The sequence below is a fragment of the Dyadobacter jejuensis genome (genome assembly GCF_003149085.1).
Taxonomy (GTDB): domain Bacteria; phylum Bacteroidota; class Bacteroidia; order Cytophagales; family Spirosomataceae; genus Dyadobacter; species Dyadobacter jejuensis.
Genome location: NZ_QGDT01000001.1, coordinates 57,672 through 288,357 on the forward strand (window position 1 = coordinate 57,672; position 230,686 = coordinate 288,357).

General features: G+C 46.9%; 205 protein-coding genes, 1 tRNA gene, 1 pseudogene and 1 riboswitch (2 of these 208 only partly in view). Of the genes and pseudogenes, 106 read left to right on the forward strand and 101 right to left on the reverse strand.

Features of this window, described 5'->3' with window-relative positions; all coding sequences use genetic code 11:
* The 4 genes from CLV98_RS00250 to rpsU form a co-directional block, all read right to left on the reverse strand.
* Positions 1–206, reverse strand: the 5' end (the start) of a protein-coding gene (locus CLV98_RS00250) for a MarR family winged helix-turn-helix transcriptional regulator (protein WP_109671818.1). Its footprint begins 244 nt before the window's first position; 206 of the gene's 450 nt are visible here — the first part of the coding sequence; it begins with the start codon at positions 204–206; the stop codon falls past the left edge of the window.
* Between the two features lie 187 nt (positions 207–393).
* Positions 394–2,979, reverse strand: coding sequence for a phosphoenolpyruvate carboxylase (locus CLV98_RS00255; protein ID WP_109671820.1), 2,586 nt, complete (start codon positions 2,977–2,979; stop codon positions 394–396).
* Between the two features lie 66 nt (positions 2,980–3,045).
* The gene (locus CLV98_RS00260) at positions 3,046–3,918 is read right to left on the reverse strand and encodes a tyrosine-type recombinase/integrase (RefSeq protein ID WP_109671822.1); all 873 of its coding nucleotides are present in this window, start codon (positions 3,916–3,918) and stop codon (positions 3,046–3,048) included.
* Between the two features lie 109 nt (positions 3,919–4,027).
* Positions 4,028–4,222, reverse strand: coding sequence for a 30S ribosomal protein S21 (rpsU, locus tag CLV98_RS00265; protein WP_109671824.1), 195 nt, complete (start codon positions 4,220–4,222; stop codon positions 4,028–4,030).
* A gap of 159 nt (positions 4,223–4,381) precedes the next feature.
* On the opposite strand from rpsU, the gene CLV98_RS00270 reads away from it, so the two are divergent.
* Together CLV98_RS00270 and CLV98_RS00275 are read left to right on the forward strand one after the other, a co-directional pair.
* Positions 4,382–5,335, forward strand: coding sequence for a Ppx/GppA phosphatase family protein (locus tag CLV98_RS00270; protein WP_109671826.1), 954 nt, complete (start codon positions 4,382–4,384; stop codon positions 5,333–5,335).
* Between the two features lie 95 nt (positions 5,336–5,430).
* Complete coding sequence (locus tag CLV98_RS00275; RefSeq protein WP_211319956.1) at positions 5,431–7,992, forward strand: zinc-dependent metalloprotease; 2,562 nt, start codon at positions 5,431–5,433, stop codon at positions 7,990–7,992.
* 76 nt (positions 7,993–8,068) lie between these two features.
* Here CLV98_RS00275 and CLV98_RS00280 read toward each other — a convergent pair whose 3' ends face one another.
* The 5 genes from CLV98_RS00280 to CLV98_RS00300 form a co-directional block, all read right to left on the reverse strand.
* Positions 8,069–9,286, reverse strand: coding sequence for an MFS transporter (locus tag CLV98_RS00280; protein WP_109671827.1), 1,218 nt, complete (start codon positions 9,284–9,286; stop codon positions 8,069–8,071).
* Between the two features lie 24 nt (positions 9,287–9,310).
* Complete coding sequence (locus tag CLV98_RS00285; RefSeq protein WP_109671829.1) at positions 9,311–9,970, reverse strand: FadR/GntR family transcriptional regulator; 660 nt, start codon at positions 9,968–9,970, stop codon at positions 9,311–9,313.
* Between the two features lie 79 nt (positions 9,971–10,049).
* A complete protein-coding gene (locus tag CLV98_RS00290) occupies positions 10,050–10,802 on the reverse strand; it encodes an SDR family NAD(P)-dependent oxidoreductase (RefSeq protein WP_109671831.1) in 753 nt (250 codons plus the stop codon).
* A 26-nt stretch (positions 10,803–10,828) separates the two neighbouring features.
* Complete coding sequence (locus tag CLV98_RS00295) at positions 10,829–12,523, reverse strand: S41 family peptidase (RefSeq protein ID WP_109671833.1); 1,695 nt, start codon at positions 12,521–12,523, stop codon at positions 10,829–10,831.
* A 104-nt stretch (positions 12,524–12,627) separates the two neighbouring features.
* Positions 12,628–14,583 carry an acetoacetate--CoA ligase gene (locus CLV98_RS00300; RefSeq protein ID WP_109671835.1) on the reverse strand — a complete coding sequence of 652 codons (1,956 nt, stop codon included), beginning with the start codon at positions 14,581–14,583 and terminating at the stop codon, positions 12,628–12,630.
* A gap of 767 nt (positions 14,584–15,350) precedes the next feature.
* Here CLV98_RS00300 and CLV98_RS00305 point away from each other — a divergent pair.
* Positions 15,351–16,814, forward strand: coding sequence for a pseudouridine synthase (locus CLV98_RS00305; protein ID WP_109671837.1), 1,464 nt, complete (start codon positions 15,351–15,353; stop codon positions 16,812–16,814).
* 249 nt (positions 16,815–17,063) lie between these two features.
* On the forward strand, positions 17,064–17,498 hold the full coding sequence (locus CLV98_RS00310) for a DoxX family protein (RefSeq protein WP_109671839.1): 435 nt from the start codon (positions 17,064–17,066) through the stop codon (positions 17,496–17,498).
* On the opposite strand, the gene CLV98_RS00315 is transcribed toward CLV98_RS00310, so the two are convergent.
* The 5 genes from CLV98_RS00315 to CLV98_RS00335 form a co-directional block, all read right to left on the reverse strand.
* Complete coding sequence (locus tag CLV98_RS00315; RefSeq protein ID WP_109671841.1) at positions 17,495–18,367, reverse strand: AraC family transcriptional regulator; 873 nt, start codon at positions 18,365–18,367, stop codon at positions 17,495–17,497. The genes CLV98_RS00310 and CLV98_RS00315 overlap by 4 nt on opposite strands.
* A 162-nt stretch (positions 18,368–18,529) precedes the next feature.
* Entirely contained in the window at positions 18,530–19,090 is a 561-nt protein-coding gene (locus tag CLV98_RS00320) for an RNA polymerase sigma factor (RefSeq protein ID WP_109671843.1), read from the reverse strand.
* Positions 19,091–19,212: 122 nt separating this feature from the next.
* Positions 19,213–20,172: a dihydrodipicolinate synthase family protein gene (locus CLV98_RS00325; protein ID WP_109671845.1), complete on the reverse strand. Its 960-nt coding sequence runs from the start codon at positions 20,170–20,172 to the stop codon at positions 19,213–19,215.
* A 45-nt stretch (positions 20,173–20,217) separates the two neighbouring features.
* Positions 20,218–21,801 (reverse strand): sodium:solute symporter family protein, encoded by a 1,584-nt coding sequence (locus CLV98_RS00330; protein WP_109671846.1) that lies wholly within the window; start codon positions 21,799–21,801, stop codon positions 20,218–20,220.
* Between the two features lie 125 nt (positions 21,802–21,926).
* Positions 21,927–22,613 carry a TVP38/TMEM64 family protein gene (locus CLV98_RS00335; protein WP_229203137.1) on the reverse strand — a complete coding sequence of 229 codons (687 nt, stop codon included), beginning with the start codon at positions 22,611–22,613 and terminating at the stop codon, positions 21,927–21,929.
* 426 nt (positions 22,614–23,039) lie between these two features.
* On the opposite strand from CLV98_RS00335, the gene CLV98_RS00340 reads away from it, so the two are divergent.
* Positions 23,040–23,390 (forward strand): DUF3127 domain-containing protein, encoded by a 351-nt coding sequence (locus CLV98_RS00340; protein WP_109671849.1) that lies wholly within the window; start codon positions 23,040–23,042, stop codon positions 23,388–23,390.
* Positions 23,391–23,438: 48 nt separating this feature from the next.
* On the opposite strand, the gene CLV98_RS00345 is transcribed toward CLV98_RS00340, so the two are convergent.
* Complete coding sequence (locus CLV98_RS00345) at positions 23,439–24,086, reverse strand: AlbA family DNA-binding domain-containing protein (RefSeq protein WP_109671851.1); 648 nt, start codon at positions 24,084–24,086, stop codon at positions 23,439–23,441.
* A gap of 183 nt (positions 24,087–24,269) precedes the next feature.
* Positions 24,270–24,491, reverse strand: coding sequence for a DUF2795 domain-containing protein (locus CLV98_RS00350; protein ID WP_025762642.1), 222 nt, complete (start codon positions 24,489–24,491; stop codon positions 24,270–24,272).
* Positions 24,492–24,854: 363 nt separating this feature from the next.
* Between CLV98_RS00350 and CLV98_RS00355 the strand changes: the two genes are divergently transcribed.
* The 4 genes from CLV98_RS00355 (at position 24,855) to CLV98_RS00370 (ending at position 29,209) form a co-directional block, all read left to right on the forward strand.
* Complete coding sequence (locus CLV98_RS00355; RefSeq protein WP_109671853.1) at positions 24,855–25,589, forward strand: copper homeostasis protein CutC; 735 nt, start codon at positions 24,855–24,857, stop codon at positions 25,587–25,589.
* 42 nt (positions 25,590–25,631) lie between these two features.
* Complete coding sequence (locus CLV98_RS00360) at positions 25,632–28,088, forward strand: penicillin acylase family protein (RefSeq protein ID WP_109671855.1); 2,457 nt, start codon at positions 25,632–25,634, stop codon at positions 28,086–28,088.
* Position 28,089: 1 nt separating this feature from the next.
* On the forward strand, positions 28,090–28,449 hold the full coding sequence (locus tag CLV98_RS00365; RefSeq protein ID WP_229203138.1) for a hypothetical protein: 360 nt from the start codon (positions 28,090–28,092) through the stop codon (positions 28,447–28,449).
* Positions 28,450–28,591: 142 nt separating this feature from the next.
* Entirely contained in the window at positions 28,592–29,209 is a 618-nt protein-coding gene (locus CLV98_RS00370; RefSeq protein ID WP_109673002.1) for an OmpH/Skp family outer membrane protein, read from the forward strand.
* A gap of 176 nt (positions 29,210–29,385) precedes the next feature.
* Here CLV98_RS00370 and CLV98_RS00375 read toward each other — a convergent pair whose 3' ends face one another.
* The 10 genes from CLV98_RS00375 to CLV98_RS00420 all read right to left on the reverse strand — a co-directional run bounded on the left by CLV98_RS00375 (position 29,386) and on the right by CLV98_RS00420 (position 36,541).
* A complete protein-coding gene (locus CLV98_RS00375; RefSeq protein ID WP_211319966.1) occupies positions 29,386–30,138 on the reverse strand; it encodes a succinate dehydrogenase/fumarate reductase iron-sulfur subunit in 753 nt (250 codons plus the stop codon).
* Between the two features lie 94 nt (positions 30,139–30,232).
* Positions 30,233–32,221 (reverse strand): fumarate reductase/succinate dehydrogenase flavoprotein subunit, encoded by a 1,989-nt coding sequence (locus CLV98_RS00380; RefSeq protein WP_109671859.1) that lies wholly within the window; start codon positions 32,219–32,221, stop codon positions 30,233–30,235.
* A gap of 104 nt (positions 32,222–32,325) precedes the next feature.
* Positions 32,326–32,997, reverse strand: coding sequence for a succinate dehydrogenase cytochrome b subunit (locus CLV98_RS00385; RefSeq protein WP_109671861.1), 672 nt, complete (start codon positions 32,995–32,997; stop codon positions 32,326–32,328).
* A 204-nt stretch (positions 32,998–33,201) separates the two neighbouring features.
* On the reverse strand, positions 33,202–33,450 hold the full coding sequence (locus tag CLV98_RS00390; RefSeq protein WP_109671863.1) for a hypothetical protein: 249 nt from the start codon (positions 33,448–33,450) through the stop codon (positions 33,202–33,204).
* Between the two features lie 80 nt (positions 33,451–33,530).
* Positions 33,531–33,749 carry a T9SS type A sorting domain-containing protein gene (locus CLV98_RS24095; RefSeq protein WP_109671865.1) on the reverse strand — a complete coding sequence of 73 codons (219 nt, stop codon included), beginning with the start codon at positions 33,747–33,749 and terminating at the stop codon, positions 33,531–33,533.
* 9 nt (positions 33,750–33,758) lie between these two features.
* Positions 33,759–34,208 (reverse strand): hypothetical protein, encoded by a 450-nt coding sequence (locus CLV98_RS00400; protein WP_146202213.1) that lies wholly within the window; start codon positions 34,206–34,208, stop codon positions 33,759–33,761.
* A 127-nt stretch (positions 34,209–34,335) separates the two neighbouring features.
* Complete coding sequence (locus CLV98_RS00405; RefSeq protein ID WP_109671868.1) at positions 34,336–34,929, reverse strand: hypothetical protein; 594 nt, start codon at positions 34,927–34,929, stop codon at positions 34,336–34,338.
* Positions 34,929–35,939 carry an RHS repeat-associated core domain-containing protein gene (locus tag CLV98_RS00410; protein ID WP_158281180.1) on the reverse strand — a complete coding sequence of 337 codons (1,011 nt, stop codon included), beginning with the start codon at positions 35,937–35,939 and terminating at the stop codon, positions 34,929–34,931. Before CLV98_RS00410 ends, CLV98_RS00405 begins: the two co-directional genes overlap by 1 nt.
* Positions 35,940–36,099: 160 nt before the next feature.
* The gene (locus CLV98_RS00415; RefSeq protein WP_109671872.1) at positions 36,100–36,288 is read right to left on the reverse strand and encodes a hypothetical protein; all 189 of its coding nucleotides are present in this window, start codon (positions 36,286–36,288) and stop codon (positions 36,100–36,102) included.
* A gap of 10 nt (positions 36,289–36,298) precedes the next feature.
* A complete protein-coding gene (locus tag CLV98_RS00420) occupies positions 36,299–36,541 on the reverse strand; it encodes a hypothetical protein (protein WP_109671874.1) in 243 nt (80 codons plus the stop codon).
* Between the two features lie 183 nt (positions 36,542–36,724).
* Here CLV98_RS00420 and CLV98_RS00425 point away from each other — a divergent pair, with 183 nt between their 5' ends.
* A complete protein-coding gene (locus tag CLV98_RS00425; protein ID WP_109671876.1) occupies positions 36,725–36,931 on the forward strand; it encodes a hypothetical protein in 207 nt (68 codons plus the stop codon).
* A 42-nt stretch (positions 36,932–36,973) separates the two neighbouring features.
* Here CLV98_RS00425 and CLV98_RS00430 read toward each other — a convergent pair whose 3' ends face one another.
* Together CLV98_RS00430 and CLV98_RS00435 are read right to left on the reverse strand one after the other, a co-directional pair.
* Positions 36,974–38,377 (reverse strand): RHS repeat domain-containing protein, encoded by a 1,404-nt coding sequence (locus CLV98_RS00430; RefSeq protein WP_109671878.1) that lies wholly within the window; start codon positions 38,375–38,377, stop codon positions 36,974–36,976.
* Positions 38,337–39,722, reverse strand: coding sequence for a hypothetical protein (locus CLV98_RS00435; RefSeq protein ID WP_109671880.1), 1,386 nt, complete (start codon positions 39,720–39,722; stop codon positions 38,337–38,339). Before CLV98_RS00435 ends, CLV98_RS00430 begins: the two co-directional genes overlap by 41 nt.
* A gap of 642 nt (positions 39,723–40,364) precedes the next feature.
* Between CLV98_RS00435 and CLV98_RS00440 the strand changes: the two genes are divergently transcribed.
* The 3 genes from CLV98_RS00440 (at position 40,365) to CLV98_RS00450 (ending at position 44,382) form a co-directional block, all read left to right on the forward strand.
* Positions 40,365–43,256 (forward strand): T9SS type B sorting domain-containing protein, encoded by a 2,892-nt coding sequence (locus tag CLV98_RS00440; protein ID WP_109671882.1) that lies wholly within the window; start codon positions 40,365–40,367, stop codon positions 43,254–43,256.
* A gap of 111 nt (positions 43,257–43,367) precedes the next feature.
* Positions 43,368–44,246, forward strand: a complete 879-nt coding sequence (gene fabD / locus CLV98_RS00445) for an ACP S-malonyltransferase (RefSeq protein WP_109671884.1) — start codon at positions 43,368–43,370, stop codon at positions 44,244–44,246.
* A gap of 65 nt (positions 44,247–44,311) precedes the next feature.
* Positions 44,312–44,382, forward strand: a tRNA-Gln gene (locus tag CLV98_RS00450).
* A 496-nt stretch (positions 44,383–44,878) separates the two neighbouring features.
* On the opposite strand, the gene CLV98_RS00455 is transcribed toward CLV98_RS00450, so the two are convergent.
* Complete coding sequence (locus tag CLV98_RS00455) at positions 44,879–45,859, reverse strand: glycosyltransferase family 9 protein (protein ID WP_109671885.1); 981 nt, start codon at positions 45,857–45,859, stop codon at positions 44,879–44,881.
* Between the two features lie 419 nt (positions 45,860–46,278).
* Here CLV98_RS00455 and plsY point away from each other — a divergent pair, with 419 nt between their 5' ends.
* Both plsY and CLV98_RS00465 read left to right on the forward strand, forming a co-directional pair.
* Complete coding sequence (plsY, locus tag CLV98_RS00460) at positions 46,279–46,926, forward strand: glycerol-3-phosphate 1-O-acyltransferase PlsY (RefSeq protein WP_109671887.1); 648 nt, start codon at positions 46,279–46,281, stop codon at positions 46,924–46,926.
* A gap of 96 nt (positions 46,927–47,022) precedes the next feature.
* A complete protein-coding gene (locus CLV98_RS00465; RefSeq protein WP_109671889.1) occupies positions 47,023–48,384 on the forward strand; it encodes a dipeptidase in 1,362 nt (453 codons plus the stop codon).
* A gap of 160 nt (positions 48,385–48,544) precedes the next feature.
* Here the strand turns inward: CLV98_RS00465 and CLV98_RS00470 are convergent, their stop codons facing one another.
* Positions 48,545–49,777, reverse strand: coding sequence for a tetratricopeptide repeat protein (locus CLV98_RS00470; RefSeq protein ID WP_170120661.1), 1,233 nt, complete (start codon positions 49,775–49,777; stop codon positions 48,545–48,547).
* Positions 49,778–49,892: 115 nt separating this feature from the next.
* Between CLV98_RS00470 and hpt the strand changes: the two genes are divergently transcribed.
* A complete protein-coding gene (gene hpt, locus CLV98_RS00475) occupies positions 49,893–50,429 on the forward strand; it encodes a hypoxanthine phosphoribosyltransferase (protein ID WP_109671891.1) in 537 nt (178 codons plus the stop codon).
* A gap of 161 nt (positions 50,430–50,590) precedes the next feature.
* Positions 50,591–51,991, forward strand: a complete 1,401-nt coding sequence (locus tag CLV98_RS00480) for an MBL fold metallo-hydrolase RNA specificity domain-containing protein (protein ID WP_109671893.1) — start codon at positions 50,591–50,593, stop codon at positions 51,989–51,991.
* 150 nt (positions 51,992–52,141) lie between these two features.
* Here the strand turns inward: CLV98_RS00480 and CLV98_RS00485 are convergent, their stop codons facing one another.
* The 5 genes from CLV98_RS00485 to CLV98_RS00510 form a co-directional block, all read right to left on the reverse strand.
* Complete coding sequence (locus CLV98_RS00485) at positions 52,142–52,984, reverse strand: universal stress protein (RefSeq protein ID WP_109671895.1); 843 nt, start codon at positions 52,982–52,984, stop codon at positions 52,142–52,144.
* A gap of 113 nt (positions 52,985–53,097) precedes the next feature.
* The gene (locus tag CLV98_RS00490; protein WP_170120655.1) at positions 53,098–54,057 is read right to left on the reverse strand and encodes a hypothetical protein; all 960 of its coding nucleotides are present in this window, start codon (positions 54,055–54,057) and stop codon (positions 53,098–53,100) included.
* A gap of 413 nt (positions 54,058–54,470) precedes the next feature.
* Entirely contained in the window at positions 54,471–55,448 is a 978-nt protein-coding gene (locus CLV98_RS00500) for a HipA domain-containing protein (protein WP_109671896.1), read from the reverse strand.
* Between the two features lie 2 nt (positions 55,449–55,450).
* The gene (locus CLV98_RS00505) at positions 55,451–55,768 is read right to left on the reverse strand and encodes a HipA N-terminal domain-containing protein (protein WP_109671898.1); all 318 of its coding nucleotides are present in this window, start codon (positions 55,766–55,768) and stop codon (positions 55,451–55,453) included.
* The gene (locus CLV98_RS00510; RefSeq protein ID WP_109671900.1) at positions 55,765–55,977 is read right to left on the reverse strand and encodes a helix-turn-helix domain-containing protein; all 213 of its coding nucleotides are present in this window, start codon (positions 55,975–55,977) and stop codon (positions 55,765–55,767) included. The genes CLV98_RS00505 and CLV98_RS00510 overlap by 4 nt, the downstream gene beginning before the upstream one ends.
* Before the next feature lie 709 nt (positions 55,978–56,686).
* Here CLV98_RS00510 and CLV98_RS24100 point away from each other — a divergent pair.
* A complete protein-coding gene (locus tag CLV98_RS24100) occupies positions 56,687–56,821 on the forward strand; it encodes a DUF4372 domain-containing protein (protein WP_374755168.1) in 135 nt (44 codons plus the stop codon).
* A 611-nt stretch (positions 56,822–57,432) separates the two neighbouring features.
* Here CLV98_RS24100 and CLV98_RS00520 read toward each other — a convergent pair.
* From CLV98_RS00520 to dctA, 3 genes are all read right to left on the reverse strand, one after another.
* Positions 57,433–57,684 (reverse strand): hypothetical protein, encoded by a 252-nt coding sequence (locus CLV98_RS00520; RefSeq protein ID WP_109671904.1) that lies wholly within the window; start codon positions 57,682–57,684, stop codon positions 57,433–57,435.
* Between the two features lie 76 nt (positions 57,685–57,760).
* Entirely contained in the window at positions 57,761–59,494 is a 1,734-nt protein-coding gene (locus CLV98_RS00525) for a M3 family oligoendopeptidase (RefSeq protein ID WP_109671906.1), read from the reverse strand.
* A 121-nt stretch (positions 59,495–59,615) separates the two neighbouring features.
* A complete protein-coding gene (gene dctA / locus CLV98_RS00530; RefSeq protein WP_109671907.1) occupies positions 59,616–60,884 on the reverse strand; it encodes a C4-dicarboxylate transporter DctA in 1,269 nt (422 codons plus the stop codon).
* 192 nt (positions 60,885–61,076) lie between these two features.
* On the opposite strand from dctA, the gene CLV98_RS00535 reads away from it, so the two are divergent.
* From CLV98_RS00535 to CLV98_RS00610, 16 genes are all read left to right on the forward strand, one after another.
* The gene (locus tag CLV98_RS00535) at positions 61,077–61,415 is read left to right on the forward strand and encodes a DUF6686 family protein (RefSeq protein ID WP_109671909.1); all 339 of its coding nucleotides are present in this window, start codon (positions 61,077–61,079) and stop codon (positions 61,413–61,415) included.
* Between the two features lie 193 nt (positions 61,416–61,608).
* Entirely contained in the window at positions 61,609–63,708 is a 2,100-nt protein-coding gene (locus tag CLV98_RS00540; protein ID WP_109671911.1) for a bi-domain-containing oxidoreductase, read from the forward strand.
* Between the two features lie 14 nt (positions 63,709–63,722).
* The gene (locus CLV98_RS00545) at positions 63,723–65,636 is read left to right on the forward strand and encodes a heparinase II/III family protein (protein ID WP_109671913.1); all 1,914 of its coding nucleotides are present in this window, start codon (positions 63,723–63,725) and stop codon (positions 65,634–65,636) included.
* Between the two features lie 35 nt (positions 65,637–65,671).
* Complete coding sequence (locus tag CLV98_RS00550) at positions 65,672–66,934, forward strand: glycosyltransferase family 4 protein (protein WP_109671915.1); 1,263 nt, start codon at positions 65,672–65,674, stop codon at positions 66,932–66,934.
* Between the two features lie 7 nt (positions 66,935–66,941).
* The gene (locus CLV98_RS00555; RefSeq protein ID WP_109671917.1) at positions 66,942–67,397 is read left to right on the forward strand and encodes a methylglyoxal synthase; all 456 of its coding nucleotides are present in this window, start codon (positions 66,942–66,944) and stop codon (positions 67,395–67,397) included.
* 55 nt (positions 67,398–67,452) lie between these two features.
* Positions 67,453–68,079 carry a thioredoxin family protein gene (locus CLV98_RS00560; protein WP_109671919.1) on the forward strand — a complete coding sequence of 209 codons (627 nt, stop codon included), beginning with the start codon at positions 67,453–67,455 and terminating at the stop codon, positions 68,077–68,079.
* A gap of 154 nt (positions 68,080–68,233) precedes the next feature.
* Positions 68,234–69,790, forward strand: a complete 1,557-nt coding sequence (locus tag CLV98_RS00565) for a 4Fe-4S binding protein (RefSeq protein WP_229203140.1) — start codon at positions 68,234–68,236, stop codon at positions 69,788–69,790.
* A 21-nt stretch (positions 69,791–69,811) separates the two neighbouring features.
* Positions 69,812–70,336 carry an NADH-quinone oxidoreductase subunit J family protein gene (locus tag CLV98_RS00570; RefSeq protein ID WP_109671923.1) on the forward strand — a complete coding sequence of 175 codons (525 nt, stop codon included), beginning with the start codon at positions 69,812–69,814 and terminating at the stop codon, positions 70,334–70,336.
* Positions 70,329–70,640 carry an NADH-quinone oxidoreductase subunit NuoK gene (nuoK, locus tag CLV98_RS00575; RefSeq protein WP_109671924.1) on the forward strand — a complete coding sequence of 104 codons (312 nt, stop codon included), beginning with the start codon at positions 70,329–70,331 and terminating at the stop codon, positions 70,638–70,640. Before CLV98_RS00570 ends, nuoK begins: the two co-directional genes overlap by 8 nt.
* An 88-nt stretch (positions 70,641–70,728) precedes the next feature.
* Complete coding sequence (locus tag CLV98_RS00580) at positions 70,729–71,175, forward strand: DMT family transporter (protein WP_109671926.1); 447 nt, start codon at positions 70,729–70,731, stop codon at positions 71,173–71,175.
* 51 nt (positions 71,176–71,226) lie between these two features.
* The gene (locus CLV98_RS00585) at positions 71,227–71,751 is read left to right on the forward strand and encodes an RNA polymerase sigma factor (RefSeq protein ID WP_109671928.1); all 525 of its coding nucleotides are present in this window, start codon (positions 71,227–71,229) and stop codon (positions 71,749–71,751) included.
* 47 nt (positions 71,752–71,798) lie between these two features.
* Positions 71,799–72,083 (forward strand): hypothetical protein, encoded by a 285-nt coding sequence (locus CLV98_RS00590; protein ID WP_109671930.1) that lies wholly within the window; start codon positions 71,799–71,801, stop codon positions 72,081–72,083.
* Positions 72,076–72,549: a periplasmic heavy metal sensor gene (locus CLV98_RS00595; protein WP_109671931.1), complete on the forward strand. Its 474-nt coding sequence runs from the start codon at positions 72,076–72,078 to the stop codon at positions 72,547–72,549. Before CLV98_RS00590 ends, CLV98_RS00595 begins: the two co-directional genes overlap by 8 nt.
* A gap of 37 nt (positions 72,550–72,586) precedes the next feature.
* Positions 72,587–73,354, forward strand: a complete 768-nt coding sequence (locus CLV98_RS00600) for a YHYH protein (protein WP_109671933.1) — start codon at positions 72,587–72,589, stop codon at positions 73,352–73,354.
* Positions 73,311–73,955 carry a toxin-antitoxin system YwqK family antitoxin gene (locus CLV98_RS23815; RefSeq protein ID WP_158281182.1) on the forward strand — a complete coding sequence of 215 codons (645 nt, stop codon included), beginning with the start codon at positions 73,311–73,313 and terminating at the stop codon, positions 73,953–73,955. The genes CLV98_RS00600 and CLV98_RS23815 overlap by 44 nt, the downstream gene beginning before the upstream one ends.
* Positions 73,956–73,995: 40 nt before the next feature.
* Positions 73,996–74,532 (forward strand): SCO family protein, encoded by a 537-nt coding sequence (locus tag CLV98_RS00610; RefSeq protein WP_229203141.1) that lies wholly within the window; start codon positions 73,996–73,998, stop codon positions 74,530–74,532.
* Here the strand turns inward: CLV98_RS00610 and CLV98_RS00615 are convergent.
* Positions 74,529–75,758, reverse strand: a complete 1,230-nt coding sequence (locus tag CLV98_RS00615; RefSeq protein WP_109671939.1) for a 4-hydroxy-3-methylbut-2-enyl diphosphate reductase — start codon at positions 75,756–75,758, stop codon at positions 74,529–74,531. The genes CLV98_RS00610 and CLV98_RS00615 overlap by 4 nt on opposite strands.
* Before the next feature lie 205 nt (positions 75,759–75,963).
* On the opposite strand from CLV98_RS00615, the gene CLV98_RS00620 reads away from it, so the two are divergent.
* From CLV98_RS00620 to CLV98_RS00630, 3 genes are read left to right on the forward strand one after another with little or no spacing between them, the layout of a single operon-like run.
* The gene (locus tag CLV98_RS00620; RefSeq protein WP_109671941.1) at positions 75,964–76,530 is read left to right on the forward strand and encodes an RNA polymerase sigma factor; all 567 of its coding nucleotides are present in this window, start codon (positions 75,964–75,966) and stop codon (positions 76,528–76,530) included.
* Positions 76,531–76,549: 19 nt separating this feature from the next.
* The gene (locus CLV98_RS00625; protein WP_109671942.1) at positions 76,550–77,143 is read left to right on the forward strand and encodes a hypothetical protein; all 594 of its coding nucleotides are present in this window, start codon (positions 76,550–76,552) and stop codon (positions 77,141–77,143) included.
* Entirely contained in the window at positions 77,103–78,137 is a 1,035-nt protein-coding gene (locus tag CLV98_RS00630) for a DUF4097 family beta strand repeat-containing protein (protein WP_146202215.1), read from the forward strand. The genes CLV98_RS00625 and CLV98_RS00630 overlap by 41 nt, the downstream gene beginning before the upstream one ends.
* 1 nt (position 78,138) lies before the next feature.
* On the opposite strand, the gene bshC is transcribed toward CLV98_RS00630, so the two are convergent.
* Complete coding sequence (gene bshC, locus CLV98_RS00635; RefSeq protein ID WP_310588680.1) at positions 78,139–79,725, reverse strand: bacillithiol biosynthesis cysteine-adding enzyme BshC; 1,587 nt, start codon at positions 79,723–79,725, stop codon at positions 78,139–78,141.
* Positions 79,726–79,890: 165 nt separating this feature from the next.
* The gene (locus CLV98_RS00640; RefSeq protein WP_109671948.1) at positions 79,891–81,783 is read right to left on the reverse strand and encodes an amidophosphoribosyltransferase; all 1,893 of its coding nucleotides are present in this window, start codon (positions 81,781–81,783) and stop codon (positions 79,891–79,893) included.
* A gap of 287 nt (positions 81,784–82,070) precedes the next feature.
* Between CLV98_RS00640 and recO the strand changes: the two genes are divergently transcribed.
* Positions 82,071–82,766: a DNA repair protein RecO gene (recO, locus tag CLV98_RS00645; RefSeq protein WP_109671950.1), complete on the forward strand. Its 696-nt coding sequence runs from the start codon at positions 82,071–82,073 to the stop codon at positions 82,764–82,766.
* 74 nt (positions 82,767–82,840) lie between these two features.
* Entirely contained in the window at positions 82,841–83,545 is a 705-nt protein-coding gene (locus CLV98_RS00650; protein WP_109673005.1) for a DUF4488 domain-containing protein, read from the forward strand.
* A gap of 225 nt (positions 83,546–83,770) precedes the next feature.
* Here CLV98_RS00650 and CLV98_RS00655 read toward each other — a convergent pair whose 3' ends face one another.
* The 3 genes from CLV98_RS00655 to recJ all read right to left on the reverse strand — a co-directional run bounded on the left by CLV98_RS00655 (position 83,771) and on the right by recJ (position 87,239).
* Positions 83,771–84,340: a TMEM175 family protein gene (locus CLV98_RS00655; protein WP_109671952.1), complete on the reverse strand. Its 570-nt coding sequence runs from the start codon at positions 84,338–84,340 to the stop codon at positions 83,771–83,773.
* A 423-nt stretch (positions 84,341–84,763) separates the two neighbouring features.
* A complete protein-coding gene (gene lptB / locus CLV98_RS00660; protein ID WP_109671953.1) occupies positions 84,764–85,495 on the reverse strand; it encodes an LPS export ABC transporter ATP-binding protein in 732 nt (243 codons plus the stop codon).
* Between the two features lie 22 nt (positions 85,496–85,517).
* Positions 85,518–87,239, reverse strand: coding sequence for a single-stranded-DNA-specific exonuclease RecJ (gene recJ / locus CLV98_RS00665; protein ID WP_109671955.1), 1,722 nt, complete (start codon positions 87,237–87,239; stop codon positions 85,518–85,520).
* A 191-nt stretch (positions 87,240–87,430) separates the two neighbouring features.
* On the opposite strand from recJ, the gene ruvX reads away from it, so the two are divergent.
* From ruvX to CLV98_RS00680, 3 genes are all read left to right on the forward strand, one after another.
* A complete protein-coding gene (ruvX, locus tag CLV98_RS00670; RefSeq protein ID WP_109671957.1) occupies positions 87,431–87,847 on the forward strand; it encodes a Holliday junction resolvase RuvX in 417 nt (138 codons plus the stop codon).
* Positions 87,848–87,885: 38 nt separating this feature from the next.
* A complete protein-coding gene (gene def, locus CLV98_RS00675) occupies positions 87,886–88,473 on the forward strand; it encodes a peptide deformylase (RefSeq protein WP_109671958.1) in 588 nt (195 codons plus the stop codon).
* Positions 88,474–88,723: 250 nt separating this feature from the next.
* Positions 88,724–89,509: an amidohydrolase gene (locus CLV98_RS00680; RefSeq protein ID WP_109671960.1), complete on the forward strand. Its 786-nt coding sequence runs from the start codon at positions 88,724–88,726 to the stop codon at positions 89,507–89,509.
* A 27-nt stretch (positions 89,510–89,536) separates the two neighbouring features.
* On the opposite strand, the gene gatC is transcribed toward CLV98_RS00680, so the two are convergent.
* Positions 89,537–89,824, reverse strand: a complete 288-nt coding sequence (gatC, locus tag CLV98_RS00685; protein ID WP_109671961.1) for an Asp-tRNA(Asn)/Glu-tRNA(Gln) amidotransferase subunit GatC — start codon at positions 89,822–89,824, stop codon at positions 89,537–89,539.
* A gap of 582 nt (positions 89,825–90,406) precedes the next feature.
* Here gatC and CLV98_RS00690 point away from each other — a divergent pair.
* The 6 genes from CLV98_RS00690 (at position 90,407) to CLV98_RS00720 (ending at position 96,357) form a co-directional block, all read left to right on the forward strand.
* On the forward strand, positions 90,407–91,246 hold the full coding sequence (locus CLV98_RS00690) for a MotA/TolQ/ExbB proton channel family protein (protein WP_109671963.1): 840 nt from the start codon (positions 90,407–90,409) through the stop codon (positions 91,244–91,246).
* Positions 91,247–91,306: 60 nt separating this feature from the next.
* Positions 91,307–91,936, forward strand: a complete 630-nt coding sequence (locus CLV98_RS00695) for an ExbD/TolR family protein (protein ID WP_109671964.1) — start codon at positions 91,307–91,309, stop codon at positions 91,934–91,936.
* Positions 91,937–91,962: 26 nt separating this feature from the next.
* Entirely contained in the window at positions 91,963–92,544 is a 582-nt protein-coding gene (locus CLV98_RS00700) for an ExbD/TolR family protein (RefSeq protein WP_109671966.1), read from the forward strand.
* Positions 92,545–92,574: 30 nt separating this feature from the next.
* Positions 92,575–93,399, forward strand: a complete 825-nt coding sequence (locus CLV98_RS00705; RefSeq protein ID WP_109671967.1) for an energy transducer TonB — start codon at positions 92,575–92,577, stop codon at positions 93,397–93,399.
* A 202-nt stretch (positions 93,400–93,601) separates the two neighbouring features.
* Positions 93,602–94,567 (forward strand): PstS family phosphate ABC transporter substrate-binding protein, encoded by a 966-nt coding sequence (locus CLV98_RS00715; RefSeq protein WP_229203142.1) that lies wholly within the window; start codon positions 93,602–93,604, stop codon positions 94,565–94,567.
* A gap of 92 nt (positions 94,568–94,659) precedes the next feature.
* Entirely contained in the window at positions 94,660–96,357 is a 1,698-nt protein-coding gene (locus tag CLV98_RS00720) for a tetratricopeptide repeat protein (protein WP_229203143.1), read from the forward strand.
* Positions 96,358–96,437: 80 nt separating this feature from the next.
* Here CLV98_RS00720 and CLV98_RS23820 read toward each other — a convergent pair whose 3' ends face one another.
* Positions 96,438–96,635, reverse strand: a complete 198-nt coding sequence (locus CLV98_RS23820; protein ID WP_109671972.1) for a hypothetical protein — start codon at positions 96,633–96,635, stop codon at positions 96,438–96,440.
* 115 nt (positions 96,636–96,750) lie between these two features.
* On the opposite strand from CLV98_RS23820, the gene CLV98_RS00730 reads away from it, so the two are divergent.
* Together CLV98_RS00730 and aroC are read left to right on the forward strand one after the other, a co-directional pair.
* Positions 96,751–98,148 (forward strand): BatD family protein, encoded by a 1,398-nt coding sequence (locus CLV98_RS00730; protein ID WP_109671974.1) that lies wholly within the window; start codon positions 96,751–96,753, stop codon positions 98,146–98,148.
* A 5-nt stretch (positions 98,149–98,153) separates the two neighbouring features.
* Entirely contained in the window at positions 98,154–99,239 is a 1,086-nt protein-coding gene (gene aroC, locus CLV98_RS00735) for a chorismate synthase (RefSeq protein WP_109673007.1), read from the forward strand.
* Positions 99,240–99,245: 6 nt separating this feature from the next.
* On the opposite strand, the gene CLV98_RS00740 is transcribed toward aroC, so the two are convergent.
* The 3 genes from CLV98_RS00740 to CLV98_RS00750 form a co-directional block, all read right to left on the reverse strand.
* The gene (locus CLV98_RS00740; protein ID WP_109671975.1) at positions 99,246–99,437 is read right to left on the reverse strand and encodes a hypothetical protein; all 192 of its coding nucleotides are present in this window, start codon (positions 99,435–99,437) and stop codon (positions 99,246–99,248) included.
* 87 nt (positions 99,438–99,524) lie between these two features.
* Entirely contained in the window at positions 99,525–100,868 is a 1,344-nt protein-coding gene (locus CLV98_RS00745) for a Gfo/Idh/MocA family oxidoreductase (protein WP_109671977.1), read from the reverse strand.
* Between the two features lie 31 nt (positions 100,869–100,899).
* Positions 100,900–101,886 carry a formylglycine-generating enzyme family protein gene (locus CLV98_RS00750; protein ID WP_229203144.1) on the reverse strand — a complete coding sequence of 329 codons (987 nt, stop codon included), beginning with the start codon at positions 101,884–101,886 and terminating at the stop codon, positions 100,900–100,902.
* Between the two features lie 133 nt (positions 101,887–102,019).
* Here CLV98_RS00750 and CLV98_RS00755 point away from each other — a divergent pair, with 133 nt between their 5' ends.
* Both CLV98_RS00755 and CLV98_RS00760 read left to right on the forward strand, forming a co-directional pair.
* A complete protein-coding gene (locus CLV98_RS00755) occupies positions 102,020–103,885 on the forward strand; it encodes an ABC-F family ATP-binding cassette domain-containing protein (RefSeq protein WP_109671980.1) in 1,866 nt (621 codons plus the stop codon).
* A 52-nt stretch (positions 103,886–103,937) separates the two neighbouring features.
* Entirely contained in the window at positions 103,938–104,570 is a 633-nt protein-coding gene (locus tag CLV98_RS00760; protein ID WP_109671982.1) for a DedA family protein, read from the forward strand.
* Between the two features lie 21 nt (positions 104,571–104,591).
* On the opposite strand, the gene CLV98_RS00765 is transcribed toward CLV98_RS00760, so the two are convergent.
* Positions 104,592–105,134 carry a gamma carbonic anhydrase family protein gene (locus CLV98_RS00765; protein ID WP_109671983.1) on the reverse strand — a complete coding sequence of 181 codons (543 nt, stop codon included), beginning with the start codon at positions 105,132–105,134 and terminating at the stop codon, positions 104,592–104,594.
* 146 nt (positions 105,135–105,280) lie between these two features.
* Here CLV98_RS00765 and CLV98_RS00770 point away from each other — a divergent pair, with 146 nt between their 5' ends.
* Positions 105,281–105,832: a YqgE/AlgH family protein gene (locus CLV98_RS00770; protein ID WP_109671985.1), complete on the forward strand. Its 552-nt coding sequence runs from the start codon at positions 105,281–105,283 to the stop codon at positions 105,830–105,832.
* A 12-nt stretch (positions 105,833–105,844) separates the two neighbouring features.
* Here CLV98_RS00770 and CLV98_RS00775 read toward each other — a convergent pair whose 3' ends face one another.
* Positions 105,845–106,063 carry a hypothetical protein gene (locus CLV98_RS00775; protein ID WP_229203145.1) on the reverse strand — a complete coding sequence of 73 codons (219 nt, stop codon included), beginning with the start codon at positions 106,061–106,063 and terminating at the stop codon, positions 105,845–105,847.
* Between the two features lie 166 nt (positions 106,064–106,229).
* Between CLV98_RS00775 and CLV98_RS00780 the strand changes: the two genes are divergently transcribed.
* On the forward strand, positions 106,230–107,486 hold the full coding sequence (locus CLV98_RS00780; RefSeq protein WP_109671988.1) for a metallophosphoesterase: 1,257 nt from the start codon (positions 106,230–106,232) through the stop codon (positions 107,484–107,486).
* Positions 107,487–107,963: 477 nt separating this feature from the next.
* Positions 107,964–110,852 (forward strand): aminomethyl-transferring glycine dehydrogenase, encoded by a 2,889-nt coding sequence (gene gcvP / locus CLV98_RS00790; RefSeq protein WP_109671991.1) that lies wholly within the window; start codon positions 107,964–107,966, stop codon positions 110,850–110,852.
* 261 nt (positions 110,853–111,113) lie between these two features.
* Here the strand turns inward: gcvP and CLV98_RS00795 are convergent, their stop codons facing one another.
* The 15 genes from CLV98_RS00795 to CLV98_RS00865 all read right to left on the reverse strand — a co-directional run bounded on the left by CLV98_RS00795 (position 111,114) and on the right by CLV98_RS00865 (position 127,646).
* Positions 111,114–111,632, reverse strand: coding sequence for an NADH-quinone oxidoreductase subunit J family protein (locus tag CLV98_RS00795; protein WP_109671993.1), 519 nt, complete (start codon positions 111,630–111,632; stop codon positions 111,114–111,116).
* Positions 111,633–111,672: 40 nt separating this feature from the next.
* Positions 111,673–112,266 (reverse strand): NuoI/complex I 23 kDa subunit family protein, encoded by a 594-nt coding sequence (locus tag CLV98_RS00800; RefSeq protein ID WP_109671995.1) that lies wholly within the window; start codon positions 112,264–112,266, stop codon positions 111,673–111,675.
* Positions 112,267–112,367: 101 nt separating this feature from the next.
* On the reverse strand, positions 112,368–113,447 hold the full coding sequence (gene nuoH, locus CLV98_RS00805) for an NADH-quinone oxidoreductase subunit NuoH (protein ID WP_109671996.1): 1,080 nt from the start codon (positions 113,445–113,447) through the stop codon (positions 112,368–112,370).
* A gap of 40 nt (positions 113,448–113,487) precedes the next feature.
* Positions 113,488–114,603, reverse strand: coding sequence for an NADH-quinone oxidoreductase subunit G (locus CLV98_RS00810; RefSeq protein WP_109671998.1), 1,116 nt, complete (start codon positions 114,601–114,603; stop codon positions 113,488–113,490).
* Between the two features lie 113 nt (positions 114,604–114,716).
* Positions 114,717–116,057, reverse strand: coding sequence for an NADH-quinone oxidoreductase subunit NuoF (gene nuoF / locus CLV98_RS00815; RefSeq protein WP_109671999.1), 1,341 nt, complete (start codon positions 116,055–116,057; stop codon positions 114,717–114,719).
* 32 nt (positions 116,058–116,089) lie between these two features.
* A complete protein-coding gene (gene nuoE / locus CLV98_RS00820) occupies positions 116,090–116,587 on the reverse strand; it encodes an NADH-quinone oxidoreductase subunit NuoE (protein WP_109672001.1) in 498 nt (165 codons plus the stop codon).
* A gap of 60 nt (positions 116,588–116,647) precedes the next feature.
* Positions 116,648–117,874: an NADH dehydrogenase (quinone) subunit D gene (gene nuoD, locus CLV98_RS00825; RefSeq protein WP_109672002.1), complete on the reverse strand. Its 1,227-nt coding sequence runs from the start codon at positions 117,872–117,874 to the stop codon at positions 116,648–116,650.
* 23 nt (positions 117,875–117,897) lie between these two features.
* Positions 117,898–118,398, reverse strand: coding sequence for an NADH-quinone oxidoreductase subunit C (locus tag CLV98_RS00830; protein WP_109672004.1), 501 nt, complete (start codon positions 118,396–118,398; stop codon positions 117,898–117,900).
* A gap of 5 nt (positions 118,399–118,403) precedes the next feature.
* On the reverse strand, positions 118,404–118,946 hold the full coding sequence (locus CLV98_RS00835) for an NADH-quinone oxidoreductase subunit B (RefSeq protein WP_109672006.1): 543 nt from the start codon (positions 118,944–118,946) through the stop codon (positions 118,404–118,406).
* Between the two features lie 30 nt (positions 118,947–118,976).
* On the reverse strand, positions 118,977–119,351 hold the full coding sequence (locus tag CLV98_RS00840; RefSeq protein WP_109672007.1) for an NADH-quinone oxidoreductase subunit A: 375 nt from the start codon (positions 119,349–119,351) through the stop codon (positions 118,977–118,979).
* Between the two features lie 197 nt (positions 119,352–119,548).
* Complete coding sequence (locus CLV98_RS00845; RefSeq protein WP_109672009.1) at positions 119,549–121,675, reverse strand: T9SS type A sorting domain-containing protein; 2,127 nt, start codon at positions 121,673–121,675, stop codon at positions 119,549–119,551.
* 156 nt (positions 121,676–121,831) lie between these two features.
* The gene (locus CLV98_RS00850) at positions 121,832–124,936 is read right to left on the reverse strand and encodes a T9SS type A sorting domain-containing protein (RefSeq protein ID WP_229203146.1); all 3,105 of its coding nucleotides are present in this window, start codon (positions 124,934–124,936) and stop codon (positions 121,832–121,834) included.
* Positions 124,937–125,105: 169 nt separating this feature from the next.
* A complete protein-coding gene (gene obgE, locus CLV98_RS00855) occupies positions 125,106–126,113 on the reverse strand; it encodes a GTPase ObgE (RefSeq protein ID WP_109672012.1) in 1,008 nt (335 codons plus the stop codon).
* Positions 126,114–126,148: 35 nt separating this feature from the next.
* A complete protein-coding gene (locus CLV98_RS00860) occupies positions 126,149–126,715 on the reverse strand; it encodes an adenylate kinase (protein ID WP_109672014.1) in 567 nt (188 codons plus the stop codon).
* Between the two features lie 154 nt (positions 126,716–126,869).
* Positions 126,870–127,646: a T9SS type A sorting domain-containing protein gene (locus CLV98_RS00865; RefSeq protein ID WP_109672016.1), complete on the reverse strand. Its 777-nt coding sequence runs from the start codon at positions 127,644–127,646 to the stop codon at positions 126,870–126,872.
* A gap of 177 nt (positions 127,647–127,823) precedes the next feature.
* Between CLV98_RS00865 and CLV98_RS00870 the strand changes: the two genes are divergently transcribed.
* The 7 genes from CLV98_RS00870 (at position 127,824) to CLV98_RS00900 (ending at position 137,947) form a co-directional block, all read left to right on the forward strand.
* Positions 127,824–129,602 carry a sensor histidine kinase gene (locus CLV98_RS00870; RefSeq protein ID WP_109672017.1) on the forward strand — a complete coding sequence of 593 codons (1,779 nt, stop codon included), beginning with the start codon at positions 127,824–127,826 and terminating at the stop codon, positions 129,600–129,602.
* 86 nt (positions 129,603–129,688) lie between these two features.
* Positions 129,689–132,325, forward strand: a complete 2,637-nt coding sequence (locus CLV98_RS00875) for a valine--tRNA ligase (RefSeq protein ID WP_109672019.1) — start codon at positions 129,689–129,691, stop codon at positions 132,323–132,325.
* A 278-nt stretch (positions 132,326–132,603) separates the two neighbouring features.
* Positions 132,604–133,767 carry a homogentisate 1,2-dioxygenase gene (locus CLV98_RS00880; protein WP_109672021.1) on the forward strand — a complete coding sequence of 388 codons (1,164 nt, stop codon included), beginning with the start codon at positions 132,604–132,606 and terminating at the stop codon, positions 133,765–133,767.
* A 47-nt stretch (positions 133,768–133,814) separates the two neighbouring features.
* Positions 133,815–134,945, forward strand: a complete 1,131-nt coding sequence (hppD, locus tag CLV98_RS00885) for a 4-hydroxyphenylpyruvate dioxygenase (RefSeq protein ID WP_109673008.1) — start codon at positions 133,815–133,817, stop codon at positions 134,943–134,945.
* A 26-nt stretch (positions 134,946–134,971) separates the two neighbouring features.
* Positions 134,972–135,694 (forward strand): phenylalanine 4-monooxygenase, encoded by a 723-nt coding sequence (gene phhA, locus CLV98_RS00890; RefSeq protein ID WP_109672023.1) that lies wholly within the window; start codon positions 134,972–134,974, stop codon positions 135,692–135,694.
* A 42-nt stretch (positions 135,695–135,736) separates the two neighbouring features.
* Positions 135,737–136,990, forward strand: coding sequence for a fumarylacetoacetase (fahA, locus tag CLV98_RS00895; RefSeq protein ID WP_109672025.1), 1,254 nt, complete (start codon positions 135,737–135,739; stop codon positions 136,988–136,990).
* 93 nt (positions 136,991–137,083) lie between these two features.
* Entirely contained in the window at positions 137,084–137,947 is an 864-nt protein-coding gene (locus tag CLV98_RS00900; protein WP_109672026.1) for a flavin reductase family protein, read from the forward strand.
* A gap of 98 nt (positions 137,948–138,045) precedes the next feature.
* Here the strand turns inward: CLV98_RS00900 and CLV98_RS00905 are convergent, their stop codons facing one another.
* Together CLV98_RS00905 and ettA are read right to left on the reverse strand one after the other, a co-directional pair.
* Positions 138,046–140,325 carry a T9SS type A sorting domain-containing protein gene (locus CLV98_RS00905; protein WP_109672028.1) on the reverse strand — a complete coding sequence of 760 codons (2,280 nt, stop codon included), beginning with the start codon at positions 140,323–140,325 and terminating at the stop codon, positions 138,046–138,048.
* Between the two features lie 364 nt (positions 140,326–140,689).
* Complete coding sequence (gene ettA, locus CLV98_RS00910; protein WP_109672030.1) at positions 140,690–142,357, reverse strand: energy-dependent translational throttle protein EttA; 1,668 nt, start codon at positions 142,355–142,357, stop codon at positions 140,690–140,692.
* Positions 142,358–142,426: 69 nt separating this feature from the next.
* On the opposite strand from ettA, the gene CLV98_RS00915 reads away from it, so the two are divergent.
* Positions 142,427–143,704 carry a DUF349 domain-containing protein gene (locus CLV98_RS00915; protein ID WP_109672032.1) on the forward strand — a complete coding sequence of 426 codons (1,278 nt, stop codon included), beginning with the start codon at positions 142,427–142,429 and terminating at the stop codon, positions 143,702–143,704.
* On the opposite strand, the gene CLV98_RS00920 is transcribed toward CLV98_RS00915, so the two are convergent.
* On the reverse strand, positions 143,701–144,726 hold the full coding sequence (locus tag CLV98_RS00920; RefSeq protein WP_109672034.1) for a LacI family DNA-binding transcriptional regulator: 1,026 nt from the start codon (positions 144,724–144,726) through the stop codon (positions 143,701–143,703). The two genes, CLV98_RS00915 and CLV98_RS00920, sit on opposite strands and share 4 nt — an antisense overlap.
* A 281-nt stretch (positions 144,727–145,007) precedes the next feature.
* Here CLV98_RS00920 and CLV98_RS00925 point away from each other — a divergent pair, with 281 nt between their 5' ends.
* From CLV98_RS00925 to CLV98_RS00945, 5 genes are all read left to right on the forward strand, one after another.
* Entirely contained in the window at positions 145,008–145,619 is a 612-nt protein-coding gene (locus CLV98_RS00925) for an RNA polymerase sigma-70 factor (protein ID WP_109672036.1), read from the forward strand.
* A 102-nt stretch (positions 145,620–145,721) separates the two neighbouring features.
* Complete coding sequence (gene uxuA / locus CLV98_RS00930) at positions 145,722–146,909, forward strand: mannonate dehydratase (RefSeq protein ID WP_109672037.1); 1,188 nt, start codon at positions 145,722–145,724, stop codon at positions 146,907–146,909.
* Positions 146,910–146,964: 55 nt separating this feature from the next.
* Positions 146,965–148,395 (forward strand): glucuronate isomerase, encoded by a 1,431-nt coding sequence (gene uxaC, locus CLV98_RS00935; RefSeq protein WP_109672039.1) that lies wholly within the window; start codon positions 146,965–146,967, stop codon positions 148,393–148,395.
* Positions 148,396–148,557: 162 nt separating this feature from the next.
* Complete coding sequence (locus CLV98_RS00940) at positions 148,558–149,553, forward strand: sugar kinase (RefSeq protein WP_109672040.1); 996 nt, start codon at positions 148,558–148,560, stop codon at positions 149,551–149,553.
* A 74-nt stretch (positions 149,554–149,627) separates the two neighbouring features.
* A complete protein-coding gene (locus tag CLV98_RS00945) occupies positions 149,628–150,290 on the forward strand; it encodes a bifunctional 4-hydroxy-2-oxoglutarate aldolase/2-dehydro-3-deoxy-phosphogluconate aldolase (RefSeq protein WP_109672042.1) in 663 nt (220 codons plus the stop codon).
* 69 nt (positions 150,291–150,359) lie between these two features.
* Here CLV98_RS00945 and CLV98_RS00950 read toward each other — a convergent pair whose 3' ends face one another.
* Together CLV98_RS00950 and CLV98_RS00955 are read right to left on the reverse strand one after the other, a co-directional pair.
* Positions 150,360–151,250 carry an aldo/keto reductase gene (locus CLV98_RS00950; protein WP_109672044.1) on the reverse strand — a complete coding sequence of 297 codons (891 nt, stop codon included), beginning with the start codon at positions 151,248–151,250 and terminating at the stop codon, positions 150,360–150,362.
* Between the two features lie 177 nt (positions 151,251–151,427).
* Positions 151,428–151,784: a hypothetical protein gene (locus tag CLV98_RS00955; RefSeq protein WP_109672046.1), complete on the reverse strand. Its 357-nt coding sequence runs from the start codon at positions 151,782–151,784 to the stop codon at positions 151,428–151,430.
* Between the two features lie 223 nt (positions 151,785–152,007).
* Here CLV98_RS00955 and CLV98_RS00960 point away from each other — a divergent pair, with 223 nt between their 5' ends.
* Entirely contained in the window at positions 152,008–152,343 is a 336-nt protein-coding gene (locus CLV98_RS00960) for a single-stranded DNA-binding protein (protein WP_109672047.1), read from the forward strand.
* A 50-nt stretch (positions 152,344–152,393) separates the two neighbouring features.
* Here the strand turns inward: CLV98_RS00960 and CLV98_RS00965 are convergent, their stop codons facing one another.
* The 3 genes from CLV98_RS00965 to CLV98_RS00975 form a co-directional block, all read right to left on the reverse strand.
* Entirely contained in the window at positions 152,394–153,872 is a 1,479-nt protein-coding gene (locus tag CLV98_RS00965) for a xylulokinase (protein ID WP_109672049.1), read from the reverse strand.
* A gap of 231 nt (positions 153,873–154,103) precedes the next feature.
* Complete coding sequence (locus CLV98_RS00970) at positions 154,104–155,099, reverse strand: hypothetical protein (RefSeq protein WP_109672050.1); 996 nt, start codon at positions 155,097–155,099, stop codon at positions 154,104–154,106.
* Complete coding sequence (locus CLV98_RS00975; protein ID WP_158281184.1) at positions 155,100–156,203, reverse strand: alpha/beta hydrolase family protein; 1,104 nt, start codon at positions 156,201–156,203, stop codon at positions 155,100–155,102.
* A gap of 672 nt (positions 156,204–156,875) precedes the next feature.
* On the opposite strand from CLV98_RS00975, the gene CLV98_RS00980 reads away from it, so the two are divergent.
* From CLV98_RS00980 to CLV98_RS01015, 8 genes and pseudogenes are all read left to right on the forward strand, one after another.
* Positions 156,876–157,982, forward strand: a complete 1,107-nt coding sequence (locus CLV98_RS00980; protein ID WP_109672053.1) for an RHS repeat domain-containing protein — start codon at positions 156,876–156,878, stop codon at positions 157,980–157,982.
* Positions 157,975–158,430 carry an Imm44 family immunity protein gene (locus CLV98_RS00985; protein WP_109672055.1) on the forward strand — a complete coding sequence of 152 codons (456 nt, stop codon included), beginning with the start codon at positions 157,975–157,977 and terminating at the stop codon, positions 158,428–158,430. Before CLV98_RS00980 ends, CLV98_RS00985 begins: the two co-directional genes overlap by 8 nt.
* A gap of 152 nt (positions 158,431–158,582) precedes the next feature.
* Positions 158,583–159,764, forward strand: a complete 1,182-nt coding sequence (locus CLV98_RS00990) for an RHS repeat domain-containing protein (protein WP_109672056.1) — start codon at positions 158,583–158,585, stop codon at positions 159,762–159,764.
* Positions 159,761–160,228 (forward strand): hypothetical protein, encoded by a 468-nt coding sequence (locus CLV98_RS00995; RefSeq protein ID WP_109672058.1) that lies wholly within the window; start codon positions 159,761–159,763, stop codon positions 160,226–160,228. The genes CLV98_RS00990 and CLV98_RS00995 overlap by 4 nt, the downstream gene beginning before the upstream one ends.
* 254 nt (positions 160,229–160,482) lie before the next feature.
* A pseudogene (locus CLV98_RS01000) lies at positions 160,483–161,328 on the forward strand (RHS repeat-associated core domain-containing protein); the annotation flags it as partial.
* Positions 161,315–161,803 carry a hypothetical protein gene (locus CLV98_RS01005; protein ID WP_109672061.1) on the forward strand — a complete coding sequence of 163 codons (489 nt, stop codon included), beginning with the start codon at positions 161,315–161,317 and terminating at the stop codon, positions 161,801–161,803. The pseudogene CLV98_RS01000 and the gene CLV98_RS01005, both read left to right, overlap by 14 nt.
* Before the next feature lie 73 nt (positions 161,804–161,876).
* Positions 161,877–162,269 (forward strand): RHS repeat domain-containing protein, encoded by a 393-nt coding sequence (locus CLV98_RS01010; protein ID WP_109672063.1) that lies wholly within the window; start codon positions 161,877–161,879, stop codon positions 162,267–162,269.
* A gap of 295 nt (positions 162,270–162,564) precedes the next feature.
* Positions 162,565–163,890: a Gfo/Idh/MocA family protein gene (locus CLV98_RS01015; protein WP_109672065.1), complete on the forward strand. Its 1,326-nt coding sequence runs from the start codon at positions 162,565–162,567 to the stop codon at positions 163,888–163,890.
* Positions 163,891–164,147: 257 nt separating this feature from the next.
* Here the strand turns inward: CLV98_RS01015 and CLV98_RS01020 are convergent, their stop codons facing one another.
* Positions 164,148–165,893, reverse strand: a complete 1,746-nt coding sequence (locus CLV98_RS01020) for a T9SS type B sorting domain-containing protein (RefSeq protein WP_109672066.1) — start codon at positions 165,891–165,893, stop codon at positions 164,148–164,150.
* Between the two features lie 535 nt (positions 165,894–166,428).
* On the opposite strand from CLV98_RS01020, the gene CLV98_RS01025 reads away from it, so the two are divergent.
* Complete coding sequence (locus CLV98_RS01025) at positions 166,429–167,826, forward strand: ArnT family glycosyltransferase (protein ID WP_109672068.1); 1,398 nt, start codon at positions 166,429–166,431, stop codon at positions 167,824–167,826.
* Positions 167,827–167,889: 63 nt separating this feature from the next.
* The gene (locus tag CLV98_RS01030; RefSeq protein ID WP_109672070.1) at positions 167,890–168,318 is read left to right on the forward strand and encodes a DUF3592 domain-containing protein; all 429 of its coding nucleotides are present in this window, start codon (positions 167,890–167,892) and stop codon (positions 168,316–168,318) included.
* Positions 168,319–168,335: 17 nt separating this feature from the next.
* Here the strand turns inward: CLV98_RS01030 and CLV98_RS01035 are convergent, their stop codons facing one another.
* Positions 168,336–169,184, reverse strand: a complete 849-nt coding sequence (locus tag CLV98_RS01035) for an AraC family transcriptional regulator (protein WP_109672071.1) — start codon at positions 169,182–169,184, stop codon at positions 168,336–168,338.
* A gap of 181 nt (positions 169,185–169,365) precedes the next feature.
* On the opposite strand from CLV98_RS01035, the gene CLV98_RS01040 reads away from it, so the two are divergent.
* The 7 genes from CLV98_RS01040 to CLV98_RS01070 all read left to right on the forward strand — a co-directional run bounded on the left by CLV98_RS01040 (position 169,366) and on the right by CLV98_RS01070 (position 176,535).
* Positions 169,366–170,529, forward strand: a complete 1,164-nt coding sequence (locus CLV98_RS01040; RefSeq protein WP_109672073.1) for a cytochrome P450 — start codon at positions 169,366–169,368, stop codon at positions 170,527–170,529.
* Positions 170,530–170,533: 4 nt separating this feature from the next.
* Entirely contained in the window at positions 170,534–170,842 is a 309-nt protein-coding gene (locus CLV98_RS01045) for a 2Fe-2S iron-sulfur cluster-binding protein (protein ID WP_109672074.1), read from the forward strand.
* Positions 170,843–170,862: 20 nt separating this feature from the next.
* Positions 170,863–172,116, forward strand: coding sequence for an NAD(P)/FAD-dependent oxidoreductase (locus CLV98_RS01050; RefSeq protein WP_211319957.1), 1,254 nt, complete (start codon positions 170,863–170,865; stop codon positions 172,114–172,116).
* Positions 172,117–172,156: 40 nt separating this feature from the next.
* Positions 172,157–173,275, forward strand: a complete 1,119-nt coding sequence (locus CLV98_RS01055; protein WP_109672077.1) for a Zn-dependent alcohol dehydrogenase — start codon at positions 172,157–172,159, stop codon at positions 173,273–173,275.
* Between the two features lie 237 nt (positions 173,276–173,512).
* Positions 173,513–174,976: a M28 family peptidase gene (locus CLV98_RS01060; RefSeq protein ID WP_109672079.1), complete on the forward strand. Its 1,464-nt coding sequence runs from the start codon at positions 173,513–173,515 to the stop codon at positions 174,974–174,976.
* Between the two features lie 37 nt (positions 174,977–175,013).
* Positions 175,014–175,823 (forward strand): 4-(cytidine 5'-diphospho)-2-C-methyl-D-erythritol kinase, encoded by an 810-nt coding sequence (gene ispE, locus CLV98_RS01065; RefSeq protein ID WP_109672081.1) that lies wholly within the window; start codon positions 175,014–175,016, stop codon positions 175,821–175,823.
* 97 nt (positions 175,824–175,920) lie between these two features.
* Complete coding sequence (locus CLV98_RS01070; protein ID WP_109672082.1) at positions 175,921–176,535, forward strand: cytochrome c oxidase subunit 3; 615 nt, start codon at positions 175,921–175,923, stop codon at positions 176,533–176,535.
* A 12-nt stretch (positions 176,536–176,547) separates the two neighbouring features.
* Here the strand turns inward: CLV98_RS01070 and CLV98_RS01075 are convergent, their stop codons facing one another.
* The 5 genes from CLV98_RS01075 to CLV98_RS01095 form a co-directional block, all read right to left on the reverse strand.
* Entirely contained in the window at positions 176,548–178,131 is a 1,584-nt protein-coding gene (locus tag CLV98_RS01075; protein WP_109672084.1) for an OmpA family protein, read from the reverse strand.
* 51 nt (positions 178,132–178,182) lie between these two features.
* Entirely contained in the window at positions 178,183–178,794 is a 612-nt protein-coding gene (locus CLV98_RS01080) for an LOG family protein (RefSeq protein ID WP_109672085.1), read from the reverse strand.
* Positions 178,795–178,828: 34 nt separating this feature from the next.
* Positions 178,829–180,211, reverse strand: coding sequence for a UDP-N-acetylmuramate--L-alanine ligase (locus CLV98_RS01085; RefSeq protein WP_109672087.1), 1,383 nt, complete (start codon positions 180,209–180,211; stop codon positions 178,829–178,831).
* A gap of 229 nt (positions 180,212–180,440) precedes the next feature.
* On the reverse strand, positions 180,441–181,661 hold the full coding sequence (gene hmpA / locus CLV98_RS01090; protein ID WP_170120656.1) for an NO-inducible flavohemoprotein: 1,221 nt from the start codon (positions 181,659–181,661) through the stop codon (positions 180,441–180,443).
* Between the two features lie 142 nt (positions 181,662–181,803).
* Positions 181,804–182,376 carry a hypothetical protein gene (locus CLV98_RS01095; protein ID WP_109672088.1) on the reverse strand — a complete coding sequence of 191 codons (573 nt, stop codon included), beginning with the start codon at positions 182,374–182,376 and terminating at the stop codon, positions 181,804–181,806.
* A 172-nt stretch (positions 182,377–182,548) separates the two neighbouring features.
* On the opposite strand from CLV98_RS01095, the gene prfA reads away from it, so the two are divergent.
* Positions 182,549–183,622 (forward strand): peptide chain release factor 1, encoded by a 1,074-nt coding sequence (gene prfA / locus CLV98_RS01100; protein WP_109672090.1) that lies wholly within the window; start codon positions 182,549–182,551, stop codon positions 183,620–183,622.
* Positions 183,623–183,667: 45 nt separating this feature from the next.
* Here prfA and CLV98_RS01105 read toward each other — a convergent pair whose 3' ends face one another.
* Positions 183,668–184,219 carry a thioredoxin family protein gene (locus CLV98_RS01105; RefSeq protein WP_109672091.1) on the reverse strand — a complete coding sequence of 184 codons (552 nt, stop codon included), beginning with the start codon at positions 184,217–184,219 and terminating at the stop codon, positions 183,668–183,670.
* 130 nt (positions 184,220–184,349) lie between these two features.
* Positions 184,350–185,273, reverse strand: coding sequence for a DMT family transporter (locus CLV98_RS01110; protein WP_229203149.1), 924 nt, complete (start codon positions 185,271–185,273; stop codon positions 184,350–184,352).
* 85 nt (positions 185,274–185,358) lie between these two features.
* A riboswitch (cobalamin riboswitch) is annotated at positions 185,359–185,566 on the forward strand.
* Between the two features lie 38 nt (positions 185,567–185,604).
* Here CLV98_RS01110 and CLV98_RS01115 point away from each other — a divergent pair.
* The 3 genes from CLV98_RS01115 (at position 185,605) to CLV98_RS01125 (ending at position 190,181) form a co-directional block, all read left to right on the forward strand.
* Positions 185,605–187,548: a TonB-dependent receptor plug domain-containing protein gene (locus tag CLV98_RS01115; RefSeq protein ID WP_229203150.1), complete on the forward strand. Its 1,944-nt coding sequence runs from the start codon at positions 185,605–185,607 to the stop codon at positions 187,546–187,548.
* Positions 187,549–187,618: 70 nt separating this feature from the next.
* Positions 187,619–188,710, forward strand: coding sequence for a YncE family protein (locus CLV98_RS01120; RefSeq protein WP_229203151.1), 1,092 nt, complete (start codon positions 187,619–187,621; stop codon positions 188,708–188,710).
* A 151-nt stretch (positions 188,711–188,861) separates the two neighbouring features.
* On the forward strand, positions 188,862–190,181 hold the full coding sequence (locus CLV98_RS01125; RefSeq protein ID WP_109672096.1) for a WG repeat-containing protein: 1,320 nt from the start codon (positions 188,862–188,864) through the stop codon (positions 190,179–190,181).
* Positions 190,182–190,265: 84 nt separating this feature from the next.
* Here the strand turns inward: CLV98_RS01125 and CLV98_RS01130 are convergent, their stop codons facing one another.
* Together CLV98_RS01130 and CLV98_RS01135 are read right to left on the reverse strand one after the other, a co-directional pair.
* Positions 190,266–191,009: a tetratricopeptide repeat protein gene (locus CLV98_RS01130; RefSeq protein ID WP_229203152.1), complete on the reverse strand. Its 744-nt coding sequence runs from the start codon at positions 191,007–191,009 to the stop codon at positions 190,266–190,268.
* Between the two features lie 69 nt (positions 191,010–191,078).
* Positions 191,079–192,416, reverse strand: coding sequence for a DEAD/DEAH box helicase (locus CLV98_RS01135; RefSeq protein ID WP_109672098.1), 1,338 nt, complete (start codon positions 192,414–192,416; stop codon positions 191,079–191,081).
* Positions 192,417–192,635: 219 nt separating this feature from the next.
* On the opposite strand from CLV98_RS01135, the gene CLV98_RS01140 reads away from it, so the two are divergent.
* Both CLV98_RS01140 and CLV98_RS01145 read left to right on the forward strand, forming a co-directional pair.
* Positions 192,636–193,151, forward strand: a complete 516-nt coding sequence (locus CLV98_RS01140; RefSeq protein ID WP_109672099.1) for a hypothetical protein — start codon at positions 192,636–192,638, stop codon at positions 193,149–193,151.
* Between the two features lie 172 nt (positions 193,152–193,323).
* Complete coding sequence (locus CLV98_RS01145) at positions 193,324–194,664, forward strand: DUF3472 domain-containing protein (protein WP_109672101.1); 1,341 nt, start codon at positions 193,324–193,326, stop codon at positions 194,662–194,664.
* Here CLV98_RS01145 and CLV98_RS01150 read toward each other — a convergent pair.
* Positions 194,627–197,077, reverse strand: coding sequence for a helix-turn-helix domain-containing protein (locus CLV98_RS01150; protein WP_109672103.1), 2,451 nt, complete (start codon positions 197,075–197,077; stop codon positions 194,627–194,629). The two genes, CLV98_RS01145 and CLV98_RS01150, sit on opposite strands and share 38 nt — an antisense overlap.
* Before the next feature lie 144 nt (positions 197,078–197,221).
* Here CLV98_RS01150 and CLV98_RS01155 point away from each other — a divergent pair, with 144 nt between their 5' ends.
* Complete coding sequence (locus CLV98_RS01155) at positions 197,222–197,965, forward strand: DUF3784 domain-containing protein (protein WP_109672104.1); 744 nt, start codon at positions 197,222–197,224, stop codon at positions 197,963–197,965.
* A gap of 35 nt (positions 197,966–198,000) precedes the next feature.
* Here CLV98_RS01155 and CLV98_RS01160 read toward each other — a convergent pair whose 3' ends face one another.
* Both CLV98_RS01160 and lacZ read right to left on the reverse strand, forming a co-directional pair.
* Positions 198,001–199,044 carry an acyltransferase family protein gene (locus CLV98_RS01160; protein ID WP_109672106.1) on the reverse strand — a complete coding sequence of 348 codons (1,044 nt, stop codon included), beginning with the start codon at positions 199,042–199,044 and terminating at the stop codon, positions 198,001–198,003.
* A gap of 342 nt (positions 199,045–199,386) precedes the next feature.
* On the reverse strand, positions 199,387–202,767 hold the full coding sequence (lacZ, locus tag CLV98_RS01165) for a beta-galactosidase, LacZ type (RefSeq protein ID WP_229203153.1): 3,381 nt from the start codon (positions 202,765–202,767) through the stop codon (positions 199,387–199,389).
* A 148-nt stretch (positions 202,768–202,915) separates the two neighbouring features.
* On the opposite strand from lacZ, the gene CLV98_RS01170 reads away from it, so the two are divergent.
* Entirely contained in the window at positions 202,916–203,686 is a 771-nt protein-coding gene (locus CLV98_RS01170; RefSeq protein ID WP_109672108.1) for a type III pantothenate kinase, read from the forward strand.
* 2 nt (positions 203,687–203,688) lie between these two features.
* Here CLV98_RS01170 and CLV98_RS01175 read toward each other — a convergent pair whose 3' ends face one another.
* Positions 203,689–204,096 carry a gamma-glutamylcyclotransferase family protein gene (locus CLV98_RS01175; protein ID WP_109672109.1) on the reverse strand — a complete coding sequence of 136 codons (408 nt, stop codon included), beginning with the start codon at positions 204,094–204,096 and terminating at the stop codon, positions 203,689–203,691.
* Between the two features lie 136 nt (positions 204,097–204,232).
* Between CLV98_RS01175 and CLV98_RS01180 the strand changes: the two genes are divergently transcribed.
* From CLV98_RS01180 to CLV98_RS01205, 6 genes are all read left to right on the forward strand, one after another.
* Complete coding sequence (locus CLV98_RS01180) at positions 204,233–205,693, forward strand: nicotinate-nucleotide adenylyltransferase (protein ID WP_109672111.1); 1,461 nt, start codon at positions 204,233–204,235, stop codon at positions 205,691–205,693.
* A gap of 57 nt (positions 205,694–205,750) precedes the next feature.
* Positions 205,751–207,076, forward strand: coding sequence for an Nramp family divalent metal transporter (locus CLV98_RS01185; RefSeq protein WP_109672113.1), 1,326 nt, complete (start codon positions 205,751–205,753; stop codon positions 207,074–207,076).
* A gap of 139 nt (positions 207,077–207,215) precedes the next feature.
* Positions 207,216–208,523, forward strand: a complete 1,308-nt coding sequence (locus CLV98_RS01190) for a Gfo/Idh/MocA family protein (protein ID WP_109672115.1) — start codon at positions 207,216–207,218, stop codon at positions 208,521–208,523.
* 208 nt (positions 208,524–208,731) lie between these two features.
* Positions 208,732–209,295: an OmpA family protein gene (locus CLV98_RS01195; RefSeq protein ID WP_109672117.1), complete on the forward strand. Its 564-nt coding sequence runs from the start codon at positions 208,732–208,734 to the stop codon at positions 209,293–209,295.
* A 29-nt stretch (positions 209,296–209,324) separates the two neighbouring features.
* The gene (locus CLV98_RS01200; protein WP_109672118.1) at positions 209,325–209,789 is read left to right on the forward strand and encodes a helix-hairpin-helix domain-containing protein; all 465 of its coding nucleotides are present in this window, start codon (positions 209,325–209,327) and stop codon (positions 209,787–209,789) included.
* Between the two features lie 36 nt (positions 209,790–209,825).
* The gene (locus CLV98_RS01205) at positions 209,826–210,311 is read left to right on the forward strand and encodes a helix-hairpin-helix domain-containing protein (protein WP_109672120.1); all 486 of its coding nucleotides are present in this window, start codon (positions 209,826–209,828) and stop codon (positions 210,309–210,311) included.
* 135 nt (positions 210,312–210,446) lie between these two features.
* Here CLV98_RS01205 and accC read toward each other — a convergent pair whose 3' ends face one another.
* The 9 genes from accC to CLV98_RS01250 all read right to left on the reverse strand — a co-directional run bounded on the left by accC (position 210,447) and on the right by CLV98_RS01250 (position 217,516).
* Complete coding sequence (gene accC, locus CLV98_RS01210; RefSeq protein WP_109672122.1) at positions 210,447–211,793, reverse strand: acetyl-CoA carboxylase biotin carboxylase subunit; 1,347 nt, start codon at positions 211,791–211,793, stop codon at positions 210,447–210,449.
* Between the two features lie 40 nt (positions 211,794–211,833).
* Positions 211,834–212,304, reverse strand: coding sequence for an acetyl-CoA carboxylase biotin carboxyl carrier protein (gene accB / locus CLV98_RS01215; RefSeq protein WP_109672124.1), 471 nt, complete (start codon positions 212,302–212,304; stop codon positions 211,834–211,836).
* A gap of 86 nt (positions 212,305–212,390) precedes the next feature.
* The gene (gene efp / locus CLV98_RS01220) at positions 212,391–212,957 is read right to left on the reverse strand and encodes an elongation factor P (protein ID WP_109672126.1); all 567 of its coding nucleotides are present in this window, start codon (positions 212,955–212,957) and stop codon (positions 212,391–212,393) included.
* Between the two features lie 19 nt (positions 212,958–212,976).
* Entirely contained in the window at positions 212,977–213,966 is a 990-nt protein-coding gene (locus CLV98_RS01225) for a beta-ketoacyl-ACP synthase III (protein ID WP_109672128.1), read from the reverse strand.
* A 100-nt stretch (positions 213,967–214,066) separates the two neighbouring features.
* Positions 214,067–215,005 carry a phosphate acyltransferase PlsX gene (gene plsX, locus CLV98_RS01230; protein ID WP_109672130.1) on the reverse strand — a complete coding sequence of 313 codons (939 nt, stop codon included), beginning with the start codon at positions 215,003–215,005 and terminating at the stop codon, positions 214,067–214,069.
* Between the two features lie 131 nt (positions 215,006–215,136).
* Positions 215,137–215,331, reverse strand: coding sequence for a 50S ribosomal protein L32 (gene rpmF / locus CLV98_RS01235; RefSeq protein WP_109672132.1), 195 nt, complete (start codon positions 215,329–215,331; stop codon positions 215,137–215,139).
* Positions 215,332–215,408: 77 nt separating this feature from the next.
* A complete protein-coding gene (locus CLV98_RS01240; RefSeq protein ID WP_109672133.1) occupies positions 215,409–215,966 on the reverse strand; it encodes a YceD family protein in 558 nt (185 codons plus the stop codon).
* Positions 215,967–216,153: 187 nt separating this feature from the next.
* Positions 216,154–216,786, reverse strand: a complete 633-nt coding sequence (locus CLV98_RS01245; protein ID WP_109673013.1) for an acetyltransferase — start codon at positions 216,784–216,786, stop codon at positions 216,154–216,156.
* Between the two features lie 85 nt (positions 216,787–216,871).
* Positions 216,872–217,516: a hypothetical protein gene (locus CLV98_RS01250; protein ID WP_109672135.1), complete on the reverse strand. Its 645-nt coding sequence runs from the start codon at positions 217,514–217,516 to the stop codon at positions 216,872–216,874.
* A gap of 98 nt (positions 217,517–217,614) precedes the next feature.
* Between CLV98_RS01250 and CLV98_RS01255 the strand changes: the two genes are divergently transcribed.
* Complete coding sequence (locus CLV98_RS01255) at positions 217,615–219,096, forward strand: M61 family metallopeptidase (protein WP_109672136.1); 1,482 nt, start codon at positions 217,615–217,617, stop codon at positions 219,094–219,096.
* Here CLV98_RS01255 and CLV98_RS01260 read toward each other — a convergent pair.
* On the reverse strand, positions 219,091–220,005 hold the full coding sequence (locus CLV98_RS01260; protein ID WP_109672138.1) for a TIGR01777 family oxidoreductase: 915 nt from the start codon (positions 220,003–220,005) through the stop codon (positions 219,091–219,093). The genes CLV98_RS01255 and CLV98_RS01260 overlap by 6 nt on opposite strands.
* An 84-nt stretch (positions 220,006–220,089) precedes the next feature.
* A complete protein-coding gene (locus CLV98_RS01265) occupies positions 220,090–220,899 on the reverse strand; it encodes a lysophospholipid acyltransferase family protein (protein ID WP_109672140.1) in 810 nt (269 codons plus the stop codon).
* Between the two features lie 210 nt (positions 220,900–221,109).
* On the opposite strand from CLV98_RS01265, the gene CLV98_RS01270 reads away from it, so the two are divergent.
* Both CLV98_RS01270 and CLV98_RS01275 read left to right on the forward strand, forming a co-directional pair.
* Positions 221,110–222,585 (forward strand): M48 family metalloprotease, encoded by a 1,476-nt coding sequence (locus CLV98_RS01270; protein WP_109672142.1) that lies wholly within the window; start codon positions 221,110–221,112, stop codon positions 222,583–222,585.
* Between the two features lie 441 nt (positions 222,586–223,026).
* Entirely contained in the window at positions 223,027–224,304 is a 1,278-nt protein-coding gene (locus CLV98_RS01275; RefSeq protein ID WP_158281185.1) for an alpha/beta hydrolase family protein, read from the forward strand.
* 244 nt (positions 224,305–224,548) lie between these two features.
* Here CLV98_RS01275 and CLV98_RS01280 read toward each other — a convergent pair whose 3' ends face one another.
* Entirely contained in the window at positions 224,549–226,636 is a 2,088-nt protein-coding gene (locus CLV98_RS01280) for a protein-disulfide reductase DsbD family protein (RefSeq protein ID WP_109672145.1), read from the reverse strand.
* 293 nt (positions 226,637–226,929) lie between these two features.
* On the opposite strand from CLV98_RS01280, the gene argB reads away from it, so the two are divergent.
* The 3 genes from argB to CLV98_RS01295 form a co-directional block, all read left to right on the forward strand.
* Positions 226,930–227,718, forward strand: a complete 789-nt coding sequence (argB, locus tag CLV98_RS01285; protein WP_109673014.1) for an acetylglutamate kinase — start codon at positions 226,930–226,932, stop codon at positions 227,716–227,718.
* Between the two features lie 159 nt (positions 227,719–227,877).
* Positions 227,878–229,155: a cytochrome c gene (locus tag CLV98_RS01290; protein ID WP_229203154.1), complete on the forward strand. Its 1,278-nt coding sequence runs from the start codon at positions 227,878–227,880 to the stop codon at positions 229,153–229,155.
* A 22-nt stretch (positions 229,156–229,177) separates the two neighbouring features.
* Positions 229,178–230,686, forward strand: the 5' portion of a protein-coding gene (locus CLV98_RS01295; RefSeq protein ID WP_229203155.1) for a VCBS repeat-containing protein. 1,830 nt of this gene lie beyond the right edge of the window; only the first 1,509 of its 3,339 coding nucleotides appear in the window; it begins with the start codon at positions 229,178–229,180; its stop codon lies off the right edge, out of view.

Below are 230,686 nucleotides of genomic sequence, written 5' to 3' on the forward strand. Positions count from 1 at the left end.
ACCGTGGGTGGATCCTTAAAAGTGAGTTCTGCAAGTTCGTTCTGGCATATCCCTTTTTGTCTGTAGATATGGTCGATTAATACCCACTGGTCAACCGTTAGATCGAACCCTGCATCTAAAAGACGTTTCTGTAGGGCATTTCTTATTTTCTTAATCGTGATGTCTATTTTAAAAAAATAGGCTCTCTGGTCGGAGTGATGTGTCATATGCTTGCAATGGATTCGATTAGAAACTACTAATCTAATATATAAAGCAGAATAATTATTCGTCTACTAATTATTATGGGACAAAAATATTTTTTCGGTATAGAATATGTCGGAAATGAGCATTAAAATGGATATAAAAAAACCTTCCAAATTTAAAAATTGGAAGGTTTTTTTATTCAATCTTAAGCTAGGCCGAGTTTCGAGCGGCATTAATAATGCCAAACATAGCCCGAACGATAAGCTGGTTATAGACCTCGATGTCTACTGGCAGATTTTTTGGATCCTCTGCCAACATTTGCAAGGCGTACTGTTGAATGGTAATCAAAGGAAGCACGATCCGCTCGCGGGTTTTGATCGACAGCTTAGTAATGTTATTGCTATCGAGTAGTTCCGATTGTCCCGAGACGGTCAACAGCATTTTAAGTGTCAATTGGAATTCGGCATACATGATATCCCAAAACTCCTGATACTCCTCGTCGTCGCGCAGGTACTTGGTCGCCTCAAAGAAGGCCTTGGATAGCGACTGCATGGAGTTTTCTATGAGGGTTCTAAAGAAGAGCGACTTTTTATAGAGTAACTTTATTTCTTCAATTTTACCTTCATTTTCAAGTTGGGCAATGGCGGAGCCAAAGCCGTAGAAACCGGGTACGTTTTGCTTCATTTGGGCCCATGAGCCTACAAATGGGATAGCCCTTAGGTCCTCAAACTTCAACCCTTCGTCACCACTGCCTCTTTTGGTAGGCCGACTCCCTATATTGGAGAGTCCATAAAACCTTAATGGGGTCTTTTTGTCGAGGTACTTCACGAATTTGGGGTGGTTTTTCAGTCCCAAATAAGAGTCATAAGCGGCGGCGGCCATTTCCTCAATAAGTTCCTTGTCGGCAGCGTTTAGGTCGTCTTCGGTACGATTGGCCTTAAAGATTCCATTTTCAAGACCGGCCGTAAACAAGCGTTCAAGGTTGTACATGGCCGTGGTAATGGTACCATAGTTCGAGCTGATGGTTTGGCCTTGTACGGTGAGCTGAATCTCTTTGTCCTCGATATCCTGCCCCAACGACGAATAGAAATTATGGCTATTGCCACCTCCACGAGCCGGAGGTCCTCCACGGCCGTCAAAGAAGGTGACCTTGATGCCATACTCCCTGGATATTCTTGTCAGTGCCTCTTTGGCGGTATATATCGACCAGTTAGCCCTTAGATATCCCCCATCTTTTGTACCGTCGGAGAAGCCAACCATAATGGTTTGATGGTTTTCTCGGCGTGATAAATGGGCCCGATAATAATCATTTTCGTAGAGCTTACGCATGATATCCTCGGCATTGGCCAGGTCGTCGACGGTTTCGAAAAGTGGCACTACATCCAATGCTACCTCTTTTTGGTCATTGCCGATCAGGTTTTTGGCCAACGCCACTACCTGGATTACGTTCAGGGCGGAGGTGTTGTTACTGATAATGTAGCGATGTGCCCCTTTTTCTCCATTGCTGGCTTGGATCGACTTTATAGAACGAATAGATCCTAGTATATCCTTGGTGGTGGGGTCGTCATAGTCCTCGTCGCGAAGCGGAATGTCGAGTGTCAGGAGCAGATCGATTTGCTTATCCTCTTCCCAGCTCTTATAGTCCTCATATTTTAGAAGAGGGATTTTTTTCTCCAAGCGTTTCAGGATATCTTCCCAAGCCTTGCCATGTTTGCGACTGTCCTGACGGACGTCGAGGCTGGCGAAGAAGAAACCAAAAGTATGAAGCTTAAGGATAAAGTTGTCGAGCAACTCCACAAATAACCCTTGATGCTTGGAGGTGAGTACCTCCCTGGCGGCTAGGAGCTCATCGATTAGCTCTTGCGCATTGGAATATCCCTCATCGAAAGGTCCAAAAATGGTAGAATTCATTTTCCGCTCTGCCAAGGCAATGGCCTCATCGACCCCCTTGAACGTCAACCTCCGTTTTAAATTACGGATGTCGCGGTAATAGGCTCTCAGAAGCGTTTCTCTTAGGCGTGCCGCTACTTTAAGGGTGGTTTCAGCATTTACGAACGGGTTGCCGTCTCTGTCGCCTCCAGGCCAGAAGCCCAAGCGGTAAAGATTGTTATAGGGCCAGTCGTGAATGCTCATGCCTAGTCCTTTGATGAGCTTGCTGATAATGGTAGGTATGGCGTCGTAATAAACATTCTCTAGGAACCAGCATAGGCTCACCGCTTCATCGAAGGGTGTAGGCTTTTCGTGGTTAATAAAGGCCGTCTTTCCGAGTTGCAACAAGAGTAAATTGACCTCCGTAAAATCATTTTTCTTAATAGCGTATTCGAGATCATTCATGATTCCCAACACCTTGCCCGAATAGAACTGAGTGGGGTGGGCCGTCAGAACGATCCGTACGCTATAATCTTGTAATTTGGCGAGCAATTTCTCTTTCAATAGCTCGCTATCTACGCGTTCGGTAAGATATACCACCGACCCCTTACCGGTGAGGTCGTGGGTTTGATCGAATGCGGCATCCTCGACAGAATCGAAAAGTACCACCTGACGCTCTATGTATTGAATGAAAGCGAACAGCAAATCCGTTTTTTCTTTGGGCGTTGCTGTGTCCAAAAGTTCCTCAAAAAAATGTTCAATTATTTGTTTGGGGGACTTTCCTTCTTGAAATCCTACCTCACTCTGCTGGGTGAGGATGGGCAACAAGGAGCCTGTCTGAAATATACCCCGGTAGGGTAGACTCAAAAAAAGACTGTTGAAAATATTATATTTCGTAACTACTGCGTCCTGGAAACTATTATTCATGGTGGAGTGACAAAATTTTATTTGGTGATAAGCAACGAAAACAAATATACCTGAAAATTTTTGGTTTCAGGACTTTGGGTGAGCATCTTGATGCGATTTTTTTAGTTTTTCGATGGTATTATGGGTGTAAATCTGTGTGGCGGCCAGGTTCGTATGGCCCAAAAGTTCCTTAATGGCGTTCAGGTCGGCGCCTCTGTTGAGTAGGTGTGTAGCATAGCTATGGCGGAGGGTGTGGGGGCTTTTTTGCCCTAATGTGGTCACCAGTCTTAAATGCTTCTTGACAAGCCGCTGCACATACATAGGATAGGCGGGTTTGCCACTGTCCGTAATGATGAGCTGGTCGGTGGGCTCGCTGGGCGCTCTCATCGACAGATACTTAGGTAGAAGCTCCGATAATGGGCCAGTGAGGGGTACGATCCGCTCCTTGCCCCGCTTGCCAAGTACCCGCAGGGTATGACTGTACAAGTTGATGTCGCTCGTGCGGATGCTAAGTAATTCCGAAAGGCGGATACCAGTGCCATATAATAGCTCCAAGACCGCCTGATCCCTGATACCGGCAAAGTCTTCGGGGTTTTCTATTTCCTCAAATAATTGTGCTATACCTTTTTCTTCGATGAATTCGGGTAGTTTTTTCCGAGTTTTGAGGGTAACGAGTATGCTGGAAGGGTCTTTGAGGATGACCTTTTTTTTTCGTAGAAAGGCATAAAAAGATCTTATGGAGGCTATTTTCCTGTTGATGGAGGTAGGGTTGATCCCCTGCTCCATCAGGGCGACGATCCAGGAGCGAAGCATGCCCGATTGGGCTTCCTCGGGTTGGTCGGTCTCGTAATGAGCTGCCAGATAGACCCGTAGTTGCTCCAGGTCGGTTTGATAAGCTTTGATGGTATGAGCACTCGACCTTTTTTCAAAGGTTAAAAAATCAATGAATTTTTTTATCATAGGACTAACATACAAAAAAGAGCCCTCTTTTTCAAGACAGCTCTTTTTTGTATGTTAAAAAGGATATAGCTATCCCTTAACAGCCTACAGAACATCAAAAAACCAAAAACTAGTTATCGAGGTGTCCGTATGTTTTTTCTTTGTAAACAGCACGCAAAACTTCGAAACGACGTTTGATAGATGGTTTCTGGAATGCGGTACGTGAACGCAATTGACGCATAGTACCAGTTCTTTCAAACTTCTTCTTGTAACGCTTAAGCGCACGGTCAATCGATTCGTTGTCTTTGATGTTTATAATAAGCATGCTTATAAAATATAATGTTCTATGAATTGGATTCTCAAATTGGACTGCAAAGAAAATATATATCTAGCAGAATGTCAAATATTAAGTTGTTAAAAATAAGGATATTTTTGCATATTGTGCTCCAATGAGGAGTAAGGATCATTTTATATACAATTTTATATGAATACCCGTTGGGGCATTATCGATTTAGGTACCAATACCTTTCATTTACTGATTGTTGAGAAACACCAGGGGCAGGTACGCACGCTATTCCATGAAAGCCGCCCGGCCAAGATTGGCTTGGGGGGGATTAACCAGAACGTCATCACCCCAGAGGCGATAGATCGAGCCCTGGAGGTGCTCCAATATTTTAGGCAACAACTCGATGCTTACGAAATAGCAGCCGAGCATACCTTTGCTTACGGCACGAGTGCCATTCGCAATGCCGACAATCAGGCCGTCTTTAAGTCGGCTGTTCTCCAGTCCGTTCACATCGACATCACCATTATAGATGGAGACCAAGAAGCTGAGTATATTTATTATGGGGTGCGCAATGGGGCAGAGCTAGGCTCGGAGCCAGCCTTGATCGTCGATATTGGTGGAGGTAGTGTCGAGTTTATCATCGGAAATGACCGGCAGATTTGGTGGAAAAAAAGCATAGAGATTGGGGGGCAACGGCTGATGGACCGATTTATGAAGAAGGATCCTATCGCTCATGCCGATCAAAAACGCCTATATAATTACCTGGAAGAGGCCTTGGTGCCATTGGCCAATGCCATGCACCAGTATGCGCCTCAAAAGCTCGTGGGGTCGTCGGGGACCTTCGATACGCTGATCGACATTGACTTTCAGGCCAAAAGAATGGGGATTCCTGGTAGCGATACTACCGACTTCCCCCTGAGTCTGGAAAGTTTTTATGATACCTTTTCGAAGGTGATGGTGGGCAACCATCAGGAGCGCATGGCCATTCCTGGCATGATAGCCCTGCGTGCCGACATGATCGTGGTGGCCTGCTGCCTCATCGACTATTTGTTGAAAACCTATGGAATCTCCGAGATACAGGTGTCTCGCTATGCCTTAAAAGAGGGAGTTTTGGCCAAAATGTTAGAAAATGAATCATTCAAATGGATTTAAAGCCCTCCTAACGGCCTGGACTCGCTACAAGGAAGGTGTCCGAAAATACTAGGAAAGTTCCCCCCCCTGTTATAATTAACCCCTTAAATAAATATATGAAAAGTCAAGTAAGATTGTTTCTGTTGGTGGCCTTGATGGGCGGTTTGCTACAGCCGTCGTTTGCCCAAAAGAAGAAGAAAAAAAAGCAGGCAGAAGTAGCCGCAACCAAAGTAGCCACCCCGAAAGAAAAGCCCAAGGACGATAAGAAGAAAGGGCCTAAACCCTTTAAAGAGGTAATCGACTCTACGGCTTGGACTCAAAAGGGCCTGATGACAGTGCATCAGGTAGCTGAAAAATGGTATTTTGAGATTCCTGACAGCCTCCTCAACCGGGACTTTATGTCCGTTACTCGCTATTCCAAAACGCCCGCTGGTGGGGGTATTTTTGGTGGGGAAGAGGTGAATCGACAAATGTTGCGCTGGGAAAAAGGGCTGAATGACCAGATTTTGCTGCGTTCGGTAACCTTGGTGATGAGCAGTGCCGACAGTACGAAGCCCATTTTTCAGGCAGTACGGAATTCGAATGCAGATCCTATTATAGGCAGTTTCGAAATAAAGGCCTATGGGAAAGACTCTCTGAAGAAATCGGCGATTATTGACGTGACCGAATTTTTTGGCGCCGATAACCAGACTTTTTCCATCGACCCGCTCGCCAAGCAAAGGCATAAATTGGGGGCCCTAAAAAAAGAAGCCTCATTTATTGAAAAGATTCGTTCCTACCCTATCAATACCGAGATAAGGGCCGTGAAAACCTTTGCAGTCGTGCCACCCTCTTTGTCGAGTCCTTCTAGTAGCCAGCAGGGACAGTATCTGCCAGCAGGCCGCGATGCTGGGGTAGTGACTTTGGAACTAAACACATCCTTTATTTTGCTGCCATCACAACCTATGGCCAAGCGATTATTCGATAGTCGGGTAGGGTATTTTGCCAATCAATATGCCGTTTTTGGAGAAGAGTCACAAAAGGCCGATAAAGATGTATTTGCCGTTCGGTGGAGGCTAGAGCCAAAGAACGAACAAGACGCCGCATTGCAACGCAAAGGCCAACTTATTGAACCCAAAAAACCTATAGTATATTATATCGACCCTGCTACGCCTGTAAAATGGCGGAAATATCTGAAGATGGGTGTAGACGACTGGCAAGTCGCTTTCGAAAATGCGGGTTGGAAAAATGCAATTCGTGGGGAATACTGGCCCGAAGGCGATAGTACCATGAGTTTAGAAGACGCTCGTTATTCGGTGATACGCTATTTTGCTGCGGATATCCAAAATGCGTATGGCCCCAATGTACATGATCCTCGCACAGGCGAAATCCTCGAAAGCCATATCGGCTGGTACCATAATGTGATGCGTTTGCTTCGCAATTGGTATCTGATCCAGGCGTCAGCGGTAGATCCCCGGGCTCGCAAAACCGATTTTGACGACGAGTTGATGGGCGAGTTGGTTCGTTTTGTGTCTTCTCACGAGGTAGGTCATACCCTTGGCCTGCGCCATAATATGGGAGCGAGCTCAGCCACACCAGTAGAAATGCTCCGCAACAAAGAATGGGTCGAGAAAAATGGTCATACGGCTTCTATTATGGATTATGCACGCTTCAATTACGTCGCTCAGCCCGAAGATGGTATTACTAACTTGTTTCCACGGATCGGCGATTATGACAAATGGGCCATCAAATGGGGCTATAGCTATTTTACCGAGCAGGATCCGAAAGCAGTAGCCTCCCTGCTGAATAAGATGACCATTGAAGCCTATAAAAATCCCCGTTTACGCTTCGGAACGGAGATCAGCCCCTATGACCCCCGGTATCAAACCGAAGATCTTGGCGATAATGCCATGAAATCGTCGGCGTATGGAATCAAAAATCTACAGCGGATTGTCCCTAACCTCGTTGAATGGAGCCGAGAGGATGGACAGTCGTATAAGGAATTGGACGAGTTATATGGAAATGTGGTAACCCAGTATCGACGCTACTTGGGCCATGTGATCAAGAATGTGGGGGGGATTTATGACGACCCGAAGACTTATGATATGCCTTCTGCAACGTTTACAGCGGTCCCCAAAGAGCGCCAAAAGGAAGCCGTAGAATTTCTGAATAGTCAATTATTCAAAACACCGACCTGGCTTTTGGAACCGGAGGTGCTCACTAAAATTAAGCCCGAAGCCGGAGTTGAGGCCGTTAAGTCCCTACAGGATTATGCCCTGTCGTCCCTGTTTGCCGGGGATAGGGTGGTGCGCCTAGTCGAAACCGGACAGGATACCAAGGCTTATATGCTCGATGATCTTTTTGCCGATCTGGAGCAAGGGATCTGGTCGGAGCTGAAGTCGGGTGGTACGATAGATGTTTACCGCCGCAATCTGCAGAAGGTGTATGCCAATAAGTTGATAGAAATGCTGAAGCCCGGTAAAGCTACCGTAAGGTCGATACCCGTCGGGGTGACCTATGGTTTCAACAGCCATACCGTGGACTTAAGTGAGACGGACCTGCCCTCAATCTCTAGGGCACATCTTGAAAAGCTGAGGGCTGGGATCCTGTCGGCCTTGCCCAAGGCCGCCGATAAGCTGAGCAAATATCATTTGCAGGACCTTAACCAAAGAATCAAACTAGCCTTGGATCCAAGATAGTAGGGTTAACAGGTGTACGAACGAAAAGAGGCCGGAATTTTCCGGCCTCTTTTCGTATCTAAACTATCCAAAAGGATTATTTTTCATGTTCCAAATTAGGAAGAAAACCGGTGATCAGGCCTATGAGGGGTAAGAAGGAACATAGCCAGAAAACATGTTCAATGCTGGTTTTGTCGGCTAGGTTACCCAATACGGCCGAAGCTATACCCGCAATCCCGAAGGCGAAGCCAAAAAATAATCCGGCGATCATTCCGACTTTCCCGGGGATAAGTTCTTGTGCGTAAACGAGAATGGCCGAAAAGGCGGAGGACAGGATTAGGCCGATGATACAACTCAATATTCCCGTCCATACCAGGTCCACATAGGGCAGGGCCAAAGCGAAGGGGGCCGCCCCCAATATAGAAATCCAGATCACATATTTACGTCCTATCCTATCGCCTAAGGGCCCTCCAAAGAATGTGCCAGCCGCTACCGAAAATAGGAAGGCAAACAGGTAAATCTGAGAGCTTTGGATGCTTAGGCCAAATTTATGAATCAGGTAAAAGGTATAATAGCTCGAAAGACTGGACATGTATATGTATTTCGAGAAAATAAGCACCAATAGGATACTGATGGCCCATACCACCTGTGCCTTACTTAGGTTAGTGGCCTGTAGGGACGTAGAAACGGGGTGCTTACGCTTGGAAGGCATACTTTTCTTGTACCAGGCCCCTACTTTCGTCAGGATGATAATGGCCAATAGGGCGACCAGTGAAAACCAGATGACTTGGAAGCGTCCATAAGGCAATAATATCAGGGCAGCCAGTAGCGGCCCCAAAGAACTACCCGCATTGCCACCTACCTGAAACAAGGATTGTGCCATCCCATGACGTCCCCCCGAGGCTAAGCGCGCAATACGTGAGGCTTCGGGGTGAAATATGGCCGACCCGATGCCTACAAAAGCAACCGAGAGCAAAATCATATGAAAACTGGTGGCCATCGACAGTAAGACGAGCCCCAGTAGCGTAAAGCACATGCCAATGGCTAGGGCGTAAGGCTGTGGACGTTTGTCGGTAAACTGGCCAACAATGGGCTGTAAGATAGAAGCACTGGCCTGAAAGGTCAGCGTAATAAGGCCAATCTGCGAAAAATTAAGCTGAAAGGACTCCTTCACCATGGGGTAGATCGACGGGATCAGCGACTGCATGGTGTCGTTGAGTAAATGCGAAAAACTAAGGGCCAATAAGATAGGGAAGACGGTGGCTTGTGGGGGTACTGCTTCCGAAGCCGTTAGTCGGGGTGTTGAGCTGGTCATAAAAAGACTGAATTTGTTGATAGGTTAATCGAGTATGGCTTGTTGGCCTGTTATTTTTGCGGCTGCCTGCCAGGCCTGCTTAGGGTCTTGATCGATAATGCTCTGGAGCAGATCTTCATGTAATGCCTGACTGGCGATAAACTTTTCGGTGTCTACCAGTAATTTTTGAAAATATTGTTGCAAATGCCCCGCCACCGTTTTGTAGAGGTCCAGCAGAATGTCACTTTTAGCCGCTTTGGCAATGCAAAGGTGAAAGTCGATGTCGGCCTGTATACACTGCGCTGCCTGGTGAGCCAAGGCGGTTTTCTGGCGTTCTTCCAAGTGCATTTTCATTTCGGCGATGTCCTCCTGAGTCCGATTCCTCGCCGCCTTTTCCGCAATTTTAAGCTCGAGTAGCTCGCGCACCTCGTTGAGTTCTTTTCCCTGTGACCGCAGCAGGCGCTCCGTTAACGATTCGTTGGCGGCTGCTTTAAGGACAAAGGTCCCAAGGCCTTGCTGTACCCTGACCATCCCCGAATGGGTAAGCTTGCGGATCGCCTCCCGTACCGTCGATCGTCCCACCCCAAAGAGTTCCATGAGCGCCGGCTCAGTAGGGAGTTTCTCTCCAACCGCAAACTCTCCCTGGCCTATGCGGTCGGTGAGTTGCTGGGCCACTGCATCTGCTAAGCTTTGCTTCGTAATCATAAATTTTGATTCATCATATCATCTGATGTTTCAAAGGTAGCAAAAGAAATACTAGATGGTGACACGCTAGGTCAAAAAATTATTTACGGTGAATGGTGGTGGCTGCGGATTGTGCCGCTGCGAGGATCGTCATATCGGCAATAGTAACGTGCTTAGGAGCCAGTACGGCATAGCGAATGGCCTCTGCGATGTCCTCAGCTTTAAGGGCATCGAAGCCTTCGTATACTTGTCGGGCCCTCTGCTCATCTCCTTTAAACCGTACCAGAGAAAAGTCGGTATCGACGGCTCCAGGGGCAATATTGGTGACCTTTATGCCATGGGGAGTAAGTTCGAGTCGCATCCCTTCGCTTATGGTCTCCACGGCCGCTTTGGAGGCGCAGTACACCACGCCATTGGCGTAGGTCTGTTTGCCCGCGATGGAGCTTAGGTTGACGATATGCCCCTGGCCTCGGGCGCGCATAAGTGGGATGATGAGGCGGGATACATACAAGAGGCCTTTTACGTTGGCATCGAGCATCAGGTCCCAATCGTCGGTGTCGCCGTCGGCGATGGTACCCAGGCCATGGGCATTTCCTGCATTATTGATCAATATATCGATATGCCGCCATTCGGCTGACAGGGAGGCTATGGCCTCCTCTACGGCATATTTATCTCTAATATCGAAGCAAAGGCCTATTACTCTTACTTGTTTGGACAGCTGGGCGACCATTTCGTCGAGTATTTCCTGGCGCCGGCCACAGATAATCAGGTGTATGCCCGAATGGGCAAGAAGCGTAGCGGTAGCCTTACCTATACCTGAGGTGGCACCTGTAATCAATGCGATATGTGACATAATGGGGTTTTCGACTTCTTAGCGTATTAGTCTTGGGTTTTGAGGCTACTAAAGTTTCCTGCTTCCAGGTCTGAAGCTTGGCTGAAATGATGAATAGCTTCCCGATATACATTATCGGTGGGGTTGAGTACCCGATATACTTCGTTGTTGAGGCCTCCTTTGTGATTACGACCCCAAACGTACCGGCCAATGATAGCCTTAGTTTGGGCTTCGATGAGCGGCCGAGAGCGAGTAAATTCCGCTTGCTTGTATTCGATACCCGCCAAGGTAGCGTCTTTTATCAGTTCTTTCATCATGGCGTCGGTTACTTTGAATTGGGCCAAGTACTGCTCAAAGGAGCTTTTAACTAATTTCTTTTGTTGGGTATTGGCATACTTCAAGGCATATTCCCGAATAATATTTTTGGCATAGAGCTCAAATAGGTATTTGCTGTTGGTCAAGGTGTCGCGAGGGACAAATACGTCGGGCATGATTCCCCCACCCCCGTAGACGTACCGGCCGCCATCGGTTTTATAAACCTTGGATTTGTCGAGCTTGATACTATCGGCATTGAAGAGCTCCCCGCTTTCGTAGCGGTGCGACAAGTCCTGGCTGTAGTCTTCGCCTTTGCCCATTTCGTAGGGTTTCTGTATACTCCGGCCACTAGGGGTATAATATCTAGAAATGGTAAGCCGAAGTTCGGAGCCATCCGATAATTTGACGGGCATCTGTACGAGCCCTTTTCCATAGGACCTGCGGCCTATCACCAAGGCGCGGTCATGGTCCTGTAAGGCTCCTGCCAAGATTTCGGAAGCGGAGGCGCTACCTTCGTCCATCAGTACTATGACGGGGCCTTTTTCGAAGATTCCGTCGATATGGGCCTCCGTTTTCTTGTCGAAACGGGAGTCCTTTCCCTTGGTATACACCAGGAGTTTGTTGCCATCTATAAATTCGTCGGCCATGCTGGTGGCTCTTTCCATGTAGCCTCCTGGGTTCCCTCTGAGGTCGAGGATCAATTTTTTAAGCCCTTCGGCCTTTAGGCTCATCAATGCCGATTTGAATTCGTCGTAGGTTGTTTCGGAGAACCGTGTGACTTTAATATACCCTATTTCCTGATCCACCATATAGGCGGCATCCACGGAGTAAGTCGGGATGCGGTCACGGGTTACGGTGAAGGTCAAGTTTTCCTTTAGACCCACCCTTTCGATTAATAAGTTGACCTTGGTCCCCCTTTTGCCCCGAAGCATTTTGAAGACGTCGGCGTTGGTAACACCCGGGCCGGAGAGCTTTTCTTGATCTACCTTCAGGATTCTATCCCCACTGAGTATGCCTATGGTTTCGGAGGGTCCACCACTGAGCGGGGTCACTACGTACACCGTATCGTTATAAATATTAAATTCGACGCCGATACCATCGAAGCCCGAGTCGAGCTGCGAACGAGCGGCAGCGGCCTCTTCTACATTGAAATAAGCCGTATGGGGATCTAGCTTCTCCAGCATTTTGGTGATCGAGTAGTCGACGAGCTCTTCGGTACTGACGGAGTCGACATAGTTGTTCTCTACCAGCATGAGTACTTCTCTGAACTTGGAATAACCCCGCGCCACCTCTTTCATATTTTTGTTGCCGCTAAAAAAGGTGCTGCCCAGCAAAATGCCTGCTGCCAAGGTGATGCCTATGATGATGGGCATCCTTACTACATAAGGCGAATTGTTGATGGCGGGTTTGTTTTCCTCCTTACTCATGTTGATTTATGTCTTTGTATATTGTGAATTAAGTCAAAAGGACCAAGATTTACAAGATTTACTGGTCCAAATAGTAGGAACGATCCAAGATAACCCTAGCGGGCCTATAAAAAACCTTTTAACGAATCGGGGTTGCGAATGCTGGCAAAGTTCATAGATTGACTGGGGTCCTCGCCCATCAATATTTTTTTTACAGGGGTCTCCATTTTTTTACCACTGATTGTATAGGGAATATCCTGCACTTGCTCTATCGTATCGGGTACATGTCTAGGACTGTATTGGGTACGAAGTTCCTCCTTTATAGTCTTTTTTAAGAGGTCGGTCAGCAGGTATCCTTGTTTTAACACCACAAACAAGGAAATAGTGCCAATTCCGTCCGACTTTTCCAAGTACACGACTAGGCTGTCTTTTATCTCGGGGAGGCCTTCTACAGCGCTATATATCTCGGCTGTGCCAATACGAACGCCCCCGCGGTTGAGGGTGGTATCGGAGCGTCCATAGATGATGACGCTGCCCTTATCGCCGATTTTAATCCAGTCGCCATGGCACCAAATGTCTGGGTACTTCTCGAAATAACTTTGACTATACCGGATATTGTCGCGGTCGTTCCAAAAGTAGAGGGGCATAGAAGGCATGGGCTGAGTCACGACCATCTCTCCAAGGGTATCGATATGCGCCTGGCCTTGCTCATCGAAGGCTTCTATTTTGCTTCCCAACATGCGGCATTGTATTTCCCCTGCATAAACGGGTAAGAGGGGGCAGCCACCGACGAAGGCACTACAAACGTCGGTACCCCCGCTTAGGGAGATCAGCCACACGTCTTTTTTTACGAATTTATAGATCCACTCGAAGGCCTCGGGAGTGAGGGGCGAACCGGTCGATCCGATGGTTTCTAAGGCTCTTAACTGATCGCTGGCTATGCTAACTCCCGCTTTCATACAAGCGATGAAATAGGCTGCACCGCTTCCGAAATGGTTTATTTTTGCTCTTTCCGCCAGGCTCCAGAGAACCTGTGAAGAGGGGTACATCGGAGCGCCATCGTAGAGAACCAAGGTGCTGCCGCAAAGCATGGACCCCAGGGCATAGTTCCACATCATCCAGCCGGTGGTCGAATACCAGAAATACCGATCTCCGCGTTTTACATTCTGGTGCAGCGCTAGTGCCTTAAGATGTTCTAATAAACAGCCTCCTACACTATGGGTAATGGCTTTGGGCTTGCCGGTGGTCCCTGAGGAGTATAAGATCCAGATGGGATGGTCGAAGGGTACCGGTTCAAATTCGAGTCCATGATGAGGGAAATGTAGGATATCTTCCCAGGAGGTGGTACCCTTGGGCTGGGCATCGAAGTCGCCCGTTCCTATGTGGACAAAGTCCTTGACGGAGGGCAGGGAGTTGGGCAAGGAATGGTGCAAGGAAGTACTCGGGTAGGCCTTGCCATTATAATGGTAGCCGTCGCAGAGAAACAAAACTTTTGGTTCTATTTGTTTGAAACGATCGGCAATGCCCGCTGCGCCAAAGTCTGGAGAGCAGGACGACCATACCCCTCCTATGGCATTGGTGGCCAAAAATGCGATAATGGCCTCGGGGTTATTGGGCGTTACGGCAGCTACCCTGTCGCCGGGTCGAATCCCTATTTGCTTCAGCCAGGCTGACACGGCGGCCACTTGTTCCTCTAAGCGTTCCCAAGAAATGGCCGTTAATGGTTGGGTTTCGGACTGAAACAGCAGGGCGGGGTGGGCCGTGCCTTTGTTTCTGAATATATGCTCGGCATAATTGATGCGGGATCTTGTAAACCATTTGGTACCAATGAAGCCGGTTTTAGGTTTTGAAAGAACCTCTAGGTATATATCGTGCGACTTGATATGAAAATATTGCCAGATACTCTCCCAAAAATCTTCCAAATCGGTCGTCGACCAGTCCCACAGATCCTGGTAGGTCCTAAAATAGAGCCCTTTCTTTACAAAGAGCCAATTCATATAGTTTTTTAGAATGGAATGCTCCGTAAGTTTTGGGCCTGGCTTCCAGAGGGGTTGAGGAGTGGTATCATGATTTGTAGTCATCTTTCACTGCTTAGGTTTGTAGGTGTGCCGCATCGTGGGTAACGAATGCACTTAATTAAATGAAAACTATAAACGAACCAATATAATATTTCGGATAGATTGCTTCAGAATAATTTGAAATAGACATTTTCAGAACGGTATAAAGGTCTTCTGAATAATAATTCTCAGTCTCCCACGATGACCTGCAAAATATCCTAAGCCCAGGAGAATTTGAAGCTATACTTCAAAGAATAACCGGCATTAAATTAGCAGAATCCGGAACCATTCATTCTCCAGGTCAACTTTATAAGAGTAGGGTTAAGTAAAAGAGACCATCTGTTTCCTGCCCGATTTTAGGTCTAGGAGCTTTAATAGGAGTATTAATGGGACATTTAATCAGGAGGAACTGCTAGTGACTTTTGGATCCGACACAACTTTGTATCCCATTCTTGAAAGTAAGGAAACATTAGGTTGTTTCCCACTTGAGGGTGTCAAAGTCAAACCCAATACTGGTATCAATGGTAGGTAATTTGGCTGTTATGCAAATTGGCTTTCCTGGTTGAAAACTATAAATGAACCGATAAATTATTTAGGATCAATTGGTTCGGATTAATATCACTGAAAATTGTTATATCTTTGCAGTCTTAAATAAAAATATAACGTAGTACTCTGATCATCAGATACGTTCGTAAAAGTGTTTGCCTGGCAAATTATTAATAGGTTGGGGCACAATTTCGCACAAAATTTGTTAAGAGGAAAAAAAATCCAGTAGTGATACTGCATTCCTAATGAGAAAAAGAATAGAAAAACCAGCTGACGCAAAGGCGTCGGGCAGAGGGGGACAGAAGTCGTCCCGTACCGGAAAGAAAAGTATTGATGGAGGTGACTGGGCCATGGAGAGCCGGTTTAGCAAGCCTACCATCAAAAAGTCGAGCTTGCGCCTTGCAGCAGCGAGGGAAGCCGCCGAGGCGAAGGCCTATAAAGGCAAGCCATCGGGTGCCTCCAAGACTTCTGAGAAGCCATGGAGCGAAAAGCCTGCCTATGGAAAGCCTAGCTTCAACCGTGGTGGAAACGACAACCGCTCCTCCGAAGGGCGGTCGTTCGAAGGACCAAATCGTGATAAACCTTACCGTTCATTCGACAAAAAACAGTCGTCCCCTGGCTTCAGATCCAACTCTGACAGTACCCCAGGTGGTGGTTCCTATAAGCAAAAGCTTGCAGGGCCGGGGCGTTTTGGAAAGCCGGTGTCGGACCGGAATCGCGGTGAAAACGATAGAGGAGCGTATTCAAAACCTTACCGATCGGAAGGACCATCCGCCGATTTTAAGAAACCCTATCAGAAACCTTGGGAAAAAGACCGGGAGCCAAGAGGCGACTGGAAAAATAGAGAGCAGCCGTCGGAAGAGTCTAGCCGGGGCCGTGCCGAGGGCAAAGCGACTGGTCAGGATCGTAGGGTGGGTCGGTTAGAAGCCGCTCCCAAATACAACTTGAACCGGTATGATGAAAAGAAGCCAGGTAAAAAATCCAAAGGGTCGGAGGACGACGGAAGCATACGCCTGAATCGGTATATTGCCAATGCGGGTATCTGTTCGCGGCGTGAGGCCGATGAGTTGATAGCCTCTGGCCAGATATCGGTCAATGGAAAAACCGTTACCGAAATGGGCCATAAAGTGATGCGCACCGATCAGGTAAAATTTGGGAAAAAGGCCCTCAATCCTGAGAAAATGGTGTATATCCTGATCAACAAACCCAAAGATTATATCACTACTACCGACGACCCCGAGGAACGTAAAACCGTACTCGACCTGATCCAGGGGGCTTGCGAAGAGCGCGTGTATCCGGTGGGACGTTTGGATAGAAATACCACAGGGTTGCTCTTGCTTACTAACGATGGGGAACTGGCCGAAAAGCTTACGCATCCGTCGAGCGGAGTCAAGAAGATCTACCAGGCAGAACTCGACAAGCCCATTACTACCGAGGACTTCGAATTGTTGAAACATGGCTTGGAGCTAGAGGATGGCTTTATCCGTCCCGATGAGGTAGGCTTGGTAACCCCCGATGCCATGGTGGTAGGCCTTGAAATTCACAGTGGCCGCAACCGCATCGTTCGCCGTATGTTCGAACACCTGGGTTATGAGGTTCAGAAACTGGACCGGACGGTTTTTGCAGGACTGAATAAAAAGGAATTGCCTAGAGGAAAATGGAGATTCCTGCTCGAGAGGGAAGTTGTAAAACTGAAATATATGTTATAAGTAATGGCTAGCATCTTACGGATGCCCATTATTTATACGCTCCTAAAGGACCGCTCTACGGGGTGGTCCTTTTTGCATGGCCATATGGCAAGCTTTTACCCTTTGTCCATCGTCTTAACCCTGCTGTCCACTTTAGCAATTTCACAATAGGACTAGGGCAACCGTGTTTTGAATATAAATAATCCATATTTAACTTGATATATTTATTTAATATGGGTATATTTCTGCAGACCAAACCATTCAAACACGATGAAGATAATCGATAAAATTGAGCAATGGGGAGATGCGCATCACCCCGCCTGGTTGGATTTCCTACGTATTGGCCTGGGGGCCTTATTATTCTTTAAGGGAGTAAGTTTTATCAGTGATACGGCCCGTATTATGGAGCTAGTGTCGGGACTCGACATTCAACTCTGGACGGTTACCGCCATTCATTATGTTGCCTTCGCACATATTTTTGGGGGCTTTATGATTGCCATTGGTGCCCTCACCAGGCTGGCAGCCATCGTGCAGCTGCCAATCTTGATTACGGCGGTGTTTTTTGTGAATTTACGGATGGGCTTCTCCTACCTTAATTCTGAGCTATGGTTGTCGCTTCTTACCTTGTTCTTACTGGTGCTGTTTATTGTGGTAGGATCGGGGACGATGTCTACAGACGAATATATGCGTAAACATAACCGTTAGAGGGTTTCTGAGGAGGCCTTAAGGAATTTTCGCTTGTACTCAAGGGGAGTCATGTCCGTCACTTTTTTAAAATGCCGGTAGAAGTTAGAAACATTATTAAAGCCACATTCGAAGCAGATCACCTCGGTGGGGAATCGGTCTTCTACCAAAAACCGGCAGGCATGACTAATCCTTATTTCGACCAGGAAGTCGTTATAGGTCTTTTTTGTCATCATTTTGAAGTAGCGACAAAAAGAAGTTGTTCCTAGGTTGACCAGTGCAGCTACCTCTTGCAGGCTGATATCCTGTTTGTAGTTAGCGAGCGTATATGCGTATATTTTATTGAGTCGTAAGGTCTCGTAATCGTTAGACTTATAGAAGGCGTGTGCGGAGGTAATGCTGGTCGTTTCCTGGCTTTCCGCCAATATTTTAAGAATGGACAGGAGTGCTATGAGGCGGTCGAGATTTTGAGACGTAACGGCCTTATGCATCTGAGCCACCACTTTCTCACGGGTTTCACCTTCAATGATCAGTCCTTTTTTTGCTTTTTCGTACAGTTTCGGTATCAAATAGGCTTCTGGCAGTAGCAGCAAGTCGGCACCTAGGCATTCGGGTAAAAAATGGATGATGATAACTTCTACAGGCGCTTTTTCAGCACCTTCCTCTACGCGCCAGGTATGGGGTAAGTTTTGGCCCAATAGAATAAGCTCCCCATCCGTAAAATTAGAAATATTGTCACCGATAAACCGTACGCCCTTTCCTTTTACCAGATAATGCAATTCCAATTCAGGGTGATAATGCCATACCGTTCCAAAACCGGAATCCTTTTCATGTCGGATGCTAAATGAATTCTGCGATTTGATGGGGACTCTGTGAAAATGGGGCTTCATGGGCAGGCGGTATCGATGTTACTTCCTACCAAAGCAATGCAACCAGGAATTCTAACCATCCCTTGGGCCAATGAGAGCTCTTGAGATAGTTTGCCCTAGTAGGACCAGTACGGATAATTCGACTCCCCCCAAAACGGTGAGATGCGCCAATGGGTTCTCTGATCAAAATTTAGGACTTATGGTCCCCAAGAAGCCTGGGTCCATCTTTTCTCTTAAGATCTGTTTGGCCTTGATCAGTTGATTTTTTACCGTATTGGTAGAAATATTCAAGTACTCGGCTATTTCTTTATAGGTCTTCCCCTCCTCAAAATTGAGTTTAAAGATTAACTTTCTTCGGGATGAGAGCGCTTCGATGGCCTGGTATATCGCTTGCAGATGAACCTCTTGATCGTCGGTTTCATCTTCTACCCGTAGCTGTAGGTTTTCCATGTACTGCTGGCGTAGCCTTTGGTCTTTCTCCAGCTTCTTGAACTGGTCGAACACCTGGTTACGGAGGCTTACGAAGAGGTAGGATTGGAAGCTATGGTCGGGTTTGATTTGGCTACGACGGTCCCATATCTTGGCAAAAACATCCTGAGTGACATTTTCGGCTTCATCCACATCCTTCAGCAAGGAAGTGCAAAATTTGACAGCTGGGGTTCTAAAATGGATGTAGAGTTGTGAAAATGCGGTCTCGTCGCCTTTTGTAACTTGAATGAGAATTTGTTGGCTAGGAAAATTCATAACGATTTGGAATAAGGTTTTAGAACATTCAAAACGACTAACAGCAGGAGTATATCCAATGCTTTAGATGGATATACCCCCAAAAGACCTAGAGTATCTTTTTTAATGGATTCGGTAAGTGTCTAAATGGACACCGCTGGTGTTACTCCAATTTCTTGCATCAGTGCATGGGCATCGAGGAGTAGGGCATCCATGGCCACTTTCAACGTATCGGTTAGGGGCTCCACTTCTCTCCGGGTATATAAGGATATGGGCAATCCACGTTTCATTAGGCTGTACTTCGCAATGGTAGGGTAGGCGGTATGAACTAAGTCCATGGTGTCGACGAAGAACTGGTTCACTTTGGCTCTTTCGGCTAGCTTGGTCTCATCATTATAATGGTTGCAGATCCACACCACCAATTCGGGGTATATATTTCCTTGGATGCAAGAAAGACCGGCAGCACCCTCTTGCAAAGAACTTTCGGCATTGACCATATAGGCGTCGTATAGACCAAAATTATAGGACGAGCCCTTTTCTATCCTCCGTTTCACCTCTTCAGCATCCAGACAAGTATCCTTGTGGTATACCAGACGTCCCGTGGGTAAGAGTTTTTCAAGAATTTCGGCGGATATTACTCGTTTGTAAGGTACGGGACACTCGTACATACCCAAGGGAATGTCGTCGGTTAGGGCCATTAGTTCCTGCATTCTTTCTAGGAATACTTCATCCGACTCGGTCTCGGCGGCCATAAGGCCGGTGATCACGATTACGGCTTGAACGCCTACTGCATATATACGTCGTACAAATTGTGCTTGCTCGGCTATGGTACCTCCCAAGGTGCCGGTGGCTACTACCGGAACGCGTCCTGCAGCCTGCTGCAAGACGGTCTCGGTGATGGCGATACGCTCATCGGGGGTCAGCTCGTACATTTCGCTGGACAAACAGTTGGCAAAGAGCCCAGTAGCCCCAGCGTTGATATACATTTCTGTAAGGTTCCGGAGTCCGGAAAAGTCAATAGCGCCATTTTCTAGAAATGGAGTGAGCATGACAGGTATAAACCCTTGGGGCAGTTGGATAGAGGAGGGGTTACTAGGATTCATATAGATCTTCTGGTTGTAAGTGAATGGTCAGGTATTGGCGGTCCTTTATAGCTCTTCCTTGGCCACTTCGGCCAATTCTCTTTTATGTTTCTTTAGGCGCGTCAATAACATGCCGACCAGAAAAATAGTCAGGGTTCCTACGACCATGATCATATTTTGGTGTAAGGGATTCCGTAGATAGGCGTATTCGTCGGTGAGGTTCGGGGAGAATGTCAACCATACGATCACGATTAGTCCAATAATGGTGGCAGTGAGTGCCTCCGCATTTTTGGTTTTTCTAGATATAATTCCCAGTAGGAATAACCCCAGCATACCGCTAGCGAATATTCCCGACAATAGCCACCATATATCCAGCACACTCTTGACGCCGATCATGGCTATGCCGGTCAGCATGCCTAGTAAGCCAAAGGTGGTGGTGGCAATATACAGTACGCGCATGGACTGCTTGGGCGAGAGTTCGGACTTGAAATAACGCTGGTAAATGTCCACTGAAAAGACGGTGGCGGAGGCGTTCATCCCGGAACTAATGGTGCTCATGGCCGCCGACATAATGGCTGCGACGATAAGACCTAAAAGACCTGCTGGAACCTTTGTGACCATGAAATTGGGCATTACCTTGTCGCCATAGTCGGCAGGTGTAAGCGTAGAGGCCAGCTGTGCTATGGCATCGGGGCTACCTCCCGGGAGTAGTTCGGAGGCCGCGGCCATCTTGATGGTGGTCAGTAGTTCTGGATTGCTCTCATAATAGGCGAACAGGCAGGACCCTAGTATAAAGAATAGCAACGAAACGGGGATGTATATATAAACACAGAGCCATATAGAGCTCGCTGCTTCTTTAATGGAACCCGTGGTATGGTAGCGCTGGACGTAGTTTTGGTCCATTCCAAAATTATTGAGGTTCATAAAGAATCCATACAATAATACGACCCAAAACGAGGACTGTACGAAGTCGGGGGAAAATGTACCTAGGCTGAATTTATCGTTAGCCTGCCCTACTTCAATAATCTTCTCGATGCCGCCGGTCATGCTGTCGACTACCAAGTAAAGGATGGCCAGCGCACCTATTGTATTGATAACGCCCTGTACCACTTCGGTCCAGATTACCGCCTCTATACCGCCCATAACGGTATATACCACTATCGAAATCCCTACGACGATCATGATAACGGCCATGGGGTAGCCCGTGAGTGCCTGGAGGCTAAGGGCGATTCCGAAAAATATAGAGCCCATGCGGGCCAGTTGCGTCAATAGAAAGCAGATTACCGCGTAGGTACGCGCCCATGCACCAAATCGGTGCTCCAAATGGGTGTAAGCCGAGACCTCCCCCGAATTTCTGTAAAAGGGAATAAAGTACTTAGTAGCCGCCCAAGCCGCCAAGGGCATGGAAAGGCTGAACACGAAGGAGTTCCAATTGCTGCCATAAGCCTTGCCAGGAACCCCCAAAAAAGTGTTGCTACTCAAAAAAGTGGCATATAGGGAGATACCGATGGCCCAGCCGGGTATCTTTCCTGAGGCCTTGGTAAATTGATCGGCAGTCGTATTTTTTCTTGAAAAATAGATGCCTACCAACACCATGGCGACTAGGTATGCAAATACAATAAGCAGGTCCAGAAGCGGGAGGGATTTCATTCAGCCGAGATTAATAGTATAACTATTTTGCAAATAAAGAGGATATTGCCAATGCATTTATCGCTATAACTTGCTTATTATTATACGATATTATCAAATTTTGAATGAGGGTGGTAAAAACCTTGTTAATTTTCCGCAATTCTCTTGTCCCGCATAAAATAACCAATGCCGAAGGTCGAGGCGATTAGAAGGCCGATGGTGAGAAGTTTGCTGGTGAGGCCTTCGTTGGGGTGATTGAGTAAGTACTCGATGTCCCGTGCTTCGCTTCCTACCCACACCGCCAATATCGTTCGGGGGATCATGCCCATGGTGCCTCCTAGTAAGACTTGTTTGAAACGAGCTCCGGCAATGGCAAAAAATAGGTTGGTGACTGCAAAGGGTAAGACGGGCGATAATTTGGCGAAGAATATGAGCCTGAGTTGATTCAGTTTAAACCGTTCCAACATCCGCTCCGCTTTAGGAAAAGCCTTTAAAAGGTAGGGCAAGGTGTGGCTGGTATCGAATACATGCGCTAGGGCGTATACCAAGGCTATGGCGCCAAGGTTGAGAAATATTAGATAAGGAACCGCGGTGAGTCCCATAAAAAATCCGTAAACTAAGGCCAGAAATGTGGGAGGGGTAAGGGCTATGGCTGAAGTGAGGGTGAGTATGGCGGTAATCAGGATCCAGGTACTAGGACTCCATGCCGCCACAACCGACTCTTGCGATATGGCCCAGGCGGTAAGGAATGAAGTGGCCAGTAGGGGCACCAAGGTCATGAGAATACTAATGATAAGTGGTGTCGGGATATTTTTGAATGTTAATTTTGCCAAAACCGGAAGTTGTTAGGTGCTGCTTTTCTAGGTCAATATCGTTATTAAGGAGCGCACAAAGTACTGTAAAGGGCCAAAGATACCCAAACTAGAGGATAGTATTGATACCCATAAGTAGGTTAAGCGGTGGCTCTGCTGATATTTGAACCCATGGCTGGCGAGGCTTATAGGTATTTGCCCAACGGCCCCAGCACGCACTGAAGTTGTCTTTTATTCTATCTGCTTAGCCAGTATTGCGATAAGCGTTTGGAGCTGGGCCGCCTTTGGAGCTTTTCAATGCGCAATAGGGCTATCCATAACCGGGAGTAGCTTGTAGAGTGCTTAGCCGTTCCCTTCAGCAGAATGAAGTATCGACAGTTGATTCCAAGCTTCAAATCCTGTACTTTTGAAGTCTCAATAAATTGTAACTACTTATTTAAACTAAATATGGAATTAACAGGAACCGTTCTAGCCTTGTTGCCTGAAGTGTCGGGTCAGGGTAAAAATGGAACATGGCGCAAGCAGGAGTTCATTTTGGAAGTCCCTTCGCAATACCCTAAAAAAGTATGTATTTCCTTATGGGGTGACAGAATTGACCAAGCTGGGTTGCAGGTGAACGACACCGTCACTGCTTCTATAGACATAGAAAGCAGAGAGTACAACTCGCGGTGGTATACCGAAGTGAAAGCCTGGAAAGTAGAAAAAAGTGGCGGTAGCCAGCCAGCCAGTTCAGGTGGAGCGCCTATCCCCCCCGTAACAACCTTTACAGAGGATGAGTCGGACGATCTCCCCTTCTAAAAACTATTGCAGGTCTATGGCCTGCAATACTCTTTTTCCTCCCTATCCTTACCGGGTGGCGGGCATTACCGAGAAATGATCGATCATTTCTTGGGGATGAACGTCCAAGACCCTAGCCAGTACCATGACCACCAGGGTGTTCGAAGCAATTTTACGCGGTATGCCTGCGAATGCCGCGAACAGATCGACCGTTACCGTAGGCCTGGTGTCCAATAGTTGCATGAGTTTTTGCTCTTTTTCCCCATACCTAAAACGGATGTCGTTGTTTTTTCGGCGACGACGCATAATTTCTTTCATTTCACGACTGGCCTGAATGGACTTGTCGGCCACCCTCACGTAGGCCTTCCGCTCTCCTTTTTCGTCGAGGACGTAATGTGGCTTGTCGTCACTTTTGGGGATGTGTAGCACGAGTACCTCCCTGTCGGGACTGATGGGGACGCGCTCACTTCGGAAATGTAGGGGCGGCTGAATCAGCTTGTCGATGGCCCTGGAGAGGATGAATTCGTCTTCAGCAATGTCTTTGAGTCCTTTAATGCGCATATCGTCCCCCACACCGACCATCAACTTGCCGCCTTGCGAATTAGCAAAAGCGACGATCTCTCGAACAATTTTTTCGGGGTGACTGGACTTTAACTTAAACTCCAAGTTTTGACCCTCCCCCTTTTTGACCAGTTCTTTTAATAATCGAAGTTCCATTGGTATAAATGGATAAAAATCCGGGTTTTAAGGTGACTAAAATCCGTAATCCAACGCCTAAAGACTTACATTTATAATCAACAAGATACTTTTTTTTGACTTAAAATAAAATTTATTGCAGGAGGTTTCTAGAAATTTATGCGCTTATAACGCAGAAACGGCACCGATTGGTGCCGCTGAGTTTCAATATTCGTCTTCATTAAAGAAGAAGTCGTCTTTGGTCGGATAATCCGGCCAAATTTCCTCAATGCTTTCGTAAGGTTGACCGTCATCCTCAAGTTCCTGAAGGTTTTCTACTACCTCCAAGGGAGCACCTGTTCTAATTGCAAAGTCAATTAGCTCGTCTTTCGAAGCTGGCCAAGGAGCATCCTCAAGATATGATGCAAGTTCGAGTGTCCAGTACATATTATTTAGCCTATTAAAGAGTTACTTACTGATTTTAGGAGTGCAAAAGTAAAAAAAATTGCATCCTTTAATAGTGTCTAACCAAAAAAAATGAAAATAATTGCATTAAAAAACGTTGATTTTTTTCAATTTTTATAACTGTCTATTTTTCAGGGTCTTGTATGGCTATTTTTTACAAAAAAATATTTCATTTTAGCTGGGGAGTTATCCTGGAAGATAGAATGAGGGCATTCGTGTAGGATCCTGACCGATCAACTTCGGGCCGTTGTGCCTCTAGCCTTTATTAGAGACGCTTTTTCTTCGTGTGCACAAAATATTTATTCATCTTTGTATTTATCCCAATATCATTAATTTTTTACGATTATGACCATCGAAATCTGTGCTTATTCACTAGAGTCTTGTTTTAATGCACAAGAAGGAGGAGCCGGAAGAATAGAACTTTGTGCAGGCCTAGGCGAAGGAGGTACTACCCCAAGTGCCGGACTTATTGAGCTCGTTCGGCAGTATATCCATCTTCCCATCTATGTGATGATAAGGCCTAGAGGCGGTGATTTTGTTTATGATGTATTCGAGGAGGAGATTATGCGTAAAGATATTGTAATGGCTAAGAGCCTAGGAGCCGACGGGGTGGTGCTCGGGATTTTACAGTCCGACGGACGAGTGGACGTTGCCCGCACGCGGTCGTTAGTAGAGCTGGCCAGCCCCATGAAAGTTACCTTCCACAGGGCTTTCGACCTTACCCCTGACCCGCTCAAGGCCTTGGACGATGTGATCGCCACTGGCGCAGCGCGTATCCTTACTTCGGGACTTCATACAACTGCCGTAGAAGGTATTGAAGTATTGAAATCCCTCGCTAAGGCAGCTACGGGTAAAATTGAAATTATGGCTGGGGCAGGGGTTAACGATCAGAATGCCTCGGCCCTTAAAGAGGCTGGCGTACACGCTTTACACCTCACGGCCAAAGCGTTTAGACCAGGACGTCAAAAGTATTTTTCTGCTCAGGTATCTATGGCTGGAGAGGTGCCCGACGAACGCTCGGTGATGTACAGCGATCTCGCCCAAATTGAGTCCATTGTAAGAGTAGTTTCGGCTGAATAGCCCTTTTAAAAATAGATAATCTACCCTATAAGCCTTTGGTATATGAAACTTATAAAAGCCATCTTGTCAGTGGGTTTGGCCGGCTCGTTGTTTTTTGTGCTCAGTAGGCCCCTAGGCCCGGCTCCGGCCCTAGGCAACTTTTTAAGCCCTTTCACCGGCTTCTGGCAGAATTGGGAGCGCAGCTATCAAAAGGGTGAACAGGTACATATAAGCTCCGACAGCCTGCGTGAGCAGGTGGTCGTACGGTACGACGATATGGGGGTTCCTCATATCTTCGCCAATAATGATTTTGACTTGTTCTTTGCACAAGGCTACGTTACCGCTAAGGATAGGCTGTGGCAAATGGACCTTCAAACACGTGCGGCCTCTGGCCGGCTGTCGGAGGTGCTGGGGCCGGCTACTGTGAAGCTCGATGAGAAAAACAGGCGTATGGGCATGAATTTTGGTGCCGAAAGTAATTTTAAGGTAGCCATGAGCGATCCACGCTCCAGGGAGGCTCTGTTAGGCTATGCTGCGGGGATCAACGCCTATATCGATCAACTGAGCCCTAAAGAATATCCGGTAGAATACAAGTTGCTAGGCTATGCTCCCGAGCATTGGAAGCCCATATATACCATGTATATGTTAGAGCAGATGACGCTGACTCTGGCCGGCAGGTCCGACGACCTGAAAATGTCGAATGTATTGAAAACCTATGGAAAGGAGGTCCTGGAAAACCTGTTTCCCGATTATCCTATGTTCCAGGAAAGTCCCATTATCCCGGTAGGGACCCCCTGGGATTTTAAGCGGCTCCCCACTCCCATTCCTACCCCGCAGCTTACTGAGGCCGATACCCTGGCCGAAATTCGCGCTGAGGCCCAACCCTTGGGGGCCATGGAACCCAAAATTGAAGGGGTGGGTAGTAATAACTGGGCTATAGGAGCCGAAAAGTCGTTAACAGGCTACCCTATTCTGGCCAACGACCCTCATTTGGAGTTGACATTGCCGTCGATTTGGTATCAGGTGCAGCTGCATGGACCCACGATGAACGTCTATGGGGTTTCCTTGCCTGGGGTTCCAAGCGTGATTATTGGCTTCAACAAGGACGTCGCCTGGGGAGTCACCAATGTGGACGCCGATGTTTTCGATTATTATAAAATTCGCTTTAAAGATGCTACTCAGTCGCTCTATTGGCACGATAACCAATGGAAACAGACCGTCACTAGAGAGGAGCCTATAGCTGTGAAAGGGGAGTCCGAACCACGGATGCTCAAGGTAGTATACACCCACCACGGACCGGTCTTTAGTGAAAATGATAGTCTGGGAAATACCAATTATTTTGCTACTCGCTGGATAGGTAGAGAAGCGGGTAATAGTTTCTTGACTTTCTATGAGCTGAATGCTGCTAAGAACTATGACGATTACCGCAGCGCCTTGTCGCATTACGTGGGGCCAGGACAGAACTTTATCTTTGCTGATAATCATAAGGATATTGCTATTACGGTTAATGGCAAGTTTCCCCTCAAATATAAGGATCAGGGCAAGTTTGTTTTGGATGGTACCAACCCTACCGACGACTGGAACGATTGGATTCCTTTCGAACAAAACCCCTATGTAAAGAATCCTCCCCGGGGCTTTGTAAGCTCGGCCAACCAGTCGTCTACGGATCCTAGCTACCCTTATTATATCAATTGGGAGTTCGCTCCATCGGAACGCGGTATTCGAATCAACGAACGTTTGCAAATGATGCGTGGTGCCACCGCCGACAGCCTGAGGATGTTACAAAATGATAATTATAGTGTCTTAGCGCGCTCTATTCTACCTCGTTTACTATCTGTTTTGAAGAATCACCCGGGAACTTCCTCTCAAAAAGCGGCTGAAAATACATTAGCATCATGGGACTATATCAATAGCGCGGAGTCCTTGGGGGCCACTATTTTCGAAAACTGGATCGTGCAGCTTCAAGCGGCCATCTGGGAGGATGAGTTTAGGAATCAGCCTTTGCCACTACGTAGCCCCAGCCGTGATAGAACGATCTATATGCTGCTTAATGAGCCAGAAGCTCCTTGGTTCGACGATAAGCGTACGCCCGATGTGGAAAGTATGGAGGATATTGTGATCAGGAGTTATATCGCGACCATCAATGACCTTACCAAGCGCTATGGGGCTTTGAGCCCGGCTTGGGCCTGGTGGAAGGTGAAGGGCACGGAAATAAGACATTTGAGCAGACAAATAAAACCTTTCAACTCAGGGGCCCTCCAGACGGGTGGTGGATCCAGCATCGTCAATGCCATTACAAGCACCCATGGGCCTAGTTGGCGCATGGTGGTGGAGCTAGGTCCTAAGCCTGTTGCCTATGGAATATACCCCGGGGGGCAGTCGGGCAATCCTGGAAGTCCCTATTACCTCAATTTATTGGAGAAATGGGAGCACGGAGAGCTGAATAGACTGTTATTTTTGGAGTCGGAGCAGCAACAGGATGAACGACTCACAGAGAGTATCATTTTTAACAAAAAATAATATGCAGGGAATTATCAATTTTTTTGTGGTATTCATTTTGGCCTTGGTAGGCCAATTGCTGGCTCCCTGGTGGATGATCGCCTTGGTGCCCTTTGCCGTTCAGTTTTGGCGGCCCGTTGGGTTTTTGCCTTCCTTTCTGAGTAGCTTTTTGGGGATTGCCCTATTGTGGCTAGGCTATGGCTGGTACCAGCATAGCGAATCGGCCGGAATCCTGTCGGAACGTATGGCGCAGGTATTTAGCCTGCCCAATGCCCCTGCACTGTTGGCAATAACGGTACTGGTGGGTGGACTGATGGGGGGGCTTGCTGGATTGGCCGGATTCTCCGTAAAAAATATCTTTATGGCCGATTCTTCCCGGTAGAGTCCAGCCAGAAAATCAACAATTTAGCTATAGATACAAAAAATTGTAGGGCATAAATAACCCTGAAACGGAGGTATCCCTTTTTTATTGGGGAGAATCCTTATATTTGCCGCTCTTTGTAAAACAAAACCTTATTAAAAACGTGAACAACAATACTTCCTTAATCTGGAACATCGTATTAACCCTAGCCGTGGCGGTGTTATTTTTCTTACATTTTTCAAGCAAGCCCAGTGCAGGCAGCGTAACGGATGGTGGTGTAGTGGCCGGACGTAAGACGGTGTATGTTCAGGTGGACTCACTTTTACTTAATTACGATTTCTTTAAAGACACTAAAAAGGAGCTTGAGAATAAGAATTTCCAACTAGAAAATGAATTAAATCAAAAAGGACGTTCTCTTCAGAATGAAGTAGCCTTCTTCCAAAAGAAAGCCCAGACGATGACTCCCGATCAGGCGCGTTCGACGGAGGCTCAATTGATGAAAAAGCAGCAAGACCTTATTGCTTATCGCGATCAGGCGGCTCAGGGATTGGCTCAAGAAGAAGCCCTTAAAAATGAAGAGCTTTATAAAAATATCCGTACTTATATCGAAAAATACAATAAGGATAATGGGTATGAGTATGTATTGGGCTATTCGTTGGGTGGTGGAATACTCTTCGCTAATCCCGACTTGGACGTATCTAAGAAGATTATCGAAGGCCTAAACAAGGAGTATGCTGCCAAAGACAAGCCAGCGGCTGCCGATACGACTTCGAAGAAATAATTTATCGTTTCGATATCTAATAAAAGGGACCAATACCTAGGCGTATTGGTCCTTTTTATTGGCTGTTGGTCCCGCCTCCTCTATCGCTGGGTTGCGAGGGGGGCAGTATACCGGAGAACACAAAAAAGGCTGCCTTTGTGAGACAGCCTTTTTCGATGATGACTAAAAGAATACGATTAAACGTTCGTAGACGATAGCTTGGCGCCGAGATACTCCCGGTTCATCCGTGCAATATTGTCGAAGGTGATTCCTTTGGGGCATTCGGCAGAGCAAGCACCCGTATTGGTACAAGCGCCAAATCCTTCGGAGTCCATTTGGGCTACCATCTTCTCTGCTCTGATTTTTCTTTCGGCCTGTCCCTGAGGTAAGAGGGCCAGCTGAGATATTTTGGCAGAAACGAAAAGCATGGCGGAGGCATTCTTACATGCCGCTACACAAGCACCACAACCAATACAAGCCGCCGCTGCAAAAGCGTCGTCAGCAGCTTCTTTGGGGATGGGTAGGTTGTTGGCATCCTGCGCGTTTCCGGTATTGACCGAAACGAACCCACCCGCAGCCATAATTCGGTCGAAAGCGTCGCGTGCCACAACCAAATCCTTGATGACGGGGAAAGAACCGGCTCTCCAGGGTTCTACCACAATGGTGTCACCATCTTTAAAAGAGCGCATATGCAGCTGGCATGTGGTTACTCCTTGCAAAGGGCCGTGAGGTTGGCCATTGATATGCATAGAACACATTCCGCAAATACCCTCCCGGCAGTCGTGATCGAAGGCAACAGGCTCTTGCTTGGCCTCTACCAACTGCTCGTTTAGTACGTCAAACATTTCTAGAAAGGACATATCCGGAGAGATGCCTTCCAATTGATAGTTCTCAAAACCACCTTCTGTATTACTATTGCTTTGTCTCCACACTTTCAATGTAAGACGCATGTTACCTTCACTCATTGTTGTAATAGTTAATGATTATCAATTAACTGTATATATATTGGCCCGATTGCAAAGAATAGGGTCGTTTAAATCAGCCTTATTTATAGCTACGTTGTGCAATTTTGATGTTATCGTAGATAAGGTCCTCCTGATGAAGCTCCCATTTCTCAACACCTTGGTACTGCCAGGCGGCTACATAACGATAATTTTCGTCGTCACGAAGGGCCTCTCCTTCTTCGCTTTGGTACTCCTCGCGGAAGTGACCTCCACAGGATTCATTGCGGTTTAAAGCATCGATACACATCAATTCTCCTAGCTCAATAAAGTCGGCAACGCGGTTAGCTTTGTCGAGTTCAGGGTTGAACTCATCTACTTTACCCATTACCCGTACATCCTTCCAGAACTCCTCTCTAAGGGCTCTGATTTCGGAGATGGCTTCGGTAAGTCCTTTTGCATTTCGGGCCATACCACATTTGTCCCACATAATTTTTCCTAAGCGGCGGTGGAACATCTCCGGAGAGGTGTTGCCTTGGATGCTCATCAGCTTCTCTATCCTAGCTTTCGACTCGGCCTCTACTTTGGCGAACTCGGGATGGTCGGTAGCAATTTTGCCCGTTCTGATCTCATTGGCCAAGTACGATCCGATGGTATAAGGGATTACGAAATATCCGTCGGCGAGCCCTTGCATGAGCGCCGAGGCGCCCAGTCGGTTAGCACCATGATCCGAGAAGTTCGCTTCCCCTAACGAGTAAAGCCCTGGTACGGTGGTCATCAGGTTATAGTCTACCCAAAGTCCCCCCATCGTGTAGTGCACTGCAGGGTAAATCCGCATAGGCACTTCATAGGGATCTTCACCGGTGATCTGCTTATACATATCGAAAAGGTTACCGTATTTTTCCTTTACTACGGCCTTGCCCCAAGCGATTATATCTTCTTCCGAAGGGTTGGTAATATTGTTTTTATTGGCTTCGCCCAGTCCATAACGGCGGAAAGCGGCGGAGTAGTCGAGGTAAACGGCTAGCTTGGAGGAACCCACCCCATAACCTGCATCGCAACGCTCTTTGGCGGCACGTGAGGCGATATCACGAGGTACTAGGTTACCAAAAGCGGGGTATCTTCTTTCCAAATAGTAATCACGTTCCTCTTCAGGGATGGCATTGGCGGGCCGATTGTCATCCTTTTTCTTGGGTACCCATATCCGTCCGTCGTTGCGCAACGATTCCGACATCAGCGTCAATTTCGACTGGTGGTCGCCCGAAACGGGGATACAGGTAGGGTGAATTTGAGTGAAACATGGGTTGGCAAAGAAAGCCCCACGGCGGTGTGCCTTCCAGGCGGCAGTAACATTGCTGCCCATGGCGTTGGTCGAGAGGTAAAATACATTCCCGTAACCTCCAGTACATAGCAATACGGCATGGCCTGCATGTCTTTCTAGCTCTCCGGTGATCAGGTTCCGGGCGATGATCCCCCTACATTTCCCGTCGATATTAACGATATCGAGCATTTCATGTCGGTTATACATCTGGATGGTACCCATCCCTACTTGGCGCTGAAGGCCCGAATAAGCCCCTAGCAAAAGTTGTTGGCCCGTTTGTCCCGCTGCATAAAAGGTACGCTGAACTTGCACCCCACCGAAAGACCGGTTGGAAAGCAAGCCGCCGTACTCCCTAGCAAAAGGAACTCCTTGCGCGACGCATTGGTCAATGATATTTCCGGATACTTCCGCCAAGCGATGCACATTGGCTTCTCTGGAACGGTAGTCTCCACCTTTAACGGTATCATAAAAAAGACGGTAAACCGAGTCTCCGTCATTTTGATAGTTTTTTGCCGCATTAATACCACCTTGTGCCGCAATAGAGTGCGCACGACGAGGGGAATCTTGGAAGCAAAAAGCCTTTACTTTATAACCTAGTTCGGCTAAGGTAGCGGCTGCTGAAGCACCGGCTAGGCCAGTACCTACCACTATAACTTCGAGGTTACGCTTGTTAGCTGGATTGACCAGGGGAACCGAGGAACGATACTTACTCCACTTGGTTTCCAATGGCCCCTGAGGTATTTTGGCATCCAGACGAGGTGACGTTGCCATATATTTTGTATTATTAATTGATCAAAAAAGTTAAGAAATCAACTGGATCAGCTGTTTTTTGGGTTTCTGATAAATATTTCTCACCAAAACCTATGGAGCTGATTTTACTTTACCCAACCCAAATACATCGCTATGGGCATCAGGGCGAATAGTAATGGTACCACAATGGAAAATGCCGTTCCTAAGAAGGCGATAAGCCCGTTGTACTTTACATGATACAGCCCAAGGGTTTGAAAGGCACTCTTGAAGCCGTGCAGTAGATGCCAGAATAAAGAGAAGCAACCCGCTACGTAAATGAGTACCACCCATGGATTTTGGAAGGTAGTTAGCATCATATTGTAGAGGTCTAGCTCTTCACCGGTAGCAAACTGGTTGGTCCTGTTTGGGATCCAAAAATGAGAGGTGTGGATCACCAAAAAGATAAGGATGATGGTGCCCAATAGGCCCATACTCCTTGAGTACCAGGTGCTGTTGGCATTGGCGTTACGTGAGGCGTAACTTACTGGACGTGCAGCACGGTTGGTTTTCGTCAGCATCAATCCATCGTAGATATGGAAAAGAAAACCGAGTACTAGCCCAATTTCTAGGGTCCGGATAATGGGGTTGGTGCCCATAAAATGGCCCCAGTGGGAGAAGGTCTCTCCTCCATCATTGTAAAAAATCATGGCATTAATGGCGGCATGAATCACCAAGAAGCTTATCAAAAAGAGCCCTGTGAGCGCCATAATAAGCTTTTTACCAATGGAACTCGTCAACGTTTGTGTAAACCACGACATAACAATCATGTATGATTTTAGTGCAAAAAAAAGGTACATTTATAACCTTTCAAAGGTATGTCACAAACGATTCCAACACAATAAAAGCGAACCATTTTTATTGTTGAAAATATTATTTATAATCATTATTGAGAATAATTAAAGATTTGAGATAGGAATTGGCCTGCAGCGTCGAGTTTACATCGGTTAAAATCATGATTCGTGCTACTTGGCATGATCTGGAAATCTTGTCGGCTTAGACTCAATGCCATTGAGATAGTCTTGGGTGAGGGTTACGATTCCCGAAGTTTTTACAGTTTTTCTTAATTTATTACCCAGGCCGTCATAAAGAAGTTCAATGGTATTGCCGGTTCCGAAGTCAAACTTGGTGGGCAGGTTTAGGTGGTTATGCGGAGCCTCCAAATTGATATGACTCTGGGGGATGCTGCTGGTACCAGTACTTTGTGTAGACAAGTTACTAGAAGACTGAACGCGTCTAATACGTTAACCCAAGCAAATCTCAATTACGAATCAGGGTTAACGTGGGTTTCTGGTTACTGTTTTACGATTTTCTTCGTTGTCAAAGAACCATCCGTAATTAAAATCTTGACCAGATAAACACCAACGGATAAATTGCTCATCTCAATCCCTTCGGTTGGTATATTATCCGAACTGTAAACCACTTGACCCGCATTGTTGATTAGCTGTACTTTCTCAACGGCAGCGCCTTTTATTTTCAACAGATCTCTAACCGGATTGGGATAAAAAGTGATCGCATTGGCTTACGTTTGAAAACCAAAATCCAGGCTTTGGATGCGACTGTATGCAAATGTACCATCCTTATCGATCATTTTAAGCCGGTACAGATTTTCTCCGGGCCGCGTTCGGTCATACGTAGGAGTTTTATCTATAAACGAATAATTGGTGTTTGACGATTTATCTCCGCCGGCTGCCACATTTCCAATACTGCTCCACTTTTTTCCGTCCTGGCTACGCTCGATGTCAAAACGGTCAGAATTGACTTCGGAAGATGTTTGCCAAATAAGTAAAGCGGTGGATCTTTCGGCCCCCCCGGACACCTTGGTGGCGGTGAAACTGATCAAGGTTACCGGAAGCGGTACAGATTTTAATCTTTTCATCCGATTTCCCGAAACGTCATGATTATAAGTGGTTTGCGCTATTGTTAGCGGAGCCGTTAATACCATAAACAGTAAAATGTAAACGTTTCTCATAAATTGTTTTATTATGTATCTTTTTGTCATAAGATGTTAGACTTAATGATATCTTCTAATTAGCACTTTCTATATACCAAGTTACTATTACAGAGTTTTGATCTTTTATAAAGACGTAAACGATGGATTAAAATTGATTCCAAATGGGCTCTTGCCATATTCGTTTATCATCAATATTGTACCTATTGTAATCTGCTTCTTGTAATGATTTTAATTCATGAAAGTAAATCTCCCTGAGTCTTTGCAGACATTCTGCTTTTTTTTCATACTTACCTACATGAATATAATATATTTTATACTCCCATTTATTCTTCCTTCTTTGAGCAAAAAAGGCATGGCCATCAAATAGAATTCTAGGATTTGCTATTCCTTGTTTCCCATTTATTTCTTTTCTGTAATAATTCAAATCCAAAAAATTTACTACTGTTAATATTATTGCTTTATTTGCCGTACTATCAAATAATATTGTGTCTATTAAGATTTGTGATTTAGTAGTATCTACAACTGGTGCTTTATAGGCGTAAAAAATTTCATCTTGCTTTTTAAGCCTTGTTGTCAAATCATTAATAATTGACAAGCTATCCTTATAATATTTATCCTTTGGTAAATGAACATTATTTTTATATTCATCTGGCGTATATACATGATTTTGCTGCGAGTCAGAACAACTTGTGTTAAACAAATAAACAATCATAATTAAGAAATTTTTCATAGCAATCATTATTTACAGTTTTGACATTCCCAAGCAGCGCTATTCCAAATATAACTTCCCTCTTGAAGTGTGCCAATATTTTCAAAAAATGATCCAATACCGTGCCCCATTTCTGTGCTACTTTGTTCAAAGTAATCTGTCCCATTGACCTTTTCATTAGCCAGCCACCAAAAGCTATCGCTTTCATTTCTTTTCCCACCATCAGCTGTAAGGCCAAATTGATGCATAAACTGCATAGTAAATACATTAGGATCGGTAGTAATATCGCTTCCCTGAAAAGGATCAAAGTGGGCAACTAAACTGATTTTGACCTGCTTTTCCAATTCAGGATTATTTTTCAGGTATTTTTTCAAGCCTGCCAGAAACCCGCTTCCATATACTCCCCCCATGCTGTGAGTGATAATTTTAATTGTTTCAGTAATGTTTCCATTCTTATCACGTGCCAGGCCTGCTATCAGTCCAGCAGCATCGCCAAATCCTTTTTCGTTACCAGCCTTATATCTGTTTGAGGCAGATAAGTTATTGCCCATTCCAGTAAATATGCTACCTCCAACAGTATTTGCCCATCCTCCTAATGAGCCATCATAATATTGTGCATTGTTATCATTCAACCGTTTCATAACAGCGGAATCGAACCCTTCCCAATAATCCCTAAGCGCTTGCGCTGTGTTTTTTTGTCCATTAACAAATACAACTAACCTTCCATCTGGATCCTTTGCATTTACAGGATTGTTATGGACATAATTGTAAGGTGAATCTCCAAAATATTTTTCACTAGCCGGATCCACCTCCCACCAGCTCCCCATCCCCGGGTCCAACCACCTCGCTCCGTAATCATAGAAATTCAGATCAAATTCTTCACTGAGCTCCTTACCATTATAAAGATAACGATACTTACCAGCCGTTGCATCATTATACCACGCACCATCAAAGGCCTTTCCAAAAGGATAATAATGCGTTTCACCCAAAATCTCAGTATTATCAATACTGCCACTTCCGTTTTTATCCGTAAATACCAAACGCGCACTACCTAAGTGATCTCTTAAAACATATTGATACCGAAATGTTCCGCCATTATTAGAAGCCCGGCCTTCCTCGTTATATACCGCTTCAACCGTATTGTTTTTTAGCTCAATGCCATTGAGATAGTCTTGGGTTAGGGTTACGATTCCCGAAGTTTTAACCCTTTTTTCTTAATTTATTGCCCAAGCCGTCATAAAGAAATTCAATGGTATTGCCGGTTCCAAAGTCAAACTTGGTGGGCAGGTTTAGGTGGTTATGCGGGGCCTCCAGGTTGATATGACTCTGGGGGATGCTGCTGGTCCGGTCGCTTTGGGTGGTCAGGTTTCCACCGGCTGGTATGGTCAATGCCTGGTTGTCAATGGTGGAATTCGTGTATCTGCTGGAGCCTTTCACCATACCATTGCGAGTGATCGAAGTAACGTTTCCCCACGCCCGGGGTCGCGCACGACTCAAAATTCAGAGATTCTCCGTAATAATCCACCGGATCGATACCGCCTGCTGCGGTATAATTGGTATATCTTGAAGTGGTAAGCCGGTCCAAGTAATCATAGGTGAAGCCGTATGCTTGGGCAGCCCTGCCCTTTACCTGCCAGATCATCTGACCGATATTGCCGCTGTTTTAGAAATTGTAAAGCCAGGAAATGCAGGCACTCTTGAAATTCGTGGATAAAACGCTTACCAAAAAAGTTTGAATATTTCTTCAAAACGGGGAGGGTAGAAATTAATAAGGCCCTACATTTCTGAAAGCTTGTTGTTTCATTTCTGTATTAACTTTTTGATTATGGGAATGCCTTTTACAACAAGAGTACTCCAAAAAATACCATTCGATAATAACATTAGTATCATCCCGATTATTGAAGACATATTAATAAAAAAAAATCCAAAAGGGTGTTTAATGAAAAAACCTATTACTTCTTCAAACCTATTTGGTTTTGCTCCAAAATTAAAACTTAAAAAAGGTGAAGCAATTATGCTGAGTACTACATAAATAACAACTCCTAATACTATGTTTAAAAAGCTTTTCATGTATTTAATTTTTTACTCCTCCTTTTTTGATTTGATCTACTGCTTGCTGTATTTTCTTGTCTGCTTCGACTCCAGGTCTAGCCAAATCAAAGTGTGCTGCATTATCACCATTCCATATAGCTTTAAGCCCACCCCAATTAAAACTTCCTTCTGAATTGGGGTTACTTAATCCATCATTTGGAATGTCTATTCGGATAATATTCTTTATGTTTTTGCTTCCACTTAATTGTTGGTAAAGCTTTGAGTCATCAGAAATAGGGCTTCCTATTAAAACTAGATTGTCAACTACTACCCCATCATTTGCAAGTTTTAATGCTGCTTGTGCTTGTAAAATACTACCATATGAATAACCTGCTAGATTAAATTGTTCCCCTTCTTTAAATGGGTTATTTGCCAATTGTTGTTTGTATTGCTTAACAACACTGTTAATCATTGAATTGTTTACTGGTAACTCTCGCCCTGTATATTCTCGAAACATCGCCTCGCCAAGCTCTTTACGCATTCTATATTCATACTCTGTTCCTGAATTACGATAAAAATTTGTAAACATTACATCTCCTGCTTTACCGTGACTGGCGTTTACTCTAACAAAATCAATTATGCCCGCATTTGCAAATGAACTTCTCCATCTATTTATATAGTTCCAACCATCTCTGTCATTATTAGCCCCACCGATGAAATATACTCTTCTGCCATCTGGATCTATTGCGTTTATTGGATTATTCAGAACATAAGCATAAGGTGATACACTTGGGTATTCTTGAGCCAACGGATCCACCTCCCACCAGCTCCCTAACCCTGGATCCAGCCACCTAGCCCCATAATCATAGAAATTCAGATCAAATTCTTCACTGAGCTCCTTACCATTATAAAGATAACGATACTTACCAGCCGTAGCATCACTATACCAGGCTCCGTCAAAACTTTTACCAAAAGGATAATAATGTGTTTTGCTTAGTATTTCAGTATGATCAATACTGCCACTTCCGTTTTTATCGGTAAAAACCAGTCTGGTGTTGCCTAAGTGATCCCGAAGCACATATTCATACCGAAATGTTCCGCCATCATTTAAAGCCCGGCCTTCCTCGTTATATACCGCTTCAACCGTATTGTTTTTTAGCTCAATGCCATTCAGATAGTCATGGGTTAGGGTTACGATTCCCGAAGTTTTAACCGTTTTTCTTAATTTATTGCCCAGGCCGTCATAAAGAAGTTCAATGGTATTGCCGGTTCCAAAGTCAAACTTGGTGGGCAGGTTTAGATGGTTATGCGGGGCCTCCAGGTTGATATGACTCTGGGGGATGCTGCTGGTCCCGTCGCTTTGGGTGGTCAGGTTTCCACCGGCTGGAATGGTTAGTGTCTGATTGTCAATGGTGGTGTTTGTATAGTTGGAGGCACCCTTTACCATGCCTTTGCGGGTGATGGAGGTGATATTTCCCCACGCCCGGGGTCGCGCACGACTCGAAATTCATAGACTCTCCATAGTAATCCACAGGATCAATCCCCCCCGCTGCGGTATAATTGGTATATCTTGAAGTTGTGAGCCGGTCCAAGTAATCATAGGTAAATCCGTATGCTTGGGCAGCCCTGCCCTTTACCTGCCAGATCATCTGACCGATATTGCCGCTGTTTTGGCTGGTGCCACTTAGCCCGCCGGTAAGTGAATTATATTCGAGTACCTGCCGGAAAAGATCATCGGTCGTTGCCGGGAAAGTCGGCGTACTAAAACCGGTAAGCATGTTACTAACCGGGAAGGTACTTCCGCTTAATGCCGAAGCTCCGTTGATGCTGGAAAGTATTCCGTTTTGCAGATAGGAATAGTCAATCTGCTGCAAACCGTTTCCAATTTTTTTCCACGCCAACTGATCTTTATCGGTGTAGGATAGTTCACTGATGATTTTGTCGCCACCGCTATTCAGATTTTGTCTGGTCTGGGCAAGCCGTCCCCAGTCGTCAAACTGACGCGTGTTTACATAACCCGTTGTCCCCGCACTGTGTGCACTGCTGCGTGTTTCTGTTAATATATTATCCCCATGATCGTAGCCATAGTTGATGCTTTCGGCGGAGGCATTACCCAGATTGGTATGGTTGTTTCCGGTCATGGAGCTGACCCGTCCGTAAGCATCATAATTAAAAGTAGTTTGTATTACTCCGTTTGCTGCCCAAGGGGTCACCACTGGGTCGGCTGCGGTGAACACCTGTACTTTGCTGGTTTTTAGCTTGTCGATCTCGATGCCCGAGGTGGCCGTGCTATACATGTTTTCAATAATGGTATTGGACAGGGTCATGCCGTCACCGCTGCCACTGGCATATACGCCCTTCTGGGTGAGCCGTCCATAGTCGTCATACTTACTGCCCATCCAGCGATTGGAATTAGCCCGTAGGATCGGATCTTGGTATTTAACAGGCAAATCGCGATTATTGTACTCAAAGGCTTCATAAGCCTTGCCCGGTACCTTTTTCTGGCTTACGAGGTCGTTGTTGGTGTATTGGTAGGTAAATACCAGCTCGCTGTCGTTCCAGCTTGCGCCAGGTGGAATCACCCGTACCAGCCTGTCCTTATCGTCATACACATAGTACGTGTCAGCCTTACTACTTTCACCGCTATTGGCCTTTCGGCTCAACAGCATCCTCCCTTTTTTGTCTGTAAATGTGATAGACTTGTTGCCATTCCCATCGGTAGTCGTGGTTTTGTTCAGAAGATTATCTCCAAAAGGAGTAGAGCCTCCCGTTGAAAAATTGTAGTTTAACACAGCATCGCCACTGCTGTTTGAAGCATAGCTATTCGACGTGGCAATGCTGAACCATTACAGTGCCATTTATCGTACGGGGTGATCTAGGTAAGTAAGCGTATCCGGCGTTATTTCCCTCTGGCTCACCAACCCACACATTTTCTCTACTGACCCAAAGTCTATACAAATAAATGGATAGGAATGCCCTGGTTTTTTTGGCCAAAAAACGGATGCATTCAAAAAGTTGCGAAGTGTATAAGGATCCGGTAGCTGCTTCGGTGCTAGGGGATATTTGCCCCAGATCATTTCTCGCAGCAGGCCCCAACTATTTAGCCTTAAAATTGTCCTATTAACCATAAGTTTATAGAGACTTTCGAGTGGCCGTGATTTCAAATGAATGGTTTAAAAGTTTGGGGTTTTAAAAAAAACGAAGCTGTTGGCCCTGTCAGGTAGGCTGGTCGAAAGGTACTATCTCGACTGTAATCCTTAATATTGGTCAGAGAAAATGGATAATACGTAGGCCCTTTTTCCGTTTTTAACATACTAATTGAAAAAATAAGAGTAACATGATAGATTATTCCTTATTTTTCGAACAATTCGAGTCATAACATCCGTTAATCATATAGGTTTCCTATCCATTGTCCATATAGCATTTCAATATATATGCGGTCTTTTTCCAAGTATCTTTATATTATTTTAGTAGTTCTGTTAGCCACGATAAGCCAACAGGCTCAAGCCACCCATATTCGGGCCGGGGAGATTACGGCGCGGCGTATTTCAGCGACTTCCCTTACCTACGAAATTAGGCTTACGGCCTACTTTGACATGCAGAATGGAGAAGGAGCGGCGAATGCGCAGAATACCGTACAGTTCTATATAGGCTCCGAAGGACCCATCATAGCCCCGAGGGTTAATATTGTCAATATTGGCAATAATACCACCCAGAATACCTATATCATCAACCATACGTTTCCGGCTGCCGGGAAATTTCGAATCTCCTTCGAAGAGGATAATCGTAATAATAATGTATTGAATATAGGTCCTCCTCCCACCCAAAACCTAAATTTTTATGTAAGCACCACCTTGGAGATCAATGCCAATTTTGGGATGAATCAAACCCCGGTGATGCTCAACGCCCCCATCGACTTGGCGGCAGTTGGGCAGCGTTATATCCATAATCCTGGGGCCTTCGATGCCGACGGCGATAGCCTGGCCTATCGTTTGTTCGTTCCGCAACGGGGTACCTCCAATGGGGGAGGCATTAATCTACAATATGAGGACCCTAATATGGTGGTAGTCCCTGCTGGCTCTCCATCGTTCACCGAAACCGGCGCTAGCCCCGCTACCTTTAGCATGGACCCCATTACGGGCGATATGGTATGGGATGCACCGATGGTCGAAGGATATTATAACGTAGCCTTTATTGTAGAAGAATGGCGCGACGGGGTGCTGATCGGACAGATCGTCCGAGATATGCAGATTATCGTGGAGGACGCCAATAACGATCGACCCGCCCTGGACCCACTAGCACCCATATGCGTGGAAGCGGGTACGAGGATCAATCAATTGATATCGGCCACCGACAAGAATGGCGATCGATTGACGCTTTCTTCTTCTGGTGGAGTCTACGACGCCAGCCTGGTTAGTCCTGAATTGGCTAGTTTTTTGGTGCCTAATCAGGGTACGCAGGGGACTATTTCAGGGAACTTTGTATGGCAGACCAGTTGTGCCCATATTCGGCAGGAGCCTTATGATGTTCTTTTTAAGGTGGAAGATGGCCCGGCTGCTGGCGCTCCTAACCCCGCATTGTTTCGACGCCTTACCGATTACAAAAGTTTGAATATACAGGTATATGGCCCCAAGCCTAAGAACCTGACGGGCGTCGATCTAGCCGACCCTGCTGGCCTGGCTTACCAGCTGACCTGGGATGCCTACCAGTGCCAGACCGTGGGGGCCAAAATCGTCATATACCGGAAAGAAGGCTGTACCACATTGCCCGAAGATGTATGTGTATCGGGAATCCCGGCGGGATATGGCTACACCGAAATAGGAAGGGTAGGCATAGGCCAAACGACTTTCTTAGACAATAATAATGGAGCAGGCCTACGGACAGGGGTGTCCTATAGCTACCGCCTGGTGGCCGTTTTCCCTCGTCCGGGGGCCAATCCGAGCGAGCCCGGGAGCCTGATTGGCGGGGGCGAGAGTATCGCTTCCGATGAGTTTTGCTTGAATTTGCCAATGGTAATGCCTGTTATTACAAACGTAACCGTGGATGTTACCGACAAAGCTGCAGGAGAAATTACCGTACGCTGGACCCGCCCTACTGCTAGTTCGGGGCTGCCTGCTCAGTATCAATTGTACAGAGCCGAAGGCCAAAATGGGACCAATTACTCTCTTATCGCCACCATTAATACCAACTTGGAAGCCGGTGCTCTGGATACGCTTTTCGTAGATAAGGGTCTTAATACCACGGATAATGCCTATAGGTACCGATTAGACTACTATTTTACAGAGAATGGCCTACTTACCAAACTCGATGCTAGCGAGGCCGCCAGTAGCGTTTGGCTGCAGCAAGGTTCGGCTATTCCTACTAATATACGCCTCAACTGGTCGGCCATTGTACCTTGGAGTAATAACAACCAGGTGCATCGGGTCTATCGGGAGGATAAGGCCAATCCTGGAACTTTTAACCGCATTGCCGAGGTGTCGGTGACGGGCGCTCAGAGTTTTACCTATATTGACGACGGTACCGATCGATATACTGCCGATGGAAGTGTGGACGTTGCCATAAGCACCAATGACCAATATTGCTATAAGGTAGAGACGGTAGGGTCTTATAATAACAGCCAGATCAAGCCCGATAAGCTCTATAACTTTTCGCAGATTATATGCGTAACGGCTTCCGATACTACCAAGCCTTGTGCCCCCGTACTGTCCATAGACCTGCTCGATTGTTCGAATCTCAGTCCAGATACCTATTGCAATACCACTTCATTTGCCAATAACCTCAGCTGGGAGTATCCTCAACAAGTAGATGGGAAAGACTGTGATCAGAATATTGCTGCCTATAAAATCTATTATGCCCGCTACGAAACGGATAGTCCTAGCCTATTGACAACCGTCACCACGCCTCCTGCACCTTTGGCGACTACTTATACCCATAACGGGTTAAAATCGTATGCGGGTTGCTATTATGTGACGGCCCTCAATGGTTTTGGAACGGAAAGTGCTCCAAGTAATATTGTATGCAAGGACAATTGCCCGGCTTTTGTGCTACCCAATGTGTTTACTCCAAATGGCGACGGTAAAAACGACGTCTTTCAGCCTATGGAATGTCCAGCCTTCGTACAGTCCTTAGAATTTAGGGTGTTTAACCGCTGGGGGGCTCAGGTATTCGATACCAAAGATGTAAATGTAAACTGGAATGGAACTACCAATGCAGGCAAAGAGCTGTCGGCGGGTCAATATTACTATGAAGCGAAAGTGTTTTTTGAATCCTCGAAGGTAGGAGGTACAGCCACGACGATCAAAGGTTGGGTTCAGTTGCTCCGCTGATGCTACAGGGCGGCCCTTTTATCTTTCAGTAGCATATACTTACTTTGCAGCCAGGTTATCGAGCATAGCCTGGCTTTTTTTATACGAAACATCATAAACAGTATATTTTAAATGAAACAGGCATACGTATTCCCAGGACAGGGTTCTCAGTTCAAAGGTATGGGGCAGGAGCTTTACCAGTCGTCCGAGGCCGCTAAGGCACTATTTGAACAGGCTAACGAAATATTGGGTTTTCGCATTACCGACATTATGTTTGAAGGTACCGATGAGGCCCTCAAACAAACCAACGTTACCCAGCCCGCCATATTTATCCACTCGGTGATATTAGCCCTTACCAGCGACTCATTTGATCCGGACATGGTAGCAGGGCATTCCTTGGGCGAATTTTCGGCGTTGGTGTCGGCAGGAGCCCTTTCTTTCGAAGATGGTCTGCGCTTGGTAGCCCAACGTGCCGATGCCATGCAGGAGGCTTGCCAGTTGCAACCCTCTACGATGGCGGCCATCCTAGGGCTTGCCGACTCGGTGATCGAAGAGATATGTGCTGGGATAACGGATGAGATCGTCGTGGCGGCCAACTATAATTGCCCTGGACAGGTGGTTATATCGGGATCTATTGCCGGTGTTGAAAAGGCCTGTGAATTACTGAAGGCTGCCGGCGCTAAGCGGGCTTTGGTGTTGCCGGTAGGTGGGGCCTTTCACTCCCCCTTGATGGAGCCAGCGCGGGAAAAACTCGCCGCGGCCATTCATGCCGCCAGTATTCAGCCTCCCCGTTGTCCGGTATACCAGAATGTCAATGCCCTGCCGTCGACGGATGTGGCCGCGATTCGGGAAAATCTGATCGCCCAACTTACCGCCCCCGTTCGTTGGACGCAGTCGGTACAGCATATGGTAGCCGACGGCGCCGAGATGTTCGTAGAATGTGGCCCAGGAAAGGTGCTTCAGGGACTCGTTAAAAAGATAGCTTCTGGAGTAGAATTGAAAAGTATTTAATTTTTTTTTAAAAACGCTTGACATATTCGAATCTACCCATTACTTTTGCACCACTATTACGGTTTTGGCCGATGGTGTAATGGTAACACAGGACATTTTGGTTGTCTCATTCAGGGTTCGAGTCCTTGTCGGCCAACGATAGTTACTAAGAGCTCACGAAAGTGAGCTCTTTTTTTTGGTCCCTCACGGACCAAAATGGCGGAGTAGAGGAGGATCAAGTCAAAACCTGTGAAGGGGATTTTCTTTTAGCTATAAGCTTTAGGCCGTATGCTATAGGTGTTCAAGGATCAATCCCATTTCTTGGGGGGGCATCTGATAAAATTAGGCAAACAGTCTGGAGAGTCTGAATAGAAAAAAAGAAACATCTTTGACCCTTTTTGGCCGATGGCATCTTTTCGGCAATATTTTCAAAATATTCAATTTGAATTAAAATTCATTACCACATTATCCCAGCGTGACAAAATGTTTATAGAAACACTCCACAACATGTGGTTTTGATCCTTAAGCAGTAAGGAGTGTTAGGAATTCACTTTGAAAAAACTTTGCATCAAATGGCATTCTTAGGGCTTTCAATAAGGAAAACAACCAAATCAAGAAAAGTTTAAACAAGCCAATTCACTAAAACGTATCTGCTAGCCATTATTTCTTTCCATTTTCTTCCAGCGCTGTATCCTTGTGAAAACGGCCTCGGGGCTCACACTGTCTAGGGTGTCGGTTTGGGTTTCAATAAAATCGGTACGAGGGCCGAGTGGTCCCCATCGGCCAGCATTTTTGGGTTTATAATTAGGGAATAATCCAAGGGTATTGATGCCGCAGGCGGCGGCGAGGTGCATGGGTCCGGTGCTGCCGGCCAGCAATCCGTCGACTCCATTGATAAAGGTGATCAGGAGCGGGAGTGGGAGCTGTCCTGTAAGGTCAATTACATGCGAAGGAAGGCTCTTAACCCATGGCTCTAGCTCTATTTGTTCTTTTTCGGAACCGGTAATAAAGATGCGGTATCGCTCGGGGTCTAGTAGGCCTATCAATTCTGAGAAACTTTCCAGAGACCATTCCAAAGCGTTTTTATTGGAAAGAGGATGTAAGATGATCGTAAACTTGTCGGTATTTTGTAATTGTAGATAGTGATCGGGCAGCGGAGCGAAATTGGTTAAATTATAATACTCCCATAGGTTTTTTGGGATAGGCTCGCGTACGAGGGGTTTCATTAGCTTAAAATGCAAGGTGGCCTCATGGAGGTCGGACTGCCGGCGGCGGAGCCATACCAGTCTGTTGCACTGGAGCCAGTGGTAGGGCCTACTCCAGGTACCAATGCGAATGCCAATCCCCGCCTTGTAGGCCATTTCGGTCATGTGTTTAAGGGTAACCAAATGGATAATGGCGTCGAACTGATGGCTTTTGAGCGTCTGAACCTGTTGGTCTGCAGGAAGGGCCATAAGCCGTTCATAATCTAAAAACTCATCTATAGAATCACTAACGTCAACTACGGCTTTGGTATAAGTGCGGGCTAAAATACAAATGGTTGTTCCGGGAATTTGCCGTTTAAGAAAGCCACATAACGGGAGCGTTAAGACGACGTCTCCTATGGCGTCGGTACGGGTTACTAAAATACGCATGATACAAGTTTAGGCTATGCTGGAATGCTTTTGTGTGCCGGTTTTTACTGATTCCATGGCAAATTAAGGAAGTTATTTTAAATGTCTATATATTCCACGCTTCTATCCGTAAGCTCTATGACCGTGTCCGCCTTGGGCTTAACATATTTCTCATCAACCGACTTTCCGCAGCGTACAACCTGTAGGATAAATCGTGTAGAAAAGTTTTGAAGGGATACAGCCAGACTTTGTCAATATGGTAAGTGCTTGATAGACATGGTACTAATGTATTTTTTCGATATTTTTATTGCTTCATGTTCTTTCTCATGAATTTGAAAAATTGAATATCTTCCTGTATATTTGGTAACTGCTCGTTCGAGTTCAAATATTTCAAAGTAAAGTACTATTTTCGACCTAACAAAATACTATTAATTCTACGTATGAGTGTTGCCTTATTCATTATCACAATTATTGCTGCTTATTTACTAGGGTCCATCCCAAGTTCGGTTTGGTATGGTATAGGCTATTTTGGTATTGATGTCCGAAAACACGGCAGCGGGAACGCAGGGGCGACTAATACTTTTAGGGTGTTAGGAAAAAGAGCGGGGACCATCGTGATGTTGATCGATGTATTGAAGGGATGGACCGCCACTTGCTTGGCCTCTCTACTTTTTTATATGAGTGTAATCGGGGAGACAGAATTGCTACTCTTCAAAATCCTATTTGGAGTGATTGCTATATTTGGACATATTTTCCCCGTTTTTGTAGGCTTTAAGGGAGGGAAAGGTATCGCCACCCTTTTGGGCATGGTTCTGGCGATTCACCCAGAGTTAGCAGCCGTATGCATCACCATTTTTATTCTGACTTTATTGGCCTCTCATTACGTATCGTTGAGCTCTATTCTTTCCACCTTAGCCTTTCCGGTGCTTTCGTGGGTGGGGATGTTCGGGCATCCAGAGCCGTTGCTAGTCGTTTTTGGCTTTATTATGTTCGTTTTGGTGGTACTTACCCACCAAAAAAATATTGTCAGGCTGCTTCGTGGAAACGAGAATAGGGTCAATATATTCCCTAAAACGAATCGAGCCTAGTAGAAGGCACGAATGAGATAATTTCTTACCCCTCTAGTTACGCTGGAGGGGTTTATTTTTATAACTTCGCTTTTGTCAAATTCTAATACCATCATCATGAAACAATATATAGAAACGCATAAAGACCGCTTTTTAAATGAGCTGCTCGATCTCTTGCGTATTCCGTCGGTCAGTGCCGATTCTAAGTTTAAAGGGGATATGCGATCGGCGGCGGCCTTCGTACAAAAGAGTATGCTGGCGGCTGGGGCCGATACGGCCGAAATATATGAAACCCCTGGCCATCCGATCGTCTATGGCGAGAAAATTATAGATCCCTCACTTCCCACGGTGCTAGTCTATGGGCATTATGACGTTCAGCCTGCCGATCCCTACGAGTTATGGGATTCACCACCATTCGAACCGGTTATTAAGAACGACCGGATCTATGCGCGGGGAGCCTGTGACGACAAGGGACAGTTCTATATGCATATCAAGGCTTTGGAAATGATGGTGGCTACGAATACGCTAGCCTGTAACATCAAAATGATGATAGAGGGCGAAGAAGAGGTTGGTTCCTCTCACCTGGAGACCTTTGTGAACAGCCATAAGGAGTTATTGGAATGTGATACTATTCTGATATCCGATACCAGCATCATCGCCAATGACGTGCCCTCTATTGAAACAGGCTTACGAGGCCTTACCTATATGGAAGTAGAGGTGGTGGGTGCCAACAGAGACCTGCACTCAGGGGTATATGGAGGTGGAGTGGCCAACCCTATTAATGTGCTTTGTGAGATGATCGCCTCACTTACCGATGCCGACGGACGCATTACCATTCCCGGTTTTTATGACCAGGTGGTTGAGCTATCGGCAGAGGAGCGTGCGGCGCTCAATGCGGCGCCTTTCGATTTGGAAGCGTATAAGGAAGACCTACAAATTGGCGATGTGGCCGGTGAAAAGGGGTATACCACTATCGAGCGTACCTCTGTAAGGCCTACCCTCGATGTCAACGGAATCTGGGGAGGATATACCGGTGAAGGCGCCAAGACCGTCTTGCCCTCGAAAGCCAATGCCAAAATATCGATGCGCTTGGTGCCCAACCAAACCGACGAGGAAATATGTGCCTTGTTTACGAAGCATTTCGAAGCTATAGCTCCGGCCTCAGTGAGGGTGTCGGTAAAGCCTCATCATGGAGGGTTGCCCTATGTTACGCCCACCGATTCGGTAGAGTATCGGGCAGCGGAAATGGCTATGGAAGAGTCGTTTGGCAAAAAACCTATCCCAGCTCGTGGAGGAGGGAGTATTCCTATTGTAGCCCTCTTTGAGCAAGTTTTGGGTAGAAAGAGTATCCTAATGGGTTTTGGCCTCGATATCGATGCTTTACACTCGCCCAATGAGAGCTATGGCTTGTTTAATTATTATAAGGGGATCGAAACCATCCCTTTATTCTTCAAGCATTATGCCCAATTAAAAAAATAATCGATAAGCCGTCCTGCCTTTCGAGCAGGGCGGCCTACGGCTTACGGCTTACGGCCTACGGCTTATGGCCTACGGCTTACGGCTTACGGCCTACGGCTTACGGCTTACGGCTTACGGCTTACGGCTTACCGCCTACGGCCTATAGCTTACCGCTTACCTCTTACCTCTTACGACGTGCGGCTCGGCGTTGTTCTCTTTTAATCTGTTTTAGCCGCTCTATGGCTTTTTTAGCCTCCTTGTCTTGCCCCGACTTCTTGTCCGCTCGGTCGTCGGCCAGGTTATAGTAGCGCAATGCCTCATCATAGTCCTTTCTCATTTCGGCGAGCTTACCCATTCCTATGAGGGAAGACAAATAATACCCTGCATTGGTGGAGTGGGTCTTCAGGGAGAAATCGATGGCCTGCTGGTAGTACTGGCTTGCTAGGGTATAGTTTTTATGGTATCCCATATTGTAGTATGCGAGTACGTAGGCGGCGTTCCTGCCACTCACTCCCTCATAGCCGGGGAGTCCTTCTTCAATTTTACGGAGTATGTTTTCGGCCGCTTGGGTAGCCTCCTTCACTCTCCCAGTTACAAAGGCCGTACGGCAAAAGTACCTTTCAAAATAGGGGTTGTTGGGATAAGATTCCCACATATACCTGGCCAGTTCATAGGCTTTGGGGTACTCATTTTCCATACTATATATTTGCAGGAGGAAATACCGGGCTTCCACCCGGGTGTAAAAGGCATTATTGGCGACTTTTTGAAGTTGTTGCACACCAAGCTTTTTATTGCCCTTAGGGAACAAGGCTAGGATGGGCTTTAGGATAGGGTATTCCTTGGGGATCCATTCGGAATAGTAATTGTAGAGTCCGTCTCCAAAGAGCAGCTCCGGCGACAAGTCGCCATTTCCCTTGCATTCCTCAAAATATTTTAAGGCCTTTTTCCCTGCAAAGGCCGCTTTGGTCCATTTCTTACGTTCCGAATAAAGCCGACCCTTGAAGGCATAGGCTGCTGAAAGGAAAAAGGCTGGCTCTACTTTGAACTTACCGGCATCATACAGCTTTTCTGCCAAGAAGATGGTAGAGTCCATATGCGCTAGAAATTGGTCGTCGTATATTTCGATGTCGGTGTTGGGGACGATCTTCCACCAGGCCGCTAGGCCCATCAAGAAATGGGGCATGGGGTGATCGGGGTAGCGGTAACGTAGCCAGCGAAACTCTACGTCGGCCTGGTCGAACTGATAGTTGTACATCAGGTTGATAGCCTCTGTAGATTCAATCTGTACGCCGGGGTTGTTTAGTACCATGTCGTACTTTTTATCCAGCTCTGCCGAAGAGTACAACTGAGCCCGTACTGGTGCCCCATGGGCTAGCAACCAAGGTAGTAGGGCCAACAAAATGTTAAAGCGCATAGGCATGATGTTCATCGAAATCTGTAAATAATAACGATCTTTCCCCGTTTTAGGTTTGTTCACCGATGAGGTTTTCTAAAAAAGCGTTAATATTGAAACTTCACAAAAATATAATATGGTTACAATATTGGATAAAACCTTTGGACCTTTCCTATCCCAAGACGATATAGAGAGGCGCATCGGAGAAATGGCGGCACAAATTAACGAAGATTACCACGGTAAAACACCAATTTTTATTGTGGTATTGAACGGGGCCTTTTTGTTTGCCTCCGAATTGCTGAAACGGCTTGACTTATCCTGTGAAGTAAGCTTTGTGCGGTTGGCGTCTTATGAGCACTTAGCGTCTACGGGAACGGTGCGCGAAATCATGGGGCTGCAGGAAGACATTAAAGATAGGGATGTGGTAGTCATTGAAGATATTGTGGACACGGGGCTTACCATGCATCAATTACTGCAGCAACTGCAAAGCAAGCAGCCGTCCTCTCTCGTGGTCGCTACCCTGCTCCATAAGCCCGAAGCCTTGGTAGCCCCGGTAACGCTTCAGTATGCCGGCTTTGAGATAGAGAATAAATTTGTGGTAGGCTATGGACTCGATTATGATGGACTGGGGCGTAACCTGAATGCCATTTACGTGCTCCAGCAACCCTCCTGATAAACCTATCAACCCTGCATGGGTCTTTTGGTGCTCCTGGTACATACACTGTGAAAGTCTGTGGTATTTTAGCTAGATTAAAATAGCCTATTCCGATTTTGCAATTTAGGTTTTAATTGGTAGATTGAAATATTTCAGCAACTCGATAGACCAAAATAACTATGCGCATACAATTTTTTGGGGCCGCCAGAACGGTGACAGGAAGCAAACACTTGATAACCACTGAAAAGGGTACGAAAATCCTGCTCGACTGTGGTTTATTTCAGGGAATACAGACAGGCGACCTAAACCAAGAGTTTGGCTTTAAGCCCAGCACCGTCGACTATGTGGTGCTTTCCCATGCCCATATCGACCATTCGGGTCTCTTACCCCGGCTGGTACGCAAGGGTTTCGAAGGGCCCATATTTTGTACGGCAGCCACCGCCGACCTTTGTAAAATTATGCTGCTCGACAGTGCCCATATTCAGGAAGAAGACCTTGCTCGTATCAATAGGCGAAGGAAGCGACAGGGCCGCCCCTTACTCGAGGAGCTATATAACACAGAGGATGCCGAAAAGGCCTTGTCCTTGTTCCAGACCGTCGCCTATGGGCAGACCTTCTTTATGGGCGAAAACCAGGAAGTGTCGGCCAAGCTTACCGATGCCGCCCATCTGCTGGGGAGTGCTGCAGTACACCTGAGTATCCCCGACGATGGCACTTTTAAGAAACTGACTTTTACCGGCGACATAGGCCGCCCCGACGACCGCATCCTCCGGAAGCCCGACTCCTTCCCACAGGCCGATTATATCATCTGTGAGTCGACCTACGGCGACCGCCTGCACGAAAAGGAAAAGGATATGCGCGCACATTTACTCCAGATTGTCCAAGAAACCTGCGTGAAACGCAAAGGGAAGCTCATCATACCCGCCTTTGCCGTCGATAGGACCCAAGAGTTGATCTACGCCTTGGACCAGCTGTCGAGTGAGGGACTCTTGCCCCGGATACCCGTATATATAGACAGCCCCTTGGCGATACGAGCCACCAGGGTTATGAAGGACAACAGCCAATGTTTTAACCCGGAAATACTGGCCTATATAGAGAAAGATGGTGATGCCTTTGGCTTCCCCAATCTGCACTATGTATCGGATGTAAAGGACAGTATCGCCATAAACGATTCTATGGAGCCGTCTATCATCATATCGGCTTCGGGCATGGCAGAGGCCGGGCGTATTAAGCACCATATCCGCAATAATATTGGGCACCCCAACTGTACCATCTTGCTGGTGGGCTATGCAGGGAGTAATACCCTGGCCGGGGCGCTAAAACGAGGAGATACGGAGGTAAATATTTTTGGCGAGACTTACCAGGTACAGTGCCAGATAGCCGTTATGGATTCCTTTTCGGCCCATGGCGACTATCAGGAGATGATACAGTTCCTGGCTTGCCAGGATCCGGCGCGGGTCAAGAAGGTCTTTTTGGTGCACGGGGATTATGAAACCCAGATCGCCTTCAAATATCGCTTGCAGAAAGAAGGATTTCATGAGGTAGAAATTCCATTTCCTGGCCAAAGTATTGACTGTTAAAGAAAGCCCGTCCAGGTAAGGGCGGGCCAAAATACCTCGTTCTTGAGTTTTATGGCGAGGCTTCGTTCTCGCCATGCCTATTTGTTGGTAAGTATTTCCGTACTGTTTATAAGTGGAAAGAACGGCCAGACATGGGTGGGTGGTCGCTAATTAATCCACATAAATAGCCATAACGGGGATATCGAGGAAGTAAAGGAGCTCTTCCGACAAGCTATAGGAGAACAAGCGCTGATAATAATTGCGCTTGTGGTTAACCAGGCACACGATGTCGATCTTGTTCTCTTTGCAGTAGCTGCTAAGCGATTTTTTGATATCGATGGTGTCGATGCTCGAGAACACCACGTTGTCCAGATGTGCCGTGTGTAGCGAACTCTTAAAAGTTTCCATATGCGGCACAATGGATTCACTATGGGCCACGTCGAAATGTATCACATGAAGTCGGGAGCCAAACTCTTGAGTTTTGGCGATAACCTCTTGTAAGGGTTGAATTTCGTTTTCGTTATAGTCTACTATAAAGGCGAAATTGTCGAGCGTACCATCGAAGGAGGCCCGTTCAGGAATGGCGAATAGGGGCTTGTTGATTTCTTCTAATATTTTGATGGTATGTGTTTCCATAAAAATATTGAATAGACTACTCTTATTGCCATGGGTCCCCATGATCACCAAGTCTATTTTCTCTTCCTTTTTGGCCACATAGGCCTTAAGGGTATCGACGAACTTACCTTCTTTGACTACATATTTTACCTTAAGCTCTCCCACGGAACTTTCGGCGATGAGTTTTTCGAAAATAGGGAATTTATCCTTTTTCTTCCTGAAATTCTGAATGTCTACCTGGTCATAAACAGCCTTCGTGTTTTCGTCTAAGGGCGAACTGGGCTCGTAGCAGTGGTATACGATCAGCTTGGCATTGGACTTCTGCGCATATTCCATGGCATAGGTAAATGCATTAAGAGACAGTTCTGTAAAATCAGTAGGGAATAGGATGCTTTGCATAGGGGAATGTTTTAATAATGTTCGGTGTGTGTCATACTGCCCATTTCTACCTGAATGAGCGCCATCTTAATATACTCAAATTACTTGACATAAAAAGCTTGCCAAAGGTAATGTTACATGGTCGCCACATACTTTACCAAAAACACAAGGGCAATACTCACCACTAGCCCTATAAGCACTTTGATAAGATCCTTGCCAAGCCCGATAAACATGGCCTTGCGAGCCGAGTTTCTCCTCAGTACAAAGTTAAGTGCAATTTCTCTGCCGGCTAATATCCCAATGAAAACCCAGGTAGTACTCATAGGGACATTATTCATTTCCTTAAAAATAAATAGAATAATTCCATAAGAGAAATCGATGAGCGTAGCGGCACGAATGTCTACCGTATTCGTTTTGGTACGAACGATACTCTGTATGGCTCCTCCTTTGGAGGCAATAATAAAGGCGAGCATGATTAAGATTACCGTTAGGGAAGCAAATAACTCCCAAGGCCCTAGGCTACGCGGTAAGTATACATAAATATTAGCAAAATCCTGAATCAACCATTGAGACCATAAAAACCCTGTTGAGCACCATTGAAGGGTATTCCAAATTTGAGACTCCCTTTCGGTAATCGGGTTTTCTATGAATTTCTTTTCCAGCGACTTAGATATGGCAAAATATAGGGCAATAGCCGCTCCAAACGCTACCGCATAGCCCATTACCGATTTGACGACCATATCGGTCAGATTCTTATTATTGAAAAAAGTAAGAATCATAAAAGAGGTACTCACTGGTATCCCTGTGCGGGTGAGGACCATTAGGATCAGCGGAGGCAGTATGTAGTACCAGTCGAAGGGATCGGGGAGTTTATATTTCTCAAGGCGGCCATAAGAGACGTCACCTGCACTGGTGCAATATCCGTAAAGCAGGGTGACCGTCAGAATACTCGCAGCGAAAAGCCATAGTACCCACCATTTTTTTCTTTCATTACTACTTAGAAAGGTACCCAGGGTCTGTATTGTGTCGTTTCCTACTACCGAATATGCCGATAAGGTGAAACCCAAATACATAAATACGGTTGAAATATCCATTTTATGTTTTAGTAATAATCGCACAAAGGAAAGCTTTTGAGCCCTATTAATTTTTATTGGTATGTTAAGGAATTGTTAAGGAATGGGTAGCGCCGTTTCTGAAAAGTGGGGAGAGGGGAGAATAATGTTCTTTAGTACATGACAAAACCAACCGCTTAATAATCAGCAAATTGCATGATAAATAATTAGGCTAAAACATTGATGATCAGTAGGTATAGAAGAATAATCTCACTCATTTTTGTACATACGAAAAGCAATGTTTTGGATAAAAATCAGAATTAAGTTCAATCCTAAATATCCATTTTAAAGGAAAAGTAAATTTAGCCCGAGTAAAACTGATTTCTCATTTCCTGATGGCTTTATGTAAGATATTAACGGTTAGTTTTGAAAAATTACCGTGTATGAGTATTGTCTCAATACCCCATCCTAAAAATCTGATCTCGTAGGTTTTTCAGATATAAATTCTTGCTACTGTCTGATAACGCAGATTTTTCTACCATGGATATGATCTGATTTTCACTGGCCATAAACTTTTTGAGCATGTCAGTTGCCCTTTTTTCAACAAGCTGGAGTTTCTTTGCGAATGCCATGAAATCGCTGCGACCATGGTAACCATATATGCTGTAAAAATCGGAATTCATGCAGTCTTCGAATAATTCCAATGCGGTATCGGACTCATATGGCGTGTGAAGTTTGGTACACATCAGATCATAGGCGGGTGTAAGGCAGTATTCGCCTGTTTCCAGCAACATTAATGAAAAGTTCTTTAAGTGGGCATCTCCATTTGAGATAATATAGTTGAATGTGATTTGCTTAAAAAGTTCTTCTAATGCAGGGGGAGCGGCGGCTACATATTTTTTTATCAAAGTGCCTATTGCCTCGTAAGTCCCATCGTATTTATAATTTTGTCCATGAGAGTCACTACTTCGGGATAAGAGCTGCGCGAAATCTTCTTGCAAGTATTTGGTTTCATTGGTTTTTAAATCAAACCTTCGAGTGATATAGGCAGGTTGCCCATCCTCAAAATACAACAGGGCGTTTGGGGCAGTACGTATTTTGAAAATTTGCTCGGCAATTTGCATGGTCAAATGCTCATTTTCTGGAGCGTCGTCTATGGCTTGTATTTGTCGGGCAGGTGGTATCGGTTTTAGTATGTATTGTCCATTTTTTTGACTGAGCACCAAGTTATTTGTCTCTAATCGAAGTGAGTATTTTAATTGGACACCTGAAATGGAAAGCCGTTTGGTATGTTGCTGGTATGTCTCAAAATTGTCTTCTTTGGGCGCTTTGAAACGGAGTATTGAGGAGACTTTTGCTCCGTCAAATAGTTTTATCCGGCATTTACGACAAAAATGTTCCTTGGTTTCAGAGTAACAACTTGAACATAGCATGATTATTCTGGTTTAACGGTGATGGCGCCTATGGTATCGAGTCCGGCAGTTAATAACAACCTTTTGAAATGATCTTTTTCATCTATTCGCAGCAGGCTACATTGAATATCTTTATTTACACCTTCTGAAAGTAAACCAAAGAAAAATGCAAATAAGGTAGGAGAATGGTGAATCTGCTGTTTTTTTGGTAACGACAAGCTGATTGACGGCTTGGATTTATCTTCGAAATAGCTGGATTCATATTCGAAAATATATTTCCCGCTATCGGTCCTTGTGAGGTATCCAGCTAATTCTTTGTTATTGTATACGAGACCTCTCATTCAGGGATGGATTTAATTTTTAGCTGAATGGTAAGGCCAAGTACGGTCAATAATTTTTGTAGCGTTTCCAAGGACGGATTCCCTTTTCCACTTTCAATCATATAAATCGTCTTGGCAGTGATGCCGGCCATAGCCGCAACATCCTCTTGGTTTAAGGCCAAAAGCTGTCTGCGGGTAGTGATATAATGGGCAATTTCCTCCTTATTCATCGGATATATAATACTGATTATGTCCAAATATACCAAATTGAGGTATAAAATCGAGGGTAATCCGTATTATAATACTGATTGCCCTTGTTTCCATAGATTTTACTCCTTCTTTAAGTAATTGAAACGGATTTCGGAATTATAATACTGATCAGGTCTGATGTTTTTGGTTCTTTAAGGTATATTTGCAATTAGAATACCCTATTAACCCACCCCCAGCCGCACTGCAGGACCACGAGAGCGGATTTTATTTCCATGCACACAGCAATAGTTTATTCTTTTCAGCCCACGACCCGCCAAAATACCATTCCAGCCGCTTGAATCGGACGTAACCGTATATTTCTGGCGCAATAAAACATTGCTTTTCCTAACGCTCTAAAAATCCGCCAACCCATGACGCTGCTACCTGGGTAACCCACCCAAGGGGAATTTTAGGAATGGAGGAGGTGCTTCTTTAGTTCATTTATTAAGAATTACTGTCGTCCGTATAAATTGAGGACTTGAAGCATTGTCCTGGGAATAATTATACTTGCAAGAAAAGTGGGAGGCCATGCATCGTGGAACATGTTTGACCCTCCTCCTGAAAATAATAATTTTCTAGGTGCAAAAATTTGAAAAGTAATTTAAGTGGACAGCCAATCATTAGCCAGTTGTTCCATTTTATACCCTCAGAGGTGATCGATAATGGTATAAAAAAAGTATAACTCGGCTTATTACAGCCAAATCTTTTAAGACCAAAAGCCACTTCTTATGCATGCTTTTCGAGGTGTTAACAAAGTGCAGTACCTTGCGGGAAATAGGTAAAAACATTGTGTTTTGGGCAGCAAGCTCGCTTATTGCGGTTTGACTACACTGCCGAAGCGCAGTACTTTTTCAGATGCGACTTCAATGCGAGATCATTCTGCTTTTGGTGCCATTTATTTCGGACTATGCGATTAATATCGGGAATATTGATCGGGCAGCTACTTAAAAATGGACATAAACGGTAAGGTAAACCCTGATAAGGTTGAAATTTTGACTCACCTACGATTACCCTATTTAAAGAAATATTAAAAGGCTGGAAGAAAACCGTTGGATGGTAAAAGAAAAAGGGGAGATTAAAGGACATACCCAAGCGAAATGACCCCTCATTTTATACATTTTTCATCGGCGGCAAGCAACGGCAAGGACTTTTTGAAGGTGGTGGAGCTGCCAGAAGGGTCAATAGGTGTCTTTGACTAAGGGTTTCACAATTTTAGCAAATCAAAGAAGCAGAAGACTTTGTCAATAGGATTAAAATTGCGGCTAAGAATCTTTGTTCATATATTAGCTTTGTTAAATTTCTTCTTTTGATAGTTTGGAGTCTATTGACTTTCCCTTCTAGGGCTTCTATGAGTTAGCCGATCCTCTAAAGCAGAAAAGAGCCTTTGGTAGAATTCCAAAGGCTCTTTTCTAAATATTGTAGGTATGAAGTCAAACTTACTGCTTGGCTACAGCGCTGGTAGCACCTCCGTAAAGTTTTTCCCTAATGGCATTCACCCGGCTATCGAGTTCTGGTTGGGCATCGTATTTATTAGCCATCTGACGTGGCAGGCTATCGGGGCTTACACCGTAGACATACTCATTGCCTGCGTTTAAATCTTTAGACACTTTCTTGTTGTATTTCTGATAATCACAAGAGGACAATAAGGCCATGCCTGCAACAAATGCGAATGCTTTATATACTTTCATTTCTTTGTTTGTTCTAGGTAACGGTTGCAAAAATAGTGGCCATTTCATTAACCACCAAATGCTTTACTTTGAAATATTATTTTTTTAATGCTTTCAACTCCTCATGAACGAAGTCGATAAGCGCTCTGATATTTTTTTCGCTAAAGTCGAACGGAATATGAGCCGCTTCATAGATTTCGGTAATAGGCGCCGTATAGCCTAGCTTCAGAGCATTCAAATACCCTTCCAAGCCCTTTTTAGGGTTTTCTCTGTAATTTTTCCATACCCCTATGGCGCCAAGTTGTGCAATACCATATTCGATATAGTAAAAGGGGACTTCATAAATATGCAGCTGGCGTTGCCATAGGTATTGTTGAAACTGCTCTAGTCCCGACCAGTCCATTACTGTATCGGTAAACTGGCCATAGATCTCTACCCATTGCGCTTTTCTCTCCTGGGCGGTATGCTGTGGATTTTCATACATCCAATGTTGGAATTTGTCGATGGTAGCTACCCAAGGTAAGGTTTCTACAATAGACTCCAGGTGTTGTATTTTGGCTCTTTTGAGTTCGTCTTCATCCTTGAAAAATTCATCCCAGAAATCCATCGTGATCAGCTCCATCGACATGGAGGCTAGCTCAGCTACCTCCGAAGGGGTATGCTTAAAGCTATTTAGGGGTAGCTCACGTGTTACCAAGGAGTGAACGGCATGGCCTCCTTCATGAAGAAGCGTTACCATATCCCGGAGGTTGGAAGTGGCATTCATGAATATAAACGGAACGCCAATCTCGTCGAGCGGATAGTTATAGCCACCCGGTGCTTTTCCCTTTCTAGACTCTAAGTCCAGATGTTTCATGGTTTTCATCACGCGGAGGCAGTCGCCTAAGAAAGGGTCGAGGCGGCTAAAACAGCGGATGGTCTTGTCCAATAGCTCCTCGCCATTTTGAAAAGGCTTCAAGGGGGGCAGACCGTTAGGGTCTACCTTCGTATCCCAGGGGCGTAGTGCATCGACCTTCAAGGCTTTTTTGCGCTCTGAGGCCATGTCGTTAAGCAAGGGGACGATGGCTTTTTTTACCGAATCATGAAAATCGAAACAGTCTTGAGGTGCATAGTCGAAACGGCCCATGGCGGCGAACATATAGTCGCGGTAGTTGGCAAATCCGGCATTTTTTCCCGCTTTATCGCGAAGTCCTACCAGTGTATTGAGCAGTTCGTCCAAGGCGGGGTGGTCTTCATAGCGTCGGTTGCTAATGGCCTTCCAAGCCTCTTCACGCTGGCTACGATCGGTGTTTTGGAGCCGGTCAGCAGCCTTTTGTAGGGTCATTTCTTCTCCATCGAGGGTGACGGTCATCGCCCCAGCAATGGCCCCATACTTGCGCTCCTCGGTTTGCATTTCGGTGAAAACCGGAATGTTTTCCTCTCTAAATATTTCTATCCCACGCTTCATTCCCCTGTGTACGATGCGATAGCCCGATTCCTTAAGCTCCGACCAATAAGGGCTGTCGACTACTTTCTTGTCTAACAGGTTACCATATTCGGCGAGTTTGGGTTGTATTTCAGAGATAAAAAACTGTAAGGACTTAATAAGCCCTTGGTTGGCTGTGTCGCAAGTCTGCCGGATATACCTCCAGGCAAAGTTCTCGCTCAAATAGGACTCTAGCTCACTGCGGTCCGAAAGCCATTGCTCAAAGTCTTTGGCAGAAGAAATTTCTCTTTGGAGCAACTGGTCAATTAATGGTTGTAAGTCGTCCCAATTCTTTAATTCGAACGTTTCCCCTATAAATATTCTTGGGGCACGTTGCGGTATGGCTATTGTTTGCTCTTGTGTCATCAATGTCAAGTTTTAAGAATTACAAAGGTAAGTGGGATTTGTCCTAAAGTGCAAGGTCCTAAGCCTCTATCCATGGTGGATGCTTGTTGGTCAGGAAGTTGTGCCTTAGGTACGTGTAAATCTATTGGCTACTTTGGCTGATGTCGGTCAGGTTGTCGGTGCGAATGTCTTCTGTTTCTTTAATATTGGCAAAAGCATAATTCATTTTCTCCCTGTCAAACTCTTTTTCGTTATTGGCTAGCCAAATGGTGGCTACTCCATTTCCAATAAAATTGGTGATGGCCCTTGCTTCAGACATAAACCGATCGACTCCCAATAATAGCGCTAGGCCTTCGAGGGGAATTACTTTGATGGCCGTGAGGGTAGATGCCAGCACCACAAAACCACTGCCCGTTACCCCTGCCGCTCCTTTGGAGGTCACCATGAGTATTCCTATTAACGATAGGATTTGGCCGATGGTGAGATGTACGTTGAATACTTGGGCCAAAAATATGGTGGCCATAGAGAGGTATATGGTGGTGCCATCGAGGTTAAAGGAATACCCCGCAGGTACCACTAGCCCCACGACCGGTTTGGAGCAGCCCATACGTTCGAGCTTTTCCATCAAGGAAGGCAAGGCGGCTTCGGAGGAGGAGGTCCCGAGCACGATAAGCAGCTCCTCTCTGATATAGTTCAAAAAACGCCATAGGCTTACTTTGTAGCTTCGAAGAATGAGTCCTAGTATACCAAAAATAAAGAGGGCCATGGTGGCATATACCGTTCCCATTAGCTTGGCAAGTGGCAACAGGGTGTCTATGCCGTACTTCCCAATGGTGTAGGCCATGCCTCCAAAGGCGCCGATGGGTGCCAGCATCATCACCAAATGCAGTGCTCGGAATACATATTTAGAAAGAAAGGTAAGCCCTTGTACAATCCTTTCTTTCCCCCCATACTTACTGAGGGCCATACCAAAAAGTACTGAGAATAAAAGCACTTGTAAAGTCAGGTTATCTAAGAAAAATTGTAACCAACTAAAGTCCATGACTTTTCCTGAATAGGCAGAAATATCCCCTTTTTCGAGGGAAGAAGTTACCACCCCTTCTCCAGGGTTGATCAGGTTGGCTACCACAACGCCTATTAATAGGGCAAACGTGGTGACGACTTCAAAATATAAGAGGGCTTTGGCACCCACTTTCCCCACTTTCTTGAGGTCGCCCATCCCTACAATCCCCAACGTAATGGTGAGAAAAATGATGGGGTTAATGAATAATTTGACGATTTGAATAAAACCTTTCCCGAGAAAGTCCATTTTTACGGCTTGTGCTGGAGAAAAATGACCGAGTAAGGCTCCCGTTGTAATGGCCGCAAGGACCCAAAAGGTAAGGTTGGTAAGTAAAGATTTGAATTTCATATTCTGTTGGTAACTTGATTTTTAAGGGTGTTTTAGGAATGCAAACAAGATAGGAAAGATTTTAAGGAGCGAGGTTGGGAGGAGTCTAAGTTTCTAAAATTTTGCATTTGTTTATAATAAGTCTAAATAAAAACTATATATTTGCCTCAACACCGTAGGACACTCATGTTTCCATTCATTTAAAAAAGAGAGATGATAGAACCAAGTAAACATTCCAACTCCTTGCGCATTTTGGGGCAGGCGCGACAAGGCTATATCGGTCAATGCGCCTGCTGCGACCACTACAATTTTGTGTATGGTAATGCCCTTTTTATTTTCACTGCCGACGGCCTGCGAGGATTTTATAATATGCTTTCGGAGTCGGTTCAGATGTATCAACTCAGTGAGGCCTTGCCAAACGGGAAGGATTTCGTATTGCCATCTCCCATACCCAACTTTATGCTCACTTTTAATCATCAAGAAATTGAGGAGATTAAAGATATGTTTCAGGAGGCTTTTTTAACATTAGAAATAGACAGCATCATTCATTAGACGTTGCTAGTTGCGAACGGCTAGTTGTGAACGGCCAGTTGTGAATGACTCGTTACGATATTTAATAATTTCGCCATAGTAATTAGGAAAGGCCGGCCGGTATAGGGCCGGTCTTTTTTGGGTAATTATCATCGGAAATTCTTAACTTACAGTAAGTTGCAAGGGAGTAGGGGAATGTCTAATGCTACCGTTCATGAAACAACTCGTTCAAAACGTAAGATCAGGCCACACGCAATTATTGGAGGTGCCGGTGCCGGTAGTGGGGCCTGGGGAGGTGTTGATATCGGGAACTCTAAGTCTGGTTTCCCTAGGTACCGAGGGTAGGTTGGTAAGCTTTAGCAAGTCTGGGTTGTTAGGAAAGGCCCTATTAGAATCGGCGAGGATCCCTCCTTTGTTGGCGAAGCTCAAAACGGATGGTTTTAGGGCCACTTTGCGGGCTGTCAATACAAAATTAGACACCCCCGTACCCTTAGGGTACAATCATGTTGGGAGGGTAATTGGGCTTGGAACAGACATTCACGATCTGCAATTAGGAGATAGGGTGGTGAGTAACGGTCCTCATGCCGAAATCGTATGTGTAGCTCGAAACCTCGTTTGTCCCATACCCGACGCTGTTACCGACCGTCAGGCCGCTTTTGCAGTGATGGGGGCGGTTGGTTTGGCGGGGATTCGGCTGTTGAGCCCCACATTGGGAGAAACAATCGTTGTGGTGGGGCTAGGATTAGTAGGCCTGTTAACTGCCGAATTGCTGCGTATCAATGGTTGCAGGGTAGTAGGGGTAGACTTGGAGCCGAGTAGGATCCGCCAAGCTCAGAATAGAGGGATAGAAGTGATCAATGCCGGCGAAGGGACTTTGGAGGGGCAAGTTCGTTCTATCACTAAAGGCGTAGGTGCCGATGGGGTGATGGTCACGGCGGCCGCACATGCCGATCATATTCTTCACCAAGCATCCGAAATATGCCGGAAAAGAGGGCGTATCGTATTGATAGGCGTGGTCGACCTTAAGTTGAATCGGCGGCTTTTCTATGAGAAGGAGCTAAGCTTTCAGGTTTCATGCTCCTATGGTCCCGGACGATATGACCCTTCTTATGAACAGCAGCAAAACGACTATCCACTCGCCTATGTTCGCTGGACCGAAAACAGAAACTTTCAGGCCGTCTTGGCCTTATTGTCTACTGGTCAGCTGGAGGTTGAATCCTTGATAGCAGATGAGGTACCCTTTCACGATTATGGGCGGATTTACGCCCATCTCAATACCCATAAAGGGATAGCGTACCTGTTGCTTTATTCGTCAGAGACGTCTAAGCTGGTCAGTAAAGTGGTGGACCATGATATGAGGCCCACGAGGCATCGACAAGGGCGCATCGCGCTTATAGGTGCAGGTCAGTTTGTGAGAACGACGTTATTGCCTACCATAAAAGGGGCGGATATAAAATATATAGTCAGTGCGAAGGGGCTCTCAGCCGCTAGCCTGGCCTTGCAATATGGTATCGATAGGAGCACCACCGATTACCACCAGGTCCTTGCCGATGCGGAGGTGGGGCTGGTGTGGATAGCCACTAGGCATCACTTACACGCTACCTTGGTATTAGAGAGCCTGGCGGCGGGTAAGCATGTGTTGGTAGAAAAACCACTGGCATTGTCGGCCGTCGAACTGGAATCCATTGCAAGGGTCTGCGTCACCTCCAGCGGGTTTCTGTCGGTGGGCTATAACCGACGCTTTGCGCCATTCGCCCTGAAAATGAAGTCCCATCTAGGGATCGTACCCGTGCAGGTGGTTATTACCGTCAATGCGGGACGGGTAGAGGCCAATTCCTGGGTATATGCCCCTGACCAAGGCGGCAGGATTGTGGGAGAGGTTTGTCATTTTATAGATCTCATCACTTTTTTGACGGACAGCCTGGTGAAGGCAGTATGCATGCAAGGGTTTGGGAACGGGACGGGGGATGGAAGTATACTTCTCAATTATCGGAATGGCTCCACCGGGATAGTCCACTATTTTACGGAGGGAAACCAGGATTACCCCAAAGAGCGGGTGGAGGTCTTTGCGGCGGGGACCATCTTGAGGTTAGAAAATTTTAGGGTACTTCGGGGGTATGGTTTTGAGCATTTTACCAAAACCGCTACTATCCAGGATAAAGGACATCGAGGGCTGTACCAAGCCTGTCTTGAAAGTATGCGTGCGGGGGGAGCTCCTCCAATACCCTTGGATATGGTTTTTAATACCTCTTACGCCTCTTTGGCGGCCTTGCAGAGTCTGCAGGAAAAGCGCTGGGTGGATCTGGATTATTAACTAAGCTATAAACTATGGTGAAAATTCTAACCATCGGAGTGGAGATGATTCGGAATATGGGGCTTACCTATCTGCTGTATAGGGTCGGTTTTATCCTTTTGAGAAAAACGGGCTGGTTCCTCAAAACATTCCCCATGGCCGCTACTGACAACAGCTCCCCCATAAGTCTCGAGGATTGGCTCAAACGACCCATCCCATTTATCATGAATCGGCAATCGGGAGGGGGAATGCTTGAGGGGAGGAGGCCTCAGCCGTCTGAGTCGGTTATGTTAAGGCTAAAGCATAGGGCTGAGGCGATAGCGCGCCATAGGTATCTGTATTTCGGGGCAACCTGGCTGGAGGTTCCCGATTGGCATACCCATCCCATTACGCACTACCGATACCCACCTGGCCGTCATTGGTCGTCGATTTCCGACTTTACTCGACAACATGGGGATATCAAATACATTTGGGAGAAAGGACGTTTCGGTTTTTTAATCGACCTTATCCGGTACGAATGGTACAGTGGAGTAGATCAGTGGGAGCTGGTAGCCCGCCGGATAACGAGTTGGATAAACGATAATCCGGTAAACTGTGGGCCGCACTGGTATTGTGGTCAAGAGATAGCCTTACGGGTCCTGCACTGGACCTATGCCCTACATTTTTATAGAAATAGGATTTCTGCAGAATTGTTTGCCAAAATGATGAATAGCATTCGGCAACAGATGTTGCATGTAGCGGAAAGCCAAGCTTACGACAGGGTGACGGTGAGGAACAATCATGTACTTACACAGTTTTTGGCCCTTTATACGGTAGGTAGTTTGTTTCCTTTTTTGGATGAAAGTAATGATTGGAAGCAATTGGGAAAGGAGGGGTTTGAATCCGAAATTCTATTTCAAATATCGGAAGAGGGGAGCTATTTGCAGCATTCTATGAACTACCATCGGGTGGTGGTGCAGTTGCTTACTTGGGCTTTTCGACTTTCGCAGGCCATGCACGACCCTTTTAAAGCGCCTGTTATAGACAGAGCTAAGGCTACCCTCTCATTTTTAAGGGATTGTCAAGATCCTCACTCGGGGTGGCTACCACATTATGGCCCCCATGATGGGTCATTATTTTTTAGTTTTTCAGATGAACCCTTGCGCGATTTTCGGCCGCAATTAGCCTCCTTAGCACATGCTTTGGCACCCATATATGCTTCCGGGGGCTGGCAGGAGGAGTTGGGCTGGTGGGGGATGGAAGCGAGGGGGGAGTCTATGGCGCGGCAGCCTTGCCTAGCAAGGGTTACAAACTATGATCAAGGTGGATATTACATTCTTAAAGATAGGGAAAGCATGTCGTTCCTGCGGAATACCGCTTATATCACTAGGCCTTTTCAAGCCGATAATTTGCATTTGGACCTTTGGGTGCAAGGTAAAAACATATTGAGGGATGCCGGTACTTTTAGTTATCACCAGTTCGATGAGGGAAGCGCCTATTTTTCGGGGACGGCTGCTCATAATACGGTACAGATCAACGCCTCCGACCAGATGCAACGAGGCCCTAGATTTGTGTGGAACCACTGGGTTGGTGAGGCTTCTGGAGGCTGGAGCTATCATGAAGAACGAAAGCAGTATATCTTCTACGGCTATTTTATAGGATATAAACATTTGGCCCCCAAGATTGTTCATAGAAGGATCGTTACGAAGCCTATTGGCGAGCTGTGCTGGGTAGTTGAAGATTGGTTGGAAGGAGTGCCAGCCGCTCTGCCTATCAGACAACTATGGCATCCATCGCCGGGTTTCGAAAGGGATTATAGCCTCAGGGCCGTCGATGCCATGGGGCAGGCGCTGCGGCCGTCGGCCGAGGTGGGCTGGCATGCCGACACGTATGGTCATCGGCAACGAGCCGATCAACTGTATTTTGCCTTAACAGATGGGTATATCAAAACGACTATTCAACGCAAATAGCAAAACCATAGCGCAACTAACTATAACGACCGATCATGCATGTATTACTGGTACATCAATATTTTTTGGACGATCAGCAAGGTGGAGGGGCACGATGGAACGAGATGGCCAGGATTTGGGTAGGCATGGGACATCAGGTGACCGTACTCGCCGGCGATAGACATTATATGGCACACTCGGCCCGCCGACCTAGGGCGGGTTGCTGGCAGAAGAGTCGTACGAACGACGGGGTGCTGGTATGGTGGTGCCGGGCGATGCGTCCCAAGCCGGGCCTTTTAGGTCGGTTGTTGGAATACCTTAGCTTTATGTTTACTGGAAGCTGGGCAGGGCTTTTTTTAGCGCGCGATCGGTACGATCTCGTGGTTTGCACGTCTCCACCATTGTTGGTAGGCCTCGTGGGTTTACTCATTGGACGGGTAAAACGCCTTCCTATGGTTTTTGAGGTGCGGGACCTATGGCCGGAATCGGCCATGGAGACGGGGGTACTCACCAATAAATGGATGGTTCGTTGGGCCCTGTGGTTAGAGAAAGTTCTATACCAGTCGGCCCATTCCGTGGTGGTATTGACGCCTGCTTTTAAGCGGATACTCAGTTCGGAAAAAGGGGTGCCGCTACACAAATTAATCTGTATTCCGAATGGAGCCAATTTTGCCCTGGCCGATCTGGTCAGCGAGGCAGGGGAGAAGCATAGGACGATGTTACGGTCGGAGCTCGGGATATCGGAGCGCTTTGTGATCGTCTATTTAGGAGCTCATGGCGAGGCCAATTACCTTGAGGGAATATTGGAAGTGGCGCATATATTGCTCCAGACTCCAGTACTGTTTTTGTTGATAGGAGATGGTGCCCGAAAGGAGGCCTTGCAGTTGGAAGCTAAAAAGAGGAATTTGACAAATATCTTATTTCTAAATCCTTGCCCCAGGCAAAAAGCCTTAGCGTATGTTCGGGCTTCCGATATGGGCCTATCCATCCTTCAGAAAGTTCCGGTTTTTGGCACCATATACTCTAATAAGACCTTCGATTACCTCTCCTGTAGAACACCCGTTTTGATGGCTATCGACGGGCTATCGAGGGAGTTGATCGAAAAAGCCAATGCTGGAGTGTATGTCGATGCGAAAAATCCATTGGATATTGCCTCAAAAATAAGACATTGCATGCAGGAGCCAGAGTTGCTTAAGAAATGGGGGGAAAGTGGCTATCGATATGCCAAACTGAATTTTGACCGGGAGGTTCTGACCCAGTTATTCTTAGATCATTTAAAAAGCATAATACGAAAGGAAAATCACATTAAACCAAATTAATAAAGTTATGATTACTGAGTCGCGTACTATTCCTGTAAAGAAAAGAATTGCCATCGTTGCCCATGATAACCGGAAGCCAGAGCTACTCGATTGGGCTTGGGCTAATCGGGAGTTGTTAGCCAAAAACGAGTTGTACGGAACTGGTACCACTGGGAAGTTATTGGAAGAAAAGTTGAATCAACCCGTTCAGCGCTTGTTAAGTGGGCCTTTGGGGGGCGATCAGCAGGTAGGTGGAATGATAGCCGAAGAGAAAATCGATATGCTTATTTTCTTTTGGGATCCTATGTCGGCGCAGCCGCACGATCCCGATGTAAAGGCCCTGTTGCGACTCTGCGTAGTTTGGAATATCCCTGTGGCTTCCAATAGAGCCAGTGCCGACTTCCTCTTTACATCACCCCTTATGCATCAGGACTATACGGCCGTTCAAATCGACTATAGTACGTATTTGGATCGGAAATTCTGAACCGAAAAGTAGGCAAATTGGTTCTGATTGCAATTATTGATTTTAAGAACAACATATGTCCACTTCATTAAGAAACATTGAACATCTACTCACAGACACTGTCGTGAGTCAGGCTTATAGCTATATAGATTATGTAGCCATTATGGAAAGGGTGGTAAAAGCAGGCCTCACCACCGGCCCGGTACAGTCGGAGGAGTTGTCGCACTATACCCGTTTGAATCTATCGAGGATGCAGCGGATTTATAAAACGACAAAGCTGCAGCCGGAATTGGTAGAGGCCATTAAGGAAATTAAGGAGCCCCAAACATGGTTTGTGCTTACCGAAGCCTGGTGTGGGGATGCCGCTCAAAATATTCCTGTTTTGGCACTTTTAGCGGAGCAAAACCCTTTGGTAGAACTTAAATTGCTCCTAAGAGACGAACATCTGGAGCTTATGGATCAGTACCTTACCCATGGAGGACGGTCTATCCCCAAATTGATTGCGGTGGATGCCGAAAATAATGAGCTTTTTACTTGGGGCCCTAGGCCGCAGGGGACTCAGGAACTCTTTATGGCTTATAAGGCCGATCCAGCCATGGGACATGCCGCCTTCGCCGAGCAGATTCAGCGATGGTACATCGCCGATAAATCGATGTCGCTGCAGGCGGAGCTACACGCTCTTTTGTTACAAGAGCTTGTTTAGAGTTCCATTTTTAAGAGTTTAGTCTATCTTTGCACTAGGATAATCGACAGCGATTGTCCTGGTGTCCAAATGTCCATGGTTTATTACTATTGAATTGTCGTCCTATTTTAAAAATATATCGGAAGGAATAAGTACGACCCTAACAGGATTGGGGTTGACTTGGAGGCACCTATGGGCCGCTCGTAATAGGCGTTCGGCCAACGATATTAGTAAGGACGACTTCTACGATACGCAAAATGGGATGGTGACGGTTCAATATCCGCTCGAAACGATCCCTATACCAGATGTTGGTCGTTACCGGCTTCATAATGAAATGGACGATTGCATCGTTTGTGACAAATGTGCCAAGGTATGCCCCGTCGATTGTATTGAAATTGAGCCGATAAAGGCTACCGAAGAAGTTGGAAAGGCTTCCGATGGCTCTCCTATACGGTTGTATGCCGCCAAATTTGACATCGATATGGCCAAGTGCTGCTACTGTGGCCTTTGTACCACGGTATGTCCTACCGAATGTCTGACGATGACCAAGACTTTCGACTATTCTGAATTTGATGTTCGGGATATGGTGTACAATTATGCCAATATATCTCCAGAAGTGGCCGATGAAAAGAGGGCATTATTAGAGCAGTTTCAAAAAGAAAAAGAAGCCCAAAAGGCTGCAAAGGCCACTCCCCCGGCTACAAAGCCTGCTGCTAGGCCGGCATTTCGTCCTAAGCCAAAGCCAGTGGAAGAGACAGGTGCTCTTCCTAATACATCGGAGCCAGCACCAGCTAAGCCGGTAGATGCGTCACCGAAACCGAGGCCAGTTTTTAAACCAAAGCCAAAGGAGGTTAAGGAGGATATACCTCAGGAGCCTACTCCTGCCGCAGAAGCGCCTAAGGCCAAGCCCGCTTTTAGGCCTAAAATGAAGCCTAAAACTACTTCTGCTCCAAGCGATGAAGCTAACACCAGTTCTCCTTCGGATGCCTCCCCTTCGGAAGCTCCTAAGGCCAAGCCTGCGTTTAGGCCTAAAATGAAGCCTAAAACAAGTTCTGCTCCAAGCGATGAAGCTAACACCAGTTCTCCTTCGGATGCCTCCCCTTCGGAAGCTCCTAAGGCCAAGCCTGCGTTTAGGCCTAAAATGAAGCCTAAAACAAGTTCTGCTCCAAGCGATGAAGCTAACACCAGCTCTCCTTCGGATGCCTCCCCTTCGGAAGCTCCTAAGGCCAAGCCCGCTTTTAGGCCTACGATGAAGCCCAAAACAAGTTCTGCTCCAAGCGATGAAGCTAACACCAGCTCTCCTTCGGATGCCGCCCCTTCGGAAGCTCCTAAGGCCAAGCCTGCTTTTAGGCCTACGATGAAGCCCAAAACTACGGCCCCAGCGCCAGAGGTTGACGATAAGCCCGCTTCTCCTTCGGATGCCTCCCCTTCGGAAGCTCCTAAGGCCAAGCCCGCTTTTAGGCCTACGATGAAGCCCAAAACTACGGCCCCAGCGCCAGAGGTTGACGATAAGCCCGCCTCTCCTTCGGATGCCGCCGCTTCGGAAGCTCCTAAGGCCAAGCCCGCTTTTAGGCCTACGATGAAGCCTAAAACTGCGGCCCCAGCGCCAGAAGTTGAAGATAAGGCAGCGTCTCCTTCGGATGCCTCCCCTTCGGAAGCTCCTAAGGCCAAGCCCGCTTTTAGGCCTACGATGAAGCCCAAGGCCAAGGGTAATGAACAAAAAGATGAATAGAAACCTGAAAATAACTGGAACATGGAATTGATCGCATTTTATGGTTTTGCGTCTTTGGCGATCGTCTCGGCACTTTTTATATTGTTGTCTAAAAATCTTATTTATTCGGCGTTTGCGCTCTTCGTAACATTTCTGGGCGTCGCTGCATTGTATGTTTTGGCAGGCGCGGACTTTTTGGCCGTTACCCAAATCATGATTTATGTGGGCGGAATACTCGTGCTCTTGATTTTTGGGATTATGCTTACGCAACAAACCAACAAACGGGCAGAGTCGACTTCTGCCAACCAGGTTTTGGCAGGTTCGAGCCGAAGGGTCCCCGCTTTTATTATAGCCATGGCTACCTTTCTATTTTTTAGTTTGGTGATAGTCTCAGCCAATTTTAGGATCGCAGGAAATGTCAACTTGGGGAAATCTACGATCAAAACGATAGGGGTAGAACTGATGACTTCCCATCTTTTACCCTTCGAAATCGCGGGTATATTACTGTTGGTGGCCTTGATTGGCGCCGCCTATTTGGCCCTTAACCGTAACCCTTCTCATGAGTGATATCCCATTGATACATTTTCTAATCGTCGCCGCTGCTTTATTTAGCATTGGATTGGCGATTGTAGTCACTAAAAAAAACTTGATCGGAATTCTTTTAGGCATCGAATTGATGCTCAATGCTGTCAATATCAACTTAGTAGCCTTTAGCCGACACGATCCGGAGCGGCTGGGGGGGCAGCTATTTGCTTTATTTGTAATTGTGGTGGCGGCAGCCGAGATAACCGTAGCATTGGCCATTATTCTTAGAGTATACGGACAGTATGGTACCGTAGAGCCCGACAAGATCGATGGGTTGAAGCACTGATCCCCCTCTTCCTCTTTCGAACGGGTAAATTAGAGCATATACTCCCTTTGAAGGCTGCTAAAGTAAATACTCAACGAAATTAGTTAGTATGAATATTATTTTCTTATTCCTTGCCTTTCTTATAGGTATTTCAAATACGGTCCAATCGGGCGTCAATGCTGGCTTACGTGAGTCACTGGGAAATCCAATATTGGCGGCTATATTTTCTTTTGCAGGAGGCCTTACGATCCTTACAGTGGTATTTCTTATTTTTAATCAAGATCCTGTCCCTAGCCTCTCCGATATACGGCAAGTGCCCTGGACCCGGTTTTTGGGTGGGCTCTGTGGAGCCTTTTATGTACTGACTGTTATATTTATAGTACGCGATATTGGCCCTGCCAATATGCTCTGTCTGGTAGTAGCCGGTCAAATGATCGCCGCCATGACCATCGATCATTTTGGGTTTCAGGGGTTCGATGTTCACCCAATCACACTACCCCGTATACTTGGGGCGGTCTTATTGATTGCGGGGGTTTACTTGATCGTCAAGAACTAGTACAGGAGGTGGCTATTTGGAGCAACCAGGCCCGTAAGTGTCATTGAAGGGATGGAAAATAGCCTATTTAAAGAGTTTTACGAGGAATATAAATCTATGGTGTATAACCTCGCCTTAGGTTATGTACCTCATATGGCCGATGCCCAGGACATTACACAAGAGGTATTCGTAAAGCTTTATCAGCATCATTCTTCCTATGATCCGGCTAAGGCCTCACTAAAAACTTGGGTATATCGGGTTACCATCAACCATTGCTTAGATTTTATTAAGGCCAAACGACGGCAAAAGCGTTTTGGCTTATTTTTGGATTTGTTTCGTTCCGAATCTGGTGAAAAGCCGGAGCCAGTTGCGCCAACTGCTCATCCTGGCTTATTATTAGAGGAGCGCGAAGGAATAGATACCTTAATGGCGGCTATTCAGCAATTGCCAGAGAAGCAAAAAACAGTGATTATTTTGTTGAAAATAGAGGACCGGTCCCAGAAAGAAGTGGCCGAAATTATGGAAATAAGTGTTAAAGCGGTGGAGTCACTCTTTCAGAGGGCTAAGACTCATTTAGCTAAAAAGTTAGAAATTTAAGAAGGAATCGAACACAAAAGTCGTATCATTAAAAAAAGCATAGCAGGATGAATATCGATCAAAGACTCAATCGGCTTAAAACGATCAAAAAAGTGGAGCCACCTCCGTTTTTATGGACCCGAATCCAAGGTCGGTTGCAGGTGGATACCCACTTGGCTCCAAGGAGGTGGCAATGGTCCTTTGCCACCGTCGGTCTGATACTATTGCTGGTGAATGGCGGGGCCCTATTCTCTCATTATAAGGCGGTAAGGACCCCATCTGCTCAGGCTGAAATTATTCATTTGGTTGAAGGCCTACAGCTTTCTCCCACGACGACGATCTACGATGAGTAAAATGAGACTCTTAAGCTTTGCGGTGGGCTTCTTACTACTGGTCAATCTGGTATTAGCTACTTTTTTATATTTGGGTAAGCCCGAAAGGAGAGGGTTCGTCAGAAGAGCGGCCTTTCCTAAGCACATGGTAGTGGAGCGGTTAAAGCTAGATGCAGGACAGCGGGCAGCTTACGAGGAATTGATTAAAAAACACCGGGTGGCCGTTAGGCATCTGAATAAGGCTATTGGCACGGCTAAAGGCCAATGGTATCGCACCTTGTCGGGTGAGCATGAGGAGCAAGCAGATTCTCTGAAAAACGAAATAATGGAATTACAGAGCCGATTGGAGGGGGCACACTTTCGACATTTCGTAGCGCTCAAAAAGATTTGCCGACCCGACCAGCTGCCCGAATATCAAAGGCTAACCCAAGAGCTTGCAGGTTTTTTTAGTATTTCTCAAAATAATGATCGCGCTGCGAAGGATTAAAGGTCGGATGTCGTATAAGTTTAAAAAACTATAAAAGATGAAAAAGACATCCCGTTATTTACTCCCTTTGATCGCCTGCCTATCCTTGGTTTATTTGAGTTGCGATAAGTCGGCCACCGCTGCTGTGGATCCTGAGATCACCGAGGCCGACGTCCCAGCTGTATTTTCCAAAATATATGGTGCCACGAGCATTACCAGCGATGGAACTTACGTGACCATTAAGACCAACGGAGTCCCCGACCATAAAAGCATCTATCAAAGTGCCTCTTCAGGGCTTTATGAAGACTTCTCGGGAAGTACCTTTGGGGGGTATCAGTTTATCAAAAATCCGAACACCATAGCCACTCAGTCGCTGACCTTTAAGATTCCTATTGAGCCCAAAGTGGCCAGCAGCCATGCCGCCACGCCACTCGGTGCCATAGGAGTAGCACTCAATGGAGTTCCTTTTTACAATCAATATGCAGGTCCTAACCAGCCTCTTACCAATGAGGTAATGAGCTTTGATCAATATTGGGGACATCCGCAGCAATCTGGACAGTATCATTATCATGTTGAGCCCTTGTACCTCACACAGGTGAAAGCCTCCCGTTCGGCATTATTAGGCTTCTTGTTAGACGGTTTCCCTGTATATGGTCCCGAAGAAAACGGTGCCGAAGTGTCCAATGATGCTTTAGACGCCTATCACGGCCATAGCCATGCTACCGCCGACTATCCCGAGGGCATTTACCATTATCATATTACCGATGCAGACCCTTATCTTAATGGCAGTGGGTTCTATGGGACGGCGGGCACTGTTTCGCGGTAGCCTGTCCCTGTGGGCCTTTATTGTGTTTTTGAGTTGTGAGCCCGACGTCCACTATGTGTTATGGGATGACGCAAGGTTGCTCCAGTCGGAGCAATATCTGTTGCTCGATCGAATACCCTTTTCCGGAGTGGTACTTACCTTAGATTCCAATAAGACCGACACCTTGGTCTACCAATCTTACAAGGATGGACTAGAGCATGGTGCTTGGAAGCAATATTACGGCAATGGGCAATTGAAAGAGAAGAGGTTTTTCGACAAAGGTCAAAAAACCGGGGACTACCTGGCCTTTTGGGACGATGGCTCCCCTATGCTGGCCTATCAGTTCCGAGAGGGGGAATATGAAGGTACCTGCCGGGAATGGAACAGGGATGGACAATTGATACTGGAAATGAATTACAGCAAAGGGCATGAAAAAGGAAATCAGAAAATGTATTACGATAATGGCAAAATCAGGGCGAACTACACGGTGGTGGATGGGCGTAGGTTTGGGCTATTGGGTACCAAAAATTGTATTAATATTTCGGACTCGGTATTCGTTCCTATTCCTCTTGGGGCTGGAAGTAAGCCTCTGGAGCTGTCAAACAGCACAAAAGGAGAATAGACTACCGTACTATAACCAGGCCGATTTCACTCCACAATTTTTGAGTCCATCCGAGGCCCTTACGCAGATCGACCATACTATTGGCGAATTTAGCTTCACCGACCAGCACGGTGCCACGGTTACCGATCAGGATATTGAGGGCAAAATCCATGTAGCTAATTTCGTTTTTACGAGTTGTATCAGTATTTGTCCGGTGATGACCAAGCATCTAAAAATACTCCAGGAGCAGTTTGGCGACAATCCGCAGGTAGAGGTGCTTTCCTATAGTGTCACTCCATGGATCGACACCGTCGATAGGCTGGAGGGGTACACCCAGCAAAACGGTATTACGGCTAAGAACTGGCATTTTCTGACTGGCAACCAGGCGGCGATTTATGCATTGGCACGACAGTCCTACTTTGCCGAAGAGGACTTAGGCTTTACCAAGGACAGTAGCGATTTTCTGCATACGGAGCATGTCTTGTTAGTAGACGGTAGCAAACGTATACGAGGCATATATAATGGCACCTTAGAGCTGGAAACCCAGCAGCTTGCCAAGGATATCAGCTGGTTATTGGCGGAAGCTAAAAAGCCTTAAGCTTCCATTTTGGCCAATACTTCCTCTATAGGGCGCGTATCTTCATAATACGAGAGTATCTTGAGCATAATGGCCTCTACGATCGCATCGGGGCAGGAGGCACCGCAGGTGAGCATAATTCGTGCTGGCTCGGTGTCGGGTAAGAAATTTTGGGTGGTTACCTCCTTTTTGCCGTGCAGCACATAATGTTGAATCAGGTCTTTACTCAGTATTTTATGGGCCGATTCTATAAAGTAGGTGGGGAATTTGGTTTCACACAGTTCCACCAAATGGGAGGTGTTCGAGCTGTTATAACCTCCTGCTACCAGCACCAAATGCGCCTCGTGAGTGAGCAAGGCATAGGTAGCGTCCTGGTTATCGTTGGTGGCATAGCAGAGGGTATCGCGGGTATTGGCAAAGTGATTCTCCACTTCATGAGGCTGTAGATTATAATGTTGTATCATCACATTCTTCAGGAAGTCGGAAATCCCCTGGGTATCGGAGGCCAGCATCGTGGTTTGGTTGACGACCCCAATGCGTTTCAAGTCTTTTTCTGGGTCAAATCCCTCGGAATATTGGCCCTTAAAATCTATATAAAACTGTTCATAGGGCAAGCTTCCAGTAAGGTATTGGGCTAATACGCTCGTTTGGGCCATGTCTTTGACTACCACGGTAGGGGCATTGGCTTTGCTATGGGAAAATGTGGCCCTGGTTTCTTCGTGAGTAGGCTTGCCGTGAACGACGATTGAATAGCTCTTTTCCCCTATCTGGGCGGCTCTGTTCCACACTTTTTCTACGAAGGGACAGGTAGTATCGTAGATATAAGCATTAATACCCAGATTTTTGAGCTGGTTTTGGATTTCTAAGGTAGTGCCGAAGGCCGGGACAATCACGATGTCCTCAGGGCTCAAGCTTTCCCATGGGATGATCTGCCGACCCTCTGTATCCATAATGAATTGGACGCCTCTTTGGACCAGGTCACGGTTGACGTCAGGATTGTGGATCATCTCACTCAAAAGAAATATTCTTTTGTCGGGATTCTCTGAAAGTGCCTTGTAAGCGATGTCGATGGCATTTTCTACCCCATAACAAAAACCGAAATGGCGGGCAATCAGAAACTGTACCGGGCCAAAATCGAGGATTGTGGGGCTGTAATCCCGCTTTAGTTTGTCTTTTTTTCTTCTATGCTCCTTAATGGGGCTAATGATACGGCTTCTATAAAACTCGGGTATATCAAAGGTCTTCATATTAGATGTTCGGCTTGGGAGTGACGTCTGGCGAAGTACTATGGGGCTTCGGCGTTCCTGGGTTCAAAGATAACGTACCCGGTACAAAGAACAATCCTTGCTGGCGGTTTGTTCTTTATACTAAAAACTTATTTGTTGCCGACATGCAACTTTTTGAAAGTTACGGAGTCTTTGTTTCGTAACGTTAAAAAACCAAACCTACAGCTTGAAATCTGAACCCTATATCGACCAACATGTCGAGCTAGTAGCCCGTTGTAAGCTTGGGGAGCGAAAGGCACAGTATGAATTGTACCAGCGCTACTCCAAGGCTATGTTCAACGTCTGTATGCGCATATTGAATCATTTTGGAGAGGCTGAGGACGCTTTGCAAGAAGCGTTTATGGATGCTTTTACCAACTTGCATCAATTTAGGCAGCAGTCGACTTTTGGTGCCTGGCTCAAGCAAATCGTAGTGAATAGGGCGCTTAGCCAGATCAGGAGCCGAAAAGTAGAATGGGTAGAGCTGAGTAGCTGGGAGCAAAATGGAGGACAAACTTTAGCGGACTATCAGGAAGACTCAGATGAACTGGACTTGGATGTACAACGTATACAAACAGAAATACTGATGCTGCCCGATGGGTATAGGGTCGTTCTGAGCCTGTATTTGTTCGAAGGCTACGACCATGAGGAAATTAGTGAAGTGCTAGGGATTAGTGAATCGACTTCTCGTTCCCAGTACTTACGTGGTAAGCGTAAATTGTTGGAGAGAATCGGCAGCAGAAACGGATTATAGACGATTAAGTGATGGTATTATGAAAGATAAATCGGGTAAAAAGGATCATTTAGAGCGATTTGTAAGGGATAATCGGGAGCGCTTCGACCAGTATGAGCCGTCGGCTCAGCTGTGGGAGCGGATAGACCGCGCCTTGCCCGCCGATGTCCCGTCCCCAAACGAGAAAAAGAAGGGTTGGATGCTGCCTCTGGCTGGGAATTGGCTACGCATTGCCGCCGGGTTGGTGCTTGCATTAGGACTGGGCATGCTTCTTTATTTGCACGAAGGGGATGCTAGCGACCCTACGGCTCAGCAGCAGCCTAGCTACGACCAGGAAATGAGCCAGTATGCCCAACTGATCGACCAAAAGCGCGATGAGATCCTGAAGCTTACCAATCATAACCCAGAGCTTAGAAAAGCATTCTCTTCGGACTTACAGGCCTTAGAGGCTAATTACCAATCGCTGAAGCAGGATCTGGGCAATGCCCCAAACCAAGAAGCGATGCTGCAGGCCATGATACAAAATTTGCAATGGCAGATAGATCTGCTGAATCAACAATTAGACATCTTACAAAGATTTAACAATTCGACCGATGAAAACAATAAAACTGACGACCATCCTGCTGTTATTTAGCCTATGTGCCATGGCAGGGGCCGTTAGGCCATACCAACATTCGCCGGACGAGAGACGTAGGGTTATTACTAAAGAGTTTTCTGTTCGTCCCGGAGAGGCCCTGTCCATTGACAACCAGTTTGGGAGTGTGACCGTTAACCTTTGGGAGCGGAATAGTATTAAAGTGGATATTAGAATAACCGCCAATGCGGTTTCCGAATCGCGGGCGATGGCCTATCTGGATGCCGTACAAATCGATGAAGAGCGCCAGGGAGGTAAGATCATGATAAAGACGGTGATTGGTAGAGGACCTTTTACCAAAAATATTGGAGGGCAGCGCAACTCCCAATCTCTCCAGATCGACTATACCCTGTATATGCCCCGAGAAACGGCCTTGTTGGTCAAAAATCAATTTGGCGATACCAAAATTCCTACCTTCCATGCCCCACTGACTATAGACTGTCGGTATGGCGACTTGTTTTCCAATGCCCTCGAAAATGTGTCCAATCTCATCGAGATGAGCTATGGCAGCGCAAAGCTGGGCAAGGTAGTGGGCGGTAAATTCGATTTTAAGTACGCCGACTTAGAGCTAAAAGAAATAGTAAAACTGGAGTTGAAAAATAAATTTGGCGAATTGAAGATCGAAGACGTTACAAACTTACAGGCCGATATCGATTATTCGAATGCTAAAATCGGGGTGATCCGTGGGCCTTCCCAGATCCGGCTCAATTATTCCAGCGATTTCAGTATCGATGAGCTCCAGAGCCTCAGTAAGACCCTGCAGATAGATGCCAACTATTCGTCGGTAGAGCTTCCTGCCCAGGCCAATCGGTTTAAGGTAAGCGTTACCCATGGAAACTTTAGCTATCCCGCGGGCAAGGCCTCCTTTACGGTACAGCCCGAAAAGGGAATACGCCCCGACAAGACCCAAAACTTCCAAGGGATAATCAGAAATGGAGCCGGAGCCGCCATTACAATCCAATCGAAATACGGCAATGTACGGTTCAAAGATTGAGCTACTTTTCGGTAAGTATGAGATACCTAAAATCCAATGGATCGAAAGTGCCCAATAGCTTCTGGATAAATTGCGGATCGGTAAGGTAAAACTTTAGCAAGTTGTCATAGCGCTCCTGGGCTACTCCGTTCGGGAAAAGCTTTTTCTTTAACCCCATCAATTGTCCTATTTCCGAGCTATGGTTCCTTTCTTCTGCCTTGGTAAGGCGTTTTTCTAGCTGTAATAATATTTTTTCCAATCGGGTTAATGCCGCCTTTACGGTGGGCTCTAGGGTAGGATCTATGGCCGCCGCTTGCTCAGCAATGGAGTCGAAGAGGCCTTGCATAGCGAGCCTTTGGTTTTGTAAGTCCAGCTTGTTATTGCTAATCTGCTTCGTGAATTTTTTGCGTAAGCTCGTCTCGTCTAAAAACAAATCTTCCAGTGCTATTTCTAACTTATTAGCCTTGTCAACCTGGCCACCAGTGAGGCAAAGGGCGAAGTTGCGTGGGATCAGCATCGGGAAAGGAACCTTATAATGAGTAAAGATAGACTTGAGCTGCATCCAGTAGGGAATCTCTGACGGTCCACCAATATAGGCCAAGTTGGGTAGGATTACCTCTTGGTATAAGGGGCGCATTACTACATTGGGGCTAAAGCGTTCGGGGTGTTGCTGGGTGAGTTCCAGGATTTCGGCTTCTTGGAAGCGTAAGTCGGTATTGAGTACTTGGTATTGATCCCCTTCCTTCACGATCCTTTCACGGATATTATTGTCGAGATAAAAGAAGTTGATTTCTCTTGCATAGACGGGGGTTTTGTATCCTAACCCCGTTAGTTCGGCGGAGGTTTGTGAGACGAGCTCTGCAGAGGGACTCTGTAATAATTCTTCTTGTATGGTCGGCAGAAAACATCGTTTAAGGTCGGGGTCGTCGGCGTCCAAACAGACCAGTCCTTCCTGGCCAAACAACTCATGCATATAACATCGAACGGCGTCCGCTAAGGTGCTGTGCTCCAAATAGGCCTTTTTGAATAGCAGAAGCTCTTCGGGCAATTGCTTTAGAATGGCTGCCAGGTCGTTGGGGTTGAGCCGGCCTACTGCCCCAGTATAATCCCCTTGCCAACGATGCGTTTGGCCATCGAGGTGAAAAGAAGCGATTTCGTCGAAGTCATGGTCTTCGGTAGCCATCCAGTATACCGGAACAAAATGACAATCAGGGTAGGTTTTTTTTAATTCTCTGGCCAGATTGATGGTCGTTACCAGCTTATAAATGATGTATAGCGGGCCCGTAAATATATTGAGCTGATGGCCCGTGGTAACGGTATAGGTATTAGGGGCGAGTAGAGGACTAAAATCGGGCTTATTAGGAAGGTTCTGGTATTGCTTTTCGAGGGCCTTTACCAATACCTTCCTGGTTTCGGGATCGAATGATTTCTTTTTTTCAATAGTATCCTGCGCCTTCTCCAGCGTAGGGAAGGTCTCGTAAAATTTGGCTACTTCTGGTTTTTGGTCGAGATAGTCCAACAAAAGGCTTGGGAACTGTCCTGTGCTACGTAAATCTATGGGAAGGGCATTCATGGAAGTTTTCGTTTCAACCGCTGTAAAAGAATCCAAATCTATCCGAGTTAAAATAATAATTAAATGAACCGAGCAAATAACGTTAAAGTTCAGTAATTCTGATAGGGAGGGCAACCTATTCCTTTAAAATTTGGCGGATGGCCTTAAAACGACAAAGAGCCGTAAGTGCGGCTCTTTGTCGTTTTCAACAATAATTTATGATTAGTAAGCTCTTACTAACTTGCCTTCATGGTGGTTGGCATAGGCCTTATTCACCACTTTGTTACCGCCTTCGGTAGGGTAGTTGCCTGTGAAATACCAGTCGCCGGTATGCTGAGGGCAGGCCAGGTGCAGGTTATCTACAGTTTGGAATATGACGGCAAGCTCAGCGTTCAATCCTTGGGGCCTAATGATCTCCGCTATTTTATTGGACACCTCGTCGTCGGTAAACGGATCGTAGAGTGCCTTAACAAAATTGGTGTTATTAGGGTTTTTGGTCGCTATTGCGGTAACACACTGGGTGTATACCTCTTCGCGGAGGTGTTCCATATCTCGCTCTTCGATAAGGGCCATCGCCGCCCGGAAGGCCACGAAGTCCTTCATTCGCGACATATCGATGCCGTAGCAGTCGGGGAAGCGAATTTGAGGCGCAGAAGATACGACCACTATTTTCTTGGGGTTGAGCCTATCGAGCATCGTCAGAATACTTTTCTCGAGGGTAGTCCCCCTTACGATGGAGTCGTCGATGATCACCACGGTATCCACGTTTTTGCGCACGACCTCGAAGGTGGTGTCGTACACGCTAGAAACCATGTCGTCGCGTACTTCATCGGCAGTGATAAAGGTCCTCGATTTTACATCTTTGGTCACCAGTTTTTCAATACGCGGCCTAAAAGACAAAACCTTTTCTAAGTCTTCTTCGAATAAGATCCCTTCCATAATAGCCTGTTTACGCTTTTTGGAAAGGTATTCTTCTAGACCTTCAATCATCCCTAAAAAGGCGGTTTCGGCCGTATTGGGGATATACGAGAAAATAGTATGCTCTAAGTCGTAGTTGATTTCTTTCAGTATTTGAGGTATTAGTAGCTTACCCAGCTGCTTACGCTCATAGTAGATGTCTGGGTCGGTACCCCTCGAGAAATAGATTCTTTCGAAGCTACAGGATCTTTTCTCTAGACGCGGTAAGATGGGGAGCTCATTATACTCTCCATATTTATCGATGATCAGGGCTGAGCCTGGTGTTATTTCTTGGATTTGACCGTATTCTACGTTAAAGGCGGCCTTAATGGCTTGCTTCTCCGAAGCCACTACCACTACTTCGTCGTCGGCGTAGTAGAATGCAGGGCGAATACCGGCCGGGTCTCTGATTACAAAAGAGGCTCCATAGCCCGTCATGCCACACATGGCATAACCTCCGTCGAAGTCACGGCACGAGCGGTAAAGGAGTCTTTGGAGGTCGATATTCTCCTCTATTACATTCGAGAGGATAGGGTTTTCGTAAATCCCCTTAAATCTTTCAAAGACTCTTTGGTTCTCTTCGTCGAGGAAATGGCCGATTTTTTCCATGACGGTAACCGTATCCACTTTCTCTTTAGGATGTTGGCCAAGGGACACCAATTTGCCGAAAAGATCATCGACGTTGGTCATATTGAAGTTCCCCGCCATCACCAAATTCCGGCTTCTCCAATTACTTTGACGAAGCATGGGGTGGCAGTTCTCTACTTCATTGGTACCATGGGTGCCATAGCGCAGGTGTCCTAGCCAAACTTCACCGGTAAAGGCCAAGTTCTCTTGAAGCCATTGGGCATCGTTGGCCTTATCCTTATTGTTCTTAAGGCCTTTCCTGAACTTTTTATGAACTTTAGAGAAAATGTCCGTGAGGGGTTGAGGCTCCACGGATCGGTATCGGCTGATATACCTTTTGCCTGGTGGGATATCGATCTTGATGTTGGCAATTCCGGCACCATCTTGACCCCGATTAACCTGTTTTTCCATCATTACCGACAATTTATGGACCGCATAGAGCGGCGTATTGTACTTGTCAAGGTAATATTGATAAGGTTTCCTAAGACGAATAAGTGCTATCCCGCACTCATGCTTTATTGCGTCGCTCATATGTCGCGTTATGCGTTAGAATTGAATTCCTATGCAGTTTAAAAACGTATTCCGTTTGTTAATAAATCATTAACGAACAAAAAATAATCTTAGTTCGAAGAATCTTTGCAAAGGTACAAATCCTTTCCTTATTAATGACGTACAGGTTTACGAGATTCTTCTATAAATAGTCGGTTCTTGTGGAGGCTGGAGGAATTCTTGCCGTTGGGATAGGGTAATATCACCCTTATCTTGTTTACTTTGTAACTATATGCTTGAGACTGCGCTCAGCTATTTATCGATAGGGTATGCTCTATAAAACCAAAGGAATTGCCATTAGCTATATTCGGTTCAGAGAATCGTCTATTATCGCCAAAATATACACCGAATCTTTTGGTATACAGTCCTATATCGTCAACAGTGTGCGGAGCAGCAAGGCCAAAGGCAATAAGATAGCCCTGTTCCAGCCACTGACCCTGCTCGATTTGGTGGTGTACCATAAAGCCAAGCTTGATACGGTACATCGAATTTCGGAAATGAAATGTACCGTGCCTTTTCATTCTATCCCTTTCGACATTGCCAAATCGAGTATCGCCTTATTTTTAACCGAAATTCTTGGAAAAACCTTGAAGGAAGAAGAGGAAAACACCAAACTTTTTGACTTTTTAGTGCAGTCTATCCTCCATTTCGATGAGATGGAAGGAGAGTTTGAAAATTTCCATATACAGTTTTTGATTTACTATGCCTCCTATTTGGGTTTTGGTGTGGAAAGTATGTCTGAAATGGAGCGGGAGCTCCGGCAACATCATTCACCCTTTGGGGTAGATCCGCAACAGGACCAGGTGGTCGACGCCATATTGCAAAATATTGGCTATGGAAAGGTGCGGCTCGATCGGCGCAGTAGGGCCAACTTGTTGGAAAAACTTATTTTTTTCTATAAAATCCATAATGAAGGGATGGGTGATCTCAGATCCCTCGATGTGCTTCGAGAGGTACTGCGCTAACGATGCTTTTGCCGATAGATTCTGGCCTGATTTTAGTTAAAGTGTATGATAAATTGAAAAAAAATGATGCTATTATGAAATTACATCTGTCTTTATTATTTGCCTTGAGCCTACAGGTTGCTGTTGCCCAGGTACCCAAGGGGGCCTGGAAGTCGCAAGAGCCTACTGGAAGTACTTCCATGATGATTGTCGCTGACAATTACTTATCCATTGCTTCCTATAGTGTATTGAACAAATACTTCGAACGGACGGAGGGCGGGCCCTTTACCATGCAGGGCGACCAGCTGGTATATACCCCCGAATACAATACCGCCGACTCAACAAAAATAGGTATCCCCATTCATTTCACGGTGAGCCGTAAGGACGGGGTGCTTACCCTTCGGTATAAGGATGCCTGGGTATGGATGCAGGTCGACGACGCCCAAGGGGTGCCCATGGCGGGAGCCTGGCATATTACGGAGCGTGCCCAAGAAGGGAGCGATCAACTCGTGAAAATCCACCAGTCAGGAACAAGGAAAACATTGAAAATACTGTCGGCTACCCGTTTTCAATGGATCGCCATCGACCCCGCCAAGAAGGGCTTCTATGGAACCGGCGGCGGAACTTATAAGATAGAAAATGGGAAGTATACCGAGAAAATAGAGTTCTTCTCTAGAGATAATAATCGAGTGGGCGCCAGTCTTCAGTTCGACTGGGGGTTGCAAAATGGGCGTTGGGACCATAGCGGAAAAAGCAGCAAAGGCGCCTCCATTCATGAAATATGGGAGAAGATCCCTTGATCTTTTTGTCTCTAAGCTAGGTCTCCTTCTTTTTCGGCCATCCCGATTAAAGAAGGAGACCTTTTTATATAGGCCTCTAAGTAAGCGAACCTTTAATACTGAAGCCCTTTATTGGGAGCCAAGTATAGCGGCGATTGCGAGCCGTATAGAACAGGGCTTCATTTTTGATTGGCCATGGCTAGCAGCTAGACTTTTGGAACTGAAAACCGTCGGTAAAGTTCTGCCTCAGACCATCCGTTCAATACGCTTGTCGGGAATGATCCACAGGGCGGCCAGTAGGGCATAAATGACCTGACTAATGCGGGGTTCAAAGAAAGATATGGCCATGGCAGAGGCATATATGAGTAAGGAGGCCTTGGTCTTATAGTCCTTATTGAAGGCCAGAGCCACTTTAGAAGTAGGGCCCTCCTGCCGAATCACCTGCTGGGCTAGCAGGTACCATGCCAAGCTGGCCATGAACAGCACCAGGCCATACATGGCTACAGGTGCGGTAGAGTCATGATGCTCGCCCATCCATCCCGTAGCAAAAGGGAATAAGGAAAGCCAAAAAAGTAAATGCAAATTCGCCCAAAGAATTTTGCCGTTGACCCGTTCTGCAATTTGCCACAGATGATGGTGGTTGTTCCAATAGAGCCCTACATAAATAAAACTTAACAAATAACTGATTAAGGTGGGGATGAGGCCCTTTAAATCCTCAAAATGATCGCCATGTGGGAGCTTGAGTTCCAATACCATAATCGTAATAATGATGGCAAGTACGCCGTCGCTAAAGGCTTCTAGTCGGGAGGTGGTCATATATTTTTGAGCTGGTACGACTTTTGTTAATAGTGATGGTACCAAAAGTAATCAAGGGTGAATTCTTATCCGTTTTTACACCTTATTTATTACTAAAAGGAAATCTATTAGCGTGCTTATTTAGATTCTGTAAAAATAAATTCCAAGATTATTGGAATCATTCTAAATAGGGTGTAGCTTTGTACCGTTGCTAATCAAAAGATAGGGATGAACAGTTTCAATTTCAGTGAGCCAGTGTCGGAATGTGGAGACAAGGATGTGTGGACGAGGCGTATAGCGGAAGGGCCTGAATGTGTTTTTAAGAAATGTTGCGAGAAATATAAACGCAAGGGGAAGCATTGTAAGAGTTGTCCTAAGAAATAGATAAGACCTACCAAAAGGAGGATCCGTCGAGGGTCCTCCTTTTGGTTTTTAATAGCCGCCCTATACCTTCCTTTTCAGTTCAAAATGCTTGCCCAGGTACACCCTCCTCACCACTTCGTCTTCAGCGAGTTCTTCGGCAGTACCTTGTTTTAGTATTTTACCTTCGAAGAGCAGATAGGCTCTGTCGGTGATCGACAAGGTTTCGTTTACATTATGATCGGTGATCAGAATGCCAATATTCTTATGTTTTAGTTTGGCTACAATGCTTTGGATGTCCTCTACGGCTATTGGATCCACCCCCGCGAAGGGTTCGTCGAGCAGAATAAACTTTGGATTTACTGCCAAGGCACGGGCTATCTCCGTCCGGCGTCTTTCTCCACCCGACAGTACCATGCCCTTACTCTTGCGTACATGTTGCAAATGAAACTCTTCCATAAGCTCCTCCACTTTTTCTTTTTGTTGGCTTTTGGTTGTATCGGTGAGTTCCAATACGGCCTTTAAGTTCTCCTCGACGGTTAGGGTTCTAAATACCGATGCTTCTTGCGCCAGGTATCCCAGTCCTAGCCGGGCCCGTTTGTACATGGGTAGGCTGGTGATGTCCTGGTCGTCCAGATATACTTTCCCACTATTGGGCTTTACGAGGCCTACCGCCATATAGAAGGAGGTGGTTTTGCCGGCTCCATTGGGGCCTAACAGCCCGACGATCTCGCCTTGCTCCACTTGGTAGCTCACATTATTGTTGACCAATCGTGAGCCGTATTTTTTTATTAGATTCTCGGTTCTTAGTATCATGGCTATTGGTGTGGAAACAGGACTAAATAGGTTCGTGAAACTTGATATCTTTTAAGAACAATTGTAGGGTCGACTTATTTCTAAAATTATTTTCCTCCAAGTTATAGCAGATAGAAAACGGTTTTTTCTCTAGCAAATGGGGAAACGCTTGGGCCATGCCAAAGCCAATGGCCGTATAACACGCCGAATCGCCCTGTTGTACCTCAAACTTAATATGTTTTTCCTTCATGATGGTAGGATTGCCTACCAAGGTTACCGGAGTAGATGTAAAAACCGGGGTCATATTTCCAGGTCCAAAGGGCCCCATCTGTTTGAGAATTCGATAGAATTTTGGTGAAATGGCCCTTAGGTTGAGCTCCAAATCAATATCTATCAACGGAACAAGTTGCTCAGGAAGTATACTTCCGCTAACAATCTCTTCGAATCGCTGCCGAAAGGCTTGTATGTTTTCTATGGGCAAGGTAAGCCCAGCAGCAAAAGTATGGCCTCCAAATTGTTCGAGTAAGTCGGCGCATGATTCTATAGCTTCGTAGACGTCGAAGCCAGGTACTGAACGTGCGGAGCCCGCCGCTTTCCCATGCGACTGCGTTAATATAATGGTGGGCCGGTGGTACTGCTCAATGCACCGGCTGGCCACGATACCGATTACTCCTTTGTGCCAGTCTTCTTTATAGAGCACGGTACTATGGGCTTTGGAGAGCCCGTCGTCGTTGGCGATCATCGAAATGGCCTCCTCCGTGATGCTGCTATCAAATTTGCGCCGGTCGAGGTTGTGTATATTGATTTCTTCGGCAAAGGTCTCCGCTTCTTCCACATCCTCACTCAGTAAGAGGCGGACGGCCTCTTTGGCATGTTTGATTCGCCCTGCTGCATTGATGCGAGGGCCCAGGCCAAACACCACGTTGGTGATGTCGAGCGTGCCAGCCAGCCCTGCTATTTGGATCAGGGCCTTGATGCCGATACGGGGTTGGGTATTTAGTCGTTGGAGGCCATAGTAAGCCAAGATTCGGTTTTCACCCGTGATGGGTACAATGTCGGAGGCGATGCTAATCACCAGTAGGTCCAGATATTGCAATAGCAGGGCGGGATCGTGCTGTTGGCTTTGGCCAAAAGCTTGCAGGAGTTTGAACCCGACCCCACAACCGGTAAGCTCCTTATAAGGATAAGGACAGTCCGTTCTTTTAGGGTCGAGTACGGCTACTGCCGCCGGAAGCTGCTCGCCGGGCCGGTGGTGGTCGCATATAATAAAATCGATGCCATGTTTGCTGGCGGCTTCCACCTTATCCACCGACTTGATGCCGCAGTCTAGGGTAACGATCAGACTGAATCCATTTTCGGCGGCCCACTCGATACTTTGGGACGAGACCCCATAGCCCTCGTTATACCGGTCCGGAATGTAGTAGTCCATCCGATCGTAGTATTTGTGGAGATAGCCATAGAACAAGGTGACGGAAGTGGTGCCGTCAACATCATAATCGCCATAAACCAGTATTTTTTCTCCCTGGGCGATCGCCTTTTCCAAGCGCTCCACCGCCCGGTCCATGTCTTTCATTAAATAAGGGTCGTGGAGCTTATTAATGTCGGGTCGGAAAAACTCCTTGGCTTGGTCAAAATCGGTTACGGATCTTTGGACGAGTAGAGTCGCCAGGTTGGGATCCACCTGTAGGGAACTGCCGAGGCTGTCGGCCAATGCTTGTTGTTCAGTACTTAGTTGGGGGGCAATTTGCCAACGCTTTTCAATCATACTGCAAAGATAAGCGGAATATATCGTGTGTGTCAAAATCTATGTACCGGCTTGGGAGCAAAAAGCTGCCAGAAACCTTTTATCTTTGCATTTTATAATTTCACAGAGATGTTCGCTTGCCAATACCGAACCATAAGGTGTCGGGAATGGTTTTTGGGGCTTACGGTCTGTCTACTCTTTAAACATCCGATATGTCCCGTATACTTGCGATTGATTATGGCTCCAAAAGGACGGGAATAGCCGTTACCGACCCGCTGCAGATTATAGCCACCGCTTTGGAAACGGTTCGTACCCACGACTTGTTGGCCTATCTGGAGGCCTATGCCCAGCAGGAAGTCCTAGAGGCTTTTGTAGTTGGAATGCCTCGGAGGCTAGACAATACCGACAGTGAGAATGCGGCCAGAGTAAAAGCATTTATAAAATCACTGAAGAAGAAATTTCCGGAAATTCCAGTTTATGAGCACGACGAGCGGTTCACCTCTTCGATGGCCTTGCAGGTGATGATCGCCAATGGAAGCAAAAAGAGTGATCGGAAACAAAAAGGAAATATCGATAAGATCAGTGCGACGATCATCCTACAATCCTTTATGGAAAGTAGAGGTTTGTAAAATTTAGTATCCAGTTAAAAACTTATTTTTTAATACCCATGATATACCCAATTGTTGCCTATGGCGACCCGATACTTAGGAAAGAAACGAGATTTATAGAACAAGGGGAGCTTGATTTGAAGGAGATTTCGGACAATATGTTCGAAACCATGTATAATGCCAACGGAGTTGGGCTAGCCTCCCCTCAAGTAGGATTGAATATCCGTCTGTTTGTAGTGGATGGAACCCCGTTTACTGAAGAGGACGAAGATGATGAAGATGAGGATCCCGATCCATCTTTGGTCGACTTTAAGAAGGTGTTTGTCAATCCTGAAATTTTGGACCAAGATGGTGAGGAATGGGGTTTCGATGAGGGATGTTTGAGTATTCCGGGAATTCGGGGGGAAGTTTTTAGGCCGGAGCGAGTTAGAATTAGATATAGGGACTTGGAATGGAACGAGCATGAAGAGGTCTATGAAGGAGTAGCCGCCAGAATAATCCAGCATGAATACGACCATTTATTAGGAAAACTGTTTATCGATTATCTGCCCACTCTTAAGAAACAGTTTATAAAGAAAAAACTAACCGATATATCTAAAGGAAAGGTAGATGCTGACTACCGGATGAAATTCGCCTTAAGGAGATAAGAGCCCGTTTAAAAATAATGGAGAGGAGGCTACCAGCCGCCTCTTCATCGTTTTTAGGGCTTGGCCTAAAAACGAAATAGAAACGATGAAATCATAATAGACCTTAGCACGACTATTGTTGTAGGCAGACTTTTGATATCCAAAAAGCGATCACCAATCCTCTTGAAAATGGATTTCGGGAAGAATAGGGAAGTCGATAGCCGACGGCAATGTTAAAAAAGGTCGCGATCAAGTTAAATAAAGATACCCTATGGAAGTAAAAAATGACTTGCGAGTGGCCCTCGTTCAAACGGACTTATATTGGGAAAATAGCACGGCGAACTTCTCTGCTATAGAGGAAAAGATAGCCGCCATCGAGGAGCCGTTCGATTTGCTGTTGTTGCCTGAAATGTTTAGTACGGGCTTTACGATGAACACCCAGTGGGCCGAGCCGATGAATCTGACGGCTACGAAGTGGCTAAAACAAATGGCAGCAAAGTCTGAGGCCTTGGTGGTAGGGAGTGTGATGATTCAGGAGGCCAAGGCGTACTATAACCGCGTGTTTTGTGTCTTTCCCGACGGGAGCATCCAGACCTACGACAAGCGGCATTTGTTTAGAATGGGAGAGGAGCATCGGAGCTTCAGTGCCGGCGACACCCGGCTTGTCGTGGAGTGGAAAGGTTGGCGGATCTGTCCGTTGGTATGCTACGACTTACGCTTTCCGGTATGGAGCCGCAACAATCCCGACAGTCCCTATGACCTACTGCTATATGTGGCCAACTGGCCTGCGGCTAGGGCTTATGCCTGGAAAAGCCTGCTGGTAGCCCGAGCCATCGAAAACCAGGCCTACGTGGTGGGCGTCAATCGGGTAGGGGTCGATGGCCAGGGAATAGCCTATCAAGGCGACTCCCGGGTGATAGGCTGCTCGGGTGAGGTGGCCCTCGATATGGGGGATCGTGCCCAAGAGGCTGTGGTGTCTATTTCCTATAGTTTCCTGCAGGCATTTAGAGAAAAGTTTCCATTTCTTCAAGATGCGGACCCGTTCCAGATCCAATAAGCGCCTAACCCAAAAGAAAAAAGGGGCTTACTCAATTACTTTCGGAACCCGAATGTACTGTTCCGTTTTCGAGGGCGCATTCTCTAGCGCTTCTTCCCTTTTTAGCGTATTCTGAGCTATATCATCCCGCCAACGGTTGTTCTCTTGGCTGATGTGGGTGAGGGGGGCTATGCCTGTAGTATCCACTTCGTTGAGTTGTTCCATCCACGATAAAACGCTCTCCAAACTATTGATAAGGTTTTGGCTTTCTTGAGGTTTCACCTCTAGGCGAGCCAAATGAGCGATTTTGTCAAGGGTTTGCGCATCAATGTTCATGGTATTAAGTATTTGTTATTTATTACGGTAAGAGTACTAACTCACCAAAATTAGCACATAATTTGCAATTTTAAAGGATATACCCCTTATTCGTACCTTAGTATCGGATAGAGGGTTCTGTATGAAGGGCTTTCGTTGGGGTTCTATCCCGTCTTTTGAAAAGGAGGTTTCGGATACAGTAGTTTCAATCTGACATTGTCTTTATGACACGAAAGGAAGGAAAATGACATTTTATGGTTCTTATAGCGATCAGATAAATTTCTATATAGTTAATAGTGCAATTTGAATGATTACGATATATGGGTTATAAATAACTGTATTTCAGTGTGTAGCGTAATAATATTGGGGTGAGGTGAGTACTGGAAAGTCCTTATATAATATAATTTCTAGAGGTATTCGTTAAATATTTATTGAAATTTCTTATAAAATCCTTGCGCTTAATTAAAAGGAAAAATCATACTTTTGTGAGATAGGTAAACTCATAACCCAGTTCAAAATAATATTTTCTAAAAATCTGTTTTAACCAAAACTTTTATTTAATTCACAACCAAAATCTCAATTTAACCTTTAAAAGTAAGTCTGATGGAAAAGAAAGCAACAAACCCGGCACCAGCTCCAAAGCCCGCTGCGGCAGCATCAAAAGGCAAAGGCGGCCTTAACCCGGCGTTAGTAATCCCTGTTTTATTTGTTATTGCATTATGTATTTATCTATTTGTATTGGGAGATGCTTCCCACTTTAAAGATGGAGATCATGAAAAAGGCCCAATGGATGGCGATTACTACGGTATCGTTTATAAAGGGGGGCCTATCGTACCGATTTTGATGACTTGTTTCTTAATCGTACTAGTGTTTACCATCGAGCGTATGATTACCCTTGCTAAAGCGAACGGAAGCGGCAATATCGATGCCTTTGTTCGTAAATTGAGATCCCTTTTGGATAAAAACCAAATCGAAGAGGCTATCAAAGAATGTGACAAGCAAAAAGGTTCTGTAGGTAACGTAGTAAAAGCGGGTCTGTTGAAGTACAAGCAATTAACTACTGAAACTGAACTTGATAAAGAGCAAAAATTGGCGGCTCTTCAGAAGGAAATCGAAGAAGCAACTACTTTGGAACTTCCAATGCTTCAGAAAAACTTGACCATTATCGCAACTTTGGCTAGTGCTGCTACCCTTATCGCCCTTCTAGGAACGGTAATCGGTATGATCAAGGCCTTCGCCGCCTTGGGTACTTCTGGTTCTCCTGACTCTGCGGCTCTTGCAACGGGTATCTCTGAGGCCCTTATCAATACTGCCTTAGGAATTGGTACTTCTGCGATTGCAACCATTTCTTATGCTTATTTGAACAGCCGTGTTGACGATCTTACTTACAGCATTGATGAAATTGGCCTTAGCCTTCAATCAAATTTTGCTGCACATTATTAATAGTTGAAAAACTTTTAATGTGTAAGTTTCGTTAATATCTAAAAAACTTATATATTTGCTATGGGAAAAGTAAGACCTAAGAAGCATGCGCCGTTTACCGATATGACGGCGATGACTGATGTAGCGTTCTTACTTCTGACCTTCTTTATCATGACGGCTACCTTTAAGTCGAATGATGCCGAGATTAATACCCCGACATCGATTTCGCAAATCAAGGTGCCCGACGATAAAATCATGGTCATAAGTATAGACAAAGACGGTAAAGTCTACTTTGGTGTGGATGCACAACCAGTGCGTGTAGCCATGCTAGACAACATCGCTCAAACGAAAGGGATAACCTTCACCGACTTGGAAAGAAACAAGTTTGCTTTGCAAACGAGCTTCGGTATTCCTTTAAATCAATTGAAACCTTGGTTAAATATGAGCAAGGATCAAATGAATGAGGTGAAGCAGCCAGGAATTCCGGTCGATTCGACTGGAACCAGTGAATTAGCCGACTGGGTATATGCCGCAAGAAAGGCAGATCCCATGCTAAGAATTGCCCTGAAAGGGGATAACTTGGCGAAGTTTCCTGTATTTAAAGATGTACTCGCGAATCTGCAATCGCAGAATATCAACAAGTTCAACTTGATTACAGGTAGTGAAGCAGCTCCAGCAGGATTTGCTTCAGAGGAAACCACCGAAGAGTAATTGTTAATTATTAACTAAGAGCAAACATGGCAGCAATTGAAGAGAGCGGTGGTGGTGGTAAGGATGATGGCAAGGTAAGAGGTAAGAAAGTCTCGACCCGAGTAGACATGACCCCCATGGTGGATTTGGGATTCTTGTTGATCACCTTTTTCATGTTGGCGACGACAATGTCTAAGCCCACCTCCATGACGCTAGCCGTACCCGATAAGAATGACGATAAGGAACAGGCACAGTCCGAACCTTTGAGGGCTTCGAAAGTGTTGACCCTATTTATGGGAGGAGACGACGAAGTGTACTATCTTGACGGTATTGCGGCAGATGATGATGCAGCAGCTGAAAAACTAGGAACAACTAAATATGGCTACGATTTGAGAACTGTGATCTTTACTTCGCAGAAAAGAATCAACAGCCAGAACCCGAAAGACGAAAAAGGCAACGATGCTTTCGTTGTCGTAATTAAGCCAACTCCGGCCTCTACCTACAAAAATATGGTGGATGTGCTCGACGAAATGGCCATTACAAAGTCTAAGCGGTATGCCCTAGTGGACAACTTGACTGACTCAGAGAAAAAAGTACTAGGAGACAAAATATCGACTCCTGAAAAGTAAGTGAGTATTAAACCTAATAATTTAAACGCCATGGCAGATTTAGGCCCGAATGCAACACTGGATGATATAGTGTTTGCGAATCGTAATAAGGCGTATGGTGCATTTTCACTCCGTCGGGGTTACCGGTCGGATGTTACAAAGGCAACAATTATAGGTGCAGCTTTATTCGTTTTCGGCATGTTTGCCCCTACTATTATCAGTAGCTTGTCCAAAACCCAAGAAGAAGAGGCCCCTATGGTGGAAGTCGATTTGATGAAAATACCACCACCGCCCATTGATCCTGCGGAACCGCCACCGCCACCGCCGCCGCCAGTAGAGCAGCCTAAGGTGAACACGGTGAAGTTCCTACCTCCTGAGGTTAAAAAGGATGAAGAGGTACCCATCGAGACTCCTCCTCCAACAGTAGAGGAAATTAAGGAGGCTGTTGTGGCTAACGAAACAGTAAAAGGTGACCCTAACGCCAATGAGCTTATTATTGCTCCTGAAGCGGTAGCGGCTCCAAGTAAGGGTACAGTCGTAGAAGCGGCTCCCGAACCGGAGAAAATCTTTACTGTGGTAGAGCAACAACCTGAGTTCCCAGGGGGAACCTCGGAGATGTATAAGTATCTTGGTAAAAACATCAAGTACCCAAGTGCTGCCTCTCGTGCCAACGTTTCTGGACGTGTATTCTTGTCCTTCGTTGTTAACGTAGATGGTAGTATTCAAGATGTTTCCGTTTTGAAAGGCCTTGGATTCGGTTGCGATGAAGAAGCCATGCGGGTGGTGAAAGCCATGCCAAAATGGAAGCCAGGAAAGCAGTCAGGTCGTGCTGTACGTGTAAAGTATAACCTGCCCATCAATTTCCAACTTGAGTAATCATGAGGGAAAGACCATTGCATGAGAAGATCACCGATCTAGCCTCTGTGTTGATGGCATTAACATATGCAGGAGGAGGGATCTATCTGATCTCCTCCTCCTTGTCTTTTAGCTTGATGCCAGTCGGGAGTGTAACACGTTATGCATTTGCTGGCATACTTATTTTATACGGCCTTCTGAGAGGATTTAGAATCTGGAAAAAATGGAGAGATTGATTTTGGGAAATATGAAGGGATTGCTGCTCATCGTGTCGCTAACCTGTTTTTTGGCTGCTTGCAACCAGAGCAACGAGCGCCTTGACAACCCCACAAGAGGAGAGATTACTGTAGCGTCGGATGAGTCGTTTAAGCCACTGGTCGACGCCTTAACCAACGCCTATGAAGGAATCTACCCCAATGCCCATTTTATTTTAGATTATAAGCCAGAGCAGAATGCTATATTGCAACTTTTGCAGGATAGCGCCCGTATCGTATTTGCAACACGTGAGCTAAACGATAAGGAAAAAGAAATTATAAGGCGTCAGAAGGGGTCGCAAAGGGCTCAGCACATCGCTACCGATGGGCTGGCACTGGTGGTAAGTAATGCCAATACCGATTCTTTGATGACGCTTCGACAAGTGAAGGAGATTTTCGAGGGGAAAATAAAGACCTGGGAACAACTCGAAGGAGGAAATACCCAAGGGCTAATTACCTTGGTGTTCGATAATATTAATGCGAGTAACCTAAACTTCGTTTTGGATAAATTTGGCCTTAAATCGATCGACCACCTGCGGGTGATATCGGCCGGTTCCAACGAAAAAGTGATTGAAATGATCCGTGAGAACCCAAAATATTTGGGCTTTATTGGGGTTAGCTGGATCAGTGATGGTCATGCCATCCGATCGGCAGAGCTCTCGAAAGGGATTAACGTCCTAGGAATTTCTGAAAGTGACAAACCTGAAAGTAAAGCGGAATATATCCAACCTTTTCAAAGTGGATTGGAATTTAAAAGATATCCCCTGCACAGAGAATTGTATATTCTCAGTAGAGAAGGGTATTCGGGCCTTGGTGGAGGGCTTATGACCTATATTGCCAGGGATGTAGGAGGGCTTATCATTCAAAAGATGGGGCTGCTACCTACCGTACCCTATCCACGGCAGTTAGAGATTACTACTGGAAATAATTTTTAGAATTGCTATTACTATTTATTACATTTGGAATTTGTTATTGAATAAGCAAATTTTTTATCATTAAATTAACCGGGTAAAAAATGTACAAGAAGATGAAAAGTAAATTAATTTTAGTTGCCTTGGGGGTTATGTCATTCCTGGGTGTACACGCACAGTCTGTTCAGGATGGGGTGGCTTTGCTCCACGGTGAGAAGGTGAAAGAGGCGGAAGAGGTTTTTAAAAAACTGGCAGCAGATGGTTCATCAGCAGACAATCAGTTTTACCTTGGTTACTTTTATGTGAAGAACGACCAGTTGGATGAAGCCAAAAAGGCCTTCGACAAAGGTCTGGAAATGGATTCTAAATCCTATCTGAATATGGTGGGTCAGGGAATGGTAGAGCTTGGAAAGGGCAATAAAGCCGCTGCCAAGGAACTTTTTGACCTAGCCGAAAAGAAAAAGAAAAAGGATGCTGAAGTGCTTTACCGGATTGGAGAAGCCTACACGCTTTTCGAAAAGAATAGCGATCCTGCAGAAGCCATTCGACTTTTGGATGAAGCCGTAAAGAGAGACAACTCCCTGGCCGACGCTTACCTCGTAAAAGGTGATGCGCTTATGATGCGTAATGAAGGTGGTGCTGCTGTGACGGCTTATGAATATGCCTTGACTGCTAAGCCAAACTATGCCGTGGCGCATAACCGTATTGGACAGGTGTACCTAAGAGGTAAAAATTACAACCTTGCTCTAGAGAATTATAAAAAGGCTATTGAGGCTAACCCCGATTTTGCTCCCGCTTATAAGGACCTTGCTGAGCTTTACTTTTTGGCTCGTCAGTACAAAAAAGCAGCTGAAAATTTTGACCTTTACCTTACCAAAAGCGGTAATATCAGCGTGGATATGCAGCTTAGAGCTTCTAAATTCGCCTTTACTGCCGACGACTACAGCAAATCGATACAGCTATTGGATGATTTGAAAGGGCGTTCTGATGATCCTATCATCAAAAGGATGTATGGCTGGTCTTACTTCAAGACCAACGAACCTGAGAAATCGGTTCAATACCTGGAAGACTTTATCAAGACTGCCCCCGAAAAAGTTATTTCTGACGATTATAAATTTTTAGGTCGGGCTTACAACTTAATGGAGACAGAAGGAAAAGGGTACGACTCATTAGGCGTTGTATATATGCTCAAAGGAGCCGATATCGATACCAGTGCTACTGACGCCGCTGCGACCTATAAGGAAGTTGCTGGCTTGTACTATGGTGCCAAGGATTTCAAAAAGGCGGCGCCTACTTACAAAAAAGGTATTGAGCTAGATACTACCAAAGCTACTCCTAACGACTTGTTTTATCTTGGATTGTCTTATTTCCAACAAGCTACCAATATCGTAGTGCCCGCCGGATCGCCCGACAGCGCCGCGGTAGCTGCACGTAAGAAAGGCCTTTACCTTTCTGCAGATTCAAGCTTTAAGGCAGTAACTCTAAAGACTCCAGATTGGCCATTTGCTTATTACTGGAGAGCTAGCTCGTTGTACAATGCTTACGACAGACAAGAGAATATCGATAAGGGTATTTCTGCACCTTATTACGAGAAATTGACTGAGCTCGCTGAAAAAGACGAGGATCCTTCGAAATATAACGGATACCTAAAGCTTGCTTATGGCTACTTGGCGTTCTATTACCAGTCCACTATGAACGACGAAGCAAAGTCGAAAGCGACATGGGAAAAGTTACTGGCCATAGATCCTGACAATGCCAATGCCAAAGAAGCCTTGGGATTGAATGAAGCGGCTGCTACTACTGAGCAAAAGTAGCTTGCAGTAGTAATTGTCTGAAAGATAAAAAGCCCCCTTGGATCCGTCCAAGGGGGCTTGCTATTTTAAAAGGTAAGTACTTACGAGGTCAAGGTGAAACAGCTATCCAGAACGGGTAAATGAACTGAGCTGTAGTTTTCATAACACCATAATCTTAAACGTTTCACTTCAGCTGGCATTAACATTCGAATCGCCTTACGCAATTCTTTCTCAAACAACCTACGATCAAAACTTACCTTTTGCAGAATAATTTTAATGTATTCAAGCATTGAGGCCATTGTTTTTTTAGTTTTGTGGTTTAGGGTGAAACAAATCTATTTTTGGAAAAAACTCTTTGAAAAGCGTTAAATAGTATTGATCTGTTCAACAATATAAATTTAACGAAATTTATTGATGAAAGTATATATTCTAGCCTGTATTATTTCGTTTATTTTTTGCACTATTCAGGCTCAAACGCCAAATAATAGTGCGAAAATTGTATTCAATGGCGAATTTATAACGTTGTCGGATCCTTTAGTGATTTCCGTCGTGCTTACCGACACAGAAAAACGCCCCTCAATAACGTTTCCTGACATCGACGGTTTGGAAAAACGAAGTAAGTCTGCCACTAGCCGGTCAGAACAAGAAGATGGTAAAACCGTTGTCATTCAGAAGATTAGCCAGGAGTATTTCGCATCTAAGGCCGGGAAGTATATTATTCCTGCCTTTAGCTTACGAGTGAATGGGCAAAATCTTAAGTCGGAGCAACGTACCGTCGTTTTTTCGGAAAGGGAGGTTGAGCAGGAGCAAGAGGGCGATACCGACTTATTACTGCCTGCCCTAACAAAAATAGATAACTGTGTGTTCTTTTCGGTGTATACCGATAAAAAAATGGTCTACATTCGGGAGGGGTTTTCCTTGGGTATATCCCTATATATTTCAGAAGATGCTCCAGTAGAAATGGAGTTTTATAGGTTTAATGAGCAATTGCAGGCTATTTTGACCAAGGTGAAGCCGCTTGGTTGTTGGGAGGAGAACATTGGTATCGAGGAGATCGTCAAGCGCCGGGTGCGCATTCAGGGACGCTTCTATACCGAGTATAATATGTACCGGGCCAATTTCTTTCCATTAAAATTGGAAGATATTAATATTCCGTCTGTAGGCCTCAATATGCTGGTGGTGGATCGTAAAGGGACCGTGAATGTAGAAACCAAGGTGGTCGAGCCTTTTTATTCTAGGGCTTTTAGTATAGGCGTCAAGCCCTTGCCAGCGCACCCCCTTCGCGATAGGGTGGCGGTGGGCGCATATAGGTTGGAGGAACGCCTTTCTAACGATAAAGTATACCCAGGGGAGAGTATTCGTTATCAGTTCAAGATAGTAGGCCAGGGTAATATCGTAGGGATACCCGCACCGGACATCACCCCAAGTTCGGCATTCGACTTTTATGCTCCAGAGCTCAGCCAGGAGGTGCGACGGACGGGGAAAGGGGTGTCTGGCGAAAAAGGCTTCGAGTATTTTGTGGTGCCTCGAAAAGACGGTACCTTCCCCCTGAGTAGGTATTTTCAGTGGGTGTATTTTAATAATGAAAAAGAAAAGTATGATACATTAAGGTCGGCACTGACCTTGCAAGTCCTAGGAGCCGACTACATGCCGGGAAGGCTGTCTGAAGATACTGGCCATGGTCTGTACGACAACCTAGAAGGGCGGGACACGAGCTTAAATTTTATAAATTATTCGTTAATATTGAAGAATCTGTCCAATCTGGTCGTAATTTTATTGCTGTTAGTATTGATTTGGATTTTCAGAAAATAATTGGAATGGGTAGTACATACGGTAAGATTTTTAATATTTCTACATTTGGAGAGTCGCACGGGTCAGGAATTGGCGTAGTGATAGACGGCTGTCCTGCAGGGTTGGAGTTCGACTCTGATTTTATTCAACAAGAACTTACCCGCCGGAAGCCAGGGCAGTCGAGGATTACTACCCAACGCAAGGAAGCCGACGAGTTTGAAGTGCTTTCGGGGGTGTTTGAGGGTAAAACCACCGGTACTCCTATCGCCTTGTTGATACGCAACGAAGACCAGCGAAGCAAAGATTATTCACATATTGCGGCTCAGTATAGGCCTTCTCACGCCGACTACACCTATCAAGAGAAATATGGACTACGCGACTATAGAGGGGGAGGGAGAAGTTCGGCAAGAGAAACTGCGGCTAGAGTAGCAGCAGGGGCTATTGCCAAAACCCTTCTCAAAGGCATAGGAGTCCGTATCCAAGCGTATGTCTCACAGGTAGGTGCGATGCGTCTGGAGGTGCCCTATACCGAGCTCGATTTGTCGGTTACCGAGTCCAATGCGGTTCGTTGCCCCGATGCTGAAATGGCCGGTAAAATGTTTGATTATATCGATACCATCCGTAAGCAAGGCGATTCGGTAGGAGGGGTCGTCAACTGTGTGGTACAAGGTGCACCAGTGGGATGGGGAGAGCCCGTTTTCGATAAGCTTCATGCCGAGCTTGGCAAGGCGATGTTGAGTATTAATGCCGTTAAAGGGTTTGAGTATGGCTCCGGCTTCGAGGGAGTTGCCTTATTAGGTTCGGAGCATAACGATCCGTTTTATTTGGAAGAAACGGGGCAAGTCAGGACACGTTCCAATCATTCGGGCGGTATTCAGGGCGGTATTTCCAATGGCGAAGACATCTATTTTAAGGTGGCCTTTAAGCCTGTAGCCACTATTATGCAGGATCAGGAAAGTGTTGATCAGCATGGAGACAAGGCCATTGTGCAAGGCAAAGGACGGCACGACCCCTGTGTAGTACCCCGGGCTGTACCTATAGTAGAAGCCATGGCGGCGTTGGTATTAGCCGACTTTTATTTAAGGAATTTAAGTGCGAAGGTACCGGGATGATTTAGGCTATTTGTTTTTACGGCGTCGGTGGTTTAGGCTCAAAACCACACAGATGCTCCCAATAAATGCCAATATCAGCCCCCCAAATATGACCGGATTGCCTAGTGTCTCACTCTTGAGGTTAAAAAATACACCAATGATCACCACCATTAGGCCGGCGATCAATAGAGTGATGGAATTACCAAAATTAAAATTCACGTAATTTTAAGATAACTGATTTATAGTGTAAAGGTACAAAAAAACGGAAGAGCGCAGAGCCCTTCCGTTTTATGTGCTAGGGCCTTGTTATATTACCTGGGTTTTTCCTGGAATGGCCACTGGGTAAAATCCTTCGGAATCGGGAACGATCTTGGGCATAGCATCCCAAGCCAAGGTATCGGGGAACAAGTTGATTTTTGAGTTGAGGGCTTCATCCCATTTAATAAGCTTGCCCGAATAGGTAGCCATACGTCCCATGATGGCCGTCATGGTACTTTTAGCGGCGTTTTCGGCATCGGCATATTTATATTCACCCTTGGCGATAGCTGCAAACAATTCATCATGCTCTACCTGATATGGGTTTTTATCGTTCTTGCCATTATGGCTGTACAAGGCATTACCCTTATAGTCCTTCAGGACGGTACGCTTGCTGTCGAAGCTATCGATACGTCCTTTAGTACCTACAAATGCCTCATCGACGCGGTTCCAGGTACCCTGAAATTGACGGCATTGACTCGAAATAACGGTCCCATCGGCATATACCATGTCGAGTAAATGGTGGTCAAATATCTCCCCGTATTCCTTACCATCGCGCACCTCGCGGCCCCCAGTTCCCTGGATCTCTACCGGATAGCTACCTTTTATCCAGTTGGCAACGTCAATATTGTGTACATGTTGTTCGGATATATGGTCTCCACATAGCCAGTTGAAATAGTACCAGTTACGCATCTGATATTCCATTTCGGTGTATTCGGGCTTGCGTTCACGCATCCAAGGGCTGCTGCCGACCCAGTACACCTGGCCACCGACGATGTCGCCGATCGCCCCATCCTGAATTCTTTTGATAGCCTCCCTGTAGTTCGCTTGGTAATGGCGTTGTAAGCCTACTACCACGTTTAGCTTTTTACGCTTGGCTTCCTCGGCTACTTCCAGCACCTTTCTGATCCCCGGGGCGTCTGTAGCCACGGGTTTCTCCATAAATATCTGTTTGTTATTCTTTACGGCTTCTTCAAAATGCCAAGGGCGAAAGCCGGGAGGAGTAGCCAATATGACTACATCCACTTCTTTGAGGGCTATGGCCTTCTTATAGGCGTCGAAACCAACAAATTTGTTATGGTCGGGTACGTTTACCTTCGTTTTGATGTCCACAGGGGCACCAGCTGCGTTGGTATATTTTTTGGCTGTTAAGTTTTTATAGGAGCCGTCGAGCCGATCCTGAAAGGCGTCGGCCATGGCCACGATCTGTACGTTTTGAGTGGTACTCAGCGCTTGGGCAGCGGCACCAGTTCCCCGGCCCCCACATCCAATTAAAGCAACCCTGATGACGTCGTCTACCGAATGGTTCAGGCCTTTCCCCGCAACGGGGTTCAGCAAGGCCCCACCGGCAATGACCCCGGATGCCTTTAGGAAGTTTCTTCTGTTCTGATTCATTATGGTTAAAAGGTTAGTTAAAAGTTAAGGATTAATAATCTTCAATGAGGGTAGGATTGTAATAGGCCTCAATTTCAGCTTTAGAAGGCACCTTTACCGGGCGAACTACTCTAAACCCAACGAAAGATGCACTCGTCATCCACCATTCACTCTTAGGCAACTGGGGGTCTAGTATCTTCCATTCAGGTTTGGAGGCGGTACGCGCAGCACTCCTGAGGTCCTCGGCGTCGTCGTCCCAGGAACCGCCACGTACGGCAGTAGGGTATAGCTCTTTTACTGGGGCATATTTCTCTCCGTTGGGTTTGTTGCCGTAATAGTCGGGAATGTACTGGTCCAAAGTCCACTCCATCACGTTCCCGTGCATGTCATGAAGGCCCCAGGCATTGGGTTTTTTAAGGCCAATATTTTTGTAGGCGCCATCGCTATTCTTGCTGTACCAAGCGTATTCGTCGAGCTTAGAGGCGTCGTCACCAAATGAATAGGCGGTTTGGCTTCCTGCCCTACAGGCATATTCCCATTCGGCTTCTGTAGGTAATCGGTAGAAAATCCCTGTTTTGTCATATAGCCATTTACAGAAGTAGATAGCGGCATATTGGGTCATATTAATGGCCGGATAATGTTCCCTTCCCATCCCAAAGGACATGTCCACATAGGGGGGGCTAGGACGGGTACTGGCATCGGTTTTTACTACACTCTTCTCTGGGTCTGGGTGCCTTGCTGCCATTTCTTTTTCCATATTCTTAAAAGAATACAGATCGTAAATGTCCCAGGATACTTCATATTTACCCATCCAAAAAGGTTCGATTTTGACCTTATGCTGTGGGCCTTCGTCGTCTTGATGCCCCTTTTCGGAGGCAGGACTGCCCATGGTAAACTCCCCTCCGGGAATGGCTACCATGTCGTAAACTTGCGGGCTACCGCCTATTACCTGCGTGTAATTTTTGAAATCTTTGGTTTGAGAATAAGATAAGTTACCAAGAAATGTTAATGGGATTAGGAAAAGAAATTTTTTGTACATGATCATTTGATGTGTTCAATAAGAAACAACTAACTTTATATAAGGAGCAATATTATCGTTTTTACCTTAGTAAAACGAATTTTTTCTTTGATAACTATCCTACCTTTGTACAAACAGAATTAGATTTTATTATATGAATTATCTTTCAGCAGAAAATCTTGCGAAGTCATTTGCAGATAAATGGCTTTTTAAAAATATTAATTTTGGTATTAGCAAAGGAGACAAAATCGCACTCATCGGGACCAATGGAACGGGGAAGACTACCTTCCTGAATATACTCACTGGGAAGCTTCCTCCTAGTGAAGGTTCGGTAAGTCTGCGGAAAGACACCCGGGTGGGCTACCTCGATCAAAGTCCCGCTTTCGATGAGACGATGCAAGTGATGGACGTCATCTTTTCGTCGGCCAATCCCGTAGCCCAGGTCGTTAAGAAGTATGAAGAGGCTCTGGAAGCCCATGACGACCAGGCCATGATGGCGCTTATGGAAGATATGGATAGTCTTAATGCTTGGGACTTCGAGTCGAAAACCAAGGAGATTCTGGGCCGACTGGGCATTCACCATACCGATAGCCTGTATGGGACCCTCTCTGGAGGGCAGCGCAAACGCGTGGCATTGGCCAAGATTTTGCTCGAAGAGCCCGATTTGCTGATTCTCGATGAACCTACCAACCATTTGGATCTGGATACCGTAGAATGGTTGGAAAACTATTTGAATACCTCCAATACCACCTTGCTGGTAGTGACCCACGACCGGTATTTCTTGGACACCGTGTGTAACCAAGTGCTGGAGTTGGACCATGGCTCTGCTTATACTTATAAAGGGAATTACTCTTATTTCCTCGAGAAAAAGGCGGAAAGAGAGGAAATAGAAGCGGCAGGAATCGATAAGGCGCGTAACCTGATGCGCAAGGAGCTCGACTGGATCCGCCGCCAACCAAAGGCCAGGGGTACCAAAGCAAAATATAGGGTGGATGCCTTTGAGGAACTAAAGGAAAAAGCCAGTCAGAAAAAATTTGATGCTCAGTTGGAGTTAAATGTGCGTACCTCTAGGCTGGGTAGTAAGATTGTAGAACTCGATAAGGTGAGCAAAGGCTTCGGTGACCGGCAGCTCATTAAGGATTTTGAATATACTTTCCGTAAGGGGGACCGGCTTGGAATTGTTGGTAAAAATGGGATGGGAAAATCTACCCTGCTCAATATGATTATGGGAGAACTGGAACCCGATAGCGGCAAGGTCGTAACCGGCGAAACGGTACAATTTGGCTATTATCGACAGTCAGATATGGTTTTCGATGACAATCAACGGGTGATCGATGTGGTGAAGGATGTGGCTGAGGTAGTGCGGCTAGGTACTGGTGAGACGGTAACCGTCACCCATTTGTTGCAGGCTTTCTTGTTTACTCCCGAAAAACAATACGATTTTGTGGCTAAGCTCAGCGGGGGAGAAAAGCGTAGACTTCAGCTGTTGTTGATTTTGATGAAGGAACCCAATTTCCTAATTCTCGATGAGCCTACCAACGATTTGGACATCAGTAGTCTCAATGTCATTGAGGAGTTTTTGGCGACGTTCCCAGGTTGCCTGATGATCGTTTCCCACGACAGATACTTCCTGGATCGTCTCGTCGAACATATCTTTGTCTTCGAAGGAGAAGGGAAAATTAGTGACTTCCCTGGCAATTATTCTGAACTTAGGGAGTATCAGGATGAGCAGAAACTGGAACAAAAGGCCAATCCTGTCAAAGAAGTGGTGGCTAAGCCTGTAGAACAGCCCGTAGTTCAGGCTTCCAAAAGGAAATTGAGCTATAAGGAGAAACAAGAGTTCGAGGGCTTAGAAGCTGAAATGGCTAGCCTGGAGCAGAAAAAAGCAAAGTTGATAGAACAACTTAGCCAGGGAGGCTCTCATGAGGAACTTACCCAATGGGCCCGCGAAATTGAAGAGGCAACCAACACCCTGGAAGAAAGGGAATTGCGGTGGTTAGAGCTCTCTGAAAGCGTTTAGCGATCGGCTCCCATGACCATTTACTGTTCTTTGTGTACCAAATAAAAACAATATGAATTCGATTATAGACTTTTTTCAATACCTGCTCAATTCGGAGGAGTTGATACGAACGGGTGGGTTAATGGTAATAACTTTTATTGTATTTGCAGAAAATGGTCTTTTTTTCGCATTTTTCCTGCCCGGCGACTATTTGGTGTTCCTGGCGGGGGTTTTCTGTGGAACTGGCTTGTTGGAAGTGCCTATAGCTATTCTACTCATTTGTTTGTTTACCGCGGCCGTATTGGGGTCTTTGTTAGGATATGTTTTTGGTAAGTATTTCAGTGGCATGTTCGAAAACAGAAAGGACTCTTTATTCTTCAAAAAGAAGCATATCGAAACCACCAAGGAGTATTTTCTACGATACGGAAGTAGAACACTGATTATCAGTCGTTTTTTGCCCATTGTTCGCACCTTTGCCCCTATTTTGGCAGGGCTGGTCAAGATGCCATTTCCCTATTTTTTGTTTAATAATGTGGCTGGAGCGGCCATTTGGATAGGATTGCTCACAGGGGGCGGCTTCCTGTTTGGAGAACGCTTTCCTTGGATTGTCGACTACGTTCATTATATCATCCTCTTCTTTTTGGCTATTACCACTTTTACAGTCATCAAGGGATATCTTAATTCTCGTAAGGAACTCAAAGGGTGACCCAGCGACAAGGCCAGGCCGTTAGTGTTCGGCTTGGCCTTGTTCGGCCCCTTCCTCCTTAAACCAACCCGAATAAGTTATGTAGTTATTGGCGGTTCTATCAATGGCGGCATTCAGCTCTGGAGAGACATCCTTCAAGTATTTGGCGGGATTACCGGCATAAATGGTCCCCGGGGGTACTTTGGTGCCTTGGGTAACGATGGCCCCTGCCGCTACAATGGCCCCGCTCCCTATTACGGCCCCATCCATCACAATGGCCCCCATGCCAATAAGCACATGATCCTCGATGGTACAGCCATGGACGATGGCATTATGCGCTACCGATACATAATTGCCGATCTGGGTGGCAAACCGCTGGTAGGTACAGTGTACCACGGCTCCGTCCTGGATATTGGAATGATGGCCTATACGGATGCTGTTGACGTCGCCACGAACTACGGCATTGAACCAGACCGTACAATGGGAGCCAAAAATAACATCGCCCACGATGGTGGCATTGTCGGCCAGCCAGCCCTCTTCTCCAAAACTTGGAGCCTTACCCTTTACAGATTTTATAAGTGCCATTCCTTTATTATTTTTTGTTTTGGGCCACAGCAGAATCCAAGTTTCACAATAAAATATCCATAGAACTGCCCTGGAAGTCCCCAATTTAAAATAAAATTAAATATATTGAGGTTTAAAGTAACATTGAAAACGGAATATATTCTGGAATGCAGCAAATAAACAAGGGGAGTATCTTGATAGCCCAGCCTTATCTGGGGGATCCCAATTTTGAGCGGGGTGCGGTACTAATCTGTGAGTATGCCGTGGAGGGTTGTTTCGGTTTTGTCCTCAACCAACCTACAAACCTCCTGTTGAGCGATGTGCTCGAGGAGTCTATCTATCAGGAGGTTCCCCTCTACCTTGGCGGACCCGTAGAAAAAAATACTTTGCATTATATTCACCGCCGCCCCGACCTGATAGACGAAGGGGTGGAGATTATGGATGGGCTATATTGGGGGGGGGATTTCGACAGAGTAAAAACGCTGATTAATATCAATACCTTAACCCCGGAAGACATCCGTTTCTTTATTGGCTATTCGGGTTGGGGAACGGGGCAGATAGAAGACGAAATGGAGGCCCAAACATGGATTGTTACCAAAGTAACGGCAGACTTCCTTTTCAATACCCCTGCCGATCAATTTTGGCGAGCCGTGCTTCGCGAAATGGGCGGCGAATACCGTTCCATGTCCCATTATCCTATCGACCCCCGTCTCAACTAAGCCCTATTCGCCTTAGTTTTGGTGAATCGTTCCTTGTATCGATTCATAGTCCGACTTAATTCTCCCCATTTCCTTCGTCAGGAATAGCTGCAGCTGGGTGTTGAATTCCTTTTGTTCTTCTTCATTTAGGCTAGCGTACAGGGCTTTGAGCTCCAGGTTGATCGCCGCACGTTCTTGTTCATCGGCAGCGTTCATAGATCGTATATGGAATCGTTTAAAATCGAATTGCATATTGATAGTGGTTTGGTTTACGCTACAAAGTTCGCCGTTAATCCTTGAAAATGGAACAATTAGCCCTGTAAATAATCCGTTTACCTACTAATTTTAAGATTTACCTTTCCATTCCTGAACGAGAAGGAGCTTCAAAGCGTTAAAAAACGATAGATTAATCCATTTTATGAATAGAACATTTTTCTTTGTAGCCTTAACCCTCATTCTCTTTGCGATAGATTGGTACGTTTGGACCGGCTTACGCCTGGCCATTCGAAATTTTGGTCCTCAGAGCCAGCGCTGGATTGGCCTCGGTTACTGGCTGCTTACGGCCCTGACTCTATTGGCCTATTTGGCGATGCAAATATTGCCTCCCGATACCTTCGGAAGGACTACTCGTATATTTATAATCGCTTTTATATCGATTCCCTACCTTTCGAAGCTATTGGCCGTGTTGATCCTCTTGGTCGATGAGTTGCGCCGTATTTTTCAATGGGGGGCTAGCCTGCTATTCCCGTCAGTAGCCGATACGGTTCCAGCAACTGGGGAAAAAGTCATTCCCCGGTCCGAATTTCTGGCGCAGACGGCCCTGATAGCCGGCACCGGGCTTATGGGGACTTTCACTTTTGGAATCCTTTCTGGTGCACACGACTACCGGATTCGTCGGGTAACGGTGCCCCTAAAAAACTTACCCAAGGCCTTCGATGGCATCAAGATAGCCCAACTTTCGGATATTCATTCAGGGAGTTTTTTCAATAAAACGGCCGTGAAAGGTGGGGTGGAAATGTTGATGAAAGAGAAACCCGATATCGCTTTCTTTACGGGCGATCTCGTCAACGATCGGGCCGAAGAGGTGAGGGACTATATCGATATATTCGACAAGTTAAAAGCACCTCTGGGTGTTCATTCTACCCTGGGCAATCACGACTATGGCGACTACGTACAATGGGGCTCCGATGAGAGGAAGGCTCGGAATTTGAATGACCTTAAGAAGGCTCACGAGCTGTTGGGCTGGAAACTAATGCTCGACGAAAATAGGGCTATTCGGGTCGATGGAGAGGAAATAGGACTCATTGGTATCCAAAATTGGGGTGCCGGTAATTTTGCCAAATATGGCAATCTCGACAAGGCCTATGCAGGTAGTGAGGACTTTCCCGTTAAGTTATTGCTTTCTCACGATCCCAGTCATTGGAGGGCTCAGGTGCTGCCCAAGTATTCCGATATCGATGTCGCCTTTGCCGGGCATACCCATGGAATGCAGTTTGGGGTAGAAATTGGAGCCTTAAAATGGAGCCCAGTGCAGTATCGCTATAAGGAATGGGGTGGGTTGTACCAAGAAAAAGATCAGTACATCTATGTCAACAGGGGTTTTGGCTATATTGGCTATCCAGGCAGGGTGGGTATACTACCCGAAATTACCATCATGGAATTAGTACGGGCCTAGGAATCCTGATTGATAGATACTGTATCTGTTTTTTAATCGTTATTAGTACATCTTTTTATTCGACATAACCCGATGAAAAAACGAATTAGAACTTTTATTGTCTGCTGTTTATTATTAGGGCTTAATGCCCCTGTTTGGGCCCTTTCGCCGGAAAGTACGGCTCAGGTGGAGCAACAATGGGGGAAGAAAAAGAAATACAAAGGGTATAAGAAGCCTAAGTCTAAAAAGTTTCTGGGAATTTTTAAAAGGAAGACCGATTGTGGTTGTCCTAACAAGTAAAATATACCCTCATCCAGCACGTTCATTAAAGTCAGTTACCTGGTATTATGGTCCTTAGTGGCCGGACACCCTGAAAATGGTAACGTATTTTATATAAATTTCAAGGTAAGCAAGAACACCAAACTGAAAGGATTTGGTAGGATTTGCTTACTTTTGTGTTTTCTAACCATCTAATTTCGGCATTGTTAGCCAATCTTAATGAAAATTAATCTTCAGAACCAGGATCTCTTCGAAAATCGTCACCACGGAAAAGACGACGAAGAACTACAAGGTATGTTGGATGTGGTAGGTGCATCGAGTTTGGACGAATTAATAGACCAAACATTGCCCGCCACCATTCGGTTACAGAAACCTTTGAATTTGCCCAGCCCTAAGACCGAACAGGCTTTTCTAAAAGGTATCAAGAAGATTGCCAGAAAGAATTTGTTGTTCAAATCTTATATTGGTGGCGGATACTACGATACCATCACTCCAAATGTAATATTAAGAAACATTTTGGAAAACCCTGCTTGGTACACGGCCTATACGCCGTACCAGGCGGAGATTGCCCAAGGGCGTCTAGAAATGCTCCTGAATTTTCAGACTCTGGTGACGGATCTGACTGGGATGGAAATTGCCAACGGATCCTTATTGGATGAGGCTACTGCGGCAGCAGAGGCCATGACGATGTTTTATGCCGTTAAACCCGCTGCCAAAAAGCAGGCGAATACTTTTTTCGTCTCGGAGCTATGCCACCCACAAACCATCGACTTAGTTCATACCCGGGCTACTCCGGTGGGTATTAAGGTGGTAGTAGGCGACCATACCCAGGTAGACCTGCAGGATGAAAGCCTTTATGGTGCTTTGCTGCAATATCCTGCCAATAATGGAGAGGTAATAGACTACACCGATTTCATTGCTCAAGCGCATGAAGCCAACATACTAGTGGCTACTGCGGCCGATTTACTGTCCCTTGCCCTGTTGAAGTCGCCCGGTGAAATGGGCGCCGATGCCGTGGTGGGATCCTCCCAGCGCTTCGGTGTTCCTATGGGCTATGGCGGACCGCATGCAGCATTTTTTGCTACGCGCGCCGAGTACAAGAGAAGCTTACCGGGCCGTATCATCGGGGTGTCGGTAGACGCCGAAGGAAACCGTGCCCTACGCATGGCGCTACAGACCAGAGAGCAACATATACGTAGAGAGAAGGCTACTTCCAATATTTGTACCGCTCAGGTTCTTTTGGCGGTTATTGCCGCCGGATACGCCGTATATCATGGTCCGGAAGGAATCAAAAACATTGCCTTAAGGGTGCATGGCCTCACTCAACTCTTTGTGAATACCATCACTCAGTTTCACTATAAGGTGCTTACCGACCAGTATTTCGATACGGTAACCATCGAAACTCCATTGGGCCCTAAGCTCAAGGAACAAGCCGAAAAATGGGGGGTTAACCTAGGGTATAATAAGAATGGAACGGTCACCGTAGCCATGGATGAGGCCAAAACCTTTTCTGATGTGATTGACCTGCTCAATATCTTTGCGGAAGTATCGGGCTTCTCTGGCGAAATGGTGATTGAGGAGGAGGTAGAGTCGGGCCTTGCGGAGTCTTTACTACGCCAGTCGCCTTACCTAACCCACCCGGTGTTCAATACCCACCATACCGAGCACGAGATGCTGCGGTACCTGAAAGTGTTGGAGAACAAAGACCTTTCTTTGGTGCACTCGATGATCTCCCTGGGCAGCTGTACCATGAAGCTCAATGCTACCGCGGAAATGATCCCGTTGACTTGGCCCGAATTTGCCAATATACATCCTTTTGCTCCTACTGCCCAGGTGGGTGGTTACGCTCAGTTGATCATAGAGCTCAATGCCTGGTTGTGTGAGATCACCGGCTTCGCAGCCATGTCGTTCCAGCCTAACTCGGGCGCTCAAGGGGAATATGCCGGACTGATGGCCATCAGGGCCTATCATGCTAGCCGTGGGGATCAGCACCGAAATGTAGCCTTAATCCCGGCCTCAGCACATGGTACCAACCCAGCCTCCGCAGTGATGGCGGGAATGAAGGTGGTCGTAACCAAATGCGATCAAAAGGGAAATATCGATGTAGCCGACTTAAAGGCCAAGGCCGAACTCCATGCCAATAACCTGGCCTGTTTGATGGTGACTTATCCTTCTACACATGGGGTATATGAAGAGAGTATTATAGAAATCTGTGAGGTGATTCATTCCCACGGAGGACAGGTGTATATGGATGGGGCCAATATGAATGCCCAGGTAGGCCTTACGAGCCCTGCCAGCATAGGAGCCGATGTTTGCCACCTAAACCTACATAAGACCTTCTGCATACCTCATGGAGGAGGTGGACCTGGCGTAGGACCCATAGGGGTAGCGGAGCACTTGGTGCCCTTCCTTCCTAGCCATGTAAGCTATAACAAACTGCCGGAACATCTGGAAGATGGTCAGGCGGGTGCCGTATCGGCTGCGCCATATGGTAGTGCGAGTATTCTGACGATCTCCTATGCCTATATCGCGATGATGGGTGCCGAGGGACTTACCAATGCTACGAAGCTGGCGATTCTGAATGCCAACTATATTAAGGAGCGACTAAGAGAACATTATGATGTGCTTTATACCGGTACCAACGGACGCTGTGCACATGAGATGATTCTCGATTGCCGTGCCTTCAAAGCCGCTGGTATAGAAGCCGAGGACCTGGCCAAGCGGTTGATGGACTATGGCTTCCATGCGCCTACCTTATCGTTTCCGGTGGCGGGTACTTTAATGATAGAGCCTACCGAATCGGAATCTAAGGCGGAGCTGGACCGTTTCTGTGACACCATGATCGCCATTCGACAAGAAATTAGTGAAGTGCAGAACGGAGAGGCCGACCCCAAAGATAATGTCCTTAAAAATGCGCCCCATACCATGCGGGTAGTGATGGATGAGGCATGGGCCAGGTCTTATAGCCGTGAGAAGGCGGTTTTCCCCCTTCCACATCTACGTTTCAACAAGTTTTGGCCTAGTGTGAGCCGGGTCGACAGCGCATATGGCGACAGAAACCTAATATGTGCTTGTATTCCCGTAGAGGCTTATGCTGAGGTAGAGTAGCGCTTATAAGGATGACCTTTAAAAAAAGGGAGATAGGGCTTAGGCTTTATCTCCCTTTTTTGATGAGATAAGCCAGTTGCAGCTTATGCCGACCCTACACTAACGGGAGCCCAGTGTTGCCGGAATAGGGCTGCTGATACAAATGGGTAATTACCTCAACTCTTTTTTAAGGGGCCTTTCAGCCGTATCGACTTGAGGTATAAAAAAACAGGTGAACTACCCTCTGGTAATTCACCTGTTTGAATATTGGGTGATATGGACTTAGAAGTGCCGCTCCCCAATTTCCCTTTTACCCAGCATCACGGCGCCTATCATGGCTACCAGTAGCAGGATGGAGATAAGCTCGAAGGGCAATAGATAGTCTTTAAAAAGCAGATGGCCCAGGCTTTCGATCATCCCTACTTGCGATTGATAGGACTGAGGGTCAAAAGCTGGAATGGCTGTTTTGCGGTAAGCACCAAATAGAATTACAAAAACAGTACCTCCTACGATGGTACCGGCTATTTTAGTAAGATTGGCTTTGGTTTCCACTTCATCCTGCTTCATGTTCAGGAACATAATTACGAAGAGGAAGAGTACCATAATGGCCCCGGCATAGACGATGATGTTCACCGCCGCTAAGAATTGGGCATTGAGCAGTATATAATGCCCCGACAGGGTAAAGAACGTCAGGATCAGGTACAATACGCTGTGTATGGGGTTCTTTGCCACCACTACCATCAAGGCACTAAAGACGGTAAGGAAGGAAAGGAAGTAGAAAAAGGATATCGACGGATTCATAATTTTAGAAATAAGTGTCTGCCAGAATGGGTAAATGATGTCAGGGAACGGGACGAGGAGTGACGTTGGTAACCTCTCCGTTGGCACGTTTGTCGTCGAGGGCCTTGGCCTCTTCCTTGGTCCATGCTTCGCGGGTATAGCGGTTGTTCATATCTTCTACCAGCAAGTCTTTCCCCCATATCACCTGGTCGCGGTCGGTAAATACGGGTACAAATTCGTCGTGGCGTAGGTAAACGGCCTGTTTAGGGCAGGCCTCTTCGCATAGTCCACAGAAGATACAGCGTAACATATTTACCTCGTAAACGGCGGCGTATTTCTCCTCACGGTACAGGTTTTCTTCTCCTTTTTCGCGCTCGGCAGCCACCATCGATATCGCTTCGGCGGGACAGGCCACGGCACAAAGGCCACAAGCGGTGCACCGTTCCTTGCCATCGGCATCTCTTTTGAGGATATGGCGTCCCCGAAAGACGGGCCCCAGGTATCTTTTAACCTCCGGGTATTCTATGGTTACCTTTTTGGCAAAAAAGTGCTTTATGGTAATTCCAAGACCCGTCGCAATGGCAGGCAGGTAGGCCCTTTCCATAAAGGTCATTTCTTTATTGCTTACTTGCTTTGAGCGGTTGGTCAATTGCATGGCAATGTCATTTTATTAAGTTATACGCGCTACTTAAGGTAGGGTATAAGGTTCTGTTTCAGTTACTAGGTGATCCGGTGGTATCGGTGTTCCGGACAGGCTTAATTCAATATCTGTGTGATAATTGGCTTAAGGAAAAGGATACCGGCGGCCGTCAATATAATATTGATGATAGCCAAAGGAATCAATTTTTTCCAGCCCAGGTTCATCAGCTGATCGTAGCGGAAACGAGGGATAGTCCAACGAACCCACATATAGAAAAATACAAAGAATAAGGCCTTACCAAAGAATACGGCCGTACCGATCAAGGTAGCGATGTTATGGCCGGTGGCAGTGCCCATGGCCGAGGTCAGTTGATTGTACACCCAGTCCATACCAGGATAGTTATAGCCACCGAAATAGAGGGTAGATATAATGGCCGACGAAATGAACATGTTGATGTATTCGGCAAAGAGGTAAAAGCCTAACTTCATACTTCCGTATTCGGTATGGTAGCCCCCTACGAGTTCGGTTTCACACTCGGGTAAGTCGAAGGGTACTCGGTTACATTCGGCGAAGGAGCAGGTAAGGAAGATGATAAAGCCTAGGGGTTGGTAAAAGATATTCCAGTTGCCTCCATGCTGTTGTGAGACGATCTCGCCCAGCGATAGGGAGCTGCTCATCATGAGCACGGCGATCAGGGAGAGCCCCATGGCGATCTCGTAGCTAATATTCTGTGACGCGGCACGGATGGCACCGAGTAGGGAGAATTTGTTGTTGGATGCCCATCCACCAATCATAATACCATACACGCCTAAGGCTACCACGCCAAAAACATACAGGATACCAATATTGGACTCTACCCCTTGCAAGGGTACCTCTACGCCATTAAACCGGAAAGTGGAGCCGAAGGGTATCACCGCACTAGCCAAAAGGGCTGTTAGCATGGCTAAGCTTGGCCCGGCAATAAACAACCATTTATTGGCCAGAGCGGGAATGAAATCTTCTTTGAAAAACATTTTACCCGCATCGGCCATGGGTTGTAGCAAGCCTCCCCAACCGGCGCGGTTAGGTCCGCGACGATCCTGGATAAATCCCGCCACCTTTCTTTCCGCCCAAGTAGAGTACATGGCTATCACCAGCGTAAGGGCAAATACGGCAACGATGGTGATCGATTTGATTGTAAATTCCGTTAATTCCATTTTTAGTCTTTATTAGGAAAATGATCTCCCCAATTACGGTTTAATTGTTTTGGTTAAGCAACGACCGGTGGTTGGCCTTGTCGTTGTTTTCAATACTTTGATGCCGGATCGTATCCTTATCGGTGACGTATTCACGGGTATCGTCGATATTTTTGAACTGCGTGGCAGCTAACTTTAAGGCGAAATCTGGTTTCTTTACGAGGTCTGAACGGTATTTGTTGGCCGAAATTACCGAGCTCCTTTTAACCTTAGTAGGGCCTTCTAACACCCAATCGCTGGTTTTTTTGCGTTCGAAGCGGCAGGTGTTGCAGATAAATTCGTTGACCTCACCCCAAGTATTCTTGCGGGCCGTTACCCGGATCACCTCGTCGCCGCGGTACCACAGTATCACCTTACCAGAACATTTGTCACAGTCACAATGGGCATCCTCGGGCTTGCTAAACCATACCCTGTTCTTGAACCGGTACGTCTTATCGGTGAGGGCTCCTACGGGGCAAACGTCGATAATATTCCCAGAGAAGTCATTGTCGATGCTCTTTTCTATGTAGGTACTGATCTCCGAGGCATCGCCACGGTTCATCACCCCATGTTCTCTTTTGTTAGTGACCTGGTCGGCGGTATACACACAGCGGTAGCAAAGTATGCAACGCGTCATATGCAGCTGCACATAAGGTCCGATATCTTTTTTCTCGAAGGTACGTCTTTCTTCTTCGTAACGGGTATGGGCTGAGCCATGCTCGAAGGCAAAGTCCTGAAGGTTACACTCTCCTGCCTGGTCGCATACGGGGCAGTCCAAGGGGTGGTTGATGAGCAAGAACTCTACGATCCCTTTTCTGGCTTCCAAAACGGCCTCGTTGGTGGTATTTTCTACGACCATTCCATCTTGTACTTGGGTGATACAGGAGGGGACTAGCTTGGGCATGGGGCGGGTATCTTTGGCCGACCCCTGGGCCACTTTTACCAAGCAGGCCCTACACTTACCACCAGAAGCCGGTAGAGGCTTGTAATAGCACATGGCAGGGGGCACTATGGAGGTCTGGCTTTGGTCAGCCTCCGCTATTTTTCGTGCAGCCTGCATAATGGTGGTACCAGGCTCCACTTCCACTTCGATGCCATCAAAGGTTATTTTAAATAATTGCGGTTTTGTCTCTTCCATGCCATTTATATTGTAAAGGGTTGCTGGGGTTGTATCGGTGCCCTCGCTCCCTATGTTCCTTTTCGGTTATTTCAATTTTTCAATACCAAAATTACACAAAAGTCCCTGGAATGTTATACCAGAGCCATATCTCCTCTGTAGGCGGCCCCAGGGGCAGTAGCCTCGCTAGGGTGTGTAATATGCCATACAAATTCATCGCGGAAATGACGAATAGCGCTGGCTACAGGCCAAGAGGCGGCGTCGCCTAGGGGGCAAATGGTGTTGCCCTCTATTTTCTTGGTAATGTCGACCAGCAGGTCTACATCATGCATGCTACCATGGCCGTGTTCTATGCGGTGCAATACCTTTTCCATCCAGCCCGTACCTTCCCGGCAGGGGCTGCATTGCCCACAGGATTCGTGGTGGTAAAACTGCGAGAAGTTCCAGGTATTTTTAACGATACAGGCCGTTTCGTCGAAGACGATAAAGCCTCCAGATCCTAGCATGGTACCGCTTGCAAAGCCTCCATCGGACAGGGATTCGTAGCTCATCAGCCGATCCTCGCCATTAGCAGTTTTCATGATCAGGTTGGCTGGTAAGATGGGTACGGAGGATCCTCCCGCTACGAGGGCTTTTAGGTGATGCCCCTTGCGAATACCGCCACAGTATTCGTCCGAGTTCATAAACTCCTCGACGCTTAGTCCGAGTTCTATTTCATAAACACCAGGCCTCTGGATATGCCCTGAGGCCGATATCAGCTTGGTACCCGTGCTCCGGCCTATGCCTATCTGAGCGTAAGCTTCGCCACCATTATTGACGATCCACGGCATATTAGAAATAGACTCCACGTTATTAACCACGGTAGGGCATTGATAGAGTCCTTTTACTGCCGGGAATGGAGGTTTGTTACGAGGGTTTCCTCGCTTACCTTCCAAAGATTCTAATAAGGCGGTTTCTTCTCCGCAAATGTAGGCTCCACCACCAGGCTGTACTACCAGCTCAAGGTCGTAGCCCGAACCTAATATATTCTTGCCTAAGAAGCCTTTGGCTTTCGCTTCTTCGATGGCTTTTTCTAAAATTCGGATCACATACATCAGCTCGCCCCGCACATAGATAAAGGACTTGTTTGCACCCAAGGCAAAGCTGGAGACGATCATCCCCTCTATCAGAAGGTGAGGGATCGTTTTCATCAGATAGTGATCTTTGAAGGTCCCCGGCTCCGATTCGTCGGCGTTGCATACCAAGTAACGGGGGACGCCCTCGGGCTTAGCCAGAAAGCCCCATTTCATTCCCATCGGGAAGCCTGCACCTCCCCGGCCTCTCACTCCCGATTTCTTCGCCTCTTCCACTACCTCCTCAGGAGACATGCTTTTGATTGCCTTTTCAACAGCAGTATACCCGCCCTGCTTTCTATAGACGTCGAAGGTCTCGATGCCGGGTACATGAATATGTTCTGTTAATATTTTTCTAGCCATTTCAGGATTTAATTAGCTGCTTTTGACTCGCTTTATTTGCTTAGTTCGTCAATAATTTCGTCTACTTTTTCATTGGTAAGGTTCATATAATATTTTTCCCTCACCTGAAAAACGGGACCCCAACCGCAAGCGGCTAGGCATTCCACTTCTTTGATGGTAAATTTCCCATCGGCAGTCGTTTCTCCTGGGTTAATTCCCAGTTTTTGACGAAGGTGGGCATAGACCTCTTCTCCACCCATCAGGCAACAAGGGCCAGTTCGGCAATACTCGATGACATGTTTCCCTACGGGTTCGAGGTGGTACATGGTATAAAAAGAGGCCACCTCATAGACTTCTACGGGTTTGATGTCCAACATTTCGGCCACATAGTCCATGGCTTCGCTACTCACCCAGCCCCATTGCTCTTGTACTAGGTGTAGTAAGGGAAGCAAGGCCGATTTCTGGCGACCTTCGGGGTATCGGGCTATGATCTCTTGGGCTTTTTCGAGTCTTTCTGAGCTAAAAGCCACTGTATTGGGAGTATCGGTCATTTTTTTTCTAAAACTTGAACATTTTTAAACTTAAGAAAGAATGCCAACCCTTGAAGAAGGTTAGGCATCGAGCTCTCCGGCAATTACATTCAGGCTACTCATGGTAAGGATCGCATCGGAAAGGGAGCTTCCCTTACACATTTCGGGGTAGGCCTGGTAATAGATAAAGCTAGGCCGGCGGAAATGCAAGCGGTATGGAGCCCGTCCACCATCGCTTACCATATAAAAACCTAATTCCCCATTGCCACCCTCTACGGCGTGGTAAATCTCTCCTGCTGGAGCGTCTATTTCTCCCATCACAATTTTGAAATGGTAGATCAGCGCCTCCATGCTTCGGTATACTTCCTGCTTGGGTGGTAAGTAATATTCGGGCGCATCGGCGTAGTAGGGGCCTTCAGGTAGGTTGTTAATGGCCTGCTCGACGATCTTTAAGCTCTGCCACATTTCTTCATTACGAACCATATAGCGGTCGTAAGTATCTCCATTCTGGCCTACTGGAATGCTAAAGTCGAAGTCTTCGTAAGAAGAGTAGGGGTTCATTACCCGCACATCGTAGTCTAGTCCTGCAGCTCTAAGATTTGGGCCAGTAAAACCATACGACAGGGCTCTTTCCATGGAGATAGCACCTACGTTGATGGTCCTATCCATAAAGATCCGGTTCCGGTTGAGCAGCTTCTCGAGCTCCTTCAGCACGGGGGGGAAGGACTGGATAAAGTCCTTTATTTTTTTGATAGCGGTACTGGAAAGGTCACGTTCCATGCCCCCAAGTCGCCCCATATTGGTGGTTAGACGGGCCCCACATACCTCTTCATATATTTCGTAGATCTCCTCCCGCTTTTGCATCACGTACAAGAAACCGGTAAAGGCTCCTGTATCCACACCTAAAATACTGTTACAGATAATATGGTCGGAGATCCGCGCAAGCTCCATCATGATGACCCGGATGTATTGAGCCCTCTTGGGAACTTGCACCTCCAGGAATTTCTCCATGGTCATATGCCATCCCAAATTATTGATCGGGGAGGAACAGTAGTTCATCCGGTCGGTAAGGGTGGTGATCTGATAATAGGGGCGTCTTTCGGCGATTTTCTCGAAGGCACGGTGAATATAACCGATCGTCTGCTCCCCCGACACGATTTTCTCCCCATCCATTTTGAGGACGTTCTGGAAAATACCATGGGTAGCGGGGTGGGTAGGACCCAGGTTAAGGGTGGTGAGCTCTTCTACCAGCTCGGGTAAATCCGCATTGGCCGGAACCTGATGCGGTAAAAGTTCAATATCTGCCATAGTTGTAAACTATATGTTGAGCATTATCTGCCAAAAAGTGCATCAATTTTATCTTCCCTAGTGGCATCCTCAAGAGGATACTCTTTGCGCATGGGGAAGTAATCCATTTCATCAATATTGAGGATCCGCTTCAGGTTTGGGTGGCCGTCGAAGAGAATGCCATAAAAGTCATAGGTCTCACGTTCCATCCAGTTGGCACAGGCATATAAGCCAGTGGCAGTAGGAATATGGATGTCGGCCTCAGGAATAGATACCTTAATGCGAACCCTGAAATTATGAATAAAGCTATGTAGGTGGTAAACCACCATAAACTCCTGTCCTTGCTTGTCGGGGTATTGAATGCCCGTAAGGTCGGTCAGGAAGTTAACTTGAAAATGGCTATGTTCCTTTAAAAATTCTAGTACAGACAGGATCTCTTCTCTGGTGGTAGAGAGCGTCAGCATGCCATAAGGTTCTTCAAAGTCAAAAACCTGGCTGCCAAATTTCCCTAAAAGCTCCTCTGCTACTTCCTGATTACTTAGCATATCGACTATTGTATATTGTAAGAGGCTAGTAAGTGTTGGTATTCGTCGCTATTCCGACGGCGAAGTTTTTCATTTTGTGCCAGATGCTGGATCTGCATCAGTCCGTCGATAATCTGTTCGGGACGAGGCGGGCAGCCAGGCACGTAGACGTCCACAGGAATAATGCGGTCGATTCCTTGTAATACGCTGTAAGAGTCGAAAATACCACCGCTAGAAGCACAGGCACCTACGGCCAATACCCATCGGGGCTCCGCCATTTGTAAATACACTTGCTTTACTACGGGGGCCATCTTTTTGGCGATCGTCCCCATGACCATCAATAAGTCGGCCTGGCGGGGTGAAAAGCTAGGGCGTTCCGAGCCAAATCGTGATATATCGTAGTGAGAACCCATGGTAGCCATGAATTCTATACCGCAACAGGAGGTAGCGAATGGGAGGGGCCATAAAGAATAACTCCTGGCCAGCCCTATGGCTTCGTCAAATGAAGTCGCAAAAAATCCTGATCCGCTGTGTCCCTGTGGGGCATCTGCTATGGTTACTTCTTTCATAATTTCGTAAGTTGCTGGTTGCTTTTGACCTTATTCTTCCCAATTGAGTACGCCTTTCTTGATGACGTAATAAAAGCCGGAAAGTAAGAGTGCCATAAAAACTAACATTTCCAGAAAGCCAAACATTCCCAAGTCTTTAAAATTTACGGCCCAGGGATACATAAAGATTACCTCCACATCGAAAAGCACGAAGAGAATGGCCACCAAAAAGTATTTCACCGAAATGGGGGTTCTTGCATCTCCTACCGACTCGATTCCACATTCGAAAGGGTCGTCTTTCTTTGCACTCCTACGGCTTGGGCCAATTAAATGGGTGACAATCATCGTTCCTCCAATAAACCCGGCGGCCAGTAAAAACTGCACCAAGATGGGTAAATAGTCGGAAGGTAAATAGGTACTGTTCATAGGACTTAGTATTGGCTTTCTAGTAAATTCTATATTGGCTTGATGAATACCATTTTTTGGTTTTTTTAAACCCTTTCAAAGTTAGTAGCTGAAAATTTATCAATCAAATTCTGCTGTTTTTCTTTTGTCTAATTAGTATCATGCTAAATAAGCCCCGAAAATACGGAGCTTATTTTAAAATTATACTATGTAGAGGCCTATCGAATCACGATTTGTTTGGTGAGGCTTTGGCCTTCTCCTGTAACGCGGATCAAGTATTTACCCGCTGGCATATTGGTGATGTTAATCTCCGCCCGGCTGTTAAGTATGGGGGTGGTCATCGATTTGACCAATCTGCCCTTAATATCGAAAAGGCTAATGTCGGCATCGTTTATAGCGTCACGGGCCTCGATATAGATAAAGGACTCTTGACTTGGGTTGGGATAAATCACTACTTCATTTTTCTCATTGGTTTTGAAGTCCCTCGAAGCTGTGTCCGAATAGCAAGTCAATATATTACCGTTCAAATTAAAGTCTACCTTGGCCTTGGCCGTATATTTTCCCGACTTCAATACTTTAATAATGTTGGCGGTGGTGTCGGTGTCCATCCCTGGCCTATTCCAGATGTAGGATTCGTTTAAACCCGGGGTCGCTATATTGGCGGTAATACTAAAAGGGCCCGACGACTCTATAACCGGTGCCGGGATTTGAGGTCGTATGGTCAGGGAGCGCACCTCCGATATATTGGATACACAACCAAATACATTTTGTCGTTGAACATAGTAATTACCCGTTTCGGCTATCTTGGCCTGTATGCCGGTAGCCACCAGGCTGTTGTCGGACTGGTCGTACCATTTGAAGATATCGGTATTGGCCGCTACTGAAAAGGTAAAAGCGGAGTCGGCACAGGCTTGTTGGTCGCCACTGGGTTCGATAATGGGGGTACTGGGCTTGGCATTGCCCTCGAGCACTACCACAGGCGAGAGGGTGCTATTTCCAAAAGCATCTTTTACAGTCGCTCTATAGGTGCCAGCGGCCGTTACCCGAATAGAGTTGCCGGTGCTGCCGTTGCTCCAGGTATAGGAGGCGTAGCCAGTAGGTAGGGTGATGGTCACCCCATTATTGTCGGTCGTACAAGTAGCGGTGATTTGCGGCATTAACGAAGGAGCTACAGGAGGAGCCTCAGCGAAAAACTGGGCATCCATACTTTTGTACCAAGCGTCGGCTAGGATCGTCAAGGCATCGACCCCTACGAAGTGAGTATGATCGGGAAGCCTAAGTGGAACCAAAGGATCGGTTTCGGGGCCAGGGTAAGTCGGGTTAAATGGGGTGTCAATCACCGCATTTTGGGCGGCAATAATAGCGGGGTAAGTTTGTGCTGGAGCCGATTCTGGTTCAGACGTCCGTGAGGTCCGAGCGATCATCCAGGTGATCCGTTTGCCTGTATCCGACTGTATCTTATTGATGATATGTTGTAAGCTCTCTCGGTAGAGCGTTGGGTCGGTTCCTTTGGCACCGTCGGTTTCCCCTTGCATCCACAGGATCGCTCTAACTCCAAACTGGTTGGCATAGTTCTTGGCCGATATCATCAGGTTAGCATAGGGCATCCTAAAAGGGTATTTGAAGCCCCCGTAGCGGTTGTAGGTGTCCTTGCCGTCGGCACTTTCTGCCCAGTTGACTACGCTAGTTCCTTCCCATGCCGTATTGATAAATAGCACGGGTACATTGAGCTGGCTTACCAGCCTGTCACCGAGCATTCCCCAGCACCAGGCCGACTGCCCCCTGGGCGACATAAACTCCAAGTCGGTGGTTACTTTGGCAAATATGGGAGGAGCCGGGTCGGTGAGGCGATCGACCTCATCGTTGGTCCCATTGGTAATGTATATCACGCGGTCGTCGGTAGCTCCTGGGCCTGGGTATTTTTTGAGCCCTTGCGCGTTGGATTGGCCCGAAATTAGGAATACTTCTCCTACACCCAGCCGTTCCAGCACGTCCCTCGCTACGACGTTGCCATCTTTTATTCCTCTAATTTCAATGGTATACCAGCCTCCGTAGAGGGTTAGTCCGCCATAAAAGACGCCCCCCTTTGGGCTGTCGACCAGGGTTTTCCATGCTTGTTCTACTCCTTGGCCCAGGATAACGGGCACTGCACGGACTTCAATCTTGTCGATTTCGATGCTGAATGTGCCAGAAATAGGTACAGTCCTTTGCCCAGATATGTCCCGCTGGTAAACCGCCCTGGCGGCAGGGAAGGTTATTTTTAACTGTGCGAACACCGTTGCAGGAATAATTAGTAACAATAACAGGGCTTTTGCTGCAATCTGAATGATTAAATTATTACGCATTGGAAATATAGGAACAGGTAAAATCTTCCATCGTCCGAAAGAATTAGTTGAAACAGGTTTGCCCAGAGTTGAAACAAACGATGGCAAATTTAATATATTATTTTGGCTATAATATAACTATTCCGTTTTTTTGATTGGAAACCCTCCCTGCATTTCCTAGTGCAGTACTATAAATTTTTTGATTCCATTGAAGGAGCCAGATAAAACCCTAATGAAATAGGTGCCGGCCGGAAGACTAGATACCGGAATAAATTGTTGGCCACTTAATTCATTCACTGGGATGGTTTTGTGAACAATTCCTCGGATATCGACGATCTGTATCGTAGCATCTTTTAAGTTGTCGAGGGTTTCAAGGGTGATCTGGCCATCCATAACCGGGTTAGGGTAGACGATCATCGCACCAGCGTCGGATTGGGCTATAAAATAAAAAGGTTCGGAATAGGCAGAACTACAGCTGAGATCGGCCGAATATACAATGGCATCCTTGACGATGTAGGTGCCCGATTCGGCCGTTTTAATGGCTCTTCCTTCCTCCGAAAGTAGTTCTCCATTTTTTTGCCAGGTATAAACGCCGCTATTGAGGTTATTTACCGCACTCAGGGTGTATACGCCCGTTTGCTCGATTTCCGGAGTCGTTGGGGCGGGCTTGGCGTCGATTACTAATACATTGGACGATAGAGAGCGGCAGCCTTGGTGGTCTATGGTTTGGGCAAAATAACTTCCCGACTGGTCGACGGTTATCGTGGCGGCATCCTGTCCGTCGCTCCATACGACTTGTCCGGAGGCCGAGGCGCTTAGTGTGGTGGTGGTACCTTCACAAAAGGTAGAAGGGCCTTCTAGCCTGGCCGTAGGAGGGGCTGGTAAGGATAATGTTTGTGTCTGTATGGTATTGCTAGGGTCGGAGAAGCAATTGAATTCATTGCCGGTCTGTACCTGGTAACTACCCGAAGAATTGACGGTAATCGACCCCGTGGTCAGCCCATTATTCCATTTGTAGGACGTAGCAGACGGAGCCTGAAGGGTTACGGACAGGTTCTCACAGAAGGTGGTAGGGCCTAAAGCAGTAATGCTGGGCTGCGGTGGAATAGGGTTTTTAACTACCTTCGTCACGGCCGATGGCGGAGAAATACAGCCGTTGGCGTCCTTAGCCGAAATGGTATATTCCCCACTTTCATAAATAGCGATTTCGGGATTGTTGGAACCATTACTCCAGACGTATATATGTGCTGGGCTACTCTGTAATAGGGTGAAGTCGCGTTCACAAAAGGTGGTGGGCTTTAAGGCCGTAATCGATGGGGTCGCTGGAAGGCTATTGACCTTGGTAGTCACGGGGTCGGAGCTTGCCTCGCATCCATTCGCATCCCTTTGCTTAAGCGTAAAGGTCCCGGAGGTGGTCACGTCCAAGGTTTTGTTATTGGAGCCTGTGCTCCAGATATTGCCACTGTCGTAGCTGGAAGTCATCGTAAGGACTTCGCCTTCACAGAAGTTAGGGTTTCTGCTCAGGTTAATTTGGGGCTTGGCAGGGATTGGGTTGACTTTGACAACCACCGGGTCGGAGTCGGGTGAAAAGCAACCAAAATCATCTTGTGCTTTTACTGTAAAAGTCCCTGAAGAGCTTACTTCTATACTCCCTGAAGTGGCCCCTGACGACCATAGGTTTTTTACCTTACTGTTGGATTGTAGTTGAACGGCCCCTCCTTCACAAAAGGTGGTGGCACCAGTCACCTGGATGGCCGGCTTGTCGGGTAAGGGTGAGGTAAGTACGGTAACCGCATAGGGGTCGGAGGTATTTTCGCATCCATATACACTCGTGCTGGTTACGGTAAAGGTCCCCCCGGTAGATACGGCCAGTCGTTGCTCCACCGAGCCGGTATTCCATCGGATCCCACTGCCTACACTGGAAACCAAGGTGGCGGTATTTCCCAAACAAACCGGATTGCTACCTTCTAGGCTTATAACCGGTTTTGGGCCTATAATAGATTCTGTAATCTTAATTTCGGAGGAAAAGACATAATTCCCATAGCTATCCGTTGCCTTTACCCTATAGGTGCCATTGCCTACCGTGACGCTCTGTCCCGACTGCCCATTCGACCAGCTATAGGAGGAGTACCCCCCGTTGGTGGCCGTTAGCTGAAGGGACGATCCTGCGCAACTCACCGCAATATCCAGGGGACTCGCAGCGGAGTAGGGGACCGAGTTGTTGAAAAATTGATCGGTCAAAGCCGTATTCCAGGCTTGGGAAAGGGAATTTAACCCCGCATCGGTAAAATGCACGCCGTCGCCCCGGTTAAAAGTATTACTACGGGGAATCTGGATGACGTCGGTGTCGGGACCTTGAAAAGTGTTGGAGGTGGTATTGATGGCCGTCTGCTGGCCAGTTCTTACCATCTGGTTGACCCCCCTGGTATTGTCATAAGAACTCAGCGAGATCACCCACGAAATATCTTTTCCACTCTCCAGGCGATTGGCATCAATAACGGCCTTTAGGTCTTGGGCGTATTGGTCCGATGTGGTGGAGAATATGGGGTGCGTTGCAAAATAATTGTCCGCCTCGCCTTGTTCCCAAAGCACGGCCCTTACCCCTGTAATCGGGACATAATATTGCATGACCCAGCGAAGATTGAGGAAGGGCATTCCACTGGGCGCATAAGGCATGCCAGAGTAAGGCGAATAGGCCGTTGTGGTAATACTCTCTTTCCAAGTCTTTACCATAGTTCCCTCAAAACCGGTGTTAAAAAACAGAATGGGTACGTTCAATCGGCTGGCGAGCAGATCGCCCAAATGTCCCCAGGCCCAAGCCGAAAGTCCTCGGGGGGCGATCTGGCTACTGGCATCCAAATGACTAAATTGGGGGTAGGGCAGGCCCGTTACATGGTCATCGTAGAGATTGGTATAATTGACGGTATTCACACGGTCGTCAGTAACTTCGGGAATTCCAAAATTGGCATATCCCTGGGCATTGGACTGGCCGCTTACGATAAATACCTCCCCTATACCCACATGTTCGACCGTTGCCGAACCTACGTCGGTACTGCCTAGCTTGCCTCTTACTTCTAGCTTGTACCAGCCTCCGTCGCTTTCGATACTTCCCGAGAATATACCTCCCTGTGGATTGTTCTGTAATACGTGCCAGTCTATACTAGTACCTCCATTAAGCGCCACCAGCCTGGCCTCTACCTTATCGATGCTGCTGGTGAAGCTCCCTCTGACTTGGATGGTAGCCCGGTTCGATTGGTTTCTTTGAACCACCAATCGGTCCATTGGAAAATCAATTGTTATTTGCGCATGGCTCTCAATAATTGAAAAAAGGCAAAGTAATGTTATTTTAAGGGCAGATGTTACCGAAAAGTTCATGGCTACGCAAACTGGAATTTTTGAGTTTTTGAGGTGACACCAAATTACTACTAATAGTTGCACCGTTCCAAAAAACTTATTTAACGTCCAACGTCGTATTGATTCGACTCCATATGTAATCTTTTAATTGTTCAATACCTTCTTGGGTTATTGCTGAAATAAAGATGGTAGAGATTCCTTCTGGTAGCTTGTCCTTGATTTCGTCCCTAAATTCTTCAGGGATAAGGTCCATTTTTGAGATGGCCAAGAGGCGATCTTTGTCGAGTAACGATGGGTTATACAGTTTCAGTTCTTCTAATAGGGTATGGTATTCGGCAAGAATGTCTTCAGTATCGGCCGGAATCATAAACAGCAGAATCGAATTGCGTTCTATATGCCTCAGGAAGCGAATTCCTAGGCCTTTTCCTTGTGAAGCACCCTCTATGATCCCCGGGATGTCGGCCATTACAAAGGAACGGAAGTCTCGATACGGAACCACCCCTAGGTTGGGGACCAGGGTAGTAAAAGGGTAGTCGGCAATCTCTGGCTTAGCAGCCGAAACGGCCGAAAGCAAGGTGGACTTTCCTGCATTAGGAAAGCCTACAAGACCTACATCGGCCAGTACCTTTAGTTCAAGAATGACCCACTCTTCCCTTCCTGGCTCGCCAGGTTGCGCATGCTGTGGGGTCTGATTGGTGGCCGATTTGAAATGGTCGTTTCCCAATCCGCCGCGGCCACCTTTCAATAATATGATCTCTTGGCCATCTTCGGTGATCTCACACACCTGTTCGCCGGTTTCGGCCATACGTGCGATGGTGCCCAACGGAACTTCAAGGACGATGTCCTTACCCTCAGCTCCCGTTCTACGGCCCCCTTCGCCGTTCACCCCATTAAAGGCCTTTACGTGCTTGGTGTACTTTAAGTGTAACAGGGTCCAAAGCTGGGTGTTTCCTCTCAGAATTACGTGTCCGCCTCTACCTCCATCACCCCCATCAGGTCCGCCTTTTTCAACGTGTTTCTCACGTCGGAAGTGCATGGATCCGGCTCCGCCGGCCCCTGATTTTGCATTAATTTTTACGTAATCTATAAAATTGGAAGAAGCCATTATTGGGTCTTAATGTTAAAATATGTAAACAGGGCTTAGCCTATGGCCTCGGTGATCGACTGGAAAATTTCAGATATCTCCCCTGTTCCTTTTACAGCCACATACTTCTCTTGTGAACGGTAAAAATCGGCTACAGGGGTCGTCTTAGTGTTGTATTCCTGTATCCGTTTGCGGATCAATTCCTCATTCTGGTCGTCGGGCCGGCCCGATGTCTTACCTCTGTTGAGTAGCCTAGCCAGTAGCTCTTCATTGTCTACCTCTAAGCCTACCATTACTTGTATGGATTCGCCATAAGAAGCCAAAAGGGCGTCCAAAGCTTCGGCTTGCTTTACAGTCCTAGGAAAACCGTCGAAGATAAACCCTGCCGCCTGGCGGTTCTCTTGAAGCTTGCTGTCGATCATGCCAATCACGACCTCATCGGGTACCAGCAATCCTTGATCCATAAGGGTTTTGGCCTTCATTCCTAGCTCGGTACCTTGCTGGATCTGAGACCGTAGCAGGTCGCCTGTCGATAAATGAATGAGCTTGTACTGGGCAATGATTTTCTCGCTTTGAGTGCCTTTCCCTGCCCCTGGAGGGCCAAAAAGAATAAGATTGAGCATAGGAGCTTATTAAGGTTGGGTGTCGCTAAAGTTGGTTGTTTTTGGCAAATTTACAACTCTTACCTTTTGTCAGCTAATTATCAATCAATATTTTAAAATAAAATCCCCCAGATAGACAATAACCTGAGGGAAGTGTAGCGTCGTGAAGCCTTTCTTATTCGGGGAGAACGTATCTTTTTACGGTGCCGTCCTCGTTTTGAGTCACCATTACGAAAAGGGTGCCTTTGGCCTGTCTTTTTAGTTCAATCTGGCCCACAAATTCACCCTGATAGTCTTTTAGACTCTTGTCCCCTACGTCTTTCCCCTTCGTATCGGTGACTCTGATGTGTACATCTCCTTTTTGAAGGGCGTGGAAACGTATATTTAACTGGCCATCATTGGGTTTGTTTGCATAAACACTGAGCCCGCTAATCGCCGAAGGCTTAGGCCGTTCTTCGGACCAAAACCTGCCCATACGATCGCCTATGTTTTCCATCTCACGGACAATAGTCCGTGCCTTTGGGCTAATAGAGCGCTCAAAATGCCGCATTTGACTCTTAATATTTTCCGCTGCTAGGTCCCAATCCTTGTCGAGGTCATCCCAGTGATAGGCTAAGGCGTCTTCATCGGCAGAGCGGCGGTTGCTTTCCCTGTGCGACTCCCCAGCTGTGCGGCGGTGGTTATCCTCAATCGTTATCGACACCAGCTGCTTCTGGTCGTCCACTCCCAGAGAGTCCAGCACCTTGTCGATAAAGACCTGCTGGTCCTTTTCGGTCATAGGGGGAAGCTTGTATTCCTTTATCTTATCCTCGGTCTTGCCTTCCTTTTGGTCGGTAATTTTAATGCGGATTTTGCTATAAGCCTTATCCTGGGCTAGGGCGGTCACGCTCCAGCCCATTAGGAGTAGGCCGAGTAGGGCCAGGGACCTTGTCATGCTATTGAATTTTTTCATGGCTTGCTAGTGTTTAATTTATATATTGAACCGTGTAAAATTATAACTTATTGATTAGTAGGCGTGTTAAAAAGTGTTAAATGCTGCACTTTGGCCAAGGGATGACGTAAATTTGCTAAGCGCAATAAGGATGGTAAGACGGTTGCCAGCGTTGCATCCAAAAGAGAAATTAGTTTTATGACCAAAAGAAAGATACAGATCATTATAGGGTTGATGTGCGTGGCGATGATAGGCCTTGTAGCCCTGCAGTGGTACTGGATTAGGGAAGCCAAAGCCATTCGCAACGATCAGTTTAACCATAAAGTCGCCGAGTCGGTACAGGAAGTGGTGCATCGGCTAGAAAAGCAAGAAATGAGGTATTTGCTACAGCAGCGCATCGACAGCGAGCAACAAAAGAATAAGCTCGACCGTATCGCCAAGCTACGCAATACCCCCGTCAAAAAATCGAAGCCCGCTCCCACTCCAGCTAACAGGAAGCCTACCCAAAAACCTTCCCCCAAATATGCCGTTATCATAGGTCCGCATGGGGAAGAAATCCATTATGAAATCGTGTCGGAACAGGTGCCTACGGATGCCTTGAGCCCTAACTTTCGGATAATGGCCGATTTCCAGCAACAAATTGTCGAAGAGTTTTTCGATGCCCAGCGCAAAGGTGCTGCCGGAATGGATGCCTTTATACGGAGGCGTCTGGACGATGAACGTACCTTGGGCAAGGTTTTCTCCGAGGCCTCTACCAGTAAGGAACCTACAGCTGGCTCACCTGCCGAGCGCGCCGTATCTCCCAAAGCAGGGAGCGACGCCCAGGCCCATTCTAATGAACTTCCTAGTCCTAAAATTAGCCAAGAACCCGACAAAGTCGCATTGCTCAGGGACGTGATGCAGGACCTGTTGTATACCAAAAGACCTATTCACGAAAGGGTCAATCGCTTTTTGCTCGATACCCTTTTAAGGAAAGAACTTAACGCCAATGGAATAGACATCCCCTTTGAGTTCGCCGTGCAAGATGCCCACCCTCAAAAATTTATCTTTGCGACGGCCCGAATATCCAGTACCGACTGGCAGACAAAGTCCTATAAAGCCGCTTTGTTCCCTAATGAGATGGCGCCCACCCAGAACCTTTTGATGGTGTATTTCCCCGATCAGGAAAAGTATATCCTGAGCAATATGGGGGTACTTTTTGGGGGCTCTGGTACCCTGATATTGGTGGTGATGGGCTGCTTTTATCTGGCCGTTTCGACCATAATTAGGCAGAAGAAGATGTCGGATATTAAGACCGATTTTATCAATAATATGACCCACGAACTCAAAACACCGATTTCGACGATAGGGCTGGCAGTGGACATGGCCCACGAAGTGAGTACCGAACCCGCCCCTCCCAAAATGAGTCGATATCTGGGAATTATTCAAGAAGAGAATAAACGGCTGGGGGTTCATGTGGAAAAGGTATTGCAAATGGCCATGCTGGAGAAGGGAGAGGTCAGGCTCGAAAGGAAATCAATACCCATGCAGGACCTTATCTCTCAGGCACTAAATAGCCTGTCGATGCAGATCGAAAAAAGGGATGGAAAGGTGGATCTGGCCTTCGAAGCCGACCATGATTTGGTTTATGGAGATGAAATACACCTGCTTAATATCCTTAAAAACTTATTGGATAATGCCATCAAGTATTCTCCAAACCAATTGCTGATTAATATCCAAACCAGCAACAAAAACAATGGTATTCAGATCGTCATTCAAGATGAGGGGGTGGGGCTTAAAAAAGAGCAACTAAGCCGAATATTTGAGACCTTCTACCGAGTGCCCACTGGCGACGTACACGATGTCAAGGGCTTTGGTCTGGGCCTCAGTTATGTTAGAAAAATGGTTTTGGCCCATCAGGGCACCATCCAGGTTCAGAGTAAGCTGGGGCAGGGGAGTACCTTTACCCTGTGGTTCCCGACGGCCATGGAGGCATAAAAATTTAGAATATATGCGATTCAAATCCTAACTTGCCGTCTTTTTAAGGCAGTAACGCGCAAAACAACGCATTTTATTCTACAAGAATGATTTCCAAAACCTATGCTCCCCAGGAAATAGAGGATAAGTGGTATGAATATTGGATTGAAAATAAGTTTTTCAATTCCAAGCCCAATCCCGATAAGGAACCCTACACCATCGTCATTCCGCCTCCCAATGTTACGGGTGTATTGCATATGGGGCATATGCTCAATAATACCATACAGGATATTCTCGTTCGTAAGGCCCGAATGGAAGGTAAGGAAGCATGCTGGGTGCCTGGTACCGACCATGCCTCCATCGCTACCGAAGCCAAAGTGGTGGCCATGCTCAAAGAGAAAGGCATTCAGAAAAAGGACTTGAGTAGGGATGAATTCCTGGAACATTGCTGGGAATGGACCCATAAATATGGGGGGATCATCTTAAAGCAGCTTCGGAAACTCGGCGCCTCCTGCGACTGGGACCGTACGCGCTTCACCATGGAGCCCGATCTCTACGACTCGGTGATCGACGTCTTTGTCGATTTGTACCAGAAAGGGGAGATCTACCGTGGGCATAGGATGGTAAACTGGGACCCTCAAGCCAAGACTACGGTGTCGGACGAAGAGGTGATTATGAAGGAGGTGAACCAACGCCTCGTGTATCTTCGCTACGACCTCGAAGAAGGTGGAGCCCCCGGAGTCGTGATCGCCACCACCCGCCCCGAGACCATTATGGCCGACGTCGCCATTTGTGTTAATCCGGCCGATGAACGCTACCAACATCTGATTGGTAAAAAGGTGATGGTCCCGCTCGTGAATCGGGCTATTCCCATTATCGCCGACGATTATGTGGAAATGGATTTTGGAACGGGATGCCTGAAGGTGACCCCCGCCCACGATACCAACGACTATGAACTCGGCAAAAGACATGGTCTACCCATCATTGACTTGCTAGCTGAAGATGGTACGCTCAACGAAAAGGCTCAGATCCTGGTAGGAGAGGACCGGTTTGTGGCACGGAAAAAGATTGTAAAACTTCTGGAAGCATCGGGCCATTTGGTCAAAGTGGAGGAATACCAATCCAACGTTGGGCATTCTGAACGGACCGACGCGGTGATAGAGCCCCGGTTATCGGAACAGTGGTTCCTGAAAATGGAAGGCCTTAGTAAGCCTGCACTCGAAAATGTGATGAACGATACCGTTCAGCTGATTCCTGCCAAATTTAAAAATACCTACCGCCACTGGATGGAAAATGTTCGTGACTGGAATATTAGTCGCCAACTTTGGTGGGGGCACCGTATTCCCGCTTTCTACCTGAAAGACGGAACGATTATCGTGGCCAAAAATAAGCGGGAAGCCCTCCGCAAAGCACAGCATGAGCTCCAGCTTTTTGCCCTTACGGAGGAAGACCTAGAACAAGATCCCGATGTGTTGGATACTTGGTTCTCCTCTTGGCTGTGGCCCATATCCGTATTTAACGGTATCAAGGAGCCCGACAACGCCGATGTGAATTATTATTACCCCACCAACGACCTGGTAACAGCCCCCGAGATTTTGTTTTTCTGGGTGGCCCGTATGATCATCGCTGGCTATGCCTATAAGGATACCTATCCATTCAAAAATGTATATCTGACGGGTATCGTAAGGGACAAACAAGGACGGAAAATGTCCAAATCCTTGGGCAACTCCCCCGATCCTATCGACCTCATCGGGCAATATGGAGCCGATGGTATCCGTACCGGCATGCTCTTTAGCTCGCAAGCAGGAAATGACCTGCCTTACGATGAGAAATTGGTGGAACAAGGACGTAACTTTTGTAATAAGATCTGGAATGCCTTCAGACTGGTGAAGGGATGGACCGTCGATAGCCAACTACAGGCGCCGGAAGGTTCTACATTGGCCATTTCTTGGTTTTCTTCCACACTCGATCAGACCCTGTTGGAGCTAGAGGATCATTTTGCTAAATACCGGATTTCCGATGCGCTCAATTTGGTGTACAAATTGATATGGGACGATTTCTGTGCACAATATTTGGAAATGATCAAGCCAGCATACGAAAAGCCAATCGATGCCGATACCTATGAGGCTACGCTGGCATTTTTCGATAAGCTCATGCGTTTGGCCCATCCATTTATTCCCTTTATAACGGAAGAAATATGGCAAAATATTCGCGAAAGAGCGGCTAAAGAAAGCATCTGTTTAGCCCCATTCCCCAAGCCTCAAACCGCCGTTGATATGGCTTTGATAGGTGATTTCGAAGTGCTTTTCGAATTGGTCTCAGCCATTCGGAACCTAAGAAATAGCAAGAATATAAGTCCCAAAATTACCCTGCCGCTGGCAGTACGTACCGACCAGCCTGAGCGCTATGCACGGCTGGAGCCGCTTATCGTTAAACTAGCCAATGTCGAAAAATTGGTCTTGGTAGCCGAAGAGGGTGAGGGGACCTCCTTCCGGGTGAAGTCCGACGAGTTTTTTGTGAATTTGCTTGGTGAAGTCGACGTAGAAGAGGAAAAAGCGAACCTCTTAAAAGAACTTGAATATACCCAAGGCTTTAAAAATTCGGTCTCTAAAAAACTCTCCAATGAACGCTTCGTTCAAAACGCAAAAGGAGATATCGTAGAAAAGGAAAGACAGAAATTAGCCGATGCTGAAGCTAAAATTGTAACCCTTCAAGAGGCTTTGGCCCGTTTAGGTACCCTATAGAAATACGAGTTTTGTGAGGTCCCAGCCTTGGACGGATAGTTTCCGTTCCGAGGCTGGGATTCTTCGTTTTAAGCGGGTTGATTCTTTAGCTTATCCGCCTTCAGTCTATTCCTATGTTTTGTGCCGTATATTTCGTAAATTCAAATAATCCTAATATTTGTTTAAATAGTAATTTATTTGTAATATTATTGCTCTAACAATAATTAGCTTACATAGTTTATTTCTCTCCTTGCAGAGAACCAGTATTCGGGTATTATGACGACTAAAACGACAATCCTATGCCTATTTACCATCGACTCGGACAGATTCCCCCCAAGCGGCATACCCAATTGAGGAAGCCTGGCGACGGCGGGCTATATTACGAAGAACTGTTTGGCACCATCGGTTTCGAAGGGATGTCTTCGTTGATATACCACCACCACCGCCCCACTCAGGTAAAAGCGCTAAAGCCGGCCTATGATGTGGCGCCTAGGGTGGCCGTGGCCAATAATCTTACCATGCGCAGATTGGTAGGTTTTAATATACCACCATCGGCCGATTACCTTGAAAGCCGAGTGTGTTTGCTGGTAAACCAGGATCTACAGATAGGCCTGGCCGCACCACTGCAACGCCCCATGGCCTATTTCTATAAGAATGCCGATGCCGATGAACTGCTGTTTGTGCATCAGGGAACCGGCCGGCTCACCAGCCTTTTTGGAGAGCTGCCATTCGTGCCGGGCGACTACCTGCTGATACCCCGGGGGGTAATCTATCAGATATCCTTCGATACCGACCACAATCGGCTTCTTTATTTGGAATCCCATGCACCCATTTATACGCCGAAGCGTTATCGCAATTATTTCGGCCAACTGCAAGAGCAGGCCCCTTTCTGTGAGCGGGACTATATTTTGCCACGCAACCTGGTAGCCTATGACGGGCCGGGTGACTTCCTAGTTAATGTAAAGAAGGGCCACTATATCCATCCTTTGGTGTATGCGACCCACCCTTTCGATGCAGTGGGATGGGATGGTTATAACTACCCTTGGGGCTTTTCAATTCATAATTTCGAACCCATTACCGGACGTATTCACCAACCCCCACCGGTGCATCAGACTTTCGAAACGGCGGCATGTGTCGTCTGCTCGTTTTGTCCTAGGCTCTACGACTACCATCCGTTGTCGATCCCTGCTCCTTACAACCATAGCAATATCGATTCCGATGAGGTGCTGTACTATGTAGATGGGGAGTTTATGAGCAGGAACGACATTGCCGCGGGCGATATGACGCTCCACCCCGGAGGCATTCCCCATGGGCCACACCCCGGTGCCTATGAGCGAAGCATTGGGCAGAAAGCCACCCAAGAGCTTGCCGTAATGATCGATACCTTTCGTCCGTTAATGCTGACGGAAGCGGCTATGGGCGTGGACGATGGGCTCTATTTTAAGAGCTGGCTTGACCGGTAATGTTGCTACATTTTCCTTTTTCGAATAGAACACTAAAAAAGAAAACTATGGAGACCATACATCAGCAAGATCTATTGGACAGGAATTCAGTAGACTTTTTGCCTATTAACGGTACCGATTACATCGAGCTATATGTAGGCAACGCCTTGCAGTCGGCGCATTATTTTCAACAAGCCTTTGGATTTCAGCCCTTGGCCATGGCTGGGCTCGAAACTGGCCTTGCCGACCGGGAGTCGTTTGTGGTGGTTCAGGGAAAAATTCGTCTCGTACTCACCTCCCCCCTCCACGGCGGTACGGCCATAGGGGCACATATAGACCGCCATGGAGATGGGGTCCAGGCCATTGCCCTGTGGGTCGATGACGCTACAAGCGCCTACGAAGAGACTGTAAAAAGAGGGGCTGAGCCGTATATGACGCCCCGCAAGGAGCAGGACGATGCAGGTGCCGTGGTACGTTCTGGCATACATACCTATGGCGAAACCGTCCATTTGTTTGTCGAACGCAAAGACTATCACGGTGTGTTTCTGCCGGGTTATGTGGCCTGGCAGCCTGCCTCCATTCCAGAGGACATCGGGCTAAAATACATTGACCATATGGTGGGTAATGTAGGGTGGAATGAGATGGACACTTGGGTGAAGTTCTATGAAAGGGTTATGGGGTTTAACACCATTGCTACTTTCGACGATCAGGATATCTCTACCGACTATACCGCCCTGATGAGCAAGGTGATGAGTAATGGGAATGGGCGTATCAAGTTTCCTATCAACGAGCCCGCCAAAGGTAAGCGTAAGTCGCAGGTGGAAGAGTATCTCGACTTTTATGATGGGCCTGGCGTTCAACATATCGCCGTGGCTACCGATCATATTTTGGATACCGTCCGTCAGTTACGGGATAGAGGGGTGTCGTTTTTGCAAGTTCCTGCTACCTATTACGACCAACTTCTGGAACGTGTGGGCATGATCGACGAAGACCTGCACGACCTCAGGGAGCTGGGGATATTGGTAGACCGGGACGATGAAGGTTATTTATTACAAATATTTACCCAGCCCATAGTTCCTCGCCCAACCCTGTTTTTCGAGATCATTCAGCGAAAAGGGGCCAGATCTTTCGGGAAAGGTAATTTTAAAGCCTTGTTCGAAGCCATAGAAAGGGCTCAAATGCTGCGGGGCACCCTGTAAGTTTTTTTTATAAACAGCATACGATCATGGACCAACAATATGAGCAATACACCCCAGCCGATCAACAGATGTGGGAAAAACTGTATAAGCGGCAAATGGAAATCTTACCTTCTATAGCGAGTAACGCTTATTTGGAGGGGATTGGAAAAGTAGGGTTTGTAGCCGATCATATCCCTCACTTCGTAAGTGAGACCAACCCTGCCCTAAAAAGACTGACGGGCTGGGAGGTATATGCCGTGCCCGGACTCATTCCGCATCAGGAGTTTTACTCCCATTTGTTTCACCGACGTTTTCCTGCCACCAACTGGCTTCGCACCCCCTTGCAGCAAGACTACCTGGAGGAGCCCGACTTGTTTCACGATAGCTTCGGTCATGTACCCTTGCTGAGCAACGCCGAATTCTGCGTCTTTATGGAACATTTGAGTGGGGTAGCCCTTCAGTTTATTGAGCAGGAAGATGCGCTACAGCGGCTCTCTCGACTCTACTGGTATACGGTAGAGTTTGGGCTGATTAGGGAGGAGGGTGCCCTCAAAATATTTGGTGGCGGCATCTTATCGTCGGCAGGGGAAAGCCTGTATTGTCTTAATCCCGAAATCCCCAAGTACGATTTTGACCTGGAGCGGGTGTTGGAGACGCCCTACCATATCGATCACTACCAGGACCATTACTTTGTGATCGATTCGTACGACCAGCTTTATCAGTCCATCCAGGACCTAGAAGGACATTTGCGCTCCTATGCCAATGGCTAAGGGCTCCGAAAATTCTATAGCCAGCAAAAATTCCAAATCACTATGCAGAAACGATCCAGTTGGTTGACGATTCCTGACGATTCCGACTTCTCTTTGGGCAACCTCCCCTATGGTATTTTTAGTAGGCCACAGGGAGTGCCGGGAGTAGGGGTGGCCATCGGCGAGTATGTCATTGACCTTGCGATGGCCTATCAGAAGGGCCTTTTTGCCGATTATCCCTTAGCTAAGAATGTCTTTCAAAGTGCTGTTCTCAACGATTTTATAGCCATAGGGCCATCCTATTGGAGTTTTATCCGCAAGGTATTGCAGGATCAACTGTGCGACCGATCGTCGCGGTTAGCTCAATGGGCCAGTGTGCTACTGGTGAAGCAGGAGCTGGTAAGGCTACATTTACCCCTTCGCATCGGGAATTATACCGATTTTTATTCGAGCCGCGAACATGCCATTCAGGTAGGGAGGCTCTTTAGGCCCGAGCGGCCCCTAATGCCCAACTGGGAGCACCTGCCGGTCGCCTACCACGGTAGGGCGTCGTCGGTTGTGGTTTCTAATACCCCTATCTATCGGCCTCGGGGACAGGTGTGCCCGCATCCATCGGAAGGGCCCGTAATGCAGCCCACCCAAGAACTGGACTATGAGCTGGAGCTAGCTTTTGTGGTAGGTAAAGACTCGCCGTTGGGTGCACCAGTACCCGTAGAGCGGGCTGAGGAGTATATGTTTGGCGCATTGCTTTTTAATGATTGGTCGGCCAGGGATTTACAACGCTGGGAGTATCAGCCTTTGGGGCCTTTTACCAGCAAGAATTTTGCCAGTACCGTATCGCCTTGGGTTGTCACCATGGAGGCGCTTAGTGCTTGCCGCACCCCTGCTCCAGTACAGTCCCCCTTGCCTTTGCCTTATTTGACCCAGGCCAAAAGACTCGGATTCGATATTCATCTGTTTCTATCCATTCAGCCTTCCGATGAGCAGGCCTATCCGGTGGCGCATACCAATGCATCGTTCTTGTACTGGACTGTCAGCCAGCAGGTGGCCCATCATACCATAAGTGGTTGTAACCTCCAAATAGGGGACCTGTTGGCCACTGGGACCATCAGTGGGCCAGAACCTGGCATGGAGGGCTGCTTGTTGGAGGCTACTAAAGGGGGAACACGGGCTGTGCCCCTGCGTGATGGGCTGGTAAGGCGCTATTTGGAAGATGGAGATCGGGTCGTTTTTACCGGCTATTTCCAGGGAACGGAAGGAAGGGTCGGTTTTGGCACTGCGGAAGGAGAGGTCCACCCACCCTTCCAGTTGCCATAGCCGGGCTATAAGGGTAAGGGTTACAAACCATCTCCATCGATTTGGCGTTAAGCAGGTAATATGATGCGTTTACAACTACTAGATTTGTCTTGAATGAAAACCATAGACCCCACTGAAATCAGTGCCCGAGCTTTTTATAAATATATGACGGCCTCGGTAGCACCGCGGCCTATTGCCTTCGTTAGTACCATCGACGATGGCGGGAGGGTGAACTTGAGCCCCTTTAGTTTTTTCAATATGATGGGGATAGATCCCCCGATTATTGCCTTTGCACCCAATAGAAGGTCTGCCGATGGAAGCCAAAAACATACGGCCATCAATGCCCGACAAGTGCCCGAGGTGGTAGTCAATATGGTGACGGCAGAGATGGTGCAACAGATTTCACTGGCCAGTGCCGAGTTTGCCCGTGGAGTCAATGAATTTGCCAAGGCCGGCTTTACGGAACTCCCATCGCGGGTGGTGGCTCCTCCTCGGGTACTGGAGTCGCCGGTACAGCTGGAGTGCAAGGTCTTGGAGATCATAGAAAAAGGGTCTATGGAGCTTATACTGGCGGAGGTGGTCCTGGCCCATTTTTCTGAAGATTTGCTAGATGATGCGGGACAGATCGATCAAAAGAAAACGAGCTGGGTCGCTCGATTGGGCGGCGATTGGTTTGCGCATACCGACCACCTCTTCGAAGTGCCCCGACCCCAGATGGGTATCGGTGTCGACGCCTTGCCAGAATCCATTAGAAACTCAAAAATCCTTACGGGTAACGATTTAGGGCGCTTAGGAAGTGTACTACTTAGGCCCGATCCCGAAAAAGTGATCGCCTATGGTCAAAAGGCCGAAATAAGACAAAAAATACAAGAGGCTACCTTGGGTTGTCTTTATGTGCCGGATGTGCTGCATGCCTATGCCCATCAATTATTGGAAGCGGGGAAAACCGAGGAGGCTTGGCTGGTACTGTTGCAGTGACAGGCCTTGAGAAGGTGGAGGTCGATGTCCTGGGTAGGAAACCGACCTCCTCCAGATGGGCGTTGATGAAGTATTTCTCAACAAGAGAAGATCCTCTTCTAATTGATTTTGACGAAATGTGCTACCCGCGTCTGTCCCGTCTTGTAGCTAAGCTGCAAGGTATAATGGTCTTCGGGTAAGGCGCTGAGGTCGATACTGGATTCAGAGCCTACCGCCGGAGCGAGTACCTTTTGTCCTTTTTTATTGTAAATAATAATGCTTTGCAATTCCGACGACTGCTGGTCATTGATTTGTAGGTAGCCGGTGGTGGGATTAGGATATATGGCGAAGGTGGGGCTATTGAGGACTTTTACCGATACCAGTCGGCTGTAGGCATAGCTCCCATCCAGGTCCAGCATCTTTAGGCGATAGAGGTTTTCGCCCATAGCGGCTTTGAAGTCTGTAAAATGATAGTTGTTGGTTTGGTCGCTGGCATCACCTTGGGTCAGGACTGTTCCTATTTTATTCCATTGTTTTGAGGTTTCCATGCGTTCGATCTCAAACCGGTCGCTGTGAATCTCCTCGGTGGTCTGCCATGATAATAGAACCTGTCCCTGCTCTTCCTTTCCTGCGAACGCGATGAGGGTTACCGGCAGTGCCGCCTGGGACACATTTAGCGTATATGCCATCTCTTGTTGTGGACAGCCACTGCGGTTTATTTCGGCTGTATAGGTATAGGTGCCATCTTGAGCGGGGGAGGTCAGCTGGACCGTAGTTCCCGTAGCATTGCTGAGGTTGGTGCCTTTCCAGTTGATATATACCCGATCGCACTCTTCGCCCTGGCAGTTTGCGGAAAGCGTGAGTGCTTCGCCAGGTTTGGCTAGCATGGTACTTGCCGGAGCGGACATTACAAAGGTACAAGGTAGGTAGGCCTCTTCGTTCCAGATGTTTTCCCAATATCCTTCATCTTGCATCTTTATCGAAACGGGCTGTTGGTCACTGGTCGACCAGGAATTCCCTCCTTGAGTTTTCCAATTCTCAAATAAATATTGATCTAAAAATACATTAGGGAACAAATTGGTTTCTATGGCAGGCTTTCTGGCTGGTGGAGTGAAAGGCTGGCTAATGTACTTGGCTTTGCTGGTGGCCAGGGCTGGTGCTACCATACTGATCTGCGGATCGTGAAAGTGCATGGCCAAGTGAACGTAGTCGACTCCATGCTCAAAGGCCCTGTGTATCCACTCGGTGGCTAGCTGTGGTTCTAGATTTTGTTCCCCACTGCGCTCCCCAAGGTCGGTGGGGTCGAACTCTATCGCTGCAATTTTATTGGGATCTGAGCCTTTTAATACGTCTATGGCCGCAATTTTGCGCCAAATATCGTACTGATCCCCTCCATCGGAGGAGTACACCCCATCCGAAAGTTCTAATGCCAAGGGTACCGAGCTGGTATGCATATGTCGCACATTGCCTTGCCCTCCCCCTAGGTCCGAAATAAAATAGAGTACCTGTATATTATTATCGTGGCTTTTGACCAGCTTATAAAAGTCCTTAAACAAGGTAAGGAGCCCCCAGGAGGCAAAGCGATGGAAGTCGCGACCGATGTCGCTGTTCCAATTGGCATCGGCGGGCTGTGGTGCGGTGTCAAGGTTATAGGAATTTGATCCCCAAGTAACTATTTCTTGATTAGGGAATCTTCTTTTTAGAAAATTGCTTCTCCAGGAGTTTGTAGCCTCTGTGTCGTACAAACCTACATAATTGACATTATTGATGTAAACATTTGGGGCCAAATACTCTTCCGAAGCACTATTGCCCATTTGCACATACAGGAGCTTGTCATAATAGGGCTTTATATGGTTCAGCACGTCATTTACAAACGCCAAATACCGGGATTTGGCATTTTCACCGTATAGGGAAGGACAAGTGTAGGCAATATTTTGTTGTACCAATACGCCTTTTACCGTCTTGGCCACTTCATTCTGCGATAAGTAGCTATCCGTCCAGTATCCTGGACGTTGATAAGGAAACAATAGGGCAAATTTCATCCCTGGCTTTAAATTAATGATGGCTTCCGCTGCCTTAGCGATTTTCTCTCCATAATAAGTGCCCGAGGTGGGTTCATATTGATTCCATTCGATATGCAGGCGAATACAGGTTACGGAGGCATCTTGACCGTTGAAGCTGAGGTTGGTAAACTTTTGGATATAAGTCCATTGGTCGGCATTAATACCATTGGCAGCTGACCGGTCGAATCCGTATCCCGTCGTGTTGAGGATAATCTCCCTTTGGGCCATGGCACAGGTGACCGATCCCAAAAAAGCAAGGGTCAGAAGGCACAAAACCCTCCCTCCGTCGTAGATAACGCCCTTCAGGCGCTCTACGGCATAAAATAAAATTGGCATAAGAAATTGAGTCTTTAAATTATCTGGGCTATTTGTAACTAATATTTTCTATTTCAGGGGCTTATTTATTAGATAATGAGGAGGAGGGGTTCGAATTTGTTTGCTAATATTCCTCAAACATATAAAGGAAATTCGACAATGAAAATTAAAATTTCAAAAAAAATGTAGAAGAATAATTCAGTTTGGATGGGCCAGCCTGCGACAGGAAATTCATAAATTGAGGATTGGGAGCGATTAAAAGTGCTTTGCTATTCACTTGTATCTCAGGGTATCACAAAAAAAGCGGCCAGATTTGGCCGCTTTTTGACTTGTTATTGCAATATTTGTAGTTTTTATTTAAATATGTATTAGAACAAATTCGGTACTACACTAGTTTTTTATATTTTATTCTCGTTGGAGTAGCATCGTTACCCAATCGTTTTTTACGGTTAATTTCGTAATCCGAAAAGTTTCCTTCAAACCAGTATACTTCCGAGTCTCCTTCGAAGGCGAGGATATGGGTGGCTACCCGATCCAGGAACCAGCGGTCGTGAGAAATAATGACGGCACAACCCGCAAAGTTTTCCAGACCTTCCTCCAGGGCTCTTAAGGTGTTAACATCCAGGTCGTTGGTAGGCTCATCGAGCAAGAGCAAATTGCCACCTTCTTTCAAGGTCATGGCCAGGTGCACGCGGTTTCTTTCTCCTCCCGACAGGTTGCCTACTTTTTTCTCCTGGTCTCCACCCGAGAAGTTGAATCGGCTTACGTAAGCCCTAGCGTTGGTTTGTTTACCTCCAAGCATCACCCAGTCGTTGCCATCGGCAATATTTTGGTATACCGTTTTGTCGGGATCGAGGTTGTCGTGCTCTTGGTCCACATAGGCCAATTGTACGGTATCACCCACTTCAAAATGCCCTGCATTAGGTTTTAACTGCCCCGTAATCAGCTTGAAAAGCGTCGTTTTACCCGCTCCGTTGGGGCCTATTATGCCCACGATACCGGCCGGTGGAAGGGCAAAATTAAGGTTTTCGTACAGTAGACGGTCCCCAAAGGCCATAGATACGCCATGCGCTTCTATAACCTTGTTGCCTAAACGAGGCCCAGCCGGAATAAAGATTTCCAACTTGTCCTCTTTGGCTTTTGTTTCTTCTCCTAATAACTTTTCATAGGCGCCCAGACGTGCCTTCGACTTGGCCTGACGGGCTTTGGGAGCCATGCGTACCCATTCCAATTCCCTTTGAAGGGTCTTTTGGCGTTTGGATTCTGTTTTCTCTTCTTTTTGTAATCTTTCTTGTTTCTGCTCCAGCCAAGAGGTGTAGTTCCCTTTCCATGGGATACCTTCTCCACGGTCGAGTTCGAGGATCCAGCCGGCCACGTTGTCGAGGAAGTACCGGTCGTGGGTTACGGCAATAACGGTTCCCTTGTATTGGCGAAGGTGTTCTTCCAGCCATAATACCGACTCGGCATCGAGGTGGTTGGTAGGCTCATCCAGGAGCAGGACGTCGGGTTGGCGTAGCAACAGGCGGCAAAGGGCTACCCGGCGTTTTTCCCCTCCAGAGAGCGTACTGACGAGGGCATCGGAAGGAGGGCAGCGGAGCGCATCCATCGCTACTTCTAGTCGGTTGTCGAGGTTCCAAGCATCGGTGGCGTCTAGTTTTTCCTGTACCTCCCCTTGTCTTTCTAGGAGTTTATCGAAATCGGGATCCTCTCCGCCGAAAGCTTCGTTAATTTCTTCAAATTCTCTTAACAAATCCACGACTTCCTGGACTCCCTCCTCTACAACTTCTCTGACTGTTTTGGTAGGGTCTAGCAACGGTTCTTGTTCGAGCATCCCCACCGAGTAGCCTGGCGAAAACACCACGTCTCCCTGAATATCTTTATCGATACCCGCTATAATGCGTAGGAGGGTAGATTTTCCTGATCCATTCAGACCAAGAACACCGATTTTTGCACCGTAAAAAAATGACAAATAAATGTTTTTGATAATCTGTCGATTGGGTGGAATGACCTTGCTCACCCCAGACATTGAGAAAATAATGGTTTCGTTACTCATTTTTTAGTTAATTTGTGCGTAACAAATATCGTTATATATTCCCTACACTTAGCAGATAAAATTGAAATAATGGAAAATGCCACGTTGAATGATGAATACGGCTATGTCAAAGACAGCAAAGTATTTTTAAAAGGTTATCTGGAATTTCCAGACAGGCAAATTGGAGAAGTTAAAAGAACCGAACAAGAGGCGATCGATTATTTTAAGAATCGTTTCAATATCGTGCTCAACAAGGTGGAACAACTCGAGAAGGAGATAGATGAGGCCCAGAACAAGGGCTCCTATCTGACTAAGTTGATTCAACTGCAGCGCAAGCTGGTTACTTTCGACGCACTGGGGGATTTTATCCCTTTGCTGCGCAGATTGGAAGAGAAAGAGGAGTATCTAAAGAGTTTGATTGGCGTAAACCAAACTAAAAACTTGGAGATCAAAAGGGCGCTAATCGAGGACGTGAAAGTGGCGGCAGCCATAGAAGACTATGCTGTAGCCACCGAGCAAATTCAGGAAATAAAAGCCAAATGGATCCGTACGGGCCCCGTAGAAAAAGAGTCCCAGGAGGAAGTTGAAGCTACTTTTCAGGAGATCCTGGATCAATTTTTTCAACGCAGACGGGATTATTTCGATGAGCAAAACAGGATTAATCAAGAGCGAATCGATCAATATGAGGCCTTGATCAAAATCACCAAGACCTTGAGCTATGCCAAGGATATGGATGAGGCCTATCAGAAAGCCAGGGAAGTACGTACTGCCTGGAACAATGTTGGGGAGGTCCCTCCCAAAAGATTCTTTAAGGTCAATAAGGCCTACCGTCACTTCCTGAAACTATTTTATGATAAGTACAACTTGGCCAAGGGCATAGAGCCCAAAGTACGGGTAGACCCTCGCACTGTGGAGCAGCAAAAGCTACTTCAGCAGGCCGAGCAACTGTTGCGCCAGCCCAATATTGCCGCCGCTGCCGCCGAGGCTAAGGTACTTCTCAGCAAATGGAAGGAAATAAAAATTCCTTATAAGTTGGTAGATAAGGAAGTAGCCGATCGGTTTAGAATGGTTTGTGACAAGATATTTGAGCTGAGCTATCTGGCCCGGGTGATCAGCCGGAAATACCCTGCCTTCGAGCTGAAAAGCCAGGAAGAGCAGCTGCGCACCAAGCACCGGGAGCTGGAATGGCTCGCCAAAAGGGAAAAAAGTGATTTGGAATTCGCTATTCTAGAATTCGAAAGGACTTCTACCGGCAATATCGATATTGACAAACCGGCCATGGGGCGTATCAATATTCAGAAGCGTAAGGTCGCAATGAAAGAAAGAATCTTATCGGAGTTCGAAAGAAAACTTAAGTCGCTGAGCTAAGATTTTCTTAGTGAGGATCCTTGTATAAGTAAATTGGAAGGCAATACCCTGGTTTCAAAAACGACCGGGGTATTGTTGCTTTCAATCAGATCGAGCAATAAGGTGGTGGCCTGCTGGCCCATGGCAAAAGAGGGCTGGGTTACGGAGGTAACCGGCGGGTCCATTAGCATGGACATGGCCAAGTCGCAGAAACCCACCACAGCCACATCGTCGGGCATGCGATAACCCAGCTGGCGTAAGGCCAGATGTATCCCCATCGTAATACGCTCACTGGCGCCAAATATGGCGTCGGGTCGGTCGCGCATGGCCATCAGTTGATAGGTCCGCTCGGTGCCTCCCGCCTGGGTGATCTCCGTATGCAACATCCACTCGTCTCTAATTTCTAATTTATATTTTCGGAGTGCATCCAAATACCCTTCCAGCCGGTTGCGGCTTATAGATACTTGTTTGGGGCCGGCGATATGCGCAATGCGCTTGCATCCTTGCGCAATAAGATGTTCGGTAGCTTCGAAGGAACCCTTATAATCGTCGACCTGCACCTTATGACTCGCCATGAGCTCGTTGACCCGGTCGAAATAGACGACCGGAATGCCTTGCTCCTGTAGGTCATTGAAATGATCCACATGCTCCGACTGGCTCGAAATGGCTACTACCAGGCCATCGACCCGGCGCAAGGCCAGGTGACGGGTAACGGCCAACTCCCGCTCTAGCAGCTCGTGGCTCTGGTAGATCATCGTATGGTAGCCCCGGCTATAGGAAATATCCTCGACGCCCCCTATCACCGACGAGTAGAACCGGTTGGCAATATCGGGTACGATCACCCCGATCGTCTGGGTTTTATTCTTGAGCAGGCTTAAGGCTATGGGGTTGGGGGCATAATGCAACTGCTCGGCCAATTCCAGCACTCTTTTCTTTGTTTCGGTACTTATTTCGGAACTATCGCGTAGGGCCCGTGAGACCGTCGATTTCGATACGTTCAGGAGTTTAGCAATTTCTTTGATCGTGACTGTGGGTCTTTTCATAGGGTTAATATTGGAATAGTCCAATGGTTATATTCGCTCTGGAAATGTGAACAATTTAAACTTGTTGCAAAAATAGTGATTTGGAAGTCATTGTCCCGGAATTATTCGCTCATTGGGAACGGTTCCGGGAACGGTTGCGTAAAATTATTGATTTTTTTCAAGATTTATTTTTGCATTACACCGAAAACTGTCCTAAACTAGGTAAAAGATTGAAAAAGTCAATCTAAGGCCGATACTCATTTTTCCTGGTAATTTTCTATTATTAACCTATATTGATATTTATGGAAGCGAATACTTTTACCCCCGCGATGATCCCCGGAGCAGGGCAAAAAAATGCCCTGGAAAGTCTATTTGGCCGGGTAGTCAAAAAAGGAGATTACTATGCTTTTAGAGAGCTGTTTACCAACCATTATCGCTATCTGTGCAACTACGCCATGCGGGTAGTTGAGACCAGGGAAATTGCCGAGGAAGTGGTAGCCGATGTATTCGTGAAGCTATGGAAGAATAGGGAGCAGATAGAAGTGCATACCTCCTTTCAGGCCTATATCTATAGGGCGGTACGGAATCAGGCCTTGGACTACTTAAAACTAAAAATGCACCGGCAATACGAGAAGGAATCCTTGGATTCTATCCAATGGAGTATGTCCCATGCCGATCATTTTTCGCCCATGGACGAGCTGGCCTTTAATGAGACCTATAATCATATTGAGCGTTGTATTCAGGCCTTGCCCTGCCAATGTCAGGTCATCTTTCGGCTGAGCCGGGAGGAGGGCCTACGCTATAAAGACATTGCTGAGAAGCTCAATATCTCGGTAAAAACCGTAGAGACACAGATGAGCCGGGCCCTGAAAGTACTTCGGGAGCGGGTGCCAGCACATCGGCTAGTGGCTTGAGTAGCATGGATTTGTGGGTATAGTGCCTGTGCATCATAAATATTAGAATAATAATTTTAAAATAGTGGTAGCCCAATTGACTGGGATGGCCTTATAATAGATATGTCATTAGAACAAACTTGGCGGTGGTTTGGACCTTCCGACCCCGTCTCTCTCGCCGATGTGCGCCAAGCAGGCGCTACAGGAGTCGTTTCGGCCTTACACCATATCCCCAATGGGCAGGTATGGGAAGTCGACGAAATCATGAAACGCAAAAACCTCATCGAAGCCGCTGGCCTCAGCTGGTCGGTGGTAGAGAGTATTCCGGTACACGAGTCCATCAAAACACGTACGGGGGATTATCAGGTCTATATCGATCGCTACAAACAGTCGCTGATCAACTTGGGCAAGTGTGGTATCGATACGGTTTGTTACAATTTTATGCCCATCCTCGACTGGACCCGCACCGATCTGGACGCGCCCATGAAGGATGGTTCGACGGGGCTACGCTTCGATGCTACCCAGTTCGAAGCCTTCGATCTGTATTTGCTCAAACGTCCTGAGGCGCAGACCCTCTATAGCGATGCCCAAAAAGAAAAGGCAGCAAAATGGCTGGAAGCGGCTTCCGAAGACGATATACATAAGCTTATCCGCAACATTATTGCCGGCTTGCCAGGCTCCGAAGAAAGTTTCGGTATCGAATCATTCAGGGAAGTGTTGCTAACATATAAGCATGTGGGCGATTTGGAACTGCGCACGCATCTCTATCAATTCGTGCAGGCCATAGGGCCTGTGGCCGTAGAAGCGGGCATCAACCTGGCTATTCACCCCGACGACCCCCCTTATCCCATTTTGGGACTTCCAAGGGTGGTAAGTACCGAACAGGATGCTAAAATGTTGTTGCAAGCCTACGATCACCGCAATAATGGCCTCTGCTTTTGTACGGGCTCCTACGGGGTACGGCCCGACAACGACCTGAGTGGCATGGTGAGCCGTATGGGCGATCGTATCCATTTTATCCATTTGCGGGCCACCCACCGCGAGGCCGACGGAAGCTTCTACGAAGCCGATCACCTCGATGGGGATGTGGACATGTATGGGGTGATGAAGGAGCTGGTCCTAGAGCAACGGCGCAGGCAGGCCGAGGGGCGTTCCGACATCAGGATGCCACTTCGCCCCGACCATGGCCACCGCATGCTCGACGACCTGTCGGCTACCAAGCGCACCAATCCAGGCTATACCGCCATAGGAAGGCTCCGTGGCCTAGCCGAACTCCGAGGTTTGGAATTCGGAATTCGGAAAAGTCTTTAATCAATATCACCCGCACCCATCTGGATGGCCAGGTGGGCGCCCAAATGCCAAAAAAATGAGTACAGTTTCTCCTTCTACCGTTCAGAAAACTTTTATTGACGACAATTTTTTGCTTAAAACAGAGGCCGCCAAGGAGCTCTATCATGACTATGCGAAAGATATGCCCATTATCGATTACCATTGTCACCTGCCTCCCGATGAAATAGCCCAAGACAAACAGTTCGACAATATAACTCAGATTTGGCTTTATGGCGACCACTACAAATGGAGAGCCATGCGTGCGAATGGAGTGGACGAGCGCTATGCCACCGGCAATGCCAGCGACTGGGAGAAGTTTGAACAATGGGCCGCTACCGTTCCTTATACCATGCGAAACCCTCTGTATCACTGGACCCATTTGGAGTTGCTGAGGTATTTCGACGTCGATATCCTGTTGAATAAGGATACCGCCCGGGAAATCTACGAAACCTGCTCTGAGCAGTTGAAGCGCCCCGAATACAGTGTGCGTGGATTGCTCAAAAAGATGAACGTAAAGGTGATCTGTACCACCGACGACCCCATCGATAGCCTGGCATACCACCAGCGCATAGCCGAAAGTGGCTTTGGTATCGACGTATTTCCTACTTTCCGCCCCGATAAGGCCATGTTGCTGATCGACACGCCCGAGCAGTTTAAGGAATATTTATCCAAACTGTCGGCCTTAACTTCCGGGGAGTCTATCCATTCCTATGCAGCTCTGTTAGCAGCGCTCGAAAAGCGCCACGACTTCTTTGCCTCCATGGGAGGGAAGCTGTCCGATCATGGGCTGTCCCATATCTATGCCTCACTGGATAGAGCCGCCGCCGACAGGGCCTTCGCTAAGGCTGTAGCAGGGGAATGCCCCTCGGAGTCGGATAGCCTGGCATTTAAGTCGGTGCTATTGCACGACCTGGCCAAGCTCGACCATGCCAAAGGCTGGACTCAGCAGTTCCATTTGGGAGCCCTTAGAAATAATAACAGCAGGGCCCTTCGCGAATTGGGCCCCGATACTGGCTGGGATTCCATCGGCGATTATAGCCAAGCCGAAGCGTTGTCGTCTTTCTTGAATACCCTGGATTCTACCAACCAGCTGGCAAAAACGATACTATATAACCTCAATCCGGCCGATAACGAGGTGTTGGCCACCATGACTGGCAATTATAACGATGGGACCATCGCAGGCAAAATGCAGTTTGGCTCAGGATGGTGGTTCCTCGATCAGAAAGACGGAATGGAAAAACAAATCAATGCCTTGTCGAATATGGGACTATTAAGCCGATTTGTGGGGATGCTCACCGATTCTCGAAGCTTTTTGTCCTATCCCCGGCATGAGTATTTCCGCCGGATTCTCTGTAACCTCATTGGAAATGATATAGAAAATGGAGAATTACCCAACGATATACCTTGGTTGGGCAAAATAGTATCCGACATCTCCTACAATAATGCGAAGGGGTATTTTGGATTCTAAAATAGAAAAATCATAGCTCTTAAATTAAAAAAAATTAAAATGGCCCTCTACTCAGTGTTTTGGGCTATTTTTGTTTTGAATATTTTGATTTTTTAAGTTAAAAAATTTTTCCAACGTCTGTCACCTCGGCTTTGGCTGGGGACGGGCAGATAAAAAAAACATATGGCAGATTTTATTTCCTTCGGAGAAGTTCTAATGCGTCTTTCTACCCCGGGCTTTTCTCGGTTCGAACAAGCGCGACAGTTTGAGGTGACTTATGCTGGTGGAGAGGCCAATGTCTCTACCGCCTTAGCCTATTGGGGGCACAAAACGGCACATGTAACCCGTTTCCCTGATTCGCCTATCGGTAGAGCGGCAAGCCAGTACCTACGTGGCCATGGCCAGGATACCTCCCATATCCTGTATGGAGGGTCCCGCATGGCGGTGTATTTCCTAGAGACCGGTGCTGCCTTGCGCGGTAGCCAGATCGTCTACGACCGGGCCAATTCGTCGCTGGCCGAAATATCCCCGGAAGATGTAAACTGGGAAGAGATCCTAAAAGATGCCAAGTGGTTTCACTGGGCGGGTATTACCCCGGCCCTTTCCCAAGGGGCCGCCGACACGCTCCTAGCGGGTATTAAGGTGGCTAGGAAATATGGACTCACCGTTTCGGGTGATATATTCTATAGGGCCAACCTATGGAAATATGGCAAGAAACCCTCCGACGTCCTCCCCGAACTCACTGCTGGTACCGATGTGGTGATTGCCAACGAAATAAATATTCGGGAGATTTTTGGCATAGCCTGTACCGATTTTATCGACGGCAGCCAGAAGTTACAAAAGGCCTTTCCTCAGGTGAAAATGGTGGTCGATACCAAGCGTACGTCGATTTCTGCATCGCATAACCTGTTGCGGGCCATCATGTGGAATGGTACCACCTTGCTCGAGACGGCCGATATAGATATCAACCCCATCGTAGACCGTGTGGGAGGTGGCGATTCCTTTATCGCAGGGCTTATCCACGGACTCATCCGTTTCGACGACCCCCAGAAGGCCCTGGAATATGGCGTGGCCGCTTCAGCCTTGAAACATACCATAGAAGGCGACGCCTTGATTTCGACAGAAGCCGAAGTGGAAGCCATCAGGCAGGGAGAGACCTCCGGTCGTATCAAGAGATAAGGTTAAAAATTCACTCATTCATCTAGGCGAAGAGGCCTGTTATTGGCCTCTTTGACAGAAAAACCGATCCAAATATGAATCAATCCTTAGTTGACTTACATGAAATAGGCATACTGCCTCTATATTATAATGCCGATGCATCCATCGTCAAAAAAGTGGTACAGGCTAGTTATAACGGGGGCGCAAGGGTGTTCGAATTTACCAACCGAGGTGAAAACGCCTTCGATGTATTCGTGGAGGTATTGGCCTTCGTGAAGGAGCATTTACCCGATATGGGCTTCGGGATCGGCACTATTTACGATGCCGCTACCGCTCAAAAGTTTATAGATGCCGGCACCGACTATATCGTGACCCCCTGCCTTAACCCCGCCGTGGGTGAAGTATGTCAGAAGGCCGGTATCCCTTGGATACCGGGTGTGACCACCCTTACCGAGATTTACAATGCCCGCCAGGCAGGTGCCGAGGTGGTGAAGCTATTCCCCGGCGACGTGGTGGGGTCCAAATTCGTGAAGGCCATCAAAGGGCCCATGGCCGACGTCAAGATCATGGTTACGGGTGGGGTGCAGCCTACGCCCGAAAGCATAGGGGAGTGGTTTGGAGCCGGTGCCTATGCTGTAGGACTGGGGTCGAACCTATTCCCTAAGGAGGTCATTGCCGCCGAGGACTATTCATGGATAGAAAAAAAGGTGGCTCAGAGCATCGCTATGGTGAAGGCCTACAGGTCGAAGGTGAAGTAACCAAGCCATATAAGCAAAAGGCCTTTCAGTCTCTAGGATTGAAAGGCCTTTTGCTTTGGGAGCCTTCGCTTACATCGGGTCGGGCTTCTTTTTAGCCAAATGGTATATTTCGTACCAATCCTGATGGTCCAATTGGATTTTTGAGGCGCTGGCCGCATTGCGAATCCTGTTTTCGGATAGGGATCCGATAATGGGCAAGGTTCCTAGCTTCATCAGCCATGCTACGGCCATCTGCTCTATGTTGGCGTCATACTTTTCACCTAGCTGCTCCAGTTTGGCGCGAAGTAGCACCGTGCGCTCTTCCGTACCATGCAATATCTTTCCGCCAGCCAAGGGTGCCCAGGCGAGTGGCTTAGAAAAGCTCTGCTTGATAAAGTCGATTCGCCCGTCGTCTATGGCTGAGGTGTTCATCAGGTTCAACTCTATATGGTTGGTCACGATGGGCAGGCGCAGGTAAGAGGCGAGCAACTGGTGCTGAAACACCGAAAAATTGGTGACCCCTATATGCAAGGCCTTCCCCGATTTGACAATCTCCGAGAGTGCTCCGGCCGTCTCCTCAGGATCTGACAAGAAATCGCTTTGTTGTAAAAGAAATATATCCAGATAATCGGTCTTTAACCGAGATAAGGAGCCATTCACACTGTCGATAATGTGCTTGGCGGAAGTGTCGTAATAGTTGAAACGCCCCGAGTCGGACCGGCGAATGCCGCATTTACTGAACAGTACCAGGTCCTTTCTGTTGAAAGACTTCTGCTGAATCAGCTTGCCGAAATGGGTTTCAATGGCGGAGTCTCCATAAATGTCCGCATGGTCAAAGGTGTTCACCCCTAGTTCCAGACAGAGGTTTACGGTTCTTTCTATCTTGTTGGTGGTTTCTGCTCCTTCGTCGGTCCATCTCCAAAAACCATATATGGCTTCGGATACTTTTGGTCCCGAATCGCTTAGACTAACTGTTTTCATCCCTAAGTAGTTTGTATTGAATTGTAAAATTACCCTATTTTCGAAAAAGGCAAGGGTAAAGCCCGCAATGACTCTCGTACGTGGCCAAGCCTATAAAGCGCTGGATATGGTAAATAAGATTGCAAATGCCTATAAAAGAAAGCATTAGCATAGGTGTAGCGCTTCGCTGGCCTCGTACTATTTTTCTAGCCTTTTGTCCCGAACAATTACAAAAAAGTCGTTTTCTATAGCCAGATAGCCATAATCGTAAACGTATTGGTACACAGTGCCCTTGAGGGTAGTGCGAACATGCGTCATCCAGTTGAAGTCGAAACCCTTGGCTAGCAAGGTCGATTTGGGGAGGGTCACCTTTCCGTCGGGGCATAGGTCTTCTAATATCCGCCTATTCTTGCGCAGCTGGTTGTTGATGTTGCGCATCAGATTATGGGAGTCGGAGTTCAGGCGGTTGTTATAACTATTCCGGCACATATCCGAACAAAATTTTTTATCGGTGCGGCCTACCAAGGGCTTGTCACATTCCAGACATTGTCCCATAGCCTTCTGTTTTTGGTTGATGAATGTTCCTTTTTTATATGCAAGATAAGCAATAATTAGGTGCTAAGTGCGGTATTTTAGATCCATTTGCAAATGCTTACAAATGTTTATAGATGACTGTAAATGCTTAATAACCGAATCGAACCAAGCCAATCCCGCACCTTTGTTGAGTCGGCTAGCAAAGGGCTTCCGGCGATGCGTTCCACTTTAAACAGATACGATCATGAACACGGTCAAATTAATGGGAAATGTCGGCAAGGAGATTCAAATCAAGGAGCTTGCCAATGGTAAAGTGGCTAACTTTTCTTTAGCTACCAACGAGAGTTATATCAATAAGAATAAGGAAGAGGTAAAAACCACCAGCTGGCACCATATAGTCGCTTATGGAAAGTTGGCGGAGCATTGTGACTCTATTTTCCAAACGGGAAAGTTCCTGGTGGTGGAAGGGAAAATAAACTACCGGGAATACCAGAACAAGGATCAGCAAACGGTGAAGGTGACCGAAATCATAGCCAGCAAGGTTGAAGAATACGTAAAGGCTCCCGCTCCTCAAGTATGAGGACTATGAATAGGGAAGAGGTGCGCCAATGGCCCTCTTCCCTTTATTTATTAGCTCAATAGCGCCTGTTTCCAGTTTTGGTAGGCGGCTTTGGTGGCTTCTACCTGCTGCTGGTCAGGGGCAATGGTCTTGACGGCCGCCAAGCCTACGAAAGCCTCGGCGCGGGTCTTGTAATAACCCAGCCCAAAACCTGCCGCACGTGCCGCTCCTTGGGCTCCATCGGTATTGTAGAGCTCCACGGTGGCGCCCGAAACATTGGCGAAGGTCTCCCTGAAAAGCGGACTTAAAAACATATTGGCCTCTCCGGCACGGATGTTCTTAAGGGACACCCCTACCGTTTCCATGATTTCCATGCCATAGTATAGCGCAAACACGATGCCCTCCTGGGCCGCACGGGTCCAGTGGGTCCTATTATGACGGCTAAATTGCAGCCCCTTAAATTGTGCACCAGGGTCCTGGTTCTCCAGCATCCGCTCGGCCCCGTTGCCAAATGGCAGGCACAGCAGCCCGTCGCTACCTACTGGAGCCTGTGCCGCCAACTCGTTCATCTCCGGATACGATACCGATCCCTGCATCAGGGTATTGCGTAGCCAGCCGTTAAGGCTACCCGTTCCGTTCACACAGAGCAGCACCCCATAGCGGGCCGCTTCGGTGAGTGGGTTGACGTGTAAAAATGTGTTGACTCTCGACTTGGGGTCGAACTTGATCTGGTCGCTCACCCCATATACCACCCCCGAGGTGCCTGCCGTAGCCGCTACTTCTCCTGGCTCGAGTACATTGAGCGAAAAAGCATTATTGGGCTGGTCGCCGGCACGGTAGGTGATGGGCGTTCCCGCCTTGAGTCCCAGCGCCTGAGCCGCCGACTCCGTTAGCTGGCCCTGCTCGGCAAAGGTGGGCATAACGGTAGGTAATAGTTCGGGAGAAAAACCAAAATATTCCATCAGAAAATCGGCCGGTTGCCCCTTCACAAAATCCCAGAATATCCCTTCAGAAAGTCCTGAGGGTGTGGTGACCACCTCCCCACTCATGCGAGCGGCCAGGTAGTCGCCGGGAAGCATAAACTTATGCACCTGGGCATATACCCCGGGTTCATGCTGCTTTACCCAGCCGAGTTTGGAAGCCGTGAAGTTGCCCGGGGAGTTCAGGAGCCGTGGAAGCACGAGGTCGGCCCCCAGGCTGTCCATGGCCTTGTTGCCTGTGTCGACCGCCCGGCTGTCGCACCAGATGATAGACGGGCGTAGGACATTCAAATCCTTATCGACCACCACCAGCCCGTGCATTTGATAGGAGATCCCTATGGCCCCTACCGACGCTGGGTCTATGCCCGACTGGCGGATCACCTCCTGGGAGGCTAAGCAGGCATTTTCCCACCAGGCCTCAGGCTGCTGCTCTGCAAACCCCGTTTGGGGTGAGGCAATGGTCATTTCTTTTTCTGGATAAAAAGCCGAGGCTACTGCCTGGCCGGTATCGGCATCGAGGATGCATGCTTTGACAGAGGAGCTACCCAAATCGAATCCTAGGAAATACATACGAAGCTTTGAATTACTATAGTTTGAACGAGATTAATACAAGGATAGGCAAATTTGAACAAAAAAAAGCATACTTGTATAGGTTATTAATTGTTAAATATACACTTATTTCTTCGAATTGTATACCATCTCCTACTGAGTTGGCCGGGGGGATCCAAATCAATAAGGTCGAGTGCACGGGCGCACTGGAGAACCATACGGCACTGCCCCTAAACCTCTATGGCGTTTCGCCTAGTCGAGCCATTTCAGCAGGACCGGGAGCCAGTCGTCAGGACGGAGGCCGATCATGACGCTGAAATTTTCGGGGTGTTCCTTTTGTATCGATCTTCCATACAAGGCTTCGGTCTGGCTTGGACCCACCTCCCGATCGGCGGCCGTGACGGGGTTGGCCAGCAAAAGGCGCTGGGTAGAGAGCCGATGCACCAAGTCGGGCAGATCGTATAGCGGTAGGGCGCCGGGTACTGCCGATATGATAAATTTGGGTTTATATAGCCTTTCCTCTGCAATAGACAGGTAAGAAACCAGGGGGTTGTGCAGTACCAGCCGCTGGAAGGGGTTGTCGATAGCGGCGGCATGCAGTAGGTCGGCGGTGAGGGTACCGCTGGCCACAGCTCCCAATACGGTCGCATCCGTTTTTGTATGCTTTATAAAATAGGATAGAACAGCTATTTCTTCGGCCCGGACGGCCACTAGGTTTTTTTGCACCAGCAGGCCCATAAACCAGAGGTTCAGGGGGGCTCCGTCGATCAGGGCGTCCCCTCCCGGGATGTTTCCGGGGCCGAGTTCTCCTATTCCGCTCAGGTCGGGAACGACCACCTCATACCCATTCCTAACCAGTTGTTCTACGGTTCCACCCGTATGGGCAGCTATGGACTTGCCCTGGTCGTCGAGATAGAGGATGGTTTTGGTAGATGCCTGGGAGGGTTTTAGCCAGAGAACAGGCAGGTAATAGGACCCACCGCCCTTTACCAGGTATTTTTCGATGGTATAGCCGGTTCTTTGGTCCCGACCCGAAAAAATAGCGTCCACTTTTGTAGCAGGCTTTTCATAGCCCGACAGGCCGATCACCCGATTCATCAGGGTCTTCTCGTATCCGGGGTTGGCTTTACGGTACTTTTCCCTGTTTTCCACCATCTGTTGGACCGTGGTTTTGTTGAGTGAAAACATACTTTCCGCTTTAAGAGAAGGAGGGGATACCATCAGTTCCTCTTCCGTCAGAAGCTCCACTTATTGGTCTTTTGAACTGCCGGGGTTGTTGAGGTATTTCTGGAAGAAGGCATAGGTGCTTTCCCTATTTTTGAGAGTAGAGGCATGGCCGGCATCATCTTCGGTCATGTTCATATGTTCGATTTTACCAAAGGCTTTAAAGGCCTTTCGGGCCTCTATATAGCTGTCCCTTGCGCCTTGTATGCTAAACATATCTCTGGTAGTGGCCACAATCAGGGTGGGCTTGGGGGCGCGTACCTCTAGCAAATCGGCCAGGTCGAGTCCATTTTTTAGGGCATGGAGCAGGTTTTGTTCTGCATCCTGCGGCCCATTGGAGCGGAGGAGCTTGTCGAAAGACGTAATATAACATTCGGGGGCGGCGGCGAGGATGCGGTCGTCGACGGCGGCGATATAGGCACTCTGGGTGCCCCCTCCCGACCTGCCCGTAATGCCGATTCGGAGCGGGTCGACCTCCGGCCGGCTGAGGAGGTAGTCGACCGAGCGGATGCCATCCCAGATAAAATATTGGGCAGGGGATATGCCCGCCAGAAAGGACTGGGCTCCGGGATAGGAATGCTCCTTGGTAGCGCCTTTAAAGAGGTCGGTATCCTGGTATTGGATGCGCTCCCCTTGACCGATGGGGTCGAAGGCCAGGACGATAAACCCCTTGCCGACGTAGTTTAGGATCATTTGCTGATAGGTTTCGCTGCGGAAGCCTTGGTCGGTATGTCCGCTGCAAAAAATAATGGCCGGGGCTTTTTGGGCGCGCTGATTGGGCAAAAACAGGGCGGCCGATACATAATATCCCGGGCGCGACTGGTAATAAAGTTTTTCTACAGAGTAACCCGTCTTGTGCAATACCCCCGTGACAACGGGCTGGAGGGGTGTTTTTTCTGGAAAGGGTCCCAGGGCTTTGGCCAGCTGCTGCCGCACATAAGCCTGCCGTCGTTGCCAGTCGGTTTGGGTCTGTAATTTGCCGATCTCACCCTGTCTTTTCTCCAACAGGGAAAAGGCACGGTCACTGAGCCCCTGGTATAAATACTGGCTGGCGTTCCCTCTTTCTAGCTTCCAGTAATCATATACAGTCGGTACTTCCTGGGCCCGGAGTGGAGCGTGCACTGCCATGCAAAGGGTTATGAAAATGGGGGTTAGGAATTTCATAGGGTCATTCTAAAGGTTAATATTGGGGGTTTAGCTATTTCACTTCCCTGCAAATGTCGAGGGTGCTACCAAGCTGACGGTCCATCGGTGCAAATACCCTAAAAGTCGTATTTAGGTATACGCGATCAATGAACGACAAAAGGTGATTAAGGAATAGAGCATCCAGGGCAGAAATTCTACCGTTGTCGTTAGGGGTAAAATAGGGGGGGGAGGACAAGTTACTGGTGGAAGAGTGCGGACACCAAGGGCCTTTCGTTTAGCTATGACGGAGCCAATCGGCTACTCAGTAGCACGGGAATAGGTGGCTATGGCGATACGGAAAGTGGCATTACTTTCGAGTCGTGCGCGACCCCGGAACAACGGGAATATCATGACTTTGATGCGGGCTGGTGCGGCTGTTGATAACCTTTCTTATTCGTACGCAGGCAAGCGGCCGGGCGGCGTTCCGCTTTCGGCGGTCAATGATTCGAGTGGAATTAATACGGGGGTCAAAAGCGGCGGAAGCAGTTATACATACGACAACAACGGAAACATGCTCACCGACGGCAACCGGGGGGCTACGCTTACTTACAATTTTCTCAATCTGCCAAAGACCGTTGCTGTTGGTGGGAAGAATTTTACTTACGACTATGAGTCGTGCGCGACCCCGGGCTTGGTACAAAACATAAATATGCTGGGGATACGATTACCGCCAAATATGCAGGTTTTTTTGAGTATGATGCTTCGAATGTGTTGAAACGAATTGCTACTTCGGAAGGGCAATTGGTTCCATCTGGTGATACGCTTCGCTTTGACTATTTCTTGAAAGATCATCTGGGGAATGTGAGAGTTGTTTTTAGTGAAAAAGGAGATATCTTGCAACAAACTGATTACTATCCTTTTGGGTTGGAGATCGATCGAAACAGCCCAGTTCAAATCCCAGCGGCACGTAACGCCATTAACCGCTACAACTTCCTGGGTAAAGAAACTCAGGTTGCTACGGGATATATTGATCTTCAAGCACGGTTCTATGATCCGACCGTTGGGCGGTTTATGCAGATTGATCCGGTTACGGATACTCAGGAAGATCAATCCACCTATCAGTATGGCTGGAATAACCCTATCTTGCGGAGCGACCCTAATGGTACTTACCCAGACGGGCCTGGTGATGACCCTTTCCTGATCGCAAGGCTGGTAACAACGGCGTTCTTTGATACCAAGCATGCGATCATTAATACGGCGGCAAGGGCCTTTGGTTCCGATATTCGAGCTGGTTATAAAGTCGAAGGTGGGCAGCAGGTATTCGAGACCCAGATCAGCAGACAAGCGGTTGACAATTCGCTATCCAGGCAGGTAAGAGAAGCAGTAAATGCGATCGGTGATGTGGCTTTAGTAGCTACTGCGGGATCAAGTCCAGCAAACCCTGGCAATTTGCTTTCTAAGACCAGTGTAGAATCTCAGGTTGTGAAGGCAGGAAAAGAAGTAGCCAATGCTGCGGTCCATGCGAATTCAAAAGCAAGTGAAAAAATCAACACTTTATATAAACTTGAGACCAAGAAAGGAGAATATTTGAAAACTGGTATTACTTCAAAAGCCACACCTGAAAAGCGATATTCCAATAAATTTATGCTTGGTAAGGAAATGAAAAAAATAGATTCTGGAAGTCGTACTGATATGCTCAAAAAAGAAAGAGGAATTGTAGAAACCAACCCTGGCCCTTTAAATCGTGAACCTTGGGCAGGGAAGAAGAAACCAAATGAATAAGATGATTGGATATTATTTAAGTACAGGTGACGAAGAAGTGAGTAATATGTTCAGCCCTTATGTCTGGAAAGAAAATGGTCTCGATACATTGATGGATTTGAAACTAGCTAAGAAAAATTATGGCGATGATTTGGACTTGTTGCTCATTCAATATTACGTTGAAGGAAAATTCAGTTCCTATCTACCTGAAGAGCCAAAGGTTGGCAATTACTTGAAAAAGAACAAGGATATTGCTGTGGCCATAGCTGTAACACGCGATGTATTCCATGACCGGAACGAATTTGAACGGCGTGAGTTTATTGTGAACAGCACATTAAATGCTATTGAACTTGTTAGGAAAAGACTTATTAAAAAAAAGCTGGACATCGACTTTGACAGCCTCATTAGGGATGTAAAGGAACTGGCATATATTTATTTGAAAAGAGAGGAGCCTTATTCAAAAGTTTAAGAATCTAAAACAAGCATTACTTGAACGGAAACATGACTTCTGATGGGAATCGGGGGGCGGTTTTAACCTAAAGTTCCCGAAACGTCGGCCCGGCTGAATTTACCCAAAACCGTTGCTGTTGGTGGGAAGAATTTTACTTACGACTATGAGTCGTGCGCGACCCCGGGCGCGGAAACAAACATAAATATGCTGGGGATACGATTACCGCCAAATATGCAGGTTTTTTTGAGTATGATGCTTCGAATATTCTGAAACGAATTGCTACTTCGGAAGGGCAATTGGTTCCATCTGGTGATATGCTTCGCTTTGATTATTTCTTGAAGGATCACCTAGGCAACGTGAGGGTGGTTTTTGATGAAAGTGGGAAAGTTTTACAACAAACGGATTATTATCCCTTTGGGCTAGAGATCAACAGAAATCAGCCCATTGTGAGGTTGAATGCTAGGAATGGGGTGAATCGTTATCTTTACAACGGTAAGGAATTGCAAGTGGGAACGGGGTATGTAGAGTATGGTGCAAGGATGTATATGCCGGAGATTGGGAGGTGGGGCGTGGTGGATCCTGTGACAGAGAAGATGCCTTCAAGCTCTTCTTATTCTTATGCTTTCAATAATCCATTGAGATTTATTGATGTTGGTGGACTAATACCTTATCCAATCACAATTCGATCATTTGCTCCTTTTAGCTCTTTTGGTTTTGGTTTCCACGGAGACAATAGAGGCTTTTCTACAAGTGCTAATGCAAGCGCAAGAGCTCATCAAAGGATTAATTTTGACACTGACAAAACATCAATTTCAGCGCAAGCTTGGAGTTCCCCTACCTATATGAGCTCAAACCCAAACGGTGCAAAAAGAGCTTTACCGTCAATTGAATTTACTAATGGCTTATCAATTAAGGATGGGGGAGATTCAAGGACATTTGGTTTTGGTACACATTCTGCTGCTGCAAACCCAAAAACACCGCCTGGTACACCTGATATTGGTGTCTTCTCTAACTTTTCAATTACTGAGAATAAGAAGGCGGGGACACTATCACTTAGTGGTCAATTGACAGGTGATAACTTTCCAAGTACAGAGGCTTTTATTAATGATCCTAGCGGTCAAGGTCTATTTTTGGGCGTTGGACAAATAGGTGCGGATGTTGGAAGAAACACCGGTCCATTTACAGAGCTTCCAGGGCAAAATAGTGACAACCCGATTACCAGCTTTAATTTGACAATTACGACTGACAAAAAAGGTAATTTTACAGGAGTTCAATCCGGTGGTAAAACTTATAGTATCGCAGATTGGAATAATCAATTCTCAAATACTAAACCTAAAAAGGAAAACCAATGAGAATTTACATAGTTTATATATTTACAGCGACTTTAAGTTCATGGGTAATTGCATTTTATCTAGGAATTTCTGCTGGTTTTGCTAGTTACCTTCCTGTTTTGGCATTGTTGGGCACAATTATTCTATTTGTTTTTGCTGCTCCAATGCTTATGTATTATCGCCGATCAGGCCTAATAATAGGCCTGATTGGCTCTCTATCAATATTGCCTTATAGCCTTATGCTTTTGAAAGGAATTCTTGAAGATGGAGTCCTAAATTGGGGGATATTACTTGCACTGCCCACTCTTTTAACAATAATTAGTATCTGTCTTACGGGAATGGCTTTACTTGGTAAAGCAACAATGGCCATTATTCCAAGTAATCCAATAGCAAAGTTAGTATTAGCGGGTAGCCCTATTGGATTGTTTGTATTGTACATTCTCATTTATGGCAGATACTGGGATTGGGGAATGTTTAAAATATAAAAGCTTTGTATAACAGAACAGGCTCCAGAACCGGAGCCTGTTCTATTATACAGCATATTGCTTTTTGGAATTAAAATCACGTATCAGCACATCGATGACCATAAAAATCTGTTTACGGTCCGCATCGGGCCGGGCTGCGTTCGGCATTTTAGAAACCTCCTGAATCCGGTCCAAGGTTGGCTTGTCGAGTTCCAGATCAGAACTATGAAAAGCCCGTAAAATTTCGCAAAATCTATTGATATTACTACCCCTTTGGGCTAGAGATTGATAGAAATACGCCCGTTGTGGGGTTGAATGCCAGGAATGGGGTGAACCGATATCTTTACAACGGTAAGGAGTTGCAAGTGGGTACGGGGTATGTAGATTATGGAGCTAGGATGTATATGCTGGAGATTGGGAGGTGGGGCGTGGTGGATCCAATGGCCGAGAAATATTCTAATTTATCCCCTTATGCCTACGTAGCCAACAATCCTTTGAAATATATTGACCCCGATGGGAAAGATATTATTTTAGTGGTTTCAAGAGATAAAAATGGAAATGCGGATCTAGCATTAAGGTATCAGAACAATAAATTTTACAATCAAGATGGGTCGGTATATAAGCAAAGTTCCATAACGGGTCTATCCAACCGAGTCCTAGGGGCATTAAATAACATAAGAAAATCGGACTCTTATTTGGAAAAAATAATTTCAACTTTGGAATCAACCAAATCTGCTGATCATATTATTGAATTTACGCATAACGTGCAAGGATCAAAAGTAAAAGGTAACCCTAATGATGTTAATCCTAAAAGCTCATTAATGCTCCTTGATTCAGATAACTTATTTAAACCGCTAAATAGTGGAGAAGACAAGAATTTGGAATCAACTATAGCTCATGAACTCTCTCACCAATATGACCGGGAAACTGGTAGGAAAAATAGAAATATCTCAATCGATGATAAAGGAACTGAAAGAGATCCTAACGAGATTCGGGCAGTTAACGTTGAAAACAGATATCGAGTTAATAATAATATGGAGCTTAGAACACATTATGGCGGGAAAATCGATAGAAGAAAATTAGAAGATCCAAAAAAAAGGAAACAAAATGAGAGTAACTAATTTTATCATTGTACTTATGCTATTTGTAATCGGGTGTTCGAAAAAGGAAGACTGCGCTAAAAACAAACACTTAGATACATTATCATCTGAATATATAAAGCTTCAAAGTGTAGAGGGTAAAGAATTTTGCTTGCCTTATGATGGACTTACCACTGTTACACCTTTCGACTATATGCATTTGGAGGTTGGGCAATCTGAAAGAAAAAGAATCCTTTGCGGGATTGTTAAACTAAGCAATGCTGAGTTTAACAAAATAAGGGAAAATTCCGAAACTCCAATCTTCGAAATCAGTTATGAAATTAGCAAATTTGGGTTAGATAGCATAATGACTTCTGCAATGGATTCTAGTGGAATTCTGAAAGTTCAAGATTTAAAAGGTAAAGTTAGAGGAAATGTCATTGCTCATGCAGTCAGTAAGGGTTATTCCGTTCATTTCGATGATTACCGGGGAAATTATTATTGGACCAAAAATTAAAAATGCAAAAAACGTCCCTCTTGCGTTATTTTTTGCCATTTGTGTAATAGGAAAACTTTCAATACTCTGAAAAATCCATTTAAATTACTACCCCTTTGGGCTAGAGATCGATAGAAACAGCCCCGTTGTTGGGTTGAATGTGAGGAATGATCTTAACAGAAAACTTTATCTTGGCAAAGAATTACAAGTTGGTACAGGGTATTTAGACCTTTCCCGACGCTTCTATGACCCGACCATTGGGCGGTTTATGCAGGTGGATCCGCTGTCCGAAAAGATGCCAGTTTGGTCTCCTTATAGTTACGGCTTTAATAACCCAATTATATTTGTTGATCCGCCGGGGATGGCACCCACATCACGTCTTAACACCCATACGTCCGCTTCGGCAGGGGGGGGGGGGCAATATATTCAATTGATTCATATCATGGCCAGTAAAACCAAAGTGGTGCAGAAGATTTATTCACAATAATCCATTGCATGAGCGCTGGAATGGGGCCGATAAGCCAGAAAACTATGCATGGTCTTCGGCCGAATAGTATAAAACAGGAATTGATAAGTTTGGTTTTAAATACAATATAATGAAAGATTCTAAGGCATTTGTCGGTGGGCTGTGGAGAGACAGACCACCGACAAGACGTATAAGCTAAGAGGGTTGGAATAAATGCCCTTACCCTTCAATAAAAATGTATTTTAGATGCGAAAAGTTTTATACATTTATTTTTATCTTCATTATTTCTAACCCCGATTGATTAACCTATTGATTTATGAACAAAAGAGACTTTCTCAAAAATGCAGCCGCTTTATCTTCCCTAGCCATGTTACCTGCCGAATCATGGGCGCTGTCGGCCGACAAGCGTCTAAGGACCGCTCATGTGGGTTTGGGCTCCATGGGGAAAGCCGATTTGGAGTCTATTTCCTCACATAGCCAAGTGGATGTGGTGGCACTTTGCGATGTGGACTCCGCAATATTGGCCGATGTAAAATCTCGATTCCCCAAAGCGAAGACCTATAAAGATTACCGGGTGATGCTCAAAGAAATGAGCAAGGAAATAGATGCGGTGATAGTGTCCACTCCCGACCATACCCATGCGCCAGCCTCTATGATGGCGATGGAAATGAACAAGCCCGTTTATTGTCAAAAGCCCCTCACGCATTATGTAAAGGAGGCGAGAGCCATGGACAAAATAGCCAAAGACAAGAAGCTGGTAACCCAAATGGGTATTCAGGTACATTCTTTTTATGACTACAAGCTGGCTACATTGCTCATCCAATCGGGTATTGTGGGGAAGGTGCACACCGTAAGGGCTTGGTCGCCCAAAAACTGGGGATATAATGGACCCATTCCTGAAACCGCCGATGCTGTTCCTAGTAATTTGGATTGGAATTTGTGGCTAGGGACTTCTGCCGAAAGACCCTACAAAGATGGATTCTACCATCCGGGCAACTGGCGGAAGCTCATAGACTACGGCTGTGCTACTTTGGGCGATATGGGGGTGCATATATTTGATACGCCCTATAATGCCTTGCAGCTGGATGTGCCAAGGACCATCACGACCAATTGTAGGAAGCCTAACGGATTTGGGTACCCTGAAAAGAATATGGTGACGTATGAATTTCCAGGAACAAAATATACCACCGACACCCTCAAATGGGTCTGGTACGACGGTGTGGGGGCCGATCAGCAAAGGGAAGATTTGATGCTTCCCGATGGTGCGGACCTTCACGACCAAGGGGCTATGTTTATAGGAGAAAAAGGGAGACTGTATTTACCACATTTCCAGGTAATGCCCAAGTTGATCGTCGATGGTAGTTATAAAGATATCGATATCACCCCATTCAAACTTAGTGAGCCAGTACGCGAGTATAGTTCAGAAGTGCACAAGCATTATCATGAGTTTGTGGATGCCTGTCTAGGAAAGGCTACTTGTAGCGCACCATTTTCTTACGCCTCGCGACTCACCGAAACCATATTACTCGGCGTCATTGCAGGTCGCTTCCCCAACAAAACATTGCACTGGGATGCCAAAAAGGCCCAGTTTGCCGAAGAAGAGGCCAACCAATATCTGGGTGGAATGTATAGGAAGTTCTAGTCCGACTCTTCGTATTCCCCCACCAGGACAGGTCATGGTGGGGGGATACGTTTATTGGCGTGCGCACCATCCTGTCGCATTTAGGGGAGATGACGACTATACTTGGATTATGGGGCTATCGCCCCTTTTTGGGTTTGGCTATCAAAACGATAATATCGATAAACTTCTGTCTTAAGAAAACCTGTAAATACTAGGAAGAGCAGATATCATCTGGTATTGCACCAGAGTATGGTTTGGAATAATGGAGTTTTATAAATTTACCGAATTAGCTGAAGCCCGCCTTTGTAATACAAAATGGCTCCGTTTTTCATTTCGGCTTCCACCTTATAAGTATATATTCCGGGAGGGCTCATTAAGCCATCGTATAGGCCCGTCCATCCCTGGTTAGGATCGGATGGTGCAAAAGAATGGTTATAGAAGATTACTTGGCCCCATCGATTATAAATGGTCAAATGGGTGATTTTCTTGATACAGTCTCCTGCTAATACATAAAATACGTCATTTAACTGATCGTTATTGGGTGAAAATGCATCTGGTATAGAAACACCACAAGGTATAACGGTCAAAGTTATTTTGGCTGTTCTGGCACATACTTCCTCAGGGTCGGATACGATGACCGAAAAAACCTCTGACATCATGGGCTTGGCCCAAGGCCGATCACAATCCCAGCAAGAGAGGCTCATGCTTTCATTCCATCGGTATAGGTAATTGTCATTTGGCGGATCGGCCAATATTTCTATTTGGGTACTGTCGCCTTGGGTGATCGATAGGCGTGGGGTCCAGGTCAGATCTAACTTTAAAACGGTAAGGTGCGTGGTTACAAGGCTATCACAGCGATTGGGCCGGGGGATGGTATTGATGAAAGTGCCTGTTTGATAGTAGGTGGAGTCCCCAACCCACAGGGTATCACCTTCACAAATAGCTATATGCTGGGTATACTTTGGGACCGGGTTGACGGTCAAAACTAAGGTTACCGTACTGTCACAGATGCTTGATTTTAAAACATTTCTAACGAAAGTCCCTGAGGTGCGATAAACGGTATCCCCTACTGTAACTTCCTCTCCATCACAAATTGTTTTTAGAAGTGTAGATTCGGCTTTTTTATATGCGATGGTATAGTCCAATTGAAATTCGCAGGACTCATTTAAACTACCTAGCGGCAGCAGTTTGACGGAATAAAGATCGCCAGCTGAGGCCTTTACGGAGCTGGTTTGAGCGGTACTGCCATTACTCCAAGTATATTTTGCAAAACCTGCAGGAGCCACAAGGGTTACATTTCCGGCTTCGTCGGGACATAAAGAGGCCTGTTTAATTTCAGATTTTAAGCATTCTGCATCAAAATAGGCATAGCCAAAATGTCGCTGCCTAGTGCAGCCATGAGCGGTAACTTCCATGGTGATTTGCTCTCCGATGTAATTCCTTAAATCGATGGCTCCATACGTCCAATTTCTATATTGTATGTCGCCAGACGCCATAAAACCATCAACGGTATCGTTTCCTTGTAACTGCACATCATAATTACTACAGGCGAGTTCCTGTCCCTGGCTATTATAAATCACAATGTTGAACCCAGGTTTCTGATAAGGCTCATGCCCCGCATTCCCATTTCCGTTAGCGCCAGAATTCTGTAGTACAACCGCAAATTTATACTGTAGGAGGGTATTGTCGGCTGTAACCGTAAAATTGGTTTTGAGCCTAGAATAATGTCCTCCTTCGGTAATGTTTCCAATTCTGATGGAATGGGTGCTTCCCGGCGCCACCATGGGAATGGAGGGTATTTTGGGGTCATTTCCGTCGGTCAAATTGGTAATATAATGATCATTGGAACCACTTTGCTCGGCACTATAAACAGTTTTTTGATTGGCATCGGTCACGGTACCATAGGTAAGTGTCCAGCCGCTCGTTGTGCCCAGCTCAAAACCAATGTTTTCACATCCAACCTGCCCATGAGAATGGTGCAGTACCCCTAAAGAGAAAAGTAAAACCAGTAAAGTTTTTTGCATGTATAAGTTGCTAACAATAAAAGGAATAGGGTCATATTACAATCAAAAGTTACGTTAAAAAAAACTATACTGTTGCATTGAAAAAATTAAATATCTTCCATTCTCCATCTTATTTTATAAGCTTTCCATAAATTAGTATCTACTGGAAAGAGTTGGGGTGTTAAGGAAAAAATTGGATTGGCGTTGCTGGGAGGGGAATATTGATATTTTTGCAAATAAATCTATATGCTTTGTCTGTATAAAGACTAGTAGTGTGAAAAACTGGAGAGGCCCCCTTAGTGATTTTGATTATGAATATAAAACCGGAGACAATTTAAATGGATCGTAGCACTACCTTAAAAAAAATTGGAGTATTTAGGGTTAAAAATACGGTCAAAATTTTTGAACTTTAGCCGAAGGGGCCCTACTTTTAGTTCGATTCTAGAAGTATTATAATTTCGATCTGGTATCGCATCGGTTTTAAGCTAATATTCACAGCGAGCGGAATTAACTGATAAGGCAGGGTACAATCAGTCCAATTAATTTTTTAAATACTATGCCCCAGGCTATCTCTTTAACTAAAATTCAAACCAACATCGGTTATTTCACACTATTGGTCTACGCAATATTGTATTTTACCAGTTCTAAGGGAATCAACTGTTCTAATGATGGTAGTCATTTTGCATTAGCCAAATCAATCTACTACAACCATAAAACAGAAATCACTCCATTTTTCGGATATGTGAAAGATACCGATTATGCCGTAAAAGATGGAATTATATATTCGGATAGGTTACCAGGAAATGCGTTTCTCATGCTTCCTTTTATTGCCTACTCCAATTTCTTTGAGTTTGTTAGCAAAAGCAGTTTTGGTAACAAGTTTGAAGCCGATATCATAGCCGTCTTATTCCTCCCCAATATATGTGGCATTTTAGGCTTGGTTTTGATGTTTCTTCTCTATCTGAAAATCGGCTTTGGTTTTAATTTGGCCTATTTATCTACGATTATTTATGGAGTTTCCACCCTTCATTGGTTTGAGTCGGTGCATGCTTTTTCTCATGCACCTTCCATGCTTTTTGTAATGATGGCGGTTTACCTTGCTATTATTTCGATCAAAGATATAAACAGAGATAAACGATACTTGTATGTGGTCGCAGCGTTAATTGGGTTTTCTACGCTTATTGAACTACAAAACATACTTTTTTTCTTCCCCATCTTTCTGTACATTTTTGTATCAGCGAAGGTCGATTTTCGGGAATTTAGGTCGTGGGTTCCCATTCTATCGGGCTGCGTAGCCCTATTGACGTTCTTTGTCGGATGTCTTGTTTATTACAATTACATTACATTTGGGGAGCTCTTATTAAAAAGCAATACCTATAATCCTCATTTTCCCGAAGAAAAGTCCTTTAGTAGCGCCCTTTCAGGCAATTCCATACTAGGCTTAGATAAGCTTTTAACCAATTTCTCTAATATTAATTTATATGTAAACTGGCAAAAGGGAGTTGGGAATGATATCCCCGGTTTATTGGTTTCCTCCCCAATACTTCTTTTGTCCATTTGGGGATTTGTGCCATTTTTGAAAAGGGAAAAAAACATGGCCTTGCTTTTTTTGTTAATGATCGGCATTTCTATTGCTATCGCCGCTTTTCACAAAACCACGCTTACACGGCACATTTTCACCATTAATCCATTTTTTTACTTCCCTATCATTTATTCCTTCCGATATATTTGGAGAGCCAAAAAGTTTAGGATTATGGGTTTGGGGCTCGTCGCCTTATTAGTCCTGATAAGTACCTTTCGTATCGCTTACGTAATTCACACTTATTATGGACGAGGTAGCAGGGGTATTTTCGGATTCCAATCAGAAATAGTATCATTTGTTGTTTTTTACACTTCCTTGGCAGCCCTTTTTCTTATACTTACCGGAATACAAAAGAAACTCAAGAAGGTTTGATCAAATAGAGTGTTCCTAACCCCTTGATACCTAAAACCATCTTAAAATCTCACCCCTCAAAAAATGGAAAAAGGATCCGCATGGTTTAAAAATATTCTACTGGTTATGGTTGGTCTGGCCTTGCTAGGAGGAGGTGTCTATTTTTTGAAGGATAAAATGGCCTTCTTCGTCGATTCCGTTCCCACAGAAGGGGAGGTGGTGGAGGTAACCACTATTAAAAGCAGAAGCAGGGACTATTACTACCCCGTCATTCTGTTTAAGGCTAGCGACGGCCTAAGCTATACATTCACTTCCGAAACAGGCACCAGTGCGGCATTTGACTATTCCAAGGGTGATATCATAAATATCAGATACCTAAAGGAGGATCCTCAAACGGCCAAAATGAATAGTTTTATAGAATTGTGGGCGCTGCCCATGGCGCTGCTCGTTGCGGGACTGACGGTATTGCTAAGTGGAGGGAACGCCCTTTACAGGAAGTTCAAACGAGCCTAGAGGCGTCGGGCTAAGCCCTATCGGTAGCGCTCTCCTGCATATTGCTGGCGGTATTTGAGTGGGGTTATGCCGTGAAGCTCTCCGAATTTTTTGTGGAAGAACTGTAGCGACTCATAGCCACAGGCATAGCCGATCTGCGCGACGGTGTCGTCCGTGTCGAGCAGCATTCTGGCGGCCATATTGATGCGGTATTCGTTGAGGAAGACGAAAAACGATCGACCCATCATTTTAGTAAAAAAACGAGAAAACGACTGTTCCGACATATTCACCAGGTCCGACAATTCTTTGAGGTAGACCTTCCGGTCAAAATGTGCCCCTACGAAATCATGAATCTTGGCCATGCGGGTGCTGTATTCTGTGGGCAGGTCGTCGGTGAAGCTGGTTTCGGACAGGGTTCTATAGGGACATTTGGCCAGCTGGGCGAGCAGCGTCAACAGTTGCAGGTAGAGGTCGGGACCTTCGAGCTGGGGGAAGGTCTTGAGTTGGGCAATCAACGGGGCGGAATCTTGTTTGTCAAAAATAATCCCTTTAGAGGCCGTTTTGAGCATATCGAATATAGGGGCTAGCTCGGGGACCTTGGGGAACACCCCTACGTTCCATTGCACCACCACCGACCGGGAGAGGCCTTCCTGCTGGGTGCTGTTTTTCCAGCAATGCGGTAAGTTCGACCGCAGCAACACCAATTCGCCCGGCTGATAGCTGCCCACATAGTTTCCGATGAACTTGGTGCCTACACTCTCTTCAATATAGGTCAGCTCATGCTGGGGATGAAAATGCCAGGGCGTTTCAAAGTTTTTTTTGGCATAGTAAAACCCCATAATCGTACGCTGCTCTCCAAGATGTATGGGTTCTAATATCGGCTTCATACCATCGGCGGTTGATCGGTCGCTGTGTTTAATACTGTATTCTATCGCTAGCGATACAAAAATAATACAAAGACAACAGAATAGTTTACTTATTGGTGAAAACAGGCGAGGTATTTGCCGTAGAAACGCCCAATCTTTGTGTTCTCGGAATATTTAAAACATATATATATAATATTATAATATGAAAAACAGCACGCTTCCCGATCCCTTCGAGCAGGCTCGATTGGAAAAAGGCTACGGAGAAATGGACGACCAGAACGATCCGGTTACGATGGTATTAAGACTTAAGGACGTACGCAAATGTGCGCATAACTGGAAGTCCTACAGCTCGGAGGCGGTGCCTGGGCGGATCGTAGTACCTTCGGAAGTGAATATTCGGGATATGCGGCAGATCCCCTTCGAGGTCGATCCGCCACGCCATGGCGCATACAGGGCTTTGGTAGAGGCCTGGTTTAAGCGCCCGCTGCAAGCCGAATACCAGCAACGCCTCACCGATCAGATCAGCGGTATCGTAGATCAGTTTGTGGGGCAGGAGCGGGTGGAAGTGGTGAGTGAACTGGCCCTGCCCTTGCAGTCGAGGGCGCTCACCCTGTTGCTCAATACCGATTATGGCGAATCAGAGAAGTGGATATCATGGGGCACCCACGTGTTTCGTAGTGAGGGAGTGGCGTTGGATGGGGATAAAGCCACCGTGCTTTACGATTATATAGACGAGCAGATAGAAAGGGCCCAAAAACAACCCAGTGGGGACTTGTACTCCGTGCTTTTAGATTCGGAAATAGACGGCCGGAAAATGACTCCTGAAGAGGTAAAGGGCGTATTGGTGCTGACTTTTGCCGGTGGGCGCGACACGGTGATTAATGCCGTTACCAACGCTATAGCCTATTTTGCGGAGCACCCAGAGTCTTTGGCTCGGCTACGCCAGGAACCCGACATCACTGGGAGGGCCGTAGAGGAGATGATTCGGTATTTTTCGCCCCTTACCCAAATGGGCCGGGTGGTGATGGAAGATAGCCAGGTTTGTGAGCATGCCGTAAAAGCCGACAGCCGGATTTCTTTGTGCTGGGCCTCCGCCAATAGGGACGCTGCCGTATTTGAAAATCCCAATGAAATAGTACTCGACCGGAAGATTAACCCACATGTGGGCTTCGGCTTTAGCCATCATAACTGCCTAGGGGCTACCCACGCCCGACAGATCATGAAGATATTGCTCCAAACCCTAGCTGAAAGGGTTAGCACCATCGAAATGCTGGATTTTACAGAAAATATAGAGGAACTCGATGAGTTTAAGCGTAAGGTAGGCTTTCATAAATTATCCGTAAAAATTAATCCCATAAATCATTAATCCCATGGCTCAAATAACCTTTATCACCAACGACAATCAGACCATTACCTTAGAAGGCACCGCCGGGTCGGTGATGGCCCTGGCCGTAGAGAACGGGGTGAGTGGCATCGACGGCGACTGTGGTGGGGTATGCTCCTGCGCTACCTGCCATGTGCATGTGGCACCCGAAGATATGCATAAAACGGGACCAGCTTCCGAAATAGAGACCGATATGCTCGAACTCGACGATAATGCCAACGAGTACAGCCGTTTGTGCTGCCAGATAGAAATCAGTGGGGCCTTGGATGGCATAGTGCTGACGGTGGCCAATTAAATAAAAAAATGATGACTGAAATGCCAACAAAGAAGCCAGTCTGTGTGGTGATAGGGGCGAGCCATGCCGGGGTAAATTTCGCTTTTGCCTTGCGAAAGGAAGGATGGGAGGGAGAGATACTCCTCTACGATGCGGACCCCGAGCTGCCTTACCACCGTCCCCCACTGTCGAAAACCTATCTGAGCAACGACGATGGGCTAGATAAAAACCGGTTACAGGCTGCCGAGCGTTATAACAAGGAACAAATAGTGCTGAAACTCGGTGAGACGGTCGTTTCTATGGATGGCCAGGCCAAGCATATCGTGCTGGCCGATGGGGGTATTCAGCCATACGACAAGCTGGTACTGGCTACAGGGGCTCGCCCCTTTATGCCCCCCATCAGGGGTATAGACCAGGCCAAAAACCTTTTTCCGTTGCGTACCGCCGCCGACGTAGCGCATATAAGGGAGGTATTAAGGCTGGGAACTTCCAAAGAAGTGGTGATTATTGGAGGAGGGTATATTGGGCTGGAGACGGCGGCCTCCCTGAGAAAGCTGGGAGCATCTGTGACGGTCCTGGAGAGGGAAGAGCGGGTATTGGCCCGGGTAACGGCACCCGAAATGTCTGCCTTTTTTAACGACCTTCATGCGGCGCATGGGGTGAAAGTTTTTACTTCTAAAAATGTAGTGGCTATAGAGCCCCATGGAGAGGCGAATGAGGTGCATTGTAGCGATGGAACGGTGTATAAGGCCGACCTGATCGTGGTAGGGGTGGGGATCGTAGTCAATAAAGAGTTGGCCCAACAAGCCGGCCTAACCATTGATAATGGAATTAGAGTCGACGCCTCCGCACGGACCAGCGACGAGTCGATCTTTGCCATTGGCGACTGTACCTACCATTACAACCCACATTATGGCCGATATGTGCGACTGGAGTCGGTACAGAATGCCGTGGACCAAGCCAAGGTGGCGGCAGCCGCTATAGCCGGCAAGGAGCCCGTTTACGATACATTGCCTTGGTTTTGGTCGGACCAGTACGACGTGAAGCTGCAAATGGTAGGCCTTTCACAGGGCTATAACCAGGTGCTGGTGCGGAAGGAAGCGGAGAACCCAAATAGCTTTTCGGTCTGGTATTTCCTCGACGAAGTGTTGCTAGCGGTAGATGCCGTTAATCAGGCCAAGGCCTATGTATTGGGTACTAAACTGATAAAAGGAGGGCAACGCATCGACAAGACCCAGCTAGCCGATCCTACCGTGGACTTCAAGTTGGCCAACCTTCTTAGTGAATCAATCTAAAAGCTCCAATGGTGTGAGCTTTCTAAAAACTATATAAAATATGTCAGTTACATCAAAAAGTGCGGTGGCTACTGGTACGGGTGGTTTTGTGATCGACCAGGTGGTGGTGCAGGATCCCGAGTCGGACGAAGTAATGGTAAAAATGAAGGCTGCCGGCCTCTGCCATACCGACTACGATTCCTTGTCGTGGGGTAAACCCATCGTGATGGGGCACGAAGGGGCGGGAATCATCGTGAAGGTAGGAGCGGCGGTAAAGGGACTAAAGGAGGGCGACCAGGTGATCCTCAATTGGGCGACGCCTTGCTTGCACTGCTTCCAATGCCAAGAAGGAAACCAACATATTTGTGAGAACCACTCCCCGGTAGTAGCCGGTGGAAACGGACATACTCCCGGACACGCTCATCTGGAAGGGAGCCAATGGAAAGGCCAGGCCATCGAAAGATCGTTTAACCTGGGTACCCTGAGTGAGTATGTTTTGGTGAAAGAGTCGGCCGTAGTGAGGGTGGAGGAGCCTAATTTGAACTTCTCGGCCGCCAGTATCATCAGTTGCGGGGTGATGACCGGCTATGGTTCGGTGGTGCATGCCGCTAAGCTGGAAGCGGGTAGCTCGGCAGTCGTTTTGGGCTGTGGCGGAGTGGGCCTCAATGTGATCAACGCCTGCCAAATCTCCGGTGCGGGGCGCATCATCGCCGTCGATATCAATCCGCATAAATTGGAGTTGGCCCGGCAGTTTGGTGCCACCGACTTGTTATTGGCTGAGCGCGACGACACGGGTTTGCTCAGGGCCGCCCAGCGAGTAAAAGACCTGTTGGGAGGGCGTGGAGCGGACTACGCCTTCGAGTGCACCGCCATACCAGCCTTGGGGGCCGCTCCCCTGGCGATGGTGCGCAATGCAGGCACGGCCATACAAGTGAGTGGAATAGAAGAAGAAATCACCATCGACATGCGGTTGTTCGAATGGGACAAGGTGTATATCAACCCCCTGTATGGGAAATGTCGCCCCCAGATCGACTTCCCCAATCTGATGCGACTGTATAAGAAAGGTGACCTTAAGCTGGATGAAATGATCACCCGAGCGTATCGGCTCGACGATCTGCAACAGGCTTTCGACGATCTGTTGGCCGGTAAGAATGCCAAAGGCGTGGTGGTGTTCGACTAAGAAGTTTGTGAAGAAAAGGTTCTTAATACCATTGAATATCAACGGAATAGGTCGGTTGAAAGGGGCTTCTTATGGCTCTTTCTTTCGACCTTTCAATCATTTTATTGCTTAATCCGAACCTTTGGAATCCTTTTAGCGTCTAATTTATGTTAACTTTAGTCCGCATATTCGAAGAGGACTGGTTACCAATCAGTAAGTTCGGATTTTGGAAAAACAAATCGTTGAATTGGCGTTATTATGAAAAAAAAGTTACTGCTGCTTTTAGCTGGGGGTGTGTTTCTAGCGTTTTCGGCCTTCCGTGGAGGGGAGAAAAAGTGGGAAAGAAGTTTTCAAAAAATTAATAATGAGGTTAGTAAGCACAGTAGGGCGTACCAAACACTGGATGAGGCCACTTCCTCAATAGGGCACCGGCTAACGGGTAGTCCTAATGGGCAGCAAGCGGAAGAATACGCCTTCAATCTTTTGAAGGAATACGGTTTTACCGACGTCGTATACCAGCCCTTCGTCGTGGAGTCCTGGATGCGCGACACCGTTACGCTCAGTATGGCGCCGAGCAGTAGCGATAACTTTAGGGAAATTCCTGTCGTTTCTCTGGCTCATTCGCCCGTAGATGCCAATCTGCAGGGAGTAGTAGTGGACGTGGGCAATGGCTTGGAGGAGGATTTTGAAGCCGTAAAGCATAAATTGAAAGGCAAGGTGGCTATGGCCAATATCGGGTTGGTAGACGCAAAAGGTAAGAAGAACCTTCACCGTTCCGAAAAAACGGCTCTAGCCATTAAATATGGAGCCGCAGGGATCGTCATGGTCAATGGTGCTCCAGGAAATATATTATTGACAGGTACGGCATCGGTTACCGGTGGTATTATTTCTATTCCGGCAGTCTGCATCTCTAGCAGTAGCGGGGTGGAAATTCGTAACTGGATAAAAGAAGAGGGACCCTTGGAGGCTCAAATAGAAATGCATAACCTTTCTAAGCCTATAAAAGCCAGGAATGTGGTGGCGACCATCAAGGGTAAAACCGATGAAACGGTGGTGATCGGGGGGCATTTGGACTCTTGGGACCTGGCCACTGGCGCCATCGACAATGGTATAGGCTCTTTTGCGGTGATGGACATCGCCCGTACTTTTCGCAAGCTGAAAGTGAAGCCCGAAAGAACCATCCAATTTGTACTCTTTATGGGCGAAGAGCAAGGTCTATTAGGATCAAAGCATTTTGTCAGGGAGTTGAAAAAAACGGGACAGATCAATCGGGTGAGTTTTATGATGAATCTCGACATGACCAACGACCCTAAAGGGATCAACCTGTTTGGTCGGGAGGAGATGAAATCATTTTATGAGCCGGTGAGCGAGGCGATCAAGCAGGTGTATCCAGCCTTCAAAAATGAATCGGCCAACCGGGCGGGGCTGCACAGCGACCATCAGCCTTTTATGCTCGAAGGAGTACCCATTGCCGGGCTCCTAGGACATCTCGATCGGTCGGTATTGGATTGTTATCATGCCGACTGCGACGATATGGAGCTAGTGGATGAAGCTGAGCTAAAGAATACCGTTCGGGTGGCGGCGATGTACCTGTATGCCCTGGCTACCGCGCCCGAATTACCCGTAAAAAAACTGTCGGATAGCAAGACCAAAGAGTTTTTAATATCACAAGGACTCAAAAATGAATTGGTGATAGGTCAAGAATGGCGCTGGGGGAAATAATTTTTCCCCACTATTGACAACATAGGTTCGAAATTTCATGGTGGTATTCCCCAACGCAAAAATCAATATAGGCCTCAATATTATAGGAAAAAGGCCGGATGGATTCCATAATATTTCCTCTTGTTTCTATCCCATAGGGTGGACAGACGCCTTAGAGGTGGTGCCGGCCGAGGAGCTCGTATGCCATGTGGCAGGGATCGACGTGCCAGGGGCCGAAGGCGATAATTTATGCCTTAAGGCCTACCGCCTGCTGGCCAAGGACTATCCTCTGCCGACGGTGGCCCTCCATTTGTTGAAGGCCCTACCCATTGGCGCTGGGCTGGGTGGTGGCTCCGCCGACGCTACCTTTACCCTAATGGCGCTGAACCAACAGTTCGACTTAAAACTGTCGGAGGCTCAGCTGGCCGACTACGCCCGGCAACTTGGTAGCGATTGCGCTTTTTTTGTAAAGAATGAACCGGTATACTGCTATCAGAAGGGCGACCAGTTCGAGCCCATCGCCCTTTCCTTGGCTGGTAAATGGATCGTAGTAGTCAATCCTGGGATTCATATCTCTACGGCTGAGGCCTATGCTGGTATTATAGCAAAGGAGCCCGCTCAGGATCTTCGACAGAGCCTAATAGCCCCAATAGAAGAATGGCGATATAATGTGGTAAATGATTTCGAGGGTCCTTTAAGCGCGAAATACCCCGCAATAGGACAAATTAAGAACCGACTCTATGAGTCGGGGGCCCTGTATGCTTCTATGACGGGGTCGGGTTCTACCGTTTATGGAATATTTGATCAAGAAACCGATTTAATGAATTCCTTTGTAGGACTAAAGCAGTGGCATGGGGTTCTAAAATAAATTTGAGTTTACATATGCGGGAAATTTATTTATATCCGTTATATTAACCCATTGATAGCTTTATTTCTACAAGGGTCGATAATCAGCAGTTGTTAAGATGAGTACCAAGCACTCTACCCGTTTCGATGAAAACAAGTTTACCAAGCGACGAGAACCGCTTGGCTTTATGCTTTGGTTAGGGCTAGGGGGTAGTATACTCCTGTTTGCCGTCATCTTTTTCAGTTACTGGACCAGAGTCAACCCCGATAGTTATAATTATATCGTCCTTCCCGACCTATTCTGGTTAAGTACCTTAGTCATTCTTTTTAGCAGTATTACGCTTCATGAAGCCAACTTAGCCTTTAAACAGGAGCGGTTCCTTCATTTTAGGATATTTCTGGGGGCTACCCTGGCCTTAGGCCTAATCTTTATGGTGCTACAGGCGAGTGGTTGGTATGTAATGTCCGAAAACTGGGTCTTTGTTAAAGACAATATGGCCATAGGCTTCGTGTATCTACTCACTGGCCTACATATGTTGCATATTCTGGTAGGCGTCGTCTATATGGGAATGCTCTTTCAAAAGGCTTTAAAGAACAGTTCCTATGTCGACTCGTTCGTTTATAGTGTAAACCCTCCAAACCGGCTAAAAGTGAAACTGGTGACCCGGTATTGGCATTTTGTAGATGCCCTTTGGTTGGTCGTATTTTTACTTTTGGTGGTGATCTATCACTGACATTTCTCTATTTTATTTCTTTAGAATTTTAAATTCTACCCTCCGGTTTTTCTGTTGCCCTTCGGGGGTGTCGTTACTGGCTACAGGCTTAGTCTCTCCATATCCTTTGCTGGCAATGCGGTCGGGCTCTATTCCTTTTCCTATCAAGTACTCGCGGACAGAGTCGGCCCTGTCTTGGGAGAGTTTTAAGTTAAAAGCATCGCCTCCCACGTCGTCGGTATGTCCCCCTAGTTCTATGGCTAAGGTTTTATTTTCGGACATGGTTAGGGCAATACGGTTTAGCTCGGGAGAGGAGGTCTTGTCTAAGGTAGATTTGCCGGTAGCAAAGAAAATGTTGTTGAGCCTTACGATCTGCCCCTCTTCGATCGGAATTAATTTTAGAGACTGGTTGGTGATTTCCTTATACTGGAGTTTGCCATTGCTCCCCGTGGAGTCGGTAAGGTCTACGTTTTCTCCTTCGGCAATAAAATTGGGGGCCACGGCGCGCATCCCGTATTTCTGACCATAAGGAAGCACAATTTTGTACTCACCGGTGGTAGGGTTGGTGGTGGCCGTACCTACCTCTTCTCCATCTGCAAGATTTTCATATATGATAGTGGCTTCTACTGGCTTGCCGGTTTTGGAGTCGATCACCTTCCCGCTGATCATCACCACAGGGTCGGGCGTGGGGATTTGCGCAATAGGAGCGGCGGCGGAGTCGCTTTCGGTGGGCGTTTGTTGTGGCCTCAAATCGTAACGCACGATATCGCCTTTTTTCTCTTTATCCTTAAAGGAAATCATATAGGCATAGTCGCCTAATGCCGATATGGTGTAGTAGGCGTCGTATTCGGGGGTGTTGATTTCGGCACCGAGGTTGACGGGCCGGCTCCAGCGCTTCCAACTTTTGTCGATACGCTTGCTGTAATAGATATCATTGCTACCTTGACCTCCTTTTCTGTTACTTGAAAAATAGAGGGTATACCCGTCCGAAGCCAGGAAAGGGGTGGTTTCGGTAAACTCCTTGCTGTTGATCTCCGGTCCTAAATTCATAGGCTTGGACCAATCCCCTTTTTTGTCTTTAAAGCTTACATACAGATCATCGACCTTGCTATTCTTTTTCTCGCTAAACGACATCACCAATACCTTCCCGTCATTGGACAGAAAGCCGCAGTCAAACTGTCCCTTGCTGAGCTTGGTATATCCAGGAATTTCCAGCTTATTGGGTCTGCTCCATCCTCTGGCGGTTTTTTGGCTCACAGAAAAACCTCGCGTTTCATACACCCCATTTTTATAAGAACCTTTTATAAGAATCGTGTTTCCATCGGGCGTGATGCTGTAGAGGCTATTATAGGTTTCGCGGTTGAGGGGTGCGGGTAGCCTCTTGGCGGCCGTCCATAGGTCGTTTTTAAGTTCCGAATACCAGATGTCCTGACTGCCCTTCGTACCGTTGGTGTTCTGTGGGTGACTGATCCGGCTAAAATAGATCGTCTTCCCGTCAGGTGCGATGATGGGCGCTATTTCGTTGTATTCCGTATTGACCGTTTTGCCTAAGTTTTCGGGCTGGGCATAGCAAAATACTCCGCTGATGATAAAGAAGAAGGGGGATAAAATCCGCATTATTAACTTGAGTATAGAGTAGGTATAGTTATCAATGGTACGGGGCAGTCCCTATTCGGGTTTCTGTTTACCGTCTTCGATGTATAACGTACGATCCAAGTTCTTATTTTCACCTTGCTTGCTTATGTACGCTTCCATTTGTGAAAGTAAGCCGGCTATGTCGGTATCTACCAGTAGTAGCTCCTTATTGGAGGGGTGCAAGAATCCTTCCTCTACCATTTTGTCGAGCTGCAAAAGGAGTAGATCGTAGTATCCGTTCACGTTGAGTAGCCCAATGGGCCCAGAGAAGATTTTTAGCTGGGCCCATGTTAATATCTCAAAGAGTTCGTCGAAGGTTCCATAGCCCCCAGGTAGTGCGATGACGGCATCGGAAACCGACACCATCTTAGCCTTCCGCTCATGCATGGTATCTACCAGGTGTAGCTCTGTGAGGGTGTTATGTGCCACCTCCAATTTGGCCAAGAAGTTCGGGATTATTCCAGTAACCAAGCCTTCGTTTTCGATGGCCCCATTGGCTACTTTACCCATGAGGCCCATATTTCCCCCACCATATATTACCCGGATGGCCCTGTTGGCGAGCGCTTCGCCCAAGGCATAGGCTTGTTGGGCATAAATAGGGTTCTTCCCCGAGCTGGACCCGCAATAAACGACTATTGATTTCATCTTATATTAGTTGCGTGTTTTTCTTTGGTCTTTTTTATGCTAAAATTTCCTCAGTCAGCGCCTTCAGGTCCATGCCTCCAAATGTCCCTGAGCTCATTAGTAAAAGGTTGGCCTGCTCCCATTTCAGACTGGTTAAGAAGGCCTTTAGGGCAGCTGCTTCGGTAAATATATGTAGGTCGTCTCGCTTAAAGGCCGCCTTGATCTCCTCTTCTGTGATGGGCTCCAGTCTCTTGCTTTCGACGGTATGCGGGTTAAAATATACAACGGCTACGTCGGCAGCATTGAGTTTACGGCGGTACTGACTCATAAACGACTTGTTAAGGCTGCTAAAAGTATGCAGTTCTGCGCAGGCTACCAGTGTGCTTTCCGGAAACTGCGCCTTTACCGCTAAGGTGCTGGCCTCCACCTTGGAGGGAGCATGGGCAAAATCGCGGAAAATATGTACCTCACCCTTAGAGGCTAGTTTTTCTAATCGTTTGGAAGCCCCCTTAAAGCTGCTGATCGCCTTGTAAAAGTCGGGCTTGGTGATTCCTAATCGCTCACAGACATCCCATGCCCCGCTGATATTTTTCATATTATGCTCCCCAAAAATGAGCAGGGGCACCAGTTCGTCGGTATCGGTTTGCAGGTACGTTTTGCCTTCCACTATTTTGGACTTATGCGCATTATAAGGGATGGCGGCGACGTCGGGGCGGCCCTTACGCCCTATCACGTCGAGCATATTGTCGGTTTCATCGAAAATAATGGCGCCGGCTTTTGGGATACTGTCGGCGAGGCGCTCGAATTGCTGTACATACTGCTCCCAGGTAGAGAACACATTATAATGATCCCAGGCAATGCCGCTGATCAGGGCGATATGGGGCTGATAATGCATAAACTTAGGGGTCTTGTCCAGGGGCGAGGTGAAGTACTCATCTCCTTCGATAATAATGACCGGCGCATCGTTAGAGAGCTTCACCATATTTTCGAAGCCATCGAGCTGAGCCCCTACCAAGTAGTCGAATACACGGTTATGGAATTTTAATACATGGAGAATCATGGACGTTACCGAAGTTTTTCCATGGCTTCCTGCAATAACCACCCTTTGTTTGTTTTGGCTATGCTCGAAAATATACTCGGGATAGGAGTATACCTTAATCCCTAGCTCCTTGGCTCTGGCCAATTCGGGGTTGTCGGCCCGGGCATGCATACCGAGTATTACGGCATCGAGGTCGGGGGTGATACGCTCGGGAAACCAGCCCATCTGAGTGGGTAATAAATGATGCTTGGCCAACCGACTTACCGAAGGCTCGTAGATCTCATCGTCCGAACCGGTAATAATGATGCCTTTTTGATGAAGGTCGATAGCCAAATTATGCATTACGCTACCGCCGATTGAAATAAAGTGTATTTTAGAAAATGTTGATTTTGGGTCCATTGTTACGATCACCTAGCTGTTACGGAGCGAAGTTAACAAGTTTTAAAATGCGTGCAAGTACCCTTTTGCTCCTAATGGCCAATTATTCAAAAATTCCTTCTGGCTAAGGGAGGGGATTGGACCGGTAGTTGTGGTGGGGATCGAGGCGATAAGGCTATGCCGGGCTACGGCCGTTGGCTTGTGAGCCGACGGCCATAGCCCGGCATAGGTGGGGGGCTAAAAAAAGATATTAATTCTCGTTAAAAGAGAGCGTCTGTGGGCCAAATTCCTCGAAATGAATGGCTTCTCTACGGATCCCTTTTTCAAGTAGCGCCTTCATATGCTTGGTGATAAAGGGGGCCGGACCACAAATATAATAATCGGCGTTGGGGGCTAATATGGCCTCGTCGAGGAGGTCCAGGTCCACCCAGCCCTGGTATGCCTGCTCGGTATGGGGGGGCGTAGGTGGGGTGTCGTAGAAAATATGTTTGGAGACTTCCTTATTTTCTTTCGCCCATAGCTCTAGTTGGTCTTTGAATGCATGGGCATCTATGTCCTTGCATCCATAAATCCAGGTCTTGGGTTTCTTGCTACCCGTTCTGATTAGCGCTTCCAACATGCTCATGAGGGGAGTCTGGCCGACGCCCCCACTGATAAATATGGCGGGATGGTCACCTTGGTCCTTGAGGAAAAAGCTTCCAGCAGGTGCCGTTACTTCCACGATGTCGCCTTCCTGAACATGGCTATGCAGCCTGTTGCTGATGAGGCCATCGGGATTAGGCTCGGGGGCTCCCTCTTTTTTGACCGAAATTCTGTAATATTCGCCATTTGGCGCATTGGAAATGCTGTATTGACGGGGCTGTAAAAGGCCCAGCTCGGGTATAAATAGGCGAATGCTTAAATATTGGCCGGGAATAAAGTCGGCAACCGGCCCTCCATCGGTAGGTACAAGGTAGAAAGAGGTTATTTCACTCGACTCCTTCTGTTTCTTTTTGATGGTAAAGGGTTTCCATCCGCTCCATCCACCTGGTCGCTGTACTTGCTGGTGATAGAGGCCATCCTCATGCCCTGTCATGATACTGGCTAGCTGGTTGTAGGCGGCCGTCCAGGCTTCTAACAGAGCGGGCGTCGCCGCTTCCCCGAGTACCTCCCCGATAGAGGCGATCAGATGCTTGCCTACGATCATATACTGCTCGGGGCGTATGTTGAGGCTCACGTGCTTGTGGCCGATTCCGTCGACAACCGGCATCAATACCGAGGGGTCCTCTATATGCTCGGCATAGGCCAGTACCGCCATTGCTAGTGCGGTCTGTTGTTTTTTATTGCGCTGGTTGGCTAGGTTAAATACATGCTTGAGTTCAGGATTGCCACTCAACATGCGCTTGTAAAAATAATCTGTCAATAATACCCCGCTTTCCTTCAATATAGGTACGGTAGCTTTTACCAATTCCTTCTGTTCGGTCGTCAGCATGTGCTCTCATGATTTGGGTGAAAGAAAAATTCTTCCCAAATATAAGCCATAATAAATATTAAAAGACCTTAATATCTTTTATTGAATGAATATCTTTAATGCGGCCTAAAATTCCTTTAAATAATCTTAAATATGGCTGCGTTCAATCGACAAGCTGTTTGGCATCAAGCTTACGGATAATCTGCTTTTTGTCGAACACCAGCGCCCAAAGGGCAAAGTGGTCGTCGGGGGTGCAGCTATTACAAATGGGGTGGTCGGTAGGCACCGGAGCGTTGTACAGCAGCAGGGAGTCGCCCAGGGTCTGGATATTATCTTTGTCGGTGGGGTTGTTCAGTGCCGCATACTGATAGGCTTTCAGCATTTCCAGTTCTTTGGGGAGCAGGTCGGGGTTGTGTAGGTCGGCGGTGCTCCACAGGGACATACGTACCCCATATTCTTTTGCTAAGGCGGCAAGCACGGGGATAGAATTTAAATTTTTACACAGGGTAGCGGCCTTTTCGGGATGGGCCTCTAACTCTTTCGCCAATGATTTTTGGGCGATTTGTGCAATTTTCTTACCCCATTCATCTACCGTATAAATCAGCTGCGTATTGGTCACTCGTTTTATTTGGCTGGCTTTTATTTCTTTAGAGAGTTCTTTGGTATTGTCGAGCCTTTTGGCATTACAGGCCCCCAGTAGCAGGAGCAGTCCAAGAGAAAGAGGCAAATTTTTCATGATAGCATTTTTATAAACGTCAAATATAGGATAAGTATACCAAGCAATGCAAGTAAATACCGGCCACTGGGGCCATGGTACCTGGTAGGAGGCTGCGGCAAGGATATTATAAAAACTTAATAATAACTATCTTTGTGCACCTAAAAGAATGGTATAAAGAATTAACGAGCAGATGATAGATAAATTAGAGGCGATCAAGGAACGTTTTGAAGAAGTTTCGCAGCAAATCAGCCAACCTGAAGTCGTATCGGACTCCAACAAATACTCGAAGTTAAGTAAGGAGTACAAGGACTTGGGGCGCATTGTGGAGCAGTACGAGGCCTACCTTAAGTTACAAAAGGAAATTGCCGGCAACAAGGAGCTAGTGGCTACTGAGAAGGATGAGGAGCTTAGGGAGATGGCCAAGGAGGAGTTGGATATGCTGTTGCCTAAGCTTGAGGAAATGGAAGCGACCATCAAGGAGTTGCTTATTCCGAAAGACCCTAACGACAGCCGCAACATCATATTAGAGATTAGAGGCGGAACGGGGGGCGATGAAGCCGCCATATTTGCTGGCGATTTGTTTAGGATGTACCAGCGGTTCTTCGAAAAAATGGGTTGGAGAGCTTCCGTAATGGATTATACAGAGGGTACCAATGGAGGATATAAGGAGATCATCTGTAAGGTAGAGGGTGAGGACGTATATGGAAAAATGAAGTTCGAATCGGGCGTACATCGGGTGCAGCGGGTTCCACAAACGGAATCGCAGGGACGGATCCATACATCGGCGGCTTCTGTGGCCGTGTTGCCCGAAGCGGAGGAAGTGGACGTGCAGATCAACATGAACGACGTTCGGATCGATACCTTTATGTCGTCAGGAGCGGGTGGCCAGTCGGTAAACACGACTTATTCGGCGGTTCGCCTTACCCACATTCCGTCGGGCTTGGTGGTAAGCTGCCAGGACGAGCGTTCACAGCTCAAGAATAAGGATCGGGCTCTTAGTGTCTTAAGGTCGCGCTTGTACGAAATAGAACTCAAGAAACATAACGATGCCGTTAGTTCCCAGCGCAAGTCGATGGTGGGCAGCGGTGACCGTTCCGATAAGATCAGGACTTATAATTACCCACAAAGCCGCATTACCGACCACCGCATCGGGCATACGGTATATAACCTTCCTGCGGTTATGGAGGGCGACATTGCCGACTTCATCGAAAAGCTGCGTATTGCCGAAAATGCAGAGCGTATGCAAGAAGGAGAATCGGTATAAGACAAAGCTCCCGAATGAGGGTAGCCAGTTCGACAAGAGGAGGCCTTAGGTTCCCTGCTTAAAAAGCCGTTTATAACTGGTTTTTTTGTAGGTATCGAAGGCCTCTTTTTTATGGTATCCTTCTCCGAAAAAAGTAATCACCTCATGGTATTCCCGAGCCTTCATATAACCGGGTAAGGGTTGGATCATCTGAAAGTGATCGTCGAGAAAGACCGTGGTAGGGTAGCTAGGCTGGTTGTTGGTGAGCGAGAGCGCCAGCTGGTGAACGCGGTTGGCGGCATCGTATTCGAACTGCATATTCCCTAAGGTAACGGGTTCTTTTTGCTCCGCGTTGAATTTGACAGCGTAGTAGTTTTCGTTGACGTAGGCGGCTACTTCGGAGTTACGGAAGGTTTCGCGGTCCATCACCTTACACCATCCACACCAATCGGTATATACATCGATAAGAATCTTTTTGGGCTTCTGCTGGATTTTGGCGTAGGCCTCTTCAATGGTGATCCACTGAATCGGGGAATCCTTAGCGGGGCCGGTACTAAAAGCCGTACTCAGGCTAAGGATGGCTAGTAGCAGGATATAACGTAAAGTGGTGTTGATCATGGCAGTTTTTTCTTCAGAACAACAAATAGTCGGTTAATAGTTTCCTTGGCTTCAATCTTGGAGGACAGCACGAAAGGGTGCATAGGCCTCTAATGATGTCGGAGCGATCTACCCCCCTGAGGTATTCCCGTCAACTTTTGGATTTGGTAAGTGCTATAAGCACGCCTCCAAATATAATGAGTAACATGCCTATCACCATGGCTGTGGAGGGCAAGCTTTCGCCCATGAGGATACCCAGAATGGTAGAAAACAGAATATTGGAATAGCCTATTGCGGCAATCCGCCCAGCCTTGTCGTAGGTAAATGCCTGGGTGAGCATCTTTTGGCCCAAATAGGCCGTAATGCCCAGGGCCAGAAATCCTAGCCAGTGGTAAGTAGTATGAGGTAAAATAAAGTGTCCGACTAGAAAATTGTCCTCAATTTCAGGAAAGGACTCTCCTATGACCATCGACAATAGGGGCATCAAAATCCCGCTGAGCATAAAGGATAAAATGATGGTACGGACGTCATAATACTGCCCTAGGCGCCTTATAGAGAGGTAAGAGACGGCAGTAAGGATAGCGACTCCCAATCCGAGGATATGCTCACCGGCAGGAACGTCGAGGTCGGGTCGGAAGACGAATAGTATCCCCACAAAGCCGATGAATATGGCCAGCCATTCTGGTATTTTGAGCCGTTCACCCAAGAATAACCACGACAATAGGGCCAGGAATATAGGATAGGTATATTGATAAGTAGCGGCATGCCCCAGGCCTAGTACCTGTATAGAATAAAAGAACATATAAAGCGACAGGGTACCTACTACTCCTCTGAAGATCAGTAGCCCTAGTTTTCCTCCGGCTTTTCGCTCTATAGGGCGGCTGCGAATACTGAGCCAGATAAACAGAACTCCGATTATATTTCTAAAGAAAACCAGTTCTAAAGTGGGATAGTCCTTCCCGAGCCATTTTGAAATACCGGCTGTAAGTGCGAAAAACAGGGTAGTGCCCAACATAAGCAGCGTACCCTTATGCTGGTGGGAGATGGTAAAACGGTTGGTGAGCGTATTGAGCAAGGTGCTTTTTTGGGCAAAGATAAGGGATCGCTTTTAGCTGTCGCTGTGTTGGCGGGTATAAATCGGAATTCACCGGTATATTTTCTTACCTTTGCCAAACTTTGGTGCCCACAGCCATTACATGGCGATCGTGCTTAATAGGGAATCCCGTGAAGACCGGGAGCTGTCCCCGCAACTGTGAGTCTTAGTGACTCGTACCCGAATCTTCATTGCCACTGTTCTGTGCTGCAGAATGGGAAGGCCTAGGGGGCGAGAAGATGAGCCAGGAGACCTGCCAAGGGTTTTTGTTTTCAGCCTTTCGGAGGAAAAGTGTTGATAGGCAATCATCTATATGCATATTTTATCTCACTTTTTGGTCTTAATATTGAGCCGTCTGTTGCCTTTGCTTGGGATGTGCCTGGTCTTGCTAAGACCTATTGCTTATGCCCAGTCCGACTCCATACAGCTGACGCCCGTGCTGGTGAAGGGCTTCGTGCCTCAGCGCTATATGGCGGGGATGAAGCTACAAAAGATAGACTCTACCAGCATGACCCAGTATGGGTTTCAAAACTTGGCCGACTTGCTGGCGGCCAAATCGTCGCTGGCATTTCGCAATTATGGACCAGGACAATTGAGCACCGTATCGTTTCGGGGAACATCGGCCAACCACACGGCCGTACTTTGGAATGGCCTCAACATCAATTCACCGAGCCTGGGGCAGTCCGACTTCTCTACCATTCCTGTGGCCGCTATCGACGAGCTGAGTGTTCAATATGGCGCTTCGGCGAGCCTAGTAGGCTCCGATGCCGTAGGGGGCAGTGTGTTATTGGAGAGCAAGCCTTCGGTAGGAGTTAACGATTTCCGAGTAGGGCACCAGCAAGCGAGCTTTTGGAACCGTAGTACACAATTTCAGGGAAGGTATGCGGCAAAAATCACCAAGAATTGGGATTTTACCGGTAAAACCTCCCTATACCACACTTTTTGGCCCAATGCCTATCCAGAGCAAGAACGGCAGAATACCCTCCTGTTGCCTACCGCAACGACACAGCAGGGGTTGGTTCAGGACTTTTATCTGCTGTCGAAAGACGACCAAGAAGTTTCGGCCCATATCTGGCTGACTGACAATAAACTTATCCTCGTGCCCGACGATAGCCTAGGGAGGGAGCTTACCCGAACCAAAGCCTATAGGGGCATGGTGCAATATGGTTGGAGAGGGCTCTCGGCCCGGTCGGCTTGGGTACGAGATGTTACCGATTATGGCAAGGGAGATTTTGAAGATTTGGACCATTCGGTGATCGATAAATTTGCCAACCGGATCGAGTACCAGCAGCGGTGGTCTCTCGGAATGGGGCGGTACGTACATTGGCATCTGGGCGGGGAATATACCCATTATAGGGCCCAATTGGAGAATTACCAAGATCCTACCGTTACCGAAGATCGCCTCGATGCCTTCATCTTGTCGCGCGTGCAGGCATCCGATAGGCTCGTGCTGGCCCTGAATCTGCGTAAAGCGTTTATCACCCAATATAGCCCTCCTCTTACCCCCTCGGTGGGGGCCGACTACTGGCTGATGAAAGGGACGGCACATCAGCTGAAAGTCCGTGGCAATATTAGCCGGAGCTATCGGGTACCTACGCTTAATGAGCGGTACTGGCAGGACCTTGGAAATGCCGATATTCGTCCCGAAGCCGGCTGGAACAAGGAGGTAGGCCTAGAAGATACGCATAGACTGGGGGAGGGGCAGGTGCTATCGACCTCCTTGTCGTTGTATCATAACCGAGTGAAGGACTGGACCTACTGGAACCCTGCCAAGCGCTATTTCGTCGAAAATTTACAGCAGGTTCTGGCCAAAGGGCTGGAGATCAGTATGGCATGGAAAAGGGATAGCGATGACTGGGGAATGGGAGCGGCAGGGAGCTGGGCCTTTACCAGCAGTGTACAAGAAAAGGCCTATGATGCTTATTCAGCGGATGTAGTAGGAAAACAACTGATGTACGTACCCAAGCATCAGCTTCATTTGAATGCCCATGTGCGGTACCAGCGTACTCAACTGTCGTGGCTCTATCAGGGGGTGTCTAGGCAATATACTACTTTTGACAATTCCAGTTTTTTACCCGGCTATGGCTTGGTAAATATGGTGGTTGCTACTTCTATTCCTATGGGGGCTATGCACTTGGACATTCAGGCAAAGGCCAATAATATTCTGGATACCTTTTATCTGAATGTACGTAATAACGCCATGCCGGGTCGGAACTATGCTTTGAGTCTGATGCTGGGGTGGGCAGCCGCCAAATGAACCTGGGAGAAGCAATGTGGATTAATTTTTTATTGAATAATTTTACCATATGATTAACACCTATAATAGAATGAAGACAAGAATAATAAGCGCCTGCGCCCTAGTGGCCGCCTCTATAGGCACATGGTCGTGTAACCAGAGCGACCCTAAGCCCAAGGGAGATTATGTACAGGGAGTTTTCGTAATCAACGAAGGGAATTTTAGTTCTAATAATGGTTCCTTAGCCTTTTTTGCCAGGGAAAATACCACTGCAGAAGCGGATATCTTCAACATCGTCAATGGTCAAACCCTTAAGGGGGGGATTCAGGGATATGCCGTATCAGATGAAAAAGGGCTTATATTGGTAGATAATTCGGCTGCTGGGCAGGACGAAATTCAGATTGTAGATGCTAATACCATGGAGAGCCTGGCTACCATCGGTAGTCCCGACGTGGAGAATCCACGCAATGTGGTCGTAGTCGATGACCATACCGCCTATGTGTCCTGCTGGGGAACTACGGGTACCTATCCCAATTTCTTCGTTTCGAATGGCTATATAGCCGTGGTCGATTTGGCTAGCAATAGCATTAAAAAACGGATATCGGTAGCCAAAGGTGCTGAGAATATGGTGTATGCCAATGGCCAGCTAATAGTAGGTACGGTGGACTATAGCGGGGTGAATACGCTAACGGTTATCAATACGGCCACCAACGAAGTCGCCAAGGAAATATCGATGATTGCCGCTCCTAACCCTATTGGGGCCGATGCCAGCGGTAAGCTGTGGGTACAGGCCGGTCTACAAGTGTTTCAGATAGACCAGGCAAGTTGGATTAATGAAAAAACGATCACGCTGTCGACCGATGCGAGCAAATCGGCGGGTAATTTCGCCCTGAGCAACGACAAGCAGACGATTTTCTTTAACCTGAGCTATTATGATGCCAATTATGTGAGCCAGGGACAAACTTATGCCTTTAAGGTTAGCGACAATGCAGTGGATCTTTCGAAGCCTTTGATCAATCGCGTGTTTACGGGCTTAGCCGTCGACCCACTTCAGGGGTTAATCTATGGAGCCGTTACGCCGTCCTACGCCCAAGCGGGCTATGCGGTAAGGTACCGTACCGACGGGTCGGTGGTCGACTCCGTGAAGGTGGGAATTGCTCCAACTGGGTTTGTTTTTAAATAAACACCCACACCCCTACTGTTTTTTAGGCCCATTCGACTGTCGTTGCATGGGCCTTTGCTTTCTGTAAGTAGGGATAGAATTTTGAAGGGCATTATTTTTGTTAGTATCTTCCGTTTCCAACAATTTTTGCCCCTTATTACCGATTAAGATCATGTATTTCCGTTCTATTTTATTTTCACTAATTTTCTTTTTAGTCGTATCGCCAAGGTTTTTACAGGCCCAAGATACCAAGCCCTGGCTATCAGAATATAGTAGCCATATTCAATATGAGGATGTATACGTGGTTAAGAAGATCCAGGTGTCCTGTCGGCAGTACGACACCTATTTGGTAGACTCCCAAGGGCGCAAGCTTACTCCGGCCTACCGTGACATTGGTCCATTTTCTGGTGGACTGGCCGAGTTTGTGGTTAAGGAGGGGTATCAGAATAAGCAAGGATACCATGGCTTCATCGACAAACGGGGGAAGGTGGTGGTTCCTCCGGTATATTTGGGGACCGACCGGTTCGTCAATGGCATTACCTGGGTGATCTACGATGCCGGAGAACAGTATGGACTTTCCTATATCGATAGTACCGGAAAAGAATTTTTTACGGTACCAGTTCATTTGTTTAAAAACGACTTCTTAAAATCGAAAGCGACCATCGATTATGTCTGCAATCAGGATACCAAGGAAGATTTGATCTGGTGGAAAAATAAGGAGATATACCTGTTGAACTGGAACTTTAGCCCCTTTATTGAAAAGGAAATAAAGGAATCGGATGGGGTGTACCATTTCCTGTATAAGGGGAAATACGGTATTATCAGTAAGGACATGGTGTTAAGAGTGCCGGTTGTCTTAGATGGCATCGATCCGGAGTACGAGTTTTCGGGCCAGGGCCTGGAGCGGCTACAGTACGGGGACAAGTTTGGGTATATGGATCGATATACGGGGGAAATTGTGGCTCCTTTCATTTTTACGGACACCCGCAAGCCCACAGCTGGACTGTTTTGGGCCAAGAAGAATGGGAAATGGGGCTGTATTGATAAGACGGGCAAAACGAGGATTCCTTTTTTATATGATGAGGCCACCGGATTTACGGGGGAGGATCGCTCGGCTGTGGCCATCGATGGCAAGTTTGGGCATATCGATAAGAAAGGCAATATCCGTACGCCATTGAAATATGATTTCGCTTCTTATTATAACCATGGCATTTCCATGGTGAGGGTAGGCGATCGATACGGGTATATCGATATAGATGGCAAACCCATCACCCCTTTCCATTTTGAAGAGGCATTGCCTTTCGACCATCCGACTACCTTGGCCGAAAGATATGGAGTGAAATATGAAATTACCACGAAAGGAGAGGCCAGTTTTGCGGGTTTTAATTACAAGTGGAAGGCCCTATTTATCCTATTGGGACTGGGCTTATTCATTTACCTCAACAACAAGGTGTTCCGAATGGGGCAGCGGCGCCGGGCTGCTAAGGGGTGATTACGGAATGGGCTGCTTACAAAAATGGCCAACAGGCATGGATTAAATGCAGGTTGGCCACTCTATATAGAATAGAAACTCCGGTTATTTGAAAAATCCTGCTGGATCGGGCATCCGGTTTTTCAGTAGCTTGACGAACTCTAGATTGAGTTGGCTAAAATCGAGCATTCTTCCTTTATGCAGGTATTCCCAGGATTTCTCGGGATTGTCGAGGTTATAATGTAGCAAGGCTTGGTTATAATGCCCGAGGGCATAGGTAGAATCCAGCTTTTCGGCATGGTTCAGCAGCAGTTGGGCCTCTTCTAGTTCTTCTTGGCTATTGGTAATTTCATATAGCTTTAGGTCGACGGTCGAGAGGTCCACTAATAAGGCCACGTTATTGGATTGCAAATTCACTCCTCTGCTCAGCATATCCTTGGCTTCTGCCCAGTGCTCACGTTGGTAGCTCACCACCCCTAGGCCCCAATAAGCCTCTACATTTTTATCATCGAGTAGGTTGGCTAGGTTAAATCGATAGCAGGCGGTATCTAAGGATCCCTCCTGCAAATACTCCCAGGCACGGCTTACGAAGAAACTACTTGCCTCGGCTCTGGTGGCAAAGGACTTGTCACAATTACTTAGGAAGTGTATCTCTTCGTCGATTTGCTCAGAGGTTTTGCTGGCATCACCAAAAAGAGGGAGCACACGTTTTTCTTGCAACGTTAATGAACGTTTTTGGGGTGCGTTCGTGTCGGAAGCCGGAGCGGTAGCACTCGCCAAATGGTTTATTTGACAAACTCCCACTATAGGTACGACAAGGAACAACCAAAAAACAATAGATTTTTTCATGTTTTAGTATAAAGGCGATATGGGTTTTCTATTGTTCAAGATAAACGGAAATATTGATAATGTATTGTATTATCTTCTTTTACTTCTGCCACCACTGCTTTTTCCTCCTCGCTGCTGCCGTTTATCGGGCTTAGGTTTGGCATGGTATGTCTTCTTTTTGTCGTGAAAGGCTCCTTTAAAGGTAGGATCCTCTTTCTTCTTTTGTATATCGATCTCCCGAAGCATTTGCTGTTGCTCTTCCTTGGGGGTGGTCAGGACTTCCAGATCGGTAGGGAGCTCCTTTTTGGGGATTTCCATCCGGATAATCTTTTCTATTTTCCTGATATGATAGCCGTCGGCCATGGTGGCAAAGGTGATGGCCTTACCTACATGATTGGCACGGCCCGTTCGCCCAATACGGTGTACATAATCCTCATAGATGAGGGGGACGTCGAAATTGAACACATGACTCACCTCTGTGATATCGATACCCCGGGAGGCCACATCGGTAGCTACCAACACCCTCACAGCTCCTTCCTTAAAGGCTTCCATGGCATTGGTACGGGTATTTTGACCTTTGTTGGCATGTATTACCCTGATTTCCTCTTCCGGGACTACTTTTCGCAGCAAATATTTATAAACAAACCCGGCAATCTCTCGGCTCCGGGTAAATATCAACACCCTGTTAAAGCTTTCGGAGCTTTGTAGCAGGTAGGTCAACAGGTTGATTTTTGTGCCAAAATTGGGTACTTCATAGAGTACCTGCTCTACCATTTCGGCCGCAGTGGCCTGCGGGGTGACTTCTATACGGGTAGGGAACTCCAGGAACTCGTGCGAAAGATGCTCCACCTTGTCGGCAAAGGTGGCTGAGAAAAGAAGATTTTGCCGCTTTCGGGGTACTATCTCCAGCATCCGGCGAATCTGGGGCATAAAACCCATGTCCATCATCTTATCGGCTTCGTCCAATACCAAAGTATTGAGGTGCTTTACAATGACGATTTCCTTAAGATAAAGGTCCATAAAGCGTCCTGGTGTAGCCACAATAATGTCGACACCATTTTCGATGCCCTCTATCTGAGCCTTGGTTCCTACACCTCCAAACAGAGCTACGGTACGAATATCGGTGTACACGCTAAACTGTTTGATGGCCGCCGTAATCTGCATGACTAGCTCGCGGGTAGGGGCCAATATCAAGGCGCGGGCATGCGTGCCTTGAGCAAATTTTATTTTCATTAAGAGCGGCAAGGCATAGGCTGCCGTTTTGCCGGTGCCAGTTTGGGCGATACCGAGCACATCGTGCCCCGCCTGAATAATCGGAATGGCCTGCTCCTGTATAGGGGTAGGGTCGCTATAGCCTGCTTCTTCTATGGCGTTAAGAAGCTGGCGATTGAGCTTAAAAGATTCGAAAGTGGACTGCGTTGTCTGCATGGCACAAAGGTACGAAAAGTATTACAGCTAGCTTCTGTCATGTTTTTAGGAAGTCGACCTGAGCCTGTTTTAATGCATTTTTAGGCCGTTCTATCTATAAAGTTTTAGGGGGCTAAGGGTTAGAAGGGAGTTGGCCGGTGTGACCAATTTGTATTTTTACATCTAAACCATGTAAGTAATTGATAAATCAATTCAAAACCATACATAACACTTAAGAAAATGAAAAAATCTGTTTTGAAGTTTGGAGTCTTAATGATGGCCGCTGCGATTACCTTGTCTTCTTGTTCGCAAAGCGCTCAGGACGAGTCCAAAGAAGCTGCCGAAGCCGTAGTAAGCGATGTGCAAGAGGCTGGGTCTGATGTAAAAGACGCTGCCATGGATGTAGCCTCCGATGTGAAAGAAACGACTGAAAATGTGGCTGGTGATGTAAAAGATGCTTCTACCGGGCTAATATCCAATGTGAAAGATGCGGCTAGCAATGCGGCTACCAACGTAAAAGAGGTAGGTAGCAATGTGGCAGGCAATGTGAAGGACGCGGCATCGGATGTTTCGCAGTCGGTGAAGGATAAGGTAGCCAAATTGGACAAGTCGGCCAAGTCGCAATACGACTCATTCGATAAGGAGATCAAGCGATTGGATGGGGAGATATCCAATGCTTCGGCCATTCAAAAGGCTAAGCTCGTGAAAACCCGTGAGGCGATCATCAAAAAACGAAACCAATTGTTAGGCGAGTAAGATTGCTTACCTTTCTTGTATAAAATATAATGGCGCTGGAGGCTCTCCTGCGCCATTTTATTTTGTAGCCCCTCGATCTTCTCTTCAGTTTTTTGATTTATTTTATATTTTCGCCAGTATATAACGATCATCCTTCCTGCTATTGGGAAGGAAGTATAAATCCTATCCCCTTATGAATTTCAAATACCTTTATTGCCTGTTATTGCTGATTTTTTGTAGCTGTACCCAAGCCAGCGAAGAAGGGACTCGCCCCACTGATAACGCCCAAAACGGGCGGGTTGTCGTTCCCTTGGGGGGAAACGCCTATATTGGAGGCGCTGTATCTGCCAAGCTAACGCCCCAAGGACTAGTAGGCTGGAGCAGTCCTGAGGAAACAATCGATACTTATATTCGTTTTTCTAAAACAGGAAATGCGAAACTTTCACTCAGGGCCACGCTCTCTGGTGATATGCAAGTCAAGGTCAGCCTTGGCGGCGACAGCCGAGTAGTGGATATGTCCAAAAACATGGATGGACTGTATGAGTTAGGAGAATGGGCCATTGCCGATACGGGGTATGTGAAGATTGGCCTACAAGGTATGCGCAAAACGGGCAGTAGCTATGGGGAAGTCCAGGAATGGGTACTAGAGGGTGATGCCGTAGATGCCGACACCAAGTTTGTAGCGAATAATACCGATAATTACTTTTATTGGGGTAGGAGGGGCCCTTCGGTGCATCTTAACTATCCCTTGCCTGCCGAGCTGGAGCCGGTGGAGTGGTTTTATAATGAAGTAACCGTTCCTCAGGGGCAGGACGTGATTGGGTCCTATTTTATGGCCAATGGCTTCGCCCAAGGGTACTTCGGCATGCAGGTCAATTCTGAGCAGGAGCGTAGAATTTTGTTTTCCGTTTGGAGCCCCTTCCAGACCGACGACCCCGCCTCTATCCCTGTAGACAAGCGGATTGTACTGCTGAGTAAAGGAGCTGACGTGTACGCTGGGGAGTTTGGTAATGAAGGTTCGGGAGGGCAAAGTTACCTCCGTTACAACTGGAAAGCGGGGAACACCTACCGGTTTTTGCTGAGGGGAGTCCCCGGACAGGACAGCACCACCACATTTACGGCCTATTTCTATGCTCCAGAGGTGGGCGAATGGGCGCTGATAGCGAGTTTTAAGCGACCCGATACCAAGAGTCACCTGACCCGATTACACTCTTTTTTAGAGAATTTTGTACCCGATATGGGGGTGGTAGAAAGGCGTGTAAACTTTGGTAATCAATGGGTGCGCAGTACAACGGGTGAGTGGCGGGAGCTGACCACGGCGGGCTTCACGGCCGATGCCACGGCGCGTAAGGCCTTTCGTATGGACTATGCCGGGGGGCAGGATGCGCAGTATTTTTATCTAAAAAACTGTGGGTTCTTCTCCGATTATACCCCCATCAACTCCAGCTTCGAGCGGAAAGGAGGAGGAACTCAGCCGGCTCCGGACTTCGAAAAACTTAAGAAACTGTATGAAGATGCTTTAATACGGCCCTGATTTCGTAATAGGAATAGGTATCACCCAGAGCCTGTCGGGCCTCCGTGGCCGACCGGCTCTGGCGTTCCATAAAATGATCGATGATAGGCTGGATTCTTTCGGCAGGGTAAAGTTGAAAGATATCGATGTCGCCAGTGGCGATATAGTCTAACAGATGCCCTTCTACGGTGCCCTCGGTAAGTTTTCTCTCCGTGGCAATTTCTGCTATCGTTTTTCCCGACAGGAAGGCCTCATAGCTCACCTGCTTGGTGGGAACCTTGCCACTGGCTTTGTGTGTGCTTTTGGTGAGCGTTAAGGGGACTTCTTCACTAGGGCCCGTCACACGGGTTTCTTCGCAATATTCCTCAATAATTTGTAAAATAGCCTCTCCAAACTGTTTGATCTTCACCTTGCCGATCCCCTTGATGTCGGCCAGGGCCTTGCCGCTGCGTGGGAGCTTTTGTGCCAGTTCCGACAATGATTTTACGGTCAATATCATATAGTCCTCTACATTGTTTTCGGCAGCCATTTCATTGCGCCAAGCTTTTAGGCGGGCATAGAGCTGTCCGTTGTGCTGTCCCTTCGGTATCTTAGTAGGTGGAGTTTCAGCTTTAAATTTGGCCTGATATTCAATGTCAGCGTCGGCTTTAGCTCGTAAGTAAGTTTGCGCTTTAAATCCTCCTAAAGTTGCCATAAGGCATTTTAGCTTGATATGAAGGCCCCTTTTGATCTGTTCTAAGGCATCGTTGGTGGTTTTCTTTAAGGCGGTATTATCGGTCTCTATGACTAGGCCCTCTAGCTTAGGGCTTAGCTCCTGTTCTATCTGATCCAAAAAATAGCTACAGGCCTTTCCCACCCTTTCGGTTAAGGGAGGACTATCCACCGCTCCATCCGCCTCCTGGAAAAGGCGATAGAGCTGGGCCTTAAATTTGTCGGCTACGCGATACACCCCTTCATAGATGTTCTGGTTAAAGGCATATTGCTGGGTAGCCACGTCTGGAGGGAGGGAGGAGGCGTTCTCCTGGATGGTCTTATTCAGGGTAAAAGAAGCACCTTTTAGCCCATCAAAATCGAATAACTCGAGCAGTAGCAGTTGCTGAAATGCCAATTTCTCCTTTTCCAGCTGTTGGGCATCGGGCATGTTGTTGCTGGCTTCGGCACTATAGGCCGCCACCACCCCGTCGGTTTTGATGCTGGAAGCACCTATTTGGCTACTGAGTACGAGTCCTTCCAAGCTTTTGCAACGGCTCAGTGCTACGTATACCTGGCCGTGGGTGAAGGAACTGTTGGCGTCTATAATGGCCTTTTCGAAGGTTAGGCCTTGGCTTTTGTGTATGGTAATGGCCCAGGCTAGTTTCAAGGGAAATTGTACGAAGGTGCCGATGATCTGCTCCCCTACGTCCTTGGTCTGTGGGTCGAGTACATATTTTACGTTTTGCCAGGTGGTTTTTTCAACGGCTATTTCGGCATATTCATCCTGGCATTTCACGAAGATGGTGTCGGTATTGAACCTGACCACCTTGCCAATTTTGCCATTATAGTACTGCTTCTCCCTGCTGGGGTCGTTTTTTACAAACATCACCTGTGCACCAATTTTTAGTTCTAAGGAAGCTTCGGTAGGGAAGTTCTGAACCGAAAAATCGCCCGTCTGTTCCGACTCAAAGGTTCGACTATAGCCCCCGAGTGCCTTAAGCTTATCGGTATTGATATGCTGAGCCTTGTCCTTATGAGTAGTGAGGGTAATAAAGCCCTCTTCCTCGTCGGGGGTGAAATTGGGGATATACCGGGCATTGAGGGTATTGAGCCCGTCAGTGGTCAGCCGATTGTCGCGTACCTGGTTGAGTAGGTCTACGAAGCGTTGATCGGTTTGGCGATAGATTTTCGTCAGTTCAATGCGTACTGGTGCCGTGAGCTCTAAGGCTTTGCTGCCAAAGAAGTAAGGGGTATGATAGTATTCTCGGAGCATCTGCCAGTCTGCGTCCTTTACCACGGGAGGTAGCTGGTGAAGGTCCCCTATCATCAGCAATTGCAGCCCTCCAAAGGGCTTATGCCTGTCGCGGTATTTGCGAAGTACTTCATCGATGGCATCAAGGGTGTCGGCTCGGACCATGCTGATCTCGTCGATCACCAGTAGATCCAGACTTTTGATCAGGCTAATTCTTTCTCGCTTGAATTTGTAGGTGCTTTGGCTGGAAATAGATTCGGGAATATGTGGTCCAAAGGGAAGCTGGAAAAAGGAATGGATGGTGACTCCCCCCGCATTGATAGCCGCCACACCTGTAGGAGCCACTATGGCCATCCTTTTGGGGAGGGTATCTTTGAGGTTCCTCAAAAATGTCGTTTTCCCTGTGCCCGCCTTTCCCGTCAAAAAAATATTTTTGTTGGTGAAGTGGACATATTCCTTAGCGAGCTGAAGCGTGGGGTTAGCCGACATATTTCTGGGATTATAGCGGGTGAATAGGGAATACAAAAGTAAGGATTTTGCTGGGAGGGACTAGCTTATTTTCCTGATTTTACTCCTCTGGGCTAGGGGTAGGTATAGGAATTTTCGAGCGATTTATTGATCTTGCCTAAAACCATGTTTTCTTTTTTATATGCCATCCCTATGCTATATGTAACCGCTTTTATTTCTCTTGTATTTATTTCCTTGGGCTTTGGTTTAACGACTAAAAATGCGCGTTATTTACTCTCAGGATATAACACCATGTCGGAAGAGCAAAGGGCTAAAGTAGACATACAGGCTCTGGTCCCCTATTTTAAGCGGTTCCATATTTTTTTGGGTATTTCATTATTCGTGGGTACTTCCTTGTTATGGCTGGTCGATTGGAACCTGGCATCTTTATTTATGACCACCTATCCCTTATTCGCTTATGGTTATTTCTTATGGAGGGCGGCGAAATTTTACCAGGATAGAACTCACGTGAAACGGAACTATTTTGTGACAGGCTTTATGCTCCTCTTGGCCTTAGTAATTGGTTTCTTTGAAATAAAGGGTTTTAAGGGCAATGATTTGCTGATACAAGAGGATGCCCTGGTGATAGAGGGAAGCTATGGCATGGTCATTCCACGCCAGCAGGTGAAGGAAATTAACATGGTCGAACGTATTCCTCCTATCTCCATTAAAGTGAATGGATTTGCCGCTGGATATATGGCCAAGGGAAGTTTTAAAACTCAGGATGGGAAGGTTGTTAAGCTTTTTGTTAATAAAAAATATCCCCAGGCCATCTATATCCGCACCGACCAACACGACGTATACTATAATGCTACCCCAGAGCAGATGAAATCCCTCTATGCTCAGCTTACGAATTGGGAGGGTAAATAGGCTCTCTGAGCGTTGGCCTCCAAGCGGTCGGGCTGTTAGGCAAACTGCTTGACGGCTGGTGATTCGCGTTTGTACCATTTCAGCACGAGGGCCTTTCCTGGTACCTCGACGAGGTGATGGACCATCGCCGCCAATCCAATACAGACCGACAATACCGTTATGATGGCCCACTCAATGGACCATGAGTAGGTTTCATTTAAGGTCCTGACGAGGTGCGTGCCAATGTATTGGTGTAGCAGATAGAGGGCGTAGGAGATATTGCCTAGATATACCAGGGGAGATTTAACTATAAAAATCAGTTTGTTGGAAACTACCAGAGCAAAAATTAAAAAGTAGACCAATAGAATGGAGATATGCTCCCAAAGGCTTACAAAAAACATACTTCTTCCTCCTTTGTCATGCAAATAACAAGCTACACCAAAGCAAAATAACAAATAGATGATATACTTTGTGTTGTATCCTTGGGTCCAGATATGATAAAAGACAATACCAGAAAAGAAAAGTGGGAAATGGTTGATAAGCTCAAGCTTTAATTGGATATACTGATATAGTGAGGGGTAGCTATTCCTGAATAAATGAAACCCTACGATCAATAAGGTAAATATAGCTCCATGGTATAGGATAGAGCGCATCGACCTGCGGAAAAGCAGGATAAATATCCAAATATAAAAACAGAGCTCTACCAGCAGGGTCCAATAGGAACCATCTAGGTTTTCGACCCCGAAGTAGATCGGAAACATGGTGAGGTTGGCCAGTATTTGGGCAAGGCTAAAATGTGCCGGTTCGTAAACGAGGATGAATATCGCAGTGAGGAGTACACACATCCAATAGGCGGGATAGAGCCTGGCGAAACGGAAAACTAAGAAATCGCCTGGCTTTTGGACTTTATTCAGGCTCATATATATGACAAAGCCACTAATCATAAAGAAGATATCCACTCCCGTTACGCCATATCGGAATTGCCATCCCAGCTTTTCTGTGTTTTCATTGATGGTTAGATGAAACAGGGCCACCGCTAATGCAGCCATCCCTCTCAGAACATCTAGCTCGAAGAATCTATGGTGAATAGATCGATCCATTGGGTCTAAGTGTGTGGTTTCCTAACTTATTCCTGCTAATTAATACAGTAAAAATAATTCATTTATATGAAATATGCCTATAAAAAACTACTCATTAGTAATAATTCTAGCTTGTTGTATGAGTACCATATACGTCTTGGTAATATTTAACGCTAATGCTCGTATTACTTTAGAGGTTTTCTAGACTTGCTCGTAGAGTAGTCGGCTTTAAGGGGCGGCTTCCTAAAAACGATCTTTTAGCCATAGACTTGAGGATTAATGCCCATCGAGAAAATGCACATACCCTATCAATTATGATACGGTCTAATCGTATAATTTTAATATTTATTCCCTTATGGAGCGCTATCGTCGTCTTCGGCCTCTGGTAGGTTTTTTTACGAGTGCCTCCGGGTTTTCGAAAGTCTCATCTACTAGTTGGTCGAATGTGTTTTTCTGAAAGGGAAGCTGTCCTAGCACGATATCATCGATTTTAGATTGTTTGTTAATCGGTGATAGCCTAAAACCGTACTGGTACTGTTTTTGAGTTAATAGAAAGGCCTCATGTACCCTCGGTGACCAGCTGTCGTCCCCACCCAGTCCCATCTGGGCGAGGTCTAGGTGCAGATAGGTTCCAGAATTACGGGACAATACTGCGGTACGCTTCTTAGCTGCTATCAGCTCCTCTGCCGAATAGTCGTGGGCGGTAAGGTTGAGGAGGGAGTCGGCCGTGACAAGCAGGCCTAGTCCATGCTCATTCGTGAAGCTGGCCCACCGTACATCCGTTTTATTGCCATTCTCCTGCGGGGAGATATAGGGGAAATGCTGGGCCGCTATGGTTCCTGAATAGATGCCCAAAGAGGCACCAAGTTTGCGGTCTGCGTAGCTTTCGTGAGGCCCTCTGCCAAACCAACTCATGTTGTCGAAGTAGGAGGGCATGGTCATTTGTTGTCCTACCCTAGGCAGGGCTGGCCACTGGCCCTCAAGTTCATATTGATTGAGTACATGAACATCGCCAGTAGCATAGACGGTATATAGGGTATTTACCTTGATCTGACGGTCAGGGTTCCCAAAGGTATTTTTGAACAGGACCCTGACCGCCTGAGTGTTAATTTTAGAAACCTGATACGTCACTCCTGTAAGTTTCAGTTGGTCGAGACCTGCCTTCTGCCACTGACTGGCATAGCTCTTTTCAGTGCCTCCCAGGTCGTTGTCGGTAGGCACGCGCCAGAAATTGGCTACCAGAGGCTCTTTAAGCATTTCTTGCAAATTATTTTTGAAAGAGGTGAGGCCTCCTTTGGCCCTATCGAAGAGTACCGAAAAGTCCTCTCCACTGATCTGCAAAAGATTGTTATTGATTTGGGTGAGTTTTAAAGGAGGGGAACCAGCGATGCTTCTGCTTTTTTTAGTGGGCGTAGGAAGGTCTACTTCAAATTGTTCCCAGGCTACTACATGCCCTTTAGGCGCATAGGCACTGCTGTCTTTCTGTTCGAAGGAGACCGTCAGGTGGTATTCTGCGCCAGGTTTGGGGTGTTCAGGGGTTTTAAAGGGTACCTCGATAGATTTGGACTGATGGGGCAAAACGGTGAGATCGGGCAGGGTGCCGCTTTCAATAGTCTTGCCACTTTCCAATAAAGTCCATTTTCCTGCATATCGGGAGAGGTTTTCAAAGTCGTAACCGTTTTTTACCACAACTTGTTGGCTATTTTCTCCGAGCTTTTTGGGGGCTTCTAGCCTAATGTATTGGTATACTTTCTTGACTTCCTGGAGCTCCGGTTGAGGCTGTCGGTCTGGATTTACCAGTCCATCTCCGGCATTGGCGCCATCTATCGTATTGAAATAGTCCCAGTAATAGTTGCCGTTGGCATCCTTGAGTCGTAGGCCCTGGTCTACCCAGTCCCAAATAAATCCGCCTTGCATGGTTGGATTTTTTTCGATGACATCCCAATATTCCTGGAGGTTACCTATGCTATTGCCCATTCCATGGGCATATTCACAGACAATCAGTGGGCGGGTTTTGTCTTTAGCTACGAGCTCCTTCATGTCTGAAATAGAAGGGTACATCACCGAGATAATGTCAAAACTACTTAAAGTGGTGGGTTTATAGTCCTGCCTTCCCTCATAATGAATGGGCCTTGAGGGGTCGGCTAGGCGTATAAAATCGGCCATGGCTGTGAAGTTTCGCCCCATTCCCGACTCGTTGCCCAGGGACCAAATTAAGATAGAGGGGTGATTTTTGTCTCTTTCCACCATGGCATTGGCCCGCGCCACGAAGGCCTGCTTCCATTCGGGCTTGGCAGCCAGGATGATATTTTTTTGCCATAACTCATGGCTTTCTATATTGGCTTCGTCCATCACATACAAGCCATACTGGTCGCATAAGTCGTACCATTCGCCTACATTGGGATAGTGGGAGCTACGAACGGCATTAATATGGTGCTGCTTCATCAAGGTAATGTCGCGAATCATCGTCTCCCGGTCGACGACCCGGCCAGTGTTAGGGTCGAACTCGTGCCGGTTGACGCCCTTTAGGGTAATGGCCTTTCCATTTAGCAGCAATTGGCCCCCTTTTATTTTTACCTCCCGGAAGCCTACCCGCTGGCTGGTGGCTTCGAGGACCCTTCCGTCGCTATTCATCAGCTGGATGGTAAGGGTGTATAAATAGGGGTTTTCCGCACTCCATTGTACGGGCTGGGATATAGGAAGGTGGAGCCGAACCGAAGCTTCCTCGCCTCCGCCAATGGACCGCAGGATCTGGTTGGTAGGCTTCACCACCGCTTCACCTCGGGCATCGTATAGGGTAAATACGAGCTGGTGGGCATACACTGCCTCTTGATCATTGTTTTTGACGAATGCACTAATCGACAAATCGGCATTGGTATATTCGGAATCGAAGGGGGTATTCACCGTAAAATCGGAGATATTTACCAGGGGACGTTTTATCAAGGACACGTTTCTGAAAATTCCAGATAGGCGCCAGAAGTCCTGATCTTCCAGATAGCTCCCCGTCGACCAGTTGATGACCTGTACCGCCAAATGATTCTCTCCCTCTGTAAGCAGGTCGGATACCTGGAATTCAAAAGGGGTCATGCTATCTTCATGATAGCCTAAGGCTACTCCGTTGAGCCAGACGTAACAGGCCGACTGAACCCCGTCGAAACGCAGCATATAGGCCGATTTGTTTACGGTTTCATTCACCGTAAAAGTTGTTTTATAGAGTCCTACCGCATTTTTCTCTTCCGATATTTTGGGAGGGTCAGCGTGAAAAGGATGCTTGATATTGCTAAAGATGGGTGGGTCGTAGGCGCGACCTTCTAGGGCGCCTATCACCTGCCAGTTGGAAGGGATGGGGATTGTCTCCCAGTTAGTAGCCGGATAAGCCGCATTAAAAAATCCTTCGGGAACGGCATTAGGATGGGATACCCATTTGAAGTGCCAGTTTCCATTTAAAGACCGTACCAAAGGAGTCTCTTTGTTGAAAACTTTAGCGTCCGATTCGCTAGGATATGGGGTAAAATCGGCCCTGGGGCGCTCGGTATTGACGCTGATTACCTGGGGGTCCTGCCATTCGGGAATATGCTGAGCCTTAGTAGTGGAAAGATAAAGGCAAAATAATAGTGTGATGGATAGAAAACGCATGGTAACTGAAGGGTTCGAGTGAGCATTTCCCCCGCCGGAAGTACCCGAATGGGAGTCGCTTATTTTATAATGAAGCCAAAAATAGGGAATATGATAGGGAATCGTCAATCATTTGAACTGATAAATAGTGAAAATTTTACCTTTTAGATCTAATTTTCCAATCGAAGGCTACTTTTATTAGCTTTGTTCGATTATTTGACTAATTCTAGGGACGAAATAAATCGATTACCTACTGTACTATTAAAACTGGAAACTTATGCTACTCGCAGTAGATGTTGGGAATACCGATACAGTCTTTGGACTATATGAAGGGAGCGATTGTATCAGCATTTTGCGGCTTAGGACAGGGGTGTCGGAGGGTGCCTCCCATTATGAATCCCAAATCAGGATGCATTTTATGGAATCGGGCTTATGGTTAGGAGATGTAGGCACTGTAGTATTAGGCAGTGTAGTTCCCGATGCCACCCCAGTATTGTCTAGGGTATTAAAAACGCTTTTCGTAGACGATATTATCATAGTAGGCCCCACTATCTATCCCGATCTTAATATCGCCATAGACCATCCCCACGAAATAGGGGCCGACCTGATTGCCAATTCTGTAGCCGCCATGCATCGTCATCAATCGAACTGTGTGGTGGTGGACTTCGGCACGGCACTTACCTTTACGACCGTCTCCGCCGACCGTCAGATACTCGGGGTTGCGATACTACCCGGGTTAAAAACGGCGGTAAAGGCCTTGTTTACCAATACGGCTCAGCTGCCGGAAGTGCCCCTAGTGCTGCCTCAGTCGGCTATTGGCAAAAACACCGTACACGCCATTCAAGCGGGTATTCTTTTGGGGTATGAAGGACTCGTCAAATCCTTGCTGACCAGGATTCGGAAGGAGTTAAACGGCGACTGCATAGCCATTGCTACGGGTGGGCTGTCTTCCATCATAGAAACCCTAGAGGATGAGTTCGTCGAAATAGATCCTAGCCTTACCCTGGATGGACTACGGCTGATTGGTGAGCGAGTAGGGGCGGTGTAGGGCTAGCCACGGCGGAAATCGCCCCCATATATTCGTTGAAGCCCACTCACACGCTTATTGAAGAGGTATACCCAGCAGTCGACTCTTGAACCGTCGGGTGTATCGATGGGGACGATCCTGCGAATGTATTCACTTTGTGATTCGTTTGGTTGTAGGTCTTCGTATGCATCGAGGGCTTGCAATAATGGCCCAGCTTCATTTAGTTGATATATCTCACCGCGTACGGTGCTGCTACTGTCGGCCTGATATATAGCCCCCGGATACCAGTCGATCCGATACAAGGCGCCAGGCATATAGCCTTCGGCATAGTAGGTCGCCATCCGTTGTAATTGATGTGAAAATGGGTTGGTATGCCCACTCATCAGGGTGCCATATACGAAAAGATACTCGGATAGGGAGTGATTTTGCATGATTCCGTCAAATAAAATCTTTTTAAAGTAATACCTGGTCGTTTTTTTTTGTTTATCTGAAGAAGTCCTCGAAGGGAATCATACATGAAGGTAGTATTTTTCTTAAATTGCAGGTAAAGCTTCATCCATTTTAGTTATGTACGAAAAAAATCTGGGAACCAAACAGAAGGCCTTACGCATTAATCTTGACCCCAGGATTTATGGTTCATTTGCCGAAATCGGTGCGGGACAGGAGACTGCCGCCATATTTTTTAAGGCAGGGGGAGCCTCCGGAACCGTCGCCAAGACGATGTCGGCCTACGATATGACCTTTAGCGATGCCATCTATGGTACCGAAACTGGGGGGCGCTATGTAGTAGAGTCCCGTTTGATGAAAATGCTCAACAGGGAGTACGATTTGGTAGAGAAGCGTCTTTCCGAAAAAAGGGGAGTCGACAGCCAATTCTTCGCTTTCGCCAATACCGTTGTAGCCCTCAACTTCCAAAAAACCAATGAAGCGCATGGCTGGCTGGGTCTTCAGTTCCAGTTGACGCCCTTCGGCCCGAGCAATTATGTGGTGATCCATGTTCGGATGCGCGATAATGAAAATTTGTTGCAGCAACAAGCCCTTGGAATTATTGGGGTAAACTTACTATATGGTTGTTTTTTCTATTACCGATCTCCCCAGACCCTGCTAAAATCGTTGATGGACGATCTGACGACCGATCGTATCGAAATAGATATGGTACGGTTCAGTGGACCCGACTTTGAAAAAGTCGATAACCGACTGATGAGCCTACGATTGGTTCGAAATGGATTTACCGATGCTGCCCTTTTTGGAGCGGACGGAGGGGTGTTACAACCATCGGAAGCCCTTTATAAAAAACATATTTTGATGATGAGAGGGCGGCTAAGGCCTATTACCAATGTTCATATCGATTTGATAGAAAATGGTAAAAAGCAATTTTTGGCCGAGCCCGACGTCGATGAGTCCAAAGTGGTGCTTATTTCGGAGTTGACTTTGCACAACCTCAAAGGCTCGTCGAGGGATATCGATGAAAAGGACTTTCTGGACCGCGTCGACATCCTTTGTTCCTTGGGACATATGGTGATGATCTCCAACTACCATGAATATTACAAATTAGCTTCTTTCTTATCGAGGCTTTCGAAACTGAAAGCGGGACTATTATTGGGGAGCCCCAATCTGCAGGATATTTTCGAAGAAAAGCATTACGAGTTCTTGCCCGGCGGTATTTTGGAGTCGTTTGCCACCCTGTTTAGTAGGAAAGTCAAACTCTTTATTTACCCCACCTTACAGCCCGATGGATCGGTATATAGTTGTGAGAACTTCGTAGTTCCCGAGCATCTGCGTCCCCTTTTCCAATATCTTATCCTGAACGATAAAATTGAGGATATCCGTAATTACAATAAGGAACATATGCACATTACGACCGACAGCGTGCTCGAGATGATTAAGCGGGGAGAACCGGGTTGGGATAAAATGGTTCCTGATAATGTAGCGGCCATGATCAAAGAGAAGTCGCTGTTCGGCTTACCCAACGAGGACAATTATGTCGATGTAGTCAAACAAATACACCAGGCGGTGGGGAATCTGTAATAAATCCATTTATATCAGTATTTTACAATAGAAAATGACTTTTGGATCAAAAAGTTTATGCCAAAAGTCCTAAATCCTCCTACCACTTTCTTTGGAAGACTGAAATACCTGGGGCCAGGTTTTATCCTTTCGGCCGCTATAGTAGGCTCTGGCGAGCTTATTGCCACTACTGCCTTAGGAGCAAAGGCGGGTTTTATTACCTTTTGGGTAATACTCGTCAGCTGTTTGGTAAAGGTGGCCCTCCAACTGGAGTTCGGCAAAAATGCCATATACTCCGGCACCTTTATCATGCATAATTTTAACAGGTTGTCGGGGCCCCGACTGAAAGGGACCCATTGGAGCATATGGCTCTGGCTTTCGCTGCAAGGCCTGAAGCTGCTTCAGGTAGGTGGAATCGTAGGCGGGGTAGCCATCGTTTTGCATATGGTAATGCCCATAATACCGGTAGAAGCATGGGCACTAATCTCTGTGCTCCTCACTTCGCTCATCTTGTACCGGGGCAACTATGGCCCAGTAGAGAAGATTTCCCTCGTGTTGATCCTCCTCTTTACGTCGGTTATTCTGACTTCCTTGTACCTACTCCAATACACCCCCTATGCCATTACCTGGGAGCAAGTAAAGTCGGGCCTGACTTTCTCTTTGCCAACTGGGTTGGTGGCGATCGCTTTTGGGGCTTTCGGGATCACGGGAGTGGGCGGTGACGAGATCATGTACTATAATTATTGGTGCATCGAGAAAGGCTATGCCACCTACACTGGCCCCAACGATGGTTCTGAGGCATGGAACGATCGGGCCAAAGGCTGGATAAAAGTAATGTACCTGGATGCCATATTGTCGATGTGCGTTTATACGGTCGTTACAGCCGCCTTCTATCTGCTGGGGGCGGCAGTATTGCATAGCCAGGGCCAGGTGCCCGAAGGGTACCAGATGATAGAGGTCTTGTCCCAAATTTTTACGGCGACCTTAGGTCCTTGGGCCAAAATATTATTTTTGATAGGGGCTTTTGCTGCCCTCTATTCTACCTTGTTTACGGCCACGGCGAGCTGGGCCAGGGTCTGGGGCGACGCTTTCGGACAGATAGGCTGGTTGCCTTTCGGCACGGTGTCAGAAAAAAAGCGTTCGATAGCTCTTTTTACTTGGATATTGCCTTTGATATGGGCTGTATTGTACCTCTTTATGAAAGCCCCCGTGCTCATGGTGGTTTTAGGAGGTATAGCCACCTCGGTACTCTTGCTGCTGATCGTATATGTAGCCTATGAATTCCGGTATCGTCAATTGCCCAAAAGTTTATGGCCTTCCCGGTTTTATGATGTCTTCTTCTGGCTCAGTGTGGCCGCTATCCTCATGGTCAGCCTATATGGGGTATGGAAGGTGGTGCTTTAAATCCGCCTATCGGGGGGTATTATAAGTCATATTTGCTGTTTTTGTAGAAAAGTTTGCATTTTATATAGGGTTTTATGGCCTGTCTATCGTCCTTGATAGTAATCTGGTTAATTCACCATTCAAAAAAAAACAAAGGATCATGGATGAAGTAAATCAAGTGTCGAGACGGAAGTTTTTAAAAAATTCGACGGGTGCCGCCCTGGCGCTTTCCGTACCTTACTTTGTACCCCAAAGTGCCTTTGGTGCTAACGATCGGGTACGTGTGGCCGTACTGGGCGTAAATGGCCGGGGTAAAAATCATATTAGTGGCTTCAGCGCCTTGAAAAACGTGGAGGTGGCCACTTTATGTGATCCTGACAATACGGTATTACAAACCAGAGCTAAGGAGTTTAAAGATAAAACAGGCAAGACGGTAAAGACTGAAATGGACCTCCGGAAGGTCTATGACGATAAGTCCATCGATGCCGTGAGCATAGCTACCCCAAACCATTGGCATGCCTTAGCCATGATATGGGCCTGCCAGGCGGGTAAAGACGTATATGTTGAAAAACCAGGCTCTCATCACTTTGAAGAGGGGCGGAAAATGATAGAAGCCCAGCAAAAGTATAAGCGGGTAGTACAGCATGGGGTTCAGCTGCGCAGCTCAGCCGCCATGCAAGAGGCCGTAAAGCATTTGAGAGATGGCCTGATTGGCAAGGTCTATATGGCGCGCGGCCTAGTATATAAATGGAGACCCGATATCGGCGATAAGGGGGTGTCGAAGGTGCCTGCCGGACTAGACTATGATCTGTGGACGGGGCCGGCGGAAATGAAGCCTTTCTCCGAAAATTATGTTCATTACAACTGGCACTGGCACTGGAACTATGGAAATGGGGATATCGGTAATCAAGGAATTCACGAGACCGACCTTTGTATGTGGGGCCTTGGTGTGGACACCTTCCCCGAAAAAATAACCTCTGCTGGCGGTAAGTTCCTTTGGGACGACGCCAAAGAGACTCCGGAGCTGCTATCGTCGACCTATATTTATCCTAAAGAAAAAAAGATTATAGAGTTTGAAGTACGTCCCTGGATGACCAACCTGGAAGACGGTGCCGGAATAGGCAATATATTCTATGGCTCTGAAGGCTATATGGTGATAAAGGGTTACGATTATTATGAGACCTTCTTGGGGCGCGATCGTAAGCCGGGCCCCTCGCGCAAGGCTGGAGGCGACCATTATAAAAACTTTATAGATGCCGTTGTGGCCGGGGATCCGTCTATGGTCAATGGGCCCGTCGAAACCATCCATTTATCTTCTGGATTGGCTCATTTGGGCAATATAGCCTATAGAGTAGGGCGTTCACTGACTTTTGATCCTGCCAAAGAGAAATTTGTAGGGGATACGGAAGCCGATGGATTATTGGCACGGAAGTATCGAAATCCGTTTAGTATTCCCGATAAGGTATAAGTAGATGTTAATTTGATGTGTGTAATTTCGAATTGAGCCTGTCACTTTAGTACGGGCTCAATTTTTTTTGATGCCACATGCCCCTTATTTCTTCCCCCACTGTTCTGGCTTTTCGGCCAGCTGCCAAAATAAATCTTCGATAATTCGGTGACAAAGTGTAACATAGCAGGTCTGAAATGATAGCTATACACAAAAATATATTATCACAATGTCGAAGCATAACAGTTTATGGTGGATTCTACTCGTTGGGTGGATAGGCCTTGGTTCCTGGTGGCATTATTGTAAAATAAAAATGGGTTGTGGACAGTCGGTTATTGCCGCTGTAGGGCCATTGGAAATAGCCCCAACCCCTCTCGAAAAGGCAAACCGCACACCAGCGGAGGCCCCTACTGCCGATGTAGAAATACTGGCGGAGAGACAAGCTTATAGGGGGCTATTTGAAGCACTTGATCTGTATTTTCCTTCTGGAGGCAGTACCTATATCCAAACCAGCGATAATGAGGCCTTCATCCGCGATGCTCAGGACTATCTGAAGCACCATCCCGACAAAAAACTTTATTTGACAGGACATACCGACAACACGGGGAGTCCATCGTACAATGTGGCCCTGTCCAAAAAGCGGGCTGAGTCGGTCAAGCGCATTTTAGTACGCCATGGCCTACCACCAGCCCAGCTGGTAGTGGAGGGAAGGGGACAGGCAGAGCCTAAAGCCGACAATGCAACCGTTGAGGGGCGTACGGCCAATCGTCGATGCACCGTCCGTATTCAGTAGTAATAGTTAAAAACTTAATCTAAAACACTATGTTTCAATTGAATCCGCACGGACTAGCCGATGCCTGGTGGCAGCACCTACTCATGGTAGTGGTGGCAGTAGCATTGGGCTATATGATAGGGTATAGGTCGGGAGCGGCGCAGCTGCTCGAGAGTAGCAGGGAGCGCTTCCGCCTGAATAATATCCTTGATCATTGTAAAAAGACCCTCTCCAATACCATGACCCCGAAGCCAATTGCAGAGGATTTGAAATTGATAGAGGGAATAGGGCCAAAGATTGAAGAGTTGCTTCAAGCGGAGGGGATCGTTACGTTTGCCGATTTGGCGGGTTATTCAGAGGATAAGCTCAAGGCTATTTTGGAAAATGCCGGATCCCGATTTCAGATGCACGACCCGCAAACCTGGCCACAACAGGCCCAGCTGGCGCACGATGGCAAATGGGAGGAATTGAAGGCTTGGCAGGATAGGCTGCTAGGAGGTAAAGAAATGAGTTAAACTGAATCAACAAGAAAATTTTTTGAATATAAAATCATGATATTACTTGAAATGAACCCTTTGAGTGGAACGGTAGCCATTTCGGAAATGGTGATCATTTTGGCGATCAGTGCCTTCGTAGGTTGGTGGATCGGAAGACGCCGGATTATGGGGCGGCTCCAACGATTGGAGGTAGAGGTGGCCAGCCTGGAGACCGAACTACAGGTATGCAAGGAAAAGGTGGTGCTTTCTAAGGTACGCTTATCTGAAAATGAGCCCGTGGAAACTCCCGATAATCTGAAGCTGATAGAGGGAATAGGGCCGATGATCGAGGCCCTGTTGACGAGCAAAGGAATACGAACCTACTCCTCCTTGGCTAGTGTACCCTCCAGTGCTCTAAAAGCTATGCTGGACGAGGCGGGACATCAGTATCAGCTACATGATCCTACCTCCTGGCCTCAGCAGGCCGCCTTGGCTCGCGACGGCCGCTGGGACGACCTCGGTGCCTTACAGGACCGGCTCAATGGAGGCAAGCTCGCCTAGTACCACTATTGATGCGCCAGGCAAAAGTGTGGCGAGGCGACTGGGGCCATAAAGATTGGCTCTTGGCCCGGTAATACGCAAAAGGCGAAGCATCAGAATCCCAATGCTTCGCCTTGTATGCTAGGTAAAAGAACCTTATTTCAATGATTCAAAATCGAAAGACTCTAAATATTTGGTCGTAAATATCCCTGATTTGAAACCAGGATCGTCCATCAGCTTGATATGGAAAGGAATGGTCGTTTTGATACCTTCCAATACGAATTCCTGTAAGGCACGTTTCATCCTGGTGATCACTTCCTCCCTCGACTGTCCACTTACGATAATCTTCGCAATCATGGAGTCATAATTTGGGGGGATGGTATATCCGCTATACACATGGCTGTCTATCCGAATGCCATGTCCACCGGGGAAGTGAAGGTTGGTTATTTTTCCTGGAGAGGGGCGGAAGCCATTGCCCGGATCCTCTGCATTGATGCGGCACTCCATAGCGAACAGGTGCGGGGTATAGTTTACCCCTGAAATAGGCTCGCCTGCGGCAACTTTAATTTGTTCCTTAATAAGGTCGAAGTTGGTCACCTCTTCGGTAATCGGGTGCTCTACCTGAATCCGGGTATTCATTTCCATAAAGAAGAAGTCCCCGTGTTTGTCTACCAAAAATTCGACCGTACCTGCTCCTTCGTATCCAATGGCCTGGGCGCCTTTGATGGCGGCAGCACCCATTCTTTCGCGAAGCTCAGGGGTTACAACTGGAGAGGGAGTTTCCTCTACTAGTTTTTGGTGGCGACGTTGTATAGAACAATCTCTTTCGGATAGGTGACAAACTGTTCCAAATTGATCGCCAATGATTTGGATTTCAATATGGCGGGGCTCTTCAACAAATTTTTCTAGATAGAGGCCGTCGTTGCCAAAAGCGGCTGCCGATTCGGTACGGGCGTCGTTCCAGGCTTTTTCGAATTCCTCTGGTTTGTTGATGATACGCATCCCACGGCCACCACCACCGGCAGTAGCCTTCACGATGACGGGGTATCCCATTCCTTCGGCGAGGCGTAAGCCCTCTTCTACAGACTCTAGGAGGCCTTCCGAACCGGGCACAACGGGTACTCCGGCCTTAATCATGGTCGCCTTGGCCGTGGCCTTGTCGCCCATTCCATTGATTTGCTCGGCGGTAGCTCCAATAAATTTAATGCCATAATCGGCACAAATTTGGGAGAACTCAGCATTCTCCGACAGGAAGCCATAGCCAGGGTGGATGGCATCGGCACCCGTTACTTCGGCTGCCGAAATGATATTTTGAATGCTCAGGTAAGATAGCTTACTGATTGGTGGGCCTATGCAGACGGCTTCATCGGCGAATCGCACATGAAGGCTGTCGCGGTCGGCGGTAGAGTAAACGGCCACCGTTTTAATGCCCATTTCACGGCAGGTTCTGATGACGCGAAGGGCAATTTCACCCCGGTTGGCAATGAGTATTTTCTTGAACATGAATTGTCAATTTATGAATAGCCAATAACGTTCCTAGTGGTTAAGCTGGCTCAACAAGGAAAAGAGGTTGGTCAAATTCTACGGGAGTCGCATTTTCTACCAGTATTTTGACGATTTTTCCAGAGATCTCCGACTCTATTTCGTTAAATAATTTCATAGCTTCGATCACACATACCACCTGCCCTGGCTTAATATCGTCACCCACGTTGGCAAAGGCTGGGGATTCGGGGCTAGAGGCCCGGTAAAAAGTCCCGATCATCGGCGACTTGATGGTGATCAGGTTAGCCTCGTTGGCTGCTGGTGCAGGGGCTACGGGCTCGGCTGCTGCTGGAGCCGCTGCCACTACGGGTGCCGCTGCGGGCTGAGCTACGGGAGCAGGCTGCGCCACAGGAGCGGGGCCCATTCCATAACGTTTCACTTTTATTTTGAGGTCGTTGGTCTCGATGTTCACTTCATCTAAGCCCGATTGAGCAATGAAGTCTATTAGTTTTTGTATTTCCTTGGTTTCCATTTAGCGAAATTTTACGGTATAGAGATGAGTGCCTTTGCTTGAATATATAAGCTTTTGGTATTCAGTATATAATAAGTAAAAGGGCCTTATGATTTTACTCTTTCTACGTAATCATACGTACGAGTATCCACTTTTATTTTTTGGCCTTCATCTATGAATAATGGAACCATGATGCGCGCTCCGGTTTCCACCTCAATGGCTTTTTTAGGAGAGTTGGCGGTATCCCCTTTCAGGCCTGGCTCCGCATAGGTTACTTCCAGTTCCACAAAAGGGGGAAGTTCACATAGCAAGGGCGAATCATTTTCGGTGTTGATCAAAATCTCCACTTCCTGGCCTTCTTTCATTAAATCGGCATTGGTAATCAGTTTTTCATCGATCAATACCTGGTCAAAAGTTTCGGCATTCATAAAGTTGAAGCCCATATCGTCCTTGTACAAGTACTGAAACTTGTGGCGTTCCACACGTACTGGAAAAATGGTAGCTCCAGATGAAAAAGTATTGTCTAATACTTTTCCAGTAGTGAGGCTCTTGATTTTGGTACGTACAAAGGCATTTCCTTTCCCAGGTTTCACATGTTGAAATTCTATCACCTGAAACAAGTCGTGGTTAAAGTTAATTACCAGTCCGTTACGTAAATCTGCGGTATTTGCCATAATAGTAATTGATTATAAATTAGTATCCCCATTTGAGATACAGCGCTCCCCAGGTAAAGCCTCCACCAAAGGCGGCTAGTACCAGGTTATCACCTTTCTTAAGTTTAGATTCGAAATCCCATAAACACAATGGAATGGTGGCGGAAGTGGTATTGCCATAACGGTCAATATTCATCATTACCTTGTCCATGCCCACTCCCATACGGTTGGCGGTGGCCTCTATGATCCGGCGATTGGCCTGATGCGGCACCAGCCATGCGACGTTGTCGCCGGTAAGCTGGTTTTTTTCCATGATCTCGGCCGAAATATCGGCCATGTTCTTCACTGCAAATTTGAATACCTGCGCGCCGTCCTGATACACAGAGTGCCAGCGGTTATCGATGGTCTCGTGTGTGGGTGGATATCTACTCCCCCCTGCTTTCTGGTGAAGGTATGGATAGCCCGCGCCGTCCGAACGTATGATGGAGTCGATCACGCCATTGCCTTCGGTGTCGGGCTCGAGCAATACTGCCCCGGCTCCGTCGCCAAAGAGGATACATGTTTTGCGGTCGGTATAGTCGACTATCGACGACATTTTGTCGGCACCTACTACGATCACTTTTTTGTATTTGCCCGTTTCAATGAACTGGGAAGCCATGGTCAGGGCGTAAACGAAGCCCGAGCAGGCCGCCTGTATGTCGAAGCTACCCACGTTGCGGATCCCTACCATATCACAGATCAGATTGGCAGTACAAGGAAATACGTAGTCAGGAGTGGTAGTGGCACAAATCAATAGATCGATTTCTTCTGCCGAGGTGTTGGTTTTGGCTAGAAGGCCTTTTACGGCTTCGGCGCCCATATGGGAACTGCCAAGGCCTTCACCTTTTAGTATATGTCTTTCTTTAATCCCGGTTCGGCTAACGATCCATTCATCGTTAGTGGCAACCATCTGTTCCAATTCTGCATTGGTGAGAATATAATCGGGTACATACCCTTGTACTCCCGTAATAGAGGCTCTGATGTGGGTCATGATTTAATGGTAGCAGTCAAAATCACTGTGGATTTTGGTGAAGGACAAGATCGGATTTTGATATGATCAGAGGTTGAGCCGTATAAATTCATTTTCATTATTAATTCAAAGCCTGAGCAATATGCAAAAAAGCTTTGGATTTTACTTGTTTATAGGCCCAGCCAATCATATTCTGAATAGCTAGGGGGGTGGATACTCCGTGTGCGATCATGACGTTACCGTTGACGCCCACAATAGGACTTCCTCCAATGGCCTCATAGTTGGTCTGATCGATAAAATCGTCCTTAATCCCCCTTTTTTTGGCGATTTCATAGAGCGATTCCCCCATCTTAAACAGAATATTACCCGTAAATCCGTCGGTAACAATCACATCTGCCTTATTGGTGAATAGATCCTTTCCTTCAATATTTCCTATAAAATTTATTTTCTTGTTTTGCTCTAGAAGTGGATAGGTGGCTTGTGCAGTGAGCGAACCTTTTTGTTCCTCTTCGCCAATATTCATGAGGGCCACTCTGGGCTTGGATAGCTGAAAGGTATATTGGGCAAACAAGGATCCCAGTTCGCCAAATTGTGCCAATACCTCAGGCTTGCAGTCGGCATTGGCTCCTATATCCATCATAATGGCATGGCCTCCACCTAGCTGAGGAACAAACCCCGCAATAGCCGGTCTTAACACGCCTTCTATGGCTTTGATGCTAAAAAGTGCCCCTACATGCATGGCTCCCGTGTTTCCGGCCCCACAAAAGATGTCTACTTCCTTTTCTTTAAGAAGCTTGAACCCTATGGCTATGCTGGAATTGGGTTTTTGAGAAAGCGCTTTCGTAGGATGCTCCCCCATCTTTATTACGTCTTCGGCATGCACTATATCAATGCAGGAAGGTACGTCCCCGTAGCCTTTAAAAACATCTTTAATGATGTTCTCATTGCCGATTAATATAATTTTCGCATCCGAAGGTAGTTCAGTAGCTGCCTGAATGGCGCCTTCAATAATTGCCTGTGGAGCTAAATCTCCCCCCATAGCATCTACCGCAATTTTCATTTACACGCAGTTTTTTTTACTGATAAGTTTAGAAATCAAAGGTGTAAATTTAGCAGATGTGCTCAGTAAAAAAGAATTTCGTAACAACTTTTACAAGTATATTACGAAATTCTCTTTTCATCTTCCGAAATCTAAACCGTTTTGCTGTAGTTTTCTACCACTACTTTGCCTCTATACACCAAGTTTCCTTCGTGTACGTGAGCGCGGTGGAATTGGTGAATCTCACCAGTAGTAGTGTCTACTCCCAATTGCTTTCCTGTAAGGAAGTCATGTGCTCTGCGCGTATCGCGACGGCGTGTAGAGATTTTCCGCTTAGGATGTGCCATGATATTATGTTCTAATTGTTAACTTTCAATAATTATATACTTCAATATTTCCCTTTCTACAGGGGGCTATTCGATCTTTATTCGCCCTTCAGCTTCTTTAAGGCCTCCCATCGGGGGTCTACCGCTTCGGTGCTCTGAGTATCGGCTGCTGGCGATCCACCCTCTGAGGTGTATACCAGAACCGATTCTTGCGCCTCTTGTGTAAAGTCATCGTCGTCATCGTCTTTCCGATAATCGGGGTGGATTTTCTTTACAGGTAATGCCAGGGCTATAAATTCAAATATATAACCCGCTACATTCACGCGGTTCGTATTCCGATTGATCAACACAATCTCATCGGACAACTCTTCATCCCGGTCGCCAAACTTAAGGATCAACCGATCTTCAGTCTTAAAGTGCTCCTCGTAAGGCTCCAAACTCCGGTCGCAAACCAGCTCCACCGAACCTTCAATCCGAAAGTTGAATTGAAGCATCGTCGACGACTTATCCATCACAATTTGCGATTTGAAATGACCACGCTCGATCAAATCCTGCTCTAATTCCGCAAAAAAGGGGTCTCCCGACTCCATTTCATAGTCATACCGTTTGTCTTCTAAACCGTAAATGTCTATGTTATATTTACTTAGCTCTTTCACTTGTGTCGATAAAAGGACTGCAAAGGTAGTACCTTTTTTATTTGAATGAAAACTATCTGTAAAATTTTATTGGCCTTCCCGATACACTTTATTCCTTATGAGGGAAGTAGTAGGGGCCAGGCTCCCTTAAATTCCTTATTATTATGGGCTTAAGCCTATAAGAAGGGCGTTATTGCCAAGCCGCGAACTATACTTTCCTAGCAGGATTACCAAAGTAGGTGGCATTGGCCGGTACATTTTCTACTACTACCGATCCGGCACCGATTCGGGCCCCTTTTCCTATAGTAACTCCGGCGACGATAGTGGCCCCAGCGCCAATAAATACGCCTTCGCCCAGGCTCACGCGGTCGTTCAGGATGGCTCCTGCGCCGATGGTGCAAAAGTCGCCGACCTGTACCGAACCATCGATAATGGCTCCTGCCAGCACCAAACAATGTTGGCCTAATACACTTACTGGCCCTATAATGGCCCTGGCCGCTATCAGATTGCCGTGCCCTACGGTGGCCGTATCCGAAATGCTCGCACTCTCGTGGATGGCGTTAACGGGCATCACCTTATAGTCCTTTACCAGCGTCTCCACCAGGCGTTCGCGTACCGAACGCTCTCCTATGGCCAAAAATACTTCGCATTTGCTGCCTAGTACGTCCAAATAGGCCTTGTCGTCGGTGTGGCTTAGGACACTCACATCGCCAAACTCCTTGCCCTGAAGCTCCTGGCGGTCGTCCAGAAAGCCATAGACCATTACATTGTTCTTCTTGAAAATATCGAGCGCCTTAAGTCCTAAGTCGCCCGCTCCAAATATTAATACGGGATTTTCCATAGCATTGTTTTTGGCTCCTAAGGAGTGGCTTTCCCACCCCAAGCCGCATGTTAATTATTGATATCTCCTGCGCTAACAGTTAAAATCATAAAAAGGTTACTCGAAAGACAAATGGACTACTATAGGGGGAAAGATTCTGTCCGCTATATTGATCGATTTGATTGTTATAATTGAAATTGTACAGGATGGTAAGATGAACCCCCTTGGTAAAGCGCCCTCCTAGGGGTTGGGTATAGGACGCACCGAACATAGGAGACCCGAGCCATTGGCGTTTTTGGTAGGAGCCTTCCACATTCATGGCTTCATATTCCCCTATAAGGTTGACCATAGGAGCTATAGCATACATCAAAAATCCTCGCCCGCCGTAGTAGGCTGTACTGATATTATAATACCTCGATTTAAAATACATAATCGTTCCACCCACACCACCAACGAGTTTTTCGGTCAGTTCATAACCAGCCATAGGCGATAGGTTGATGTTGGTAACCGTACCGAAGCTTAGCCCGAAGCTACCGCCCAGGCGGACGCGATCGATAGGGGCCCGAAGGCTGAATTCTGAGGGCGCCTCCTGGGGAGCTGGGATGGCCTTTCGCTCAGCAGGTTGGTATTCGACCGGTTTTTTGGTCCTCAGGGAGTCGGGACGGTAGTACTCGTCGTTTTGGGCCCAGGCTCCGCCTATACCCAGCATCGTGAAGGTGAACAGGAGTAGTAAGAAGGTTTTAATTTTCATTTAAAAGTCGTTTATTTGGTCCGATTGATTCTTGTAACGATAAAGTTGGCTGTTTTGGTTTGTAGATTCCATAAGGCCAGCACCCCAGTATACTTACCATGCATTACCATATCACCGTTGCCGACCCGGCGTCTCATTTCCTAAATCTTACTTTTACCGTTTCTAAGGTAGATCAGGAATACCTAGAACTTCAGCTTCCGGCCTGGCGTCCTGGTCGATATGAAATTCAAAATTTTGCCAAAAATATTCAAAATATCGCTGCCTTTTCGCATCAAGGGGACAAACTATCGATAGAAAAGATAGGAAAAGATCGGTGGAGAGTAGCTACTCGGGGCCAGCAAGAAGTGCGCATAGCGTACAATTACTATGCCAATATCCTCAATGCCGGGACGAGCTATGTAGACGCCGAGCTATGGTATCTTAACTTTATCAATTTTGCCCTGTATGTAGATGGGCGTATGACAGAACCTTATCGAATAAGCCTGGACATACCCACAGCTTATCAAGTGGCCACCGGACTTAAAATGGAAGGCCCCGAGCTGTTTGCCCCCGATTTTTATACGCTGGTGGATAGCCCCGTCCTGGCTTCTGCTACCATTCAAGTGGGTACTTACCAGCTAGAGGGGGTAGACTTTTCGGTGTGGATGCAAGGGAAGCAAAAGCCGAACTGGGAGCGTATCCTCGATCAATTCTCACGCTTTAGCGCCGAACAATTGGCTACTATGGGCACGTTCCCCGAAAAGGACTACCATTTTATGAATCTGATACTCCCCACGGCCTACTACCATGGGGTGGAACATCGGAACTCTACCATGGTGGTGCTCGGGCCCGATGACGAAGGCGAGGAGTTCTATGCCGATCTGCTGGGGGTAAGCTCGCATGAGCTTTTTCATGCCTGGAACATCATCAGGATTCGTCCCGTCGAACTATTGCCCTACGACTTTACCCGTGAAAATTATTTTCAAACTTGTTTTGTGGCCGAGGGATGTACCACCTATTACGGCGATTTGTTTTTGGTGCGAGCCGGAGTTTTCGATCTTCAGGCCTATATCAAAGAGCTGGAAGTATATATGAAGCGCCATTTTGAAAACAGTGGAAATGCCTCCCAGTCCTTGCTAGAGTCGTCCTATGACCTCTGGCTCGACGGGTATGAGAAGGGCATCCCCGACAGAAAAGTGTCTGTTTACCATAAAGGAGCCCTCGTAGCCCTGATTTTGGATTTGTATCTGCGCAAACACTCCAACCATAGCCGCTCCCTGGACGACGTCATGCGGATCCTATGGGAGCGTTTTGGGAAGCCTTTTATAGGATATAGCCTACAGGACTATCAGCAAGTGGTAGAAGAAGTAGCCGGGGAGCCTCTGGACTGGTACTGGGAGCGTTGTATACGGGGAACGGAGCCGCTGGAAGGCTTGCTCAACGAGGCCTTGAAATTGGTAGGCCTGCAAATGTTGGTTTTAGAAAATGGACAGATAAGCCTTTCCCTGCAGGCGGATGAGGGCAGCGCCCAACACCTTAGCCGTTGGCTGAGTAGCCGGCAGCCTGCTAGCCAGGGAGAAATGGGGGCAGGGGCTTTATGAATTGAAAATATTTTCTAAGGCTTCCTTTATTTCTGGAAATTCGTAAATAAAATTAGTCTCCGAAGTGATGCGGTGATTGAGTACATAGTTACTTCCCAATACCACGGTGGCCATCTGCCCGAACACCAGCCGTAAGGCAAAAGCCGGGACGTTGGGAAGGAACTGTGGCCGACCCAGCACCTTGCAAATATGCAGGGTTAGGGCCTTATTGGTAACGGGTGGGTGGGCTACGGCATTATAAGCCCCTTCCCAGTCGCTGTTTTCCATGGCTTCGATATACATCCGACAAAGATCGTCGATATGAATCCAGGACATCCACTGTTTTCCCGATCCCAAGGGGGCTCCAAGGCCAAACTTGGCCGGAAGGGCGATTTTGGGAATGGCACCTCCTTCTTTGCTCAATACCACCCCCGTGCGGAGCTTTACCGTTCGAACGCCCAAATGGGCTAATTGATCCGCGGCCTTCTCCCATAATACCGTGACCGTGGCTAGGAAGTCCTTGCCGGCGGGAGCGTCTTCGGTATGCTGGGTGTCGCCGGTGTCTTGTCCATAATAACTGCTTCCAGAAGCAGAAATGCATGATTTTAGAGCTATATTTCGTTCTTTGACGGCCTTGGCGATTAGCCCTATGGTCTCGGTACGGCTGGCTATAATGGTCTTCTTCCTTTCTGTGGTCCATTTGCCATCGGCAACTCCCGCTCCTGCGAGGTGTATTAGATGTTCTACTCCGTCGAGGGCCCCATCTTCTATAAAGTTTGTAGCTACGTCGTAGCGAAACACCGTTACTCCAGGTATGTTTTCTTTTCTTCGGCTAAGATAGGCTACGGAATAGCCCCGTTCCTTTAGCAGGGTGGTGAGTCGGGTGCCTATGAGGCCGGTTCCTCCGGTGATCAGTACTTGATGTGCCATAAAATTTGTCTTTAGAATACTTTAGACAGAAAGAAACGTGCCCGATGGGTACGTTTTGATGATCGCCAAGGGGAGCTACTGCTGCTAGGCCGTACCGAGATCGGCGGGAGGAACTTGCTCTATGGCCTCGGTGATCCTAGCCACAAGCTCGTCTATGGACGCATCGGGGGCCAGCTGCATGGGGGCCTTAAACTGTACGGTCAGCCTGGTATTTCGTTTTTTGAACCGGAGCCCTTTTTTGTCGAAGGCCCTACGGAAGCCATTGATCACCACGGGCACCACTATGGGCGAATGGGCCTTAATAAGGTGTGCCGTGCCTTTCCGGATGGGCGCGAAGGGCTTGGTAGTACCTTGCGGAAAGCTTACTACCCAGCCATGCTGAAGCCCAAGTCCTATCTTATCCTGACCGCTGTTGTCGAGTTCCCTTTTTACGTTTTCACCATTCGCCCTCCAGGACCTGTCGACGGTGATGGCCCCACCTGTACTAAAAAGTTTTGGAAGTAGGCCGCCTTCTTTCATGGTTTCGGAAGCGGCCACATAATAGCAACGGGCCTTGGGCGAGAATAGATAGAAAGGCGGAGAAATCGTGTCCTTATATCCCCATTTTGTGGCACAAAAGATATGATAAAAGGCGATGACGTCGGCGAAATAGGTTTGATGATTGGCCAGAAAGAGCACTCCGTGGTCGGGTAAGGTGAGCAAATGCTCAGTACCGGTAATCTCGATCTTGTTAACGGCCGTATACCTGTAATAGGTAAACCAGCCTATTATGAAAATAAAGAATCGTTTTAAGAGCAGAAAGTTCCCAAATGGATCGCATTCTAATAGCCCCAAAAAGTCAATTTTGGCCAATCTCTTGGGAAGCAGGCTATAAGTGGTTTTTTTTGAAGTCATGCTTAAATCGATGAGCCAGGAATGTTTTTAAATCGGGAAAAAACTCCGAAAATAGTTACTTTTGTAACAAATTGACGTAAATGATGCAATTAAATTAGGAATACCTTCAAGGGCCCTTTGAAAGATCTTAGGAGCACCTTTGGCATAGTCTTTTTGAAATATGCATTCAGGAAGTTTCTAGAGAACCACTATAATTAATAATCACAATATATGAAAATCAAGCTATTTACCCATATTCTATTTGGTATGGGCACGATGTGGCTCCTGTCGGGGTGTTCGAAGAACCCAGTTACAGGAAAGAAGGAGCTGATATTTATGTCACAAGAAAAAGAGCTCGCCATTGGGGCGGAGTCGCACCCGTCGGTAGTAGCCACCATGGGAATATATGATGATAAGAATTTGCAGGCGTTTATCAATGAAAAAGGAAAGGCGATGGGTAGCATTTCGCACCGCCCCGATATCCCTTACCAGTTTTTTATTGTAGACTCTCCGGTGGTCAATGCCTTCGCCGTTCCGGGAGGTTACGTCTATTTCACCCGAGGCATTATGGCACATTTCAATAATGAGGCGGAGTTCGCGGGTGTTTTGGGCCATGAAATTGGCCATATTACGGCCCGGCATTCGGCCCGTCAGCAAACCACCCAGATCCTTGGGCAAGTGGGCCTGATGGCGGGAATGGTGCTTTCTCCGCAAATCCGCGGCATGGCCGACCAAGCCCAGCAGGTAGTAGGGACGTTACTGCTGAGCTATAGCCGGGAACACGAAACGGAATCGGATGGTATAGGGGTACAGTATTCGAGCAAAATCGGGTATGATGCCCACGAAATGGCTCATTTTTTCGGTACATTAAAGAAACTTTCAGACAAGAGTGGACAGAGTATCCCTACTTTCCAGTCTACCCACCCCGATCCGGGCGACCGTATGACGAAGGTGGACGGCCTAGCCACTGCCTATCAGAAGGAGCACCCCGCCAATTATGAAGTAAATCGGAATCAATATTTACAACGGATAGAGGGGATCGTCTATGGAAATGACCCCAAACAGGGCTTCGTAGAAAATGGACAGTTTTACCACCCGGAGCTACGATTTCAATTCCCGGTTCCTAGCGGCTGGCAGTATGAAAATAGCCCCATACAATTCCAAATGGCTTCTAAAGATGGTAAGGCCATGATGCTATTTACCTTGGCCGAAGGCAAATCCTTGGATGAGGCGGCCCAATCCGTCGTAAAGGGATATAACTTGCAGGTTTCTGAAAATAATAAAACGACCATCAATGGCAACCCCGCTTTGGTCATGGTGTCGACGATCGCTCAGCAGACTCAGGAAGGGCAACAACCTGCCGCCCAAACCGAGGCCAACACGACGAAGGTCGCTACCTGGCTTATTCAGTATGGAGGCAATATCTATGCCATTCATGGGGTAGCAGGCGGAGCCGATTTTAATGGCAATGTGGCGCAGTTTAAAAATGTAGCCCAGGGATTTAAAGCCGTAACCAATTCCAATATTTTAAATAGAAAGCCCGAACGCATCCGAATTAAGACGGTTCAGCGCTCAGGAACCTTGAAAGATGCCCTGAAGGCCTATAATATGCCCGAAAGCAAAATGGCCGACCTGTCGATCCTGAATGGCATGGACCTAGACGCTAAAGTCGAAAAAGGGATGCTTTTTAAAACTTTAGGAGAGTAGGTACGCTTACATAGTCCAATCAAAAATCCCCCTCGGCAATGCCGAGGGGGATTTTTGATTGATTAACTTGGTATTTGGCTATAATTGGTTGAAAGTCAAAGAGCCCTAGCGTTCGGTGCTGTTGTTAGCCAATGAATATATATCCCTGAATTTCTGCTCCCCAGCGGCGGGTACCGTTCCGAAGCTGACCCATTTTGTCCTCCTTGCTGCCTGCGACGTCGCAGTGTTACAGCGCCGATCAAGTATTTTAGTTAAGCAAACTGCTTTATAGTCATAATGTTTCTTCTTGCATGGGAAGAACTATCTAAGACTTTAACCCGACTGGTTCGAAGTGCAATCGGCGGTCCGTCTTTTCCTGGAAACGATTTTTTAGCTAATGGCTCATTGCCAATGGTGAATATGCTTAGACAATATCATACGTTTTACGCGCTCTTAATGAAGATGGATAATTTTAAATCGAAGTGTTTTGTCCCAATTTTTAGTTTTGTTCTGTTGCTATGCGGTTGTGCTGTGGACGGTACTGCCCAATCCAACGCTGTTCATGATGCAAATCAAAATCGAGCTGGGAATAACGAAGGGTTTTGGGACTCAAAGGTTTTGTTTGGAAAACCTGATTCCAAATCGCTCCAAATAAGCAGTGGGGTACAGTCATTATTATTCAAAAGTGTCGATTATAAGGGCAAGTCAACCGAAGTTTTTGCCTATTATTCTGATCCCGATATGCTGAATGGGAAAACTTCACAGAAGAAATTTCCAGGGGTCGTTCTCCTACACGGCGGAGGGGGAAAGGCTTTTCAGGAATGGGTGGAAAAATGGGCTGCTGAAGGATACGCCGCCATTGCTATTGATTTTGGAGGCAAAGACGGTAATGGGAATCGGTTAGAAAATGCTGGACCTGCGCAAGGTGCCGAGGAAAAGTTTACCAATATAGCAAATGGTCCCCTCACAGATGTCTGGACGTATCATGCTGTAGCGAGCAGTATTCTGGCTCATTCCTGGTTGCGAGCACAGCCCAAGGTCGACTCCTCCATGACTTTTGTAACTGGTATTAGCTGGGGGGGCTACCTCACTTGCATCGTTGGGTCGGTCGACCACCGATTTAAGGCGGCAGTACCTGTATATGGCTGTGGTTATTATGGCGAATCCGATGTCTTTAAGAAAGACCTCAACCAGTTATCTGGTGGGTTTAGAGAGAAGTGGCTTCAATATTTTGATCCCTCCGTTTATTTGCCTCATAGTCAGGTGAAATTTTTGTTTATTAATGGCAATAAGGATCGGTTTTATAACGTCATTCCCTATTCTAAAAGCTATTCGCTAGTCAGCGAGAAGAATCGGCGTGTTTGTATAAAACCAGATATGCTCCATAGCCACCCTAGAGGCTGGGAGCCATTGGAGATTCGTTCATTTTTTGATCATTTAGCGTACGGTTATGCCGACTTACCCTCTTTGAATGACATTAGAATGGGAGAAGGGAGTATTTCTGCCTCCTATAACGCTCCGGTCACGCTAGCCAATGCCAGCTTTTATTATACTTCGGATACCTTGTCGACGAATGAAAATAGGAAATGGCAGTCCGTAAAGGCAGAAATCGATCCGGACAGTAAAAAAATTAGCTGCAAAATGCCAGAAGAAGGGTTTGCATACGGTTTCTTTTCTATAAAAGACCACCGTAGTGTGTCTGCTTCCAGTGAATTTGTGATCAATGGTCGCGTGGAGTAGTTATTGTCTACCAACTCAGCGTCTGCAACCAAATTAATAAATAGCGAAAAAGGGTATCCCCTTAAGCGAGCCCGATTTCGGAGTGAATGGTTTTGGGTGTGAAACGGGCCGGCTCGAAACTAGCTACCCCTCTATCCCGGCAGGGTTAGAGGGGTAGAACACTTCGGTTTATTTCCCTTCAAGAAGAACTTTTTTAGGTCGTTTATAGGTCGATCAGCAATGAATCACCTCGCTAAAAAGCTTTTTATTTATTAAAAGCCGCCTTGCCACTATCGAGGAAATCAGCAAAGTTCTGGGGATTTAGATCATAATTGATAGGCTTTACAAGCAAATTCCCCTCGTGGTCGACCAAGCAATAATGCGGCTGAGCATTATTATTATATTTTACGATTTGTAAATCGGCATTCTGCGCCCCTATCGATTTCTTTACCTTATTGTCGTACGTAGAGGTGTACCATTCCGCCTCCGGAAGTTCCGTTTTATCATCTACATAAAGGGCTACTATCACATAGTCGTTTCGCAGGCGTTGAAGTACCGCCGGGTCCGACCATACCCTGGCTTCCATTTCCCGGCAGTTGACGCAGCCATGGCCGGTGAAGTCGATAAATACGGGTTTGTTGACCGTTTTGGCATAGGCCAGGGCCTCCTTAAGGTCAAAGAATCCGTCGAGCTCATGGGGCAGGTGAAACAAATCGGCATATTTTTTATCCGTCACCGTGCTAGGGCTAGCGGACCCTATGGCTCTTTTATTGAGGTCAAAATCGAGCGTCGACTGGGGAGGTAGATAACCCGCCAGCGCCTTCAGTGGGGCTCCCCACATACCCGGTATCATATAGACCACGAAGGTGAAGGTGATGATAGACATCAACAGCCGGGGTACGCTCACCTTTTCCAGGGGAGAGTCGTGGGGGGTACGGATTTTGCCCAATAGGTAAAAACCCAAAAGACCAAAAATAACAATCCAAAAGGCCAGGTATACTTCACGATCGAGCAGGTGCCAGTGGTATACCTGATCGGCAATGCTGAGGAACTTTAAGGCTAAAGCCAGCTCCAAGAACCCTAAAACTACTTTGACAGTATTGAGCCAGCCCCCCGACTTGGGTAGAGACTTGAGCCACTGTGGAAATAAGGCGAACAAAGTGAAGGGGATAGCGAAGGCCGACGAAAATGCCGCCATGCCTACTATCGGTTTCAGTACTTCCCCGCCGGCCGAGGCTACTAACAGACTCCCCACTATGGGTCCGGTGCAAGAAAAGGATACCAATACGAGGGTGAAGGCCATAAAAAATACCCCTGCATAGCCCCCTTGGTCGGCCTTTTGGTCCATCTTATTGACCAGGCTACTCGGCAATACGATCTCGAAAAGTCCTAGAAACGAGAGTCCAAAAATAAAGAAAACAGCAAAAAACAGTACATTAGGGATCCAGTGGGTGCTTAAGAAATTGGCGAAAGCGGGACCGTTGATCCGTGAAACGACGGTTCCGATCAGCGTGTAAATAACCACAATAGACACCCCGTAAAGCAAGGCCTTAAATTTGCCTTTTTCCTGGTTGGTAAAGAAACTCACCGTCATTGGGATAATTGGGAATACACAAGGGGTTAGCAAAGCCACCAGCCCCGATAAAAACGCGGCCAAGGCAAAGCCCCAAAGGGATCCGCTCATAACAGAGTCGGTTGTTTCGGTGGTGGTGATTTCGTCTGCACGGGCGTCTGCAGGTGCTATTGCCTCATCGGCAGCGGCTAGGCTGTCGGAAGACGCCGCGGCGGGTTGGTTGGGCGCTTCTGCGGTGAGGGCCTCTTCGGTTGCTACGGGTTGTGAGCTGGTGCTTGGGGCTGCCGCTTCTGCCGGGGCTGTTACTTTTAGCCCACTAAACTCAAAATCGTCGCTCCCCGCTATACATAGGCCCGTCACATTGCTACAAGTCTGAAACTCCGAAGTACCTTTGATAATGGGCTTGTCTGAGCGTATTTTAACCGTTTGTTTGAACACCGCCTTACCGGTAAAGTATTTGACATCACCTCCCCATACTTCTTCAAACTTCGTTTTGGGGTTTTGTGGCTTAAGCTTGCCTACCAACTCGAAGCTATCATTTTTTTCGAAGCTGAAGCTGGTGAGCATAGGGCCCAAATCGGGATCAAAATCGGAAGAATATAAATACCAATCTTTGTCGATGGTAGCCGTGAATATTAAATCGACTGTGCCTCCTTTTTCAACTGTGTTTTCAGAAAATGTGTAGGTCCATTGGGCCTTTGCCTTGTGAATTTGGGCGCTTACGGGCCTGCCCAGTAAGGATATACCGATTAGGAGGAGTAGGAAGAAACTGCGATTCATGTTTTTGAGTTATTATTTTTATTTTTCTTTAGGACTATAGACGTAGGAGTAACGGTATCCCTTACAACTGATACATAAATGAACGTAATTTTCTTAAAAAAATTCAGGAATAATGTCTTATCCCTAGTTTTGTGAGGCTTCATCGCCTGAACTCAAAGAATCGCTTAAAGCCCGTCTTGCCCCTTCTGGGAGCAGTATGCCCTCTTTTCCCAAATTGGGGAAGGGCCATAACCTTCCTATTTTTCTCGTAACTTTAGCCCTTAAAAATAAATTTGGAACAATTATTTATGACCATGCGTACCCAATTAAGCGTAGTAAAGATAGGAGGCAATATCATCGACAATCCGGAGGCATGTAGCCGATTCCTGCAGGACTTTTCGAAAGTGAAAGGCCCCAAAATATTAATACATGGGGGCGGGAAGGTAGCGACGCAAGTGGCTGCATCCCTCCAGATTGAGACAAAAATGGTAGATGGCCGCAGAATCACCGATAAGCCCATGCTCGACGTGGTGACCATGGTATATGGTGGCTTGGTCAATAAGAATTTGGTCGCTCAGCTGCAGTCGTTAGGCACCAACGCCATAGGGCTTACAGGGGCCGACGGAGGTATTATTCGCTCCGTAAAGCGCCCCGTCAAAAGCCTCGACTATGGCTTCGTGGGGGATATTGTTGCCGTGGATGGGAAGCAAATTGAGCAGATGATTGCCAGTGGGCTCGTACCCGTTATCGCTCCATTGACGTATAGCAACGAAGGTTTGTTGCTGAATACCAATGCCGATACCATGGCCTCTGCAACGGCTGTGGCGCTGTCGACTTATTTTGATACTAATCTCCTATATTGTTTTGAGAAAAAAGGCGTATTGGCAGATCCTGACGACGACGATTCCGTACTGGAAAGCCTCACCCCACCTACCTATACAGCCTACAAAGCCAAGGGTAGCATTAATAAAGGGATGATTCCTAAGCTCGATAATGCCTTCGCCGCATTGACCGATGGGGTGGGTAAAGTCACCATTTGTCACGCTAATGATTTGGCTCAGGCCGTTTTAGGAAATGCCGGTACGGTAGTGACTTTGGACTAAGAACCTCGACCAAGGAACGACAAGATTAGCAAGGATACTTTTTAATTTTTTTTTAAAATTAAAATACTATTAAGTATATTAGGGTTAAAATCTTCAGAAAACCCCATGTCGAGTCGAAGTAGCCTTCTTTTCTTGTTGTTATTTTTATCGGGAAATGCGATGTCCCAAAAGGTCCCCGATTTCTATAAGGATGTACAGCCCATCATTCATGCCAATTGTGTGCCTTGCCATAGGGCAGGAGAGGCGGCGCCATTTCCGTTGGTGAGCTATGAAGATGTTCATAAGCGGACCAAATTTATCAAGAAGGTGGTCAGTTCGCGGTACATGCCGCCCTGGAAAGCCGACCAACATTATAATGAATTTGCCAACGACCGCTCCCTGACGGAGTCGGAGATCGGGACGCTGATGGCATGGATAGACGGGGGCGCACCCAAGGGTAAGGTGGACCTTAAAGCAGAAAACGCTATTAGGGCCAGGGTCGATGCCGGCACGGCCTACAAGCGTAAGCCCGATTTGACCCTACGAATGAAAGACGCTTTTGTAGTGAAAGGGGATGGGACAGAGCGCTTTGTGATGTTTAAGATCCCCTTCGATATTGCCTCGGAGGCCAATGTAGAGGCCATAGAGTTTACTTCGAACAATAAGAAATTGGTGCATCATGCCAACTTCGCCATTCACCCCGTTAGCGATCCCGCTATCGACTTGCATGATACGGGCACGGTAGTGGACCTAAGCGGTCCCGACGCCGACCGGTATTATGAATGGGTGAAGTACAAAAAAGATATGACCTATTATGGGGGCTGGATCCCCGGGGCTACAGTAGAAACCTACCCTATAGACATGGGCTGGGTAATGCCTAAACGGGGGGTCATCCTGCTGACGGTCCATTTTGGGCCCTCTTCCCTCGATGCTGAAAGCTTGAATGGGATTAATGTTTTCTTTAAGGACAGCCCCATTAAGCGGAAGGTAAAAGTGATAAGCCTCGGGTCGGGAGGTATTGGTGAAAAGGACATAAGTCCTCCACTCATGATCTTTGCCAATGAGGTCATGTCGTTCCGACTGCGCATCGCCAACAACCAGCCCGACGTTTCTCTGTTGTACGCTTGGCCGCATATGCACCAGTTGGGGAAGGAATTTAAGGCCTATGCTACCACCGCCGCCGGCGATACCATACGGTTGGTACATATCCCGGCTTGGGATTTTCGTTGGCAGGAAATCTATAAATATAAAAAGCCCCTTTTACTTCCTAAAGGCGCTGTGGTACATATAGAGGCGAGCTATGACAATACGACTGCCAACCCGATGAACCCCCATAGCCCTCCAGAGCTGGTGATGTCGACGGGCAATATGCGCAGCGACCAGGAGATGATGACCCTCATGCTGATGTATGTGGAGCGCGATCCTGACGACGATAACCTGGTATTTCAGTGGCAATAATTTTAGGACTAAACCATCTTATATGAGAATACTTGTACTCTTTATTTTCCTTTTTTCTGTAGGTTACCGGCTTAAGTCCCAGCCGCTTTTTACTAAGCTGAGGACCGAAGCTACAGGCCTCGACTTCGTCAATAAGATCGAAGAATCCGATTCCCTGCATATATTTCTTTACGAATATTTGTACAATGGGAATGGTATAGGCGTCGGCGATTTTAATAGCGACGGGAAGCCCGATGTCTTTTTGTCGGGCAATACCGTGGCTAGCAAATTGTTTTTGAACCAGTCAGAAAATGGGACAATAGCCTTTAAAGACGTAACCAAGAAGGCCAAGGTGGATGGGAATGGGCGCTGGGCCACAGGAGTGAGCGTGGCCGATGTGAATGGGGATGGACTCCTGGATATCTATGTATGTCATTCGGGGTTTTATAAGAAACTCTCCGATAAGAATAACCTGCTCTATATCAATCAGGGATTGAAAAAGGGGGTCCCGGTATTTAAAGAAATGGCCGTGGAAGCGGGCCTTCAGGCCACCGGTTCCCAGTCCACCCAGGCCGCTTTTTTCGACTACGATCGAGATGGGGACCTAGATATGTTTTTACTCAACCATTCCAACCACAGTGTCAATCCTTTTCTGAATACCAAGGAGATGAGGAGTACGCCGAACCCCTATTTTGGCAACCGACTCTTCGAGAATATTAGTGCAGGCTCCAAGCTCCAGTTTAAGGATGTTACCGCACATTCGGGTATTGTCAATAATGCCCTCAATTTTGGACTAAGCGTCATAGTCGCCGACATTAATCAGGATGGTTGGCCCGACCTGTATACCACCAGCGACTATACGGAGGTGGATTGCTACTACGTCAACAACCGCGATGGGACCTTTACGGAGTCGCTTAAGAAGTCGTTTTCGCATGTCTCAAAGTTTTCGATGGGGGCCGATGTGGGGGATTTTAATAATGATGGCCTCCCCGACGTGTTCACCTTGGACATGCTTCCGGAGGACAATCGACGCCAGAAACTCTTAAAGGGGCCCGATATGTACGATCAATATCATTTGTTGCTCGACAGCGGTTATTACCACCAGAACATGCGGAATATGCTGCATCTGAACCAGGGAATGGATGCGCAAGGGCAGGTACGGTTTAGCGAAATAGGGCAGATGGTAGGTATCTCAAATACCGACTGGAGCTGGGCCGGTCTGATGGCCGACTTTGATAATGACGGCTGGAAAGACCTGTTGGTTACCAATGGATATTTAAGAGACTTTACCAATATGGATTTTCTTAAATATACCGTTTCCGACGAGCAGTTAAAAGCCGTTGCCCAGGGCAATCTTAATTTTAAGACCTACGATTTGGTAAAAAAGATGCCTTCCAATAAGCTGAGGAGTTATTTGTATCATAATCGGCAAGGAGAGAACGGGGAGTTGTTATTCGAGGATGTCTCCCAGAAATGGGGTTTCGATACCGAACAGGTGTCTAATGCCGCAGCCTATGCCGATTTCGATGGGGATGGAGATCTAGACTTGCTC

What these genes read in the sequence shown, in the direction of transcription:
- CLV98_RS01045 (WP_109672074.1), top strand. Translation starts at nt 170,534, where the DNA reads ATGGCTCAAATAACCTTTATCACCAACGACAATCAGACCATTACCTTA.
- CLV98_RS01195 (WP_109672117.1), top strand. Translation starts at nt 208,732, where the DNA reads ATGTCGAAGCATAACAGTTTATGGTGGATTCTACTCGTTGGGTGGATA.
- CLV98_RS00510 (WP_109671900.1), bottom strand. Translation starts at nt 55,977, where the DNA reads ATGAATAAGGAGGAAATTGCCCATTATATCACTACCCGCAGACAGCTT.
- CLV98_RS00655 (WP_109671952.1), bottom strand. Translation starts at nt 84,340, where the DNA reads ATGACCACCTCCCGACTAGAAGCCTTTAGCGACGGCGTACTTGCCATC.
- CLV98_RS01070 (WP_109672082.1), top strand. Translation starts at nt 175,921, where the DNA reads ATGAGTACCAAGCACTCTACCCGTTTCGATGAAAACAAGTTTACCAAG.
- CLV98_RS01050 (WP_211319957.1), top strand. Translation starts at nt 170,863, where the DNA reads ATGCCAACAAAGAAGCCAGTCTGTGTGGTGATAGGGGCGAGCCATGCC.
- CLV98_RS00865 (WP_109672016.1), bottom strand. Translation starts at nt 127,646, where the DNA reads ATGAAAAAATTCAATAGCATGACAAGGTCCCTGGCCCTACTCGGCCTA.
- CLV98_RS00960 (WP_109672047.1), top strand. Translation starts at nt 152,008, where the DNA reads ATGAACACGGTCAAATTAATGGGAAATGTCGGCAAGGAGATTCAAATC.
- CLV98_RS00330 (WP_109671846.1), bottom strand. Translation starts at nt 21,801, where the DNA reads ATGAAATCCCTCCCGCTTCTGGACCTGCTTATTGTATTTGCATACCTA.
- CLV98_RS00600 (WP_109671933.1), top strand. Translation starts at nt 72,587, where the DNA reads ATGAAAAAGACATCCCGTTATTTACTCCCTTTGATCGCCTGCCTATCC.
- CLV98_RS00625 (WP_109671942.1), top strand. Translation starts at nt 76,550, where the DNA reads ATGAAAGATAAATCGGGTAAAAAGGATCATTTAGAGCGATTTGTAAGG.
- CLV98_RS00760 (WP_109671982.1), top strand. Translation starts at nt 103,938, where the DNA reads ATGAATTCGATTATAGACTTTTTTCAATACCTGCTCAATTCGGAGGAG.
- CLV98_RS00325 (WP_109671845.1), bottom strand. Translation starts at nt 20,172, where the DNA reads ATGAATCCTAGTAACCCCTCCTCTATCCAACTGCCCCAAGGGTTTATA.
- nuoF (WP_109671999.1), bottom strand. Translation starts at nt 116,057, where the DNA reads ATGGCTAGAAAAATATTAACAGAACATATTCATGTACCCGGCATCGAG.
- CLV98_RS00870 (WP_109672017.1), top strand. Translation starts at nt 127,824, where the DNA reads ATGACCAAAAGAAAGATACAGATCATTATAGGGTTGATGTGCGTGGCG.
- CLV98_RS00255 (WP_109671820.1), bottom strand. Translation starts at nt 2,979, where the DNA reads ATGAATAATAGTTTCCAGGACGCAGTAGTTACGAAATATAATATTTTC.
- CLV98_RS00375 (WP_211319966.1), bottom strand. Translation starts at nt 30,138, where the DNA reads ATGCGTCTTACATTGAAAGTGTGGAGACAAAGCAATAGTAATACAGAA.
- rpmF (WP_109672132.1), bottom strand. Translation starts at nt 215,331, where the DNA reads ATGGCACATCCTAAGCGGAAAATCTCTACACGCCGTCGCGATACGCGC.
- CLV98_RS00705 (WP_109671967.1), top strand. Translation starts at nt 92,575, where the DNA reads ATGGCAGATTTAGGCCCGAATGCAACACTGGATGATATAGTGTTTGCG.
- plsY (WP_109671887.1), top strand. Translation starts at nt 46,279, where the DNA reads ATGAGTGTTGCCTTATTCATTATCACAATTATTGCTGCTTATTTACTA.
- CLV98_RS00310 (WP_109671839.1), top strand. Translation starts at nt 17,064, where the DNA reads ATGAAGATAATCGATAAAATTGAGCAATGGGGAGATGCGCATCACCCC.
- CLV98_RS00700 (WP_109671966.1), top strand. Translation starts at nt 91,963, where the DNA reads ATGGCAGCAATTGAAGAGAGCGGTGGTGGTGGTAAGGATGATGGCAAG.
- CLV98_RS01105 (WP_109672091.1), bottom strand. Translation starts at nt 184,219, where the DNA reads ATGATCAACACCACTTTACGTTATATCCTGCTACTAGCCATCCTTAGC.
- CLV98_RS01150 (WP_109672103.1), bottom strand. Translation starts at nt 197,077, where the DNA reads ATGTCGGCTAACCCCACGCTTCAGCTCGCTAAGGAATATGTCCACTTC.
- CLV98_RS00280 (WP_109671827.1), bottom strand. Translation starts at nt 9,286, where the DNA reads ATGACCAGCTCAACACCCCGACTAACGGCTTCGGAAGCAGTACCCCCA.
- CLV98_RS01035 (WP_109672071.1), bottom strand. Translation starts at nt 169,184, where the DNA reads ATGAAGCCGATATTAGAACCCATACATCTTGGAGAGCAGCGTACGATT.
- CLV98_RS00275 (WP_211319956.1), top strand. Translation starts at nt 5,431, where the DNA reads ATGAAAAGTCAAGTAAGATTGTTTCTGTTGGTGGCCTTGATGGGCGGT.
- phhA (WP_109672023.1), top strand. Translation starts at nt 134,972, where the DNA reads ATGGACCAACAATATGAGCAATACACCCCAGCCGATCAACAGATGTGG.
- CLV98_RS01095 (WP_109672088.1), bottom strand. Translation starts at nt 182,376, where the DNA reads ATGAAAAATTTGCCTCTTTCTCTTGGACTGCTCCTGCTACTGGGGGCC.
- CLV98_RS00765 (WP_109671983.1), bottom strand. Translation starts at nt 105,134, where the DNA reads ATGGCACTTATAAAATCTGTAAAGGGTAAGGCTCCAAGTTTTGGAGAA.
- CLV98_RS00290 (WP_109671831.1), bottom strand. Translation starts at nt 10,802, where the DNA reads ATGTCACATATCGCATTGATTACAGGTGCCACCTCAGGTATAGGTAAG.
- nuoE (WP_109672001.1), bottom strand. Translation starts at nt 116,587, where the DNA reads ATGACCGATACTCCCAATACAGTGGCTTTTAGCTCAGAAAGACTCGAA.
- CLV98_RS00955 (WP_109672046.1), bottom strand. Translation starts at nt 151,784, where the DNA reads ATGGGACAATGTCTGGAATGTGACAAGCCCTTGGTAGGCCGCACCGAT.
- aroC (WP_109673007.1), top strand. Translation starts at nt 98,154, where the DNA reads ATGGGTAGTACATACGGTAAGATTTTTAATATTTCTACATTTGGAGAG.
- CLV98_RS01265 (WP_109672140.1), bottom strand. Translation starts at nt 220,899, where the DNA reads ATGACTTCAAAAAAAACCACTTATAGCCTGCTTCCCAAGAGATTGGCC.
- CLV98_RS01155 (WP_109672104.1), top strand. Translation starts at nt 197,222, where the DNA reads ATGTTTTCTTTTTTATATGCCATCCCTATGCTATATGTAACCGCTTTT.
- CLV98_RS01160 (WP_109672106.1), bottom strand. Translation starts at nt 199,044, where the DNA reads ATGGATCGATCTATTCACCATAGATTCTTCGAGCTAGATGTTCTGAGA.
- fahA (WP_109672025.1), top strand. Translation starts at nt 135,737, where the DNA reads ATGCAGAAACGATCCAGTTGGTTGACGATTCCTGACGATTCCGACTTC.
- CLV98_RS00570 (WP_109671923.1), top strand. Translation starts at nt 69,812, where the DNA reads ATGGAATTGATCGCATTTTATGGTTTTGCGTCTTTGGCGATCGTCTCG.
- CLV98_RS00485 (WP_109671895.1), bottom strand. Translation starts at nt 52,984, where the DNA reads ATGCAAAGCATCCTATTCCCTACTGATTTTACAGAACTGTCTCTTAAT.
- CLV98_RS00285 (WP_109671829.1), bottom strand. Translation starts at nt 9,970, where the DNA reads ATGATTACGAAGCAAAGCTTAGCAGATGCAGTGGCCCAGCAACTCACC.
- recO (WP_109671950.1), top strand. Translation starts at nt 82,071, where the DNA reads ATGCTCTATAAAACCAAAGGAATTGCCATTAGCTATATTCGGTTCAGA.
- CLV98_RS01020 (WP_109672066.1), bottom strand. Translation starts at nt 165,893, where the DNA reads ATGCAAAAAACTTTACTGGTTTTACTTTTCTCTTTAGGGGTACTGCAC.
- efp (WP_109672126.1), bottom strand. Translation starts at nt 212,957, where the DNA reads ATGGCAAATACCGCAGATTTACGTAACGGACTGGTAATTAACTTTAAC.
- CLV98_RS00525 (WP_109671906.1), bottom strand. Translation starts at nt 59,494, where the DNA reads ATGACACAAGAGCAAACAATAGCCATACCGCAACGTGCCCCAAGAATA.
- CLV98_RS23820 (WP_109671972.1), bottom strand. Translation starts at nt 96,635, where the DNA reads ATGGCCTCAATGCTTGAATACATTAAAATTATTCTGCAAAAGGTAAGT.
- CLV98_RS00640 (WP_109671948.1), bottom strand. Translation starts at nt 81,783, where the DNA reads ATGAGCGACGCAATAAAGCATGAGTGCGGGATAGCACTTATTCGTCTT.
- CLV98_RS00835 (WP_109672006.1), bottom strand. Translation starts at nt 118,946, where the DNA reads ATGAAAGAAGTAACCATAGCAGATGCCCCACAGGGACACAGCGGATCA.
- CLV98_RS00405 (WP_109671868.1), bottom strand. Translation starts at nt 34,929, where the DNA reads ATGATTGCTATGAAAAATTTCTTAATTATGATTGTTTATTTGTTTAAC.
- CLV98_RS01280 (WP_109672145.1), bottom strand. Translation starts at nt 226,636, where the DNA reads ATGAATCGCAGTTTCTTCCTACTCCTCCTAATCGGTATATCCTTACTG.
- CLV98_RS00500 (WP_109671896.1), bottom strand. Translation starts at nt 55,448, where the DNA reads ATGCTATGTTCAAGTTGTTACTCTGAAACCAAGGAACATTTTTGTCGT.
- CLV98_RS01125 (WP_109672096.1), top strand. Translation starts at nt 188,862, where the DNA reads ATGTATTTCCGTTCTATTTTATTTTCACTAATTTTCTTTTTAGTCGTA.
- CLV98_RS00480 (WP_109671893.1), top strand. Translation starts at nt 50,591, where the DNA reads ATGCGCATACAATTTTTTGGGGCCGCCAGAACGGTGACAGGAAGCAAA.
- accB (WP_109672124.1), bottom strand. Translation starts at nt 212,304, where the DNA reads ATGGAAACCAAGGAAATACAAAAACTAATAGACTTCATTGCTCAATCG.
- CLV98_RS01075 (WP_109672084.1), bottom strand. Translation starts at nt 178,131, where the DNA reads ATGCGGATTTTATCCCCCTTCTTCTTTATCATCAGCGGAGTATTTTGC.
- CLV98_RS00470 (WP_170120661.1), bottom strand. Translation starts at nt 49,777, where the DNA reads ATGCGCTTTAACATTTTGTTGGCCCTACTACCTTGGTTGCTAGCCCAT.
- CLV98_RS00920 (WP_109672034.1), bottom strand. Translation starts at nt 144,726, where the DNA reads ATGAAAAGACCCACAGTCACGATCAAAGAAATTGCTAAACTCCTGAAC.
- hmpA (WP_170120656.1), bottom strand. Translation starts at nt 181,661, where the DNA reads ATGCTGACGACCGAACAGAAGGAATTGGTAAAAGCTACCGTACCTATA.
- CLV98_RS00420 (WP_109671874.1), bottom strand. Translation starts at nt 36,541, where the DNA reads ATGATCTGGCAGGTAAAGGGCAGGGCTGCCCAAGCATACGGCTTCACC.
- CLV98_RS00355 (WP_109671853.1), top strand. Translation starts at nt 24,855, where the DNA reads ATGACCATCGAAATCTGTGCTTATTCACTAGAGTCTTGTTTTAATGCA.
- CLV98_RS00695 (WP_109671964.1), top strand. Translation starts at nt 91,307, where the DNA reads ATGGGAAAAGTAAGACCTAAGAAGCATGCGCCGTTTACCGATATGACG.
- CLV98_RS00800 (WP_109671995.1), bottom strand. Translation starts at nt 112,266, where the DNA reads ATGCAATTGACCAACCGCTCAAAGCAAGTAAGCAATAAAGAAATGACC.
- ruvX (WP_109671957.1), top strand. Translation starts at nt 87,431, where the DNA reads ATGTCCCGTATACTTGCGATTGATTATGGCTCCAAAAGGACGGGAATA.
- CLV98_RS01015 (WP_109672065.1), top strand. Translation starts at nt 162,565, where the DNA reads ATGAACAAAAGAGACTTTCTCAAAAATGCAGCCGCTTTATCTTCCCTA.
- CLV98_RS00400 (WP_146202213.1), bottom strand. Translation starts at nt 34,208, where the DNA reads ATGAGAAACGTTTACATTTTACTGTTTATGGTATTAACGGCTCCGCTA.
- CLV98_RS01175 (WP_109672109.1), bottom strand. Translation starts at nt 204,096, where the DNA reads ATGCAAAATCACTCCCTATCCGAGTATCTTTTCGTATATGGCACCCTG.
- CLV98_RS01030 (WP_109672070.1), top strand. Translation starts at nt 167,890, where the DNA reads ATGGAAAAAGGATCCGCATGGTTTAAAAATATTCTACTGGTTATGGTT.
- nuoD (WP_109672002.1), bottom strand. Translation starts at nt 117,874, where the DNA reads ATGGCAGATATTGAACTTTTACCGCATCAGGTTCCGGCCAATGCGGAT.
- accC (WP_109672122.1), bottom strand. Translation starts at nt 211,793, where the DNA reads ATGTTCAAGAAAATACTCATTGCCAACCGGGGTGAAATTGCCCTTCGC.
- CLV98_RS00945 (WP_109672042.1), top strand. Translation starts at nt 149,628, where the DNA reads ATGAATCAATCCTTAGTTGACTTACATGAAATAGGCATACTGCCTCTA.
- CLV98_RS00520 (WP_109671904.1), bottom strand. Translation starts at nt 57,684, where the DNA reads ATGAAAGTATATAAAGCATTCGCATTTGTTGCAGGCATGGCCTTATTG.
- plsX (WP_109672130.1), bottom strand. Translation starts at nt 215,005, where the DNA reads ATGAAAATTGCGGTAGATGCTATGGGGGGAGATTTAGCTCCACAGGCA.
- CLV98_RS00985 (WP_109672055.1), top strand. Translation starts at nt 157,975, where the DNA reads ATGAATAAGATGATTGGATATTATTTAAGTACAGGTGACGAAGAAGTG.
- CLV98_RS00775 (WP_229203145.1), bottom strand. Translation starts at nt 106,063, where the DNA reads ATGCAATTCGATTTTAAACGATTCCATATACGATCTATGAACGCTGCC.
- CLV98_RS00430 (WP_109671878.1), bottom strand. Translation starts at nt 38,377, where the DNA reads ATGGTAAAGGGTGCCTCCAACTATACAAACACCACCATTGACAATCAG.
- CLV98_RS00585 (WP_109671928.1), top strand. Translation starts at nt 71,227, where the DNA reads ATGGAAAATAGCCTATTTAAAGAGTTTTACGAGGAATATAAATCTATG.
- nuoK (WP_109671924.1), top strand. Translation starts at nt 70,329, where the DNA reads ATGAGTGATATCCCATTGATACATTTTCTAATCGTCGCCGCTGCTTTA.
- CLV98_RS01225 (WP_109672128.1), bottom strand. Translation starts at nt 213,966, where the DNA reads ATGACCCACATCAGAGCCTCTATTACGGGAGTACAAGGGTATGTACCC.
- CLV98_RS00795 (WP_109671993.1), bottom strand. Translation starts at nt 111,632, where the DNA reads ATGAATCCGTCGATATCCTTTTTCTACTTCCTTTCCTTCCTTACCGTC.
- CLV98_RS01255 (WP_109672136.1), top strand. Translation starts at nt 217,615, where the DNA reads ATGCATTACCATATCACCGTTGCCGACCCGGCGTCTCATTTCCTAAAT.
- recJ (WP_109671955.1), bottom strand. Translation starts at nt 87,239, where the DNA reads ATGATTGAAAAGCGTTGGCAAATTGCCCCCCAACTAAGTACTGAACAA.
- CLV98_RS01135 (WP_109672098.1), bottom strand. Translation starts at nt 192,416, where the DNA reads ATGCAGACAACGCAGTCCACTTTCGAATCTTTTAAGCTCAATCGCCAG.
- CLV98_RS00340 (WP_109671849.1), top strand. Translation starts at nt 23,040, where the DNA reads ATGGAATTAACAGGAACCGTTCTAGCCTTGTTGCCTGAAGTGTCGGGT.
- lptB (WP_109671953.1), bottom strand. Translation starts at nt 85,495, where the DNA reads ATGATACTAAGAACCGAGAATCTAATAAAAAAATACGGCTCACGATTG.
- CLV98_RS00915 (WP_109672032.1), top strand. Translation starts at nt 142,427, where the DNA reads ATGGAAAATGCCACGTTGAATGATGAATACGGCTATGTCAAAGACAGC.
- CLV98_RS00850 (WP_229203146.1), bottom strand. Translation starts at nt 124,936, where the DNA reads ATGGACCGATTGGTGGTTCAAAGAAACCAATCGAACCGGGCTACCATC.
- CLV98_RS01275 (WP_158281185.1), top strand. Translation starts at nt 223,027, where the DNA reads ATGGATAATTTTAAATCGAAGTGTTTTGTCCCAATTTTTAGTTTTGTT.
- CLV98_RS00455 (WP_109671885.1), bottom strand. Translation starts at nt 45,859, where the DNA reads ATGCGTATTTTAGTAACCCGTACCGACGCCATAGGAGACGTCGTCTTA.
- CLV98_RS00360 (WP_109671855.1), top strand. Translation starts at nt 25,632, where the DNA reads ATGAAACTTATAAAAGCCATCTTGTCAGTGGGTTTGGCCGGCTCGTTG.
- CLV98_RS00535 (WP_109671909.1), top strand. Translation starts at nt 61,077, where the DNA reads ATGATAGAACCAAGTAAACATTCCAACTCCTTGCGCATTTTGGGGCAG.
- CLV98_RS00630 (WP_146202215.1), top strand. Translation starts at nt 77,103, where the DNA reads ATGAAAACAATAAAACTGACGACCATCCTGCTGTTATTTAGCCTATGT.
- CLV98_RS00320 (WP_109671843.1), bottom strand. Translation starts at nt 19,090, where the DNA reads ATGAATTTTCCTAGCCAACAAATTCTCATTCAAGTTACAAAAGGCGAC.
- CLV98_RS00560 (WP_109671919.1), top strand. Translation starts at nt 67,453, where the DNA reads ATGTCCACTTCATTAAGAAACATTGAACATCTACTCACAGACACTGTC.
- CLV98_RS01040 (WP_109672073.1), top strand. Translation starts at nt 169,366, where the DNA reads ATGAAAAACAGCACGCTTCCCGATCCCTTCGAGCAGGCTCGATTGGAA.
- CLV98_RS01245 (WP_109673013.1), bottom strand. Translation starts at nt 216,786, where the DNA reads ATGGAAAATCCCGTATTAATATTTGGAGCGGGCGACTTAGGACTTAAG.
- CLV98_RS00615 (WP_109671939.1), bottom strand. Translation starts at nt 75,758, where the DNA reads ATGAAGACCTTTGATATACCCGAGTTTTATAGAAGCCGTATCATTAGC.
- CLV98_RS00365 (WP_229203138.1), top strand. Translation starts at nt 28,090, where the DNA reads ATGCAGGGAATTATCAATTTTTTTGTGGTATTCATTTTGGCCTTGGTA.
- CLV98_RS23815 (WP_158281182.1), top strand. Translation starts at nt 73,311, where the DNA reads ATGGCAGTGGGTTCTATGGGACGGCGGGCACTGTTTCGCGGTAGCCTG.
- CLV98_RS00770 (WP_109671985.1), top strand. Translation starts at nt 105,281, where the DNA reads ATGCAGCAAATAAACAAGGGGAGTATCTTGATAGCCCAGCCTTATCTG.
- CLV98_RS00680 (WP_109671960.1), top strand. Translation starts at nt 88,724, where the DNA reads ATGGAAGTAAAAAATGACTTGCGAGTGGCCCTCGTTCAAACGGACTTA.
- CLV98_RS00465 (WP_109671889.1), top strand. Translation starts at nt 47,023, where the DNA reads ATGAAACAATATATAGAAACGCATAAAGACCGCTTTTTAAATGAGCTG.
- CLV98_RS01190 (WP_109672115.1), top strand. Translation starts at nt 207,216, where the DNA reads ATGGATGAAGTAAATCAAGTGTCGAGACGGAAGTTTTTAAAAAATTCG.
- uxuA (WP_109672037.1), top strand. Translation starts at nt 145,722, where the DNA reads ATGTCATTAGAACAAACTTGGCGGTGGTTTGGACCTTCCGACCCCGTC.
- CLV98_RS00780 (WP_109671988.1), top strand. Translation starts at nt 106,230, where the DNA reads ATGAATAGAACATTTTTCTTTGTAGCCTTAACCCTCATTCTCTTTGCG.
- CLV98_RS00440 (WP_109671882.1), top strand. Translation starts at nt 40,365, where the DNA reads ATGCGGTCTTTTTCCAAGTATCTTTATATTATTTTAGTAGTTCTGTTA.
- CLV98_RS00295 (WP_109671833.1), bottom strand. Translation starts at nt 12,523, where the DNA reads ATGAGTAAGGAGGAAAACAAACCCGCCATCAACAATTCGCCTTATGTA.
- CLV98_RS00860 (WP_109672014.1), bottom strand. Translation starts at nt 126,715, where the DNA reads ATGCTCAATCTTATTCTTTTTGGCCCTCCAGGGGCAGGGAAAGGCACT.
- CLV98_RS00580 (WP_109671926.1), top strand. Translation starts at nt 70,729, where the DNA reads ATGAATATTATTTTCTTATTCCTTGCCTTTCTTATAGGTATTTCAAAT.
- rpsU (WP_109671824.1), bottom strand. Translation starts at nt 4,222, where the DNA reads ATGCTTATTATAAACATCAAAGACAACGAATCGATTGACCGTGCGCTT.
- CLV98_RS00950 (WP_109672044.1), bottom strand. Translation starts at nt 151,250, where the DNA reads ATGAAAACAGTTAGTCTAAGCGATTCGGGACCAAAAGTATCCGAAGCC.
- CLV98_RS01260 (WP_109672138.1), bottom strand. Translation starts at nt 220,005, where the DNA reads ATGGCACATCAAGTACTGATCACCGGAGGAACCGGCCTCATAGGCACC.
- hpt (WP_109671891.1), top strand. Translation starts at nt 49,893, where the DNA reads ATGGTTACAATATTGGATAAAACCTTTGGACCTTTCCTATCCCAAGAC.
- hppD (WP_109673008.1), top strand. Translation starts at nt 133,815, where the DNA reads ATGGAGACCATACATCAGCAAGATCTATTGGACAGGAATTCAGTAGAC.
- CLV98_RS00975 (WP_158281184.1), bottom strand. Translation starts at nt 156,203, where the DNA reads ATGGCAGTGCACGCTCCACTCCGGGCCCAGGAAGTACCGACTGTATAT.
- CLV98_RS01170 (WP_109672108.1), top strand. Translation starts at nt 202,916, where the DNA reads ATGCTACTCGCAGTAGATGTTGGGAATACCGATACAGTCTTTGGACTA.
- CLV98_RS01130 (WP_229203152.1), bottom strand. Translation starts at nt 191,009, where the DNA reads ATGAAAAAATCTATTGTTTTTTGGTTGTTCCTTGTCGTACCTATAGTG.
- CLV98_RS00925 (WP_109672036.1), top strand. Translation starts at nt 145,008, where the DNA reads ATGGAAGCGAATACTTTTACCCCCGCGATGATCCCCGGAGCAGGGCAA.
- CLV98_RS00730 (WP_109671974.1), top strand. Translation starts at nt 96,751, where the DNA reads ATGAAAGTATATATTCTAGCCTGTATTATTTCGTTTATTTTTTGCACT.
- CLV98_RS01115 (WP_229203150.1), top strand. Translation starts at nt 185,605, where the DNA reads ATGCATATTTTATCTCACTTTTTGGTCTTAATATTGAGCCGTCTGTTG.
- CLV98_RS00690 (WP_109671963.1), top strand. Translation starts at nt 90,407, where the DNA reads ATGGAAAAGAAAGCAACAAACCCGGCACCAGCTCCAAAGCCCGCTGCG.
- CLV98_RS00300 (WP_109671835.1), bottom strand. Translation starts at nt 14,583, where the DNA reads ATGACTACAAATCATGATACCACTCCTCAACCCCTCTGGAAGCCAGGC.
- CLV98_RS01180 (WP_109672111.1), top strand. Translation starts at nt 204,233, where the DNA reads ATGTACGAAAAAAATCTGGGAACCAAACAGAAGGCCTTACGCATTAAT.
- CLV98_RS00940 (WP_109672040.1), top strand. Translation starts at nt 148,558, where the DNA reads ATGGCAGATTTTATTTCCTTCGGAGAAGTTCTAATGCGTCTTTCTACC.
- obgE (WP_109672012.1), bottom strand. Translation starts at nt 126,113, where the DNA reads ATGGCTTCTTCCAATTTTATAGATTACGTAAAAATTAATGCAAAATCA.
- CLV98_RS00995 (WP_109672058.1), top strand. Translation starts at nt 159,761, where the DNA reads ATGAGAATTTACATAGTTTATATATTTACAGCGACTTTAAGTTCATGG.
- uxaC (WP_109672039.1), top strand. Translation starts at nt 146,965, where the DNA reads ATGAGTACAGTTTCTCCTTCTACCGTTCAGAAAACTTTTATTGACGAC.
- dctA (WP_109671907.1), bottom strand. Translation starts at nt 60,884, where the DNA reads ATGAAATTCAAATCTTTACTTACCAACCTTACCTTTTGGGTCCTTGCG.
- CLV98_RS00380 (WP_109671859.1), bottom strand. Translation starts at nt 32,221, where the DNA reads ATGGCAACGTCACCTCGTCTGGATGCCAAAATACCTCAGGGGCCATTG.
- CLV98_RS00260 (WP_109671822.1), bottom strand. Translation starts at nt 3,918, where the DNA reads ATGATAAAAAAATTCATTGATTTTTTAACCTTTGAAAAAAGGTCGAGT.
- CLV98_RS00755 (WP_109671980.1), top strand. Translation starts at nt 102,020, where the DNA reads ATGAATTATCTTTCAGCAGAAAATCTTGCGAAGTCATTTGCAGATAAA.
- CLV98_RS00720 (WP_229203143.1), top strand. Translation starts at nt 94,660, where the DNA reads ATGAAAAGTAAATTAATTTTAGTTGCCTTGGGGGTTATGTCATTCCTG.
- CLV98_RS00350 (WP_025762642.1), bottom strand. Translation starts at nt 24,491, where the DNA reads ATGTACTGGACACTCGAACTTGCATCATATCTTGAGGATGCTCCTTGG.
- CLV98_RS00555 (WP_109671917.1), top strand. Translation starts at nt 66,942, where the DNA reads ATGATTACTGAGTCGCGTACTATTCCTGTAAAGAAAAGAATTGCCATC.
- CLV98_RS00505 (WP_109671898.1), bottom strand. Translation starts at nt 55,768, where the DNA reads ATGAGAGGTCTCGTATACAATAACAAAGAATTAGCTGGATACCTCACA.
- argB (WP_109673014.1), top strand. Translation starts at nt 226,930, where the DNA reads ATGCGTACCCAATTAAGCGTAGTAAAGATAGGAGGCAATATCATCGAC.
- CLV98_RS01290 (WP_229203154.1), top strand. Translation starts at nt 227,878, where the DNA reads ATGTCCCAAAAGGTCCCCGATTTCTATAAGGATGTACAGCCCATCATT.
- CLV98_RS01055 (WP_109672077.1), top strand. Translation starts at nt 172,157, where the DNA reads ATGTCAGTTACATCAAAAAGTGCGGTGGCTACTGGTACGGGTGGTTTT.
- CLV98_RS00810 (WP_109671998.1), bottom strand. Translation starts at nt 114,603, where the DNA reads ATGGAAGAGACAAAACCGCAATTATTTAAAATAACCTTTGATGGCATC.
- CLV98_RS00590 (WP_109671930.1), top strand. Translation starts at nt 71,799, where the DNA reads ATGAATATCGATCAAAGACTCAATCGGCTTAAAACGATCAAAAAAGTG.
- CLV98_RS01270 (WP_109672142.1), top strand. Translation starts at nt 221,110, where the DNA reads ATGAAAATCAAGCTATTTACCCATATTCTATTTGGTATGGGCACGATG.
- CLV98_RS00545 (WP_109671913.1), top strand. Translation starts at nt 63,723, where the DNA reads ATGGTGAAAATTCTAACCATCGGAGTGGAGATGATTCGGAATATGGGG.
- CLV98_RS00745 (WP_109671977.1), bottom strand. Translation starts at nt 100,868, where the DNA reads ATGAATCAGAACAGAAGAAACTTCCTAAAGGCATCCGGGGTCATTGCC.
- CLV98_RS00900 (WP_109672026.1), top strand. Translation starts at nt 137,084, where the DNA reads ATGAAAACCATAGACCCCACTGAAATCAGTGCCCGAGCTTTTTATAAA.
- gatC (WP_109671961.1), bottom strand. Translation starts at nt 89,824, where the DNA reads ATGAACATTGATGCGCAAACCCTTGACAAAATCGCTCATTTGGCTCGC.
- prfA (WP_109672090.1), top strand. Translation starts at nt 182,549, where the DNA reads ATGATAGATAAATTAGAGGCGATCAAGGAACGTTTTGAAGAAGTTTCG.
- CLV98_RS01200 (WP_109672118.1), top strand. Translation starts at nt 209,325, where the DNA reads ATGTTTCAATTGAATCCGCACGGACTAGCCGATGCCTGGTGGCAGCAC.
- CLV98_RS01120 (WP_229203151.1), top strand. Translation starts at nt 187,619, where the DNA reads ATGAAGACAAGAATAATAAGCGCCTGCGCCCTAGTGGCCGCCTCTATA.
- gcvP (WP_109671991.1), top strand. Translation starts at nt 107,964, where the DNA reads ATGAAAATTAATCTTCAGAACCAGGATCTCTTCGAAAATCGTCACCAC.
- fabD (WP_109671884.1), top strand. Translation starts at nt 43,368, where the DNA reads ATGAAACAGGCATACGTATTCCCAGGACAGGGTTCTCAGTTCAAAGGT.
- nuoH (WP_109671996.1), bottom strand. Translation starts at nt 113,447, where the DNA reads ATGGAATTAACGGAATTTACAATCAAATCGATCACCATCGTTGCCGTA.
- CLV98_RS01185 (WP_109672113.1), top strand. Translation starts at nt 205,751, where the DNA reads ATGCCAAAAGTCCTAAATCCTCCTACCACTTTCTTTGGAAGACTGAAA.
- CLV98_RS00905 (WP_109672028.1), bottom strand. Translation starts at nt 140,325, where the DNA reads ATGCCAATTTTATTTTATGCCGTAGAGCGCCTGAAGGGCGTTATCTAC.
- CLV98_RS00385 (WP_109671861.1), bottom strand. Translation starts at nt 32,997, where the DNA reads ATGTCGTGGTTTACACAAACGTTGACGAGTTCCATTGGTAAAAAGCTT.
- ispE (WP_109672081.1), top strand. Translation starts at nt 175,014, where the DNA reads ATGGTGGTATTCCCCAACGCAAAAATCAATATAGGCCTCAATATTATA.
- CLV98_RS00315 (WP_109671841.1), bottom strand. Translation starts at nt 18,367, where the DNA reads ATGAAGCCCCATTTTCACAGAGTCCCCATCAAATCGCAGAATTCATTT.
- CLV98_RS00650 (WP_109673005.1), top strand. Translation starts at nt 82,841, where the DNA reads ATGAAATTACATCTGTCTTTATTATTTGCCTTGAGCCTACAGGTTGCT.
- CLV98_RS01080 (WP_109672085.1), bottom strand. Translation starts at nt 178,794, where the DNA reads ATGAAATCAATAGTCGTTTATTGCGGGTCCAGCTCGGGGAAGAACCCT.
- CLV98_RS01025 (WP_109672068.1), top strand. Translation starts at nt 166,429, where the DNA reads ATGCCCCAGGCTATCTCTTTAACTAAAATTCAAACCAACATCGGTTAT.
- CLV98_RS00830 (WP_109672004.1), bottom strand. Translation starts at nt 118,398, where the DNA reads ATGCTAAGTAATCAGGAAGTAGCAGAGGAGCTTTTAGGGAAATTTGGC.
- CLV98_RS00425 (WP_109671876.1), top strand. Translation starts at nt 36,725, where the DNA reads ATGGGAATGCCTTTTACAACAAGAGTACTCCAAAAAATACCATTCGAT.
- CLV98_RS01060 (WP_109672079.1), top strand. Translation starts at nt 173,513, where the DNA reads ATGAAAAAAAAGTTACTGCTGCTTTTAGCTGGGGGTGTGTTTCTAGCG.
- CLV98_RS00845 (WP_109672009.1), bottom strand. Translation starts at nt 121,675, where the DNA reads ATGCGTAATAATTTAATCATTCAGATTGCAGCAAAAGCCCTGTTATTG.
- CLV98_RS00305 (WP_109671837.1), top strand. Translation starts at nt 15,351, where the DNA reads ATGAGAAAAAGAATAGAAAAACCAGCTGACGCAAAGGCGTCGGGCAGA.
- CLV98_RS01085 (WP_109672087.1), bottom strand. Translation starts at nt 180,211, where the DNA reads ATGGACCCAAAATCAACATTTTCTAAAATACACTTTATTTCAATCGGC.
- CLV98_RS00595 (WP_109671931.1), top strand. Translation starts at nt 72,076, where the DNA reads ATGAGTAAAATGAGACTCTTAAGCTTTGCGGTGGGCTTCTTACTACTG.
- CLV98_RS00880 (WP_109672021.1), top strand. Translation starts at nt 132,604, where the DNA reads ATGCCTATTTACCATCGACTCGGACAGATTCCCCCCAAGCGGCATACC.
- CLV98_RS00540 (WP_109671911.1), top strand. Translation starts at nt 61,609, where the DNA reads ATGAAACAACTCGTTCAAAACGTAAGATCAGGCCACACGCAATTATTG.
- def (WP_109671958.1), top strand. Translation starts at nt 87,886, where the DNA reads ATGATATACCCAATTGTTGCCTATGGCGACCCGATACTTAGGAAAGAA.
- CLV98_RS00345 (WP_109671851.1), bottom strand. Translation starts at nt 24,086, where the DNA reads ATGGAACTTCGATTATTAAAAGAACTGGTCAAAAAGGGGGAGGGTCAA.
- CLV98_RS00715 (WP_229203142.1), top strand. Translation starts at nt 93,602, where the DNA reads ATGGAGAGATTGATTTTGGGAAATATGAAGGGATTGCTGCTCATCGTG.
- CLV98_RS01005 (WP_109672061.1), top strand. Translation starts at nt 161,315, where the DNA reads ATGAGAGTAACTAATTTTATCATTGTACTTATGCTATTTGTAATCGGG.
- CLV98_RS00550 (WP_109671915.1), top strand. Translation starts at nt 65,672, where the DNA reads ATGCATGTATTACTGGTACATCAATATTTTTTGGACGATCAGCAAGGT.
- CLV98_RS01250 (WP_109672135.1), bottom strand. Translation starts at nt 217,516, where the DNA reads ATGAAAATTAAAACCTTCTTACTACTCCTGTTCACCTTCACGATGCTG.
- CLV98_RS00270 (WP_109671826.1), top strand. Translation starts at nt 4,382, where the DNA reads ATGAATACCCGTTGGGGCATTATCGATTTAGGTACCAATACCTTTCAT.
- CLV98_RS00875 (WP_109672019.1), top strand. Translation starts at nt 129,689, where the DNA reads ATGATTTCCAAAACCTATGCTCCCCAGGAAATAGAGGATAAGTGGTAT.
- CLV98_RS00840 (WP_109672007.1), bottom strand. Translation starts at nt 119,351, where the DNA reads ATGAACAGTACCTATTTACCTTCCGACTATTTACCCATCTTGGTGCAG.
- ettA (WP_109672030.1), bottom strand. Translation starts at nt 142,357, where the DNA reads ATGAGTAACGAAACCATTATTTTCTCAATGTCTGGGGTGAGCAAGGTC.
- CLV98_RS01145 (WP_109672101.1), top strand. Translation starts at nt 193,324, where the DNA reads ATGAATTTCAAATACCTTTATTGCCTGTTATTGCTGATTTTTTGTAGC.
- CLV98_RS00750 (WP_229203144.1), bottom strand. Translation starts at nt 101,886, where the DNA reads ATGTACAAAAAATTTCTTTTCCTAATCCCATTAACATTTCTTGGTAAC.
- CLV98_RS01205 (WP_109672120.1), top strand. Translation starts at nt 209,826, where the DNA reads ATGATATTACTTGAAATGAACCCTTTGAGTGGAACGGTAGCCATTTCG.
- CLV98_RS00965 (WP_109672049.1), bottom strand. Translation starts at nt 153,872, where the DNA reads ATGTATTTCCTAGGATTCGATTTGGGTAGCTCCTCTGTCAAAGCATGC.
- CLV98_RS00490 (WP_170120655.1), bottom strand. Translation starts at nt 54,057, where the DNA reads ATGGATATTTCAACCGTATTTATGTATTTGGGTTTCACCTTATCGGCA.
- CLV98_RS01140 (WP_109672099.1), top strand. Translation starts at nt 192,636, where the DNA reads ATGAAAAAATCTGTTTTGAAGTTTGGAGTCTTAATGATGGCCGCTGCG.